General features: G+C 73.0%; 156 protein-coding genes and 1 pseudogene (2 of these 157 cut by a window edge). 101 read left to right on the top strand and 56 right to left on the bottom strand.

From position 1 onward, the window contains the following. A protein-coding gene (locus ACN260_RS10780; RefSeq protein ID WP_422755820.1) for a cellulose binding domain-containing protein crosses the window boundary here: on the bottom strand, positions 1-197 show its 5' end (the start). The gene continues 1,390 nt to the left of window position 1, outside the view; the window shows 197 of its 1,587 coding nt (coding positions 1-197); the start codon lies at positions 195-197; the stop codon falls past the left edge of the window. Positions 198-349: 152 nt separating this feature from the next. On the opposite strand from ACN260_RS10780, the gene ACN260_RS10785 reads away from it, so the two are divergent. After that, positions 350-1,240 carry an SGNH/GDSL hydrolase family protein gene (locus ACN260_RS10785; protein ID WP_422755821.1) on the top strand — a complete coding sequence of 297 codons (891 nt, stop codon included), beginning with the start codon at positions 350-352 and terminating at the stop codon, positions 1,238-1,240. A 94-nt stretch (positions 1,241-1,334) separates the two neighbouring features. Here the strand turns inward: ACN260_RS10785 and ACN260_RS10790 are convergent, their stop codons facing one another. Continuing rightward, positions 1,335-2,987, bottom strand: coding sequence for a cellulose binding domain-containing protein (locus tag ACN260_RS10790; RefSeq protein ID WP_422755822.1), 1,653 nt, complete (start codon positions 2,985-2,987; stop codon positions 1,335-1,337). 39 nt (positions 2,988-3,026) lie between these two features. Then, entirely contained in the window at positions 3,027-5,876 is a 2,850-nt protein-coding gene (locus tag ACN260_RS10795; RefSeq protein WP_422755823.1) for a glycosyl hydrolase family 95 catalytic domain-containing protein, read from the bottom strand. A 624-nt stretch (positions 5,877-6,500) separates the two neighbouring features. On the opposite strand from ACN260_RS10795, the gene ACN260_RS10800 reads away from it, so the two are divergent. The 9 genes from ACN260_RS10800 (at position 6,501) to ACN260_RS10840 (ending at position 16,695) form a co-directional block, all read left to right on the top strand. Further along, positions 6,501-8,060 (top strand): glycoside hydrolase family 43 protein, encoded by a 1,560-nt coding sequence (locus tag ACN260_RS10800; protein WP_422755824.1) that lies wholly within the window; start codon positions 6,501-6,503, stop codon positions 8,058-8,060. A 72-nt stretch (positions 8,061-8,132) separates the two neighbouring features. Continuing rightward, complete coding sequence (locus ACN260_RS10805; protein WP_422755825.1) at positions 8,133-9,173, top strand: LacI family DNA-binding transcriptional regulator; 1,041 nt, start codon at positions 8,133-8,135, stop codon at positions 9,171-9,173. Positions 9,174-9,303: 130 nt separating this feature from the next. Further along, a complete protein-coding gene (locus ACN260_RS10810; protein ID WP_088647464.1) occupies positions 9,304-9,732 on the top strand; it encodes a Fur family transcriptional regulator in 429 nt (142 codons plus the stop codon). A gap of 23 nt (positions 9,733-9,755) precedes the next feature. After that, positions 9,756-12,032 (top strand): catalase/peroxidase HPI, encoded by a 2,277-nt coding sequence (katG, locus tag ACN260_RS10815; RefSeq protein WP_422755826.1) that lies wholly within the window; start codon positions 9,756-9,758, stop codon positions 12,030-12,032. 115 nt (positions 12,033-12,147) lie between these two features. Then, entirely contained in the window at positions 12,148-12,678 is a 531-nt protein-coding gene (locus tag ACN260_RS10820; protein WP_422755827.1) for a hypothetical protein, read from the top strand. 58 nt (positions 12,679-12,736) lie between these two features. After that, on the top strand, positions 12,737-13,276 hold the full coding sequence (locus ACN260_RS10825; protein ID WP_422755828.1) for a hypothetical protein: 540 nt from the start codon (positions 12,737-12,739) through the stop codon (positions 13,274-13,276). 37 nt (positions 13,277-13,313) lie between these two features. Then, positions 13,314-14,282 (top strand): hypothetical protein, encoded by a 969-nt coding sequence (locus ACN260_RS10830; protein WP_422755829.1) that lies wholly within the window; start codon positions 13,314-13,316, stop codon positions 14,280-14,282. 74 nt (positions 14,283-14,356) lie between these two features. Further along, on the top strand, positions 14,357-14,977 hold the full coding sequence (locus ACN260_RS10835) for a TetR family transcriptional regulator (RefSeq protein ID WP_422755830.1): 621 nt from the start codon (positions 14,357-14,359) through the stop codon (positions 14,975-14,977). A gap of 158 nt (positions 14,978-15,135) precedes the next feature. Next, positions 15,136-16,695 (top strand): FAD-dependent monooxygenase, encoded by a 1,560-nt coding sequence (locus tag ACN260_RS10840; protein ID WP_422755831.1) that lies wholly within the window; start codon positions 15,136-15,138, stop codon positions 16,693-16,695. Between the two features lie 64 nt (positions 16,696-16,759). Here the strand turns inward: ACN260_RS10840 and ACN260_RS10845 are convergent, their stop codons facing one another. The 12 genes from ACN260_RS10845 to ACN260_RS10900 all read right to left on the bottom strand — a co-directional run bounded on the left by ACN260_RS10845 (position 16,760) and on the right by ACN260_RS10900 (position 39,998). Next, entirely contained in the window at positions 16,760-18,064 is a 1,305-nt protein-coding gene (locus tag ACN260_RS10845) for a sulfate adenylyltransferase subunit 1 (RefSeq protein ID WP_422755832.1), read from the bottom strand. Next, a complete protein-coding gene (cysD, locus tag ACN260_RS10850) occupies positions 18,064-18,978 on the bottom strand; it encodes a sulfate adenylyltransferase subunit CysD (RefSeq protein ID WP_204923173.1) in 915 nt (304 codons plus the stop codon). Before cysD ends, ACN260_RS10845 begins: the two co-directional genes overlap by 1 nt. Further along, entirely contained in the window at positions 18,975-19,841 is an 867-nt protein-coding gene (locus ACN260_RS10855; RefSeq protein WP_422755833.1) for a 3'(2'),5'-bisphosphate nucleotidase CysQ, read from the bottom strand. Before ACN260_RS10855 ends, cysD begins: the two co-directional genes overlap by 4 nt. A gap of 48 nt (positions 19,842-19,889) precedes the next feature. Then, entirely contained in the window at positions 19,890-20,717 is an 828-nt protein-coding gene (locus ACN260_RS10860) for an ABC transporter permease (protein ID WP_422755834.1), read from the bottom strand. Beyond that, on the bottom strand, positions 20,714-21,883 hold the full coding sequence (locus tag ACN260_RS10865; RefSeq protein WP_422755835.1) for an ABC transporter ATP-binding protein: 1,170 nt from the start codon (positions 21,881-21,883) through the stop codon (positions 20,714-20,716). The genes ACN260_RS10860 and ACN260_RS10865 overlap by 4 nt, the downstream gene beginning before the upstream one ends. A gap of 53 nt (positions 21,884-21,936) precedes the next feature. After that, complete coding sequence (locus tag ACN260_RS10870; protein ID WP_422755836.1) at positions 21,937-22,995, bottom strand: alpha/beta hydrolase family esterase; 1,059 nt, start codon at positions 22,993-22,995, stop codon at positions 21,937-21,939. 146 nt (positions 22,996-23,141) lie between these two features. Next, positions 23,142-24,971, bottom strand: coding sequence for a hypothetical protein (locus ACN260_RS10875; RefSeq protein ID WP_422755837.1), 1,830 nt, complete (start codon positions 24,969-24,971; stop codon positions 23,142-23,144). A gap of 89 nt (positions 24,972-25,060) precedes the next feature. Further along, positions 25,061-26,023 (bottom strand): sulfotransferase domain-containing protein, encoded by a 963-nt coding sequence (locus ACN260_RS10880; protein ID WP_422755838.1) that lies wholly within the window; start codon positions 26,021-26,023, stop codon positions 25,061-25,063. Between the two features lie 26 nt (positions 26,024-26,049). After that, positions 26,050-26,874, bottom strand: coding sequence for an alpha/beta fold hydrolase (locus ACN260_RS10885; RefSeq protein WP_422756682.1), 825 nt, complete (start codon positions 26,872-26,874; stop codon positions 26,050-26,052). Between the two features lie 2 nt (positions 26,875-26,876). Continuing rightward, positions 26,877-27,185 (bottom strand): acyl carrier protein, encoded by a 309-nt coding sequence (locus ACN260_RS10890; RefSeq protein ID WP_422755839.1) that lies wholly within the window; start codon positions 27,183-27,185, stop codon positions 26,877-26,879. A gap of 59 nt (positions 27,186-27,244) precedes the next feature. After that, positions 27,245-32,065 carry a beta-ketoacyl synthase N-terminal-like domain-containing protein gene (locus ACN260_RS10895; RefSeq protein WP_422755840.1) on the bottom strand — a complete coding sequence of 1,607 codons (4,821 nt, stop codon included), beginning with the start codon at positions 32,063-32,065 and terminating at the stop codon, positions 27,245-27,247. Between the two features lie 52 nt (positions 32,066-32,117). After that, the gene (locus tag ACN260_RS10900; protein WP_422755841.1) at positions 32,118-39,998 is read right to left on the bottom strand and encodes an SDR family NAD(P)-dependent oxidoreductase; all 7,881 of its coding nucleotides are present in this window, start codon (positions 39,996-39,998) and stop codon (positions 32,118-32,120) included. Between the two features lie 914 nt (positions 39,999-40,912). On the opposite strand from ACN260_RS10900, the gene ACN260_RS10905 reads away from it, so the two are divergent. After that, positions 40,913-41,764 carry a sulfite exporter TauE/SafE family protein gene (locus ACN260_RS10905; RefSeq protein ID WP_422755842.1) on the top strand — a complete coding sequence of 284 codons (852 nt, stop codon included), beginning with the start codon at positions 40,913-40,915 and terminating at the stop codon, positions 41,762-41,764. A gap of 242 nt (positions 41,765-42,006) precedes the next feature. Then, complete coding sequence (locus ACN260_RS10910; RefSeq protein ID WP_422755843.1) at positions 42,007-42,846, top strand: fumarylacetoacetate hydrolase family protein; 840 nt, start codon at positions 42,007-42,009, stop codon at positions 42,844-42,846. 65 nt (positions 42,847-42,911) lie between these two features. Here ACN260_RS10910 and ACN260_RS10915 read toward each other — a convergent pair whose 3' ends face one another. After that, positions 42,912-43,649: an SDR family NAD(P)-dependent oxidoreductase gene (locus ACN260_RS10915; protein ID WP_422755844.1), complete on the bottom strand. Its 738-nt coding sequence runs from the start codon at positions 43,647-43,649 to the stop codon at positions 42,912-42,914. A 204-nt stretch (positions 43,650-43,853) separates the two neighbouring features. Between ACN260_RS10915 and ACN260_RS10920 the strand changes: the two genes are divergently transcribed. From ACN260_RS10920 to ACN260_RS10935, 4 genes are all read left to right on the top strand, one after another. Beyond that, positions 43,854-44,540, top strand: coding sequence for a (Fe-S)-binding protein (locus ACN260_RS10920; RefSeq protein ID WP_422755845.1), 687 nt, complete (start codon positions 43,854-43,856; stop codon positions 44,538-44,540). Beyond that, the gene (locus tag ACN260_RS10925; RefSeq protein WP_422755846.1) at positions 44,537-45,979 is read left to right on the top strand and encodes a lactate utilization protein B; all 1,443 of its coding nucleotides are present in this window, start codon (positions 44,537-44,539) and stop codon (positions 45,977-45,979) included. Before ACN260_RS10920 ends, ACN260_RS10925 begins: the two co-directional genes overlap by 4 nt. Then, on the top strand, positions 45,969-46,490 hold the full coding sequence (locus ACN260_RS10930) for a LutC/YkgG family protein (RefSeq protein ID WP_422755847.1): 522 nt from the start codon (positions 45,969-45,971) through the stop codon (positions 46,488-46,490). Before ACN260_RS10925 ends, ACN260_RS10930 begins: the two co-directional genes overlap by 11 nt. A gap of 89 nt (positions 46,491-46,579) precedes the next feature. Next, the gene (locus ACN260_RS10935) at positions 46,580-48,163 is read left to right on the top strand and encodes a DUF4139 domain-containing protein (protein ID WP_422755848.1); all 1,584 of its coding nucleotides are present in this window, start codon (positions 46,580-46,582) and stop codon (positions 48,161-48,163) included. A gap of 48 nt (positions 48,164-48,211) precedes the next feature. Here ACN260_RS10935 and ACN260_RS10940 read toward each other — a convergent pair whose 3' ends face one another. The 3 genes from ACN260_RS10940 to ACN260_RS10950 all read right to left on the bottom strand — a co-directional run bounded on the left by ACN260_RS10940 (position 48,212) and on the right by ACN260_RS10950 (position 52,596). Then, positions 48,212-49,744 carry a polysaccharide deacetylase family protein gene (locus ACN260_RS10940; protein WP_422755849.1) on the bottom strand — a complete coding sequence of 511 codons (1,533 nt, stop codon included), beginning with the start codon at positions 49,742-49,744 and terminating at the stop codon, positions 48,212-48,214. Positions 49,745-49,856: 112 nt separating this feature from the next. Next, positions 49,857-51,233: a glycosyltransferase family 2 protein gene (locus ACN260_RS10945; protein WP_422755850.1), complete on the bottom strand. Its 1,377-nt coding sequence runs from the start codon at positions 51,231-51,233 to the stop codon at positions 49,857-49,859. A 1-nt stretch (position 51,234) separates the two neighbouring features. Continuing rightward, positions 51,235-52,596: a nucleotide sugar dehydrogenase gene (locus tag ACN260_RS10950; RefSeq protein WP_422755851.1), complete on the bottom strand. Its 1,362-nt coding sequence runs from the start codon at positions 52,594-52,596 to the stop codon at positions 51,235-51,237. A gap of 586 nt (positions 52,597-53,182) precedes the next feature. Between ACN260_RS10950 and ACN260_RS10955 the strand changes: the two genes are divergently transcribed. Genes ACN260_RS10955 through ACN260_RS10975 form a run of 5 tightly spaced genes read left to right on the top strand, consistent with a single transcriptional unit; the run spans position 53,183 to position 65,363 of the window. Then, positions 53,183-54,058 (top strand): DUF4132 domain-containing protein, encoded by an 876-nt coding sequence (locus ACN260_RS10955; protein ID WP_422755852.1) that lies wholly within the window; start codon positions 53,183-53,185, stop codon positions 54,056-54,058. Next, positions 54,055-58,803, top strand: a complete 4,749-nt coding sequence (locus tag ACN260_RS10960; protein WP_422755853.1) for a hypothetical protein — start codon at positions 54,055-54,057, stop codon at positions 58,801-58,803. The genes ACN260_RS10955 and ACN260_RS10960 overlap by 4 nt, the downstream gene beginning before the upstream one ends. Further along, positions 58,800-59,963, top strand: coding sequence for an AAA family ATPase (locus ACN260_RS10965; RefSeq protein WP_422755854.1), 1,164 nt, complete (start codon positions 58,800-58,802; stop codon positions 59,961-59,963). Before ACN260_RS10960 ends, ACN260_RS10965 begins: the two co-directional genes overlap by 4 nt. Continuing rightward, a complete protein-coding gene (locus ACN260_RS10970) occupies positions 59,947-63,486 on the top strand; it encodes a vWA domain-containing protein (RefSeq protein WP_422755855.1) in 3,540 nt (1,179 codons plus the stop codon). The genes ACN260_RS10965 and ACN260_RS10970 overlap by 17 nt, the downstream gene beginning before the upstream one ends. After that, positions 63,483-65,363, top strand: a complete 1,881-nt coding sequence (locus tag ACN260_RS10975) for a hypothetical protein (RefSeq protein ID WP_422755856.1) — start codon at positions 63,483-63,485, stop codon at positions 65,361-65,363. The genes ACN260_RS10970 and ACN260_RS10975 overlap by 4 nt, the downstream gene beginning before the upstream one ends. A 25-nt stretch (positions 65,364-65,388) precedes the next feature. On the opposite strand, the gene ACN260_RS10980 is transcribed toward ACN260_RS10975, so the two are convergent. From ACN260_RS10980 to ACN260_RS10995, 4 genes are read right to left on the bottom strand one after another with little or no spacing between them, the layout of a single operon-like run. Beyond that, complete coding sequence (locus ACN260_RS10980) at positions 65,389-65,658, bottom strand: phosphopantetheine-binding protein (RefSeq protein WP_422755857.1); 270 nt, start codon at positions 65,656-65,658, stop codon at positions 65,389-65,391. Beyond that, the gene (locus ACN260_RS10985; RefSeq protein ID WP_422755858.1) at positions 65,658-68,885 is read right to left on the bottom strand and encodes a non-ribosomal peptide synthetase; all 3,228 of its coding nucleotides are present in this window, start codon (positions 68,883-68,885) and stop codon (positions 65,658-65,660) included. Before ACN260_RS10985 ends, ACN260_RS10980 begins: the two co-directional genes overlap by 1 nt. Before the next feature lie 23 nt (positions 68,886-68,908). Then, positions 68,909-70,414, bottom strand: coding sequence for an AMP-binding protein (locus ACN260_RS10990; protein WP_422755859.1), 1,506 nt, complete (start codon positions 70,412-70,414; stop codon positions 68,909-68,911). Then, a complete protein-coding gene (locus ACN260_RS10995; protein WP_422755860.1) occupies positions 70,411-75,909 on the bottom strand; it encodes an amino acid adenylation domain-containing protein in 5,499 nt (1,832 codons plus the stop codon). The genes ACN260_RS10990 and ACN260_RS10995 overlap by 4 nt, the downstream gene beginning before the upstream one ends. Positions 75,910-76,048: 139 nt before the next feature. Here ACN260_RS10995 and ACN260_RS11000 point away from each other — a divergent pair, with 139 nt between their 5' ends. Then, positions 76,049-78,895 (top strand): condensation domain-containing protein, encoded by a 2,847-nt coding sequence (locus ACN260_RS11000; RefSeq protein WP_422755861.1) that lies wholly within the window; start codon positions 76,049-76,051, stop codon positions 78,893-78,895. Between the two features lie 52 nt (positions 78,896-78,947). On the opposite strand, the gene ACN260_RS11005 is transcribed toward ACN260_RS11000, so the two are convergent. Beyond that, entirely contained in the window at positions 78,948-81,065 is a 2,118-nt protein-coding gene (locus ACN260_RS11005) for a cellulase family glycosylhydrolase (protein ID WP_422755862.1), read from the bottom strand. 512 nt (positions 81,066-81,577) lie between these two features. Here ACN260_RS11005 and ACN260_RS11010 point away from each other — a divergent pair. Then, positions 81,578-82,663, top strand: a complete 1,086-nt coding sequence (locus tag ACN260_RS11010) for a LacI family DNA-binding transcriptional regulator (protein ID WP_422755863.1) — start codon at positions 81,578-81,580, stop codon at positions 82,661-82,663. A gap of 65 nt (positions 82,664-82,728) precedes the next feature. Here the strand turns inward: ACN260_RS11010 and ACN260_RS11015 are convergent, their stop codons facing one another. After that, positions 82,729-83,808 carry an SRPBCC family protein gene (locus tag ACN260_RS11015; RefSeq protein WP_422755864.1) on the bottom strand — a complete coding sequence of 360 codons (1,080 nt, stop codon included), beginning with the start codon at positions 83,806-83,808 and terminating at the stop codon, positions 82,729-82,731. A gap of 586 nt (positions 83,809-84,394) precedes the next feature. Here ACN260_RS11015 and ACN260_RS11020 point away from each other — a divergent pair. Continuing rightward, positions 84,395-85,783: an endo-1,4-beta-xylanase gene (locus tag ACN260_RS11020; RefSeq protein WP_422755865.1), complete on the top strand. Its 1,389-nt coding sequence runs from the start codon at positions 84,395-84,397 to the stop codon at positions 85,781-85,783. Between the two features lie 246 nt (positions 85,784-86,029). Then, positions 86,030-87,343 (top strand): PHB depolymerase family esterase, encoded by a 1,314-nt coding sequence (locus tag ACN260_RS11025; RefSeq protein ID WP_422755866.1) that lies wholly within the window; start codon positions 86,030-86,032, stop codon positions 87,341-87,343. A gap of 160 nt (positions 87,344-87,503) precedes the next feature. Here the strand turns inward: ACN260_RS11025 and ACN260_RS11030 are convergent, their stop codons facing one another. The 5 genes from ACN260_RS11030 to ACN260_RS11050 form a co-directional block, all read right to left on the bottom strand. Continuing rightward, a complete protein-coding gene (locus ACN260_RS11030; protein WP_422755867.1) occupies positions 87,504-89,333 on the bottom strand; it encodes an alpha-galactosidase in 1,830 nt (609 codons plus the stop codon). 22 nt (positions 89,334-89,355) lie between these two features. Further along, positions 89,356-90,825 (bottom strand): arabinofuranosidase catalytic domain-containing protein, encoded by a 1,470-nt coding sequence (locus ACN260_RS11035; RefSeq protein WP_422755868.1) that lies wholly within the window; start codon positions 90,823-90,825, stop codon positions 89,356-89,358. A 102-nt stretch (positions 90,826-90,927) separates the two neighbouring features. Next, on the bottom strand, positions 90,928-92,307 hold the full coding sequence (locus ACN260_RS11040) for a PHB depolymerase family esterase (protein ID WP_422755869.1): 1,380 nt from the start codon (positions 92,305-92,307) through the stop codon (positions 90,928-90,930). A gap of 275 nt (positions 92,308-92,582) precedes the next feature. Continuing rightward, on the bottom strand, positions 92,583-93,566 hold the full coding sequence (locus ACN260_RS11045; protein ID WP_422755870.1) for a LacI family DNA-binding transcriptional regulator: 984 nt from the start codon (positions 93,564-93,566) through the stop codon (positions 92,583-92,585). A gap of 476 nt (positions 93,567-94,042) precedes the next feature. Continuing rightward, the gene (locus tag ACN260_RS11050) at positions 94,043-95,395 is read right to left on the bottom strand and encodes a LacI family DNA-binding transcriptional regulator (RefSeq protein WP_422755871.1); all 1,353 of its coding nucleotides are present in this window, start codon (positions 95,393-95,395) and stop codon (positions 94,043-94,045) included. A gap of 411 nt (positions 95,396-95,806) precedes the next feature. Here ACN260_RS11050 and ACN260_RS11055 point away from each other — a divergent pair, with 411 nt between their 5' ends. After that, positions 95,807-97,372 (top strand): glycoside hydrolase family 27 protein, encoded by a 1,566-nt coding sequence (locus ACN260_RS11055; RefSeq protein WP_422755872.1) that lies wholly within the window; start codon positions 95,807-95,809, stop codon positions 97,370-97,372. Between the two features lie 173 nt (positions 97,373-97,545). On the opposite strand, the gene ACN260_RS11060 is transcribed toward ACN260_RS11055, so the two are convergent. Both ACN260_RS11060 and ACN260_RS11065 read right to left on the bottom strand, forming a co-directional pair. After that, on the bottom strand, positions 97,546-98,499 hold the full coding sequence (locus tag ACN260_RS11060) for a family 43 glycosylhydrolase (protein WP_422755873.1): 954 nt from the start codon (positions 98,497-98,499) through the stop codon (positions 97,546-97,548). Positions 98,500-98,591: 92 nt separating this feature from the next. Further along, on the bottom strand, positions 98,592-99,617 hold the full coding sequence (locus ACN260_RS11065) for a LacI family DNA-binding transcriptional regulator (protein WP_422755874.1): 1,026 nt from the start codon (positions 99,615-99,617) through the stop codon (positions 98,592-98,594). A 410-nt stretch (positions 99,618-100,027) separates the two neighbouring features. Here ACN260_RS11065 and ACN260_RS11070 point away from each other — a divergent pair, with 410 nt between their 5' ends. The 8 genes from ACN260_RS11070 (at position 100,028) to ACN260_RS11105 (ending at position 111,229) form a co-directional block, all read left to right on the top strand. Then, positions 100,028-101,386, top strand: coding sequence for an ABC transporter substrate-binding protein (locus ACN260_RS11070; RefSeq protein ID WP_422755875.1), 1,359 nt, complete (start codon positions 100,028-100,030; stop codon positions 101,384-101,386). Further along, positions 101,383-102,354 carry a carbohydrate ABC transporter permease gene (locus ACN260_RS11075; protein ID WP_422755876.1) on the top strand — a complete coding sequence of 324 codons (972 nt, stop codon included), beginning with the start codon at positions 101,383-101,385 and terminating at the stop codon, positions 102,352-102,354. Before ACN260_RS11070 ends, ACN260_RS11075 begins: the two co-directional genes overlap by 4 nt. Then, the gene (locus ACN260_RS11080; RefSeq protein WP_088646293.1) at positions 102,351-103,175 is read left to right on the top strand and encodes a carbohydrate ABC transporter permease; all 825 of its coding nucleotides are present in this window, start codon (positions 102,351-102,353) and stop codon (positions 103,173-103,175) included. The genes ACN260_RS11075 and ACN260_RS11080 overlap by 4 nt, the downstream gene beginning before the upstream one ends. 2 nt (positions 103,176-103,177) lie before the next feature. Then, the gene (locus ACN260_RS11085) at positions 103,178-104,326 is read left to right on the top strand and encodes a serine hydrolase domain-containing protein (RefSeq protein ID WP_422755877.1); all 1,149 of its coding nucleotides are present in this window, start codon (positions 103,178-103,180) and stop codon (positions 104,324-104,326) included. Positions 104,327-104,767: 441 nt separating this feature from the next. Beyond that, a complete protein-coding gene (chvE, locus tag ACN260_RS11090; protein WP_422755878.1) occupies positions 104,768-105,910 on the top strand; it encodes a multiple monosaccharide ABC transporter substrate-binding protein in 1,143 nt (380 codons plus the stop codon). An 86-nt stretch (positions 105,911-105,996) separates the two neighbouring features. Then, entirely contained in the window at positions 105,997-107,535 is a 1,539-nt protein-coding gene (mmsA, locus tag ACN260_RS11095; protein WP_422755879.1) for a multiple monosaccharide ABC transporter ATP-binding protein, read from the top strand. Beyond that, the gene (gene mmsB, locus ACN260_RS11100) at positions 107,532-108,782 is read left to right on the top strand and encodes a multiple monosaccharide ABC transporter permease (protein ID WP_422755880.1); all 1,251 of its coding nucleotides are present in this window, start codon (positions 107,532-107,534) and stop codon (positions 108,780-108,782) included. The genes mmsA and mmsB overlap by 4 nt, the downstream gene beginning before the upstream one ends. A gap of 341 nt (positions 108,783-109,123) precedes the next feature. Further along, complete coding sequence (locus ACN260_RS11105) at positions 109,124-111,229, top strand: family 43 glycosylhydrolase (protein ID WP_422755881.1); 2,106 nt, start codon at positions 109,124-109,126, stop codon at positions 111,227-111,229. A gap of 111 nt (positions 111,230-111,340) precedes the next feature. Here the strand turns inward: ACN260_RS11105 and ACN260_RS11110 are convergent, their stop codons facing one another. From ACN260_RS11110 to ACN260_RS11120, 3 genes are all read right to left on the bottom strand, one after another. Further along, complete coding sequence (locus tag ACN260_RS11110) at positions 111,341-113,677, bottom strand: beta-L-arabinofuranosidase domain-containing protein (protein ID WP_422755882.1); 2,337 nt, start codon at positions 113,675-113,677, stop codon at positions 111,341-111,343. Positions 113,678-113,813: 136 nt separating this feature from the next. Next, a complete protein-coding gene (locus ACN260_RS11115) occupies positions 113,814-115,619 on the bottom strand; it encodes a family 43 glycosylhydrolase (RefSeq protein ID WP_422755883.1) in 1,806 nt (601 codons plus the stop codon). A gap of 486 nt (positions 115,620-116,105) precedes the next feature. Further along, positions 116,106-116,870: a FadR/GntR family transcriptional regulator gene (locus tag ACN260_RS11120; RefSeq protein WP_422755884.1), complete on the bottom strand. Its 765-nt coding sequence runs from the start codon at positions 116,868-116,870 to the stop codon at positions 116,106-116,108. Positions 116,871-117,021: 151 nt separating this feature from the next. On the opposite strand from ACN260_RS11120, the gene ACN260_RS11125 reads away from it, so the two are divergent. The 8 genes from ACN260_RS11125 (at position 117,022) to ACN260_RS11160 (ending at position 126,452) form a co-directional block, all read left to right on the top strand. Beyond that, positions 117,022-118,290 carry an ABC transporter substrate-binding protein gene (locus ACN260_RS11125; protein ID WP_422755885.1) on the top strand — a complete coding sequence of 423 codons (1,269 nt, stop codon included), beginning with the start codon at positions 117,022-117,024 and terminating at the stop codon, positions 118,288-118,290. Between the two features lie 3 nt (positions 118,291-118,293). After that, a complete protein-coding gene (locus ACN260_RS11130; protein WP_422755886.1) occupies positions 118,294-119,259 on the top strand; it encodes a carbohydrate ABC transporter permease in 966 nt (321 codons plus the stop codon). After that, positions 119,259-120,086, top strand: coding sequence for a carbohydrate ABC transporter permease (locus ACN260_RS11135; RefSeq protein ID WP_422755887.1), 828 nt, complete (start codon positions 119,259-119,261; stop codon positions 120,084-120,086). Before ACN260_RS11130 ends, ACN260_RS11135 begins: the two co-directional genes overlap by 1 nt. A 1-nt stretch (position 120,087) precedes the next feature. Beyond that, a complete protein-coding gene (locus tag ACN260_RS11140) occupies positions 120,088-121,329 on the top strand; it encodes a mandelate racemase/muconate lactonizing enzyme family protein (RefSeq protein WP_422755888.1) in 1,242 nt (413 codons plus the stop codon). Between the two features lie 71 nt (positions 121,330-121,400). Further along, positions 121,401-122,162 (top strand): SDR family NAD(P)-dependent oxidoreductase, encoded by a 762-nt coding sequence (locus tag ACN260_RS11145; RefSeq protein ID WP_422755889.1) that lies wholly within the window; start codon positions 121,401-121,403, stop codon positions 122,160-122,162. Beyond that, positions 122,159-123,022: an amidohydrolase family protein gene (locus ACN260_RS11150; protein ID WP_422755890.1), complete on the top strand. Its 864-nt coding sequence runs from the start codon at positions 122,159-122,161 to the stop codon at positions 123,020-123,022. The genes ACN260_RS11145 and ACN260_RS11150 overlap by 4 nt, the downstream gene beginning before the upstream one ends. Beyond that, a complete protein-coding gene (locus tag ACN260_RS11155; protein ID WP_422755891.1) occupies positions 123,019-124,002 on the top strand; it encodes an aldo/keto reductase in 984 nt (327 codons plus the stop codon). The genes ACN260_RS11150 and ACN260_RS11155 overlap by 4 nt, the downstream gene beginning before the upstream one ends. Positions 124,003-124,055: 53 nt before the next feature. Further along, complete coding sequence (locus ACN260_RS11160; RefSeq protein WP_422755892.1) at positions 124,056-126,452, top strand: RICIN domain-containing protein; 2,397 nt, start codon at positions 124,056-124,058, stop codon at positions 126,450-126,452. 78 nt (positions 126,453-126,530) lie between these two features. Here the strand turns inward: ACN260_RS11160 and ACN260_RS11165 are convergent, their stop codons facing one another. From ACN260_RS11165 to ACN260_RS11175, 3 genes are all read right to left on the bottom strand, one after another. Then, positions 126,531-128,225, bottom strand: coding sequence for a tetratricopeptide repeat protein (locus tag ACN260_RS11165; RefSeq protein ID WP_422755893.1), 1,695 nt, complete (start codon positions 128,223-128,225; stop codon positions 126,531-126,533). 266 nt (positions 128,226-128,491) lie between these two features. Further along, positions 128,492-129,382: an ergot alkaloid biosynthesis protein gene (locus ACN260_RS11170; RefSeq protein ID WP_422755894.1), complete on the bottom strand. Its 891-nt coding sequence runs from the start codon at positions 129,380-129,382 to the stop codon at positions 128,492-128,494. Further along, positions 129,379-129,795 (bottom strand): nuclear transport factor 2 family protein, encoded by a 417-nt coding sequence (locus ACN260_RS11175; protein WP_422755895.1) that lies wholly within the window; start codon positions 129,793-129,795, stop codon positions 129,379-129,381. The genes ACN260_RS11170 and ACN260_RS11175 overlap by 4 nt, the downstream gene beginning before the upstream one ends. 106 nt (positions 129,796-129,901) lie before the next feature. Here ACN260_RS11175 and ACN260_RS11180 point away from each other — a divergent pair, with 106 nt between their 5' ends. Beyond that, on the top strand, positions 129,902-130,444 hold the full coding sequence (locus tag ACN260_RS11180; protein WP_363656972.1) for a TetR/AcrR family transcriptional regulator: 543 nt from the start codon (positions 129,902-129,904) through the stop codon (positions 130,442-130,444). 80 nt (positions 130,445-130,524) lie between these two features. Then, positions 130,525-131,394 (top strand): LLM class F420-dependent oxidoreductase, encoded by an 870-nt coding sequence (locus ACN260_RS11185; protein WP_422755896.1) that lies wholly within the window; start codon positions 130,525-130,527, stop codon positions 131,392-131,394. A gap of 142 nt (positions 131,395-131,536) precedes the next feature. On the opposite strand, the gene ACN260_RS11190 is transcribed toward ACN260_RS11185, so the two are convergent. Further along, positions 131,537-133,183 carry an amidase gene (locus ACN260_RS11190; RefSeq protein WP_422755897.1) on the bottom strand — a complete coding sequence of 549 codons (1,647 nt, stop codon included), beginning with the start codon at positions 133,181-133,183 and terminating at the stop codon, positions 131,537-131,539. Then, on the bottom strand, positions 133,183-133,482 hold the full coding sequence (locus ACN260_RS11195) for a hypothetical protein (RefSeq protein WP_204923113.1): 300 nt from the start codon (positions 133,480-133,482) through the stop codon (positions 133,183-133,185). Before ACN260_RS11195 ends, ACN260_RS11190 begins: the two co-directional genes overlap by 1 nt. A gap of 274 nt (positions 133,483-133,756) precedes the next feature. Between ACN260_RS11195 and ACN260_RS11200 the strand changes: the two genes are divergently transcribed. The 4 genes and pseudogenes from ACN260_RS11200 (at position 133,757) to ACN260_RS11215 (ending at position 137,959) form a co-directional block, all read left to right on the top strand. Next, the gene (locus tag ACN260_RS11200; RefSeq protein ID WP_422755898.1) at positions 133,757-134,164 is read left to right on the top strand and encodes an Rrf2 family transcriptional regulator; all 408 of its coding nucleotides are present in this window, start codon (positions 133,757-133,759) and stop codon (positions 134,162-134,164) included. Next, positions 134,161-134,745 carry an NIPSNAP family protein gene (locus ACN260_RS11205; protein ID WP_422755899.1) on the top strand — a complete coding sequence of 195 codons (585 nt, stop codon included), beginning with the start codon at positions 134,161-134,163 and terminating at the stop codon, positions 134,743-134,745. The genes ACN260_RS11200 and ACN260_RS11205 overlap by 4 nt, the downstream gene beginning before the upstream one ends. 283 nt (positions 134,746-135,028) lie before the next feature. Next, on the top strand, positions 135,029-136,738 hold the full coding sequence (locus tag ACN260_RS11210; protein ID WP_422755900.1) for a cellulose binding domain-containing protein: 1,710 nt from the start codon (positions 135,029-135,031) through the stop codon (positions 136,736-136,738). A gap of 106 nt (positions 136,739-136,844) precedes the next feature. Then, positions 136,845-137,959: pseudogene (locus ACN260_RS11215) on the top strand (MerR family transcriptional regulator). A 25-nt stretch (positions 137,960-137,984) separates the two neighbouring features. Here ACN260_RS11215 and ACN260_RS11220 read toward each other — a convergent pair. Next, positions 137,985-138,725 carry an SDR family oxidoreductase gene (locus ACN260_RS11220; protein ID WP_422755901.1) on the bottom strand — a complete coding sequence of 247 codons (741 nt, stop codon included), beginning with the start codon at positions 138,723-138,725 and terminating at the stop codon, positions 137,985-137,987. Between the two features lie 59 nt (positions 138,726-138,784). Here ACN260_RS11220 and ACN260_RS11225 point away from each other — a divergent pair, with 59 nt between their 5' ends. Together ACN260_RS11225 and ACN260_RS11230 are read left to right on the top strand one after the other, a co-directional pair. Next, a complete protein-coding gene (locus ACN260_RS11225; RefSeq protein WP_422755902.1) occupies positions 138,785-139,396 on the top strand; it encodes a TetR/AcrR family transcriptional regulator in 612 nt (203 codons plus the stop codon). A gap of 10 nt (positions 139,397-139,406) precedes the next feature. Further along, entirely contained in the window at positions 139,407-140,012 is a 606-nt protein-coding gene (locus tag ACN260_RS11230) for a YdeI/OmpD-associated family protein (protein ID WP_422755903.1), read from the top strand. Positions 140,013-140,033: 21 nt separating this feature from the next. On the opposite strand, the gene ACN260_RS11235 is transcribed toward ACN260_RS11230, so the two are convergent. Then, on the bottom strand, positions 140,034-140,591 hold the full coding sequence (locus tag ACN260_RS11235; RefSeq protein ID WP_422755904.1) for a GNAT family N-acetyltransferase: 558 nt from the start codon (positions 140,589-140,591) through the stop codon (positions 140,034-140,036). Between the two features lie 144 nt (positions 140,592-140,735). Between ACN260_RS11235 and ACN260_RS11240 the strand changes: the two genes are divergently transcribed. Both ACN260_RS11240 and ACN260_RS11245 read left to right on the top strand, forming a co-directional pair. Beyond that, positions 140,736-141,026, top strand: coding sequence for a GNAT family N-acetyltransferase (locus ACN260_RS11240; RefSeq protein ID WP_422755905.1), 291 nt, complete (start codon positions 140,736-140,738; stop codon positions 141,024-141,026). A gap of 142 nt (positions 141,027-141,168) precedes the next feature. Beyond that, positions 141,169-145,434, top strand: coding sequence for a family 43 glycosylhydrolase (locus ACN260_RS11245; RefSeq protein ID WP_422755906.1), 4,266 nt, complete (start codon positions 141,169-141,171; stop codon positions 145,432-145,434). 93 nt (positions 145,435-145,527) lie between these two features. Here ACN260_RS11245 and ACN260_RS11250 read toward each other — a convergent pair whose 3' ends face one another. The 4 genes from ACN260_RS11250 to ACN260_RS11265 all read right to left on the bottom strand — a co-directional run bounded on the left by ACN260_RS11250 (position 145,528) and on the right by ACN260_RS11265 (position 149,682). Then, positions 145,528-146,385 (bottom strand): hypothetical protein, encoded by an 858-nt coding sequence (locus ACN260_RS11250; protein WP_422755907.1) that lies wholly within the window; start codon positions 146,383-146,385, stop codon positions 145,528-145,530. 115 nt (positions 146,386-146,500) lie between these two features. After that, positions 146,501-147,208 (bottom strand): response regulator, encoded by a 708-nt coding sequence (locus tag ACN260_RS11255; protein ID WP_422755908.1) that lies wholly within the window; start codon positions 147,206-147,208, stop codon positions 146,501-146,503. Then, positions 147,201-148,439 carry a sensor histidine kinase gene (locus ACN260_RS11260; protein ID WP_422755909.1) on the bottom strand — a complete coding sequence of 413 codons (1,239 nt, stop codon included), beginning with the start codon at positions 148,437-148,439 and terminating at the stop codon, positions 147,201-147,203. The genes ACN260_RS11255 and ACN260_RS11260 overlap by 8 nt, the downstream gene beginning before the upstream one ends. 97 nt (positions 148,440-148,536) lie before the next feature. Beyond that, complete coding sequence (locus tag ACN260_RS11265) at positions 148,537-149,682, bottom strand: IS630 family transposase (protein ID WP_422755910.1); 1,146 nt, start codon at positions 149,680-149,682, stop codon at positions 148,537-148,539. 205 nt (positions 149,683-149,887) lie between these two features. Between ACN260_RS11265 and ACN260_RS11270 the strand changes: the two genes are divergently transcribed. From ACN260_RS11270 to ACN260_RS11350, 17 genes are all read left to right on the top strand, one after another. Continuing rightward, positions 149,888-150,136 (top strand): acyl carrier protein, encoded by a 249-nt coding sequence (locus ACN260_RS11270; RefSeq protein ID WP_422755911.1) that lies wholly within the window; start codon positions 149,888-149,890, stop codon positions 150,134-150,136. Further along, the gene (locus tag ACN260_RS11275) at positions 150,129-151,691 is read left to right on the top strand and encodes a class I adenylate-forming enzyme family protein (protein ID WP_422755912.1); all 1,563 of its coding nucleotides are present in this window, start codon (positions 150,129-150,131) and stop codon (positions 151,689-151,691) included. The genes ACN260_RS11270 and ACN260_RS11275 overlap by 8 nt, the downstream gene beginning before the upstream one ends. A gap of 159 nt (positions 151,692-151,850) precedes the next feature. Further along, positions 151,851-152,573: a Phenylacetic acid catabolic protein gene (locus ACN260_RS11280; protein ID WP_211291637.1), complete on the top strand. Its 723-nt coding sequence runs from the start codon at positions 151,851-151,853 to the stop codon at positions 152,571-152,573. A 15-nt stretch (positions 152,574-152,588) separates the two neighbouring features. Continuing rightward, positions 152,589-153,719: a 4Fe-4S cluster-binding domain-containing protein gene (locus ACN260_RS11285; protein ID WP_420117020.1), complete on the top strand. Its 1,131-nt coding sequence runs from the start codon at positions 152,589-152,591 to the stop codon at positions 153,717-153,719. A gap of 31 nt (positions 153,720-153,750) precedes the next feature. Further along, complete coding sequence (locus ACN260_RS11290; RefSeq protein WP_088646323.1) at positions 153,751-154,008, top strand: acyl carrier protein; 258 nt, start codon at positions 153,751-153,753, stop codon at positions 154,006-154,008. After that, positions 154,005-154,871, top strand: coding sequence for an SDR family oxidoreductase (locus ACN260_RS11295; RefSeq protein WP_422755913.1), 867 nt, complete (start codon positions 154,005-154,007; stop codon positions 154,869-154,871). Before ACN260_RS11290 ends, ACN260_RS11295 begins: the two co-directional genes overlap by 4 nt. A 21-nt stretch (positions 154,872-154,892) precedes the next feature. After that, complete coding sequence (gene aroA / locus ACN260_RS11300; protein ID WP_422755914.1) at positions 154,893-158,045, top strand: 3-phosphoshikimate 1-carboxyvinyltransferase; 3,153 nt, start codon at positions 154,893-154,895, stop codon at positions 158,043-158,045. Next, complete coding sequence (locus tag ACN260_RS11305) at positions 158,042-159,190, top strand: acyl-CoA dehydrogenase family protein (protein WP_422755915.1); 1,149 nt, start codon at positions 158,042-158,044, stop codon at positions 159,188-159,190. Before aroA ends, ACN260_RS11305 begins: the two co-directional genes overlap by 4 nt. Continuing rightward, a complete protein-coding gene (locus tag ACN260_RS11310; RefSeq protein WP_422755916.1) occupies positions 159,187-159,981 on the top strand; it encodes an SDR family oxidoreductase in 795 nt (264 codons plus the stop codon). The genes ACN260_RS11305 and ACN260_RS11310 overlap by 4 nt, the downstream gene beginning before the upstream one ends. Then, the gene (locus ACN260_RS11315) at positions 159,978-161,996 is read left to right on the top strand and encodes an FAD-dependent oxidoreductase (RefSeq protein WP_422755917.1); all 2,019 of its coding nucleotides are present in this window, start codon (positions 159,978-159,980) and stop codon (positions 161,994-161,996) included. Before ACN260_RS11310 ends, ACN260_RS11315 begins: the two co-directional genes overlap by 4 nt. Continuing rightward, the gene (locus tag ACN260_RS11320) at positions 161,993-164,026 is read left to right on the top strand and encodes an ABC transporter ATP-binding protein (protein ID WP_422755918.1); all 2,034 of its coding nucleotides are present in this window, start codon (positions 161,993-161,995) and stop codon (positions 164,024-164,026) included. The genes ACN260_RS11315 and ACN260_RS11320 overlap by 4 nt, the downstream gene beginning before the upstream one ends. After that, entirely contained in the window at positions 164,023-165,909 is a 1,887-nt protein-coding gene (locus tag ACN260_RS11325) for an ABC transporter ATP-binding protein (protein WP_422755919.1), read from the top strand. Before ACN260_RS11320 ends, ACN260_RS11325 begins: the two co-directional genes overlap by 4 nt. A 31-nt stretch (positions 165,910-165,940) precedes the next feature. Further along, positions 165,941-167,197, top strand: coding sequence for a cytochrome P450 (locus ACN260_RS11330; protein ID WP_422755920.1), 1,257 nt, complete (start codon positions 165,941-165,943; stop codon positions 167,195-167,197). A 20-nt stretch (positions 167,198-167,217) separates the two neighbouring features. Next, on the top strand, positions 167,218-168,981 hold the full coding sequence (locus tag ACN260_RS11335) for a condensation domain-containing protein (protein WP_422755921.1): 1,764 nt from the start codon (positions 167,218-167,220) through the stop codon (positions 168,979-168,981). Positions 168,982-169,086: 105 nt separating this feature from the next. Beyond that, on the top strand, positions 169,087-170,367 hold the full coding sequence (gene fabF / locus ACN260_RS11340; protein ID WP_422755922.1) for a beta-ketoacyl-ACP synthase II: 1,281 nt from the start codon (positions 169,087-169,089) through the stop codon (positions 170,365-170,367). Beyond that, positions 170,364-171,449: a branched-chain amino acid aminotransferase gene (locus tag ACN260_RS11345; protein ID WP_422755923.1), complete on the top strand. Its 1,086-nt coding sequence runs from the start codon at positions 170,364-170,366 to the stop codon at positions 171,447-171,449. The genes fabF and ACN260_RS11345 overlap by 4 nt, the downstream gene beginning before the upstream one ends. Beyond that, positions 171,449-173,062 (top strand): polyketide synthase, encoded by a 1,614-nt coding sequence (locus ACN260_RS11350; RefSeq protein WP_422755924.1) that lies wholly within the window; start codon positions 171,449-171,451, stop codon positions 173,060-173,062. The genes ACN260_RS11345 and ACN260_RS11350 overlap by 1 nt, the downstream gene beginning before the upstream one ends. A gap of 37 nt (positions 173,063-173,099) precedes the next feature. On the opposite strand, the gene ACN260_RS11355 is transcribed toward ACN260_RS11350, so the two are convergent. The 6 genes from ACN260_RS11355 to ACN260_RS11380 all read right to left on the bottom strand — a co-directional run bounded on the left by ACN260_RS11355 (position 173,100) and on the right by ACN260_RS11380 (position 181,215). Beyond that, positions 173,100-173,564 carry a PaaI family thioesterase gene (locus ACN260_RS11355; protein WP_422755925.1) on the bottom strand — a complete coding sequence of 155 codons (465 nt, stop codon included), beginning with the start codon at positions 173,562-173,564 and terminating at the stop codon, positions 173,100-173,102. A 133-nt stretch (positions 173,565-173,697) separates the two neighbouring features. Then, positions 173,698-175,224 carry a family 43 glycosylhydrolase gene (locus ACN260_RS11360; RefSeq protein ID WP_422755926.1) on the bottom strand — a complete coding sequence of 509 codons (1,527 nt, stop codon included), beginning with the start codon at positions 175,222-175,224 and terminating at the stop codon, positions 173,698-173,700. A 78-nt stretch (positions 175,225-175,302) separates the two neighbouring features. Beyond that, complete coding sequence (locus ACN260_RS11365; protein WP_422755927.1) at positions 175,303-177,336, bottom strand: family 43 glycosylhydrolase; 2,034 nt, start codon at positions 177,334-177,336, stop codon at positions 175,303-175,305. An 87-nt stretch (positions 177,337-177,423) separates the two neighbouring features. Beyond that, the gene (locus ACN260_RS11370; RefSeq protein ID WP_422756683.1) at positions 177,424-178,551 is read right to left on the bottom strand and encodes a cellulose binding domain-containing protein; all 1,128 of its coding nucleotides are present in this window, start codon (positions 178,549-178,551) and stop codon (positions 177,424-177,426) included. A gap of 609 nt (positions 178,552-179,160) precedes the next feature. Next, positions 179,161-180,159: an acetylxylan esterase gene (locus tag ACN260_RS11375; RefSeq protein ID WP_422755928.1), complete on the bottom strand. Its 999-nt coding sequence runs from the start codon at positions 180,157-180,159 to the stop codon at positions 179,161-179,163. 15 nt (positions 180,160-180,174) lie between these two features. Next, positions 180,175-181,215, bottom strand: coding sequence for a LacI family DNA-binding transcriptional regulator (locus ACN260_RS11380; RefSeq protein WP_422755929.1), 1,041 nt, complete (start codon positions 181,213-181,215; stop codon positions 180,175-180,177). Positions 181,216-181,497: 282 nt separating this feature from the next. Here ACN260_RS11380 and ACN260_RS11385 point away from each other — a divergent pair, with 282 nt between their 5' ends. The 9 genes from ACN260_RS11385 to ACN260_RS11425 all read left to right on the top strand — a co-directional run bounded on the left by ACN260_RS11385 (position 181,498) and on the right by ACN260_RS11425 (position 192,840). Then, positions 181,498-183,882: a glycoside hydrolase family 3 N-terminal domain-containing protein gene (locus ACN260_RS11385; RefSeq protein WP_422755930.1), complete on the top strand. Its 2,385-nt coding sequence runs from the start codon at positions 181,498-181,500 to the stop codon at positions 183,880-183,882. 10 nt (positions 183,883-183,892) lie between these two features. Next, entirely contained in the window at positions 183,893-184,861 is a 969-nt protein-coding gene (locus tag ACN260_RS11390) for an ABC transporter permease (protein WP_422755931.1), read from the top strand. Beyond that, entirely contained in the window at positions 184,858-185,802 is a 945-nt protein-coding gene (locus ACN260_RS11395; RefSeq protein ID WP_422755932.1) for a carbohydrate ABC transporter permease, read from the top strand. The genes ACN260_RS11390 and ACN260_RS11395 overlap by 4 nt, the downstream gene beginning before the upstream one ends. A 58-nt stretch (positions 185,803-185,860) precedes the next feature. Next, on the top strand, positions 185,861-187,495 hold the full coding sequence (locus ACN260_RS11400; protein WP_422755933.1) for an extracellular solute-binding protein: 1,635 nt from the start codon (positions 185,861-185,863) through the stop codon (positions 187,493-187,495). A 79-nt stretch (positions 187,496-187,574) separates the two neighbouring features. Continuing rightward, complete coding sequence (locus ACN260_RS11405) at positions 187,575-189,128, top strand: GH39 family glycosyl hydrolase (RefSeq protein WP_422755934.1); 1,554 nt, start codon at positions 187,575-187,577, stop codon at positions 189,126-189,128. Next, positions 189,125-189,808: a DUF624 domain-containing protein gene (locus tag ACN260_RS11410; RefSeq protein ID WP_422755935.1), complete on the top strand. Its 684-nt coding sequence runs from the start codon at positions 189,125-189,127 to the stop codon at positions 189,806-189,808. The genes ACN260_RS11405 and ACN260_RS11410 overlap by 4 nt, the downstream gene beginning before the upstream one ends. Continuing rightward, a complete protein-coding gene (locus ACN260_RS11415) occupies positions 189,805-191,910 on the top strand; it encodes an alpha-glucuronidase (protein ID WP_422755936.1) in 2,106 nt (701 codons plus the stop codon). Before ACN260_RS11410 ends, ACN260_RS11415 begins: the two co-directional genes overlap by 4 nt. Before the next feature lie 65 nt (positions 191,911-191,975). Next, positions 191,976-192,419: a helix-turn-helix transcriptional regulator gene (locus tag ACN260_RS11420; RefSeq protein WP_422755937.1), complete on the top strand. Its 444-nt coding sequence runs from the start codon at positions 191,976-191,978 to the stop codon at positions 192,417-192,419. A 10-nt stretch (positions 192,420-192,429) separates the two neighbouring features. Continuing rightward, on the top strand, positions 192,430-192,840 hold the full coding sequence (locus tag ACN260_RS11425) for a VOC family protein (RefSeq protein ID WP_422755938.1): 411 nt from the start codon (positions 192,430-192,432) through the stop codon (positions 192,838-192,840). 27 nt (positions 192,841-192,867) lie between these two features. On the opposite strand, the gene manD is transcribed toward ACN260_RS11425, so the two are convergent. Next, the gene (gene manD, locus ACN260_RS11430; protein ID WP_422755939.1) at positions 192,868-194,076 is read right to left on the bottom strand and encodes a D-mannonate dehydratase ManD; all 1,209 of its coding nucleotides are present in this window, start codon (positions 194,074-194,076) and stop codon (positions 192,868-192,870) included. Between the two features lie 382 nt (positions 194,077-194,458). Between manD and araB the strand changes: the two genes are divergently transcribed. From araB to ACN260_RS11490, 12 genes are all read left to right on the top strand, one after another. After that, a complete protein-coding gene (araB, locus tag ACN260_RS11435; RefSeq protein ID WP_422755940.1) occupies positions 194,459-196,156 on the top strand; it encodes a ribulokinase in 1,698 nt (565 codons plus the stop codon). Then, positions 196,153-196,830: an L-ribulose-5-phosphate 4-epimerase gene (locus ACN260_RS11440; RefSeq protein WP_422755941.1), complete on the top strand. Its 678-nt coding sequence runs from the start codon at positions 196,153-196,155 to the stop codon at positions 196,828-196,830. Before araB ends, ACN260_RS11440 begins: the two co-directional genes overlap by 4 nt. Positions 196,831-196,996: 166 nt before the next feature. Then, on the top strand, positions 196,997-198,013 hold the full coding sequence (locus tag ACN260_RS11445) for an ABC transporter substrate-binding protein (RefSeq protein ID WP_422755942.1): 1,017 nt from the start codon (positions 196,997-196,999) through the stop codon (positions 198,011-198,013). A 62-nt stretch (positions 198,014-198,075) separates the two neighbouring features. Continuing rightward, positions 198,076-199,623: a sugar ABC transporter ATP-binding protein gene (locus ACN260_RS11450; protein ID WP_422755943.1), complete on the top strand. Its 1,548-nt coding sequence runs from the start codon at positions 198,076-198,078 to the stop codon at positions 199,621-199,623. Then, positions 199,620-200,690, top strand: a complete 1,071-nt coding sequence (locus ACN260_RS11455) for an ABC transporter permease (protein ID WP_422755944.1) — start codon at positions 199,620-199,622, stop codon at positions 200,688-200,690. Before ACN260_RS11450 ends, ACN260_RS11455 begins: the two co-directional genes overlap by 4 nt. Next, on the top strand, positions 200,687-201,679 hold the full coding sequence (gene yjfF / locus ACN260_RS11460) for a galactofuranose ABC transporter, permease protein YjfF (protein ID WP_422755945.1): 993 nt from the start codon (positions 200,687-200,689) through the stop codon (positions 201,677-201,679). Before ACN260_RS11455 ends, yjfF begins: the two co-directional genes overlap by 4 nt. A 31-nt stretch (positions 201,680-201,710) precedes the next feature. Continuing rightward, the gene (araA, locus tag ACN260_RS11465) at positions 201,711-203,216 is read left to right on the top strand and encodes an L-arabinose isomerase (protein ID WP_422755946.1); all 1,506 of its coding nucleotides are present in this window, start codon (positions 201,711-201,713) and stop codon (positions 203,214-203,216) included. 6 nt (positions 203,217-203,222) lie between these two features. Then, complete coding sequence (locus ACN260_RS11470; protein ID WP_232376994.1) at positions 203,223-204,245, top strand: LacI family DNA-binding transcriptional regulator; 1,023 nt, start codon at positions 203,223-203,225, stop codon at positions 204,243-204,245. A 327-nt stretch (positions 204,246-204,572) separates the two neighbouring features. Beyond that, positions 204,573-206,852, top strand: a complete 2,280-nt coding sequence (locus ACN260_RS11475) for an FAD-dependent oxidoreductase (protein WP_422755947.1) — start codon at positions 204,573-204,575, stop codon at positions 206,850-206,852. Then, complete coding sequence (locus ACN260_RS11480; RefSeq protein WP_422755948.1) at positions 206,849-207,169, top strand: putative quinol monooxygenase; 321 nt, start codon at positions 206,849-206,851, stop codon at positions 207,167-207,169. Before ACN260_RS11475 ends, ACN260_RS11480 begins: the two co-directional genes overlap by 4 nt. Further along, positions 207,166-208,455 carry a cytochrome P450 family protein gene (locus tag ACN260_RS11485; protein WP_422755949.1) on the top strand — a complete coding sequence of 430 codons (1,290 nt, stop codon included), beginning with the start codon at positions 207,166-207,168 and terminating at the stop codon, positions 208,453-208,455. Before ACN260_RS11480 ends, ACN260_RS11485 begins: the two co-directional genes overlap by 4 nt. Before the next feature lie 18 nt (positions 208,456-208,473). Beyond that, positions 208,474-209,145: a TcmI family type II polyketide cyclase gene (locus tag ACN260_RS11490; protein WP_422755950.1), complete on the top strand. Its 672-nt coding sequence runs from the start codon at positions 208,474-208,476 to the stop codon at positions 209,143-209,145. A gap of 52 nt (positions 209,146-209,197) precedes the next feature. Here the strand turns inward: ACN260_RS11490 and ACN260_RS11495 are convergent, their stop codons facing one another. Together ACN260_RS11495 and ACN260_RS11500 are read right to left on the bottom strand one after the other, a co-directional pair. Continuing rightward, on the bottom strand, positions 209,198-211,633 hold the full coding sequence (locus ACN260_RS11495) for a M14 family metallopeptidase (RefSeq protein WP_422755951.1): 2,436 nt from the start codon (positions 211,631-211,633) through the stop codon (positions 209,198-209,200). Between the two features lie 366 nt (positions 211,634-211,999). Then, positions 212,000-213,232 (bottom strand): PucR family transcriptional regulator, encoded by a 1,233-nt coding sequence (locus tag ACN260_RS11500; protein ID WP_422755952.1) that lies wholly within the window; start codon positions 213,230-213,232, stop codon positions 212,000-212,002. 222 nt (positions 213,233-213,454) lie between these two features. Between ACN260_RS11500 and ACN260_RS11505 the strand changes: the two genes are divergently transcribed. The 11 genes from ACN260_RS11505 (at position 213,455) to ACN260_RS11555 (ending at position 229,575) form a co-directional block, all read left to right on the top strand. Further along, positions 213,455-214,372 carry a dihydrodipicolinate synthase family protein gene (locus tag ACN260_RS11505; protein WP_422755953.1) on the top strand — a complete coding sequence of 306 codons (918 nt, stop codon included), beginning with the start codon at positions 213,455-213,457 and terminating at the stop codon, positions 214,370-214,372. A 200-nt stretch (positions 214,373-214,572) separates the two neighbouring features. Then, complete coding sequence (locus tag ACN260_RS11510) at positions 214,573-216,618, top strand: M6 family metalloprotease domain-containing protein (RefSeq protein ID WP_422755954.1); 2,046 nt, start codon at positions 214,573-214,575, stop codon at positions 216,616-216,618. A 77-nt stretch (positions 216,619-216,695) separates the two neighbouring features. Continuing rightward, positions 216,696-217,148 carry a hypothetical protein gene (locus tag ACN260_RS11515; RefSeq protein ID WP_422755955.1) on the top strand — a complete coding sequence of 151 codons (453 nt, stop codon included), beginning with the start codon at positions 216,696-216,698 and terminating at the stop codon, positions 217,146-217,148. Continuing rightward, a complete protein-coding gene (locus tag ACN260_RS11520; protein WP_422755956.1) occupies positions 217,145-217,756 on the top strand; it encodes a TlpA family protein disulfide reductase in 612 nt (203 codons plus the stop codon). Before ACN260_RS11515 ends, ACN260_RS11520 begins: the two co-directional genes overlap by 4 nt. A 449-nt stretch (positions 217,757-218,205) precedes the next feature. Further along, a complete protein-coding gene (locus tag ACN260_RS11525) occupies positions 218,206-219,318 on the top strand; it encodes a sugar phosphate isomerase/epimerase family protein (RefSeq protein ID WP_422755957.1) in 1,113 nt (370 codons plus the stop codon). A 398-nt stretch (positions 219,319-219,716) separates the two neighbouring features. Next, positions 219,717-222,935 (top strand): ThuA domain-containing protein, encoded by a 3,219-nt coding sequence (locus ACN260_RS11530; protein ID WP_422755958.1) that lies wholly within the window; start codon positions 219,717-219,719, stop codon positions 222,933-222,935. Positions 222,936-223,174: 239 nt separating this feature from the next. Then, entirely contained in the window at positions 223,175-224,455 is a 1,281-nt protein-coding gene (locus ACN260_RS11535) for a glycosyltransferase family 4 protein (RefSeq protein WP_422755959.1), read from the top strand. A gap of 76 nt (positions 224,456-224,531) precedes the next feature. Next, entirely contained in the window at positions 224,532-226,031 is a 1,500-nt protein-coding gene (locus ACN260_RS11540; RefSeq protein ID WP_422755960.1) for an O-antigen ligase family protein, read from the top strand. An 11-nt stretch (positions 226,032-226,042) separates the two neighbouring features. Continuing rightward, positions 226,043-227,116 (top strand): Wzz/FepE/Etk N-terminal domain-containing protein, encoded by a 1,074-nt coding sequence (locus tag ACN260_RS11545; RefSeq protein WP_422755961.1) that lies wholly within the window; start codon positions 226,043-226,045, stop codon positions 227,114-227,116. Positions 227,117-227,122: 6 nt separating this feature from the next. Next, on the top strand, positions 227,123-228,733 hold the full coding sequence (locus ACN260_RS11550) for an oligosaccharide flippase family protein (protein ID WP_422755962.1): 1,611 nt from the start codon (positions 227,123-227,125) through the stop codon (positions 228,731-228,733). Next, positions 228,730-229,575, top strand: coding sequence for a sulfotransferase family protein (locus tag ACN260_RS11555; protein WP_422755963.1), 846 nt, complete (start codon positions 228,730-228,732; stop codon positions 229,573-229,575). Before ACN260_RS11550 ends, ACN260_RS11555 begins: the two co-directional genes overlap by 4 nt. 167 nt (positions 229,576-229,742) lie before the next feature. Here ACN260_RS11555 and ACN260_RS11560 read toward each other — a convergent pair whose 3' ends face one another. After that, a protein-coding gene (locus ACN260_RS11560; RefSeq protein WP_422755964.1) for a hypothetical protein crosses the window boundary here: on the bottom strand, positions 229,743-230,686 show its 3' portion. Its footprint extends 574 nt past the window's final position; only the last 944 of its 1,518 coding nucleotides appear in the window; its start codon lies beyond the right edge, outside the window; its stop codon occupies positions 229,743-229,745.

Here is a 230,686-nt window from a genome sequence, read left to right on the forward strand (position 1 = left end):
GTGAGCGGGTCGCCGAGGTTGGTGACGTCGACGTTGGCGCCGAATCCGCCCGGCCACTGGCTCGTCACCGTGTAGGTGACCCGGCATCCGGCCGCCGCCCGGGCGGGGACGGTGCCGGCGAGTGCGGCGGTGGCGACGACGGTGGTGGCGGCGCACAGCGACACCGCCAGTCTGAGCCGGGAACGCTTGGGTCCCATGGATGATCCTTCCGCAGGGCTGGGGCGACGACTGTCGCCGGGCCCCGGGCGTGTGCCCGAGGGCAATTTAATGAGAGCCGTCTATATTGACGTCCAGTGTTGAAAGGCGCAGGATCGCGGCACCACCCCCGTGATCCGCCCTGGGAGGCGTCATGCCCCGTTCCCCCCGGCCGCTGCTGCGGACCGCCGCCCGGATGCTCGCGCTCGCCGCCGCCACCGCCGGTGTGCTGGCCGCCGCCGCGCCCGCCAGCGCCGCCGTCCCCACCGGACGCTACGTCGCCCTCGGCGACTCGTACACGTCCGGTCCGCTGATCCCCACCCAGGTCGACCTGAACTGCCTGCGTTCCAACCGCAACTACCCGTCCCTGGTCGCCGCGTCCGCCGGCTCGTCGCCGTTGGTCGACGTGAGCTGCTCCGGGGCCACCACCGACGACATCCGCTACGGCGGCAACGGTTCGTTGGGCCGGCCACTGCCCCCGCAGCTCGACGCGGTCACCGCGGACACCACCCTGGTGACGGTGCAGATCGGCGGCAACGACATCGGCTTCTCCAGCATCATCAGCGACTGCGCGCAGGCGAGCTTCAGCAGCCCGCTCGGCTCGCCCTGCAAGAGCCTCTACACGGCCGGCGGCACCGACCAGTTGCAGGCCCGGATCGCCGCCACCGCCCCGAAGGTGGCCGCCGTGCTCCAGGCGGTCCGCCGGGCCGCGCCCGGGGCCCGGATCGTGGTCCTCGGCTACCCGGCGATCGTGCCGGACTCCGGGTACGGCTGCTGGCCGCTGGTGCCGATCGCCTACCAGGACGTGCCGTACCTGCGGGGTGTCGCCAAATCGCTCAACGCCATGCTGGCCGGTGCCGCCGTGGCGAACGACGCCGTCTACGCCGACGTCTACACCCCGTCGATCGGGCGGGACACCTGCAAGAGCAGCGGCACCCGGTGGGTGGAGGGCCTGGTGCCGGAGAACGCGGCGGCGCCCTTCCACCCCAACGCGCGGGGCGAGCAGGGCATGGCCACCGCCGTGCTGGCCACGCTGGGCAACTGACCCGCGCTGCCGTACCGGGGGACCCCCGGTCATGTCGTGTCCCGATGCCGGGGCGATGTCATGACCGGGGGTCCTGTCGTTTCCGTGGGTCTGGTCAGGCCACGGTGCAGGTCTGGCCGTTGAGGGTGAACGCGGTCGGCTTGGCGTTGCTGCCGGACCAGCTGGAGAGGAACCCGAAGCCCACGCTGCCGCCGGGGCTGAGCAGACCGTTCCAGCCGGCGCTGCTGGCGGTGACCTGCGCCCCGCTCTGGGTGTAGGTGACGCCCCACGACTGGTTGAGCTGCTGACCGTTGGCGAACGACCAGCGCAGGCTCCAGCCGTTGACCGCCGTGGTGCCGGTGTTGCGGATCGTCACCTCGGCCTGGAAACCGTCCGGCCACTGGCTGGTGATCGCGTAGCTGACCTGGCAGGAGATGTTCGCAGGGGGCGGGGTGGTCGGAGCCGGCGTGGTCGGGGCCGGGGTGGTGGGAGTGACGGTCGGGGTGGGGGTGCTGGTCGCGCCGCTGACCCGGTAGACGACGGTGCCGTGCCCCGGGACGCTGGCGGAGATGGTGCCGGTGGTGGTGCTCGTGGTGTTGGTCCACGCGTCGCGCAGGGTGAACGAGTTGCCCGACAGCCCGATGGCGGCGGCGGTGGTGGTGATGGTGGTGGTGGAGGTGCCTTGGTTGAACAGGGCGACGGCGGTGTCGCCGTTGGCGAGTCGTTTGGCGAGGATTCGGCGGGTGCCGTCGAAGGAGATTTGGGTGGCTTGGAGGGCGAGGGGGTCCTGACTGATGGCGATGAGGTTGGTGTTCTTGAGGATCGTCTGGGTCGCCGTGTTCATGTTTCGGAGGTCGTTGCCGGCGATGAGGGGTGAGGCGAGGATGGCCCAGAGGGCGAAGTGGGAGCGCATTTCGGTGTCGGTCATGCCGCCGCGGCCGACTTCCATCATGTCCATGTCGTTGAAGGCGCCGGGTTTGGCGCGGGCGGCGAGGGGGACGGTGACGTCGATGATGTTTTGGATGCCCATGGGGTAGCCGTTGGTTTGGCCGCTGTTCCAGGTGTTGGTGATGTCTTCGGTGGTGCGCCACATGTTGGATACGTCGCCCCAGTCGCGTTGGGGTCCGGTTTTGGAGTGGATGCTGTTGCTGTTGATGCTCAGGACGATGGGTCGGCCGGTGGCGGCGAGGCCGTCGCGCATTTTGGCGAAGGCGCGGGCCTGGTCGTCGATGGTGCCGGTGGGTGAGCACCAGTCGTATTTGAGGTAGTCGACGCCCCAGTTGGCGAATTGGCGGGCGTCTTGTGCTTCGCGGCCTTGGCTGCCGGTGGCGCCGGGGTAGGAGTTGAAGTACTGGGCGCAGGTTTTGTCGAGGGGGGCTTGGTAGATGCCGAATTTGAGGCCGCGGGCGTGGATGTAGTCGCCGAGGGCTTTCATGCCGGAGGGGAAGCGGGTGGGGTCGCCCTGGAGGTTGCCGGCGGAGTCGCGGTTGGGGTTCATCCAGCAGTCGTCGACGACGACGTACTGGTAGCCGGCGTCTTTCATGCCGGTGCTGACCATCGCGTCGGTCATCTGCCGGATCAGGGTTTCGTTGATGTTGCAGCCGAAGGTGTTCCAGCTGTTCCAGCCCATCGGCGGCGTCCGCGCCACACCGTTGTCCAACGCCAGCGCCGGGGAGGTCCGCAGCGCCACCGCCGGGCCCGCCACCAGCAGCAGGCCCGCCGCCACGGCGGTCAGCAGCCGACGGCTGCGGGTCGATGGTCTTCTCATGGTCTTCCGTCCGTTTCACTCGGGGATCGGGGGTGCCGGTCAGCTCGTGGTGCAGGTGAGGTTGGTCGGCGCGTTGTTGGTGCCGTTCACCGCGCCGATGAAACCGAACGTGGTGGACGCGCCGGCGGCCAGCGTCCCGTTGTAGTCGACGTTCTTCACGGACACGTTCGCGCCGCTCTGGGTGTGCGAGCCGCCCCAGATCTGGCTGATGGTCTGCCCGTTGGGGAACGTCCAGGACACCGTCCAACCCCGGATCGCGGTCGCGCCGGCGGTCACCGTGACCTCCGCCTGGAAGCCACCCGACCACGAACCCGTCACCGCGTACGTCGCCCGGGCCCCCGAGGGCGCGGGCGAACTGGTGGTCGGCACCGGCGTCGTCGGGACCGGGGTGGTCGGCGCCGGGGTCGTCGGCGTCGGCGTGGGGGTGGCGGTGGGCGTGGCGGTCGGCGTCGGGGTCGGCGTGACACCCGGCCGGGCCGCCCGGTAGGTGTGCCCGGCACGGACGGTGAACTGGACGACGTCGGTCTCCGGGCGGGTGGTGGCCGGCGCGCTGCCGTCGGTGACGTCGGTGAGGGTGAAGCTGCCGGTGAACAGTCGCGACCGCACCCGCAGCGTGCCGTCGCGGTCGGCGCGGATGCCGATCTCGTCGGGCTGCCCGCTGCTCCACGCCACGCCGACGGTGTAGCCGCCGCGCCCGCGCAGACCCGCGACCTGCCCGGTGGGCCACGCGCTGGGCAGCGCGGGCAACACGTTCAGCTCGCCGGTGTGGCTGTGCAGCAGCATCTCGGCGATGCCGGAGGTGGCGCCGAAGTTGCCGTCGATCTGGAACGGCGGGTGCAGGTCGAACATGTTCGGCGCGAGCCGGTCGGTGCGGACCAGGTCCTTGAACAGCTTGTGGGCGCGGGCACCGTCCTCCAACCGGGCCCAGAAATTGATCTTCCAGGCGAGGGACCAGCCGGTCCCGTCGTCGCCCCGCAGCTCCAGGGTCTTGCGGGCGGCCTCGTACAGCGCCGGGGTGCCCCGCCTGGTGATCTGGTTGCTGGGGTGCAGGCCGTACAGGTGGGAGACGTGCCGGTGGTTCCGCTCGGTCTCCACCCAGTCGGCCAGCCACTCCTGCACGTTGCCCCGGGAGCCGACCCGGGTCGGGGGGAGCCGGTCCTTGGCGGTACGCACCTGCGACCGGAACGTGGTGTCCACATTCAGGATCTCGCTGGCGCGGGCCGCGGCGTCGAACAGGTCCCGCAGGATCTGGTTGTCCATCGTCGGCCCGGCGCAGACGCTGGCGTTGGAGTGGTGCGGCAGCTCCGGGGAGTTCGACGGGTTCGTCACCAGGTAGCCCAGTGAGGGGTGGGCGACGAGCGTGTCGAGGAAGAACTGGGCGGCGCCCTTGAGCGCCGGGTAGTTGGTCTGGAGGAAACCCAGGTCGCCGGTGAACAGGTAGTGGTCCCAGATCATCGTGCCCAGCCAGGCGCCACCGGTCTGCCACATGCCCCACAGCGCACCGTCCACCACCGACGCGCCCCGCCAGGCGTCGGTGTTGTGGTGGGTGACCCAGCCACCCGCGCCGTACTGCGCCTGGGCGACCCGGGCCCCGGTCACCGTCAGGTCCTTGACCATGTCGAACACCGGCAGGAAACACTCGGACAGGTTGGTGGTGTCGGCCGGCCAGTAGTTCATCGGCAGGTTGGCGTTGATGGTGTACTTCGAGTCCCACGACGGTGTCAGCGAGTCGTTCCAGATGCCCTGGAGGTTCGCCGGCTGGGTGCCCGGCCGCGAGGACGAGATGAGCAGGTACCGCCCGAACTGGAACAGCAGCGCGGCGAACTGGGGGTCGTTGCTGCTCGCGTGCTGGGCGATCCGCACGTCGGTGGTCTGGTCGGCTGCGGCCGTACGACCCAGGTTGATGTTCACCCGGTTGAACAGCGCCTGGTAGTCGGCCAGGTGCCGGCTGCGCAACTGCTCGACCGCCACGCCCTTGGCGGCGTTGAGCCGGGTGCGGGCGATGCCCTGGTAGTCGCCGTTGACGGTGCGGTAGTTGACGTAGCTGGAGCCGATCGAGATCAGGATGGTGACGCTGGTGGCCCCGGAGACCCGCAGGGTGCCGCCGGAACTGCTGACCGTGCCCCCGGTCGCGGCGGCGTTGGCCAGGGCCAGGAACCGCACCGAGCCGGTGACCCCCTCCTGGCTGCCGGAGATGCCGTCCAGCCCGATGGTGGCGGAGTCCGGGCTCGACACGGTGGTGCGCTGCGGGCTGTCGAAGGTGGCGGAGAACGTGATCGCGTTGGCCCGGTCCGCGGTCAACCGCACCACGATCACCTGGTCGGGTGCGCTGGCGAAGACCTCCCGCTGGTGCCGTACGCCATTGAGCACGTAGCTCGTGGTGACCGTGGCGGTGGTGAGGTCGAGGGTGCGGACGTACTGGCTGGCCCCGCTGGCCGACCCGAAGGCCAACCGCAGGTTGCCCACCGTCTGGTACGCGAGCTGACCACCCGGGTTGCCCATCATCGTCTGGTTGATCAGGTCCTGCGCCGAGGTCCACTGGTCGGCGAAGACCCGTCGCCGGATCTCGGCCAGGTTGGCCGCGCCCCGGGTGTTGGCCGAGTCGTACGGGCCGCCGGCCCAGACGGTGTCCTCGTTGAGCTGGAGCCGTTCGGTGTCGACGTTGCCGAACACCATCGCCCCGAGCCGGCCGTTGCCGATCGGCAGTGCGCGCAGCCAGTCCGTGCCGGCGCCTTCGTCGTACCACAGGGCGAGGTCGTTCGCGGCCAGCACCTGCGGTGGTGCGGCCGAGCCGGCGCGGGCGGTGGCGGTCCAGGCGACCGGGACCAGCGCGGCGCCGGCCCCCACCGCTCCGGCCTTGAGGACGTTCCTTCTGGTCACTTCAGACATGTTCTCTCCCAGGGGTGCGGATCAGAGCCGGGTGCGGAGGGGGAGGGTGGCACTGGTGGCCGTCGCCGTGGTCCCGGTGCCGGGGACACGGTCGACCGCCACCCGGCCCGGACCGGTGTTCCGATCGGCCCGCAGCGGAGACCCTGCTGTTATCGTTAACAGGCGCGGCCCGTCGCGCCCTGACGTCGGCATCCATGACTGCCGTGACGGCGCGTCGAGCTCCCGGCGGCGCACCATCTCGCCACATATGGACTCTCGTGGATTCCTTGGGTCCCGTCAAGATATGACGGCCATGTTGCGCGAATGTTCCTGGCCCGGTCCGGGGACCGAATCGTCGTCCGGCGGCCGTGCCGGGCGGTGGTCGGCCGACGTCCGGAATGGTCCGGCGGGCCGCCGCCCGGCGCGGACGTACAGGTGGGGTTCCAGCTCGGGGCCGGTTCCGGCGGTACGTGGCCGACGGGGCGGGGCGTCCGCGCGACGCCGGGCGGCGGTGCCGCTCTTGAATCGACGGACGGCCTTCCGTAGCATCCTGGTTTGCGAAATGTTATCGCAAACATTTCTGGGGCGCGGCAACCCGTACCGGCGTCGTCCACCGTGCCCGTGCCACCGAGGAGGTGACGCGCGGTGTCCACCGGAGCGTCCTACGGCAACCCGGTCGTCCCCGGATTCCACCCCGACCCGAGCGTCTGCCGGGTCGGCGCGGACTACTATCTGGTCTGCTCCAGCTTCGAGTACTTCCCGGGCGTGCCCCTGCTGCACAGCCGTGACCTGGTCAACTGGCGGCAGATCGGCAACATCCTGGACCGGCCCGGCCAGTTGGCGCTCCCCGCCGACACCGAGGCGTCCCGGGGCATCTTCGCGCCCACCCTGCGCCACCACGACGGCCGGTTCTGGCTGATCACCACCAACGTCAGCCTCGGCCGGCACCTCATCGTCACCGCGCCTGAACCCACCGGCCCCTGGTCCGACCCGGTCTACCTCGACCTGCCGCACGTCGACCCCTCGCTGGCCTGGGACGACGACGGCACCTGCTGGCTGACCACCTCCGGCGTGGACGCCTACCGGATCGATCCGGACGGCGGCCGGGTGCTGGAAGGGCCGATCCCGCTGTGGTCGGGCACCGGCGGCCAGTACCCCGAGGCCCCGCACCTCTACCGGATCGACGGCTGGTGGTACCTGCTGCTGTCCGAGGGCGGCACGCACACCGGCCACGCCGTCTCGGTCGCCCGCTCCCGCAGCCCGCGTGGCCCGTTCACCCCGGCCCCGGCCAACCCGATCCTCACCCACCGGGGCACCGATCTTCCGGTGCAGGCCACCGGGCACGGCGACCTGGTCCAGGCGCTCGACGGCAGCTGGTGGCTGGTCCTGCTCGGCATCCGGGCCCGGGGCCAGTGGCCGCCCTACCACGTCCTCGGCCGGGAGACCTTCCTCGCCCCGGTGCGCTGGGTCGACGGCTGGCCGGTCGTCGACCCGGTCCGGGAACTCACCGCCGCGCCTCCCGGCAGTGCCCCGGCCGGTGCCGCCCCCGCCGGCCCGGACGCCTTCCACGACGATTTCGACGCAGCCGTCCTCGCGCCCGAATGGATCTCGCCCCGCAGCCGCCCGGACGACTGCTGGTCGCTGACCGCCCGGCCGGGCTGGCTCACCCTGCACGCCGTGGGCGCGACCCTCGACCTCGCCGGTGCGACGATCGTGGCGCTGCGGCAGCGGTACCACGACAGCCGGACCAGCGTCCGGGTCGACCCGGGCACCGGCACCGCTGGGCTCACCGTCCGCATCGACGAGGCGCACCACTACGACCTGGAGGTCCGGGCCGGCACCGTCCGGGTGATCGGCCGGGCCGGGCCGTTCCGGCAGGTCTGCGCCACCCACGCCGTACCGGACGGTCCGCTGGTGCTGACGGTCGCCACCCGCACCCACGACCTCTACCCGCCGACCGTGACCTCCGCCGCCGACCTGGCGGCCCCGTCCGCGCCCCGGGGGGTACGCGCGGCCGGCTGCGACATGGTCACCTTCGAGGTGGCGGGCCCGGCCGGCCCCGTCGTGCTGGCCGAACTCGACGGGCGCTACCTGTCCACCGAGGTCGCCGCCGGGTTCACCGGCCGGGTCGTCGGCATGTACGTCACCGGGGGCAGCGCGGCGTTCGACTGGTTCACCCACCGCCCGGCAGCGGCCCCGCACTGACCGGGACCCGGTGTGGCCGGGCCCGTGGCCAGTGCTCCGGACGGGGTCGCCGGGGCACGTAGACTTCCCTGCGTGATCGAGGAAGGTCGACGTCGCCGCTCCCGCAAGCCCCGGCGTGGCGACCTGCCCCTCGCCACGATCGCCGAGCTCGCCGGGGTGTCCCCGCCGACGGTCTCCAAGGTGCTCAACGGCCGCCGGGGGGTGGGTGAGCAGACCCGGCAGCGGGTGGAGGCGCTGCTGCGTGACCACGGCTACCGCCGCCGGCCGGTCGGCAGTTTCACGCCCTGCATCGAGGTGGTCTTCCACCGGATGCTCTCCTCGATCGCCATGCCGATCCTGCGCGGCGTCCAGGAGGTCGCCGGCCCCCGGGACCACACGGTCGGCTTCACCGACGTGCGGCACTGGCTACGGGCCGGGCAGCCCTGGGCGCAGGCGGTGCTGCTGCGCCAACCGGCCGCCGTGATCACGGTGTTCTCCCTGGTGACCGCCGAGGACGGGACGAGCTTCGCCGCCGCCGGCATACCGCTGGTGGCCGTCGACCCGGCGGACAACCTGTTCCCCGTCCCCGTCGTCGGGTCGGGCAACTGGAGCGGGGCGCTGTCGGCCACCCGCCATCTCGTCGACCTCGGCCACCGGCGGATCGGCGTGCTCACCGGCCCGGTGCGGGACCTGTCGGCGCGGGCCCGCCGCGACGGCTTCCGGGCCGCGCTGGACTATGCGGGCGTGCCGTTCGACGAGCGTCTCGAACGCAGCGGCGTGTTCACCTTCGAGGACGGTCTGCGGCTCGGCGGTGAGCTGCTCGCCGGGTCCGCGCCGCCCACCGCCGTGGTCTGCGGCAACGACCTCCAGGCGCTGGGCGTCTACGCGGCGGCCTGGGAGGCCGGCCTGCGGATTCCCGACGACCTCAGCGTCGTCGGCTTCGACGACGTCGACGAGGCGGGCTGGTTGGCGCCGCCGCTGACCACGGTGCGGCAGCCGTTCGGGGAGATCGGGGCCACCGCCGCCCGGCTGGCCCTGGCCCTGGCCGACGGCCAGCCGCTGGTGCAGGAGCGGTACGAACTCGGCACGTCGCTGGTGGTGCGGGGCAGCACCGCGCCACCCCGCCGCCACTGAGCACACCCGCCCGCTCCCACCGCCGCCCGGTCGCACTGCGTGAGTGATGCGTCACCCGTGGGAGTGGCGCGCGCCGCCACGCCGGGCCCTAAACTTGATTTGCTCCAGAAGAGCGGACTATGGTCGACGCATGACGGCCGACCTCGAGGCACAGTTACGGGCGGCCTCGCTGCGCGTGACCCGGCCCCGACTGGCCGTGCTCGCCGCGCTGCGGGACCACCCGCACGTCGACACCGACACGGTGATCGCGCTGGTCCGGGCCGACCTGCCCACGGTCTCCCACCAGGCGGTCTACGACGTACTGCGGGCCCTCACCGAGGCCGGCCTGGTGCGCCGCATCCAGCCGGGCCGGTCCACCGCGCGTTACGAGGCGCGGGTGGGGGACAACCACCACCACGTCGTCTGCCGCTCCTGCGGCGTGATCGCCGACGTCGACTGCGCCGTCGGTCACGTGCCGTGTCTCACCGCCTCCGACGACCACGGGTTCGTGGTCGACGAGGCGGAGGTCGTCTACTGGGGCACCTGCCCCGACTGTGCGACCGACCGCACCTCCCAGTGATCCACCAGTTCGGAAGGAAGTACATGAGCGACACCCAGGACAACGCCCCCGTCAGTGCGCAGGGCGTGGACCAGAAGGCGGCGGCCGGCTGCCCGGTCGCGCACGACTCGGTGACCGCGCAGGGTAGCGAGAGCGAGAACCCGGCGATCGACTCCCCGAAGCCGAAGACCGGCGGGCGTCCGCGTACCAACCGGGACTGGTGGCCCAACCAGCTCGACCTCTCGGTCCTGCACGCCCACTCGGCCAAGGGCAACCCGCTGGGGGAGGACTTCAGCTACGCGCGGGAGTTCGCCAAGCTCGACGTCGAGGCCCTCAAGCGGGACATCACCGAGGTGCTCACCACCTCGCAGGACTGGTGGCCGGCCGACTTCGGCCACTACGGCGGCCTGATGATCCGGATGAGCTGGCACGCCGCCGGCACCTACCGGATCGAGGACGGCCGCGGTGGCGCCGGTGACGGCGGGCAGCGGTTCGCGCCGCTGAACAGCTGGCCGGACAACGCCAACCTGGACAAGGCCCGCCGGCTGCTCTGGCCGGTCAAGCAGAAGTACGGCCAGCAGATCTCCTGGGCCGACCTGCTGGTGCTCGCCGGCAACGTGGCCCTGGAGTCGATGGGCTTCAAGACCTTCGGCTTCGGCTTCGGCCGGCCGGACGTCTGGGAGCCCGAGGAGATCTTCTGGGGCCCGGAGGACACCTGGCTCGGCGACGAGCGCTACGCCTCCGAGACCGAGATGGCGGCCGGCGTCGGGGCGACCGAGATGGGTCTGATCTACGTCAACCCGGAGGGCCCGCGCGGCAACGCCGACCCGGCTGCGGCGGCGCACTTCATCCGGGAGACCTTCCGCCGGATGGCGATGAACGACGAGGAGACCGTCGCGCTGATCGCCGGCGGGCACACCTTCGGCAAGACCCACGGCGCGGGCGTCGCCGACGACCACGTCGGCCCCGAGCCCGAGGGCGCCCCGCTGGAGGCGCAGGGCCTGGGCTGGCTGAGCACCCACGGCAGCGGCAAGGGCGGCGACACCATCACCAGTGGCCTGGAGGTCACCTGGACCGACCGGCCCACGCAGTGGAGCAACCGCTTCTTCGAGATCCTCTTCGGCTACGAGTGGGAGCTGACCACCAGCCCCGGCGGGGCCAAGCAGTGGGTCGCCAAGGACGCCGAGGCGATCATCCCGGACGCCCACGACCCGGCCAAGAAGCACAAGCCGACGATGCTCACCACCGACCTGTCGCTGCGTGTCGACCCGGCGTACGAGAAGATCTCGCGGCGCTTCCTGGAGCACCCCGACGAGTTCGCCCTGGCGTTCGCCAAGGCCTGGTACAAGCTGCTGCACCGCGACATGGGCCCGGTCAGCCGCTTCCTCGGCCCCTGGGTCGCCGAGCCCCAGCTCTGGCAGGACCCGCTGCCGGCCGTCGACCACGAGCTGGTGTCCGACGCCGACGTCGCGGCCCTCAAGGCGAAGGTGCTCGACTCCGGCCTGACCACCGCGCAGCTGGTCAGCACCGCCTGGGCCTCCGCCGCGAGCTTCCGGAACACCGACAAGCGCGGTGGCGCCAACGGCGCGCGGATCCGGCTCGAACCGCAGCGCAGCTGGGAGGTCAACCAGCCCGAGCAGCTCGCGACGGTGCTGGCGACCCTGGAGGGGATCCAGCGCGAGTTCAACGCCGCCGGCGGTGCGAAGATCTCCCTCGCGGACCTGATCGTGCTGGCCGGCTCGGCCGCCGTCGAGCAGGCGGCCCGTGCCGCGGGTGTCGAGGTGACCGTGCCCTTCCGGCCGGGCCGCACCGACGCCAGCCAGGAGCAGACCGACGTCGAGTCGTTCGCCGTGCTGGAGCCGCGCGCCGACGGGTTCCGCAACTACCTGCGTCCGGGGGAGAAGACCCAGCCGGAGGTGCTGCTCGTCGACCGGGCGTACATGCTCAACCTGACCGCGCCGGAGATGACCGTCCTCGTCGGCGGCCTGCGGGCCCTCGGCAACAACGTGGGTGGCACGGCGCACGGCGTGCTGACCGACCGGCCGGGCGTGCTCAGCAACGACTTCTTCGCCAACCTGCTCTCCCCGGGCACCCGGTGGAAGGCGTCGGAGTCCGAGGAGCACGTCTACGAGATCCGGGACCTGACCACCGACGAGGTGAAGTGGACCGCCACCGCGGTCGACCTCATCTTCGGGTCGAACTCCCAGCTGCGCGCCCTCGCCGAGGTCTACGCCAGCCGGGACGCGGGCACCAAGTTCGTGACCGACTTCGTGGCCGCCTGGACCAAGGTCATGGAGCTGGACCGGTTCGACCTCTCCTGATCCGACCCTGCTGTGCGGGCCCCGGCCGATCGGCCGGGGCCCGCCCCGCGTTCGGAACGGGGGAACCCGGTTTCATATTGGACAAAAAGTGCTAAAAGCCCCTACAGTGTCGTCCGTGCATCTCCTGGCAGCCCTGGTCAGCCCGCTGTTGCTCGTGGGTGGTGTCGCACCGCCGGGTGCGGCACCCGTTCCCCGTGTGCGGGCGATGGCGCTGGTGGTCGGGCTCGACATCACCGTGCCCCCCACGGCGAGCCTCGGCGCGGGCCTGGTGGGGAGCACCCTCAGTGGTTCGTTGGGCACCGTCACCGTGGCGGACACCCGGTCGGCCAACCCGAACACCTGGACGGCCACCGTGTCCGCCACGGCGTTCGTCACCGCCGGGGGTGGCGCGGGCAAGACGATCGCCACCACCCAGGTCTCCTACTGGTCGGGCCCGGTGACCAAGCAGACCGGTGGCGGCACCAAGGTTCCTGGTCAACTCACCGCCGCGCAGGCGGTGACGCTGACCGTGCCCCGGGTCGCGTTCAGCAAGACCACGGGCAACGGGCAGAACCGGGTGAGCTGGGCGCCCACGCTCCGGGTGGCGATCCCGGCCGGGGTGGTGGCCGGCGTGTACTCCGGCACCGTCACCCACTCTGTAGCCTGATGGGGTGATTCGCGCCTAAAGCGATTTATGGAGCTTATGAGTGTTTAGCGTGGTGGGCATGAAGAAGCCATTGCTCGCCCTGGCCGCCGGGGCAGCGGTGCTCGCCGTAGCATCGCCCGCCGCCGCCGCCCCGTCGGGCGACACCGTCGTCACCTTCACCGTGTCGACCGCCAACCTGGACATCACCGTCCCGGCGTCGGTGAACCTGGGCGCGGCCTTCGCCGGCTCCACCATCACCGGCTCGCTCGGCAACGTCACGGTCACCGACAGCCGGTCGGCGCTCTCGGCGACCTGGACCGCGTCGGTCACCAGCACCGCGTTCACCACCGGCGCGGGCACCGCTGAGGAGACGATCCTGCCCAACCTGGTGGAGTACTGGTCCGGGCCGGCGATCTCCACCACCGGCACCGGCACCTTCGTACCCGGGCAGCCCACCTCGGCCGACGCGGTGACGCTCAACCTTCCCCGGACGGCGTTCTCCAAGACCTCCGGCAGCGGCAACAACTCGGCCACCTGGAACCCCAGCCTCCGGATCACCCTCCCGCCGGCGGCCGTCGGCGGCCTCTACACGGGGACGGTGACCCATTCGGTGGCCTGACCGACTCCGCGCTGCTGTCCTGGCCGTCGCCGTCCTGGTGACCGCCGGGACACCGGCGTCTGCCGCGTCGCCGTCACCCCCGCCGAGCCCGAGTTCCAGCGGCCCGGCTGCGGCGGTCGGCATCCGGCTGCTCGACGCCCCGGTGAACCGGCGCGACGACAGCCGCGCGCAGAAGTACATCGTCGACCACGTCCATCCCGGGACGACCATCAAGCGGCGGATCGTGGTCGAGAACGTCTCGGAGATCGCGCGGAAGATCGCTGTCTACGCCGCCGCCGCCGAGGTCGACCGCACCGGCTTCGTCTTCGCCCCTGACCGGACGCCGAACGAGCTGAGCAGCTGGATCACGATCGACCGGGGCGAGGTGGAGCTGGAGCCCGACGACGAGTCGGTGCTCACGGTCACCATCGCGGTGCCGGAGAAGGCCTCCGCCGGGGAACGGTACGCGGTCATCTGGGCCGAGGTGTCCACCACCGACGGCGCGAACGTGCGCAACATCGGCCGGGTCGGCATCCGGGTCTACCTGTCGGTCGGGCCGGGTGGCGAACCGCCGTCGGGCTTCGAGGTGTCGGGGCTCGCCGGTCACCGGGACGGCGACGGCGCGCCGGTGGTCACCGCCGAGGTGCGCAACACCGGGCGACGGGCGCTCGACCTCGCCGGCCAGCTACGTCTCACCGACGGCCCGGGTGGGCTGTCCGTCGGGCCGGTCCGCGCCGAGGCCGACACGCTCGCCCTCGGTGCCACCACCACCGTGCGGGTGCTGCTGGACCCCAGGCTGCCCGACGGGCCGTGGAACGCCCGGCTCGACCTCGCCAGCGGCTGGACCAGGCGCACCGCGACCGGAACCGTCTCCTTCGGTGGGCCGACAGCCGCCGCCGCGGCCGACAGGGACCATTCCGGGCTGGTGTTCACCAGCGGGCTCGTCGCGTCGGCCGTGGTCCTGCTCCTGTTCACCGGGTACGCCTTCCGCCGCCGGGGTCGTGCCCGGCATGCGCTGCCCGCCTGACCGGGCGCTGCGACAGCAAGAAAGTGCGTGGCACGTAATATTGCGTGCCACGCACTTTCGGCTATGCTGAGTAGGTGAGCGGGCTACGGGAGCGCAAGAAGGCCGAGACTCGCGCGGCGCTGAGCTGGGCGGCCATCCGGCTGACCGTCGCCCGGGGCTTCGACAACGTCCTGGTGGAGGACATCGCCCAGGCCGTGGGCGTGTCCCCGCGTACGTTCAACAACTACTTCTCCAGCAAGGCCGAGGCGATCGCGTTCCGGCACCTCGACCGCAGCCGGCAGGTCGCCGAGGCGCTGCGCCGACGGCCGGCCGACGAACCCCTCTGGACGGCGCTGATCGCGGCGACGCTTACCCGCTTCGCCCCCGGCCCCGAGGTCACTGAGTCGCCGCCGCGCCCACACGCCGAGTGGGTCGAGGGGCTCGCGGTGATGCTGGCCGAGCCGGCGTTGCAGGGCGAGATGCTGCGCGCGGGCGCGGTCGCCGAGGCCGACCTGGCCGCGGCCGTGGCCGAACGCACCGGCACCGACCTGGAACACGACCTCTATCCGCATCTCGTCGCGGCCGGTGTGACCGCCGCCGTGAACGCGGCGATCCGGCACTACCTGCGTGCCGATCCGCCCGTTCCGATGGAGCGGTTACTCCCCGACGCACTGGCCCAACTCGCCGCCGGGCTGCCACCCCCCACGCCCCGCTGATCCGACCCGTCTCCCGCTCCACGCCCCGCCGACCGTTCCCGCCGAACCTCGCGGGCGCGATCCGGCGCGTCCACCCGCACCCCGTCGGGGTGCCCGGTCCCGCCCGTGATCCGCCGCGCTCCGGCGGCGGTCCACCATGCCCTCGAAAGGAATCCGCGATGATCGACGTCCTCATCGTCGGCGCCGGCCCCAACGGTCTCCTGCTCGCCGCCGAACTGGCCCTGGCCGGCGTCCGGCCCCTCGTCTGCGAACGGCTGTCCGCCCCCACCACCGAGCAGCGCGCCAACGGACTGGTCGGGCAGGTGGTCCGGATGCTCGACCGGCGGGGCCTGCATTACCGCCTCGTCGACGATCCGGCACCGCCGCAGCCCGCGCCCGGGTTCGTCTTCGGGGCGCTGCCGCTGGACCTGCGGGCGGTGCCGGACAACCCGCTGTACCTGCTCCAGACCCCGCAGAGACACCTGGAACGGGTGCTCGCCGAGCGGGTCGCCGAACTGGGCGTGCAGGTCCGCCGGGGGCACGAGGTGACCGGGCTGACCCCGGGCGCGGACGACGTACAGGTCGCCTTCGCCGACGGCACGACCCTGCGCTGCCGCTACCTGGTCGGCGCGGACGGCGGACACAGCATCGTCCGTCGGCTGGCCGGGATCGGCTTCCCCGGGGTGTCCACGGACCGCACCGTCTCCCGTACCGCCCAGGTCAGCCTGCCGGCGGAGCTGATCGACGCAGCGACCGGCGGCCTCACGATCCCCGGGTACGGCACCGTCGCGCCGTTCCGGCACACCCGTACCGAGCGGGGGCTGATCGCGTGGGCCCCCTTCACCGGGCGTCCGGCGGGCCTCAGCACGATCGAGTGGCCCGCGTCGACGCGGTTCGACGGGCCGCCGACCCTCGCCGAGCTGCGCGCCAGTGTCGCCCGGGTGCTCGGGGTCGACGTGCCGATCGACCCGCCGGCCGGTCACGGGCCGCACCTGCTGCGTCGCCTGGTGGGCGGCAACACCCGGCTCGCCGAGCGGTACCGCGCCGGGCGGGTGCTGCTGCTCGGCGACGCCGCCCACGTCCACTCGGCGATCGGCGGGCCCGGACTCAACCTCGGCCTGCAGGACGCGGTGAACCTGGGCTGGAAGCTGGCCGCCCAGGTGCACGGCCGGGCCCCGGACGGGCTGCTGGACTCGTACGAGGCGGAACGCCGCCCGGTCGCGCAGCGGGTCACCATGTCCACCCAGGCCCAGTCGGCGCTGATCGCCCCCGGCAGCGAGGTCACCGCGCTGCGGGTGCTCCTCGGCGAGTTGCTCGACCGGCCGGAGAACGCGGCCCACGTCGCCGCCCTGCTGGCCGGGGCGGACGTCCGCTACCCGATGGGCGGTGCGGACGGGCCGCTGGTCGGACGCTTCGCACCCGACCTGGTGTGGCACACCGACGCCGGGCCGGTCCGGCTGGCCGAGCTGACCCGGACCGCCCGCCCGCTGCTGCTCGACCCCACCGGCGTCCACGCCGGGGTGGCCGGGCCGTGGCGGGACCGGGTCGACGTGGTCACCGGACGGTCCACGCCGGACGGCGCGACGGCCGACGCCCCCGGCGACGCCATGCCGACCGCGCTGCTGCTGCGCCCGGACTGTCACGTGGCCTGGCAGTCCCCGCCGGACGGGCCGGACGCCGACGGGTTGACCGCCGCGCTCGCCCGCTGGTTCGGCCCGCCGGGCACCGACCGGTCCTGAATCACGACGGGTTCGGCCGGCCCGGCGGGGGAGGGTGCCGGGCCGGCCGATGCGGAGCGTCGGGTCAGTCCCGCTGGATGACCATCCCGGCGCCCACGGTGCGGTTGGTGGTTTCGTCGATGATGACGAACCCACCGGTGGTGCGGTTGCGGTGGTAGTCGTCCACCAGCAACGGCACGGTGGTGCGTAGCCTGATCCGGCCGATCTCGTTGAGCGCCAACGCGGTGCTGGTCTCGTCCCGGTGCAGCGTGTTGATGTCGAGCCGGTAGTGCAGCTCGCGGACGATGGCACGTGCCGAACGGGTGGTGTGCTTGACGACGTACCGGCCGCCGACCTCCAGCGGGCGGGTCTCGTCCATCCAGCAGACCATCGCCTCGATGTCCTGGGCGACGGTGGGCGTGTTGTTCGGCCGGCAGATCATGTCGCCCCGGGAGACGTCGATCTCGTCGTCGAGGCGGACGGTGACCGACATCGGGGGGAACGCCTCGTCGACGGGGCCGTCGGCGGTGTCGATGGCGGCGATCCGGCTGGTGAACCCGGACGGCAGGACCATCACCTCGTCGCCGGGCTTGAGCACGCCGGAGGCGACCTGGCCGGCGTAGCCCCGGTAGTCGGTGACCGTGGTGGACTGGGGGCGGATGACGTACTGCACCGGGAAGCGGACGTCGACCAGGTTACGGTCCGAGGCGATGTGCACGTGCTCCAGGTGGTGCAGCAGCGACGGCCCCTCGTACCAGGGCATGTTCTCCGACCGGGCGGCGATGTTGTCACCCTGGAGCGCCGACACCGGGATCACCGCGAGGTCGGGCACGTCGAGCTTGGCCGCGAAGGCGGTGAACTCGTCGGCGATGCGTTCGAAGACCTCCTGGGAGAAGTCGACCAGGTCCATCTTGTTGACGCACAGCACCAGGTGCGGCACCCGCAGCAGCGAGCACAGGAACGCGTGCCGCCGCGACTGCTCGACCAGCCCCTTGCGGGCGTCCACCAGGACCAGGGTGAGGTCGGCGGTGGACGCGCCGGTGACCATGTTGCGGGTGTACTGGATGTGGCCGGGGGTGTCGGCGATGATGAACTTGCGCCGGGGCGTGGCGAAGTAGCGGTACGCCACGTCGATGGTGATGCCCTGCTCCCGTTCGGCCCGCAGGCCGTCGGTGAGCAACGCCAGGTTGGTGTACTCGTCGCCCCGGGCCGCGCTGACCGCCTCCACCGCGGCCAACTGGTCGGTGAACAACGACTTCGTGTCGTACAGCAACCGACCGATCAGGGTCGACTTCCCGTCGTCCACACTGCCGGCCGTGGCGAACCGCAGCAGGTCCATCGGCCGGGCCTCGGCGGGGGAACCGGCCGGTGCCAGCATCTCGGTGCTCATCAGAAGTAGCCCTCCCGCTTGCGGTCCTCCATGGCGGCCTCGCTGACCCGGTCGTCGCCCCGGGTGGCACCCCGCTCGGTGATCCGGGTCGACGCGACCTCGTCGATCACCTTCTCCACCGTGTCGGCGTCCGAGCGGACGGCGGCGGTGCACGACGCGTCCCCGACGGTGCGGTACCGCACCCGGGCGGTGAAGGGTTCCTCGCCCGCGCGGGGGGTGAAGAACTCGTTGACGGCGTAGAGCATGCCGTCGCGTTCGACCACCTCACGGTCGTGCGCGTAGTAGATCGACGGCAACGGCACCCGCTCCCGCGCGATGTAGTGCCAGATGTCCAACTCGGTCCAGTTCGACAACGGGAACACCCGGATCGACTCACCCGGATGATGCCGACCGTTGTACAACGACCACAACTCCGGCCGCTGGTTCTTCGGATCCCACTGCCCGAACTCGTCCCGGAACGAGAACACCCGCTCCTTCGCCCGCGCCTTCTCCTCGTCCCGCCGCGCCCCACCGAACAACGCGTCGAACCGGTGCTTCTCCACCGCGTCCAACAACACCGGCGTCTGGATCCGGTTGCGCATCCCGTCACCCGACTCACGCACCAGGCCCCGGGTCAGCGCCTCCGGCACGCTCGCCACGATCAGGTGCAGGTTCAGCTCGGTCACCCGCTGGTCGCGGTAGTCGAGCACCTCGGGGAAGTTGTGCCCGGTGTCGACGTGCATGACCGGGAACGGGATACCGGCCGGGGCGAACGCCTTCTGCGCCAGCCGCAACATCACGATCGAGTCCTTGCCACCGGAGAAGAGCAGCACCGGCCGCTCCATCTCGGCGACCACCTCACGCATCACGAAGATGCTCTCCGCCTCCAACTCGTCGAGCTGGGAGACCTGGTACGCAGCCGATCCGCTGCTCATCGCGGGTCCTTTCCGGGGTGGGGGACGGGGGAACCGGAGGTGGCCGCCGTACCGGCCAGTTGCCGCCGCAGCGCGGCGAGCAGCGGCACGGCCAGCTCGCCGCGACAGACCAGCAGGTCCGGCAGCCGGGGGTCCGCCTCGTTGTAGGTCAGCGCGGAACCGTCGATGCGGGAGGCGTGGAACCCGGCGGCGGTGGCCACCGCCACCGGCGCGGCGGAGTCCCACTCGTACTGGCCGCCCGCGTGGATGTAGGCGTCCACGTCACCGGTCACCACCGCCGCGATCTTCGCCCCCGCCGAACCCATCGGCACCAGTTCCGCGCCGACCTCCCCGGCCAGCGCGGCCAGGAACGCGGGGGGACGGCTGCGGCTGGCCGCCAACCGGATCACCCCGTCGGGCGACGGCGGCGCGGCCGACGGTGCGTCGGCGACGTCGGTGGTCAGCACCCGGCCCTGCGCCGGCAACGCGACCGCACCGGCGACCAGCCCGTGCGGGGTCGCCGCGTCGCGGGCCCAGAGCGCCACGTGCACCGCCCAGTCGGCGCGGCCCTGCTCGGAGAACTCCCGGGTGCCGTCCAACGGGTCGACGATCCACACCCGGTCGGCGGTCCGCCGGGACACGCCGCCGCCGGTGTCCACCAGCCGGGAACCCTCGTCCTCCTCGGAGAGCACCGCGTCGGCCGGGCGGCACCGGGCCAGCTCGGCCCGCAGGAGGTCGTGGGCGGCCCGGTCACCGGCGGCCTTCAACGCGGCGGGGTCGGCGTGACCGTGGTCGGCGCGTACCCGTAGCAGCAGCTCACCGGCCTCGGCGGCGAGCCGGCGGGCGAGCGCCACGTCGGATTCGGCGATGGTGGGGTCAACCATGGCAACTCCTCGACCTGTCGGGTACGCGGGCGGTGGCGGTGCGGATGGTCACTGGATCGCCCGCCGCGTGAAGCAGCGGACGCTGACCCAGGTCAGGACGGCGGCCACCCCGGCCAGCACGGTCAGGCACACCCACGCCGGCAGGTGCGGCACGCCGGGCAGCAGCGCCCCGCGCACCCCCTCGGAGACGTACGTCATCGGGTTGAGCGCGGTGACCACCTGGTACCAGGGCACCGACGACAGCCGGGGCCACGGGTAGTGGATGCAGCCGGTCCAGATGATCGGGGTGAGGATCACCGAGAAGGTCACGTTGATCCGCTGCACCGGCAGGGTGGTGGCCAGGCTCATTCCGATCGCCCCGCCGATCCACGCCCCGAGCAGCGCCACCACGAACGCCAGCGGCAGCCCCGCCGGCCGCCACGGCGCGGAACCGACCATCAGCGCGCCGAGCGGGTAGATCAGCACCGCCGCGAGCAGCCCCCGGATGGTGGCGATCACCAGCTTGCCGATCGCCACGTACCCGGTCGGCAGGGGCGCCATCAACCGGTCCTCGATCTCCATGGTGAAGCCGAACTCCTTCACCAGCGGCAGGGCCACGCTCTGCAACGCGGTGGTGAGGGCGGCCAGGGCGATGATGCCGGGCAGGAACACGTCGGCGAAACCCCGCCCGACGAGGCCCTGGCTGCCCAGCACGGTGTCGAAGACGAACAGCATGAACAGTGGCGTCAGCCCGACCTGGACCAGGATGACCCAGAGTTCCCGGCCGGTGACCATCAGGTCGCGGCGCAGCACGGCGGCGAACACCCGCCCGGTCCCGGGGCGGGAGGGCGGCGTGGCCGTCGGGCGCAGCGGGGTCGGGGTGTCGAGAGCGGTCACCTCGGTTGCCTTCCGGTGAGTTCGATGAAGACGTCCTCCAGGCTGGGTTCACCGACGTCGACGGCGTTGACCGCCGCCGAGCGGGCGGCGAGCACGGTCACCGCCGGGCCGAGCAGCGTCGCCGGATCGCCGGCCAGGTGCAGGCGGATGCGCAGCCGGCCGCGACCGCCGTTGCCGGCCGCCCCGCCGCCGCGCCCGAGCAGGCCCGCCCCGGCGAGGGCGGCCAGCCGGCCGGCGCCGGGCCGCCCACCTGCGGCGGCGAGCGCGGCCAGCATCCCGGCCCCGCCGGCCCCGGCCCCGGCCAGCCCGGCCCCGCCGCCGCCCGGCCGCCCACCGGCCGGCACGGTCGGCGTCGCCACCCGTTCCGCCTTGCGTACGCCGGGCAGCTCACCCAGGGCGGCGCAGAGCGCGTCCGGGTCGTCCCCGCCGGCCGGGGTGACCGTGAGGTCGAGCAGCGCGTCCCCGGCCAGGCCCCGGACCAGGGCGGTCGGGGTGTCCAGGGTGAGCAGCCGACCGTGGTCGACGATGCCGACCCGGTCGACGACCCGGGCCGCCTCGTTCATCGCGTGGGTGGTCAGCACGATCGCCACCCCGCGCTCGCGGAGTTGCCGAAGCTGACCCCAGATCAGCAGCCGGGTCTGCGGGTCGAGGGCGTTGGTCGGCTCGTCGAGGAAGAGCACCGCCGGCTCGTGGGTCAGCGCCCGGGCGATCATCAACCGCTGCGCCATGCCCCCCGAGTACGCCTCGATCCGCCGGTCGGCCCGCTCGGTGAGGCCGAAGCGCTCCAGCAGCTCCGCCGCGCGGGCCTGCGCCTCCCGTCGCCGTACCCCGTGGTAGGTGGCGTGGTAGACGAGGTTCTGCCGGGGGGTCAGCGCCCGGTCCAGGTTGTTGTGCTGGGGCACCACGCCCAGGTGGGCGCGGGCGGCGGCCGGGTCCCGGCCCACGTCGACCCCGCAGACCACGGCCCGGCCGCCGGTGGCCCGCAGACGGGTGGTCAGGATGCCGACGGTGGTGGACTTGCCGGCCCCGTTCGGCCCGAACAGCCCGAAGATCTCGCCCGGCGCGACGGTGAACGACAGCCCGTCGACCGCGTTGGTGTCGGTGCGGGGGTAGCGCTTGACGAGGTCGTCGACCTCGACCACGGCCGGCCCGTCTCTGCTGGGCATCTCAACTCCTGTCCTGAGGGGTGCGGGTGCCGACGGGGCCGGCAGCGGTGCCGTCAGCCGCCGGAGGGCTGGGGGTGCGCGGCGAAGAACCGCCAGATGGTGTCGGTGGCGTTCAGCGCGGTGGAGGGGGGATCGAGGTTGAGCAGCTTCTCCGCCCGGGGCGGGTTGGGTCGGCCGCCGGGCCACTGGTGTCCCGCGTCGGCGATGGTGATCAGTTCGACGGCGCGGCCCTGGGCGCAGCTCGCGGTGGACCGGGTGACCGGCCCGTCGGTGGTCACCTTCGGCGCGCCGCAGGAGTCGATGCTGCGCCAGCGGGCGGCCAGTTCGGGGGTGGGCGGGCCGTCGATCTTCACCGGGTTGCGTCCGGTGCCGCCGTTGTCCCGTCGGCCGGGCCCGCCGCCGTACGGCATGGTCTGGTCCTGCTGGCCGTGGATGTGCAGCACCGACACCGGCTTCGGGTCGGCGCACCGCCCGGTCAGGGTGCTCGCCACCGCCCCGATCGCGGCGAAGGTGGTGGTGTCGCAGACCAGCTTGTACGCCAGCAGCCCGCCGTTGGAGATGCCGGTGACGTACCGGCGGGCCGGGTCGACCGGCAGCTCCCGGCCGACCGTGGCGACCAGTTCGGTGATGAACGCGACGTCGTCGACGCCGTCGCGGGCGGGGGCACCGCAGCACTGTGGACCGATGGCCCAGGCCCGGTTCAGCCCGTCCGGAAACAGCACCAGGAACCCGTCCCGGTCGGCCTGGCCGGTCCAGCCGTACGCCTGCTCGGCCTGCTCGCCGGTGCCGGCCGCGCCGTGCAGCATCACCACCAGCGGGACCGGCCCGCTCAGGTCGGCCGAGGCCGGCCGGTAGAGCCGGTAGCTGCGCTCCCGCCCGTCCACGGTGAGGGTGCGCGTGGAGCTGCCGACGGGCACGTCCGACGCCGACCGCGCCGCACCGGAGGGCGCGCTGGCCGCCGGGCCGGTGGGGGAGTCGGCCTGGTCGCGGCGGGGACTGCATCCGGCCGGGGCGGTCAGGGCGAGCAGCAGCGCGAGCGTTCCCGCGAGCCGGGCCGTCGACCGGCCGGTGCGGTGCCGCCCGACTTCAGGGCGAAAAACGGTAAAAGGCATCATATCAATACTTTCGCCCGGGAATGTTCGAGCAACGTCAGGGACGCACCAGGATCCGGCAAGGGACAACCGCCACGGGCGCGCCGGGGCGGGGCGGGGCCACCGGCCCGGCGACGACGCTGTCGCCGGGCCGGCGGCCCGCCAGCTCAGTAGCCCCGCAGCCGGATCAGCTCCCAACCCCCCTCGGGCACGTCGTCCGTCGGGTCGGCCCGCAGGTTCATCGGGTTCGCCATGCCCAGGTAGAGGGTCGGGCCGTCGGCGACCATGTTGCGGATGCCGTAGTTCAGGTAGTTGCCCAAACCGGTGTTGTCCACCGTCGTCGCCGCCTTCGTCGGCGACGAGAAGGCGTACAGGTCACCGCCGTAGACCGCCTCCGGTAGGGCGCTCGCGCGCATCCCGGCCGCGTCCATCGGCGCGCGGGCCAGGTCGTCGGCCAGCGCCGGTGACAGGCCCAGCTCGGCGGCGGTCTCCTTGCCCAGTTCCTTGGCCAGGTAGCTCCAGTCCATCGTGCCGACGTACAGCTTCCCGCCGGCCACCACCATCTTCCAGGTGTAGTTGTTGTACGGGTTGCCGAACCCGGGCGGGCCGAACTTCGGCGTCTGGTGCGTCGACTGCAACGCCCACGCCCCGGCCCCGTTGTTGGCCGCCGGGTCGAATGCGGGCAGCTCCGTCGCGCCGTACAACAGGTCGACCTTCTCGAAGTGGGTGCCGAAGTTGCGGCCCCGGTAGATGCTGATCGACCGCTGGGTGTTCTGGATGGTCGCCTGGGCCGCCGCCTCGTCCGCCGGCGGATACGTCGCCATGTGCACCGTGGTCGCCTTCATCGGCACGTGCATCGTGCCCCAGTAGAGGAAACCGCCGTAGGAGGCCAGGCCGCCCAGGGCGTAGGCGCGGGCCACCACCGGGTCCGGCTCGTACTCCGACACGTTCCACACCTGCTGCCAGCCGTCGGCGTCCTCCGGGTTCAACCCCGGGGCGCCCGACGCGAGCGGCGGGCTCATCCAGACCGCCGCGATGCTCGGCGGCGGAGCAGCCGAACCGGCCGTCGGGCCGGCCAGCTCGGCGTCCGAGCCCGGCCAGGTGGTCACGAACAGCCGCCCCTGGTGGACGGTGAGGTCGGCGGCCTGCGCCGGCAGGTTCGCCACCACCGTGAACGCGAACGGATCGGACTTGCTGCCCGCCCAGCGCAGCACGTTGCCGCGCTCGCCACCGTTCGCGCCGACACCCACCCCGGCGTACAGGGCGTCACCGGCCACCGTGAAGTGCCGGATGTTGCCGTACATCGGGAAGTTGCGGGAGCCGAGGTACGCGCCGGTGTCGGTGTCGAAGGCGAACAGGTTGACGCTGGTGCCCAGCGCCGGGCCGCCCAGCAGGGCCACCCCGTTGAAGTTGCCGGCCGCCCGGATGCCCGCGGTGGTCTGCAACCGGTTCGCGTCCTCGGTGGAGGCCGCCTTCACCAGGTCGGTCTTCTCGGTCAGCTTGTTGGCGCGGGTGTCGTAGGTGTAGAGGCGCGGCTGCCGGTGGTCGCCGAGGATCGGCGGCAGCTGCGGGTTGCGCTTGGCGACCTGGCTCTCGCCGTACTCGCAGACCCAGTCGTCGTTGACCGTCGGCGTGGTGTTGCGCAGGGCCCGTCCGCTGGTCAGGCAGTTGACGTTTGCTCCGGTGCCGAACCACAGCATCTTGCCGACCCGGGTCATCCCCCACAGGTACGCCTGGTTGACCTTGGTCTTGCCCTCGGCGCACGGCGGCCCGGCCGGGTACGGCAGCCCGATCCCGGCGAAGCACTCGTCCGGCTGGGCCTTGGCGAGCAGTTGCGGGCTGCTCTGCTGCGCGCCGGCCGCGCTGGCCGCGCTGCCGGGGTCGGCGGCGTCGAGTGGCGCACCGAGCGCCGCCGAGGGAACCGCCAACACCGACCCGAGCCCGAGTACGGCGACGGCGGTCGACAACCGCCGTGCGGAGAACCGGAGTGGATTCACCAAAAGTCTCTCTTTCGAAGGAAGGCGGACACCCGTCCCCGGGCCCGGCGGAGGCGGACCCGGGGCGGGCAGGGACACACAGGGACCGCTCAGACGGCGGCCGGCAACTTCCGGGGAGCCGGGGCGACGACCCGCGGCGCCATCCGCTCGGCCCACCCGGACGGGTCGGGGAAGTCCAGGAACCGGCCGAGCCCGGTCAGCTCGGCCACCGGGTCGGCGACCAGGTCCTCGTAGGACATCCGCAGCAGGTGCTCCGGAGGCACGTCGCGCAGCGCCTGGTCGGCCTGGCTGCTCATGAACGCGCACAACCCGAGGTAACGACGCAGGTCCTGACCCCGCTCGCGCAGCGCGTCGGCGGTCAACCGGTCCGGCAGGTACGGCTGGAGGTCCTCCGGCACCGTCTGGTCCGCGCCCACCCGGAACGGGTCCAGCCCGCACCGGCCGAGGAACTCCACCCGCAACTGGATCAGCTGGAACGACGAGTGCCGGCTCATCGACCGGGCGGTGTCCTCCCAGTTGCGGGTCAGGTAGACGACCTTGCAGTCCGGGAAGCCCCGCAGCAGGTACGGCGCCACGTGGCTGGAGCCGCCGGAGCGTTCCACCCACCGGGTCTTGCCGGTCAGCACGGCGAGCAGGTCGAGGAAGTCGTGGTGGTGCTGGGCCACCGTCTGGGTGCGGAACTGTGGCACCCGCTCGGCGAGCTGGTCGAACAGCGCGTCCGGGTCGGCGGTCAGCTTCGACAGGGTGATCGCCAGGATGCGCGGCAGCTCGGTCAGCCGGTCGGCCCAGCGGCCCGTGGCCGGGTAGCGGACCTCCTTCGGCGGCAGCCCGATCCGGAACAGGGTGGACAGCTCCGCCTTAGGGCTGGCCAGCACCGCCCAGTACTCGTCGCCGGTGAGCACCTCGGCGCTGCGGGCCCACGGCGCGACCGACATGAAGAACTCCTGGGCCGACAGGGTGTCCGGCTCCTCGTGGATCAGGTCGGACAACAACGTGGAGCCGCACCGACCGTTGCTGATGATGATCGACCGGCCGGTGATCGGGGTGTCCATCGGAAGACCTCCTGGGTGTCGCGTCGTCATGCGGTGGTGGATTGGGTCACGTCGAGCGAGCAGTCCTCGGCGAGCCAGGCGAAGACCAACCGGCGGACCTCCTCCGGCCTGTCGATCAGCACCGTGTGCCGCTGGTCGGGTAGGACCTCGACCCGGGTCTGCGGCAGCAGTTCGCGGACCGCCGGGGCCAGCTCCACCACCGCCGAGTCCCCGCCGTACAGGCAGAGCACCGGGCAGCCGATCGCGGCCAACGCCCCGGCGGGCGGCAGCGGACTCGCCGGCAGCTCCTGCTCCAGCGTGGTGTCGGAGAGCATCCGCTGCGTCTCGGCGGCCCGTTGCGCGGCGACCCGGCCCCGCCGCACCCCGATCTCGGTGACCGCCCCGTCGCGGGGCAGCCTCGCGGCGACGCGGGCGAGCCGCTCGCGGACCCGCCGCATCCACTCCGGGACCGGCGGCGCCGACTCGACGGTCACGATGCCGGCCACCCGCTCCGGATGCCGGGCGGCGTAGCCGAAGGCGATGGTGCCGCCGAACGAGTTGCCCAGCAACAGCAGCGGGCCGGTGACGTCCAGGGCGGCCAGCAGCCCCGCCAGGTCGTCGACGAAGTCGTCCAGGGCGTACCCGGTGGCGGGACGGTCGCTGCGCCCGTGGCCGCGCAGGTCGTACAGGACGGTCGGGAAACCGGCCCGGGACAGCGGCTCGGCCAGGGTGAAGTACCAGCTCGCCATGGTGTCCGACGCCATCCCGTGGATCAGCACGGCGGTCGGCGTCGGCCCGGTCCGGCCGTCCACGGCCGGACCGGGGGGATCGAGCCGCTGCGTGTGCAGCGTGATCCCGTTCGCCCGGACCATGGTCACCGGCTGCCCGCCCCGACCTCGTCGGCCTGCGCCAACGAATCGGCGATGTGCGTCACGAGCTGCCCGACCTTCAACTCCCGGACGGTCTCCAGGTCGAGCTTGGCGACGAAGTGGGCGAAGTTCACCGTGTCGCCGTAGCGGGACTGGAGCCGGCCGGCGAGCGCGACCACGTCGATGCTCTCCATGCCCAGGTCCTCGGAGAACGTGGTGTCCATGGTGACCACCTGGTCGTCCGCGAAGTCGCCCAGCACGGCGTCGATCATCTCGGTGAGGTCGGCGAGGATGGTGTCCTGGGCCGAGGGCATGGGCGTTGCTCCTTCTGCTGATCGGATGGGTTGGGCGGTGCTGCGTACCGGGTGCCGGCTCACGGCCGGGACACCCCGGGCGGGGTGGCGGGTGCCGGCTCCGGCCCCCAGGTCCAGGCGACGACGTACCGGCGCGGCGGCAGGTCCTCGGGGTTGGCGACGTCGCGGTGGCCGACCCGGTAGGCCCGACCACCGATCTCGACGGTCAGCCCCGAGTCGGTGGCCGAGTAGACCCGGAACCGGCGCGGCGAGCCGTCCAGCCCGGTGCCCTCGGCCTTGGCGACCGCCTCCTTGGCGGCCCAGAACCTGGTGAACCACAGCCGGCGGGCCTCGACGTTCCCGCCGGCCAGGGAGGCCAGCAGGGTCAACTCGGCCGGGGTGAGGGCGAAGGTGAGGGTGCTCTCCGGGTGGTCGGTGACCTCCGCGACGTCGATGCCGACGCCGGGTCCCCCGGGCACCGCGTCGGGTGCCCGGCGGCGGGCGATCGCCACCCCGATCTCCGCGCAGTGGGCCAGGGAGACGTCGCAGTCGCCGAGCCCCCGACCGGGCCGGCCACGCACCCACGGCCGGCCGTCCGGGTCGTTGCCGACGGTCAGCTCGATCGGGTAGATGTCGGTGTGGCCGTCCTCCCACAGCCGGGCCCGGACCGCGTCCTTGGCGGCGATCCGGCCCAGCATCCACTGCTTGCGGGTCTTGGCCGGCTGCCGCTCGTAGTCGGCGTAGGCGGCCCCGCCGAGGATGCCCCGGGCGGCCATGCCCCGGGTGACCAGGTCGGTCCAGCAGTCGAACGCCATCGTCCAGCCCTCGGGCTGCAACAGCGACATCGGGTGCCGCTCGGGGAACCGCTCCGCCACCCGGGCCTGCGGGTGGCTGTCGAACCGGCGGTCCGTCGCGCCCTCGATCTCCGACCACACCCGCCCCTGGTAGCTGAGCTGGGTGTCGGCGACGAGTTTCCCGTCGTCGATGGCGCGGACCCGGGCGACGCACTCGAACGCCCGGCCGGCCGGCGGCGGCGGCCCGTAGAACCGCACCTGGCCGAGCCCCACCGGTAGCGCGACCGTGCGGAACGGCTGGGTGGTGATCAGCCAGTTGCCGATGAGCTGCAGGGCGTTGTCCAGCAGCGCCCCCGGTGGCACCGGCGCGGTGACGATGCCCCGCACGTGCATGTCGCCCAGCGCGTGCACCTCGGTCACGCCCTGGAACTGCGGCCCGTGGAACATCAGCCGCTCCGCGTACATCTCGGCGGCGCCGAGGGTCGGCGGGCGTTCGGTGGCCGGGTCGTGGGTCCACACCGGCGGCGGCGGCGGGTACGCCGTGCCGACCTCGATCGTCGCCCGGGCGTACCCGGCGAAGGCGACCGCGTACCGGTTCTCCCCGGCGGTGCGGACCACGATCTCCACGTCGGTGGCCGGTTCGGCGATCAGCCACCTGTTGAACTTCGCGTCGTGCACCGCCACCACCGGGACGCCGGGCACGAGCTGCTCCACCGCCTCCATCATGTGCGCGACCAGGGCGGTCGCCGGCACCACCGGCCACCGGTCCTCCGGGTCCGGCCAGTCGTCGGGTTGCACGAAGAAACAGTGGTCCAGCAGGTACGGCATGGTCTCCAGGGAGATCCGCCTGGTGATCCGGCCGACCTCCGTACCGGCCGCGCCGCTCGGGCGGGCCGCCGCGGGTGGTGTCGCCGCCGGGGTGACGGTCGGCTTCGTCAGCGGCGCGGTCGGGGCTGCCGCCCGCGCGGGAGCAGCCGGCGTGACGGACGCGGCGGGCCGGGTCGGGGTCGCGGTGCCGGTGGTGGCCGTGCCCCGGGTGTTCTCCTTCAGCAGGGCGGCGAGTTCGGCCGCCGCGCTGGAGCCGCCGGCGAGCCGGTGCAGCGCGTCCAGCGCGGCCGCCGGGTCTCCGGCCGGCTTCGCCACCCCGGGCTGCCCGGCCACCCGCGCGGCCGGCACCGGTGGCGTCGCGACCGGTGGCGTCGCGACCGGTGTACGGGCCGCCGTCGGCGCGGGGGCCGACGCGGCGGTGGGCTTCGGCACGGTGGCCGGTGCGGCGGCGGGGGCCGGCGTGGCCGCCGACCCGTCGGCCACGGTGACCCCGAGCAGGCCGGCGGCGTCCGCGCCGAGGCGGACCAGCGGCCCACCGAGGTCGAGCTTCAACCGGGGCCCGCGTCGCGCGGCCTTCGCCGGGCCGTCCGCACCGGCCGTGGCCAGGGTACGACCGGACGTGGCCGCCGGCGCTGCGGCGCCCCGCGGGGACAGCGCGCCCAGGTCCGGCGACGCCCCCTCCACCCACAGGGCGGTGGCGACCCGGCGCAACTGGTTCAGCCCGCTGCGGTGCGCGGTGTTCACCGGCATCGCCAGGTGCTCGCGCCCGCGCAGGTTGTCCCCGACCAGCGAGGCGAGCTGCCCCGCACCGACCTGGAGGAACACCCGGAACCCGGCGGCGTACATGGCCTCGACGGTCTGCCGGAACCAGACCGGCTCCATCATGTGCCGGACGAAGATCCGGTTGACCTCGTCCTCGTCGGCGGGGAACGGCGCGTGCAGGGTCGCCGACCACACCGGCATCCGGGTCGGGTGCACCTCCCAGCGGCCCAGCGCGGCGCCGATCGAGGTGAGCCCGTCGGCGAAGGCGGGGGTGTGGAACGCCGAGCGGAACGGCAGCTTCTGGCACAGGATGTTGCGGGTACGCAGCGCCTCGACGAGGCGGTCGACCTGCGGCTCCGGGCCGTTGACCACCGACTGGGCGGGGGCGTTGTCGTGCGACAGGACCACCCCCGGGTAGTCGCCGAGCAGCGGGGCGACCCGGTCCGCGCCGGCCCCGACGGCCGCGAAGACGTACCCGGAGACCTCCACCGAGTCGGCGTTGAACAGGTCGAGGAACTCGTCCATCGCGGCGGTGCTGATCTGGCCGCTGACCGCGGCGGCGGTCCACTCGCCGATGCTGTGCCCGGCGACCGCGTCGGGTCGTACGTTCATCCGGGCCAGCGCCGTGTCGAGCAGCTTGCCCACCTCGATCAGGCCGGCGCCGTGCCGGCCCAGGTCGGCGGCGGACCACTCGCGGTCCGGCAGGCCGAAGTGGGCGGCCAGGTCGGCGGTCCGGGGGGCGAACTCCGCCTCCAGACCGGGGAAGACGAAGGCGAGCTTGCCCGCCCCCGGGCCGAGCAGCGGCTGCGGGCTGAACCAGATGTCCCGCCCGCCACGCCACGCCTGCCCCCGGGCCACCGTCTTACGGGCCACCGCGAGCAGCTTGTCCGTCGGGTTGACGATCCCCAGCCGGGTCTGCGGCGGGGCCTCCCCGCCGGAGCGGGCGGCCAGCTCGACGCCGATGCGGCGTACCTCCTGGTCGTCGCGGTCCAGCAGGTCGGCGAGCCCGGCCGGGTCCGACGCGGCCAGCCAGAGCACCTGGTCCGGCTCGTCGACCACGGCCCGGCCGGCGGCCGGGGCGGTCAGCCCCACCACCGGCTCACCCACCGACACCGGGGCCTGCTCGATGATCAGGTGGGCGTTGATCCCGCCGAACCCGAACGCGTTGACGCCGGCCCGGCGCGGCCCGTCGCTATCCCACGGCCGGGCGGTGTCGATCGGCGCGAACCGGGTCGCCGCCATCTCCTTGCGCGGCGTCTCGCAGTGCAGGGTGGGCGGCAGCACCCCCCGGTGCACCGCGAGCGCGGCCTTGATCAGGCCGGCCACCCCGGCGGCCGGCATGGTGTGCCCGATCATCGACTTCACCGAGCCGATCACCGGACGCGGCCCACCGGTGTACGGGCCGAACACCTCCGCCACCGTGGTCAGCTCGGCGGCGTCCCCGGTCGGGGTGCCGGTGCCGTGCGCCTCCAGCAGCCCCAACGCGTCCGGGGCGGTCGGGTCGAGCCCGGCGGCCTCCCAGGCCCGGCGGATCGCCAGCACCTGACCGGAGACCGCCGGGTTGAACATGCTCGCCGACTTGCCGTCGCTGGACACCCCGCTGCCCCGGATCACCGCGTAGACCCGGTCGCCGTCGCGTACCGCGTCGGCGTACCGCTTGAGCACCACCACGCCGGTGCCCTCGCCGATCAGCAGCCCGTCGGCGGCGGCGTCGAACGGTCGGATCTCGCCCCGCCGCGACAACGCCCGGAGCTGGTTGAACACCGACCAGAAGCTGATGTCGTGCACGTGGTGCACGCCACCGGCGAGCACCGCGTCCAACCGGCCGTTGAGCAGTTCGGTGATGCCCTGGTCCACGGCGATCAGCGAGGAGGCGCAGGCGGCGTCGATGGTGTACGCCGGGCCGCGCAGGTCGAGCCGGTTGGCCACCCGGGAGGCGGCCAGGTTGGGCACCAGGCCGATCGTGCCCTCCGGCTGGTACGGCCCGAGCCGCTCGTCGAACTTCTTGCGCAGCAGCTCCAACCGGGCCGGGTCGACGTCGGGGATCAGCTCCCGCAGGATGCTGACGACCTGGCTGGACATCCGTACCCGCTGGGCGTAGCGGGCCTGGGCGGGGCTGAGGATGCCGCCCCGGCCGAGGATGACGCCGATCCGGTCGCGGGCCGGGAGCCGGTCGCCGCCGCCCGCGTCGTCGATCGCCGCGGCGGCCACCTCCAGCGTGATCAGCTGGTCCGGTTCGATGTCGCCCACCGAGGCGGGCATCACCCCGAACCGCAGCGGCTCGAAGGTGGCGAACTCGTCGACGAACCCGCCGCGCCGGCAGTACATCCGGTCGGCCCGGTGGGACTGCTCCGGGTCGTAGAACTCCTCGTCCCAGCGGTGGGTGGGGACGTCGGTGATCGCGTCGACCCCGCCGACCAGGTTGCGCCAGTAGCTCTCCAGGTCACCGGCGGAGGGCATCAGGGCGGCCATCCCCACGATCGCGATCTGGCCGGGCGCAGCGGCGCCGTTGTTCATCGGTTCCTCCGACGGCTGGGGTGGGTGGGGGCGGGACGGCTCATCGACGCCCTCACCACCCGGAGGCGGTGTAGACGACCGAGGTGACCGACGCGTCGGCCCAGGCCAGCTCGCGCAGCAGGGCCAGCGCGCCCTCCTCCGGGTCGATCAGGCCGATGCCGCGCCGGGCGTACTCGCGGCTCAGCTCGGCGGTGACCATGCCGCCGTGACCGACACCGGGCGCCCACGGCCCCCAGTGGACGGTCACGGTGCGCACCCCGGTCCGGGCCGCGTACCGGGTGCCGATGGCGTCCAGGGCGTCGTTGGCCGCCGCGTAGTCGGCCTGCCCCCGGTTGCCGTAGGCGGCGGCGATGCTGCCGAAGAAGACCAGGAACCGCGGCGCGCCGGGCAGCGCGTCGAGGCCGGCCAGCAGCCCCCGGGCCCCGTCGACCTTGGTGTCGAAGACCCGGGTGAACGACGCCGGGTCCTTCTCGGCGATCAGCTTGTCCTCGATGATGCCGGCGGCGTAGACCACCCCGTCGAGGCGGCCGTACTCGGCGTGGATCCCGGCCAGCAGCGCGCGGGTCGCCGCCGCGTCCCGGACGTCCAGGCTGTGGTAGCGGACCTCGCCACCCAGCTCGGTCAGTTCCGCGATCGTCGCGCTCACCTCCCGGGCCGCCAGGACCGCCTGCGCGGTGCGGGAGATCTCGGCCGGCGAGGACAGCCCCCGCCGGGCCAGCACACCGACCAGTGCGGCGCGGTCGGTGGCGGCGGCCAGCTCCGGGTCCTCCGGGCCGGACGGCAGCGGGGTACGGCCGACCAGCTCGATACGGCAGCCGCTGGCCGAGGCGAGCGCCCGGGCGAACCACGGGGTGATGCCCCGCGCCCCACCGACCAGCACCACCACCGAGTCGCGTTCCAACCCGATCGCGGCGGCCTCGGACACCCCGTCGCCGGCCGGTCCGGCGCCCCCGGCGGCCAGCGCGCCCAGCTCGACCGGGACCAGGTCGGCGACGTAGCGGTCGTCGCCACGCCGGGCGACCACCGGGGCGTCGGCTGCGGTGAGCAGTTCGTCGAGCAGCTGCCGGGCCAGCACCTCCGGCGTCGCCGCCGGGTCCACCGCCACGAACCGGGCGGTCAGCCCCGGGTACTCGCGGGCGATCGTGCGGAACAGGCCGGGCATGCCGTCGGCCGCGCCGGTGACGTCCTGCGCCCCGGCGGCGAGCAGCCAGCGCGGGCCGGTGGCCAGGGCCCGCTGCAGCAGCGGGAACACGGCGGGCAGCAGCGGCTCGTCGAGGTTGGTCAGCCCGTCGAGCACCAGCACGCCGTCGAAGCCCTGGTCGGCCTGCTCGCTGTCGAGGACCCCCAACTGGCCGCCGGCGCCGTGCGCGCCGAGCAGCTCCGCCAGGTACGCCCCGACCGGCCCGCCGCCGGTGATCAGGAACCGCATGCCGGCGAGGGTGCCCGGGTCGACGCGCTGTCCGGGCTGGACGCTCTCGCGGGCGACCAGCCGCTTCGGCGCGATCCCCACCCCGACCTCGGTCGGCGCGGGCGACACGGCGGGTGCGGCGGCCGGCGCGGGGACACTCGCCGTCGGGGCGGCGGGCACGGCTGCCGGCGGGGTGACGGTCACCGTCGCGGTGACGGTGGTGTTCATCTTCTGGTCGAGCCAGGTGACCATGGCGCGGACGGTGCGGGCCTTGACGAGGTCTTCGAGTTCGCTTTCGTCGCCTTCGACGCTGAGGGAGAGGCGTTGGGCGACTTCGCCGGCTACTTCGGCGCGTTTGATGGAGTCGATGGAGAGGTCGGCTTCGAGGTCGAGGTCGAGTTCGATGAGGTCGACGGGGTAGCCGGTGCGCTCGCTGATCACGGTGAGGATCGCCTGCTGGAACTCCGCGAGGCTGGCCCCGGCCGGGGCGGCGGGCGCGACGGCCGGTGCGGCCACGGCCGGTGGGGCGGCCGGTGCCACCGCCGGGGCGAGCGCCAGCGGGCCGGTCGTGCTGGCCGAGACGTGGACGGTGCCGCTCATCTTCTGGTCGAGCCAGGTGACCATGGCGCGGACGGTGCGGGCCTTGACGAGGTCTTCGAGTTCGCTTTCGTCGCCTTCGACGCTGAGGGAGAGGCGTTGGGCGACTTCGCCGGCTACTTCGGCGCGTTTGATGGAGTCGATGGAGAGGTCGGCTTCGAGGTCGAGGTCGGGCTCGATGAGGTCGACGGGGTAGCCGGTGCGCTCGCTGATCACCGCCAGGATCGCCTGCTGGAAGTCCGCGGCGGTGACGCCGATCTGGTCGCCCGACGGCAGCGCGGCGGTCAGCGTGGCGGTGGTCGTGACGGTGCCGCTCATCTTCTCGTCGAGCCAGGTGACCATGGCGCGGACGGTGCGGGCCTTGACGAGGTCTTCGAGTTCGCTTTCGTCGCCTTCGACGCTGAGGGAGAGGCGTTGGGCGACTTCGCCGGCTACTTCGGCGCGTTTGATGGAGTCGATGGAGAGGTCGGCTTCGAGGTCGAGGTCGAGTTCGATGAGGTCGACGGGGTAGCCGGTGCGCTCGCTGATCACCGCCAGGATCGCCTGCTGGAATTCGGCCATGCCCGGTCCGGCCGGTGCGGCGACCGGAGCGGCGGGGGCGGCGACCGCAGCGGCCGGCGCGGCGACCGGGGCGGGGGCCGCGACGGGACCGCCGACGGCGGGGGAGACCGGCACGACGTCCGGGGTGACCGGCCGGGGCCGGGCGACCGTCGGCGCCGGGGCGATGGCCAGCGCCGTGCCGCCGTTCGGCCCGGCCGCGGTGGGGGCCGGGGTGGGGCGGGGGGCGACGGCGGGCGTCGGGGCCGGCGCGGGGGCGGCGGGCAGCGACCGGGGGGCCGGGGCGGGCGTCGGCGTGGGTGCCGGCCCGGCGTACCCCTCGACCCGGTACGCCCCGGTGGGCTCTGCGGCCGGCCGGCTGCCTCCGTCACCGGGGTCACCGAGGAAGGCGAGCATCACGTCCCGCTGGGTGGCGATCATCTCCCGCGTGGTGCGCAGGTATTCGCTGAGCAGCTCGCCCCGGATGTCCCGGACGGTGGCCGGCGCGGGCTCGTCGACGGTCCGGACGTCCCGGACGGTCGACGGTGCGGGGCCGCTGACGGTGCCGGTGGCGGCGCCGGGGGTGGTGGCGGTGCCATTGGCAGGGGTCATCGACAACTCCTTGATCCGTCGGGGAGGGGTCATGCCACCGGGAAGGCAGTTGCCGTGCTGGTCCCGGACGAGTTGGCCGTCGACCGTCCAGAGTGGACGACGGTTCGGTGCGGTGGTGGCGGCGCCGTCCGCGACCCGGCCGTGGAACAGCCAGTCGGTGCGGACCGGGGTGCCGGCGCAGGCGAGTTCGGCGACCGAGATCAGGAACCCGCGCAGGCCGTCGGCCGGGCCGCGTTCGCAGGCGACCGTCTGGTGCGGCCGGTCGCCGAGCACCGCCTGCACCAGCCGGCTGAGCACCTGACCGGGGCCGACCTCGACGAAGAGGCGGGCACCGGCGGCGTACATCGCCTCGATCTGCTCGACGAAGCGCACCGGCGCGCCGATCTGCTCGGCGAGGTGGTGGCGGACCTGGCCGGCGTCGCCGGAGTACGGGGCGGCGGTCAGGTTCGACCAGACCGGGATCCGCGGCTCGGTGATCGACCGGGCGGCGAGCACCTCGGCGAAGGTCTCCACCGCGCCGGCCACCACCGGGCTGTGGAAGGCGCAGGCGACCGGGATGGCGCGGGCCGACAGGCCGGCCTCCTTGAGCGCGATCACCGCCGACTGCACCTTCGCCGTCGGGCCGGAGACCACCACCTGCTGCGGGGCGTTCCGGTTGGCCAGCACCACCTCGCTGGTCAGGCCGGCCCCGGCGAGCACCTGGGCGACCTGCTCGGCGCTGGCGGCGACCGCCGCCATGGTGCCCGGGTCCTCGCCGCAGGCGTCGAGGATGGCCGCCGCCCGCTGCCGGCTCAGGTCGAGCAGGGTGGCCGCGTCGAACGCCCCGGCGACGCAGAGCCCGACGAGTTCGCCGTAGCTGTGGCCGGCGGTCATGTCGGGTCGGACGCCGAGGCGGCGCAGCAGGTGGTCCACGGCGAGGCCGCCGATGCCGAGCACCGGCTGGGCGGTACGGGTGTCGCGGACCGCGTCCTCCTGGGCGCGGCGGGAGTCCGGGTCGAACGCGGCCGGCGGGAAGAGCAGCTCCGCGGCCGCCTTGTCGAGTTCGAGGTAGTGCCGCAGCTCGGGGAAGGTGACGAAGAGTTCCCCGAGGGCGCCGGGGCGTTGGCTGCCCTGGCCGGGGAAGAGGAACGCCACCTGGCCGGGCCCGACCGGGTCGACCCCGCTCGGCTGGACCAGGCCCCGGGCCGGGTCGTGCTCGCCGGCCAGCGCCCGGTGCAGCAGGGTCTCCAGTTCGGCGAGGTCGCGGGCGACCACCGCGACCTGGGTCGTCCCGGGCCGGTTGGCGGACTTGGCGGCGACCGACGCGGCCAGCTCGGCCAGCCGTCCCGACCGGTTGCCGGTCCCGTCCGCGGCCAGGCTCTCCAGCAGCTGCCGGACGCCCTGGTGGGCGGCGGCCCGGTCGGTGCCCCGGAAGCAGAACAGCTCGGCCGGCCAGATCCGCTGTGCGTGCCGGGGCTCCGGCGCGTTGGCGTAGGCGCTGAGCACGACGTGGAAGTTGGTGCCGCCGAAGCCGAACGCGCTGACCCCGGCGATCCGCTCGGCGGCCGGCACGGGCCACGGGCGGGCCTCGGTGAAGAACGCGAACGGGCTCTGCTGCGGGTGCCAGGCCGGGTTGGGCCGTTCCAGGTGGATGGTGGGTGGGCGGATGCCGTGGTAGAGGGCGAGCGTCGCCTTGATCAGGCCGGCCAGCCCGGCGGCGCACTTGGTGTGCCCGATCTGGGACTTCACCGAGCCGAGCGCGCAGCTGCCCGGTTCGGCGCCGGCCTCGACGAACATCCGGGTCAGCGTCTCCAGTTCAGTGCGGTCGCCGACCACCGTGCCGGTGCCGTGCGCCTCCACCAGCCCGACCTCCCGGGGGGAGATGCCGGTGCGGTGGTAGGCCCGGTCCAGGGCCCGCCGCTGCCCGTCGGGGCGCGGTGCGGTCAGGCCGAGGGCCCGTCCGTCGCTGGCCCCGCCGAGCCCCTTGATCACGCCGTAGATCCGGTCACCGTCGCGTTCGGCGTCGGCCAGCCGCTTGAGTACGACGCACGCGACGCCCTCGCCGAGGGCGATCCCGTCACCGGTGCTGTCGAAGGGGCGGGACCGGCCGGTGGGGGACAGCGCGTGCGCCGAGGTGAACATCAGGTAGTCGTTGACCCCGTTGTGCAGGTCGGCCCCGCCGCAGATCATCAGGTCGCTGTCGCCGGCGACCAGTTCCTTGCAGGCGGCGTCCATCGCGGCCAGCGACGAGGCGCAGGCCGCGTCGATGGTGTAGTTCGGCCCGCCCAGGTCGAGCCGGTTGGCGACCCGGCCGGCGATCACGTTGGCCAGCACGCCGGGGAAGCTGTCCTCGGTGACCGTGGGCAGCAGCTCCTGCATCTGCTCGGGCACCTCGCCGAGGTACGCCGGCAGCATGGTGCGCAGGGTCTGCGCGTGTCCCATGTCGCTGCCGGCCTCCGCGCCGAAGACCACCCCGGTGCGGGCGTGGTCCGCGCCGGGTGCGTCGTACGGGTAGCCGGCGTCGACCAGGGCCCGGTGGGAGACCTCCAGGGCGAGCAGTTGGGTCGGGTCGATGCTGCTCAACGCGGCCGGGGGGATGCCGTAGCCGATGGCGTCGAACGGGACCGGGTCGATGAACCCGCCCCACTTGGAGACGCTGATCCGGCCGGTCTGCCCCGGCCCGACCTCGGGGGCGTAGTAGTGCTCGGTGTCCCACCGCTGCGGCGGGACCTCGGTGACGGTGTCGACGCCGCTGAGCACGGTGCGCCAGAAGCTGTCCAGGTCGGGGGAGCCGGGCAGCATGCAGGCCATCCCGACGATGGCGATGTCCAGCGGCGCGGGCGGCTCCTCGATCTCGACGGCCGGCGGCGCGAGCCGGGCCCGCAGCGCGTCGAGCCGGTCGGCGTGGAAGCCGCGTACCGCGGTGGTGACGTCGTCGTGCAGCTCGGCGACGGTGGTGGCGCGGTCGCGCAGCACGGCCACCTGGCCGGCCATGAACAGCCCTTCGCTGGCCTGGACGCTCTCGTCGACGGACTCGACGACGTCGCCGGAGCGGCGCAGGCCCTTGCTGGCGATCCGCAGCCGGCCGACGTTGAGCAGCTCCAGTTGCTCCCACACCTCGCGGTTCTCCGCCCCGGCACCCTCCAGTTGGGTGCGCAGCTGGTGGAAGTCGTCGACGAACGGGGTGTGCAGGCAGCGGGTGGCGTGCCCGGGAGCGGTCTCCAGCAGCGCCGTGTGCTCGGCGGTGAGCGCCTCACGCTGGAACAACGGCTGGACCGCGCCGTGGGTCACGGCCTCGGCGGTGAACAGGTAGGCGGTGCCCATCAGCACGCCGATCCGGGCGCCCCGGCGGGCCAGTGGCGCGGCCATTGTGGCCACCATCGCCGCCGAGCGGGCGTCGTGCACCCCACCGGCGAAGAAGATCTGCAACTGGGCGCCGGCGGCGGGATCGGTGTCGAGGTAGTCGTCGAGCACCGCCAGTTGGGCCTCCCACAGCGGGAAGCTCGCCCGGGGTCCGACGTGCCCGCCGCATTCGGCGCCCTCGAAGATGAACTTGCGTGCGCCGGAGCGCAGGAACTGGCGCAGCAGGCCGGGGGAGGGCACGTGCAGGAAGGTGCTGATCCCCTGCTCCTCCAGGGCGCGGGCCTGCGGCGGGCGGCCCCCGGCGATGATCGCGCAGGCGGGCCGGATCTCCTGGATGACCTCCAGTTGGGCGGCGCGCAGCTCCTCGGGGGCGAAGCCGAGCACCCCGACGCCCCACGGGCGGTCGCCGAGCTGGGCGGCCGTCTCGGTGAGCATCCGGCGGCACTGGTCGGCCGAGTTGAGGGCGAGCGCGATGAACGGCAACGCGCCGCCGTCGGCGACGGCGGCGGCGAAGGACGCCTCGTCGCTGACCCGGGTCATCGGGCCCTGGGCGACGGGCACCCGTACCCCGAGGGCCTCGGCCAGGGGGGCGTGCGGCTGGAGCAGGTCGGCGGCGTCGGGGCCGTCGACGGCGTCGAGCATCGCCGCGCGCATGCCGCGTACGGCGGCGGCGGTGTCGGGCCAGCGGTCGGCGAAGGCCGCCGCCAGCCAGCCGTCCTGGCCGACCGGGAGCAGTTCGGTGTCGCCCTGGTGCGGGCCGCCCCGGCGGATGCCGCGTACGCCGTCGCGCAGCACGGTCTCCGAGCCGTCCATCCGCCGGATGACGGCCTGCACGTCGGCCGGCAGTTCCGACTCGGGCATCAGGGCGAGCTGGGTGTCCAGCACCACGCCTGCCGCGCCACCGACCAGGCAGGCTCCGGCGGTGCGCGGGCCGATCCCGCCGGCCACCCAGACCGGCAGGTCGAGGGTGTCGTCGGCGACGAGCTGCTGGAGCAGGACGAAGGAGCTGAGCTCGCCGACCCGGCCGCCGCCCTCCATGCCGCGGGCGATCAGCCCGTGCGCGCCGGCGGCCGCCGCGGCGTGGGCCTCCGCCCGGCTGGTCACCTCCACCAGCACCCGGTGGTGTCCGGTGATCTCGGCCAGCGGCCACGGGCTCGTCGGCTCGACCACGATCAGGTCCACCCGGCCGGCGGCGGCGCGGTCCACCTCGGCGGGGCTGGCCTGGCAGCCGGCCGGGACCCGGATGCCGACCGGGGCGGACGACCAGCTGGCGGCGCGGGCGAGCGCCCGCAGCGACCAGTCGTCGCCGGTGGCCAGGTCGATGATGCCGCGTCCACCACCGGCCGCGGTGGCGGCCGTGATCCGTGGGCCGGGTTCCAGGACGCCGACGGGGTTGACGACCAGGATCAGGTCACGTGTGTACGGTGCGCTACTCATCGGGCTCCCACTTTGGTCGCGACGGATCGCGTGCTGACTAGGGGATTTGCCGGCAGCAGGCCGGCGGACGCGTGCTGATTTGCCGCAGTAAATGTCGCACTGCGTCACAATCTAACGTCGCCTAGTTACAGCCCGGTTAAATTCGACGATCATCGGGCGTGGGATGAAGATTTCCTACCAAGGCTACCGGATATGCCGTCGGGTTAACCAGGCACGATGTTCGTCGATGCGACCCGGCTGCCACCAGATCGTGCCATCGATGCTTGTCCAGTCATTTGCAGTTTTATTTCCAAACTGTTTTCTGGTGACCCGCGAAGTCCCTGGTAGTGGAGATCGGAGCTTCCCGTATCCCACTATGTGGAACAGGTCTTGCCATCGATTGCCGTATACATCAAAGATCCGTATCGGTATTCATGCCGTCATTACCCATCGATTAGCTGTGGCATTCACGAGGCGAGGTGGGATTGGTATTCGATCTTTAGACTCCCTGGTGGGGCGCGGATTGATTGCCGACCGCGCATCCGTCCCACCCATCGCCGCTGACCTCGGCGGTGACCGCCGACCGGGCGACGAAGCCCTGCAGGCGTCACCGATAACGGCTCTGGGCTGGCCAAACGCCACCCCATGACGACGGTTGACGTACTCCCTTAACGAACGTTTCACGCACTGTCCGCCGGGTGGTCGTACCCGCTCGTGACAGGCGCTCTGCGGGGGCGATTCCTCCGGCAGCACCGACCTCTGCACAGGCCGCGACCAGCCGGGACGGCCGTCACCGCAACGGTGGTCCGCCCCGGCCGCGCAGGCCTTCCCAATTCCCTTCCTGATCGGCGGTAATTGTGCGTAGCCTGCTTCTTCTTGCCCTTGTCGGCCTCGGTGCGCAACTGGTCGACGGCAGTCTCGGGATGGCGTACGGCGTGACATCCACCACATTGTTGCTGGCTCTCAACACAGGGGCGGCGAGCGCGTCGGCGACCGTTCACCTGGCCGAGATCGGCACCACCCTCGTCTCCGGCGCCGCCCACTGGAGGTTCGGCAACGTCGACTGGACGGTGGTCCGTCGGGTCGGCGTGCCGGGTGCCATCGGGGCGTTCGCCGGGGCGACCTTCCTGTCCAGCCTGTCGACCGCGACCGCGGCCCCGATCATGTCGCTGATCCTGCTGACCCTCGGCCTCTACGTGCTGATCCGGTTCACCGTCGCCGGCCTGCCCCGGGACCGGGTCGGCCTGCCCCTGCGCAAGCGCTTCCTCGGCCCGCTGGGGCTCGTCGCCGGCTTCGTCGACGCGACCGGGGGCGGCGGCTGGGGGCCGGTCGGCACCCCGGCGATCCTGGCCAGCGGCCGGCTGGAACCCCGTCGGGTGATCGGCTCGATCGACACCAGCGAGTTCCTGGTGGCGGTCGCCGCCAGCCTGGGTTTCCTGGTCGGCATCGGTTCGCAGAACATCAACTTCGGCTGGGTGGGCGCGCTGCTGCTCGGCGGCATGATCGCCGCGCCGATCGCCGCCTGGCTGGTGCGGATGGTCCCGCCCCGGGTGCTCGGCTCCGCCGTCGGCGGGGTCATCGTGCTGACCAACATCCGCACCCTGCTGCGCAGCGAGTGGATCGGCGCCCCGGACGCCGTCCGGTACGCCTGCTACCTGGTCGTCGTGCTGCTCTGGGCGGCGGCGGTGACCTGGTCGCTGCGCCGGCACCTGGCCGACCGGCAGACCGCGCCGGTCGCCGTCGGCCCGGAGAGCGGTGCCGGCGAGCCCGCCATCACCTCGAGCTGACCCCCGGCGGCCGGCGGCTGCTCGACCTCCCTGGCCGGGAACAGGTCGACGAGCCGCCGGCCGCCGCTACCCGCCCGCCCGGTGTCCACCGGGGACCGCCGGGCGGTCGCCCGTCCCGATGCGGTCCGCCCATCGCGGTCGGGCGACGCGGCGGGGCCGTCGTGCGGTACCGGGCGGACCGGTGCGCTGATCTACGCTCCTGGATGGCGTCGACGGGACGCCCGATCGCGGAGAGGCAGCGGATGAAGCTGATGCGGGTGGGCCCGGCCGGCGCGGAACAGCCGGTGCTGTACGCCGACGGGCGGCACTACGACCTGTCCGCGCTTACCCCCGACATCGACGGCGCGTTCCTCGCCTCCGGCGGCCCCGACCGGGTCCGGGCGGCCCGCGACCTGCCGGAGCTGGACGTCACCGGGATGCGGGTCGGCCCGCCGGTGGCCCGCCCCGGCGTGGTGCTGTGCGTCGGGCAGAACTACGCCGCGCACGCCGCCGAGTCCGGTGTCGTCCCGCCCGGGACCCCGATCGTCTTCTACAAGGCGCCCAACACCGTGGTCGGCCCGTACGACGACGTGCTGGTGCCCCGGGGCGCCACCGCCACCGACTGGGAGGTGGAGCTGGCCGTGGTCATCGGCCGGCGGGCCCGCTACCTGGAGTCGCCCGCGCAGAGCCTCGCCCACGTCGCCGGCTACCTGGTCGCCAACGACGTGTCCGAACGCGACTTCCAGCTGCGCGACTCCGGTGGCCAGTGGTCCAAGGGGAAGTCCTGCGAGACGTTCCAGCCGCTCGGCCCGTGGCTGGTCACCCCGGACGAGATCCCCGACGTGCAGGACCTCGGGTTGCGTTCCTGGGTCAACGGCGAGCCCCGCCAGGACTCCCGCACCGCAGACATGATCTTCGACGTGGCGTACCTGATCTGGCACCTGTCGCAGTACACGGTCCTCGACCCGGGCGACGTGATCAACACCGGTACGCCGGAGGGGGTGGCCCTGTCCGGCCGGTTCCCCTACCTGCGCCCCGGTGACGTGGTGGAGGTCGAGGTGGACGGTCTGGGCCGGCAGCGGGTCACCATGGCGGCGGCCTGACCGGCGGCGGGGGAGCCGCCGCCGGGTCGGCACCGGCCGGGGGAGTCCGGGACCGCAGCTCCGGGTCAGCGGACCAGCCGCAGGCCGGACATGCCGCCGTCGACGGCCAGCGCGGTGCCGGTGGTCGCCCCGGAGACCGGGGAGGCCAGGAAGGCGACCGCCTGGGCCACCTCGTCGGCGGTGACCAGCCGGCCGGTGGGCTGCCGGGCGGCCAGCCGGCGCTTCTCGGTGGCCGGGTCCTGCGCCCCGGCGAGCAGCCGGGCCACCCACGGGGTGTCCACCGTGCCCGGCGCCACCGTGCACACCCGGATGCCGTCGCCCACCAGGTCGGCGGCCATCGCCAGGCTGAGCGCGTGCACCGCGCCCTTGGTGGCCGAGTAGACGGCCCGGTCGACCAGGCCCGCCGTCGCGGCGATCGAGGTGATGCTGACGATGGCGGCGCTGGTCGAACGGCGCAGATGCGGCAGGGCCGCCCGGCAGGCGCGGGCCACCCCGACGACGTTGACGTCCAGGCACCGGTGCCACTCGGCGTCGTCGGCGGCCTCCACCGCACCCACCGCGCTGACCGCCGCGCAGTTCACCAGCACGTCGAGACCGCCCAGGGTCGCCGCGACCCGGTCCATGGTCTGCTCCAGCGGGGCGGTGACGTCGGCGGTGAGCCGCAGGTGCGCCCCGCCGGACCCGGGATCGCGGTCGAGCACGGCGACCCGTGCCCCGCGTACGGCCAGCAGGTCGGCGACCGCCGCGCCGATGCCCGAGCCACCCCCGGTCACGGCGGCCACCAGGCCCTCGAAATCCGTCATCTCGACACCTCGTCGACGGGCGGTGGAGGCCGGGGGACGCCCACCCGCGCCCGACGCCCACCGGGCCGGCGCGCCGCGACGACCGACGGGCCGCCGGCCCGCCCCGCCGGTGCGCAGGATGCCGCACCCCGCGCCGACTGCATAGATCATATAGAATCCGTCAATCACGTCCCGGCCCTGCGAGGGGCACGGCGAGGGGGCACGGTGCGCATCGCGTTGTTCGTCACCTGCCTCAACGACGCGTTCTTCCCCCGGGTCGGCATCGCCACCGTGACCCTGCTGGAGCGGCTCGGCCACACCGTCACCTTCCCCGCCGGGCAGAGCTGCTGCGGCCAGCTGCACGCCAACACCGGCCACCGCGCCCCGGCCCGCGACCTGGAACGGCACACCGAGGCGGCGTTCGCCGGCCACGACGTCGTCGTCTCGCCGTCCGGCTCCTGCGTGGCCCACCTGCGGGCGCACACCCGGCTGCCGGTGTACGAGCTGTCCGAGCTGCTGGTGGACGTGCTCGCGGTGACCGACGTGGGGGCCCGCTTCCCGTACCGGGTCACCTACCACCCGACCTGCCACGGGCTGCGGATGCTGCGGCTGGGCGACCGGCCGCTGCGGCTGCTCGCCGCCGTGCGCGACCTGGAACTGCTGCCGCTGCCCGAGCCGGAGCAGTGCTGCGGCTTCGGTGGCACCTTCGCGCTGAAGAACGCCGCCGTCTCCGGGGCGATGCTCGCCGACAAGTGCGCCCACGCGGTCGCCACCGGCGCCGACTACCTGGCCGCCGCCGACAGCTCGTGCCTGGCCCACATCGGCGGTGGCCTGGCCCGCCGCCCCGACGCCCCGCGACCCGTCCACTACGCCGAGATCCTCGCCGCCACCGGTGCGGGGGCGACCGGATGACGCCCCCGCCGGGCCGGCAGCTGCCGATCGTGGCGGCCACCCCGTTCCCCCGGGCGGCGGCCGGCGCGCTGCGCGACGCCCAGCTCCGGGCCACCCTGGGCCGGGCCACCCGCACCATCAGGGAGAAGCGGGCCGCCGTGGTGGCCGAGGTGCCCGACTGGGAACGGCTGCGCGAGCGGGCGGCCCGGGTCAAGGACGACGTCATCGACCGGCTGCCCGAGTTGGTGGACCGGTTCACGCGGGCGGCCACCGCCGCCGGGGCGAGCGTGCACCACGCCGCGGACGCCGCCGCCGCCAACGCACTGGTCACCGGGCTGGTCCGGGCGCAGGGCGTCGACCGGGTGGTGAAGGTCAAGTCGATGGCGACCCAGGAGATCGGCCTCAACGAGGCGCTCGCCGCGGCGGGTGTCACGGCGGTGGAGACCGACCTGGCCGAGCTGATCGTGCAACTCGCCGACGACACCCCGTCGCACATCCTGGTGCCGGCGATCCACTACCACCGGGGGCAGATCCGCGAGCTGTTCGCCCGCCGGATGCCCGGCTTCACCGCCGACTCGGACGACCCGGCGGTGCTGGCCGGCGCCGCCCGGGAGTACCTGCGGCGGACGTTCCTGTCGGCCCGGGTCGCCATCTGCGGGGCAAACTTCGCGATCGCGGAGACCGGCTCCCTGGTGGTCGTCGAGTCCGAGGGCAACGGCCGGATGTGCCTGACCCTGCCGGACACCCTCATCGCCGTGGTCGGGGTCGAGAAGCTGCTGCCCCGGCTCACCGACCTCGGCGACTTCCTGCGGCTGCTGCCGCGTTCGTCGACAGGTGAGCGGATGAACCCGTACACCTCGATTTTCACCGGGGTGACGCCCGGCGACGGGCCGCGCCGGCTGCACGTCGTGCTGCTCGACAACGGCCGCCGCCGGATTGCGGCGGACCCGGTGGGGCGGGCGGCGTTGCGCTGCATCCGCTGCTCGGCCTGCCTGAACGTGTGCCCGGTGTACGAGCGGGTCGGCGGCCACGCGTACGGCTCGGTCTATCCCGGGCCGATCGGCGCGATCCTCTCGCCCCAGCTCACCGGGCAGGACGCCGGCCACAACGCGACCCTGCCGTACGCCTCGACGCTCTGCGGGGCCTGCTACGACGTCTGCCCCGTCAAGATCGACATCCCGGCGATCCTGGTGCACCTGCGCCAGACAGGGCCGAAGCCGGCCGCCGAACGCGCGGCGATGGCGTGGCTCGCCTGGACGATGCGCGACCGCCGGCGGTGGCGGGCGGCGCTGCGCACGGCCCGCTCCGGCGGCCGGCCGCTGCGGGTGCTCACCCGGCGGCACGGCGGGCGGCTGCGCCGGGCGCCGTGGCCGCTGTCGGCCTGGACCGCGCACCGCGACGCCCCGCTGCCGGCCGGGGAGTCCTTCCGCGACTGGTGGCGGCGGACCCATGACTCCTGAGCTGGGCGCGCTGTTCGCCGCCCGCGCCGGTGACTACCGCGCCGGCGTGCACCCCTGCACCCCGGCGGAACTGCCCGAACTGCTCGCCACCCTGCTCGCCGGGGCCACCGCCGTGGTGCTGCCGGCCGGGACCCCGCCGCAGTGGACCGCCCGGCTGGGCCCGCCCACCCTCCCCGGTGACACCCTCACCGCCACCGAGCTGGACGCGCCCGGCCTGGCCGTGCTCACCGGCTGCGCGCTCGCCGTCGCCGAGACCGGCACCCTGGTCCTCGACGGGGGCCCGGCGCAGGGCCGCCGCCTGCTCACCCTGGTCCCCGACCACCACGTCTGCGTGGTCCGGGCCGCGCAGATCGTGGCCGACGTGCCCGACCTGGTCCGCGCCCTGCCCGACCCGACCCGCCCGCTCACGATGATCTCGGGGCCCTCCGCCACCAGCGACATCGAGCTGAGCCGGGTGGAGGGCGTGCACGGCCCGCGCCGCCTCGACATCGTCTGCCTGCCACCGGGATAGCCGGTCCGGCGGCCGGCCCACCCGCCGGCCCACCCGCCGGCCCGGCCGCCGGTCCGGCCGGCGTGCGTACCCCGGCTACCCTCGCCGCCGTGGACGCTGTGGAGATCGAAGCACCCGTGGTCGCCGTCACCGTGTATCCGGACCGGGCCCGGGTCACCCGCCGGGCGGGCATCCGGCTGGCCGCCGGTGAGCACCGGCTCCGGATCGCCCCGCTGCCGCTACGGCTGCGCCGGGACTCGCTGCGCACCGGCGGCGGGGGCGCGGCCACCGTCCTCGGCGTGGAGGTGAGCACCTGGCGGCAGGCCCGCAGCACCGACGCCCAGGTCGACACGCTCACGCAGCGGGCCCGGGAACTGGCCGACGAACTCGCCGAGACCGACGACGCCGCCGAGGTCGAGACGCAGCGGCAACAGTTCCTCACCCGGCTGGCCGACCGGGCCGGCGGCACGTACGCGCGCACGCTGGCCGCCGGTGACGCCGCCCCGGCCGACGTGACGTCCTTCGCCGACGCGGTCGCCGCCCAGCTCACCGACTCCCACCGCCGCCGACGCGGGCTGGCCCGGCGACGTGTCGACCTGACCGAGGAACTGGCGGCCGTGCAGCGGCAGGTGGCCGACGCGGGCGGCAAACGGGCACCGGACCGGCTGGCCGCCGACGTGACGGTCGCCGTGGACGCCGACGACACCACCGTGGACCTGGAGCTGACCTACCTGGTCGACGGGGCCCGCTGGCAGTCCTCCTACGACCTGCGGCTGGTCGGCGACGCCATGACGGTCACCTGGTCCGCCCTGGTCACCCAGGACACCGGCGAGGACTGGCCGGAGTGCGCGCTGCAGCTGTCCACCGCCCGCCCGGCGGCCGCCGCCGGCGTACCGGAGTTGTCGCCCTGGTACCTCGACCGGGTCCGGCCGGTGCCGGTGGCGCGGGCGGCGGCGAGCTTCGGAGCGCCACCGCCGCCCGCGCCCGCCGCGGCCCCGGCCGGCGGCGGTGGGGCGGCCCGCGCGGGCGGGCCAGGGCCGCTGGTGCGCGACAGCGTCGCCGAGGTCGAGCAGGGCGTCACCGCCGCGACCTACCGCCCGGCCCGCCCGGTGGCGGTGCCCGCCGACGGCAGCGCCTACCGGGCCGTGATCGCCGTGCTGGACCTGCCGGTCCGCCTCGACCACGTGACCGTGCCGCTGCGGGCCGCCGAGGCGCACCTGCGGGCGACGGTCCGCAACACCTCCACGCACACCCTGCTGCCCGGCCCGGCGGCGGTGTTCCACGACACCGACTTCGTCGCCACCACCCGGCTGCCGACCTGGGCGCCCGGCGAGGAGACCGAGGTGGCGCTCGGAGTGGACGACCGGGTCCGGGTGGAACGCGAGCTGACCCGGCGCTCCGACACCCGGGCCGCGCTCGGCTCCACCCGGCGGCGGGACGTGGAGTACCGGATCAGCGTGGCCAACCACACGCCGCGACCGGCGACGGTGGAGGTCCGCGACCAGCTGCCGGTCTCCCGCGACGAGGCGGTGACCGTCCGGGAGGCCACCGTCGTCCCGCCGCCGGACGAGCGCACCGAGCTGGGCGAGCTGACCTGGCGGCTGCGGCTCGGGCCGGGGGAGGGCGGCGACATCACCCTCGGGTTCCGGGTCGAACTCGGCAAGGGCGTCGAGCTGGCCGGCTGGCGGGAGTGACCGCGTTCCCGCCGCGACCCGCCCGGCCGGCCGGGCGGGTCGCGGCGGTCACCCGACGGCCGTCACGGTGAGCGCGGCGACCGACGGGTGGGGCCGCCCCTGCGCGTCGTCGATCGCCACGGCCAGTCCGCCGGTGGCCCCCGGCCCGGTGGGGGTGACCACCCGCAGGGCCGGACCGCCGTCGACCCTGGCCACCGTCTCCCCGTCGCGCACGGTGACCGTGACCCGGTGCGTGGCGGCCGGGTCCACGACGGCCTCGGCGACCACCGTGCCGGCGCGCAGCACCGTTAGCCGGCCGTGGGCCACCCGGACCGAGACCGTGGCGTCGCCGTTCACCCCGACCAGCAGGGTGACGGTGCCGCCGTCGGCGCGCAGGCCGCGCACCGTGGCGTCGGCCGTGTAGCCGGTCCAGTCCGCGCTGGCGTACGCGAGCAGGGTGCCGTAGGCGCGGCGTGGGCTGTCGGCGGGGAACCGGCCGCCGGTCAGCGGGGACAGCTCGGTCATCGGCTCGCCGTGCTGGTCACGCCAGTCCCAGGGACGGGCGAACGGGTCGGTCACCACGGCGGGCAGAGCGGTGCGTTCGACGACCGCGCTGACCAGTTCGGCGGCGCTGGTCCGGGCGTACACCTCGGCCCGCTCGACCTGCCCGTCGGCGGCCGAGCGGCGGCTGCTCGGTTGCGGGGCGAGCGACTTGTTGGTCAGCGCGGCGACGAACCGCTCGGCGATCAGGTCGCGGCTGAAGGCCGCGGCCTCCGGGTCGGTCGTCGCGTCCCCGATCTCGGAGAACGGGTACGCGAACAACTGCGGGCGGGGCAGCCGGTGGGCGGTGAACGCGGCGAACATCGCGTCGAAGTCGGCGGTCAACCGCTGCCGGTAGCCGGCCAGGCTCTCGCGCGTGCCGGTGGCCGGCTCCCACCGCCGGTGGGTCAGCGGGGAACCGAGCCGCCCCGGCGCGGTCTGCACCCGGGTGTGCAGGTCGTGGGTGTGCGCCTGGAAGTCCCACCGGCCGGAGCGGCTCATCCGGTCGATCTCCGCCCAGCTCAGGTAGTACGGCCGGTGGGTACCCACCTGCCCGGTGATCAGGTAGGAGGCGGCCACCATCCGGTGCCGTTCCAGGATCGGGTCGGCGTACGACCACAGGCCCCGGGTGCCGTCGTCGAAGGTGAGGTAGACCGACCGGGCCGGTATCTCGCCGCCGCGCAGGTAGTCGACGTACTGGGCCGAGGAGATCGTCCGGTAGCCGGCGGTGCGCAGGGCGGTGAGCTGGGCGTCGAACGCCTCCGGGGTGACCACGTAGTGCTCCCGGCCGGTCGGCTCGGTCGCCGCCGGGTCGTCGCCGTGCGGCCGGATGTCGTGGTACGCGACCACCACCGGCGCGGCCCGGTCCGGCAGCCGCGCGGCCGTCTCGGTGAAGCGGCGCAGGTCGGCGGGGTCGACCCGGGTGACCGGGGTGTCGTGCTGCCCGCTGACGTGGCGACGCAGGTCGTCGAGGTACCAGGACACCCCGAAGGGCGCCGCCACCACCAGCAGGGTGACCAGCGACAGCAGCCCGCCGAGCGCGCGTGGCCAGAGCCGGCTCACCGGAGCACCCCGCCCCGGGTGAACACCACCGCGTAGAGCAGCACCAGCGTCCCCGCCCCGGCGAGGGTGAGCGCCACCCGGGCCAGCCGGGTCAGCAACCGCCGCCCGGCGTTCACACCGTGCTCCGCGACCACACGCCGCGCCGGATCGTCCCCACCGACCAGGGCAGCAGCCAGGACAGCACGGCCGCGGAGAGCACGCTCATCAACGGCCGGTACGCCCAGCGCGGGTCACCCGGGTTGTCCAGCCGGTAGGCCAGCCCCCACGCGGTGCCCTTGAGCAGCACCCCGCACAGGTAGAGCAACGGCACCGCCCACCAGCCGCGCAGCGGCGCCCAGACCAGGTGGGAGAAGGCCATCGCCGGGGCCAGCGCCACCCACAGCGCGTGTCCGTAGTAGAGCGCGGCCGGGCCGGGCCCCCGCCGCCACATGAACGTGCCGGTGAAGAACAGGTTCCGCACGTAGCTCTTCTTCCAGCGGGTCTGCTGACGCAGGAACGGCCGCAGCCGGGCCGGCACGGTGGTCCACACCTTCGCCGAACGGACGTAGCCGACCCGCCAGGCGCGGGGCGGGTGGTCCTCGTCGCGGACGAACGGCGAGTCGGCGAAGCGCCGCTTGAGCCGGTCGCCGATCCAGCGTTGCCCCAGCACGTAGCCGGTGAGCTGCCGGTCGGTGGCGAACCGGAACTCGCCGCCGAGGAACCGGTCGGCGGCCCAGGCGGGTAGGTAGTTGAGCACCGCCTCCCGCCGGAACACCGCCAGCGGGCCGGAGACGCAGGTGACCGCCCCGAACGACGCCTCGGCCGCCTTGGAGACCCGGAACTGGCCCTCGTACCAGACGTCCTGCACCCGGCTGAGCAGCGACTCGTCGGGGTTGAGCGCGCGGGCGTGGCCGCTGACCGCGCCGAGGTCCGGTCGCCGCAGCAGCGCCTCGACGCAGCGTCCCACCGCGTCCGGGGCGAGCACGCAGTCGGAGTCGGTGAAGGCGAGCACCTCGCCGGTGGCGTGCCGGGCGGCGTGCACCAGGGCCCGCTTCTTGCCGACGTTGCGGGGCAGGTGCAGCACGGTGACCGGGAGTTCGGCGGCGAGCCGGTCGAGTACCTCGGCGGTGCCGTCGGTGGAGCCGTCGTCGACCACGATCACCTGCAACGGGCGGTGCTCGCTGCCGGTCATCGACCGGACACACGCCTCGATGCCGTCGGCCTCGTCCTTCACCGCCACCAGCAGGCTGACCGTCGGGGACGGCGGCAGCGGCGGGAATTCGGCGGCGTGCCGGGGCTGCGCCGGCGCCTCGGCCGGGTCGACGTAGCGGGCGTAGGCCAGGTAGAACACGGCTACGGTGGCGGTGAGCACGGCGAAGCCGTAGAACGCCAGCAGCGGGGCGTACGGCAGCTGGGGCAGCTGGCGGGCCAGCAGCACGATCAGCGGCAGGAGCGCGAGCACGGTGAGCAGCCGGCGCATGCCGCGCCGGACGGGGGCGGTCACCGGCATCTCAGACGACCTCCCGTCGGGGCAGCCCGGCCAGCCGGTAGGTGGCGTCGAGCACCATCGGCTGCCCGCTCAGCCACGCCTCGTCCAGGCCGGCCTGGCGGGTGTGCACGACCACCAGGTCCCACTCCCGGTCGGCCGGGTCGGCGAGGCGGTGCAGGAGCTGGCCGTCGGGGGTGCGGACCGTGTCGACGAGGTCGTCGACGAAGGCGACGTCCGCGCCGGCCCGGACCAGCTCACCGATGATCTCCAGCGCGGGGGACTCCCGGACGTCGGCGACCCCCGGCTTGTAGGTCACGCCGGCCAGCAGCACCCGGGCTCCGAGCAGCGGGCGGCCGGCCCCGGCGAGCAGTTCCCGGATCCGGTCGACGACCCGTCGGGGGCGGGCGGCGATCCCCCGCATCGCGGTCTCGATCAGGGGCGCCTCGCGGCGCTGCCCACGCACCTGCCAGAGCAGGTAGTGCGGGTCGCACGGAATGCAGTGCCCGCCCACCCCCGGGCCGGGCTGGAAGGCCATGAACCCGTACGGCTTGGTGTCCGCCCCGTCGATCACCTCGGTGACGTCCAGGTGCAGCTCCCGGCAGAGGTCGGCGAACTCGTTGGCCAGGGCGATGTTCACCGCCCGGAAGGTGTTCTCCAGCAGCTTGGTCATCTCGGCGGCCTCGGGCGAGCCGAGCCGGTGCACCAGGGGGGTGATCCGGGCCAGTGCGGCGGCGGCACGGGCGGTGCAGTCCGGGGTGGTGCCGCCGACGACCCGGGGGGTCAGTTCCTGCCGGTGCCGGTCGTTGCCGGGGTCGACCCGTTCCGGGGCGAACGCCACGAAAACCTCCTGCCCGACCCGCAGGCCCCGGGCGGCCAGCGGCGCGACCAGCAGCTCGCGGGTGGTGCCGACGTAGCTGGTGGAGGTGAGCACGATGGTCTGGCCGGGGCGGGCGTGGGCGACCACCGCCGCACAGGCGGCCCGCAGCGCGGTGAGGTCGGGGGCGAGGTGCCGGTCCACCGGGGTGGGCACGCAGATCAGCACGGTGTCGGCGTCGGCGATCTCGGCGACCGCGGTGGTGAGGCGCAGTGCCGGGTCGGTGGCCCGCAGCGTCTCGCGGAGCCGCTCCCGGTCGTCGTCGAGCAGGTCGGCCCGGTCGGCCCGGATGTCGTCGAGCCGGTCCGGGGAGATGTCCACCCCGGTCACCCGGGCGCCCCCGGCGACCAGGGCCAGGCTCGTCGGCAGGCCCACGTAGCCGAGGCCCACCACGGCGGTACGCGCACCCGGGCCGGCGGCGACGGCGGCGGCCGGCTCCGGCGGGGCGACGGGGGAGGCGGGTGCGCGGTTCGGGACGTCGGCCCGGGCGGCGGGCAGGAGCTGCGACATGGTCGGTGGCCCTCACGGAAGGTGAACGGGGATGACCCCAGAGTGCCGATCCGGCCGCCCCGTCGGCTGTCCGTCGAACAGCCGCCCGGCCGCGGAAAGGCTACGGCGGGTCACTGTCCGTTCGGTCAGTTCTCGGCGTCGCGGCAGCCCGGACGCGTGGTTGCCGCCCCGGTGTCCTGATGCGTCGTGGTCCCAACCGGCTCATCAGCCCCGCAGGTCACGGTGCTGTCGGCGACCGGCGTCGAGTAAGAATCATCACTGGCGGTGAGCCGTCGGTCGTGCTCCACCGTCCGTGCGGCGGCCGGGGCGGTGGGGCGGGGATGGTGCCCCGGGCGCTGGCGCGCCCCGGGCGGTCCGCCGGTCGCGGTCCGCGGACCCTTGCCGGTCGCGGGTGCGGCGCGGTGGTGCCGGGTGGACCGGGGCGCCGTCCGGGTGGGCAGCCTCGGCACCGCCATCGATGGTCACCGACAGTGAGGTGGTCGTGCCGTCGCCGGGCCCGCACCGGGTGCCGGGACGACCACCGGACTTTGTCGCCCGGGTGGGCTAGCCTCCGGTGTCTTCTTTCGTCGAGACGTGGGGTGTCCACATGGGATGGTCAGAGGTGTCGGGTGGCTACCAGGTCACTCTCCGCGACGGCGACGTCGTCGCCCGGAACGCGAAGGGGCGGGAACTGCGTTCCGTGCCGGCGTCCCTACGCGACGATCCGACGGTGGTGGGGCTGCGGCAGCTCACCGAGTGGCTGACCCGGCACGAGACCCAGTGCCGCACCGACATCGAACGCTGGATGGTGCGGTCGCTGCCGGTGCCGGTCGCGGTCCTGACCGAGGTGTGGCCGGACGAGGCGTGGCGCACCGCCCTCACCGACCTCGTCGTCGCCGTGCTCGACGACGAGGGCCGGCGCGACCCGGACGGCGTGGGCCTGCTCCGCGAGGTGGGCGACGGCCAGGTCGGACTGGTCGACCTCGACGGCGACAGCGTCCGCCGCAGCGCCGACCGGGTCGTCATCCCCCACCCGGTCACCCTCGACGACCTCGACGACCTGCGGGAGTTCGCCGCCGAACTCCAGGTCCGCCAGTCCGTCGACCAGCTCTTCCGCCAGACCTGGGTCCGGGGGGCCGAGGTCGACGCGACGGCGACCCGCTACGGCGGCTACGCCGGTGGCCGGTACGACCAGCTCCGGCACCTGACCGCCCGGGCGACGTCGCTCGGCTACCCGGTACGCGGCGGCAACGCGGTGTGCCGGATCGTCGAGAACGGCGTCACCGTCGAGGCCCGTTCCTGGGTCGGCGCGGACGACCCGTACTACGAGACCGAGACCGGTGACCTCGTCTTCACCGACCGGCACGGCACCGCCCTGCCGCTGGGCGAGGTCGGCCCGGTGGCCTGGTCGGAGGGAACCCGGATGGCCGCCGCGCTGTACGCCGGCCGGGTCGTGGCAGCAGAGCAGGAGGAGGACCGGTGAGCGTCGACGCGACGGACCTGTTGGAGGCGGGCGCGGTACTGCCCGTCGGCACGGCGGTGGCCAAGGACGACACCACCGACACCCTGACCGCCCGCCGGTACACCCACCCCGTCCTCGCCGGACGGACCGTGGTGCGGCTGGTCAGCGGCGCGCTCGGCGAGGCCGAGGACCTGTCCATGGAGTTCCTGGGCTTCGACCGACCCGAGCGGACGACCCCGGTCGGCGTGGTCCGCCAGCAGGCGCTCGGCTTCCCCGCCTGGGCGCTGGTCAACGACCCCGCCAACGGCCACCACGCGCTCGCCCTGGTCAAGGAGATCGAGCGGCTGGCCCGCACGGCGCGGTCCCGGGTCGGCCCGGCCAAGGACGGCTTCAACGCCCTCGGCGAGCGGCTGGCCCGCTCGGTGCCGCACTTCCTGCCGACGTTCTACGAGGAGGCCGGCCGGGCGTTCCTCGCCGCCGACAGCGTCACCCACGCGGCGACCATGTTCGGCAAGGCCCGCGACGCCGAACGCGCCTACGCCCTGACCATCGACGAGGACCGCCAGCACGCCGTGTTCCTGGAGTTCGCGCTGGCCGGGGCGTTGACCGCGAAGGCGCTCTCCGGCCACGCCCGGGACCTGGCGGCCCGGCGCACACCCGCCGACGCGTACGCGATGTTCCTGCGGCTGTGCGTGGAGCGCACCCTGGGCGGCCTGCCGCCGTACGCGGCGATGCACACCGACCTGCGTCGGCTGGCCCGCGCCGCCGGCCTCGACCCGGCCACCGAGGACGAGCGGGTGCTCGGCGAACTGCTGGCCGCGCCGGCCCTGCACCGGGCCCCGGAGGCGTTCTGGACGGCCTACCGGCAGCCACTGGCCCGGCTCGCCGCGGCCGACCCCGCGCTGCGCGGCCGGCTGCTCGGGCTCACCCCTCGCAACTGCGGCGACGACGTCTGGCTGGCGGTGCTCGAGGAGGCCGACGCCACCAGCGCGCTGACCGGGCCGGCGGGTGCCGTACCCGCCGAGGCCGAGTCGCCCGACGGGCCCGCCGGCTGGCTGCGCCGCTTCGACGAGCACCGGGAACGCCGCTCGTGGCGGGTCCGCAAGCGGCACCCCGGGCTGCTCGCCCTGGTGGAGCGGATGGCCGGACGGCTCAAGGCCGACGGGGTGCCGGTCGCGCTCTGCCGCGACCACGACGCCGTCGACCTCGACCTGCTCGACACCTGCCTGGCACTGGGGGTGCCCGTCGCGGACCCGGCCGGCGACGTCCGGCACCGGCTGGACAACTGGTTCTCCGACGACACCGACGGCCGGCGTGACCTGGTCGCCGTCGCCGCCGACCCCCGGTTCCTGCCGGTGCTGGTCGAGGGTGTCGAACGGCGACTGCGCACCGGTGGGCGGGACCAGCACGACCCGACGCCCCGGGTACGGGAGATCGTCGCGGTGCCCGGCCTGCGGACCGCCCTGCGCAGCTGGCTGGACACCCTCGCCGACGCCGTCGGACGACAGGGGCTGCCGACGCTCGACCAGCACCTCGACCGGGTCGGCACCGTCGCCTGCCCGACCGGCTTCGCCGTCAACCCCGACGCGGTACGCCGGCTCGTCGACCACGACCTCGGCCCGGTCCTCGGCCGTACGCTGCGCTCCGGCCTGCTCGACGAGTACGGCTGGCCAGCCCTGGACACCGCCGCCGAGCGGCTCGCCGGGTCCACGACGGACGTGCAGCTCACCGGCCAGTGGCCGAACCTGCTGCTGCTCACCGGCGACCTGGTGACGGTCATCGGGCCGGACGGGGTGGAGCAGGAACACCTGATGCGCATCCCGGCCGGGGAGAACCGGTACCGCTGGCGGCTGGTGCTGCGCCACGTCGACGGGCAACTGCTGGTCTGCTGGGACCGGGGCCGGGACCGGGCCGCCTACTGGAGCGGCACCCCGGACGACGTCTTCACCCTCGCCGACGACGCCTTCACCACCTACCCCCAGTTGTCGCTGCCGCTGCCCGGCGGCGGGCGCACCATGGGGCGGCGTCCGTTGCGGGTCGGTGACCGGGCCGAGCGGACCGGCGGCCGGGTCATCAGCGACGGCGACACCTACTGGGTACGCGCCGCCGACCACCCGCTGGGCTGGCAGGAGTACGACCCGACGACGGGCGAGCGCGGACGGTTCTCCCGGCCGACGTTCTTCGAGGACGGCACCGTCGACGGTCGACCCCTCGACGCCGGCGCGTCCTGGCTGCGTCCCACCAGGTCGTCCGACAGCCCGCTGGGCCGCGCCGACGGGCTGGCCGGCTGGCGGGTGCGGCGCGGGGCGGACGGCGGCTGGTCCGGCGAGGCCGTGAACGGACGTTCCTTCGTCCTGCCGGCGGGTACCGCCGACGGCAGGCTCGCGGCGGCGGTGCGGTTCCCCGGCTCGGACACCACCTTCGGACTGCTGCACGGTGGCCGGGGCGCCAACGGCGAGCTGCTGATCTGCGCCGAGGACGGCTTCCTGCTCGGCCGCTACCCGTCAGGCGGTGAGCGGTCCGCCTTCGCCGCCGGCAGCCGGCTGGTGCCGCCGGCGGAGTACTGGCACTTCCTGCGGCCCCGCGACGAGGCCGGCTCGGCGGCGCTGCGCGGCGTCACCGACGCGCAGGCCGGCGCCCTGCTGGCCGAGGCGGCCGGGCTGGACGCCGCCCAGGTGCGTGCCCTGGTCGGCCGGCACCTGCCGCAGCTCACCGCGCCCGCCCTCGTCGCCGGGGTCGCCGGGCTCGTCACCCGGGCCGCCGAGCAGGTGACGCGGCTGCGGACGCTGGCCGCCGTGCTCGACGGCGAGCAGAACGACGCCCTGCCGGCGCAGGAGGCCCCGGCCGCATCGCCGGCGGTCGACCGGCTGCTCTCCGAAGGACTCGCCGGGCTGATCCAGTACTGCTACGCCGCGGAGGACAGCTCCCTGCGGCTGATCGCCCGCGCGGGCGCCGCGCTCACCGGCACCGACCCGACGCCGGACGTCCGTGGCCAGTTGGACGGTGACCTCGACTGGTTCGACCTGCTGGGGGTGCTGCCGGCCGCGATGTACCGGGCGGTGGCCCCGATCTGCCTGTCCGAGGTCCGCGAGGCGCTGCTGACGATGCTGGAGGTGTGCGCCCGCTCCGGGCTCCTCGCCCCGGGCAGCCGGCTGCGGCGGGCCACCCTGGTCGCCGACGCCCACCAGCCGGTCGACCAGGTCCGGGGGCAGGTGCTGACCGTGGGCGACCGGCGGCTGCTGGTGCTCGCCGTCGACACCGACGACCGGGAGGTCGACGTGCTCGACTGGACGCCGAACGGGCGGTTCTCGGCGGTGCCCGGCTTCCGGATCACCGAGGAGACGATCCTGCCGACCGGTGACGTCACGCCGCAGCGGATCGACGGGTTCGTCCGGCTCGCCCGGACCAACGAGCCGCTGGAGTGGCAGCCCGAGTGGGCCCGCACCCTGTCCGAGGCGGCGGGCATGAGCCACGCCGAGGCGGTGCTGCTGCTGGCGGGCCTGCCCCGGCTCGTGTGGGAGCGGGCCCCCGCCGAACTGCTGACCATCCTGGAACTGCCCGACCCGGCGGCCCCCGCCGCGGCGGCCCGGTTCTGGGGCACCGGCGGTCGCGGCCGGCAGGCCTTCGCCAACCTGCTCGGGCGACTGATCCCCGAGGACCCGGCGCGGCTGTGGGTCGACGGGCCCCGCCAGGACCTGATCGTGCAGGAGTGGGTGCGGCGGCACGGGCCACGGCGGCCTGTGCCCGACGAGCTGATCGTTAGGGTGGACAAGGCCGAGGTGTCCAGCCCGCTGCCGGCCTCGACGGTGCTCCACTGGGTCGCCAACGCGGCCAACGGCCGGTGGCTGGCCGGGTCCGACACCGGCATCGACGACGACGACGCGCTGATCGCGCTGACCAGGACGCTGCCGTGGCTGGCGTACCACCTGGCCGTCGACGACCCGATCCGGGCGGCGCTGCCGGTCGCCGCGGACCTGGCCCGGCAGCGGCTGGCCGACCCCGACTTCACCGTCTCCATCGGGCACGTCGACGGTGCCAAGCTGCCGGCGTTCACCGCCGCGTTCGGCCTGCCGGTGACGACCGGCCCGGCCGGCACCGAGGTCGGCCCGGTGCTGATCCCGCCGACCGACCGCTGGCACCGGGTCCGGTTGCGCCCGTCCCGGCTGTCCGGGATGGACGATCCGGCGCTGGCCGTGCTGCGGGCCCGCCTCGACCACGTCAACGAGCAGCTGCTCGCGGCCCTGCGGGCGCTGCTCGGCGGCCAGCTCGCCGAGGTGGTGTCGCACGTCGTCCCGGCGATGGACGACGGCTTCGCGCAGGACCCGACCCGCTCCGCCGCCGACCTGGTCACCACGGTCGCCACGACGCTCGGGCTGGGTGTCGACGCCGCGGCGCTGTACCTGCAACTGCTCGCCCTGCCCGACCCGACCGACCGCAACGTGGCCCGGTGGACTGGCTGGAAGCCGGCCCGGCTCAAGGCCGCCCGCGCCGAGCTGGCCGCGACCGGGCACGTGGTGGCGGCGAAGCGGCCCCGGGCCGGGCGGTCGCTGTTCCTGCCCGGCGGCTGGTTGGCGCTCAAGGCGCCGCTGCTGCCGCTGGAACGGTGGAAGCTCCCGCTGCTGATCGGCGGCGAGGGCGGGGTGACCGCCCTGGGCATCGTCTCCCCGGTGGCCCCCCCGCCCCGGCTGTTCGCGCTCGCCTGGGCCCGGCTGTGCGACGGCGACGCACCCCGCTTCGACGATCTCGTTACGGAAAGGCGCCGATGACCACCACGACCACCCCGGTTGCCCGGCAGGTCCAGCCGGCCGAGCACGCCCACGCCGCCGAACTGGCGTTCCTCGCCGCGTACGACGACGGGCCCCGGCCGCCGGGCTGGCGGTTGACCCCGCGCGCGGTCGTCACGTTCATCGTCGGCAGCGGCGGCGTCGCGCTGGAGCTGCCCCGGCAGGCCCGCCGCGACGACCTGCCCCGCACGCTGACCGTGACCGCCAAGTTCGTCGGGGAACGGGCACTCGTCGAACGCTGCGTCGTCACCCTCGCCGGGGAACGGGGCCTGCTGCTCGTCGGCGAACCGGGCACCGCGAAGTCGATGCTGTCGGAGCTGCTGTCCGCCGCGATCTGCGGCAGCAGCGAACTGGTCGTGCAGGGCACCGCCGGCACCACCGAGGACCAGCTCCGCTACGGCTGGAACTACGCTCTGCTGCTCGCGCACGGGCCGAGCGCCGCCGCGCTGGTGCCCTCGCCGATCCTGGCCGCGATGCGCACCGGCGCGGTGGCCCGGGTGGAGGAGATCACCCGCTGCCTGCCGGAGGTCCAGGACGCCCTGGTGTCCATCCTGTCCGACCGGCGGATCGCGGTGCCGGAGCTGTCCGGCACCGCCGACGCCACCGTCCCCGCCGCGCCCGGGTTCACCCTGATCGCGACCGCCAACCTGCGCGACCGGGGGGTGTCGGAGATGTCGGCGGCGCTCAAGCGCCGGTTCAACTTCGAGACCGTCGGCCCGATCGGTGACCTGGCCCAGGAGATCGCCCTGGTGCAGCGGCAGGCCCGCGCCACCCTGGAGCGGGTGCACGCCCCGTTCGCGGTCGACGACGCCGTGCTCGAGGCGCTGGTCACCGCGTTCCGTGACCTGCGGGCCGGGCGGTCGGTCGAGGGCTGGGAGGTGGAGCGGCCGTCCACCGTGATGAGCACCGCCGAGGCGGTGGCGGTCGCGTCGTCGCTGGCGCTGGCGGCGGCCTACTTCCCCGGCGACCGGGACGTGGTGTCGCTGCTGCCGGGGCACCTGCTCGGCGTGGTCCGCAAGGACGACCCCGCCGACGGGGTCAAGCTGCTCGGCTACTGGGACGGCGCGGTCCGGCGACGGGCCGAGGACGGCGCGCGACTGTGGCGGCGGCTGTGGGAACTGCGCGATGTCCTCACCGACTGACCCGACCGCGCCCGCCGAAGGGCCTGCACCTGTCGACCCCACGGCCGCGGTCGCCGCGCTGGCCGGGCACCGCCGGCCGTACCTGATCGGGGTACGGCACCACTCGCCCGCGCTGGCGGTGGCCCTGCCCCGGCTGCTGGCCGGGTACCGCCCCGAGGTGCTGCTCCTGGAACTCCCGCCGGAGCTGGGGCGGTGGCTGCCGTGGCTCGCCGACCCGGCCACCACCGCCCCGGTGGCGCTGGCCGGGGTCCTCGGCGACGGCGGCGGACCGGCGTTCTACCCGTTCGCCGACTTCTCCCCGGAGCTGGTCGCGGTGCGCTGGGCCGCCCGCAACGGGGTTCCGGTCGTACCGTGTGACCTGCCGCTGGTCGACCCGGCCTGGCGGGAACGGGAGCCGGGTGCCGCCCCGACGCCGGGCCGGTCGTTCGTCGACGCGCTGCGCGCCGCCGGCAGCGGGCGGGCCGACGAGGACCTGTGGGACCGTACGGTCGAGGCCCGCGCCCCGGGCGCCGACCCGGAGGCGGTACGCCGGGCGGCGCTCGCGGTCGGCTGGGCGCTGCGCGCCGACGCCGAACGCGGGCCCGGGGTGTCCCCGCTGGACCTGCGCCGCGAGGCCCGGATGCGGCAGCACCTGGCGGAGGCGGGACAGCGGCGGGTCGCCGCCCTGGTCGGCGCGTTCCACGCCCCGGCGCTGCTGGTCAGGGAGGAGGCCCCGGCGCTGCTGACCGGGCGGGAGGACCCGCCACCGGCCGGCCAGACCGGCGCGCCGACGGTGGTGACCTCGCTGGTGCCGTACACGTTCGGGCTGCTGGACGCCCGGTCGGGCTATCCCGCCGGCATCCGCGACCCGCAGTGGCAGCAGTCGGTGCTCACCGCCGACGGCGACCCGGCGGCGGTCGAGTCGGCGACGACGGACGCCGTGGTGGCGGTCTGCGCGGCGATCCGCCGGGCCGGTCACCCGGCCGGCCCGGGGGAGGCCCGGGAGACCGTCCGGCTCGCGCTCGACCTGGCCCGGCTGCGCGGCCTGCCCGCGCCGGGCCGGGGTGAACTGGTCGAGGCGATCCAGAGCGTGCTGGCCCACGGGGAGGTGCTCGGCCGGGGCCGGGCGGTGGCGCACGCGATGGAACAGGTGCTCGTCGGGGACCGGCACGGCGTGCTGGCCCCCGGCACCCCCCGCTCCGGGCTGGCCCCGGCGGTCCGTGAGCTGCTGGCCGGGCTGCGCCTGCCCGGTGCCGGCGACCCGACCCGGGAGCTGCGGCTGGACCCGCTGCGCTCCGCCCTGGACCGGCGACGGGAGGTCACGCTGCACCGGCTCCAGGTCTGTGACGTCGCGTACGCCGAACAGGTCGGCGGCGCAGGCGTCGGCGGGGTGGACCCGGTCACCACCCGGTGGCGGGTGCAGTGGTCGCCCCGGACCGAGGCGACGATCGAGGTGGCCGGGCTGCGCGGGGTGACCCTCGGCCAGGCCGCCGAGGGTGCGCTGGTGGAACGGCGACGGCGGGAACGCGCCGAGGACGGACCGACCGTCGCCGCCGTGATCACCGGTCTGGCGGACGCCGCGCGGTGCGACCTGACCGGGCTGGCCGCCCGCCGGCTCGCCGAGGTGGCGGTCACCGTGCCGGCCGAGGGCACCCTCGGTGAACTGGTCACCGCGCTGGCGCTGCTCGACCGGCTGCGCCTGGGTCACCTGCCGGGCGGCGTCGACCTGCCACCGGACGAGCTGGGTCGGGTCGCCGAGACGTTGGAGAGCGCGGCGGTCCGCCAGGTCGACGGGCTGGCCGGCGCGCAGGACGTGGCCGACGCCGAGGCGCTGGCCACGCTCGCCCAGCGGGCCGACGCCGCCGGCGCGGGGCTGCGGCTGGCCGACTGCCTGGCCCGGCTCGCCGCCCGGGGCACCCCGCTGATGGCCGCCGCCGCCGGCGCGGTCCGGGTGCTGCTGGGCCTGCGGGAACCCGCCGCCTTCGGTCGACTCGTCGCGTCCTGGGTGGACACCGCGTCCACGCCCGCCGGGCGGCAGCAGCTCCAGGGACACCTGACCGGGCTGCTGGTCGTCGCCGAACCGCTGCTGCGGGCCAACGGCGAGGTGTTCGACGGGCTGCTGGAGCGGATCGAGACCCTGCCCGACGAGGAGTTCCTGACCCGGCTGCCGGCGCTGCGCGCCGGCTTCCACGTGGTCAGCCCGGCCGGCCGGGACCGGCTGCTGGAGGTGGTCCGGGGTCGGCTCGACGACGCCGGCCCGGACGCCGACGTCGCGGTGCTCGACGACCCGGACGCCCTGCTGGTCCGGCTGCGCGCCGACGCGGCGGGCCGCCGGGCGCTCCTGGCGCAGGGCCTGCTAGCCGCCGGGCCGGCCGACCCGTCGCCGCAGCCGCCGACGCCCGCCGACGCGACGCGGCCGGCCATCCGGCGGGCCCCGGCCGGCGGGCTGTCGAGCGTGGACCGGTGGCGGCTGGTGCTGGGCAGGGAGTCGACCCGGGTCGGGCCGCGCGCCCGCCGGTACGCCACCGCCCTCGACGAGCTGTACGGGGCCGGCCGGGGCGAGGGGGCGGCGGCCGAGGCGGCCGGTCGCGCCGGCAGGGAGGCGTCCTTCCCCGGCGTACGGGAGTGGGCGCGGGAACTGTCCGCCCTGTTCGGCCCCGGCGTACGCGAGGAGGTGCTGGCCCGGGCGGTGGAGGCGGGCCGGCTGGACGCGGTCACCGAGCTGGACCCGGCGGCGGTCCGCCCGTCGGTCGAGCTGCTCCGCGATGTGCTCACCCTCGCCGGTGGGCTGCCGGAGTCGACGGTGGCGCGGCTGCGCCCGCTGGTGGCCCGGATCGTGGCGGAGCTGACCCGGCAGTTGGCCGCCCGTCTGCGCCCGGCGCTGACCGGGTTGACCACCCCCCGCCCCACCTACCGGCCGGGTGGGCCGCTGGACCTGCCCCGGACGCTGCGGGCCAACCTGGCCACCGCCCGCCGCGACGCGCAGGGCCGGGTGCTGCTGGTGCCGGAGCGGCCGGTGTTCCACACCCGGGCCCGCCGGGGCGTGGACTGGCGGCTGGTGCTCGTCGTCGACGTCTCCGGCTCGATGGAGGAGTCGGTGATCTGGTCGGCGCTCACCGCCGCCGTGCTGGCCGGCGTGCCGGCGCTCAGCACGCACTTCGTCGCCTTCTCCACCGAGGTGGTGGACCTGACCGAGCGGGTGGACGACCCGCTGGCCCTGCTGTTGGAGGTCAGCGTCGGCGGGGGCACGCACATCGCGGCCGGGCTGCGCTACGCCCGGTCCCTGGTCACCGTTCCGCAGCGGACGATGGTGGTGGTGATCAGCGACTTCGAGGAGGGGTACCCGATGGGTGGTCTGCTGGCCGAGACCCGGGCGTTGGTCGAGGCGGGCTGTCAGGTGCTGGGCTGCGCCAGCCTGGACGACACCGGCCGACCCCGGTACTCCGTGGCGGCGGCGGGTCAACTGGTCGCGGCGGGGATGCCGGTCGCCGCGTTGAGCCCGCTGGAGCTGGCCCGGTGGGTCGGCGAGCAGGTGCGGCGGTGACCGGCCTGCCGCCGGTGACCGCCCCGGTGCTGGCCGAGGCGTTGGAGGCGCTGCCCGCCCGGCTGCGCCGCAAGGTCGACGACGCGGTCGTGCGGGCAGGCGGCTGGCCGGTCACCGGCACGGCCGGTGCGGTGACGGTCCGGGTCGACGAGGCGACCACGGTGACCCTGGTGCCGGTCGACGGGGTGGTGCGCCGTGCCGCCGACGCCCGGTGCAGTTGCCTGCTCGCGCCGAACTGCCTGCACCGGATGGCGGTGCTCGCCCTGGCCCCGGTGGACGACGGGGTGCCGGTGGACGACGGGGCCTCCGTGGACGACGCGGCCCCGGTTGGCGACGCGGCCCCGCCGCCGACCGCCGACCGGACCGTCGGTCCGGCTGCCGTCGCCGACCCGCCCGCCGGGGTGGCCGGCGACGCGGTGGCCGATGGCACCGGGTCGCCCCCCGCCCTCACCGGACGGCAGCGGGCCGCCGCCGACGGGCTGTGGCGGGTGGGCGTGGCGGTGCTCGAGGCGGGGACCGTCGGCTGCGGGGTGGTGCTACGGACCGCCCTGCTGCGGGCGGTGCACGAGGCACGGGTCAACGGCCTGCACCGGGCGGCGACGTCCGGCACCCGGGTCGCGGCCGGGCTGCGGGCCGCCCGCGACGGCGAATCCCAGCACCGGCTGGCCGACCTGACCGACGACCTGCGGGAGCTGCTGTCCGTGTCCCGCCGGCTGCGCGGGGACACGCCGGCCGGTGACCCGGGCGCGTTGCTGGGCACCGCCCGGCGGGCCTACGACCCGCAGGCGGGCCTGCGCCTGTACGGGCTGTGCACGGTCCCGGTGGTGGCCGATTCCGGATACGCCGGGGTGGTCACCTACCTGGCCGACCGCGACGGTCGACTCTGGACGGTCGCCGATCTCGCCCCGGGCGACGTGGGCCGGGCCGCCGGGGCGGGTGACGCGACGGTGGCGGTGGGCGAGTCGGGGCTCAGCCACCGGCAGCTCACCCGGGCCGGGCTGGTGGTGTCCGGCGGCACCGCCTCGGAGTCGGGGCAGCTGGGTGCCGGCCGGGCGGTCCGGGCGGCGCGGGCCGCCGGGGTCGGCTGGGCCGACGAACCCCTCGCCGGGCTCTGGGCGCAGCCCCTGCCCGAGCAGGTCCGCCGGGCCTTCGGCGCGGTGGCACTGCCGCTGCCGGAGCGTCCCGCCGGTGCCGACCTGCTCTTTGTGACCGTACGGGTGCTCGGCGGGCACGACCACACCGTCCTGGCCGGCACCGACGACGGGGCGGTGCTGACGCTGACCGTCGCCGACGAGCACACCGCTCTGCCGCACCGGGCCAACCTGCGCCTGCTCGGGCAGGCGGTGGGGGCACGGCTGCGCCTGGTGGGCCGCCTCGATCCGACCCGCCGGGCGACCGTGCAGGCGCTCGCCGTGGGACCGGTCGACGGCGACGGACCGGGGCTCACCCTGCCGCAGAGCTGGGCGGGCCACGTCGACCTCGGCTACGACCGGCTGCACGCGAGCCAGCTCAGGACGGGCGACGGCGCGGGGGCGGTGCCACCGTACGACCGGCTCCCGGACGCGTCCGTGCCACGTCCCCGGCTCGGCGATCCCGCCCTGGGGCTGCTGCGCCGGCAGGTGGAGCGGGTCGTCTCGGGTGGCCGGGCGATCCAGGCGTTGGCCGACCCGACGGAGCGGACGCTGCGGCTGGCCCGCCTGGATCTCGGCGCGCACCTGCTCGCCGCGATGGGCTCGGCGGCCCGGGCCCGGCCCCGGGACGCCTTCGGGCGGCTCACCGACGACGACGGGCAGGCGTTCGCCGAGTCGTGGCTGGCGGTGGCGGTCTACGAGGAGGCGGCGTCCCGGGCGTCGGCGGAGGCGTCCTGGCTGCCCTGACCGTCCCCGCCCGGGTGGCACACCGTCAGCGGGTGTCGTCGGGCCCGGCGGCGGCCAGCAGCGCGACCAGGTCGTCGAGGGTGTCCAGGGGCCGCCCGGGGCCGTTCAGCTCGACCTCGACGTCGTACTCCGACTCGATCGCGTCGACCAGGCGCAGCAGGCCGAGGGAGTCGACGCCGAGGGCGACCATCGAACCGCCGGTGAGCAGGTCGGTGGCCGCGACCTCGCCCCCGGTGGCCTCGCTGACCAGGTCGGCGAGCCGCAGCCGCAGGTCGGTGGTGTCCCTGGTGTCCATCAGCACTCCTTCACGGACGGCCGGATGATCTCGGCGATCTCAGCGATGGTGGGGGTGTCGAAGAAGGCGTCCAGGGGCACCTCGACGCCGAGTCGTTGCTGGATGCGGCCACTGATCCGGGTGATCGTGAGGGAGTGGCCGCCCAGGTCGAACAGGTCCTCGTGCACACCGATGTCGGGAATCCGCAGCACCTCCTGCCAGATCAGCCGCAGCTCGGTCACCACCGGATCGTCGTTGGCGCCGCCGCTGTCCGGCACGCCGCCGCCGTCCGGCACGGCCTCGGCGGTGGGCGTGGTGCTGCCGCCCGGCCCGGCGTCGCGGTCCGGCCCGGCGGCCGTGCCCCGGGTGAGGTCGGTCGTCAGGTCCCGGGCGGCCAGGGCGGCCCGGTCGACCTTGCCGTTCGGGCTCGACGGCAGCCGGTCCAGCGGCACGAAGTCGGTCGGCAGCACGGCCTGCGGCAGACTCGCCGCCAGGTGCCGGCGCAGCCCGGCCGGCTCGACGACGGCACCGGCACGGGCCACCAGGTAGGCGACGAGCCGGGGTTCGTCGGCGTCGGACCGCAGCACCGTCGCCGCGTCGGCCACGTCCGGATGGTCGAGCAGCCGGGCGTCGATCTCGCCCAGCTCCACCCGGTGCCCCCGGATCTTGACCTGGTCGTCGGTGCGGCCGAGGAAGTCCAGCCGCCCGTCCGGCAGCCACCGGCAGCGGTCACCGGTGCGGTAGAGCCGCTCTCCGGGCCGCCCGAACGGGTCCGGCACGAACACCTCGGCGGTCCGGTCGGCGTGCCCCCGGTAGCCGGCGGCCAGTCCGGCCCCGGCCAGGTGCAGCTCGCCCGGCACCCCGATCGGCGTCGGCTGTCCCGTGGCGTCCAGCAGGTACGCCCGCACGTTCGGCAGCGGCCGTCCGATGGTGACCTCGTCGGGGTCGGCGGGGACGTCGGCCATCGTGGCGTACACCGTCGCCTCGGTGGGGCCGTACCCGTTGACCAGCCGGGCGGTGCGGGCCCGCAGCTCTCGGGCCAGGGCGGGCGGCAGGGCCTCGCCGCCGGTGACGGCGACCAGCGGGGTCGGCGCGACCCCGGCGGCGTCCGGTCCGGGCATGCCGAGGCCGGCCTCCAGCAGCACCCGCCAGCCCGAGGGGGTGGCCTGGGCGTGGGTCACCCCGGCGGCACGGACGAGCCGCAGCACACCCGCGCCGTCCAACGGGCCGACCGACGAGGCGACGACCACCCGGCCGCCGGTGACCAACGGCAGGAAGACCTCCACGGTGGAGATGTCGAACGACAGCGACGTCAGGTGCAGCCACCGGTGCGCGGGGCCGCTGCCCAGCAGGTCCCGTACGCCCAGCAGCAGGTTGGTCAGCGCGCCGTGCCGGACCGCGACGCCCTTGGGCCGGCCGGTCGAGCCGGAGGTGTAGAGCAGGTAGGCCAGGTCGTCGGCGGCCGGCGACCCGGCGGGGCCGGCCGGCGTCGGCACCGGCCCGGCGAGCAGGTCGACCCCGTCGAGGGCGAGGGTGGGCCAAGGCAGCCCGCCCGCCGTCGGCGTCACCACCAGCGCGGGGTCGGCGTCGGCGAGGACGAGTTCCCGGCGGGCCGGCGGGTGCTGCGGGTCCACCGGCAGGTACGCCGCCCGGCAGCGCAGCACCGCCAGCAGGGTGACCACCGCCCGCCAGGACCGGTCCAGGGCGACCGCGACGAGCGAACCCGGCCCGACCCCGCGCTGCCGCAGCAGCCCGGCCAGCCGGTCGGCGGCGGCGTCGAGCTGGGCGTAGCTGAGCGTCAGGTCGTCGTCGACCACGGCCGGCGCGTGCGGGTCGGCGGCGACCCGGGCGGCGAACAGGCTGGGCACGCTCGCCCCGGCGGGGTACGCCCGGCCGGTGTCGTTCCACTCCCGGGTGACCCGGTCGAATTCGTCGGCGGGCAGCACCGGCAGTTGCGCCACCGGCCGGTCCGGGTCGGCGAGCGCGGCGGCGAGCAGGGTACGCAGGTGCGCCCCGATCCGGCGTACCGCATCGGTCGGCACCGCCGCCGGGCTGTGCTGGAGGCTCACCGTGAGGCCGGTGGGGGCGTCCACGATCTGCACGTGCAGGGCGTTGCGGGCGGCACCGCCGAACAGCGTCCAGTCGACCCCGGCGGTCACCCCGGGGAAGGTCGGCTCGCCACCACGTCGCCGGTAGCCGACGCTGACCGGGGTGAGCGCCGGGGCGGGGCGCAGGCCGGGCACCGCGTGGGCCAGCGGTACGGCCCGGTACCGGTACACCTCGCGCAGCCGGTCCCGCACGGCGCGGGCGTGCGCCCGGAACGTGCCGTCGGCCGGCGCGACGGTGACCGGCAGTTCGTTGACGAACAGTCCGATCCGGTCGGCCTGGTCGGGGGTACGGGTGGACAGCGCCACCCCGATCGGCAGGTCCCGGTTGCCGTACCGTCCGAGCAGGGCGTGCAGCGCGGCGAACAGCAGCTCGAAGCGGGTGGCCCCGAGCGACCGGGCCGCCGGGCCGATGCCGTCGGCCACGTCGGCGGGCAACGCCACCTCGACGGTGCCGCCGGGTTCGGCACCGGTGGGCAGCCGGCGCAGGCCGGGCAGCACCACGTCGCCGGGGCCGGACCAGTGCCGCGCCCAGAAGTCGCGGGCGGCGGGCAGGTCGGCGGCGATCCGCTGCCGCTCGGTCGCCGCGAGGCCGGCGTGGTCGGCTCCGGGCCACGGCTGTTCACCGGCCTGCCGGCGGGCGTCGGCCGGTCCCGGGGCGGGGTCGCGTGCCGGGTCGACGGACCGGGCGGCGGCGTAGCCGGCGGCGAGGTCGGCGACCAGCACGTCCTTGGAGGTGCCGTCGAAGACCAGGTGGTGCGCGGTGACCAGCAGCAGGTGGTCGCCCGTCGCCCCGGTCAGCAGGGTGAACCGGGCCAGCGGGCCGGTCCGCAGGTCGTACGGTCGGGCGATCTCCTCGGCGACCCGCGCGTCGGTCAGCGCGCCGGAGGTGACCGCCGGGCGGGTGTCGGCGGGCGTCAGGCGGGGGGTGCCGTCCTCGTCGGTGTCGACCCGGGCGGCCAGGACGGGGTGCCGGGCGACCGTCGCCGCGCACGCCGCGACGAGGGCCGCCCGGTCCAGCTCCGCGCCGAACCGGATGCCCACCGCCATGTGGTACGCCGTGCCGGCGACCCCGGCCTGTTCGGTGAACCAGACGGCGTGCTGCGCGAAGGTCGCCTCGGCGGTGCCCACATGTTCTCCCATGGTCGTGCTGTCGGTGCGGGTGGTCAGTTGTCGAACAGGGCGGTGAGCTGCCGTTTGAGCACCTTGCCACCCTCGTTGCGGGGCAGCCGCGGAAGCAGCAGCAGCCGGGCGGGCAGTTGGTGGTCGGCGAGCCGGTCGGCGAGGAAACCACGTAGCGCCGGCAGGGTCAGCCCGTCCGCGCCGGCCTGCGGCCGGGCCACGACGGCGGCGGCCACCGCCGACCCGAGCACCGGGTGCGGCACCCCGACCACGGCCACCTCGGCGACCAGCGGATGCTCGTGCAGCGCCGCCTCGACCTCGACGGTGGAGACCTTGAACGCGCCGGTCTTGATCACGTCCTGGTGCCGGTCGGTGAGGTAGAGGTAGCCGTCGGCGTCGATCCGGCCCACGTCGCCCATCCGCACCCAGCCGTCGCGGAAGGTGGCCCGGTTCGCCGTGTCGTCGCGGTAGTAGGCGCGCGGGTGCGGGGCGCGCAGCCACACCTCGCCCGTCGTCCCGGCGGGCAACGGCCGGCCGTCGGCGTCGGTGACCCGCAGTTGACCCCCGACCGGCCGGCCGACCGCGTCCGGCCGGGCCGGGTCGTAGATCATCGTGGTCTGCGCCGGGGCGGCCTCGGTCGAGGTGTAGTAGTTGACGATCGTCGCCTGCGGGAAGGCCGCGGCGAGCCGGGCCGCGACCGCCGGGGGCAGCGGCGCGGCGGTGGAGCCGATCAGCTGTACGCCGCTGGTGTCGCGGTCGCGCAGCGCGCCGGAGTCGAGCAGTTCGATGGCGATCGACGGGACCACGAACACCGTCCCGGTGCCGGGGGCGGCGACCAGCCGGGCGAACCGGACCGGGGTGAACCGGGGCAGGGTGAGCGCGGCGGCCTTCGCGGTCAACGCGTTGAGCAGCATCGTCTGCCCGGCGTTGGTGCCGATCGCGAAGGCGTGCAGGAACCGCTGCGAGTGGGCCAGCGCCAGCCGGCGTGGGTGGTGCGGCGCACCGGCGGTGAGGTTGGCGTGCCGGGCGGCCACCCCCTTGGGTCGGCCCGTGGTGCCCGAGGTGTAGAGGATCTGGGCGAGGTCGCCGGGGTGGGCGGCGCACGGTTCGCCGTCGGCGGACCCGTCGGCGCGCAGCTCGGCGTCGCCGAACACCGCCACGCCGGGTGGGGCGGGCGGGGCGGGGGTGTCGTCGCCGTGTACGACGGCGGTGGCCGCGCAGTGGGTCAGCGCGTAGCCGAGCTGCCCGGCGGCCAGCCGGTCGGACAGCGGCACCGCCACCCCGCCGGCCCACAGCACGCCGCAGTACGTCACCGCGTACCGGACCCAGTCGCGGGGGCCGAAGACCAGGCCGACCCGGTCACCGGGGCGCAGCCCCCGACGGCGCAGCGCGGCGGCGACGGCCCGCGCCCCGGCGGACCAGCCGGCGAAGGTCAGCGTGGCCACCTGGTGCACCTCGACCGCCACCCGGTCGGGGTGCAGCCCGGTACGCCAGTCGAGCAGCTCGGGCAGGGTACGCGGCGGCGGCGTCCCGGTGGGTGTCGTGGTCACCGCGACCCTCCCGTCGTCCCGACGCCCACCGGGGTCCGGTCGGCGGGGTCGGTCGTGCGCGCCCGGCGTTCCTCCAGGCCGACCAGGTCGTCCGGGGGCGCGTCGGGCACCTCGTCGTCGAACCGGGCCAGGGTGGGGGTGGCCAGCGACACCAGCGCGGTCAGCGCGATGCACACCCCGAACAGCACGTAGAGCAGCCCGTGCCCGCGACCCGGTCCGACCCCGAGCACCGCGCCGACGGTGCCGGCCAGCGCCCCGTCGGGCAGCAGCGTCGGCTCGGCCACCCGGGCGGCGAACGGGGCGACGAGACCCCAGCCCAGCGGCAGGGTGGACTGGGCGACCATCTGGTTGACCGCGAACACCCGGCCGTGCACCCGCGCCGGCACCTTGGTCTGGATGATCGTCTGGTAGACGCCGTTGACGATGCCCAGCGCCAGGTACATGCCGAACGCGCCGGCCCCGATGAGCAGCAGGTTGGGCCGCAGCCCGGTCAGCACGGCGGCCACCGCGATGCCGAGGGTGCCCAGCAGCACCGCCCGCATCCGGCGGTGCCGGGGGCCACCCCACAGCAACATCACCAGCCCACCGGTGGCCGCGCCGACCCCACCGGTCAGCGCGATCCGGGACACGTCGGTGAGGTCGGCGAAGCCGAGCACCAGCGGGGAGAGCAGGAACAGCACCGGGAACAGGAAGAAGTTCAGCGCGGCGAAGAACGCCAGCATGGCGCGGAACTCCCGTCGCCGCAGCGCGTAGCGCAACCCGGCGACGATCTCGGCGCCGATGCCCTCGCGGCGGTGCATGGCCAGCGTACGGGGGAACCGGACGACCGCCAGCACCCCCACCGCGAACAGGTACGACGCCACGTCGACAAGCAGGATGCCGCGCAGCCCGACGGTCTCCAGCAGGGCCACGGCGAGCAGCGGCACGGTGAACTGGGTGAGGCCGACGGCGGTCTGGGTGAGGCCGTTGGCGTGCCCGAGGAAGCGTTTGGGCACCAGTTGCGGCACCGCCGAGACGAACGCGAGCCGTTGGAAGGCCAGCGCCACCGACAGCCAGCCGACCAGCGGATAGAAGTGCCACACCTGCACCCGGTCGGTGAACACCAGCCCGGCGAGCACCGCGTTGGCGCTGCCGGCGGCGAGGCCGGCGCACAGCAGCACCCGCCGCCGGCTGGTGCGGTCGATCAGCGCCCCGGCCAGCGGCGCGACCAGCAGCCCGGGCAGCAGGCCGAGCACGGCGAACAGGGCAAACCGGGCGAGCGACCCGGTCTGCGTGTAGATCCACAGCGGGATCGCGAAGGTGGTCAGCGCGGTGCCCAGCCCGGACACCACCTGACCGGCGGCGACCAGCCCGAACCGGCGCAGGCTCGGCGACGGGTCGCCGCGGTCCCGGTCGCCGTCGACCGTCGGGGCCTGGCCGGTGCGGGAGACGGCGGTGAGCCGCCAGGGCGGTGGCGTCGCCGGCGGTCCGGCCGGGACGGGCCGGGGCGGGGCGTCGAGCCGCCGGTGCACGCCGGTGACGATCTCGGCCAGTTCGGCGGCCCGGTACTTCAGGAAGTAGTGCCCGCCCTCGTCGATCACGGCGAGCGCGGTGCGGTCACTGAGGAAGTGCCACTCCCGGTACCGCTCCTCGTGGTAGTCGGTGCTGCGGTCCCGCTCGCCGACCACGGAGACCACCGGCGCGCGCAACGGGGTGACCCGCTGGCGCATCAGCGCGGTGAAGTAGTCCTCGCTGACCCGGGCGTCGTGCCGCATCGCCCGGACCAGGAACCGCACCTCGTCGGGGGCGAGTGAGCCGACGGCGGTGCCCTGCGCCTGCAACCAGGTGCGGTAGATCCGGTCGCTGCGCAGCCGCTCGGCCAGCCGCAGCCGCAGCAGCGGCCCGAGCGGCCCGTCGGCGGGCCGGGCGAACGGGAACACCGCGCCGAGGTACACCGCGAGCAGGTCCCGTCCGGCGGCCTCCAACCGGCGGGCGACCTCCACGGCCAGCGCCCCGCCGGGGCCGCAGTGGCCGTACACGATCAGCGGGCCGGTGACCCGGCCCAGCACCTCCGCGACCACGCCGGCGGCGACGTCGGCGATCGGCGCGGGCTCGTCGGCGAGGCCGATGTCGTGTCCGGGTACGGCCACCGACAGCAGCCGGTACCCGGCCGGCAGCGCGTCGGCCAGCGGCTGGTAGACCACCGCGCTGCCCCCGCCGTACGGGACGCAGAGCAGGGTGGCGACCCGGTCGGCGGCGGGTACCGGTGGGGTCAGCTCGTGCAGCAGCACGGTCCGGCCGGCGTCGGGCCCGGCGAGCAGGTCCGCCAGTTCGCGTACGGTGCGGTGCCGGAACAGGTCCATCACGCTGACCGTCGGCGGGGTGCCGTCGACGACGGCGGGCAGTTCCCGGCGCAGCCGGGCCACCACCCGGGTGGCCAGCAGCGAGTGCCCGCCCAGGTCGAAGAAGTCGTCGGTGACGCCGACCTCGGGCACCCCGAGCACCGCCCGCCACACGTCGGCCACCAGCGTCTCCACCGGCCCGACCGGGGGCACCCGCTCGCCGGTCGGGCCGTCGTCGGTCGGCTCGGGCAGGGCCCGCCGGTCCACCTTCCCGTGTTCCTGCAACGGCAGCCGGTCCAGCACCACCCACCGGGTGGGCACCATGTGTTCGGGTAGCCGCCCGGCGAGCAGGCGACGCCAGCGCGCCGGGTCCGGGTCGTCCGCGTCCGGCTCCGCCTCCAGATAGGCCACCAGCCGGTCGTCGCGCAGCAGCACCGCCGCCTGGCGTACCCCCGGGCAGTCCCGCAGGGCGGCCTCCACCTCGCCCAGCTCGACCCGGTAACCACGGATCTTCACCTGGTGGTCGCGCCGGCCGAGGAAGACCAGTTCCCCGTCGGCCCGCCAGCGGGCCAGGTCGCCGGTGCGGTACAGCCGGGCCCCCGGCGGCCCGTACGGGTCGGGCACGAACCGGTCGGCGGTCAGGCCGGGCCGGTTCAGGTAACCCCGGGCGAGCCGGTCGCCGCCCAGGTACACCTCACCGGGCATGCCGACCGGCACCTGGCGCATCCGCTCGTCGAGCACGTGCACCGAGGCGTACGGCAGCGGCCGGCCGGTCGGCACCGGGCCGACGTCCGGCGCGTCGGCCGGCACCCGGTAGGTGGCCACGCCGACGGTGGCCTCGGTGGGCCCGTAGTGGTTGAACACCCGGGTCGGCCCGGCGGCCAGCGGGGCGATCCGCTCCAGGTCGGACGCCTCACCGCCGAGGATCAGCGCGCGGGCCGGCAGCAGGTCCTCCGGTGCGCAGTCGGCGGTCAGCGCCGCCAGGTGCGACGGGGTGATCTTCAGGTAGTCGATCCGTTCCTCGCGCAGCCGGGCGGCCAGTTCCGCCCCGGTGCCCCGGCGGGGGAGCAGGTGCACCGCGCCGCCGGTGGCCAGCGCCAGGTAGAACACGGTGACGGCGAAGTCGAACGACATCGACTGCATCAGGCCGTACCGGGCGGCCGGGACGACCGCGAACCGGTCCGCCACCCCGTCGAGGTAGCGCAGCACCGGCCGGTGCGGCACGGCCACCCCCTTCGGGGTGCCGGTCGAGCCGGAGGTGTAGATGACGTAGGCCAGGTCGTCGCCGCGTGACCCGCTCGACGGTCGGTCGTCCGGCTGGGCGGCCAGCTCGGCGGTGATCTCGTCCAGGCAGGTCGCCGCCGTCCCGGCGGGCAGCCGGTCGCGCAGCCCGGTACCGGTCAGCAGCACGGCCGGCCGGGCGTCGGCGAGCATCAGCCCCAGCCGGGCGGCCGGCTGCTCCGGGTCCAGCGGCAGGTACGCGCCGCCGGCCCGCAGCACCCCGAGCAGCGTCACGGCAAGCTCGACCGACTGCTCCAGCAGCACCCCGACGAGGCGGTCCGGGCCGACCCCCCGGGCCCTCAGCCAGTGGGCGAGCCGGTTGGCCCGCCGGTCCAGTTCCCGGTAGCCGATCCGGTCGGTGCCGCAGACCACGGCCGGTGCGTCGGGGCTCGCGGCGACGTGCGGGTCGATCAGGTCGGCCAGGGTGACTGCCGCGCCGGTGACCCCGGCGCCGGACGGCGGTCCGCCGGCCCGGTCCCCGGCGAGGGCCAGCATCCGGTCCCGGCCGGCCGGGTCGAGCAGGTCCAGGTCGACCACGGGCCGGTCCGGTTCGGCGACGGCGGCGCGCAGCAGGGTCCGGAAGCTTTCGGCCAGCCCGGCGACGGTGGCGGCGTCGAAGAGGTCGGTGTGGTAGACGAACGTGCCGCGCAGCCCGTCGGCGCTCTCCGCGACGTACAGCGACAGGTCGAAGCGGGCGCTGGCCGCGTCGGTGCCGACCGGTTCGGCGTGCAGGCCGGCGGGCCACCGGTTACCGCCCCGGGCGTAGTTCTGCAGGGTGAACAGCACCTGGAACACCGGGGCGCGGGCGACGTCCCGGGTGACGTTCAGCTCCTTGACCAGGCGTTCGAACGGGATCTCCTGGTGGGCCAGGGCGCGCACCACGGTGCCCCGGTTGCGGCGCAGCAGGGTCGCGAAGCCCGGCTCGGCGGCGGTCGCCGGGTCCGGGGAGAGGTCGGCGCGCAGGGCCAGGGTGTTGACGAACAGGCCGACGAGGTGTTCCAGCTCGGGCACCACCCGCCCGGCCACCGGGGAGCCGACGGCGAAGTCTCGCTGCCCGCTGTAGCGGAACAGCACGGCCTGCAGGCCGGTGAGCAGGGTCATGTAGAGGGTGGCCCGGTGGGCGCGGCCCAGCCGGCGCAGCCCGTCGGTGAGGTCGGCGTCGACGGTGAACCGGTGGGTCGCACCCGCGTACGACTGCACGGCCGGTCGGGGCCGGTCGGTGGGCAGCTCCAGCGGCGGCACCCCGGCCAGCGCGCGGGTCCAGTGGGCGAACCCGTCGCCGGTCGGCGGCCCGTCGAGCCGGTCCCGCTGCCAGCCGGCGTAGTCGACGTACCCGGTGGTCGGCGGTGCGGGCGGGTCGCCGCCGTCGCGCAGCGCGGCGTAGCCGGCGGCGATCTCGCCGAGCAGCAGGTCCAGCGACCAGCCGTCGCTGACGATGTGGTGCATCGCCAGGTGCAGCAGGTGTTCGGTGTCGGCCAGCCGGACGACGAGCACCCGCAGCAGCGGCGCGACGGCCAGGTCGAACGGGGTGTGCACGGAGTCGGCGACGAGGGCGTGGGCGGCGTCGGCGCCCGGCGCGGCGGTGACGGTCACCGGCACCCGCACCTCGGACAGCACCGTCACCAGCGGCTCCCCGTCGGCGCTCTCGGTGAACCGCATCCGGAGGCTGTCGTGCCGGGCGGCGGTGGTGTCGAGGGCGGCGCGCAGCAGGTCGACGTCGAACGGCCCGCGCAGCCGCACGGTCGCGTGCACGACGTACGCGGCGGTGCCGGGGGAGAGCTGTTCGGTGAACCAGATCCGCTCCTGGGCGAATGACAGCCGGGGATTTCCTTCGGCCCGGGGGATGGTGGAATGCGGCGGGGCGGCCCGCGTCGGTACGTCAACGTTCGTCACGCGGTGCCTTACTCGAAACGGTGCGGGCAGTGGCCAGTAGTCTGCCCGGCGGGCCCGAACTGTCGGATCGGCTGATCGGTCCACTATGGAAAGCACCTTCGAGCGATTCGGTGACGGTCGTCGCGTCGTACGGTCGGGAATGCGATTCGCTGACGTGGTGGTGCCCGCGCAATGGGCGGCGGAGACACTGCTGCCCGCCGAGTTCTCCGGTGACGGGGCCGGGTCGGCGCCGTTGACCTGGGCCCAGCAGGTGATGTGGCGGTCCCTCGCCCGGTACGGCTCCAACCACGTCTTCCTCAACCTGCGCCGCACCGTGCCGGTGTCCACACGGGCCGGGGCGGACGTCACCACCGTGGTCCGGGCGGTCGGCGCGCTGGTCGGCCGGCACGGTGCCCTGCGCACCCGGGTACGGGTCGTCGACGACGTGCCCCGCCAGGAGACGGCGGCGGCCGGGGTGCTGCCGCTGCTGGTCAGCCCGGGGGCCGACGACGGTGCGCAGACCGCCCGCGAGGTCGCCGGCCGGCTCGGTGACGTCGCGTTCGACCACGCCGCCGAATGGCCGCTGCGGGTCGCGCTGGTGACCGTCGACGACCGGGTACGGCAGATCGTGGTGGTGTTCAGCCACTCCACGGTGGATGCGCACGCCGCCGAGGTGGTGCTGCGGGACCTGCGGCTGCTCGTGCTGCGCGGTGGCCTGTCCACCCCGGCCGGCCCGCAGTCGCTGGACGTGGCGCGCCGGCAGCACGGGGTCGACCAGGGCCGGTCGGCGCGGGCGGTCGGGCACTGGCTGCGCGGGTTCGACCGGCTGCCGCCGTCGCCGCTGCCCGCGCCGGGTCCGGGGCTGACGCCGCCGTGGCGACGCGGCGTGCTGGTCTCCGCCGCTGTCGACCCGGCCATCCGGCTGATCGCCGCCCGGCACCGGGTCAGCGGCTCCGCGGTGCTGCTGGCCGGGGTGACGGCGATGGCCGCAAGCCACGGTCACCGGGAACGCACCGGCATTTTCCCGATGGCCCACAATAGGTTTCGCACCGCGTACGCGAATGCCGTCGCCAATCTCGGCCAGATCGGTTTCGGCGTGCTGGACGTGTCGGGTCGTCCCCATTTCGGGGAGTTGTTGTCCCGGGTGTGGCGGGTGTCCCTGGATGCGTTGCGGCACGCGTATTACGACCCGGTCGCGCTGCGGCTCGCGTTCGAGCGACGGGGGGTCGACCCGGCGTCGGCTTTCCAGCCGCACCACTACTTCAACGACGTCCGGTTGCCGGTCGGCGGCGTCGACCGGCTGCCGGCGGTGACCCGGGAGGCGTTGCGGGCGGCCACGGCCGACAGCACCTTCGGCTGGACGGCGGGACTCGACCAGGCGGCCTGGCACCTGCTGACCCACGTGGTGGACGAGCCGGCCGGGGTGGGCGTCACGCTCACCGTCGACACCCGGCAGCTTCCGTTGGAGACGGTCGAGCCGTTCCTGCGGGGCCTGGAGGACCTGCTGGTGCGGGCCGCCTTCGACGACGTCCCCTGGCCCTGGTCACCCGTCGCCGGGACCGCCGTCGCCGGGACCGCCGTCGTCCCGCCGGTCGGGTGGACGGCCGCCGCCGACGGGTCGACGTACGCCGAGTTCTCGGGGGGTCGGGCCGCGACCGCGCCGCTGACCTGGGGGCAGCGGGCGATGTGGCGGACGGTGGCGGAGTTCGCGGCCCCCGCCGCGTACCGGGTGCTCACCCTGCCCCGCACCCTGGCGGTCTCGGCGCGGGCCGGGGTGGACGTGCCCCGGGCGGTGCGGGCGGTGGGCGCGCTGCTCGCCCGGCACGAGTCGTTGCGTACCCGGGTCCGCCTCTACGACGGGCAGTTGTGCCAGGAGGCGTCGGCGGCGGGCCGGCTGCCGGTGGACGTGCACGCCGTACCCCGGCCGGCGGGCGACCCGGACGGCGCGCGGGCCGCCGCGGAGCTGGCCGCGCGACTGGCCGGGTCGCCGTTCGACCACGCCGTCGAGTATCCGCTGCGGGTCGCGCTGGTCACCGTCGCCGACACGGTACGGCAGGTCGTGCTGGTGTTCAGCCACTGCGCCGTCGACTTCCACGCGGCGGCCACCGTGCTGCGGGACCTGCGTCTGCTGCTGCTGCGCGGGACGGTCGACAAACCGCCCGGTCTCCAGTCGCTGGACGTCGCCGGGCAGGAGCGCACGGCGCACCAGCGGCGGTCGCAGCGGGCGGTGGCGTACTGGCTGCGGCAGTTCCCCGGCCTGCCGATGACCCTGGCCGACCCGGTCGGGGCCGGCGGGACGCCCCGCTACCGGCAGGGCTCGCTGGTCTCGGCGGCGGTGCTGCACGCGTCCCGGCTGGTCGCCACCCGGTACGGCGTCAGCACGTCCACCGCCCTGCTCGCCGCGACCGCCGCCGTGCTCTGCGGCCACACCGGGCAGGACGCCTGCGGCATCGTGGTGATGGCCAACAACCGGTTCCCACCCGGGTACGACCGGGCGGTGGCCACCCTCAACCAGATCGGGCTGTGCCGGCTCGACCTGACCGGGCGGCCCGACTTCGGCACCCTGCTGTCCCGGGCCGGGCGGGCGGGCCTGGAGGCCTACCGGCACGCCTACTACGACCCGGTGGAGTTCGAGCGGGCGTTCACCGAGCGGGGCGACGACCACCGCCGCGTGCTGGCCCCGCTGTGCTACCTCAACGACACCCGGCTCGACCCCGGGGTGCACCCGGGGGAGGCCGGTCCGGACGAGGCGACCCTGCGGGCGATGGTGGCACCGGACGCGGTGCGCTGGGTGGGGGAGCTGGACCGGTTCGCGTGGCGCTGCCGGGTGCAGGTGCGCGAAGCCCCCGGCGCGGTGGAACTGGCCGTCACCGCCGACACCCGCTACCTGCCGGTCGAGCGGGCCGGGCGGCTGCTGTCCGGCGTGGAGGCGCTGCTGGTCGAGGCCGCCTTCCACGAGGTGCCCTGGCCGTGGTCGCCGCCGGCCCGTGCCGAGCCGGCGGGTTGACCTGGGTCGGCGGGGCGTCGCGGTCGGTCAAGCCGCGACGCCCCGCCGACGGTCAGGCCGGGCTGCCGGTGACCGTGCTCCCGGACTTCGTGATCCGGTACGTCTTCTGCGTGCCGCTCCAGAAGTGGAAGGTCAGGGTGACCTGGCCGTCGTTGACCTCGGCGAAGAACTCCGGTTTCAGCAGGATGGTGCCGGCGGTGTAGTCCGGCTGGAAGTGCGTCCAGAACTCCTTGTAGGAGGTCCAGTTGGCCGGCCCGGCACCGCTGCCGTCGGCGTACTTGGCCTCCATGGTGGCGAGCTGGTCGCCCCGGAACTGGGTGGGGATGGCGAACGAGGCGGTCGTCCCGCTGGCCGCCGACTGGGTCGGCGGGTCGTACGAGATGATGCTGATCTGCCAGGGCACGCCCTGGGAGAAGCGGGCCTCGATGGTGGCGTTGACCCCGGCGGCGCGGTTGCCGGCGAGTCGGGTCAGCGCCGACGCGGTCAGCGTCAGGGTGCTGCCGGAGACGGTGTAGTCGGTGCCGGCGACCAGGTTGGTGCTGCCCTGCCGCAGGCCTTGGAACGACGTGCCGTTGAGGTTGAGGGTGAGCGACTTGGCGGTGATGGTGCCGCTGCGCGGCAGGTAGACCTGGTCGGAGGAGGCGGTGGCCGAGCGGGTGGTCAGGTTCGCCTTCATCAGGTCGTAGATGCCCTGGTCCCGCCACTGCAACGTGTTGCGGTTGAGGAACGAGCCGGCGTCCCAGAGCATGGTGGTGAGGTTGCGGGTGCGGGCGTGGTAGCCGACGGCCTCGAAGAACTTCAGCAGTTCGCCGCGTTCGATGATGCCGGGGCGGGTGTAGTCGTAGCTGAGCAGCGCCCACTCCCCGATGATCACCGGGATGCCCCGGGCGACGAACGACGCGCGGGCCCGTTCGAAGGTGCCGACGAGGTCCTGTTCGACGTTGCTGTCGTAGCGGGTGCCCCCGGCGATGTTCACGCTGAACGGCCAGTACCCGTAGAAGTGGATGGTCGCGGCGATGTTGGGGTCGCGCAGCTGGCTGATCGTAGTGTTCAGCGCGTCCATCCGGGCCTGCTCGCCACTGGTGTGCAGGGTGGGCAGCACCAGCAGCCGGGTGGCGTTGCCGCCGCCGGACTGGCGGATCAGCCGGACGAACGCCAGGTGCAGCTCCCGCAGCACCTCGTCGCCCTGGGCGTCGTCGGCGGTGCCGTTGAACTGCGGCTCGTTGATGTTCTCGAACACCAGCTTGGCCGAGTGGTCGCGGAACGTGGTGGCGATCTGGGTCCACAGCGCGGTGTACCTGTTCATGACGGTGGTGCGGTCACCGGGGTAGCCGTTGAGCCACTGCCACGAGTCGTGGTGCAGGTTGATCATCACGTAGAAGCCCTCGGCCAGCGACCAGTCGACCACCTGGCGGACCCGGGCCAACCAGACCGGGTCGATGGTGTACGTCGGCGCGGGCCCGGTGTGGTCGGTCCAGGTCACCGGGAGGCGGATGCTGCGGTAGCCCTGCGAACGCACCTGCCGCAGCAGGGCCTGGGTGGTCAGCGGGTTGCCCCACGCGGTCTCGTCGGGGATCGCGTCGAGGGTGTTGCCCAGGTTCCAGCCGGGCTGCATCGCGGCCACCGCCGCCATCGGGTCGTCACCGGGTGACGGCGACGGCGACGTCGTCGGCGAGATCGTCGGGGAGGGGGAGACCGTCGGGGACGGCGGCGCGGTGGTGCCGGTCGGCGTCGGCGTGGACACCGATCCGGTGCAGGCGACCCCGTTGAGGGTGAACGAGGTCGGCACCGGGTTGCTGCCCGTCCACGACCCGTTGAAGCCGAAGGAGACGGTGCCGTTGGTGGCGATCGCCGCGTTGTAGCTGAGGTTCTTCGCGGTGACCTGGTCGCCGGCGGCGGTGGTCGTCACGTTCCACGCCTGGGTGACGCGCTGACCGGCCGGGAAGGTCCAGGCCAGGCTCCAACCGTTGACCGCGTCGCCGAGGTTGGTGACCTTGACGTCGGCGGTGAAACCGCCCTGCCACTGGGCCGGCACGGTGTACGCCACCCGGCAGCCGGCGGCGGCCTGGGCGTTGCCGGCGACCATCAGGCCCGCCAGGAGCAGCGCGGCGAGGGTGCCGGCGAGCAGGCCGGCCCGCTGTCGCATTCGTCGGAGGTGCTGGGTACTCATCAGGGGAACTCCTCGCCGGGATGGCACCGGTGGGTGGGGGTCGTCGGACGTGTCGCCGGCCGGGCGGTCCCGGCCGGTCAGGTGTCGTCCGGGTCGGCGCGCCACGGCGTCGCGGCGGCGCGACCGGGGGTGGGGTGGCCGTCCGGCGGCCCGGCCGGAACGGGGCGAGTGCGGACGCTGCCCAGGGCGTCCGCGAAGAGTGGCGAGGCTCCCGCCTGGAAACGTTCGGATTCTGGTCCTGGAAAGTTTCCGTCGCAGACCTTACAAGTATCGGTCGACGGGCGTCAATGACCGGGTCGCCCCGCGTTACTGCGCGCCTCCGGTGGCCGTGACCTGCCGTCCGATTCCGGGCGGTCGCCGAACGTTTTCTACGGCCGGTGGAAAGTTTCCGTTCCGGCCCGCCCCGCACCTCCCGGGTGGACATCGACGGTCGGTTATCCTGGGTCCCCCTGAACGATGCCGGCGGTCCCCGCGACGGTGCCGGTGGCGCGGTCGTGTCCGGGCCTGCCGGCGTGACCGGCACCACCGCCGGGGAGGAGGCCGGGTTGAGCCACGTCGAGTCGGGCGGACCGGGCGGTGACCTTGCCTCGCTCACCGACCCCACCAGGCCCGTGACGATCGCGGCGATCGCCGCGTCGGCCGGAGTGTCGGTGCCGACCGTGTCGAAAGTGATCAACGGGCGGGCCGGTGTCGCGGCGGACACCCGGGCCCGGGTCGAGGCGGCGATCAGCCGGCACGGCTACCGCAGGGCCGCCCCGGTCACCCGCAGCAACATGATGGAACTGGTCTTCGACGAGATCGAGGACATGTGGGGTCTGGAGATCATCAGGGGGGTCGAGCGGGTGGCCCGGCAGCACCGCGTCGGCGTCGTCCTGACCGAGTTCGGGCCGCAGCGCAACGCGATCCGGTACTGGATCGACGACACCCTCGCCCGGCGGCCGGACTGCCTGGTCATGGTGGCCCAACTGGACGCGGAACAGCACCGGCTGCTGCGGGCCCGGGGCATTCCGTTCGTGGTCTTCGACCCCACCACCGAGCTGCCCGAGGACGTCCCGTTCGTCGGCGCGACCAACTGGGCCGGCGGCCGGTCGGCCACCCGCCACCTGATCGGGCTCGGCCACCGGCGGATCGCGATGGTCGCCGGCCCGGAGGACGTCCTGTGCTGCCGGGCCCGGCTGGACGGCTACCGCTCCGCCCTGGAGGCCGCCGGGTTGCCGGTGGCGTCCGAACTGGTCCGGCACGCCGGCCTGACCGACGCCGACGGCCAAGCGGCCGCCCTCGACCTGCTGCGTCGCCCCGACCGCCCGACGGCGGTGTGCACCGGCAACGACCTGCAGGCCGTCGGGGTCTACCAGGCCGCCCGCGCGCTCGGGCTACGGATTCCCACCGACCTCAGCGTGGTCGGCTTCGACGACCTGCCGGTGGCCACCCTGGTCGACCCGGCACTGACCACCGTGCACCAACCGTTGCGCGAGATGGCGGTCACCGCCACCGAACTGGCCCTCGCCCTCGGGCGGGGGGAACCGACCGGCCAGGTCCGCCTGGAACTGGCGACCACCCTGACCGTACGCCACAGCACCGCACCACCGCCCGCCTGACCGGCGCTGCCGGGGCACCGCCGCCCCCGGGTCCACGACGGACCCCCGCCGGCGCGGGGCGTCGCTCACAGCCCGGCGCAGGGGCGTTCGTCGAGCGTGCAACCCTGGGGCGCCTTGGTGACCGGGTCGGCGGTGCGGACGTCGAAGCGGATGGCCCGTGTCCCGCCCGCCGCGACGGCCGGGCCGGTGAAGGTGACCGACTGGCCGTCCTGCCGCCAGTCGGCCCCGGTCACCTCCGCCGCCGAACTGCCCCGGGGCAGGGTGACGACGACCGTCCAGCCGGTGGCCGGCGTCCCGCCCGGGTTGTCCACCACCACCTCCCCGGTGTACCCGAAGACCCGGGTCGACACCGTCGCGTACCGGGCGTCCAGCGGTCCCGCGACCGCCGGGGTCGGGGTGGGGGTCCGCGACGGGGTCGCCGACGGCGACCGGCTCGGCGGGGCGCTGCGCGACGGCGGGGCCGACGTCGGGCGGGCCGACGCGGCGGACCGGGACGGGCTCGGCGTGGCGGTCGGGCGCACCGGCGGCGCCACCGGGGCCGCCCCGGTCGGTTCCTCCCGCTCCGGCGGCAGCAGAGCCCACCCGGCCAGTCCGAGTGCCAGCGCCGCCGTGCCCGCCCCGACCACCATCCAGCCGGTACGGCCCCGGGCCGACGGCCGGGCCACGTCGGCCATCAGCGCCACCGGCAGCACGGCGGTCGGCGCGGCGCTGTCGCGCCGCAGGTCGACCTCGCGGAAGGCCAACCAGTCGAGCAGCGCGGGCAGGCGTCCGGCCAGCGACTGCCGGTAACACTCCTCGCGCCGCGCGCCCTGCCCGGCGGACCAGTCGCCGTGCTCCACGGTCTCCCGTACGCTCACCCGGCAGCCCTCGCCGGTGGCCGTGACGGCACAGGTCACCTCGGTGTGCCGGGCCCCCTCGACGCACCGGACGACGAGCAGCTCCGGTGCCTGCCGACGCACGACCCCGATCTCGACGTCGCCGTCGAAGCCGGGCAGCCCGGCGGTGCCCACCCGCCACCGGCCCGGCCGGCCGGGCACCGCCTCGGCCCCGGCGAACCAGCGGACCAGCAGCGCCGGATCGGTCACCGCGCGCCAGACCCGGTCGGCGGGGTGCAGCAGGTCGACCTGCGTGCCGATCTCGATCACGGCGAGAGACTCTACGGCCCGCACGCCCGGCCGGTGAACCTGGTCGCCAGGATCGATCCAGCTCACTACGGTCCGACTTGACGAAACACATGTTATCGCTCACAGTCGATGTCGAGGACCACCGCACCTGATGGCTCACCGGGCGAGCCGTGCTGGTCGAGCCTCGGATCGTGGCGTCCCCCCAGGGCATGTGGGACGTCGGGACAGGATTTCCCATCAGCAGCTGCCGGCGACGGCGCGACCGGCCCCGAGCAGGGGTGGGACGACTCCGTCGACGGCCGGCCCGGTCTCCTCGAAGGAGGATCATGGCGCCCTTTTCGGGAGGCGCTGCGCCGTTGCCCACAGCGGGTGATCCTCGCGCCGACCCGGGCCGCGGCCCCGGCGTCGAGGTCACCGAGGTCGACGGCCGGCACGGACCGCGACGGGGACATCGCCGACAGTCCCTCGTCCGGGCCGGGTGCGGCGGCCACGATGGTGCGTCCTGGCCGACCGGACGGCGGATCCCGCCGGCCGGCCCGACCCACCGCACCGGGAACCGGGCACCTCAGTACCACCACCGCTGCACCCACCTCGAAAAGGATGCGACATGAGACCCAAGAGAGCCCTACTGGCCACGGCGACCCTCGCCGTGGCCGGCGCACTCACCGTCGGGATGACGTTGGCGCTGGCCCCCGCAGCCAGCGCCGGGACGACCCTGCGGGCGGCGGCGGCCGAGAAGGGCCGCTACTTCGGCGCGGCGGTCGCGACGGGCAAGCTGTCCACCAGCACCTACACCACCATTCTCAACCGCGAGTTCAACTCGATCGTGGCCGAGAACGAGATGAAGTGGGACGCCACCGAGCCGCAGCAGGGCCGGTTCAGCTACACCGGCGGCGACCGGATCGTCAGCCACGCCCAGGCCAACGGGATGAGCGTGCGTGGCCACGCGCTGCTCTGGCACCAGCAGGAGCCGAGCTGGGCGCAGGGCATGTCGGGCAGCGCGCTGCGCAGCGCGATGATCAACCACGTCACCCAGGTCGCCACCCACTTCCGCGGCAAGATCTACGCGTGGGACGTGGTGAACGAGGCGTTCGCCGACGGTGGCAGCGGTGGGCGTCGTGATTCCAACCTCCAGCGCACCGGTAACGACTGGATCGAGGCGGCGTTCCGGGCCGCCCGTGCCGCCGACCCGGGCGCGAAGCTGTGCTACAACGACTACAACACCGACGGCGTCAACGCGAAGTCGACGGGCGTCTACAACATGGTGCGGGACTTCAAGTCCCGGGGCGTGCCGATCGACTGCGTCGGCTTCCAGTCCCACCTGGGCACCACGATCCCGGGTGACTACCAGGCCAACCTCCAGCGCTTCGCCGACCTCGGCGTGGAGGTGCAGATCACCGAGCTGGACGTGATGACCGGCGGCAACCAGGCCAACATCTTCGGCACGGTCACCCGGGCGTGCATGAACGTGTCGCGCTGCGCCGGCATCACGGTGTGGGGGGTGCGCGACTGCGACTCGTGGCGCGGCTCCGACAACGCGCTGCTGTTCGACTGCAACGGCAACAAGAAGCCGGCGTACGACTCGGTGCTGAACGCCCTCAACGCCGGGCCGGGCATCCCCAACCCGACGACGACGCCGCCGAACCCGACCACCACCCCGCCGAACCCGACGACGCCCCCGCCGACGACTCCGCCGCCGGGTGGGTCGGGGTGTTCCGCGTCGGTGTCGTTGAATTCGTGGACCGGTGGTTTCGTGGCCACGGTGAAGGTGACCGCGGGTTCGTCGGGTACGCGTGGTTGGACGGTGAGCATGACGTTGCCGGGTGGGGCGAGTGTGACCGGTACGTGGTCGGCGACGGCCAGTGGCAGCTCGGGCACGGTGCGGTTCACGAACGTGGACTACAACGGTGCGCTGGGTGCGGGTCAGTCGACCGAGTTCGGTTTCCAGGGCAACGGCAGCGGGGCGGGGATGACCCCCACCTGCACCGCCAGCTGAGCACCGGCGTCAGTCGAGTACCACCGAGAGTCGAGTACCACCGTGAGTTGAGTACCGCCGCCGGCCCGACCCGGGCGTACCGGGTCGGGCCGGCGGTGCATCACCGCCACCCGCCGGCCGGCGCGACGCGCCCCGGCCGGACCATCGTCGGCCAGCCCCGGACCGGGCCGGTCCGGTCCGTCGTCCCGCACGCCGGGACGGCCCGTCGTCCGCCGCTGACGACCGACTCCGACAGAGGAACCGCCGATGAAACCCCGACTCGCACTGCTGGCCGCCGCCCTGGCGACGGCCCTGGCGACCGTCACGGCCGTGGTCACGGCCCCCAACCCGGCGTCGGCCGCGACGCTGACCCAGGTGACCAACTTCGGCACCAACCCGACCAACCTGCAGATGCACCTCTACGTGCCCGACCGGGTGGCCGCCCGGCCGGCGCTGCTGCTGGCCCTGCACTACTGCACCGGCAGCGGCCCGGCGCTGCACACCGGCTACGGCCTCAGCTCGCTGGCCGACCGCTACGGCTTCATCGTGATCTACCCGTCGGTGACCCGCAGCAGCAAGTGCTGGGACGTCTCCTCCCCGCAGGCGTTGCGGCGTAACGGCGGCAGCGACCCCGTCGGCCTCAAGTCGATGATCGACTACGTGCAGAGCCGCTACCCGGTCGACGCGAACCGGATCGGCGTCGCCGGGTTCTCCTCCGGCGCGATGATGACCAACGTGATGGCGGGGGTCTACCCGGACGTCTTCAACGCCGGCGTCAGCTCCTCCGGCGTCCCGTTCGGCTGCTTCGCCACCACCAACGGCTCGGAGTGGAACAGCGACTGCTCCGGCGGGCGGATCGTGAAGACTCCGCAGCAGTGGGGTGACCTGGTCCGCAACGCCTACCCCGGCTACACCGGCAAGCGGCCCCGGATGCAGATCTGGCACGGCACCACCGACACCACGCTGAGCTACGTCAACTTCGGCGAGCAGGTCAAGCAGTGGACCAACGTGCTCGGTGTCTCGCAGACCCCCAACTTCACCGACTACCCGCAGACCAGCGCCACCCGCACCCGCTACGGCGGCACCGGTGGCACGCCGCCGGTGGAGGCGATCAGCTTCCAGGGCTACGGCCACTCCATCCCGTTCGACGCCGCCCAGGCCGTCCGCTTCCTCGGCTTCGACAGCGCCAGCCCCACCACCCCGCCGCCGAACCCGACCACCACCCCGCCGAACCCCACCACGCCGCCGCCGAACCCGACCACGCCGCCGCCGACGACCCCGCCGGCCACGGGCGGGTGCTCGGCATCGGTGTCGTTGAATTCGTGGACCGGTGGTTTCGTGGCCACGGTGAAGGTGACCGCGGGTTCGTCGGGTACGCGTGGGTGGACGGTGAGCATGACCCTGCCGGGTGGGTCGAGTGTGACCGGGACGTGGTCGGCGACGGCCAGTGGTAGTTCCGGGACGGTGCGGTTCACGAACGTGGACTACAACGGTGTGCTCGGTGCGGGTCAGTCGACCGAGTTCGGTTTCCAGGGCAACGGTAGCGGGGCGGGGATGACCCCCACCTGCACCGCCAGCTGACCGACGCGACCGACGGCTCCGGGCGGCGCACCCCCCGCAGAGGTGCCCGCCCGGAGCCCCGTCGCACCCGGAAAACTCCGGGCGACCAGCGACAAGGCGCAGGGCCGGGGAGCGAACCCGGCCCTGCGCCTGCCTCACCGGCACAGGCGTCCCTGCCGCGTCACACCGGCGTCCGTCGCCACTGCTGGCTGGTGCCGGTGCCGCAGGTCCACTGCACGACCTGCACCCCGTCGGTCAGCCCGGCGTTGAGCACGTCGAGACACTTGCCGCTGTGCCGGGCCACCAGTTGCACCCAGCCGTCACCGACGTCCTGGAGCCGCCACTGCTGGTTGGTGCCCCCGTTGCAGGTCCACTGCACCACCCGGGCGCCGTCGGCGGTCGTGCCGGTGCCGCCGTAGACGTCGAGGCACTTTCCGCTGTTGACGCTGACCACCGTGGACCAGCCGCCGCCGACGTCGGAGAGCCGCCACCGCTGGTTGGCCTGACCGTTCGCGGCCCACTGCACGACGTTCGCGCCGTCGGTCGCGGCGGCGTTGCTGACGTCCAGCAGCTTCGCGCTGTGCCGGGCGGTCAGCGTCGCGGTCGTCGGGGTCGGGGTGGTGGTCTGCGGCGTCAGCCGGTAGAGCCCGGCACCGTGGGCGGGCAGCGAGCGGCTGAACGTCCCGGTCGAGGCGCCCAGGGCCGAGCCGGACCACAGGTCGGTCGCCGTTGCCGAACCGATGCCCAGGTCGGCGAGGTTCAGCGACACGGTGGCCGCCGCGCCCTCCCGGTTGAACAGGGCGACGTACCGGTCGGCGCTGTCCGGCACGTCGGCGACCCACACCTGCCGGGTGCCGCCGGTGAGCTGCCGGTTGTTGGCGCTGCGCTGGTCGACCGCCAGCACCGCGCTGTTGGTCATCAACGCCAGCTCCGCCGGCCGGTTCTCCACCAGGTTGCCGCCCCACATCAGCGGTGCCCGGTTGATCACCCACAGTGACATGAGGGTGCGCTGCTCGTCCGCGCTGAGGTTCGAGTAGCGCGGCGAGCCGACCGGGCCGTACTTCGACAGCCGGCCGATCGGGATCATGTCCGGATCGGGCCAGGCCCCCGGCCCGCGGTACGGCGTCCAGTTGCGCAACTGGTCGAACAGCGCGTCCACCGACGACCAGTTGTCCCACAGGTCGTTGACGATCCGCCACATGTGCGCGTTGCTCTGCACGTGCGGGCCGGCGGACAGCGGCGTCGCCCCCGGCGACAGGCTCAGCACCATCGGCCGGCCGCTGCGCCCGATCGCCGTCCGGTAGCCCTCGACCTCCGCCTGCCGGTACGTCGGCGCGGCGATGTCGTCGATCTTCACGAAGTCGACGCCCCACGCGGCCAGCAACTGGAACACCGAGTCGAGGTACGCCTGGGCGCAGGGGTTGGACATGTCCAGCCCCCACATCAGGTTGAGCCAGGCCGCGCTGTTGCCCGCGTCGATCTGGTCGGCCCGGCACGAGGTGCCCAGGATCGGCACGTTGTCCGCGACCGCCTGCCGGGGGATGCCCCGCATCAGGTGTACGCCGAACTTCAGCCCCTGCGCGTGCACGTGGTCGGCCAGCGGCTTGAACCCGTTGCCGCCGGCCGCCGACGGGAACCGGGTGGTGTCGGGCAGCAGCCGCCCGTTGGCGTCCATCCGCAGCCGGGGTTGCAGGTTGGCATCCTGGTTGGGGCTGCCGTTGTGCTGCCCGGGGTAGTACCAGGCCCAGTCGACGACGATGTACTGCCAGCCGTACCGGCGCAGGTTCGCGCCCATGTAGTCGGCGTTGGCCCGCACGTCGGCCTCGGTGACGCTCCAGTTGAACGAGTCGTAGCTGTTCCACCCCATCGGCGGGGTGTCGGCGACACCGTTGTCCCACGCCTGCGCCGGCTGGGGCCCGGTGCCGCCGACCAGGCCCGTCACGAGCAGGAGGGCGGTGGCGAGCAGGCCGGCCACCCGTCGGGCCGCCGCGGGGATGACACCGTGCTGCATCGGACCTCCTCGGCCATCGGGGTCAGCGGTAGCCGGCGGCGGTGATGTTGGCCTGCACCGCGTTCTCGGTGGCGTCCGACGGGTAGCCGGCGACCATCGCCCCCTCGTAGAACGTGCCGACGCTCTGGTTGGTGTTGTCGATGCAGCAGTCCCCGCCGCTGCCCAGGATGATCGCGCCCTGCTTGCGCATCGGGCTGTACCCGCGCGGCAGCGACCCGTCATAGAGGGTGTAGAGGCTGCCGGACTGCGCGTTGCTGCCCTTGATGGCGAAGCGGGAGGTGCCGTTGTTCTTCAGGGTGGCGGTGACGAACTTGCTGGTGAACGCCCGCTGGTTGGAGTTCCACGAGCTGCTGCCGCCGGGGTAGAGGCCGTACTCCAGGTCGGCCTGCACCCACGGGCCGGAGCCGGAGCAGCCGCCGAACCAGCAGCTGGTGCCGAAGTAGATCGCGTCCATCGCGCCCGCGCCGTCGGCCCGGCGGGTGGTCTCGCTGTTGCCGTAGTCGAAGCAGCAGCCGCTGTTGACGTGGGTGCCGCTGGTGACCATGTACATGCCCTCGGGCGCGGCGCCGGTCGGCACCCCGGTCAGGTGACCGTCGCGCCAGTAGCTGCTCTTGCCGGGGATGTAGAGCGAGTAGACCTTGTCCCCGCCGACCGTCACCGACTCCTTGTTCGCGACCGCCGGCTGGACGGCGCCACCGACCCCGCCGGGGCCCTGGTAGCCGAGGTTGTTGCCGCGCCCGGACTGGTCGTAGATGACCGTGATGACGCAGGTGGTGTTCGCGCAGAAGCTGTCCTGGCTGGCGGCGTTGGCCCGTCCGCCCGGCGACAGCACCCCGATGTTGCGGGTGGTGTTGTCCGAGGACCGGCGTACCTGGTAGAGCGAGCCGTTGTAGGCGGCGTAGAGCGCCCGGGTGGTGCTGTGCGCCGCGATGCAGGCGGTGCCGCCGGCGGCGTAGATGTCACACGGCTGGCTGGTTGCGGGCGGCGGCGTGGTCGGTGGCGGGGTGGTGGGCGGCGGCGTGGTCGGCGGGGGCGTGGTCGGCGGGGGCCCGGTGGTCGGGTTCACCCCGCCGGTGCAGGTGGTGCCGTTGAGGCTGAACGAGGTGGGCGCGGGATTGCTGCCGGTCCACGCGCCGTTGAAACCGAAGCTCGCGGTGCCGTTGGTGGGGATCGCGCCGTTGTAGCTGGCGTTGGTGACGGTGACCTGGCCACCGGCCTGGGTGTAACTGCCGTTCCACAGCTGGGTGATGGTCTGCCCGGCGGCGTAGTTCCAGGTCAGCCGCCACCCGTCCACCGCGTCACCGAGGTTGGTGATGGTGACGTTGGCCCCGAAGCCACCCTGCCAGGACGAGCTGACGGTGTAGTTCACCTGGCAGCCGGCGGCGGCGGCCGAGGCGGAGGTCTGGGTGGCGGCGGCGGTGACGAGCAGCAGGGCGGTGGCGGTGGCGGCGACCAGCGCCGGCCGTCGGCGGAGAAGTCGGTTTTCTCGCACGGGATCTCCCGGTGGTGGAAGGACGGTGTGGTACGCCCCGGCGGGCTGGTGGACGGGTCACCCCCCGCCGCCGGGCGGGGCGACGGGGGGTGACCCGGCGGGTCAGGCGGTGACGCAGGTCGCGCCGTTGAGGGTGAACGTCGCGGGGGCGGCGGCGTTACCGGTGTGGGTGGCCTGGAAACCGATCGTCGTCGACGCTCCCGGGGCCAGCGTGCCGTTGTAGCTGACGTTCGTGGCGGTGACCTGGCCGCTGCTCGGCGCGTAGCTGGCGTTCCAGCCGCCGGTGATGACCTGCCCGGCGGGCAGGGTGAACCCCAGGGACCAGCCGGTGAGCGTCGTGCTCCCGGTGTTGACGATGGTGATGCTCGAGGTCAGCCCGTTGTTCCACGCGCTGATCGTGTCGGTGACCCGGCAGGCTCCCGACTGCGACGTCGGCGTGGGCGTCGGGGTCGGGGTGGGGGTGACCGTCGGGGTCGGGGTCGGCGTGGTCGTCGGCGTCGGGGTGGGCGTGGTCGTCGGCGTCGGCGTCAGGGTGGGGGAGGGTGTGGGGGCGCTGCCGTCCAGGCCGAGGAACGTGATCGCGTACGCGAGTTGGCCGGCCATCGGCAGCTGGTGTCCCACCCCGGCGATGCTGATCCCCTCGACCGGGGACTGCGGGCCCGTCCCGCCGTACCGGGTGCGGGTCCAGGAGGACTGCGGGCGGTCGGTGACGGTGGGCGTGGTGCTCAACCCGTGCAGGTTGGTCCACTGCTTGATCTCTTCACCGAAATTCGGGTACGCCAGGGTGGTGTCCGTCGCGCCGTGCCACAGCTGCATCCGGGGATAGCGGCCGGTGTACCCGGGGTACATGGCGCGGGCCTGGTCGCCCCACTGCTGCGCCGTCTTGATCACGTTGCCGCCGGAGCACCTGCTGTTCCACAGTGAGCCGTCGGTGGTGGCGAAGCAGCCGGCCGGCACCCCGGAGAACGCGGACGCGGCGGAGAAGACGTCGGGGTACTGCGCCGCGAGCACGTTGGTCATCATCGCGCCGGAGGAGAAGCCGGAGACCACGATCCGTGCCGGGTCGACCGGGTAGCGCTGCCGGGCGTACGCGACCATCGACATGATCCCGGTCGAGTCGCCGCCTCCGTTGCGGGTCAGCGCGGCGGGGGTGGAGACGTCGAAGCAGCTTCCGCTGCGGGTCGCCTCGGGCACCACGATGAGGTAGCCGTAGCGGTCGGCGGCGGTGACGTAGTCGCGCCCGTTGCCGTTGAAGATGCCGCTGGCCGAGCCGCTGCAGTAGTGCACGAGCACCAGCAGCCCCGGGCGGGGCGCGAGGTTGTTCGGGGCGTACAGGTACATGTTGAGGTTGGTGGGATTGTTGCCGAATCCCGTCACTCTGGTCAGGGTCGCCGCGGTCGCGGGCTGTGCCGTCACCAGGACGGTGGCTGCCGCGACACCGAGGACGACGGCTGCCAGCGCGGCGCGCAGACTGCCCTTCATCGGTGGCCTTTCTTCCAGGGTGGGAGCGCCGCGCCGGGGGTTGGTGCGGGCGTCACGCCGGCGTCGGCCGAACCCGGGAAAGAAGGGTCGCCGGGCGGTCCGAGGTCGGTTCCCGAGAATTGACGATTGTCGTTACGTTAACGTTAACACTGACCGCTGTCCATAGCTGGCGGTTGCGACGCGGAACTGATCCGGCAATGCCCTGCCCGGCACAGCCGGGGACCGCTGGTGGCGGCGTTCCCCGGCTGGTGACGCCGACGGCGCGACCGGCCCGGTCACCGGGGTGCGGCGACGCTGTCCCGGGTGACCAGGGTGGGGGAGACGGTCCGCCGCAGGGTGTGGTCGACCCCCGCGTCGATCTGCGCGAGCAACAGGTCGAGGCTGGCCTCCGCCACGGTGTCGAAGTCCGGCCGGACGGTGGTCAACGGCGGGATGAAGTACGCCGCGTCCGGCACGTCGTCGAAGCCGACCACGCTGACCTCCTCCGGCACCCGCCGACCGTGCTCGTGCAACGCGTGCAGCACGCCCAGCGCGAGGTCGTCGTTGGCCGTGAAGATCGCGGTCACGTCCGGGCTGCGGGCGAGCATCTGCCCGCACCGGTACCCCGAGGCGGCGGACCAGTCGGCCTGGAGCACCGGCGGGATGTCCGCGCCCGCCGCCTGCAACGTCTCCCGCCACCCCGCGATCCGCCCGGCGCTGTCGAACCAGTCCGCCGGGCCCGAGACGTGCCAGACCGTGCGGTGGCCGGCGTCGAGCAGGTGCCGGGTGGCCAGCCGGCCTCCCTCCACCTGGTCGATGGTGACCAGCGGCACCGGTCGCCGGGGGTCACCATCCACGGTGACCAGCGGAATGTCGGTGGGCAGGCACTCCAGCGCCTCACCTGCCGACTCCACCGGCGCGATCACCACGATCCCGGCGACCCGGTGGGCGAGGTGCCGCTCGACGACTGTGGTGATGGAGGTGCGGTCCAGGTTGCGCACGCTGCCCACGCTCACCGCGAAACCCGCCTCGGCCGCGGCGAGCTCGAACGCGGACAGCAGGGAGGCCGGGCCGTAGAGGGTGGTGTTGAGCGCCACCACCCCGAGCACCTGGGACCGCCCGGTGACCAGGGTGCGGGCCGCCCGGTTGGGCCGGTAGCCGAGTTCGGTGATCGCGGCCTGGACCCGAAGACGGGTCTGTTCCCGCACGTGCGGATGACCGTTGAGGACCCGCGACACGGTCTGGTGTGACACTCCGGCGAGGCGGGCCACGTCTCTCATCGCTGGAGCGCGCACAGTCATCCCACACCTCTCGGTCCGCCCCGCAGCCCGCTACCGGCGGAGCAGCCCAGCCCGGCGTCCGGGCAGGGACGACGGACACGAGGCATGGGCGCACACGCCGTGGACAACGCTGGATCAGCGAGAGTCTACGCGGCGTGTCGCCCAGGATGGGTCGGTGACGCGACCGGGTGTCGTCCGCGTGCCGTGATATTCGTCATCACGGATCGCGGGCGGTGTACGAACTGGCGGTGACGGTGGCCTGGTCCCTCCCTGGGTCCTCGCGGGTGCCCGGCCCGCGTCTGCCGGGCCGGCCGACCTGTGGTGGAGCATGTCCCCGATCGGGGTGGCGGGGCACGTCGACGGTGGTGTGACCGCGCGCGACGACCTGCCGCATCGATCGAGTCGGATGCTACTCGAAACGGTTCGGTAACGACAAGGACAGGTTTCCGCGATCCGGTGGGCCCGCCCCGGGCGGGTCACCGGTCGTACGCGACGGCGGTGCTGTCCCGCACCACCAGCGTGGTCGCCAGCTCCACCCGGGTCTGGGCGAGGCTCTTGCCGGCGGCCAGGGTCAGCACCATCCGGGCCGCCGCCGCGCCCATCTCGGCCAACGGCTGCCGCACCGAGGTCATCGGCGGCCCACAGAACATGGTGTACGGGATGTCGTCGAAGCCGACCACGCTGAGGTCCCGGGGAATCCGCCGGCCGGCCAGTCGGGCCGCCTCGTAGACCCCGAGGGCCTGCAGGTCGTTGCCGCACACGATCGCCGTCGGCGGCGGGTCCTGCCGGAGCAGCTCCTGGCCGTGGTTGAGGCCGTCCTCGAAGGAGAACCAGTGGCCGTGGCGCAGCCGGCGCGCGGGCAGTCCGACGCCGGCCGCCTCCAGGGCCGCCCGGGCACCGTCCAGCCGGGCCTTGGCGCAGAGCCGTTCGGTCGGTCCGGAGATCACGCCGATCCGGTGGTGGCCGAGGTCGAGCAGGTGGCGGGCGGCCTCGAAGCCGCCGCTCCAGTTGGTCGAGGTCACCGACGGGACGGCGTGCAACGGCGGCTCGCCGGTGGGGTCGAGGACCACCAGCGGGATCGCACTCGCGGCCAGCAGGGCGTGTTGTTCGGAGGTGAAGCCGAGGTGGACCGCGATCACCCCGGTCGGGCGGCGGGCCAGCAGGTCGCGGGCCCAGAACCGTCCCTCCGAGACCTGCCGGCGGGCGTCGGTGAAACCGACGGCGAACCGGTGCGCACCGGCTACCTGCTGCACCCCCTGCATGATCATCACCGCCAGGTTGCTCTGCATGCCATAGAAGACCACCTCCACGCTGGCGTGCGGGGTGCCCAGTTCCGGCCGGCGGTAGCCGTGTTCGCGCAGCAGCGCCTCCACCCGGGCGCGGGTCTCCGCCGCGACCCCCGAGCGGCCGTTGAGGACCTTCGACACGGTGGGGGCCGACACGTCCGCCAGCCTGGCGATGGTGGTCAGCGTGGGTTCGCCCCGCCTGCGGCTGCGCCGTTGCGGTCCCGTCGCCCGACCGGTCGGCGTGGTGGGGGCGGGTACGGACGCGGCGGGGGTGGGGTCGACCGGGGCCGGGGGAACATCGTCGGCCGGCGTGCGCGCTGCCGGCGGGCGCCCGAGCTGTCGTCGTACCGTGTCGAGCAGTCTGCTGCGGACGGATTCGGCGTGCCGCGCGGCGACCGGCCCGGCGGGTACCGTCTCGGTGAGGTAGCGCCGCCGTTTGGAGACCGGGTCGATGCCGGCGTACACCCGCACCCGCAGGGAGCCGCTGGGCAGTTCCTCGATCTCACCACGGGCCCGTCGACCGGGCGTGGAGCCATCTGGCATGGAGCCATGGTATTCGATATCAGGTGTGCTGGATGGCTCCATGATGGCTCCATGAGTGCGGGCGTTCCCGCGTCCACCGCCCGATGTCCGCCCGGTGCGGTCGGTCCGCCCGCCGTCGACCGTCACGCCCCGCCGCCGGCTGTGGCACTCCGACCGGCGGTGGGGCGACCGGATATCAATCGATGTATGGAAGTGGTTGAATAGCCTGAAACGCTTCCGTAACATGGGGGGCCATTGTTAGCGCTCACACCGGTGGTCGAGCGGACGGCTTCCGCGTCCGACGGGGGCCCCGGCCGGGCAGTGCCACTGATTGGAGACCTCGTGAAGCGATTCGGGCGAGCCCGGCACTGGGGGCGGGCGGCAGCGGCCGGCCTGCTCCTGGCCGGCGTCCTGGTGGGCGTACGCGCCCCGATGGCGCAGGCGTTGGACAACGGTGTGGCGCGGACGCCGCCGATGGGCTGGAACAGCTGGAACACCTTCGGCTGCAACATCAACGAAACCCTGATCCGGCAGATGACCGACGCGATGGTCAGCACCGGCATGAAAGACGCCGGCTACCAGTACGTCGTCGTCGACGACTGCTGGATGAACCCCAACCGCGACTCCGCCGGCAACCTCCAGGGCGACCCCACCCGCTTCCCCTCCGGCATGAAAGCCCTCGGCGACTACATCCACGCCCGCGGCCTCAAATTCGGCATCTACCAAGCCCCCCTCGACAAAACCTGCGCCCAATACTTCAACTCCTACCCCGGCGCCACCGGCAGCCAAGGCCGCGAAGCACAAGACGCCCGCCAATTCGCCAACTGGGGCGTCGACTACCTCAAATACGACTGGTGCTCACCCACCGGCACCATCGACGACCAGGCCCGCGCCTTCGCCAAAATGCGCGACGGCCTCGCCGCCACCGGCCGACCCATCGTCCTGAGCATCAACAGCAACAGCATCCACTCCAAAACCGGACCCCAACGCGACTGGGGCGACGTATCCAACATGTGGCGCACCACCGAAGACATCACCAACACCTGGAACAGCGGCCAAACCAACGGCTACCCCATGGGCATCCAAAACATCATCGACGTCACCGTCCCCCTCGCCGCCCGCGCCAAACCCGGCGCCTTCAACGACATGGACATGATGGAAGTCGGCCGCGGCGGCATGACCGACACCGAAATGCGCTCCCACTTCGCCCTCTGGGCCATCCTCGCCTCACCCCTCATCGCCGGCAACGACCTCCGAAACATGAACACCGCCACCCAAACCATCCTCAAAAACCCCAACCTCATCACCATCAGTCAGGACCCCCTCGCCCTCCAAGCCACCCAAATCTCCTTCGACGGCACCCGCCGAATCCTCGCCAAACGACTCGCCAACGGCGACACAGCCGTCGCCCTGTTCAACCAAGGCACCTCCACCACCACCATCACCACCACCGCCGCCGCCATCGGCAAGTCCGGGTCCTCCTTCACCCTGGTCGACGCCTGGACCAACGCCAGCACCACCAGCACCGGCACCATCTCGGCCAGCGTGCCGTCGCACGGCACGGTGGTCTACCGGGTCAGCGGCGGTGGGACCGCTCCGCCGACGACGCCGCCGCCGTCCACGACGAACGCGCTGTCCAGCGTCTCCTCGGGCCGCTGCCTGGACGTGCCGCAGAGCAACACCGCCAACGGCACCCAGCCGGTGATCTGGGACTGCAACGGGGCGGCCAACCAGCGCTGGACGGCCAATGGCCAGACCCTCCAGGCCCTCGGCAAGTGCCTGGACGCGCCGCTCAACGCCACCGCCGGCGCCAAGGCCCAGATCTGGGACTGCAACGGCGGCACCAACCAGCAGTGGACGTTCAACGCCAACGGCACGATCAGCAACGTGCAGTCCGGCCTCTGCCTGGACGTGAACAACAACGGCACGGCCAACGGCACCACCGTGCTCCTGTGGACCTGCACCGGGGCGGCCAACCAGCGGTGGAACCGGATCTGACCGCGACGTCGTCGGCCACCCGGCACCCCGGGTGGCCGACGACCGGTGGTTGCCGGGACCCCGACGGTGTGGTGCGGGCACCGTCCGGGCCCCGGTCGTCCGACGCCCCCCGTCGACGTGGCGGTGGGCGTCGTCCCGCCCGGACGGACGACCGGGCGGTGGTCGGAAACTCCTCAGCCGGCCGCGGTGGCGGCGGGCGTGCCGACCGGGGTCAGCCCGGTGGCGGCCCGGTAGCGGACCGGGATCGGGTCGGTCAGCACGCCGACGAACTCCCCGTCGACGTGGTCGAGGAACCCGATCAGGGACCAGTCGCCGGTGGGGTCGGCGACCAGCCGGGGCGCGTACAGGTGCGGGTGCGGGAACGGGCGGGCCGCGGCGATGTCCCACGGGCCGCGTACGTCGTGCCCCTCGACCGCCCAGATCCGGTGGCCGTCGCGGCGGGTGCCGGCGGCGTCGGTGGAGAACAGCAGCAGCGGTTGCCCGTCCACGACGGCGACCTGTGGCACCTCCAGGTGCCCGAACCCGGCGGGCACCGACAGCGGCGGCTGCACGGTCCAGTGCAGCAGGTCCGGTGAGGTGGCGTGCCCGACGACGCCCCGGGCCTCGGTCGGGCCGGTGTTCACCCGGGCGGTGACGAGCATGTGCCAGCCGTCGCCGTCGGGGTCGGGGAACACCCACGGGTCACGCCACGCCTGCTCGTACCACAGCGTCCGGTCGAGCAGTTCGTACCAGGTGGGGTCGGCCTCCACCAGCGGCCCGGTGCCGTGCCGGTGCCAGGTGGTCAGGTCGTCGGAGACGGCCAGGCCGATCCGCTGCACCAGCCCGTCCTCGGCCCGGCCGACCCCGGTGTAGAACAGGTACCACCGCCCGTCCGGGCCGCGTACCGTGCACCCCGTCCAGGTCGCGAGGTCGTCCCAGCTCGGCGCGTCGGCGGGCACGATCGCGTCGGCGACGAGCTGCCAGTTGCGCAGGTCGGTGGAGACGGCGTGGCCGATCGTGGCGCGGCGGTGCCGGCGGTGCGGGTCGTGCAGGGCGCGGGAGGCGCGCAGGAAGAACGCGTGCCACCGGTCGGTGTCGTCCCGGGCGTACCAGCTGTCCCACACCCAGTGGTCGGGTAGACGTAGCATGCCGGGAAGCTAGCACTAAATCGTTTTAGCTACCAGGTCGGCCCTGCTGCCACGACCGGTGTGGGCCGTGGATCGGTGTGCGCGGGGGAGGGTCAGCCGGCGGGTGCGGCCAGCGAGCGGCGGCGGCGCAGCGGCATGGGGACGAGCGACGGCGTGGCCCCGCCGCCGTCGAGCAGGATCTCGACCGCCCGGCGACCCATCTGCTCGTGCGGCAGCGCGGTGGTGGACAGGCCGGGGCGCAGCCAGGCGGCGATCGGGTCGTCGTCGAACGAGACCACCGAGATGTCGTCCGGGACGGTCAGCCCCGCCTCGGCGAGCGCCTGGTAGGCACCGAACGCCAGCCGGTCGTTCATGCAGATGATCGCGGTGGGGCGGGTCGGTCGGCCCAGCAGCGTCCGCATGGCGGCGTAGCCGTGTTCGGGCAGCCACTCGGCGCAGAAGCACTCGGTCAGCAGGTCGACCCCGGCGTCGTCCAGCGCCCGGTGGACGCCGCGCAGCCGGGCCCGCGCGGCGAGGGAGACCTCGGCGTCGTCCTCCTTGAGCCGGTTGCGGCCGATCAGCGCGATCCGGTCCCGGTGGCCGAGGTCGAGCAGGGCGGCGGTGACCGTACGGCCGGCCCGCTCGTCGTCGGGGAGCACGCAGGGCAGGTCGTCGGGGCTGGTGGCGTTGAGCAGCACCACCGGGCCGCCGAGGATGGCCGGGGGCACGGTCAGCCGGCGGGTGGCCATCGCGGCGTAGATCACGCCGTCGACCTGCCGGTCGAGCATCGCCTCGATGGCGTACTGCTCGAAGGTGGCGTCGCCCTGCGTCTCGGTGATGAGCAGCACGTGGTCCCGTTCCCGGGCCGCGTCGAGCGCGCCCCGGATGAGGCCGCCGGCGAACCGGGTGGTGGCGACGATGTCGGAGACGAACGCGATGGTGGCGGTCTTGCGGGTGCGCAGGCTGCGCGCCGCCAGGTTGGGCCGGTAGCCGAGTTCCTCCGCGGCGGCGAAGACGCGCTGGTGCGCCTCGGCCGACAGCCGGGTGCCCTCCCGGCCGTTGAGGACCATCGACGCGGCGGTCTTGGACAGCCCGGCCCGCCGCGCGACGTCGGCCAGGGTTGCTCTGTTGCGGCCCATCAGTCCTCCGAATCGCCGGCGGCGTCGCGGCCGCGCTCCCGCCCATCATGATGCGTGGTCCGGCCCGGCCCGGTGCCGGCGGTCACCGCGGGTGTGTGTCGGTCACCACCCGCGACGGCCGGTGGAGCGGGTGGCCGAGCGTGAACCGGATGTTTCCGGACCGTTGCCTTTTGGTCCTTGACAGCTCAGGTCGCCGCGCGCATGCTCTGCTAAATCAGTTTAGCGGCTACTTTTGACAGGTCGGGCGGCACCCTCGGTGACCCTCGGCATAGTCATCGGTAACGACAACGCGTGCTACGGCGGCACGCCGACGGCGACGTACTGTTGCGGCTGGTCACCCACCGTGACGACCCGTCTGCTCGGCCCGCACCGCGGCCGAGGCACGCACGGAAGAGTCGAGGAGTCCTCAATTGGCTACACCACTGGCAAGGTTCTCCCGCCGGACGGCGCTCCTGGCCCCCGTGCTGGCGTTGGGGCTGGCCGCCACGGCGTGCAGCGCCCCCGGGGCCGACGACGCGCCGAGCACCGGCGGCGACGCCACCGTCAGCACCGAGCTGGGCAGCGACCCGATCACCCTGGAGATGTACGCCGAGACCGGCTTCCCGCTGGCCAAGGCGTTGGCCGACGAGTTCACCAAGCAGCACCCGAACGTCAAGTTCAACATCCGCGAGGACCAGTTCACGGTCATCGTGGAGAACGCGCCCCGGGTGATGGCCTCGGACAACTCGCCCGACATCATCCGGCTCCCCACGATGGTCGACCTGGTCAAGGACGACCTGCTCAAGAACCTCGACCCGTACTTCACCGCGTACGGCTGGGACAAGTTCCCCGCCTCCCAGTTGGTGCAGTTGCGGGTCGGCGACGGCGGCACCACCCGGGGCACCGGGTCGCTGTGGGGGATGGGCCTCGGCTACAGCGTCACCGGCGTGTTCTACAACAAGAAGCTGGCCGAGCAGGTCGGGATGACCAAGCCGCCGGCCACCATCGCCGAGTTCGAGGAACTGCTGGCCAAGGCCAAGTCCGCCGGCGTGCAGCCGATCATGCAGTTCAACAAGAACACCGCGGGCATCAACTTCCCGCACCAGGCGTTGCAGAACCAGTTCGGGGACCCGGCCCAGGTGGCCGACTGGATCTTCCAGAAGCCGGGCGCGACGTTCGACACCCCGGCCGCGCTCAAGGCCACCCAGACCATCCAGAAGTGGGCCCAGGCCGGCTACTTCCCGAAGGACGCCAACGCGCTGGACTACGCGAGCATGGTGGGCGAGTTCCAGAAGAACAACGGCCTGTTCATGTTCAACGGTGACTGGGAGTCGGCCAACCTCGACAAGACGATGCCGGGCAACGTCGGCTTCTTCCTGTTCCCGACGGAGTCGGCCGGTGGCAAGCACGTGGCGATGTCCGCCCCGAACACCTTCGGCATCGGCGCCAAGGCCAAGAACCCCGACGCCGCCGCGTACTTCCTGAACTGGGCGCACACCAACGCCACCGCCCGCGAGATCGCGGTCAAGATCGGTGGCTCCAGCCCGGGTGGCCCGAGCGACCTGCCCGTGCCCGCCGCCGCCCCCGGCACCGTGCTGGCCGAGACGCTCAAGGCGTCCCAGCAGCTCGGTGAGGAGAACGGCGCGGTGGACTTCACCGCCAACGCCACCGGTGGCATCTTCGCCGCCGCGATCACGCCCGAGATGCAGAAGCTGATCGCCGGTCAGCAGACCCCCGAGGGGTACGTGAAGGCGGTCCAGGCCGAGTACGAGAAGGAACTGTCCCGATGACGTCTGCCCTCGGCAGCGTACCGACCGGGCACGGTGGGACGGCGCCCTCGCCGGACCGTCCCACCCGCCCGTCGCCCGCGCGGGCCCACCGGAAGCGGTGGGCCCGCGCGGGCGGGACGGGCTGGCTGTTCGTCCTGCCCGCCGTGCTGATGTACGCGGTGTTCGTGCTGCGCCCGCTCGCGCTGACCATCCAGTACTCGTTCTACAACTGGAACGGCATCGGGGTGGCCCGCTGGGCGGGGCTGGACAACTACCTCACCGTGTTCACCGACAGCGACCTGCTGAAGATCATCGGAAACGCGCTCGTCCTGATCGTCTTCTTCAGCTTCGTCCCGGTCGCGCTCGGCCTGCTGGTGGCCAGCCTGGTCCGCCGGATCACCACCGGCGCGTTCGGCACCGTCGTCCGGACGGTGCTGTTCCTGCCCCAGGTCATCCCGCTGGTCGCGGCGGGCATCGCGTGGAGCTGGCTGCTCTCGACGAACGGGTTGATCAACCAGGTGCTGCGCGCGGTCGGCCTGGGCGGGGTGGCCCGCGCCTGGCTCGGCGACTTCGACACCGCGCTGCCCGCCGTCGGCGTCATCGGCGCCTGGGTCCTGCTCGGCCTCTGCACGATCCTGCTGGTCACCGGCATGAGCAAGATCGACCCTGCGCTGTACGAGGCGGCCCGCCTCGACGGCGCCGGCCCGGTCCGCGAGTTCTTCGCCGTCACCCTGCCCAGCCTGCGCCAGGAGATCGGCGTCTGCCTCACGGTGACCATCATCGCCGCCCTGGCCAGCTTCGACATCGTCTACATCTCGACCAGCGGCGGCCCCGGCCTGCAGACCACGGTGCCCGGCCTGGAGATCTACCGGCTGGCCTTCTCGCAGCGTCAGGTCGGCCTCGCCTCGGCGCTGGCCGTCGTGTTGATGCTGCTGGTGGTGCTCTGCGTGCTGCCGATCCAGCGACTGACCCGGGGGGACAAGTCATGAACCTCAGCCGGCGCGAGAACCTGACCGGCCGGGTCTTCCTGCTCGTCCTGGTCGTGGTCACCCTGCTGCCGTTCGTCAGCATGCTCTCCGCGGCGTTGCAGCCCCGGGGCACCGTGCCCAGCGGCCTGGCCTGGCCGTCGGACCCGCAGTGGGGCAACTTCGCCGACGCCTTCACGGTGGCGAACATGGGCGCGCTGCTGCGCTCCAGCCTGCTCATCGTGGCCGGCGTGGTGCCGGTCTCGGTGCTGATCGCCACGATGGCCGGCTTCGGGTTGGGCCAGCTCCGGGTTCCCGGTGGCCGGATCGTGTTCGCCCTGCTGCTGCTCGGCCTGACCCTGCCGTTCGAGGCGGTGGTCACCCCGCTGTACTACCAGATGCAGGATCTCGGCCTGCTCAACACCCGCTGGGCGATCATCCTGCCGTTGATCGGGCTCTACATGCCGTTCGCGGTGTTCTGGATGCGGGCCCACTTCAGCAACGTGCCGGTCGAGTTGTCCGAGGCGGCCCGGGTCGACGGCAGCAGCACCTGGCAGCTGTTCTGGCGGGTCCAGGTGCCGCTCGCCCGCCCGGCCATCGCGTCGCTGACCATCCTGATGTTCCTCTGGACGTGGAACCAGTTCCTGCTGGCCATCGTCCTGGTCGACGACCCGGCCAAGCGGACGATGGCGGGCGCGCTCGGGGCGTTCCAGGGGCAGTGGGGCACCGACCTGGTGCTGCTGTGCGCCGGCTCGCTGCTGATCCTCACCCCGACCCTGATCGTCTTCCTGATCTTCCAGCGTCAGTTCATCAAGGCCCTGATCCAGGGCTCTCTGAAGGGATAGCAGTGGCCCCGCAGATCCACGGCGACGTCGACGAACGGTACGGGCGGGTGGCCGACGTCTTCCGCGCCAACTTCACCGACCGGGGGGAGGTCGGCGCGGCGCTCACCGTCTACGTCGGCGGTCGACGTGTCGCCGACCTGTACGGCGGGACCGCCGACCCGCGCACCGGCCGGCCCTGGACGGCCGACACCCCGGTCGTCGTCTACTCCTGCACCAAGGGCATCCTGGCGATCTGCGCCTACCTGCTGGTGCAGCAGGGCCGACTCGACCTGGACGCGCCGGTCACCCGCTACTGGCCGGAGTTCGGCCGGCACGGCAAGGCCGACATCCCGGTGCGCTGGCTGCTCACCCACCAGTCCGGCCTGCCCGCGCTCGACCGCCCGTTGACCCTCGACGAGGTGCTCGCCTGGGACCCGGTGATCGCGGCGATCGAGGCCCAGGCCCCGCTGTGGCAGCCGGGCACCGCGCACAGCTACCACCCGATGACCTACGGCTGGCTGATCGGCGAGGTGATCCACCGGATCACCGGCCAGCTGCCCGGCGCGTTCTTCCGCGACGCCGTGGCCGCGCCGCTGGGCCTGCGTACCTGGCTCGGGCTGCCGGCCGCGCAACGCGACACGGTCGCCTGGAACATCGCCCCGCCGCCCGAGGCGGACCCGTTCGTCGACCCGGTGGCCGACCGGGGGATCACCATGGGCGGCGCGTTCGCGTTCCCCGCCGACGACGCCGGCCTGGTCAGCTTCAACGACCCGGCCATCCAGGCCGCCGGCATCCCGGGCGCGGGCGCGGTGAGCACGGCCGACGGGCTGGCCCGCCTCTACGCCGCATGCGTGTCACCGGTGGCGGGACCGCCCCTGCTCGACCCGGCGTCGGTCGACGACGCGACCGTCGTACGGTCCCGGGGCCAGCAGCGGCACGGTCCGCCGGACACCGGCCAGCGCTGGGGCACCGGCTTCCTGCTGCACTCCCCGCCGGCCCGACCGCTGCTGTCCGAGCGCAGCTTCGGCCACGACGGCGCGGGCGGCAACCTCGGCTTCGGCGACGACGCCCACCGGGTCGGCTTCGGCTACGTGGTGAACCAGATGCAGGGCATGGGCGACGAACGCGCCAACCTGCTGACCGCCGCGCTGCGGTCCTGCCTGGACGACTGACGACCGGCCGGCCACGACACCACGCGCCCCGGGCGTCCCGACGAGGGACACCCGGGGCGCGACGCCGTCCGGGTCCGGGTCCTACCCCCGGGCCGCGTCCACCTGCCGTGGCGCGGCGCGGTCGCGCGCTGGCGGTGCTGTCGTAACTCGCGCTGGCGGTGCTGTCGTAACAGGTCGGAGACCTGGCGTGATGACCCCGTCGGCCTGCTCCGGCCCGGCGGCCGGCTGCCGGCGGACCCGACGCGAACCGGTTCGCTGGCCACGGCCCCGGGAGGCTGTCCGGCCCGGCGGACGGGTGCTCCATGCCGTGGACCCCGTTACGAGACCGTGACGTCCGGATTTCCGGGGGACTGTTGACGGGGGCGATGTGAGCGCTAACACTACCCCGAAAGGTGACAGGTGGTCCCCGCAGTCGGCGGGAGTTCCGGAGAGGAGAAACCTGTGCGCAGGAAATTCCTGGTCGCGCTCGGCGGCGCGGCACTGGCGTTCAGCCTGGCCGCGTGCAGCGGCGGGGGCGCCGGCAGCGGCGGTGACACCAGCGACAAGAAGCCCGCCGACCTGACCATCGGCGTCTCCATGCCGACCCAGACCTCGGAGCGGTGGATCGCCGACGGCAAGGCGGTCAAGGAGAAGCTGGAGGCCAAGGGCTACAAGGTCGACCTCCAGTACGCAGGCGACGACATCCCCACCCAGTCCCAGCAGGTCGACCAGATGATCACGCAGGGCGCGGACGTCCTGATCATCGCGGCCATCGACGGCACCGCGCTCAGTGGCCAGTTGGACGCCGCCGCCGCCGCGAAGATCCCGGTCATCTCCTACGACCGGCTGCTGCTGGGCAACAAGAACGTCGACTTCTACGTCAGCTTCGACAACTACAAGGTCGGCGTCGCCCAGGCGACCGCCCTGCTGGTCGGCCTCGGCCTGCAGACCAAGGACGGCGGCAAGGGCACCGCGACCGGCCCGTTCAACATCGAGCTGTTCGCCGGCTCGCTGGACGACAACAACACCCAGTACTTCTGGGGCGGGGCGATGGACACCCTCAAGCCGTTCATGGACAACGGCACGCTGAAGGTCAAGTCCGGCCAGACCCGCATCGAGCAGGCGGCGACCCTGCGCTGGCAGCAGGAGACCGCGCAGAAGCGGATGGAGGACCTGCTCACCTCCGGTTACAACGACGGCACCGTGGTCAACGGGGTGCTGTCGCCGTACGACGGCATCTCCCGGGGCATCATCACCGCCCTGCAGAACGCCGGCTACGGCAAGGGCGCCAAGAAGCTGCCCGTGGTGACCGGCCAGGACGCCGAGATCGCCTCGGTCAAGCTGATCAACGACGGGGTGCAGAGCTCGACCGTCTTCAAGGACACCCGGCTGCTCGCCGAGCAGGCCGTGATCGCGGCCGAGGCGTTCCTGCAGGACAAGGAGCCGCAGGCCAACGACACCAAGACCTACAACAACAAGGTCAAGGTCGTCCCGTCGTACCTGCTGCCGATCGAGACCGTCTACAAGGACGACATCACCAAGGTGCTCGTCGACTCCGGTTACTGGACGGCCGACGAGGTCGCCGCCGGTCAGGCCAAGAAGTAAGCCGGTCGTCGGGCGCGGCGGTCACCGGCCGCCGCGCCCGACGCATCGCAAGCCCGCCTCAGGCTTCGACGATCAGGACGCTGACCATGGACGACACCATCCTCGAGATGCGACGCATCACGAAGACCTTCCCCGGGGTGACCGCGCTGGCCGACGTCTCCCTCGCGGTGCGCCGGGGGGAGATCCACGCCATCTGCGGCGAGAACGGCGCCGGCAAGTCCACCCTGATGAAGGTGCTCTCCGGAGTGCACCCGACCGGGTCGTACGACGGCGAGATCGTGCTGGACGGTAAGCCGGTGCACTTCCGGGGCATCCGCGACAGCGAGTCCCAGGGCGTCGTCATCATCCACCAGGAACTCGCCCTGGTGCCGCACCTGTCGATCGCCGAGAACATCTTCCTCGGCAACGAGCGGCGCGGCCCGGGTGGCCTCATCGACTGGAACCGCGCCAACGCCGAGGCCGCCGACCTGCTGGCCTCGGTGGGCCTGCACGAGAATCCGGTCACCCCCGTCATCCAGCTCGGTGTCGGCAAGCAGCAGCTCGTCGAGATCGCCAAGGCGCTGTCCAAGAAGGTCCGGCTGCTCATCCTGGACGAGCCGACCGCCGCGCTCAACGACATCGACTCGGCCCACCTGCTCGACCTGCTGCGCCGGCTGCGCGACCGGGGCATCACCTGCATCCTGATCTCGCACAAGCTCAACGAGGTCACCGCGATCGCCGACGCGACCACGGTCATCCGGGACGGGCGCACCGTGGAGACGCTCTCCCTGGCCTCCGGGGAGGTCACCCAGGAGCGGATCATCCGGGGCATGGTCGGCCGGGACCTGGACAGCTTCTATCCCGACCGGGTCTCGTCGCCGCAGGAGGAGGTGCTGCGCATCGAGAACTGGAGCGTGCGGCACCCCACCCAGGACCGGCTCGTCGTCGACGACGTCAGCCTGGACGTCCGCGCCGGTGAGGTGGTCGGCATCGCCGGGCTGATGGGTGCCGGGCGCACCGAGCTGGCGATGAGCGTCTTCGGCCGGTCGTACGGCCGGGACGTGCGGGGCCGGCTGTTCGTCCGGGGCCGGGAGGTCCGGGCGCACACCGTCGCGCAGGCCATCGAGCACGGCATCGCCTACGTCACCGAGGACCGCAAGCGCTTCGGTCTCAACCTCATCGACGACGTGCGGCGCAACGTCTCGGCCGCCGCGCTGGGCCGGCTCGCCCGCCTCGGCTGGGTCAACGGCAACGAGGAGATCAAGGTCGCCGAGCAGAGCCGGCGCGACATGAACATCAAGACCACCAGCGTGATGGCCGTGGTGGGCAAGCTCTCCGGCGGCAACCAGCAGAAGGTCGTGCTGTCGAAGTGGCTGTTCACCAACCCTGACGTGCTGATCCTGGACGAGCCGACCCGGGGCATCGACGTCGGCGCGAAGTTCGAGATCTACACGATCATCAACCGACTGGTCGCCGAGGGTAAGGCGGTGATCCTGATCTCCTCGGAGCTGCCGGAGCTGCTCGGCATGTGCGACCGCATCTACACCCTCGCCGCCGGTCGGATCACCGGCCAGGTGCCGGTGGCCGAGGCGACCCAGGAGAACCTCATGGATCTGATGACGAAGGACAAGGAGCGCGTGGGATGACCAGCGTCAAGACCTCATCGCCGCCGTCCCCGCCGCCCACCGGGAAGAGTCCGGGCGTCGCCCTGCACGCCGGCACCAGCGACCTGCGCTCGCTGATCATGAACAACCTGCGGCAGAGCGGCATCTACGTCGCGCTTGTCGTCATCGTGGGGCTCTTCGCGGTGCTCACCGACGGGGTGTCGCTGAGTCCCGGCAACATCACCAACATCGTGCTCCAGTACTCCTACATCCTGGTGCTGGCGATCGGCATGGTGATCATCATCATCGGCGGGCACATCGACCTGTCGGTGGGCTCGGTGGTGGCGCTCACCGGGGCGGTCTCCGCCGTGCTGGTCATCCGGGAGGGCTTCCCGTGGTGGGTCGGCATCCTGGCCGCGCTGGCGGTGGGGGTCGCGGTCGGCGCGTGGCACGGCTTCTGGGTGGCGTACGCCGGCATCCCTGCCTTCATCGTGACGCTCGCCGGCATGCTGCTGTTCCGGGGTCTGACCCTGCGGGTGCTGGACAACATCTCGCTGTCCCCGTTCCCCGCCGACTACCAGCAGGTCGCGGCCGGATTCCTCAACGGCCTGCTCGGCGGGGAGGGCTTCGACGCGTTCACCCTGCTGATCGGTGCGATCGCGGTGGCCGGGTACGCGGTGAGCGGTTTCCGTACCCGGGTGGCCCGGGTGCGCTACCAGCAGCCGGTGGAGTCGTTCCCGCTGTTCGTGGCCCGGGTGGTGCTGGTGGGCGCGGTCATCATGTACTTCGCCTGGCAGTTGGCGCACGCCCGGGGACTGCCGATCGTCCTGATCATCCTGGCCGCGCTGGTGCTGGTCTACGGCCTGCTCACCCGGCGTACGGTCTTCGGCCGGCAGGTCTACGCGATCGGCGGCAACCTCTCGGCGGCGATGCTGTCCGGCGTGAAGGTGCGCACGGTCAACTTCTGGATGTTCGTCAACATGGGCTTCCTGGCGGCGGTGGCCGGGGTGATCTACTCCTCGCGCTCCAACGGCGCCCAGCCCGCCGCGGGCAACATGTTCGAGCTCGACGCGATCGCCGCCGCGTTCATCGGCGGGGCAGCGGTCACCGGCGGGGTGGGCACCGTGGTCGGCGCGATGGTCGGCGGTCTGATCATGGCGGTGATGAGCAACGGCATGCAGCTCATGGGCGTCGACCAGTCCATCCAGTCGGTGGTCAAGGGTCTGGTGCTGCTCGTCGCCGTGGCCTTCGACGTCTACAACAAGCGTCGCGCCGGGGCCTCCCGCTGACCGGCGACGCGGCATCCGCCCGCGTCGCACCCCTGCACCGGACACCCCGGGCCGCGTCGGACGATTCCGACCCGGCCCGGGGTGTCGGCATCTGCGCCTGTCGATCGTGTCCGGGTCGTTTCAGCTTGACGAGCATCATGTTATCGCTCACAGTCTATGGATAGCTGAAGCCGTTCCCGCAGCGGCTGGTCGGCAGGCCCGACCCGTCGCTGCGCCCGCGTCGTGCGCCATCGCGGACGCACCGCCGAGTGAACGCTGACATCGGCAGGCTTCGAACAATGCGACGACGGTGGCCCGCGTTCCCGGCGCGACCGTCGTCCCACCGTTCGTGAAGGAGGATCATGGTAGCCATGGGTGAGGTGCCGGTCGCCGTCCGGCGACGGCGCGGCTGGTGGTCGCGGGTCGTCGCCGCGCTGATGACGGTGCTGGTCGGGGGTGGGCTCGTCGTGATCGAGTCGACCGGCGCGGCGGCGGCGACGGTGGACACCACCGCCTGGTACGTGCTGGTCAACCGCAACAGCGGCAAGGCGCTGGACGTGTACAACTTCGCCACCAACGACGGCGCGCGGATCACCCAGTGGACCCGTGGCGACGGTACCAACCAGCAGTGGCAGTTCGTCGACTCCGGCGGCGGCTACTACCGGCTGAAGTCGCGGCTCTCGGGCAAGGTCCTCGACGTCTACAACTTCTCCACCGCCGACGGCGCGTCGATCGTGCAGTGGACCGACGGCAACGGCACCAACCAGCAGTTCCGGCTCGCCGACTCGACTGACGGCTACGTCCGGCTGCTCAACCGCAACAGCGGCAAGGCCGTCGAGGTGCAGAACGCCTCCACCGCCGACGGCGGCAACATCGTCCAGTACGCCGACTGGGGCGGCACCAACCAGCAGTGGCAGCTCGTCCGGGTCGACGGCGGCACCACCCCCACCACGCCGCCGCCCACCACGCCACCGGCGGGCGGCTCGTACACCAACCCCGTGGTGTGGCAGGACTTCGCCGACGTCGACATCATCCGGGTCGGCGACGCGTTCTACCTGTCCGCCTCGACCATGCACTACTCGCCGGGCGCCCCCATCCTGCGCTCGTACGACCTGGTCAACTGGGAGTTCGCCGGGCACTCGGTGCCCAGGCTGGACTTCGGCGCGAAGTACGACATGTCCGGCGCACGGGCGTACGTCAACGGGATCTGGGCGTCGACGCTGAACTACCGCCCGAGCAACCGCACCTACTACTGGGCCGGCTGCATCGACTTCGCCAAGACTTACATCTACACCGCCGCCGCCGTCGACGGCGCCTGGAACCAGCACGCCACCATCAACAAGTGCTACTACGACGCCGGCATGCTGGTCGACGACAACGACACCATGTACGTCGCCTACGGCAACACCCAGATCAGCGTGGCGCAGCTGTCCGCCGACGGTAGGAGCGAGGTCCGCAGCCAGCAGGTCTTCTCCACCCCGTCGAGCGTGGGCACCCTGGAGGGGGCGCGGTTCTACAAGCGCAACGGCAGCTACTACATCTGGCTCACCCGGCCGGCCAACGGCCAGTACGTGCTGAAGTCGTCGAGCCCGTTCGGCCCGTACGAGATGCGGCAGGTGCTGCTCAACATGCCCGGCCCGATCTCCGGCGGCGGCGTGCCGCACCAGGGCGGTCTGGTGCAGACCCCGGCCGGCCAGTGGTACTACATGTCCTTCGTGGACGCCTACCCCGGTGGGCGGGTGCCCGCCCTGGCCCCGATCACCTGGACCGCCGACGGCTGGCCGCAGATCCAGACGGTCAACGGCGGCTGGGGCACGTCGTACCCGAACCCGCTGCCGACCCGACCGGTCAAGCCGCTGACCGGCACCGACACGTTCTCCGGCAGCACCCTCGGCCCACAGTGGGAGTGGAACCACAACCCGGACAACAGCAAGTGGTCGGTGAACAACGGCCTGCGCCTGCAGACCGCCACCGTCACCAACGACCTCTACAGCGCCCGGAACACGGTCACCCACCGGATCCAGGGGCCGACCTCCACCGCCACCGTCGAACTCGACTACTCGGCGCTGCGCGACGGCGACCGGACCGGGCTGGCGGTGCTGCGCAACTCGTCGGCCTGGATCGGCGTCCGCCGGGACAACGGCGCCACCCGGGTGTCGATGACCAGCAACCTCACCATGGACGGCAGTTGGCGGACCACCAACACCGGTACGGAGATCGCCTCCGCCCCGGTCAGCGGGGGACGCATCTGGCTACGGGCCACCGCCGACATCCGCCCCGGCTCCGGCCGGCAGGCCCGGTTCTCCTACAGCACCGACGGGGTCACCTTCACCGCGCTGGGCAACGCGCTGACCCTCGACAACACCTGGCAGTTCTTCATGGGCTACCGGTTCGCCCTGTTCAACCACGCCACCCAAACCCTCGGTGGCACCAGCACGATCCGTCAGTTCCAGCTCACCACCCCCTGACCCGTCCGCCCGGCACACACGCAACGGGGCCGCCCCGCACAGGGCGGCCCCGTTGCGTGGCACCGTCGGTCCCGCACCGTCTCGCCAGCGGTGCGGGACCGACGGTGGTCCTCACGGGTTGGCGACGAACCGCCACCGGTTGTCCGGGCTGCCGTTGTCGCTGTCCTGCACGGCCTGCGCGCCCTGGGCGGTCGAGCCGTTGAGGATGCCGAGCAGCTTCCCGCTGTTGACATTGCGGATCTTGTAGGTGCCGTCGCCCTGGCTCAGCAGCGTCCACCGGTGGTCGGCGGTGCCGTTGTCCGCCCATTGCAGCACGCGGGCGTTGTCGGCGGTGGACATGTTCTCCACGCCGAGGACCTTGCCGCTGTGCACGTTGCGGAACCGGACCGCGTCGCCGTCGGTCACCACCACCCAGTTGTGGTCGGCGGTGCCGGTGTCGCCCCACTGCAGGGCCAGCCCGCCGTCGGTGGTGGACATGTTCTGGATGCCGAGCACCAGGCCGCTGCCCACGTTGACGATCCGGGTGCTGCCGCCGGTGCTGCCACCGCTGGCGCTCCAGTAGACCGTGTAGTTGAAGCCGTGGGCGTCGTAGAACGGCCCGAGGTTGACCGTGGACCCGTTCGCGGTGGCGGTGAACGCCAGGGTGCCGGTGCTCGTCCGGGTCACCGACGAGGTGTTCAACGACGGCAGGGCGCTCAGGGCGGTGTTGCCGTAGTTGCCCGCCAGCACCGCCGGGCCGTACGTGAGGGCCACGACGTTGGCGTTGTCGTTGCTCGGCTGCACGACGACCTTCATCGGCAGCCGTACGGTGACGGTGTCGCCGGCCGCCCAGGTACGGGTGACCGTGGCGTAACTGCCGGGGTTGGTGGCGACGTCCTGCGTCACGCCGTTGACGGCGATCGTCGCGCCGGTGGCCCAGGCCGGGATCCGGACCCGGATGCTCCACGAGCCGCTCATCGACCCGGAGAGGGTGAGCGTGCTGGTGTCGCTCGCCGGGTAGCTGGTGCTCTGGGTGACCGTGATCCCGCGCTGCGACCAGGTCAGCACCGACGGTACGAACAGGTTCACCGTCAGCGTGGTGTCGTTGTAGAAGTAGATCGAGTCCATCAGCTTCGTGTTCGCCTCGATACCGGTGCCCTGACAGCACCAGAACGAGTTGTAGTCGGTGCTCCAGGTGCCCCCGCCCCAGGCCGGGCCGACCCCCCGGCGACCACCCGGCTTGAGCGGGGTGAAGTAGGTGACGTGGCCGTGGCCGTCGGCCGGGTTCTGCGCGCCGACGACGTGGTTGAGCAGGGCACGCTCGTAGAAGTCGAAGTACGCGACCCGGTTCGGGTCGAGCAGCCACAGCTCCCGGGTCAGCTTGAGCATGTTGTGGGTGTTGCAGTGCTCGCAGGTGTCGTTGGTCAGGTACCCGGCGATCGCGTTCGGCGGCCGGAAGTGCTCGGCCTGGCTGTTACCGCCGATGACGTAGGTGTGCGCGTTGACGGTCATGTTCCATGCGTTGCTGGCGATGTCCCGGTACCGGGTGGTGCCGGTCGCCTTGAACTCCCGCGCCGCGCCGATCCACTTGGGCACCTGGGTGTTGGCATGCTTGCCGTTGAGCTGGTCGGAGTTGCTGGCGAGCGGGTTGAACACGCCTGCGTGGTCGAACCGCTGGGCGACGGTCAGCCAGCGCCCGTCGCCGGTGTGCTGGTAGAGGTCGGTCAGTGCCTCGTTCATGCCGCCGAACTCGGTCTCCAGCATCGCCTGCATCTGGTTGTAGCTCAGCCGCGACGTGCGGGTGTCGACCCAGCCGGCCAGCGCCAGCAGCACCGAGCGGGCCTGCGTGTTGCCGATGTAGCGCCACACGTCGAGCAGCCCCATGAGGGTCTTGTGGATGCAGTAGTAGGGCACGTTGCCGTTGGACAGGGTCCGGGCCTCCAGCGCCGCGAAGTCCGACTCGGGGAAGCCGGACAGGTAGCCGGCGGTGAATCCGGCCGCGCCGTTGTTGGCCTGGCACCTGGCCAGCTCGGCCACCATGTAGTTGGCCTTGTCCCGGCAGGTGGTGTCGCCGAGCACCGCGTACGCCTGCGCCCAGGCGGTGAGGAAGTGCCCCTGCATGTGGGTGCGGAACGGGAAGGACGGCGCGTCCCAGCCCCCGTTGGTCGCGGCCCCGTTGGTGCCCAGCCGGTGGTTGGCCCGGAAGTTGTAGAGCATCCGGTCGACGTCGACGAACCGCAGGTAGCTCAGTGTCCGGTTCTGGTTGTCCAACAGCCGGCCGGCGGTCAGTCGGACCTGACCCAGCTCGAACGGGTACGCCGAGACGCCCAGGTCGGTCCGGGCCGGGGGGACCACCAGGGCCGCGCCGGCCGGCCCGGACCCGAGCAGGGTGCCGCCCGCGGCGGAGGCGAGCGCGGTGGCGCCGGCAGCCTGGAGAAGTTGGCGTCGGTTGAGGGACGGGAAGGACATGGGAACCTCCAGCGGACCGGATCACGGGCGAGCGCCCGTCCGGTGGGTCGTGCGGACGGTGGTGTCGGGTGGTGGGGTGCCGGCCCGCCCCGGTGGGGCGGAGCGGGCCGGCGCGACCGTCAGGCGCGCGACGGGGTCACGCGGGGGTACAGGTCAGGTCGGTCGGTGGCTGGTTGCTGCCGGTGGTCGAGCTGATGTAGCCGACGGTGGTGGAGCCACCGGCTCCGAGTTGCCCGTTGTAGGCGGCGTTGGTGACGGTCACCTGGTTGCCCTGCTGGGTCAGGGTGCCGTTCCACGCCTGGGCCACCGTCTGCCCGCTGGGCATGGTGAACGACACCCGCCAGCCGGTGATCGGGGTGGACCCGTTGGTGATGGTCAGCTTGCCCTCGAAGCCGCCCTGCCAGGTGTTGACCACGGTGTTGGTGGCCGCGCAGGACCGCCCGGAGGGGGTCGTCGGAGCCGGCGTCGTCGGGGCCGGGGTCGTCGGGGTGGGGGTGGGGGTCGCGGTGGGCGTCGTGGTGGGCGTCGCGGTCGGGGTGGGCGTCGGGGTGGTGCCGCTGCCGTTGAACTGCCACCAGTTGACGTTGAACAGGGTGCCGCTGCCGCCGGTGAACCGCAGGTACATGTCGTGGGTGCCGGTGGCGCCGGACACCGGGCAGGAGACGGTCTGCCAGTTCTGCCAGCCGCCGGTGACCGGCACGGAGCAGCCGGCCACCCGGGTGCCGGTGGGGCTGTCCAGCCGGACCTCGATGGTGCCGCCGCTGCCGGCCGAGGCGACCCGGGCGTTGAAGGAGGTCGCGCCGGTGCCGAAGGAGACCCCCTTGACCTTGATGTAGTCGCCGTTCTCGATGAAGCCGACGTTCATCCCGCCCTCGCTGGAGGCCTCCGTCTCGATCCCGGAGCCCCAGGCGATCGTCTCGGCCTCCTGCCGCACGTACGGGTTGAGCGTGCCGATCTGCGGTGCGCCGGTGCTGGTCATGTTGATCGTCGGGATGGTGCCGTTGGTGCCGTAGGTGAACTTCTCCACCGCGACCGACCGGGTGTAGCCGCCACCGCCGGGCAGCGCGCCGTTGTGGTAGAAGAAGTACGACCCGCCGTTGAAGTCGACGATCCCGGCGTGGTTGGTGAAGCTGCCGCCCTGCCGGGGCATGACCGTGCCCCGGTAGGTCCACGGCCCGAGCGGCCCGGGGGCCGTCGAGTAGCCGATGAACTCCGAGCAGCACTCGGCGGCGAACACGTTGTAGTAGGTCCCGTTGCGCTTGAAGACCCAGGGACCCTCCTCGTAGAGGGTGGGCCGGGTGGCGTTGCCGGTCCGGGTGCCGAAGCCGGCGGTGGTCAGCGGGATCTTGGTGACACTGCCGGAGTACGAGATCATGTCGGGGTTCAGCTTGACGTACCACAGGTTGGGGTTGCCCCAGTAGAGGTACGCCTGCCCGTCGTCGTCGATGAACACGGTCGGGTCGATCTCGCCGTTGGCCGCCAGCGGGCGGCCGATGGCGTCCCGGAACGGGCCGGTGGGGCTGTCGCTGACCGCCACCCCGATGGCCATCGAGTTGGTCGACTTCGCGGTCACCGGCACGTACCAGTAGAACTTGCCGTTGCGGGCGATGACCTGGCCCGCCCACGCGTCCGCCTTCGCCCAGCTGAAGGTGGCGACGTTGAGCGGCGAGCCGTGGTCGGTCCAGTTGACCATGTCGGCGGAGGACCAGACCCGCCATTCCTTCATGGTGAACCAGGTCGAGCCGTCCTCGTCGTGGCCGGTGTAGAGGTACACCCGGCCGTTGTGCACCAGCGGGGCCGGGTCGGCGGTGTAGATGTGCTGGACGATCGGGTTGTCGGCCTTCGCGGTGCCGGCCGGCAGCAGGGTCGAGACCAGGAGCAGGGCCGCCAGCCAGGCGAGGGTACGCCGCAGTCGGGTCAGCGGTGGCAGTGCGGGTTTCACCAGTACCTCCCAGGGTGGGCGATGCGTGTTGAGGGCGTCGACGCGTCGGTGGCCTACCCGGACTCCGCCGGCACGCCGGCCGTCTGCCGGTGCGCCTGGACGTGTTCGAGTCGCCCGCCGTGCGGGTACGCGGGGTGTGGCGTCACGGCCCGATCGCGCTCCCGGCCGGGGACGGCTCTGCGGTCGGCGCGGTCGTGTCAGGACCCACGGTGGCGGTGGACGACGTGCGCCGGGGCTTCCGGGCGCGTCGAACCCTCGACCCGACCCGGCGGCGTGCAGCATCCACGGAGGTGCCCGGAGGTGTCCCACCGACGTTGCCCGCGCCCGCCCTCGCTGCACCGACCGGTGCCGGTGGCACAGCGCGGAAGCGTGCCCTTCGCTCCCGCGGCCGACGGTATCTTGTTATCGTTAACACCCGCAAGCCATTGACGTCCGTCGGTTGCGGAGCGCCATTTCCGGTCGACTCCGGGCGGCCGCGCCGACGGGTCAGCGCACCAGCCGACCGGTGTCCGGTCCGCCCCGTCGGACCAGCCACGCCTCGGTGATGTGGGTGACCATGGCCTCGGCCGCGCCGTCCGGGTCGTGGGCCGCGATGCGCTCGTAGATCCGCCGGTGCCCGCGGTTGGACGCCACGCACAGCGCCCGCTCGGAGCGGCCCATGTAGCGGGCGGTGTTGACCACCTGGCTCTCCAGCGACCGGACCACGCCCCGGGCGATCCGGTTGCCGGACGCCTGCATGATCACGTCGTGGAACGCCCGGTCGTGCTCGTGGTAGGCGACCTGGTCGTCGACGAGTTCGTCCATCCGGTCGACCAGGACGCGCAGCCGGTCGACGGTCTCCTGGTCGGCCAGCCGGGCGGCGACGTTGGCCATGTCGGACTCCAGCACCCGCCGGGTGGCCACCAGGTCGTCGAGGATGGTCAGGCTGTCGTCCTCGGCGATGGTCGCGGCGAGCACGAGTTCGTCGAGCATGTCCCACATCGACGGTGGGGTGACGATGGTGCCGCTGCCCTGGCGGACCTGCACCAGGCCCTTCTCCTGGAGGATCTTCACCGCCTCCCGGACGACCGTGCGGCTGACCGAGAACGCCTCGCACAGCGCCGGCTCGGGAGGCAGCGGGGCGCCGGGCGGGTGAACTCCGCGTACGATGCGTTCCACCAGTTCGGCGGTGACGGCCGTGGCGAGGTTGGCCGGTCGTCGCGCCCAGCTCGGCGGTGTCGACGCGTTCAGGGTGACCTCTCGTGCCGTCATGTCCCCTCCAGTGACTCCCGCGGACCGCGCCACGACCTGACTGCCGCGAATTCTACGTCCCACTGTTGACGTCATACGTCATACGAGTTACTTTCTCGTCAATTCATGTGTCTCGATCAGCGCTATCGACCGAGTTCGAAGGTGAGCAGCGATGAAGCAGCGAGCAGTGTGGTCGGCCGTCCTCGTCGCGACGCTGGCGCTGGCCGGCTGCGGGAGCGCCGGCGGGACGCGTTCCCCGTCCGGCGGGGCGGACGGGAAGCTCGTGGTCTGGGACTGGAAGTCCGGCGAGGCGTCCTCAGCCGCGTACCTGGAGAAGGCGAAGGCCGACTTCGCCCGCAAGCACCCCGGCGTCACCGTCGAGTTCGTCGCCCAGCCCTTCGAGCAGTACTACACGCTGCTCGGCACGGCGATCCAGGCCGGCAAGGGCCCGGACGTGATCCTGTTCAACGGCGGCGGCCAGATCCGGGACCGGGTCGACGCGCTGCTGCCGCTCGACGAATACCTTGCGGGGGACCGGCAGCGGCTCACCGGCTGGGAGGCGTTCAGCAAGGACGGCAAGACCTACGCCGGCCCGGTCACCTTGCAGGGCCACCCGATCTACTACAACCGGACCCTCTACGCCAAGGCCGGCCTCGACCCCGCCAAGCCGGCCACCACCTGGCCGGAGTTCGTCGCCAACTGCGCCACCCTCACCAAGCAGACCGGCGCGAAGTGCTTCGCCCTGGGCAACAAGGAGGGCTTCGGCATCCAGTTCTTCCTCTCCGCCCTCGGCTCCGGCGTGCTCACCCCGCAGGAGTACGACGACTGGATCGCCGGCCGGCGGAACTGGAACTCCCCGCACGTCAAGCGGATCTTCGCGCTCTGGAAGCAGACCCAGGACGCAAAACTCAACAGCGACGGGGCGAACTCGACGGCGATGTTCAACGACTCGTTCGCCATCTTCCAGTCCGCCAGGGCCGCCCACGTCATCGGGCTGATGTCCGACGTCGGGCACTGGAAGGACTTCAGCGAGTTCCTCACCGCCGAGAAGCTCGGGGTGATGCCCGCCCCGGTCGTCGAACCCGGCGCCACCCCGAGCCTGCCCTACGACGGCGGCATCGGCTACGGGGTCGCCAGATGGACGAAGGACCCCAGGGTCGCCGCCGACCTGGTGCGCTCGCTGACCTCGACCGACGCGCTGAAGTCGTTCTACGCCGACGCCGGGGCGATCGCCGCCGACACCACCATCGACGTCTCCCAGGGCGGCCCGGCGGTGACCACCATCGTCGCCGACCTCAAGGCCGGCAAGCCCGCCCTGCACGTGGCGCTGTCCTCGAAGACCCTGGACCTGATGGGCCGGCTCTCCCAGCAGCTGCTGAGCGGCTCGGTCACCGTCGACGAGGCGGTGAAGCAGCTGGCCGCCTCCGACCAGGCCGGCTGAGCCGTGCCGGTCGACGAGGTGACGCCGGCGTTCCGCCCGGCTCCCGCCGGTCCGCCGCGACGGGCCGGGTCGGGGTCGCGGGTCACCCCACGTCGCGGTCGCGGCGGCCGGCGCTCCGAGCGCCTCGCCCCGTACGTGCTGCTGGCCCCGGCCCTGCTGATCCTGCTGCTGCTGCGGTTCTGGCCGCTGCTGCTGGGGGTGAACTTCTCGTTCACCGGCGACGGCGAGCGCGACGGGTCGGCCGTCGGGCTGGCCAACTACCTGGAGCTGGCGCGGGACCCGCTGTTCCTGGGTGCGCTGCGCAACGTCGGGCTGCTCGTGCTGCTGCTGCCGGTGGCGGTGGCGGTTCCCGGCCTGCTGGCCACCTTCATCTACCTGCGGGTCCCCGGGCACCGGCTCTACCGCAGCGTCTACTTCTTCCCGGCCGTGCTGTCCCCGGTCATCGTCGGGGCCATCTTCAACCTCCTGCTCGCCTTCGACGGCCCGCTCAACGCCCTGCTCGGCGGGGCCGGCCTCGGGCCGGTGGACTGGCTGGGCGACCCGGACGTGGCGATGTTCGTGGTGGTCGGGGTGCACGTCTGGGCGACCTTCGGGATGGCGCTGGTGGTGTTCCTCGCCGGCTTCGCCACCCTGGACGCCTCGCTGCTGGACGCCGCCCGGGTGGACGGCGCGTCGCTGCCGCAGACCATCCGGCACGTGATCGTGCCCAGCCTCTCCCGCACCATCCAGTTCGTCGTCGTCACCACGATGATCGGGATGCTGACCTCGATGTTCGGCCTGCTGTACGTGATGACCAGCGGCGGTCCGGAGGGCGCCACCTACCTGCCGGAGTACTACATCTGGATCCAGCAGGGGCAGCTGAACCGGCCGGCGCTCGCCTCGGCCGCCTCGACGGTGCTCTTCCTCATCATGCTCGTGGTGGGGTTGGGGCAGATCAGCCTGCTCCGGCGGGCGGTGAGGGAGGCATGATGTCCCACCTGCGGTGGGGGCGGTGGCTGCTCGCCCTCCCGATGGCCGTGCTGGCCCTGGCGACCGTCTACCCCCTGGTGTTCACCGCCAACGTCGCCATGAAGACCCGCCGCGAGTACGTCCTCGACCGGTTCTCCCTGGCCGACGCCCTACGCTTCGAGAACATCGGCGCGGCGTGGAACAGCGTGGGGATGGCCCGCTACCTGGCCAACTCGGTGGGCGTGGTGACGGCCTCGGTGCTCCTGCTGCTGCTCTTCGGCTCGATGGCCGGTTTCGCCTTGAGCCAGCTGCGGTTCCGGGGCTCGTCGGTGCTCTTCCTGTGCTGCCTCGCGGCGCTGTTCGTGCCGTTCCAGGTGATCATGGTGCCGTTGGCCCGGGTCATGGCGGACGCCGGCCTGGTCGACACCTACCCGGGGCTCGTGCTGGCCTACGTGGCGCAGTTCCTGCCGTTCACGATCTTCCTGATGACCAGCTACTACAAGACCATCCCGACCGAGATCGTCGACGCGGCCCGGATCGACGGCAACAGCGTCTACGGGGTGTACCGGCGGATCATGCTGCCGCTGGGCACCCCGGCGCTGCTGTCGGTCGGCATCCTCGACGCCCTGTTCTGCTGGAACGACGTGCTGATCGCGCTGCTGCTGATGCCCTCGGCCGAGCACCGCACGCTGATGGTCGGGGTGACCTCGCTGCGTGGCCAGTACTCCGACGACATCCCCACCTTCGCCTCCGGGGTGCTGATCGCCGCGGTGCCCGTCCTGGTGATCTACCTCTTCCTCCAGCGTCAGATCGCCGACGGTGTCGCCGCCGGCGCCACGAAGGGCTGACATGCGGATCACCGGATACCGGACCCTGACCACCGTGCAGGAGTGGGGGCGGCCCGTCGGCGACGCCAACGGCGTGTTCGCCGACGGGGTGACCGCCGTGCCGATCATCCTGGTCGACACCGACGAGGGCATCACCGGCGTCGGCCTCGGCCCGCACACCGACGCCGAACGGATCTTCGCCGCGATCGACGGGGAGGACCCCCGCGCGGTGACCACCCTCTACGACCGGATGCTGCGGCAGACCTTCAAGGCGGGCCACGCCGGCTCGGTGTTCGGCACCATCGGGGCGCTGGACACCGCGCTGTGGGACATCAAGGCCCAGGCGGCGGGGCAACCACTGTGGCGGCTGCTCGGCGGACGCGACAGGCGGGTGCCCGCGTACGCCTCCGGTCTGGATATCGGCCTCGACGACGACGCGCTCGCCGCCACCTACGAGCTGTACGCCCGGCACGGGCTGCGGGCCGCCAAACTCAAGGGCGGCCTCGACATCGAGCGGGACCGGCACCGGCTGCACGTGGTCCGCGACGTGCTGACCGAGGCCGGGCGGGGGCAGCGGCCCGGCCTGATGCTCGACGTGAACGAGGCGTGGACCCGTAAGCAGGCCGTCCGGCACGTGGGTGAACTCGAACGCACCCTGGACCTGGCCTGGATCGAGGAACCCGTCCGCCGGTGGGACGCCGAGGGCCTGGCCGTCGTCGGACGTGGGATCCGGGCGTCCGTCGCCACCGGGGAGAACCTCACCGGCCTGGAGCAGTACCGGCCGCTGATCGCCGCGGCGGCGGTCGACGTCGTGCAGATGGCCGCGGTGTGGGGGGTCACCCACTTCCTGCGGGTGTCCGCCCTGGCGCACGCCTACGACCTGCCGGTCAGCCCGATCGGCAACCACCCCGTCGGCCTGCTGCATGCCGCCACGTCGGTGCCCAACCACATGGTCAGCGAGTTGCAGGACCTCCACCCGCCGGTCGGGATCACCCGCGACCTGCACGTCGAGGACGGCGCGTTCGTCCTCGGCGACTCCCCGGGGCTCGGCGTCACGGTCTGCGAGGAGGAGATCGGCAGGTACCCGCGCCGCTCCGATGTACCGACGCCGGACGGTCCCAACGTACGGCCGGAACGGGCCGGCCGCCGGCTGCTGGCCGTGGCCGACCCGGCCGTGACCCCGGCGGGCCGGTACGTCCCCCCGCTGCCCGACGCCCCGACGCACCACCACCACGACGGCCTGCCGTCCGCCGTCCCGCACTGACCCGACCACGAGGGAGCACGCATGAACGCAGTGGCGCTGAAGGTGCTGCTCGACTGGCAGGAGGCCGACCGGTGAACGCCCTGTTCGACCTGTCCGGCCGTACGGCCGTGGTGACCGGCGCGCGCCGGGGCATCGGGCTGGCCATGGCCGAGGCGCTGGCCGTCGCTGGCGCCGACGTCGTCGGCGTCTCGGCGAACATGGAGGCCACCGGCAGCGAGGTGGAGCAGCGGGTACGCGCGGCGGGCCGCTCGTTCACCGCGTTGCGCGCCGACCTGGCCGACCGGGCCGCGGTCCGCCGGCTCGTCGGGGACCTGCACGCGCTCGGCCCGGTCGACATCCTGGTCAACAACGGCGGCACGATCGCCCGCACCCCGGCCGCCGAGCACCCCGACGAGATGTGGGACCACGTCATCGAGGTGAACCTGACCAGCCAGTTCGTGCTGAGCCGGGAGATCGGCCGGGAGATGGTGCGCCGGGGCCACGGGAAGATCATTTTCACCGCGTCGCTGCTCAGCTTCCAGGGCGGCATCACCGTCCCCGGCTACGCCGCCGCGAAGTCCGGCCTCGCTGGGCTGACCAGGGCGCTGGCCAACGAGTGGGCGGCGCACGGGGTCAACGTCAACGCCGTCGCCCCCGGCTACATCGCCACCGACAACACCCGGGCGCTACGCGAGGACCCGGAACGCGAGCGGGCCATCCTGACCCGTATCCCGGCCGGCCGGTGGGGGGACGCCACCGACCTGGCCGGTGCGACGGTGTTCCTGGCCGCCCCGGCCTCGGACTACGTCAACGGCATCGTCCTGCCCGTCGACGGCGGATGGCTCGGCCGGTGAGCGCGCCACCCGGCACCGTCGACGCCCACCACCACCTCTGGGTGCGGGCCCGGCACCCGCAGCCCTGGATCGACCCGACCACCATGGCCGCCATCGACGCCGACTTCACCCCGGCCGACCTGGCCCGGGTCACCCGCGCCGCCGGGGTCACCGAGACGGTGCTGGTGCAGGCCAACTCCACCGAGGCCGAGACGGTGGACCTGCTGGGCGTCGCCACCGACCATCCGCTCGTCCGGGGGGTCGTCGGCTGGCTGGACGTCACGACGCCGGACGTCGTCGACCGGCTGGCCCGGCTGCGGGCGGCCCGCGGTGGCCACCTGCTGGTCGGCGTCCGCTACAGCGTGCAGGACGAGCCCGACCCGGGGTTCCTGGATCGGGCCGACGTGCGGCGGGGGATCACCGCGGTGGGCGCCGCCGGTTTCGCCTTCGACCTGCTGGTCCGGCAGCACCAACTGGGCGCGGCCGGTCGGCTGGCCCGCGACCTGCCCGAGGTGCGGTTCGTCCTGGACCATCTCGGCAAGCCCGCCCTCGGCGGGACGGACCTCGACGACTGGGCCCGCGACCTGCGCGCCCTGGCCGCCCCGGCCAACACCACAGCGAAACTCTCCGGCCTGGTCACCGAGGTGCACCGGTCATCCTGGACACCGCGGGACCTGCGCCCGGCCGTCGAGCACGCCCTCGACGCGTTCGGCCCGGACCGGTTGATGTTCGGCTCCGACTGGCCGGTCTGCCTGCTCGCCAGCACGTACGACAGGTGGGTCGACACGCTGGCGGAGCTGCTCGACCCGCTCGGCGACGACGAGCGGGCGGCGATCTGGCGGCACACCGCCCGCCGGGTCTACCGGCCGGAGTCGTCGTGAGGGCCCGTGGGCTGCCACGGCGGCCCTCGGTGCGCCTCACCGCGCTGGGGTTCGGCGCGGCACAGGCCGGCAACCTCTACCGGGCCACCACCGACGAGGAGTTCGCCGCCGCCGTCGACACCGCCTGGGCGGGTGGCCTGCGCTACTTCGACACCGCGCCGCACTACGGGCTCGGACTGTCCGAACGGCGCATCGGCGCGGCGCTGCGTACCCGGCCGCGCGACGAGTACGTGGTGTCGACGAAGGTCGGGCGGTTGCTCGTACCGTCGCCGCAGGACGCGCACCGGCGCGACCCGGAAGGGTTCGACGTGCCCGCGGACCACCGGCGGGTCTGGGACTTCAGCCGCGACGGCGTACTCCGCTCGCTGGAGTCCAGCCTGGAACGCACCGGCCTGGACCGGGTGGACGTCGTCTACCTGCACGACCCCGACGACCACTTCGAACAAACCGCCGCCGAGGCGGTGCCCGCCCTGGTGGAGCTGCGCGACCAGGGGGTGGTGGGGGCCATCGGGGCCGGGATGAACCAGTCCCACCTGCTCACCCGGTTCGTCGAGGAGACCGACGTCGACGTGGTGATGTGCGCCGGCCGGTTCACCCTGCTGGAACAGGGAGCGCTGGCCGACCTGCTGCCCGCCGCCGAGCGCCGGGGCGTCGGCGTGGTGGCCGCCGGGGTCTACAACTCCGGACTGCTGTCGCAGGACCGGCCCCCGGCCGACGCGACCTACAACTACCAGCAGGCCCCACCGGAGCTGATCGACCGGGCCCACCGGATCGCCGACGTCTGCCAGGCGTACGGCGTCACCCTGCCGCAGGCGGCGCTCGCCTTCGTCCGTTCCCATCCCGCCGTGGTCTCGACGGTCGTCGGCCTGCGCAACCGTGCGCAGGTCACGCAGACGCTGACCCGCGCGGACGCCGACGTCCCGGCGGCGCTGTGGCCGGCGCTGCGGGCCGCCGGACTGCTCGCCCCGGCCGCGGCATGATTCCACCGCTACGCCGGGCACCCCACCACCCCACCACGATTGGAGTCCCACCCGTGTCCGTCCCGACACCACCCGCCCGGCGCGGACCGGTGCTGGCCGGCCTGGCCGCCACGGCGCTCGCCGCCACGGTCGCCGTGCTCGCCCCGGCCGGTCCCGCCCTCGCCGCCACCACCACCCTCTACGCGTCCCCCGCCGGCAGCGGCACCGCCTGCTCGACCAGCCAGCCCTGCTCGTTGACCGAGGCGCAGAACGCCGTCCGGTCCCGCACCGCCGGGATGTCCGGCGACATCGTCGTCGAGCTGGCCGACGGCGTCTACCGGCTGGCCGCGCCGCTGCGGTTCACCGCCGCCGACTCCGGCACCAACGGCTACACCGTGACCTGGCGGGCCGCCGCGTCGGCCCGCCCGCAGATCAGCGGGGCGCGTGCGGTCACCGGCTGGTCGCAGGTCGACGCCGGGAAGAACATCTGGCGGGCGAACGTGCCCGCCGGGCTCGACAGCCGGCAGCTCTACGTCAACGGGGCGGTCGCCACCCGGGCCCGCACCGCCGTGAACCGGGCCGACTTCACCTTCACCACCAGCGGCATGCGGTTCAGCAACGGCGCGTTGAGCTACCTCAACAACCTGGGCAACCAGAACCGGGTCGAGGTGGAGAGCGTCGGCTCGTTCACCGACCGGTACTCCCCGGTGCAGAGCATCAGCGGCAACTTCCTCACGATGCAGCAGCCGGCCTGGAACAACAACACCTTCGGCTTCGACACCCTGTCCAAGCCGCACCGCGCCGGCCCGTTCTACCTGGCCAACGCGTACGAGTTCCTGGACAGCCCGGGGGAGTGGTACCTGAATCCGGGCAGTGGGCAGCTCAACTACATCCCGCTGGCCGGGCAGAACATGAACAGCGTCAGCGTGGAGCTGCCGCAGTTGCAGTCGCTGGTGAACGTCGGCGGCAGCTACGACGCCCCGGCGCACCACATCACGTTCAGCGGGATCACCTTCACCGGCACCAGCTGGCTCGGCCCGAGCAGCAGCAACGGCTTCGCCGACCAGCAGACCGGCGCGCACATCACCGGCACCTGGGCCCGCCCGGCCGACGCGCTGACCTCCTGCCAGGAGGGCTGCCCGCTGTTCGAGGCGACCCGGCCGAACTGGAACCAGATGCCGGCCGCCGTGCAGGTCTCCGCCGCCAACACCATCACCTTCAGCGACTCCCAGTTCGTCAACCTCGGGCAGACCGCCATCGGCATCGGCAACGACGCCAACGCGCACGCCAGCGGGGTCGGCCTGGGGGCCGGCAACATCACCGTCACCCGCTCGGAGATCGCCCGCAGCTCGGCCGGCGGCGTGGTGGTCGGCGGGGTACGCGCCGACGCCCACCACCCGGGCGACCAGCGGATGGTCAACCGGAACATCACCATCAGCAACAACCGGGTACACGACCTGGGCCTGGAGTACCGGGGCGTGGTGTCGATCCTGACCACGTACGTCAACACCTCGCTGGTGTCGCACAACGAGGTCTACAACATGCCGTACACCGGGCTGTCGGTCGGGTACGGCTGGGGCGCCAACGACGCGGGCGGCAGCAACCACTACGCCAACCGTGGCCTGTACAACTACCAGCCGCGCTACTCGACGGCGACCACCGCGACCAACAACCAGGTCGTCGGCAACTACGTGCACGACGTGATGCAGCAGATGACCGACGGCGGCTGCATCTACACGCTGTCGGCCAACCCGGGCGGCAGCATCACCGAGAACCACTGCCTGCGCACCAACGGCTGGTTCGGGCTCTACTTCGACGAGGGCTCCCGCTACTACACCGCCCGCAGCAACGTGTTCGCCAACACCGGCACCTGGGCCACCGCCAACTACTGGTACGCCGAGAACATGGGCAACTTCACCGTCACCTTCAACTGGTCGACCAACAACAGCACCAACGTGACAAACGGTGACCGGGGCAACGTGGTCAACAACAACACGGTGGTCAGCAACAACAACTGGCCCTCGGGCGCGCAGACCGTGATCGCCAACGCGGGTGTGCAGGGCACGGGCAACCCACCGGCGCAGGGCGTGCAGATCGTCGGCGGGCAGTCCGGCCGGTGCGCCGAGATCGGCGGCTCCAGCACGACCAACGGCACCCAGGCCCAGCTCTGGGACTGCACCGGTGCGGCCAACCAGCGGTTCACCCAGACCACCGGCCGGCAGCTCATGGTCTACGGCTCCAAGTGCCTGGACGCCTCCGGGCAGGGCACCGGCAACGGCACCCAGGTGGTGATCTGGGACTGCAACGGGCAGGCCAACCAGCAGTGGAACGTCAACGCCAACGGCACGATCACCGGCGTGCAGTCCGGCCTGTGCCTGGATGCCAACGGAGCCGGCACGGCCAACGGCACCAAGTTGATCCTCTGGGCCTGCAACGGCGGTACCAACCAGCAGTGGAGCCTGCGCAGCTGACCGGCCGACCGTCGGGGTGCGCGGGCCGCGCACCCCGACGGTCGTCGCCCCGGGGTCGCCGTCGCGCGGCGCGGCCGGTCAGGAGGTGTGCCTGCGGCAGCGGGCGAGTTCTGTGCGCAGTTCGCGGCGCAGTGACCGGTCCAGGTCGGGCGCGGCGAGCGCGGCGGTGAAGTCCCGGGCGGCGGCGTCCCAGCGGCCGAGCCGAGCCAGCGCGGTGCCCCGGTTGTAGCGGGGCACCGGCGCCGCCGACAGCGCGACCGCCCGGTCCAGGTCGGCCACGGCGGCGTCGACCTCCCCCCGGTCGAACCGGACGGTGGCCCGGTTCGTCCACGCCTCGACCAGTTCCGGATCACCGGCCACCGCGCGGCTGAACAGCTCCTCGGCACCGGCCGGGTCACCGCGCTCGGAGCGGACCAGTCCGAGCGTGCACAGCAGGGCCGGCTCCTGCGGGGCCCGCGCCAGCCCGGCCCGCGCCCCCGCCTCGGCGGCGTCGAGCGACCCCCGCTCAAGGTCCAGGTTGACCAGGGCGATCCGGGCGTCGAGGTGCCCCGGCTCGATGGCGAGCACCCGGTCCAGGTCGTCGCGGGCCCGCCCGGTGCGGCCCCGTTCCTGGTGCAACACCGCCCGGTTGTAGTACGCCTCCGGCAGGTGCGGGCCGAGCCGGATCGCGCTGCCGTAGTCCCGGATCGCGGCCCGGCGTCGTCCGGCGGCCCGGTGCAGGGCGGCCCGGTCCACGTAGTACTCGCAGTTGTCGGGGTCGTGACCGATCACCGTGTCGAGTTCGGTCAGGGCGCGTTCCGGGTCGCCCAGCGCCAGGTGGACCTGGGCCCGGTTGTGCCGCAGCCGGGCCACGTCCTGCGGTCGTTCGCCCGGGGCGAGCACCGCCGTCAGCCGGGCCAGCCCGTCGTCGATCAGGCGCAGCGCGCGCTCCGGTTCCCCCGCCCGGCTGTCCAGCAGGGCCACGCCCTGCTCGTAGAAGACGGTCGACAGCACCCGCTGCCGGGGGTCGGGCACCGTCCGGGCGAGCCGGAGCGCCTGCGCAAGCCAGTGCCGCGCCCGCGCCGGGTCCTGCGCGTCGGCGGGCAGGTGGCGGGCGTACAGCATCGCGGTGGCGTACGCGGCCGACATGGTGATCTGCGGATCGTCGGTGACGGTCCGGGTCTCGTGGTAGAGGTCGAGCGCCTCGGTGGCCCGGTCCAGCGCGGCCAGGGCGGTGGCCAGGCCGGTGGTGAACGCCCACCAGTGCCGCAGGTCGTCGTGCGGCGTGACCAGGGTGCGTCCGTGCCGGGCGGTGCGGGCCGCGTGGTGGTAGAAGCCGGCGGCCAGGCTCTCGCCGAGGGCGGTGCGCAGGGCCGCCGGGGTCGCCTCGACCGCCGGCCGTTGCGGGCCGTCGTCGCGCAGGTCCAGCCGCACCGGGTACGCCCCGAGCCGGCCGGCGAACGCGTCCAGCAGCTCGCGGGTGGTCTCGTCGGCCGCGCCGACGTGGACGAACCGGAGGGTGACCGGCCGGCGCAGGGTGCCCGCCCAGGCCGCCACGAACTCGGTCGCGCCGTAGGCCAGGGCGGCGGTGCGTCGGGCGGGGTGGAACCGGATCGGCGCCTCGTCGGCGGCGGTGCGGGCTGTCGGGTCGGGTCGGGGCGCGATGGACCGCAGTTCGGTGCGGTGCCGGGCGGCCAGCCGGGGGCGGTCGGCGGCGATCCGGCGGAGCAGGTCGGCGACCCCGGCGTACGGCCCGAGGTCGCGGTGGCAGTCGTAGTGCGGCTCGTCTGTCACGGGTGGTCCGGTATCGCCGAGGGCGGGCGCCCGGGGGCGCCCGCCGGGCCGGCAGTTACCAGCACCACTCGATCCAGAGCCGGCGGGCGCCGGACACCAGACGCAGTGCACTCGTACGACGGACGGTCATCTTCTTCATGGGCACCTCCGTGGTCATCCACTCTGGACGGGCAGAGCCTAGTGCCGATCACCGAAAAGGCGAAGAGGACTCGGGAACGTCCGCCGACCTGGCCCGTGCCGGTGGATCCTCGGTACGGTCACCGGCGTCACCCTGTGTGATCGGTGGTGTGGCGGCCACGCCGGCCGGAGCGGGTCGGGTCGGGTCGGTGTGCTGGTGCCCCGCCGGGCAGCCGGTCGCGGCAGAAGTCCCGGAACGACCGGGGCGCCCGGCCGGTCACGTCCGCGACGGTGCTGGTGGTCCGGTCCTCCGCCCCGGCCGCGATCGCCCCGTCGAGACTCGCCAGGAACCGGGCGAAGTCGGCTGGCAGGCCGTTGGCCTCGTGGTACGCCGTGAGTTCGGCCGCGCTGACGGCCCGGTGCCGGACCGGTCGACCGCCGGTGTCGGTGAGGATGGCGGCGATGTCGGCGTAGCTCAACCGCTCGGGGCCGGTGATGACGTGCTCGGTGTCGTGCGGCGTCGGATCGGTGAGGGCGCGGACCGCCACCCCGGCGATGTCGGCCGGGTCGACGAAGCCGACCCGGCCGTCGCCGGTGGCGCTGATGATCTCTCCGCGTTCGCGGGCGCTCACCGCGTGTGGATGGTCGCCGACGAAGTTCTCCATGAACCAGGAGGGTCGCAGCACCGCCCAGCCGGGGAACAGGTCGCCCAGCCGGGCCTGCACCTCGCCCACGCCGGGGGTGCCCGTCTCCACCGCCGAGGAACCGAGCAGGACGGCCCGCCGGACGCCCCGCGCGCGGGCCCGTTCCAGCAGCGGCAGCATGACCGGGGCGGGATCCACCTCGCCGACGGGCGGGACCAGGTACATGCCCGTCACGCCGTCCACCGCGGCGAGGTGGGTGTCGGGGTCGTACCAGTCGAAGCGGACGTCCCCGGCGGACGCCCGGCGGCTGGCGACGCGGACCGGGTGGCCGGTGGTGGCGAGGCCGGCGGCGACGAGCCGGCCGGTCGTCCCGGTGCCTCCGGTGACCAGGATCATGACCGCACCAGCCCGCCGCCGAGCAGGTCCTGTGCGGCCTGCGGGTTCCAGTAGTCGCGGTAGTGCACGATGTGGCCGTCGCGGACGGTCAGCACCGCGATGTAGCGCAGCCGGTAGGGCTCGCCGGTGGCGACGACGACGCCGACGGCGGTGAACTCGGTGACGATCACCGCCGGGTCGGTCGTCTCGTGCACCGTGACCTCGGTGATCTCGTGGACGTCGAGGCTGTCCGGGTAGTCGATGAGGTAGTCGTGCACGGCGGCCCGGCCGGCGACCCGGCCCGGCTGCCCGGGCGGGGCGAACGGGAACTCCAGCACGGCGTCGTCGGCGAACAGGGCGATGAATCCGGGCATGTCCTTGGCGAGCAGCAGGTGCATGGCCCGGTGGAACAGGGTGGTGGCAGGGTTCGGCACGGTTGTCCCCTGGTCGTCGGTGCCGTCCCGCTGCGGGGCTACCATAGCGGACGGCTGGTCCGTTTCACTGTAGCGGACTGATGGTCCGTTTGCGAGAGGAGAGGATGTGCGCGCCGACGCGGCACGAAACCGGGCGGCGGTGCTGGCCGCCGCGGACCGGCTGTTCCACGCCGCGACCGATCCCGACCAGGTCTCGATGGACGACGTCGCCGCTGCCGCCGGGGTGGGCAAGGGGACGCTGTTCCGCGGCTTCGGCGACCGGATGGGACTGTTGCGTGCCCTGCACGCGCAGCGCGTCGACCTGCTGCGGGCGGCCCTGACGACGGAGCAGCCGGACGGTTCACCGGCGGAGCGCGCCCTGCACCTGCTCCGCGAGGTGGTGCGGTTCAAACGGGACAGTCGGGTACTGACGCTGGCGCTGGAGAACGCGGGCGACGGCAGCCCCTACCGCACCGGGTCGTACCCGCAGTGGCACGCCCTGCTGGTCTCCCTCGTGACCGAGGCGCGCGGGCCGGAGTCGGCGGACTACCTGGCCCATGCCCTGTTGGCGGCGGTCCGCAGCGACCTCGTGGAACATCTGCGGGACTGGCCCGAGGAGCGCTGGGAGGCGGGGCTCGCCGCCCTGACCCGCGCGGTGCTGGACGGCTGACCCGCCGTAGCCCGGCCGTCGGCGATCCGGGCGGGTGCCCCGGTGCGCCACTAGGATTCGGTGTGGAGGTGGGCGAGGCAATGAGACTCGGACTGCACTACTGGAACTACTCGACCCCGACCGATCCGGCGGCGATCGCACCGACGCTGATCGAGACCGCGACGATCGCGGAGGAGGCCGGGGTCGCATCGTTCACCGTGATGGACCACTACTTCCAGATGGAGGCCATGGCCCCGGCCGAGGAGCCGATGCTGGAGGCGTACACGACGTTGGGTTTCGTCGCGGCGCGGACCACGCGGATGACGCTCGGCGTGCTGGTCACCGGCGTGATGTACCGCTACCCGGGGCTGCTCGCCAAAATCGTGACCACGCTGGACGTGCTCTCCGGCGGCCGGGCCCGGCTCGGCATCGGTGCCTCCTGGTACGAGCGCGAACAGCGCGGCCTCGGGGTGCCGGTGGTGCCGGTCGCCGAGCGGTTCGAACGGCTTGAGGAGACGCTGCTGATCTGCCGGCAGATGTGGAGCGACGACGACGGGCCGTTCGAAGGCCGGCACTACCGGCTGGCCGAGACGCTCAACGCGCCGCAGCCGCTGCAACGGCCCCACCCGCCGGTCATGATCGGCGGCAGCGGCGAGAAGAAGACCCTGCTGCTGGTGGCCCGCTACGCCGACGCCTGCAACCTGTTCGGCAGCAGCCCGGCCGAGGTGGCGCACAAGCTGGACGTGCTGCGCGGGCACTGCGCCGCCGAGGGCCGTGACTACGACACCATCGACAAGACGGTCATCGTGATGCGGCCGCCGCTTGCCGACGTGGACGCGTTCCTCGCCGACGTGGCCGGGTACGCCGCGCTCGGCGTGACCGAGGTCCAGGTCACCCCGGACCGGCACCCGGTGGAGTTCACCCACCGGATCGCCGACGAGGTGCTACCGAAACTGACCACGATCGGCTGAGATCGGGCGACCCGGCCCACCGGACGCCGGTGCGGGTGATCCGTCCGGGCGTGTCGCGCCGGTGGCGGCGCGTCCCGCCGACGGTGGTCAGCCGCCGGTGCCGTCCGCCCGCCGCTGAGCCGGCGGGCGGACGGCCTGACGGTCACTGGCTGAGCTGGGCGACCTGGTCGGCGGTGAGCCGCAGGCCGGCGGGGACGGCGCTGCGGCCCGTCACCGGGGTGGTCGGCGGATCGGCCGGCCGGCGCAGGTGCCAGTCGGTGACCGCCTGGTAGGCGGCGACCACCGACAACAACCGGTCCTCGCCGTACGGCAGGCCACCGAGGATGGTGCCGATCGGCAGGCCCGCGCCGGTGAACCCGATCGGGAAGCCGATCTCCGGCAGGCCGAGGATGTCGAACGGCACCGGACCGGTCTGCACCACCACGTCGCAGTGCGCGAAGAGCTGGTCCAGCACCCGTTCCATCAGCAGCAGCTTGGCCCGCTGGCCGGTGATGAACTCGCCGCCGCCCAGCAGCGCCCCCTGCAACCAGCCGGTCACCGACACCCCGAAGCCCCGCAGGTCGGTGCGCAGGTAGGGCAGGAACGGCTCGGTACGCTCGGGCAGCCGTACGTTGTTGAACGCGCTGCCGGTGAGCAGCTCCCACTCGTCGGGCAGCGGCACGTCGACGATCGTCGCGCCGGTGATCGCGGCGAGTTTCGCCAGGTACGCCTGCCGGGCCAGCGCGGTCTCCGAGGTGCCGGCGGTGAAGCCGGGCAGCACCCCGATCCGGGTCTTCCACCGCAGCTTGAGCGTGCCGCCCTGGTAGGTGGGGGTGGCCGCGTCGATCAGCTTCGGCACCTCCGGCAGGCCCTGGCTGCGCGGGTCGGCCGGGTCCTCGCCGGCCATCGCGGTGAGCATGATGGCCGCGTCCTTGGCGTCGCGGGCCAGCGGACCGGGGTGGTCGCGGGTGTAGCTGAGCGGGATGATCCCGTGCAGCGACACCCGACCCATCGTCGGCTTGAGGCCGGTGAGGTTCTGCGCGTTGGACGGCGCGGTGATCGAGCCGCCGGTCTGGGTGCCGGTGCCGGAGGCGGCGAGCCGTCCGGCCACGGCGGTGGCGGTGCCGGTGGACGACCCGCCCGGGTCGGTGGCCGGATTGGTGGGGGTCCAGGCGTTGACCGTGGTGACCACCCCGGCGGGGGTGGTGGCCCGGGTGGTGGCCAGCGGGCCCATCTGGGTCTTGCCCAGCACGATCGCCCCACCGCCGGTGACCAGCCGGGTCACCGCCGTGGCGTCGTACGGGGGCCGGAAGTCGGCGAAGAGGTAGGAGCTGGCGGTGGTCGGCACCCCGGCGGTGTAGTAGTTGTCCTTGATGGCCAGCGGGATGCCGTGCAGCGCACCCCGGTGCGGCTTGCGGGCCATCGCGCGGGCCGCCTTGACCGCCTGCTCGGCGAGCACCAGGTTGAACGCCTGGTAGGTCGTCTCGTGGCGGCTGATCCTGGCCAGGTACGCCTCGACCAGCTTCTCCGGGGTGAGTTTCCCGGCCCGGATCAGCCAGGCGGCCTCGGCGACGGTCAGTTCGGTCGGGTCGGCCACCGCCTCCGGGCGTGGCTTGACGTAGGCGTTCGGTACGGCCAGCGCCGGGTTGTAGCGGCCGGGCGGGACGACCGCCGCGCGGCTGACGCCGGCCGCGGAGGCGACGGCGGGCAGCCCGACGACGCCGCCGACCGCCGAGGCGGTGGCCAGCGCGGCGGTCCGGGCGAGGAAGGCGCGGCGGTCGACGCCGCGGTCGGCAGGTGCTGTGCTCATCACTTCCGCCATTCCGTGCTGATCGAGGGGTAGAGCATCGGCGCGGGCTGCTGGGACAGCGCCATGGCCACGGCCGGGTCGGTGCCGGCCGGGGCGGGCGGCTGGTAGGCGGCGAGGGTGCCGACGGTGCCGCGGACGAAGGAGCGCAGCGAGGCCAGCACGGAGTCCCGGCCGGGGGAGCCGGTCTGCGGGTCGGCGGTGGTGCCGGGGGGAAGCTGGTCGAGGTCGATGCCGAGCGACGCGAGCCGGGCGCGGATGAGGACGTCCAGTTCCGCGTCGGTCGGTGGGGTGGGGGCCATGACGCTCCTTGAGGGTGGGCGATGTTGACCCACTGTTGGGCCGAATCGTGTCGCAGGCGTGACAAGTTGATCTCGTCGTGGTGAAGCCATGCAGGTCAATGCCGTGGTGCGGCACCTCCCGGCGTATGCCGATCCCGCTCCACCGTCGACAGACCGGAACGCGGGGCCGCCGCCCGGCGTCGCACCCTTCGGGTACGGGCGACCGGACGTAATAGAGATTGTTGCTTCTGATGGGTCGATCAGTGAGACTGTCCCGGTGGCGGCGAACAGCAGGGTGACGATCGCGACCCACGCCCTGGCCTGGCTGGAGCTGGCCAGGCGTCGCGGCCGGCTGGTGCTCACCTCCGAGGAGGTGGCGGCGAGCATCAACACGAACGCCGTCATCGTCCGGCGCAGCCTCGGTGACCTGCACCGGGCCGGCCTGGTGACGGCCCGTCGCGGCAACGGCGCGGGCTTCTCCCTCGGGCGGCCGGCAACGGAGATCACGTTGTCGGACGTCTGGCTCGCCGTCTCGCCGGAGCCGCTGCTCGCCCTGCATCCCGGCGTGCCCAACCTGGAGTGCCCGGTGGGACGCGGAATCCGTCCCGTCCTCGCCGACCTGTACGGCGAGGCGACCGACTCGTTCCGGGCGTCGCTGGCGCGCCGGACCATCGCCGACGTCCTGGAGAGGATCCTGTCGTGATCGTCGAACTGCGCTGCTACACGCTGCGTGCGGGACGCCGTGACGAGCTGATCGAGCTGTTCGACCGCGAGTTCGTGGAGACCCAGGAGGAGCGGGGGATGGCCGTGCTGGGCCAGTTCCGTGACCTCGACCGTCCCGACCGGTTCGTGTGGTTGCGGGGCTTCACCGACATGCCCGCGCGTCGCAGGGGGCTGGCGGCCTTCTACTCCGGCCCGGTGTGGGCCCGGCACGGGCCGGCCGCGAACGCGACCATGCTCGACTCGGACGACGTGCTGCTGCTCCGGGAGATCGTTGCGGTGCCGACGTACGACCGCGACGCCGCCGACCCCGAATCCCTCCTGTACGCGACGGTATGGCACGGGGCCGGACCGCTTCCCGACCCCGCCCGGGTCCCGCCGGAGACCCTGGCCGTGCTGCGGACCGAGTACGCTCCGAACGACTATCCCGGGCTCCCGGTCCGCGAGAACGTACACGTGCTGGTGTGGCTGACCCGCGCACCGCTGCGGGTGGATGTTCCCGCCGGGGTGACGCGGATCGAGCAGTACCGCCTCAGTCCCACCCGCCGCTCCCGCCTGTACTGACCAGTTCAACGGCGGCGGTCGATACCGTGCCGACCGCTCGTCGCCGCCGCCGTCCTGGTCAACGTAGGTCGGCGGCCTTGTTGGCCGGCATGTTCTTGACCGTGCGAGGGGTGAAAACTAAAGTCCGGTCGGTTAGCGTTAACAGAGACGCAAGTCGATTGAGACTTGCGCGTCGGTGTCGGGTCATGGTCAAACCCTCCCCGGCGACGCAGCAGCCGGTGCCGTCCGGGCCCAGGTAACCGGGGAAGCGCGTACCACCACCATCACCCCAGGAGGACGAAACATGACGCACGAGCGGAACGAACCGGAGAGCGGCCGACGGCGGCTGAGCCGCAGAGCAGTCCTGACCACCATCGGGGCCGTGCCCGTCGCGGCGGCCACGGCGGCCCTGGGGGCCACGCAGGCCTCGGCCGCCCCGGCCAGCATCAACCTGTCGGCGTCCCGGCAGACGATCAAGGGCTACGGTGCGATGACCCACGCCGGCTGGATCGGCGACCTGACCGCCGCCCAACGGGAGACGGCGTTCGGCACCGGTGAGGGCCGGCTCGGCTTCTCCGTGCTGCGCATCCCGGTCGGCGAGAGCCAGGCGGACTGGAGTCGTGACCTGGCCACGGCCAAGCGCGCGGCCGAACTCGGGGTGACCGTCTTCGCCTCGCCGTGGAACCCCCCGGCCAGCATGATCGAGACGTTCACCCGGGGCAGCCAGACCAACGCCAAGCGCCTGCGGGCCAGCTCCTATGCCGCCTATGCCCAGTACCTGAACGACTTCACCGTGTACATGCGCAACAACGGGGTGAACCTCTACGCCATCTCCGTGCAGAACGAGCCCGACTACGCCCACGACTGGACGTGGTGGACCTCCGCCGAGATCGTCAAGTTCCTCAAGGAGAACTCCGGGGTGATCAGCACCCGGGTGATGGCGCCGGAATCCTTCCAGTACGTCAAGTCGATGTCGGACCCGATCCTCAACGACGCCACCGCGCTGGCCAACGTCGACATCATCGGGGCCCACCTCTACGGCACCTCGTACTCGAACTTCCCGTACCCGCTGTTCAAGCAGAAGGGCGCGGGCAAGGAACTGTGGATGACCGAGGTCTACTACCCGAACAGCAACGCGAACTCGGGTGACGCCTGGCCGGAGGCGCTCGACGTCGGCGAGCACATCCACCGGTCCATGGTCGACGCCGAGTTCCAGACGTACGTCTGGTGGTACCTGCGGCGCAGCTACGGCCCCATGCGCGAGGACGGCCAGATCAGCAAGCGGGGCGCGATGATGGCGCACTTCGCCAGGTTCGTGCGGCCCGGATACGTCCGGGTCGACGCCACGGCCAACCCGGCGTCGAACGTCTACGTCTCGGCCTACCGTGGTGGCAACACCGTGGTCATCGTCGCGGTCAACAAGAACACCTCGGCGGTGAGCCAGCAGTTCACCCTCTCCGGCGCCACCGCGTCGGGCAGCGTGCAGAACTGGCTGACCGACGGCAGCCGCAACGTCGCCCCGCAGAGCGCGCTGACCATGTCCAACGGCTCGCTGACCGTCAACCTGCCCGCGCGCAGCGTGATGACGTTCGTGACCAGCGTCAACGGCACCACGCCGACCCCCACCCCGACCGTGACGCCCACGGCCACCCCGACGCCGACCCCGACCCCGACGCCCACCCCCACGGCGGGTGGCAGCGGGCCCCGGGTCGGCTACACGATGAACAGCTGGGACTCCGGCTTCACCGCCAGCATCAGCATCACCAACACCGGCACCTCGACGATCGACGGCTGGACGTTGGTGTTCACCCTGCCGTCGGGGCAGACCATCACGTCGGCCTGGAGCGCCACGATCTCGCCCACCAGCGGTCAGGTGAGCGCCCGCAACGTCAGCTACAACGGGACGATCGCCCCCGGCGCCACCGTCGAGATCGGCTTCCAGGCCAACCACACCGGCAACACCGCCAAACCGACCGCGTTCACCCTCAACGGCATCCCCTGCACGGTCGCCTGACCGGTCGACCGGAGCAACCCCCGTACGGCCGCCGCGGACACCGCGGCGGCCGTACCCGTTGCGGGTGCTTGCTCCTCACGCGGCGTGAGGGCCGATAGTCGGTGCCGTGGACGAACACCTGACCGTGGGACGGGTGGCGGAACTGGCCGGGGTCACCGTCCGGACGCTGCACCACTACGACGAGATCGGCCTGCTCACGCCGTCCGCGCGCACGGCCGCGGGACACCGCGCGTACTCGCCGGCCGACGTCCGTCGGCTGCGTGAGGTACTCGGCTACCGGCGGCTCGGGTTCGGGCTCCGGCAGATCGCCGACCTGGTGGACGACCCGGCGACCACCCCGTCGCGCACCTGTGCCGGCTGCGCGGCCTGCTGACCGACCAGCGCGACCGGGCCGCCACCCTGGTCGCGGCGATCGACCGGGAGTTGCAGGCGCGGGCGCTGGGGATCGCCACCACCCCGGAGGAACAGCTGCGGGTCTTCGGCGGCCGGTTGTACGACACCATCGGCGACGCCTACCCGGCGACCCGGCGCACCGACCCCCGGATCGCCGCCCGCATCTGGGCGGCGCTGGGGGACGCCCGGACCGTGCTCAACGTCGGGGCCGGCACCGGGTCGTACGAACCCGGCGACCGCGCGGTGACGGCGGTGGAGCCGTCGGCGGTGATGCGGGCGCTGCGTCCCGCCGACGCCGCGCCGTGCGTGGCCGCCACCGCGGCAGACCTGCCGTTCGCCGACGGCTCCTTCGACGCGGCGATGGCGGTCAGCACCGTCCACCACTGGCCGGACCCGGTCGCCGGGCTGCGGGAGATGCGCCGGGTGGCCCGGCGGGTGGTGGTGTTCACCTACGACGCCGACGGCGTCGGCTGGCGGGAGCGGTTCTGGCTGACCCGCGACTACCTGCCGGAGTTCGCCGGCCTGCTGGTCGACTGGCCTCCGCTCACCGAGCTGACCCGCGCGATCGGCGGGCGTGCCGAGCCGGTGGACGTCCCGTGGGACTGCGCCGACGGCTTGTTCGAGGCGTACTGGCGGCGGCCGGAGGCGTACCTGGACGAGCGGGTGCGGCGCGCGGTGTCGGTGTGGACCCGGGTCGGGCCGCAGGCGGAACGGCGGGCCGTCGGGATGTTGCGGGAGGACCTGGCCTCGGGCCGGTGGGCGCAACGCAACGGGGACCTGCTGCGTCGCGACACCGCTGAGCTGGGCCTGCGCCTGCTCGTGGCCTGAGCAGGCCGGCCGGTCGAGGCCACGGTCAGCCCTGGCGGGTCGGTCGGATGGTCAGGTCGCCGATCTCGACGTCGTCGGGCTGGTCGATGGCGAAGGCGATCGCGCGGGCGACCGCGCCGGGGTCGAGGCCGAGCTCGGCCATGTCCCGCTGCACCTGTTCGCGTACCGCAGGGTCGTCGACGGCATGGTCGACGAACTCGGTGCGGACGTAACCGGGGGAGACCGAGGTCGTCCGCAGCGCTCCGCTGGTGCTCTCCTGCCGCAGGCCCTCCAGCAGGGTGCGTACCGCGTTCTTCGTCCCGGCGTACACCGCCTGGGTGGGAACGATCTTCAGACCGGCGGTCGAGACGACCGTGACGAGGTGACCGCTGCCCTGGCGGGTGAAGACGGGCAGCGCGGCGGCGATCCCGTGCAGGATGCCCTTGACGTTCACGTCGACCATCGCGGACCAGCCCGCGACGTCCAGCTCGGCGACGGTGCCGATCCTGCTGATCCCGGCGTTGCCCACCAGGACGTCCAGCCGGCCGAAACGCTCCACCGCGAGGGCGACCAGGGACCGCAGGTCGTCCGGGGCGGTGACGTCCACCCGGGCGGCGACCGCCCTGCCGCCGGAGCCTTCGATCTCGGCGACCAGGCGGTCGAGCCGGTCGGTGCGACGGGCGCCGAGGACGACGCACGCGCCGAGCGCGGCGAGGTGGCGGGCGGTCGCCGCGCCGATGCCGCTGCTGGCGCCGGTGATCGCGACGACCTTTCCGGGGATGGTCATAATGCTCCTCGGGGTAGAGTGGACACATGTCCGGTTACTCCGACGAGCCTAGCGGACACGTGTCCGCTTCTGTCAAGGGTGCGGCGTCGTCTGCTGCCAAGGGCGCGGCGGCGTCCCGCGCCGACGCGCGGCGCAACCGCGAACGCATCCTGCGCGCGGCCCGCGACCTGGTGCACGAACCGGGCGAGCTGAAGCTCAACGCGGTGGCGAAGGCCTGCGGCATCGGGCAGGGCACCCTGTACCGGCACTTCCCCACCCGCGAGGACCTGCTCGTCGAGGTGTACCGCCACGAGGTCGACGACCTGGTCGCCGCGGCCCCGCAGCTGCTGGCCACCCATCCGCCGGTGGCGGCGTTGGCCGCCTGGTTCGACCGGGTGTCCGCCTACGCTCGGGTCAAGCGGGACGTGTTCGCCGCCGTCGAGGCGGCGACCTGGCGTGACCTCGCCGCGCACAGTCTCGGCCCGATCGGCGAAGCGGTGGAACTGCTGCTCGCCGCCGGTCGCTCGGCCGGCAGCATCCGCACCGACGCCGAGGCCCGGGACGTCATCGTCCTGATCAGTTGGCTGTCCCGACTGGACGACGCCGAACTCGACAGCCGGGGGCCGCGCCTGCTGGCCATCCTCGTCGACGGCCTGCGCGCCCCCGGTGGAATTGTCACCGGCAGCGGCTAACCTGCCTCCCATGGCGAGCGCCGAACTCGACGAGTTGATCGTCCCCGATGCGGACGCGCTGCGTGCCTGGCTGTCGGCCCACCACGACACCTCACCCGGAGTGTGGCTCGCCCTGACCCGCAAGGGCGGCACGGTCACCACCCTGACCTGGCAACAGGCGGTCGACGAGGCGCTGTGCTTCGGCTGGATCGACGGGCAGGCCCGTAAGCGGGACGAGGAGAGTTCCTGGATCAGGTTCACCCCCCGCCGGGCGCGCAGCATCTGGTCGCAACGCAACGTCGCCCACGTGGCCCGGCTCGAGGAACAGGGCCGGATGCAGCCCTCGGGCAGGGCGGCGGTGGAGGCCGCCAAAGCGGACGGTCGGTGGGCCGCGGCCTACGCCCCGCCGTCGGAGGTCGAGGTGCCCGCCGACCTGCTCGCCGCGGTCGCCGCCGACCCCGCCGCGCAGGCCATGTTCGACGTGCTCACCCGGACCAACCTGTTCGCGCTCGTGCACCGGCTCAACGCGGTGAAACGGGCGCAGACCCGGGAGCGGAAGATCGCCGAGTTCGTCGCCATGCTGGCCCGCCACGAGACGCCCCACCCCCAGCGGGCCCGGCCGCCGCAGGTCCCGTGACCCGGCTCCCGCCCGACGCGCCTACCGGGGTGGGGCGGGCCGGGCGTCTGCGCACAGCGCGTAGGTGTAGCCGTCCACCCAGCCCCGTTCGGCGTGCCAGGAATCGCCGACGCCGTGCTGCTCCCGACGCATCCCGACCTTTTCCAGCACCCGGACCGAGGCCAGGTTGTCGGCGAAGCACCCGGCGGTGATCCGGCGGACGCCCAACCGGGTGAACGCGTACGCCACCATCGCGCCGACCGCCTCCGTGGCGTAGCCCCGGCCGCCGTGGGTCGGGTCGAAGATGTAGCCGAGCCGGGCCTCGGTGCGGGTCGGCATGCCCGGCTGCCCCATCCCGTCCACCACGTCGAGCGAGACCGTGCCGATCACCAGGCCGTCCAGGGTCGCCACCATGCTGTGGTCGTCGGGGTCCTCCGCCGCGCGTCGCCAGGCCGCCCGGAACGCCGCCGGCTCCACCTCGGTGCGCAACAGCCAGTACGTCACCTCGGGCAGGTTGCGGTATTCGAGGATGCGGTCGACGTCGCCGTCCTGCACCGGGCGCAGACTCAGGCGGGACGTTCGCAGCGTGGTGCCGTCCATGCGGCCGGACTTTAACCCATCAGGTGCGCCGCGGTTCCTCGCCGTCGGCAGCCCGGGTGCCCGTCGGCTGGGCGACCCCTGAGCTGCGCGCCCGGCCGGGTCGGTGGCGGCCGGGCGTGTTTGGATGGTCCGGTGGAGCTGACTGTGACAGACGCGCCGGACCGGGAGCGGTTCGAGGCGCGCGACGAGACCGGGGCGCTGGCCGGGCTGGTCACCTACCAGTTGACCGGTGCCATCATCGCCTACACGCACACCGAGGTCGACCCGGCGTTCGAGGGGCGGGGCGCCGGCTCGACGCTGGCCCGCGCGGTCATGGACGACGCCCGCGCCCGGGGCCGTACGGTGGTGCCGATCTGCCCGTTCCTCGCCGACTGGCTGGGCCGGCACCCGGAGTACGCGGACATCGTGGCCCGCTCCACCCGCCGGATCAGGTAGCCCGGCGGCCCGGGGCGGCGGGCTCCCGGGAGGTGAGCGGGCGTGCGCGCAGCGCATCGGCGGACGACACATCCTTGACGGCGTCTGATTGTTGCGTTGACAATTCCAGCCTGTTAACGCTCACAACGCCGAGGAATCCCCCATGCCCTCCGCAGTTCCCCGGAACCCCCACCCCACCCCCACCCCCCACCGCACCCGTACGGTCGTCGCCGCCACCGTGCTCACCCTCCTCGCCGCGCTGGCCCCCGCCACCGCGGCCCCGGCCGCCGCCGCCGACGTCACCGCCGGGCTGCTGCTGCGCTACGACCTCGACCAGCGCACCGGTACCACCGTCGTCGACACCTCCGGCCACGGCAACGACGGCACCCTGGTCGGCGGCGGCACCTGGACCGGCACCGACGGGCTGCTGCTCGACGGCGTCGACGACCACGTCAAACTGCCTGACAACCTGCTGGCCGGCCGCTCCTCGCTCACCGTGGCGGTGGACGTCCTGGTCGACCCGGCCCAGCAGACCCCGTACTTCCTGTGGGGCCTGGGCAACCCGGCCACCTCCGCCACCGGCACCGGCTACCTGTTCGCCAGCGGCGACGCGTTCCGCGCCGGCATCACCACCACCAACTGGGCCGGCGAGAAGGTCACCGGCACCGGCGGCAACCTGACCCGGGGGGTGTGGAAGTCGGTCGTCTACACCCAGACCGGCACCACCGGCACCCTCTACGCCGACGGCGTGCAGGTGGCCCGCAACACCGCCGTCACCGTGCCGCCCAGCGCCGTCGGCAACGGCGTCACCACCGCCAACAACCTGGGCCGGTCGAACTACGCCACCGACCGGTTCCTCAAGGGACGGGTGGCGAACTTCCGGATCTACGACCGCGCCCTCACCGCCGCCGAGGTCGCGGTGGTCGCGCAACCCGGGGAGTCCGACCAGACCCGGGCCGAGGCGGCCGCCGCCGCGCTGACCCTGGTGCACGCCGACGACGTGCGTGGCAACCTGACCATGCCCACCACCGGCCGCTACGACGCGACGGTCCGCTGGCGTTCGGCCCGACCGGAGGTGGTCACCGCCGACGGCGTGGTGCGTCGTCCCGCGCACGGCGCGGGCGACACGACGGTGCCGGTGACCGCCACGGTCACCGTCGGCGCCGCCACCGTCGAGCGGACCATCACGCTGACCGTCCGTGAGCTGCCGGCCCCCGCGCCGTACGCCGGCTACGCGTTCAGCTACTTCACCGGCAACTCGATCGCCGGTGAGAAGATCTACTTCGCCGCCAGCCGGGGCAACAACGCCCTGCAGTGGACGGAGGTCAACGGCGGCCAGCCGAAACTGGAGTCCACCCACGGCACGCTGGGCCTGCGCGACCCGTTCCTGATCCGCAGCCCGGAGGGGGACCGGTTCTTCCTGATCGCCACCGACCTGTCGATCGGCCGCAACGGCGACTGGGACGCCGCCCAGCGCCGGGGCAGCCGCTACCTGGAGGTGTGGGAGTCCACCGACCTGGTCAACTGGTCGGCGCAGCGGCACGTCGAGGTCTCCCCGCCGACCGCCGGCAACACCTGGGCGCCGGAGGCGTACTGGGACGCCGAGCGCGGCGAGTACCTGGTCTTCTGGGCCTCGAAGCTGTTCGCGGAGAACGACCCCGACCACACCGGCAACACGTACAACCGGATGCTGGCCGCCACCACCCGCGACTTCGTCACGTTCAGCCCGGCGACCATCTGGCAGGACCGGGGCGAGTCGCGGATCGACTCCACGATGATCCGCGAGGGCGACACCTACTACCGGTTCACCAAGGACGAGGGCGGCGGCGGCACCGGCTGTTCCGACATCATCCAGGAGAAGTCCCCCTCGCTGACCGCCGTGGACCTGCCCGGAAAGCCTTCGTGGACGATGCTCGACTCGTGCATCGGCCGTGACGCCGGCACCTCCGCGGTGGAGGGACCCACCGTGTTCAAGGCCAACCCCGGCGACACCTCCGGCTCGCGGTACTACCTGTTCGTCGACGAGTACGGCGGCCGGGGCTACATCCCGCTCGGCACCGACGACCTGGCCAGGCCGAACTGGAAGGTGCCGGCGTCCTACCGGCTGCCGGCCAGCCCCCGGCACGGCACCGTCATCCCGGTCACCCGCGCCGAACTCGACGCGCTCACCGACGCCCCACCCCCGGTGCAGGCCAACGCCGACGGGGTGGTCGCCCACTACCGGCTCGACCAGGCAGGCGGCGGCACGGTCACCGACGACTCCGGCAACGGCCACCACGCCACCCTGGCCGGTGACGCCCGCTGGGACGCCGGCAGCCTCACCCTCGGCGGCACCAACGGCCACGTCGACCTGCCCGACAACATCATGTCCGGGCTGGACGAGATCACCGTGTCGATGGACGTGAACATCGCCGCCGACCAGGCCACCCCGTACTTCGTGTGGGGGCTCGGCAACACCGACGCAGGCGGCGTCGGCAACGGCTACCTGTTCACCACCGGCAACGACTACCGGACCTCGATCAGCCTGGGCAACTGGACCGGCGAACAGACCGTCACCGGCGGCCGGGCGCTGCCCCGGGGGGTGTGGAAGACGCTGACGTACACCCTGAACCGGGCCGGCACCGCCCGGATCTACCTGGACGGGGTGCGGGTGGCCGAGAAGACCGGGCTGACCGTCGCGCCCGGCGACATCGGCGGCGGCCGGACCACCGCCAACTACCTGGGCCGCTCCCAGTACGCCAGCGACCGCTACCTCAAGGGCCGCATCCGCGACTTCTCCCTCTACAACCGGGCGCTCAGCGACGCCGAGGTGGCCGCGCTCGGCAGCAACGGCACCAGCGTGGTCGCCGTCGAACTCGACAGCCTCAAGGTGCCGGCCATCGTGGACGCCGCCAGCGGCACGATCACCCTGCCGGTCCGGCCGGGCACCGACCTGACCAGCCTCGCCCCGCGCTACCTGGTCGCGCCCACCTCGACGGTCCGACCCGCCGGGCCGCGCAACTACACCCGACCGGTGACGGTCACCGTCACCAGCGCCGCCGGGGCCAGCCGCGCCTGGACGGTGCGGGCGGTGCCGATGAACACCCCGGTGCTGCCCGGGTACAACGCCGACCCGAACATCGTCCGGTTCGGCGACACGTACTACATCTACGGCACCACCGACGGCTTCCCCGGCTGGGGCAGCTCGACGTTCACCGTGTGGTCCAGCCGCAACCTGGTCGACTGGACCGCCCACGACACCATCCTCGACCTCGGGCCGGACATCAGCTGGGCGGACACCAACGCCTGGGCACCGGCCGCGATCGAGAAGAACGGGAAGTACTACCTGTACTTCTCGGCCCAGCAGAACATCGGCGTCGCGGTGGCCGACTCGCCGCTCGGGCCGTTCGTCGACCCGCTCGGCCGGCCCCTGGTGAGCAAGGCCGACTACGGCAACGCCCAGCAGATCGACCCTGCGGTCTTCACCGACGACGACGGGAAGAGCTACCTGTACTGGGGCAACGGCACCCCGTACGTGGTGCCGCTCAACGACGACATGGTCTCCTACGACGTCGCCCGGCGGGTCCGGCTGACCGGGCTCACCGGTTTCCGCGAGGGCCTGTTCCTGCACAAGCGCAACGGCGTGTACTACCTGTCCTGGTCGATCGACGACACCGGCAGCGAGAACTACCGGGTCGGTTACGGCACGGGCAGCAGCCCGCTCGGGCCGTTCACCAGCCGGGGGGAGATCCTCACCAAGGACCCGGCCCAGGGCATCCTTGGCACCGGCCACCACTCGATCATCCAGGTGCCCGGCACCGACGACTGGTACGTGGCGTACCACCGGTTCGCCATCCCGGGCGGCGACGGCACCCACCGGGAGACCACCATCGACCGGTTGTACTTCGCCGCCGACGGCACCATCACACCGGTGGTGCCCACCCTGACCGGGGTGGAGCCGCTGCGCTACCGGGGCGGGCAGCCCCGGCTGCGCATCACCGATCCCGGCGCCGACGGCTGGTACGGCGCGAACGCCGCCCTCACCCTGGCCCACGGCGAGCTGATCAGGCTGGTGGAGTACCAGATCGACGGGGGTGGCTGGTTCCCGTACCGGGAGCCGGTGGCCCTGCCCGCCGGCCGGCACACGATCGAGTACCGGGCGCAGGGGGTCAACCTGCTCTGGAGCCCGACCTGGGCGACGTCGGTGCAGGTGGACGGGGTCGCTCCGACCGCCGAGGCGACGCTCGTCGACCGGGCGCTCGTCGTCACCGGCCGGGACGCCGACTCCGGGGTGGCCCGGGTGGAGTACCGGCTCGACGGTGGGGAGTGGACCACCTGGACCGGGCCGGTGCCGCTCGACGACCTGGCGCACGGGGTCCGTTACCGCGCGGTCGACGTGGCCGGCAACGTCGGCGAGGTGGCCGTGCTGCGGGTGCCGGCCCTCCGGTAGCCGCGGCCGGACGCGCCGCCCGACCATGTGTCGGGCGGCGCGTCCGCGTCCCGGGGTCGCCGGTCCGCGGTCACCGCGAACCGCCGACCGGGGTCACTTGCGCTCTGCCGACCAGGTCCCGGTCTGGCCGGTGGGGGTGGACATGGTGCCCTTCATGGTGGTGCCGTCGACCGTGGCGAGGTAGGTGGCGGTGCCGATGAGCCAACTCGCGGTCGGCGGCGTGCTGGTGTACGGCCCGGAGATCACGTTCCCGTTGGAGTCGGTGAGATAGACCCGCCCGTCGGTCTTGAACGTCCAGGGTTCACTGACCTCGCAGGTGAAGTTCTTCCAGCAGTAGGTGACCTTCCAGACGCCCAGCGGGCTGGAGATGACCACGGGCAGGGACCAGGCCGGGTCGTCGGTGATCTTGTCGAACCACACCCGGGGCGCCCAGTTCCAGGACGGCTGGGCGGGGAAACGCACCCCGTACGCGGTCAGGATGCGGTAGGTGTGGTCCATGCAGTTGTTGGTGGCCGCCGCGTAGCCGCCGCCGCTGACCACGAGGGCCTCGGCCGCCGCGGCGGCCGGCTGCCGGCTGGCCACGGTGGTGCAGGTGTACTCGTCGTACCCGCGTGTCTTCATTGCGTTGACCATCGAGGTGAACGAGCCCGACTCCTTCCAGTAGCCGATGTCGCCGCCGGCCGGCACGTACGGGCTGCTGCTCGGGTTCTCGGTCGCCCCGTAGGTGTACGTCGTGGTCGACGACTGGTAGCCCCAGCCGGTGTGGCCCAACCCGTGGGCCCCGCTGACCCGGACGAACACGCACGCCTTGCCGGCCACCGCCGGAACGGGTGTCGCGGCGGCCGGCGTCACCGCCACCAGGGCCGCGCCCAGGGCCAGTACGAGGGCCGCCAGCAGGGCCGCGCCCCGGGCCGGCCAGCCGCCGGGCCGGGCAGTCGATGGTCGCATCATCAGGTCTCCGTCCACAGGGGTGGGAATCGATGCGCCTGACCGTAGGCACGGGCGGCGGCGGGCACATCGGACCACGGGCCGCCCGCCGGGTCCGCCCACGGTACGAGGGGCCGCCCTACCGGGGTGGCGGCCGGCCGGCGACCAGCCCGTGTTCGTAGGCGAAGATGACCGCCTGGACCCGATCGCGCAGCCCGAGCTTGGCGAAGATCGCGCCGATGTGGGTCTTGACGGTCCGCTCGCCGACCCGCAGCTCCCGCGCGAGCTCCGCGTTGGTCAGCCCGGCCGCCACCAGACCCAGTACCTGCCGTTCGCGGGGGGTCAACCGCGACAGCGCCGGCGGCGCCGGTCGGGCCCGGCCGAGCAGGTGGCCGAAACTGTCGATCAGACGACGGGTGACCTGTGGTGAGAGCACCGCCTCCCCGGCGGCGACGCTGCGGATCGCCCGGACGAGGTCCTCCGACGGGCCGTCCTTGAGCAGGAAGCCACTGGCCCCGGCGTGCAATGCGGCGGCGACGTACTCGTCGAGCCCGAAGGTGCTCAGGATCAGCACGCGGGTCGTCGCCAGTTCCGGGAGCGCGGTGATCAGCCGGGTGGCCTCGATCCCGTCGACCCGGGGCATCCGGATGTCCATCACCAGCACGTCGGGGCGCAGCCGACGGGCCAGCAGCAGCGCGCCCGCACCGTCGTCCCCGGTGCCGACGACAGTGATGCCGGGCTCGGCGTCGAGCATCGCCGCGAACGCGTCCCGCAGCAGCGGCTGGTCGTCGACGACGACGACCCGTACCGCCGCCGGCCCGCCGGCCTCCTGGTGGCCGTCAGCCATGGCCGGCGCTCCCGTCCGACGGGGTCGGCAGCGGCAGGTGGGCGACGACCTCGAAGCCCCCCGGCGGGGTCGGCCCGGCCCGCACCGTGCCGCCCAGTTGGGTCACCCGGTCCCGCATCCCGGCCAGTCCCCGTCCGGTGCCGGGGTCGGGCGGGCGCGGCCCGCGGACCGCCGGCTCGTCGACGACCCGGATGGTGAGCCGGCCCGGCTCGTACGCGAGGGTGAGCCCCACCCGGGCCTGCGGCCCGGCGTGCCGCAGCGTGTTGGTCAGCGCCTCCTGCACGACGCGGTAGGCCGGCGCGGCGACCGCGGGCGGCAGCGGAACCGGTACGCCGCGGGTGCGCAGGTCCACGCAGAGCCCGGCGGCCCGGATCCGGTCGAGCAGGCCGGCGAGATCGGCGTCGAGCACCGGCTGCGGGGCCGGTTCCACGTCGATCACCGCGAGCATCCGCCGCATCTCCGTCATCGCCTGCCGGCCGGTGGCGCAGATCGACTCCAGGGTTCCCGCCGTCCGGGGCGACAGGGTCGACGCCTCCCCGCGCCGGGTGGTGTCCGCCTGCACCACCATCAGGGTGACGTGGTGCGAGACGACGTCGTGCAGGTCCCGGGCCAGCCGCAGGCGCTCCGCGGCGGCGGCCTCCCGGACCAGACTCTCCCGCTGCTGGGTCAGCCGCGCCTCGCGCTCGCGGACGGTCGCGACGCGGGCCTCGGCGCCCTGCCGGTGCTGGTTGCCCAGCGCCCAGACGATGGCGAACAACACGTAGTTGCGGAGCACCTCCTCGGGGTGGGCCACGTCAAGGCCGGGCAGCAGGGCGGTGGGCACCACCAGCAGGGCGACGCCGTTGGCGGTCCGGGCGACGGGTGCGGGAGACAGCGCGCCGACCGTCCACACGGCGATGAGGACCGCGAGGAAGTCGGGGACCGCGGTGCCGGTCAGCGGCCGGTGCAGCACCGTCACCAGCGAGACGACCGCCAGCACGGTCGCCGGCCGACGCCGCCGCAGGGCCAGGGGTACGGTGCCGGCGACGACCAGCAGCACGGCCACCGGGTCGGGTGGCCAGCGGGCGCCGACGCCGATGAAACCCAACCGGGGCACGGCCAGCGCCAACAGGAACAGGGCCAGGACCGTGTCGGTCACGTCGGGATGCCGGCCGAGCCACGCCCACCACCGTGCCGTCGACCTCGACAGCCGGGCCACGGTGACGGGCCGGCCCAGCGGTGTACGTCGCACCCGACCATGATGCGTCAGGAGCGTGGGGGTGTCGCCGCCCCGGGCGCGGTGCCCGCACCCGTCGTTGCGGGCCGGGGCGCGATGCGACTTTGTCATCTCACATGCCGGTTGGCAGGGTGGACAGGCGTCCGGACACCTCCCGTTCGACAGATGTCGATGCGCCGGAAGTCCGTTCATGATGTCGGGCCCGCGCCCGGCGGATCTCCTCCGCGCCGGCCACCCAGCGTGCCGCAGTCGTCAGGCCGGTGGCGTCCCCGGCGGCGTGGGGCCCGGGACCGTCGGCGCCGTGGGCAACCGGCTCCCCGGGGTGGCCCGGGGTCGGCCCGGCGGCGGCCGGATCGCGGCCGGCGAGCAGCCGCGACCACCTGTGGACCTGGCCGGCCCAGGAGTCACCAGCCGGCAGCAGGTGCAGGTGGAAGCGGGGGTGGCGGGTCAACCAGCCCCGGACCGCCGGGGCGTCGTGCACCGCCGGGTCGTCGGCGACCAGGTGCACCTCCAGGTCGACGGGCACCGCCCGGTCCACCGTCACCAGGAACCGCCGGTACGCCCCGGCGTGCCGGGGCCGGTCCGGGTCGGCCCCGGCGGTGGCCACGAGCTGCTCCGGCCGGGGCGCTGCGGGCACCGGCCGGTACCCCGGTGGCGGGCCGGCGGCCGGCGGCCCACCACCCCGATCGACCGGGTGGCCGGTCGCCGGCCGGTCGTCGCGGGGGGTGGCGCACAGCGCCAGGGTCCGCCCCGGATGCTGGCGGTAGAGCCCGACCAGGGCCACCACCCGGGCGACGAACCCCGGGTCGGTGGCCAGGGTCAGGCCGTCCTGGAGGTGGGGGCGCAGGTCGAACCGACGCCAGATCCGACCGACCGTGGACGCCGACAGCCCGCTGTACGTGGCCATCGATGCCCGGGACCAGCGTCGCGCCGGGGCGGGGGTGGCGTCGAGGGTGGCCGCGACCACCCCGTCCACCTGCTCCGGCCGGACCGAGCGGGGCCGGCCGGCACGCGGGTCGTCGGCGAGCCCCGGCAGCCGCGCGGCGGCGAACCGGGAACGCCATTTCCCGACCGTCGCTGGTGAAACGTTCAACCGGGTCGCGACCTCGATATTCGTGGCCCCCTCGGCGCAGGCCAAAACGATTCGGCAGCGAATGGCGAACGACTGCGTCGAGTGGGCCGCGCGGGCCCCCTTCGTGAGCTGTTCCCGTTCCTCGTCGGTGAGCACCAGCCTGGCCTTCGGTCGCCCCTTCCCCATGCCACGATCCTATCCGGATATGACATGGACTAATGGCGCATCGCGATGGTGGGAGCGGTCACGGTCGATTGCTCGGACGGTTGCCCTGGACGGTTCACGACGGGACTGAGTATGGTCCCGACGAGTCCCGGACTTGGGGGAAGGGGCCGCTACCGCAACGTTGCCGTGGCCCGTGTGGTGATCTGACATGGGGGGAACCGCTTCAGTGACCACGACCGATCTGTACGAGAACATGACGTCGATCTGCGCCGAAGTCCTCCACCGGTCCACCGTCGGTCCCGACGACGACCTCGTCGAACTCGGCATGGACTCGGTGGGCGCGGTGGAGATCGTGACCCGGGTCGAGGCGGTGTACGGGGTGGACGTGGTCGACGTCATCTTCGACACGCCCACGGTCAACCGGCTCTGCGCGGTCGTGGAATCCGCCGCCGTCCGCGACGAGTCGCATGCCTAGTCCGCTGGCCGAGCCGAACCTCGCCGACACGGCGACCCTGCTGGATCTCGTCACCCAGGCCGCGGCGGCCTACGGGGACGACCCGTACCTGCTCCCGGCGGAGCCGGGTGGACGGGAGATCAGCTTCACCGACGTGCTGACCTTCACCCGGGGCTGCGCGGCGCTGCTCGACGGGCACCGGGTGCCGCCGGGCGGCCGGGTGGCCGTGGTCCTGCACAACTCGTCGCTGGCCGCGCTGCTGTTCCTCGGCGTCATCGCCGCCGGGCGGATGCTGGTGCCGCTGAACCCGAAGTCCGGCCCGGCCGAACTGGACACCCTGCTCGCCCACGCCGACGTCGCGCTGGTGCTCGGCCCGTCGGCGACGGCGGCGAAGGCGTCGCCGGGCCGGCGCTGGCTGACCGTGGACGACGCGGAGGGCTTCCTCGCCGCGGTCCTCGACCGGGGCGTCGCCTACCAGGGGGAACTCGTCGCGCCACCGGACGGCGGGGCGGGCGACGCCGAGATCGTCTACACCTCGGGGTCGACCGGCGCGGCCAAGGGCGTCGTGCTGTCCCACCGCGCCCTGCTGGCCAACTCGCTGGCGATGGTGAAGTGGGCCGACGCGGGCCGCGACGACGTCTTCCTCAACGTCATCCCGATGCTGCACGTCGGTGGGCAGGGCCTGCCCACGCTGACCCCGCTGTGGTCCGGGGGGCGGACGGTCTGCGTCCGCTCGGAGGTGGCGCTGGCCCGGTTCTGGAACTACGTGGACCGGCACCGCCCGACCTGGACGCTGGTGGTCAACGCCTACCTCGCGCACTTGGTCGAGCGGCCGCAGCGCCCGACCGGCAGCCGGCTCAAGGGCGTCCTCGCCGGGGGCTCGGCGCTCAGCCCCGACCTGATCCACCGGTTCGAGAGTACCTTCGGCATCCCGGTGTTCCAGGTGTACGGGATGACCGAGATGACCTCGCTGACCGTGGTGGAGCCCCGGGACCGCCGACCGGGGGACCGGCGCACCGCCGGCCTGCCGGTGCCGTTCGCCCGGGTCCGGGTCGTCGACGCGGACGGGCGGGACGTCGCGCCGGGGGAGAGCGGCGAGGTACTGCTGAGCGGACCGAGCATCTTCACCCGGTACGAGGCCGCGCCGGAGCTCACCGCCGGGCGGCTGGTCGACGGCTGGGTGCGCAGTGGCGACCTCGGCCACCTCGACGACCGTGGCGAGCTGACCATCGTGGACCGGATGGACAGCATGGTCATCGTCAGCGGCGAGAACGTCTACCCGGCCGAGATCGAGAACGTCGTGCCGCAGCTCGACGGGATCGCCGACGCGGTGGTCGCCGCGCTGCCGCACCCGGTGACCGGGGTGGAACTGGTACTGGTCTACACCCTGCTGCCCGGCGCGGTCGCCCGGGAGGACGAATGGCGCGCGCTGTTGCTCAAGCAGCTCAGCGCGTTCAAGGTGCCGCGCCGTTTCGTCCCGCTGGCGCAGCTCGGGGTCGACAGTTTTCCGCGTACCCCGCTCGGCAAGATCCAGCGGTCGGACGTGCGGCGGTTGGCGATCACGAACCTGACCTGAGTCACCGTCGGTGTCGGACGAGGAGGAACGGGGGTTCTGCCAGGAGATCGGTTCACCGGGGGCACCTGCGGGTCCGTCGTCGTACCGCACGGGTGTCGGTGCCCCCGTTCCGTAATTTGCGGGCGTGAATGCCAACAGGAGGCGAGCTGCGTTATGCCGGTGGAGATCTTTGACGACGAGGAAGTGGTGGTACGTACCCCCGACGAGCTGAAGCGGATGCCTCGGGCGTACCAGAAGGCGTTGATCAGTCAAATTATGATCAACACGGAGGGTGAACTCTCCGGCGGAGACGACTACACCATGATGTTCCTGCCGCTGGCGCCCAACGCCGAGGAGCGTCAGGTGTGCGCGGAACGGGCCGCCGAGGAGTACGACCACTACAAGATCGGTAAGCGGGTGCTGGCCGAGATCGGCATCGACACCTCGCACATGGAGTCCCAGTCCATCGAGGAGCGTCGGCTCTTCGCCGACAAGCGGCTGCACCAGTGCACCACCTGGGCCGAGCGGGGGATCTACTCGTACATCGGCGAGGAGAGCGCCCTGATCATGATCAAGGAGTTCGCCCAGGGCAGCTACAAGCCGTGGGCGGACGCGGTCCGGACGATCATCCTGGACGAGAAGATCCACATCGCCCACGGTGCCCGGGTCTGCCGCAACCTCGCCGCCACCGACGAGGGCCGCGAGCAGTTGCAGGCCGCGTTGGACCGGCTCTGGCCGGTGTTCCGCGACCTGTTCGGCACCCCGGAGTCCGAACGGTCCAAGCGGGCGGTCCGCTACGGCCTGCGGCGCACCACCAACGGTGAGGCGTTGCAGCAGTGGGAGAACACCGTCATCCCCCGGATCCACGCGCTGGGGCTCGTCGTCCCCGCCGTGACCACCTGAGAGGACGCCCCGCCCATGCCCACCCCCATCGCGATCAATCCCCGTCCGCTGTCCCGGCGCGAGGCCAAGGTCCGCCTGGCGTCCCTGCTGGCCGACCGACCCGACCTGGCCGCGCGGTTGCAGGTCGTCCGGGACATGGGCCGCCGGGTCAGCGCGACCGAGGTGCACCTCACCACCACCTGCAACATCCGGTGCAAGGGGTGCTGGTACTTCGAGGGCGGCTTCGACGCGGCCGTCCCCGAGACCTCGGACCCGGCGCTGATCTCCCGGTTCGTGGACTCGCTGGTGGCCAGGGGCGTCACCCAGGCGACCCTGATCGGCGGAGAACCGACCCTGGTCCTGCCCCGGGTGGTGCCGTTCGTCGAGCGGCTGCCGTACGTGACCATCTCCACCAACGGCATCCGGCCACTGCCGATGAGCGGCTTCGAGCAGGTGGCGGTCGCCATCAGCCTGTTCGGCGGCGGCCCGCTCGACGACGCGCTGCGCGGCTACCGGGTCAACGGCTCGTCGTTCTCCGGCCTGTTCGAAACCGCCCTCGGGCACTACCGCAACGACCCCCGGGTGATCTTCGTGTACGCCCTGTCCGAGGAGGGCCTACAGTACGTCGAGCCGACCGTGCGGGCCATCCAGGACAACGGCAACCAGGTCACCTTCAACTTCTACTCCGCCCACGGCAGCGACCACGCCCTGCGGATCGAGAACGAGCAGCGCACCCTCGCCGAGGCGCTGCGGGTCAAGCAGGCGTACCCGGAGACGGTGGTCTGCCACCCGTACTTCATCGAGTCGCTGATCACCGGCCGCACCCACTGGGACGGCCAGTTCGGCTACGACGTCTGCCCCAGCATCAGCGTGGACCACCCGGACCACGCCGAGCGTATCCGCAACGGCAACCCGGTCCTGGACGGCTTCGCCGTCTACGGCGCCGACTACCAGACCCTCCAGTTCTGCTGCACCTCCGGCAACTGCGCGGACTGCCGGGACAGCCAGGGCGTCTACAGCTGGCTGCTGGTGAGCATGAACCGGTTCCTCGACGACACCGGCCGGCTGGAGACCTGGCTGGAGCTGGCCGAGAGCTACTGGCGTCAGTGGTACTGGGCGCAACGGCACCACACCAACTTCGCCCGCCGCGCCCCGTTGACGGCCTGACCGATTCCCCTGCGAGACAAGGAGCACCCGGATGTCCTCACCATCGACCGAGATCACCGCCCCCGCCGTCGAGGAGCGCCTGCGCGCCGAACTGATCGACCTCGGCGTCGAGGAGGACGCGATCAGCACCGACGCCAAGTTCGACGCGCTGGACATCGACTCGCTCGACGTCGCCGACCTGATGGCCATGGTCGTCAAGGAGTACGGGGTGGAGATCCCGCGCAGTGAACTCGCGGACGTCACCATCGGTCAACTCGTCGAGCGGATCGTGGCGGGCGCGTCGAGTTGAGCTCGTTGCTGAGCCTGGACAAGCGCACCTACCTGGTCACCGGGGTCCTCAACAACGAGTCCATCGCCTGGCACGTCGCGGCGGCCCTGCAACGCGAGGGCTGCGAGGTCATCCTGACCTCGTACGGGCGGGTCGGCCGGATCACCCGCCGGGTGGCCGAGATGCTGCCGTCCCGCCCCGAGGTGCTCGAACTGGACGTGATGTCCGACGCGAGCGTCGAGGAGCTGGCGGAGCTGATCGGCAGCCGCTGGGGGCAGCTCGACGGGGTGCTGCACAGCATCGCCGCCGCCCCGCCGGACGCGTTGGGGGCCGGCTTCGCCACCGCCGCAGCCGGCGGGGTGCTCGACGGGTTCCGCGCGTCGGCGTACTCGTTGCAGCAGCTCACCTCCGCGCTGTCGCCGCTGCTGAGCCGGGCCCCCGGCGGCGGCGCGGTGGTCGCGCTGACCGTCGACTCGACCCGGGCGCTACCCGGCTACGGGTGGATGGGGGTCTACAAGTCGGCGCTGGAGGCGGTCTGCCGCTACCTCGCGCTGCACCTCGGCCCGGCCGGGATCAGGGTCAACCTGGTCGCCGCCGGGCCGGTCGAGACCGTGTCGGCGCGCGGGGTGCGCACCTTCTCCGCCCTGGCCGACCAGTACGAGCGGTGGGCGCCGCTGGGCTGGGACCGGGCCGATCCGGCCCGGGTGGTCGGGGCGGTGCTGTTCCTGCTGTCGGACCTGTCCCGGTACACCACCGGGCAGGTGGTGCACGCCGACGGCGGCATGCACGCCGTCTTCGGCGGCGTCCCGGCCCCCGGCCCGGCTGCGGGGCCGGGGCCGGGCCCAGCTCCGGCGACACCGTCGCCACCAGACACCGCCGGCTGACACACACTGCGGGGAGGGACTGTGCGTCTCGTCATCAAGGGCACGGCCGAGCCACTCGTGGGCGAGTTCGACGTCCCGGCGTCGAAGTACCACGCGCACCGGGCGCTGATGCTCGCGTCGCTGGCGGACGGGACCAGTCGCATCCACGGGGCCTGCCACGCCGGCCACGTGCAGCACACCATCCGGGCGCTGCGGGACCTCGGCACGGCCATCACCGTCGAGGGCGACGCGTTCGTGGTCCGTGGCGGCCGGTACCGGCCGGTGCGTCCGGAGGTCTCGGTCGGCAGCTCGGGCACCACGCTCTACTTCCTGACCGGGCTCGCCGCCCTCGCCGAGACCCCGGTCGGCATCACCGGGCAGAAGTACTTCCGGCGGCGGCCGATCCGCCCGCTGCTCGACGCCCTCGCGGGCATCGGCGTGCAGATCACCTCCACCGGCGGCCTGCTGCCGATCCGGGTCGCCGCCCAGCCGCCGACCGGGGGCCGGGTGCGGATCCCCGGCACGCTCTCCCAGTGGATCTCCAGCCTGCTGCTGGTCGGCCCGTTCGCCACCGGCCACACGGTGGTCGAGGTGGTGGGCGAGTTCAACGAGCGGTCCTACGTCGACCTCACCGTGGCGATGATGCGCCAGTTCGGCCTGCACGTGCAGGTCAGCGCGGACGGCCGCCGGTACGACATCGAGCCCGGTCAGCGGCCCACCCCGGCGGTGGTGCGGCTGCCGCCGGACGTCGGTGCCGCCGCGTTCGGCCTGGCCGCGACCGCCCTGCACCCGTCCGACGTGCTGTTGCGGGGGTTGCCGGCGGTCCCCGCCGGGGAACTGGACCATCCGGAGGCGCACCTGCTGGACATCCTCACCACGATGGGCGTGCCGCTGGCCCGCGACCCGGCGACCGGCTGGATCAGGGTCCGCCACGACGGGCTGCGGCTGGCCCCGGTGCGGGTGGACTGCCGCGCGGTGCCCGACATGCTGCCGGTGCTCAGCGTCCTCGGCTCCCACGCGCACGGCACCACCGTGCTCGACCACGTGGCCCACGTACGGCTCAAGGAGTCCGACCGGGTGACGGCGATGCTGCAACTCAACCGGATGGGCGGCCGGCTGCGGCTCGACGGCGACCGGCTCGTCTGTGAGGGCGTCGGCCAGTTACGGGAGGCCGACCTGTCCTCGTTCAACGACCACCGGGTCCTGATGGCGCTGGCGGTGGCCGCCTCCCGGGCCACCGGCGAGAGCCGGCTGACCTACCCGAACGCCCACCGGATCTCCTTTCCGCAGTTCCTCGACCAGATGAACGGCGTCGGCCTCAACATGTCGGTCGACCGGGCCCGCGCCCGCCGCCTGCCCCGCCCCGCCGCCCCACCGGCGGCGGACCGGCGGCCTGCCGCGACCGCGCCGACGACCGCCGTGTCGTCGCCGTCGTCCGCAACGGCACCGTCGGCGGCACCGGTCCGCTCCGTCGACACGTCGTCGGCGTCGGTGGCCGTCCTGCCGACGCCTGCCGAACTGGCCGCCATCCCGGTGGCCGGGCTGGTCCGCCGGCACGCCGACGCGCGCGGCGACGACGAGGCCGTGGTCGAGGCGGCCTCGCCCGGCCGGGCCGGCACCACGCTGAGCTGGCGTGAGCTGGACCGGGCCGCCGACCGGGCCGCGTCGCTGCTGCGGGAGCTGGGCGTGGGCCCCGGTGACGTGGTCGCCTGGCAACTGCCCAACTGGTCGGAGTTCGTGGTGCTCACGCTCGCCACCCTCCGGGTCGGGGCGGTCTGCTGCCCGCTGATGCCGTTCTTCCGGGAACGCGAGATGAGCCGGCTGCTGCGCCGCTCCCGGGCCCGGGTGCTGGTGATCCCCGACCGGTTCCGGGGCCGCGCGCACCTCGCCGAGACCGCGGCGATGCTGGCCGGCCCGGACGCCCCGGGCGTGGCCCACGTCCTCGTCGTCGCCGGCCACACCACACCGGACGGCACCACCGCGTCGGACGGCACATCCACGCCGGACGGTGCCGCCGCAGCCGGACTGCCGGCGGACACCACCGTCCTGCGCTGGCAGTGGTTCGGCCCGGCGCTGGCCCGCCAACGGCCCGACGACGCCGCACCGGCCGCCGGCCGGCCCGACCCGGCGGCGCTGGCCCAGCTGATGTTCACCTCCGGCACGTCGGGCGAGCCGAAGGGCGTGCTGCACCGCGGCGACACGCTGACCCGGGCCGCCGCCATGCAGGCCCGGCACCTCGGCCTCACCGCCGCCGACCGGCTGTTCATCCCGTCACCGCTGGCCCACCAGACCGGCTTCCTCTACGGCATGTGGCTGGGGTTCACCATCGGCGCACCCGTCGTGCTGCAACCGGTCTGGGACGGCCGGACCGCGCTGGAGACGTTGCACCGCACCCGGGCCACCTTCGTCCAGGCGGCCACCCCCTTCCTGGCCGACCTCGTCGAGGCCGTGGAGACCGGCGGGCAGCCGCCACCGACGCTACGGGTCTTCGTCGCCACCGGCGCGGCGGTGCCCCGCACCCTCGCCGAGCACGCCACCCGCACCCTCGGCGCGGCGGTCTGCGGGGCCTGGGGCTCCACCGAATCGTGCCTCGGCACCCTCTCCGCGCCGACCGACGCTCCCGCACACGCCTGGGGCACCGACGGGCGGGCGCTGGAGGGGGTCCGGATCAGGGTGACCGACGACGCCGGCAACCCGCTCGGCCCCGGCGTGGAGGGCAACTTCGAGGTCGCCGGCGACTGCCTGTTCGCCGGCTACCTCGACCGCCCGGACCTGACCGCGGCGGCGCTCACCCCGGACGGCTGGTACCGCAGCGGTGACCTGGCCACCATCGACGACGCCGGCTACCTGCGAATCACCGGCCGGGTGACCGACGTGATCAACCGGGGCGGCGAGAAGATCCCGGTGGCGGAGGTGGAGCAGCTGCTGCACACCCACCCCGCCGTCCGCGAGGTGGCGATCGTGGCGATGCCCGACCCGCGCCTCGGCGAGCGGGCCTGCGCGTTCGTGGTGACCCGGGCGGAGCTCACCTTCGCCGGGATGCAGCGGTTCCTCGACGACCACAAGGTCGCCAAGCAGTACTGGCCCGAGCGGCTGGAGACGGTGGCCGCGCTGCCCCGCAACGTGGTCGGCAAGGTGCAGAAGTTCGTGTTGCGTGACCAGATCAGCGCAACGATCGGCGAGGAGGCAGAGTGACCCAGGCCGATGGCACGTCGTTCGCGACGTTGGCCCGCGAGGTCGAGGCGTTCGTCCGGGGCCCCGGCGAGCAGTACGCGGTGGCGATCGAACGCGACCGCAGCGTCCCCGCCCAGCTCTGGACGGACCTGCGCGACCGGGGCTACCTGCGGCTCGCCGCGCCGGTCGACTACGGCGGGGCCGGCCTGTCCTTCACCCAGTACCTGCACCTGCTCGAACTGTTCTCGATGTCGCACGCGTCGCTGCGGATGATCGTGCACGTCTGCAACGGGGTGTGGCGCTCCATCGACCAGTTCGCCTCCGACGAGCAGCGCAAGAAGTTCGTGCTGCCGCAGGTCGCCGGGGACCTGCGGGTCGCGTTCACGCTCACCGAACCGACCGCCGGCACCGGGGCCGACCTGCGCGCGAGCGTCGTACGCGACGGCGACACCTACCTGCTCAGCGGCGAGAAGCACCTGATCACCTTCGGGGTGAGCTGCGACTACTGGCTGCTGTTCGCCAGGCTCGACGGCAGCACCGGCAAGGACGGCACGGTGGCGCTGATGGTCGACCGGCACGTCGAGGGCGTCCGGGTCGAACCGATGCCCGACACCATGGGCGTACGCGGCACCGACCACGCGCACCTGATCTTCGACCGGGCGCCGGTGCCGGTGGCCAACCGGCTCGGCGAGGAGGGCGACGGGCTGGCCGTCGCGCTCGGCGGCTTCCTCACCCCCAGCCGGATCGGCGTGGCGATGACCTGCGTGGGGCTGGCCCGCCGGGCGCAGGAGCTGGCGGTCGAGCACGCCCGCAACCGGGTCACCTTCGGTAAGCCGCTGACCGCCCGGCAGGCGGTGGCGTTCGCGCTCGCCGAGAACGCCGCCGACATCGAGGCCGCCCGACAGCTCACCCTGCACGCCGCCCGCCGCTGGGAGGCGGGCCAGGACGACGCCGGGGCGCTGTCCTCGATGGCCAAGCTGGTCGCGGTCGACATGCTGACCCGGGTCACCGACAAGGCGTTGCAGGCGCACGGCGGCATCGGCTACTGGGAGGGCAGCACCATCGAACGGGTCTACCGTGACGCCCGCGCGCAGCGCTTCGAGGAGGGCACCAACGAGATCCAGAAGACCGTGATCGCCCGGGAGATCCTGGCGGCCGGCCGATGACCGCCTTCCAGGACCGCACCGCGCTGATCACCGGCAGCTCCCGGGGCATCGGCCGGGCGCTGGCGCTCACCCTGGCCCGGGGCGGCGGCTCGGTGGTGGTCAACTACAAGAAGAACGCCGAACTGGCCGAGCAGGTCCGTAAGGAGATCACGCAGCTCGGCGGGCGGGCCGTCACGGTGGCCGCCGACATGGAGCAACCCGAGGAGATCGAACGGCTCTTCGCGGTGGCCGCGCAGGAGTTCGGCACCCTCGACTACTTCGTGTGCAACGCGGCGGCAAGCTCGTTCAAGAACATCATGGACCTCAAGCCGCACCACCTCGACCGGTCGTACGCGATGAACATGCGCTCGTTCGTGCTCGGTGCGCAGCAGGCGGTGCGGCTGATGCCCGACGGCGGCCGGATCGTCGCGCTGTCCAGCTACGGCAGCATCCGCGCCTACCCGACGTACGCGAACCTGGGCGCCGCCAAGGCGGCGATCGAGTCATGGGTGCGGTACATGGCCGTCGAGTTCGCCGGACGCGGCATCAACGTCAACGCGGTCAACGGCGGCATCATCGAGACCGAGTCGTCCGGCTACTTCTACGACGTGCCCGGGATGGCCCCGCTGTCCGGGGTGCTGCCGCTGATCCCCAAGCAGCGGATGGGCACCGCGCAGGAGGTCGCCGACGTGATCGCCTTCCTGCTCTCCCCGGCCGCCGAGTACGTCACCGGGCAGACCCTGGTCGTCGACGGCGGCCTGTCGATCGTCTCGCCGCCGTTCAGCCGGGACCTGAGTGGCCCGCTGGCATGACGGCCGGACTGGACAGGGTGCTGCGGCCCGGCCGGATCGGCCGGCTGGTGCTGCCGCACCGGATCGTGATGGGGGCGATGCACCTGGGCTGGGACCACCGGGACGACGGCGGTCGGACGCTGGCCGCGTTCTACCTGGCCCGGGTGCGCGGCGGCGCCGGGCTGATGGTCACCGGCGGCGCGGCGGTCAGCCCGGCCGGCGCCGACGTGCCGAGCTCCGGGGTGCTCGACGACACCGCCTTCCGGGACCGGCTGCGCCGGGTCGCGGGGGAGGTCGGCGCGGCCGGCGGTCTGCTCGCCCTCCAACTCTTCCACGCCGGCCGGTACGCCCGACCGGACACCGGCGGCCCGCACCCGGTCGCCCCGTCGGCGGTGCCCAGCCCGATCTCCCGGCTCACCCCGCACGCGCTGCCCGCCGACGCGGTCACCCGGATCGTCGGGGACTTCGCCCGGGGCGCGGCGCAAGCCCGTGACCTCGGGTTCAGCGCCGTGGAGATCATGGGCTCCGAGGGGTACCTGATCGACCAGTTCCTCTCCCCGCTGACCAACCGGCGCGACGACGAGTGGGGTGGCGACCCGCAGCGCCGGATGCGGTTCGGGGTGGCCGTGGTGGCAGCGGTCCGGGCCGCCGTGGGCCCCGACTTCCCGGTCGTGATGCGGATGACCGGCGACGACCTGCTGCCCGGCGGCACCGACCGGGACACCGTGACGGCGTACGCCCGCGCGCTGGCCGCCGCCGGTGCCGACGCGCTCAACGTCGGCGTCGGCTGGCACGAGTCGCCGGTGCCGACGGTGCAGGCGCTGGTGCCGCCGGGGCACTGGGTGCCGGTCGCGACGGCGGTCAAGGCCGCGGTGGGCGCGCTGCCCGTGCTGGCCAGCAACCGGATCAACCGGCTGGCCCAGGCCGAGGCGGTCCTCGCCGGCACCCCGCTGGACCTGGTCTCGATGGCCCGGCCGTTCCTGGCCGACCCGACCCTGGTCGAGCGCAGCCGGCACGGCCGGCCGGTGAACGTCTGCGTGGCCTGCAACCAGGCCTGCATCGACAGGTCGCTGGTGGGGGCCGCGGTGTCCTGCATGGTCAACCCGCTCGTCGGCCGGGAGGCCGACCCGGCGACGCCGGCCGGGCCGGCACCGTACGTCGACCCGGCGGTGCGGGCCGGGTCGACGTCGGTGGACGGGCCCCGGACGGTGGCCGTGGTCGGTGCCGGCCCCGCCGGGCTGCGGGCCGCCCACGACCTGGCCCTGGCCGGACACCGGGTCACCGTCTACGAGGCCGACGGGGAGCCCGGCGGCCAGTTCCGGCTGGCCTGCCGGGTGCCGGGCAAGGCCGACTACGCCGAGACGGTCCGGTTCCTCACCGCCGAGCTGACCCGGCTCGGCGCGCGACTGCACACCGGCCGGCGGATCACCGACGCCGACGAGGACCTGCTGCGCCGCCACGACGGGGTGATCGTCGCCACCGGGGTGCTGCCGCGCCGCATCGACCTGCCCGGCGACGGGCTGCCGCACGTCCGCGACTACGGCTCGGCCTTCGCCGACGACGCGCTCGGGCGGCGGGTCGTCGTGATCGGCGGCGGCGGCATCGCCGTGGACCTCGCCCACCTGGCCAGCCAGCGTCCGGACCGGCAGGTAACCGTCCTGCTGCGCGGTGAACGGCTCGGCCCCCGGATGGGCCGCTCGACCCGCTGGGCGGTGCTGGCCGAGTTGCGCCGCCGACGGGTCGAGGTGGTGCCGGGCGTGCGGGACCTGCGCGTCGACCCCGACGCCGTGCGCCTGGTCGACGGCACCGGAGCGGCCCGGTCGGTGCCCGCCGACACGGTGGTGGTCGCCGCCGGTCAACTGCCCGCCGACGCCCTGGTGCGCACCGTACGCCGGGCCGGGGTGTGGCACCGGGTGGTCGGCGGGGCCCGGGACACCACCGGGCTGGACGCGGTCCGGGCGTTCGCCGAGGGACACGACGCGGCGCTGGCCTTCCAGCGGGCCGTGCGGACCCAGCGGGTCGGGGAGCCGGCATGAGTGGCGACGCGACGACGGCCGGTGCCGTGGCCGGGGTGGTCCGCCGGACCGCCGTGGACCGGTGGCGCATCGTCACCCTGCTGCCCCGAGCGGGCGCTCCGGCGGTGGCCGCCGCAGTACTGGTCAACCTGCTGCTCGCCGCCGCGCCTGTGGTGTTCGTCGTCGCGACCAGCCGGATGATCGGCTGGCTGCCGCAGGCGGTCCGCGACGGCGTCGAGTCGCCGGCCTTCGGGCACCTGGTGACCGCCTTCGTGCTGGCCGCCGGGGCGCTCAGCGCCCAGCAGCTGCTGGCCCAGCTCCAGGTCACCACGGGTCTGCTGGTGCAGCGTCGGATCGACGGTGCGGTTGCCGACGAGCTGATGGCGGCGGCGCTGGGCAGCACCAGCACCACTCCGCTGGAGGACCAGACGCTGCTCGAACAGCTCACCGAGGCGTCCCGCGAGGTCGAGCACGGCATCCAGAGCCCGGGTGCGGCGGGTGCCGGGATGCTGGCCCTGCTCGCCCGCTACGGGCAGCTCCTCGGGTACGCGGTGCTCGTCGGGGCCGCCTTCGCCTGGGCGGCGGGGGTCGGCCTGCTCGTCGCCGTGCTCGCGTTCCGGCACGGTCAACGCGGCGGCCTGCGCCGTTACGCGGCGATCTACGGGTCGATCGTGGCCCGGGTCCGCCGGTTGACCTACTTCCGGGGCGTGGCGATGGGCCGGCCGGCCGCCAAGGAGATCCGCGTCTTCGGTCTGCTGCCGTGGCTGCGCGGGCAGTACCGCCAGGCGTACCTGGACTGGATGCGTCCGGTGTGGGTGCAGCGGCGGCGGGTCTACCTGCGGCCGTACCTCCTCCACACCGCCGTCGGGTTGACGGTCCTCGTGGCGGTCCTCGCCGCGCTGGGGCTGGCCGGCGGGCAGGGCCGGGTGGGGCTGACCCAACTGGCGCTGGTGATCCAGGCGGTGCTGGCGGCGGTGCAGCTCGGCGAGTTCTACCCCGAGGCCGACGTGCAGACCCAGTTCGGCATGAACGCCTACCGGGCCGTCGGCGAGTTCCGGGCCGGGATGCGCGACCGGACGTCCCCCGACGACGGTGCTGCCGACGACGGACCGCCCGACGACGACCCGGCCCCGGCGGCGACCGCGGAGTCCGCCCCGGCGGGCGACATCCGGTTCGAAGCGGTGTCGTTCCGCTACCCGCACCGCACGGAGCCGGTCTTCACCGACCTGGACCTCACCCTGCCGGCGGGGGCGTGCACCGCCATCGTCGGCCTCAACGGCGCCGGCAAGACGACGCTGGTCAAGCTACTGGCCCGGCTGGCGCTGCCGGACGCGGGCCGGATCACCGTCGGCGGCCGGCCGATCGACGAGCTCCCGACGGCCCGCTGGCGACGTGAACTCGCCGTCATCTTCCAGGACTACCTGCGGTACGCCACGAGCGCGGCGGACAACATCGCGCTGGGGGCGGTCCGGCACGCCGACGACCGGGACGGCATCCGGGCCGCCGCCGAGGCCGCCGGCATCCTCGCCACCCTCGACGCGCTGCCGCATGGGCTGGACACCCCGCTGAGCGGGCAGCTGCGCGACGGGGTGGACCTGTCCGGCGGGCAGTGGCAGCGGGTGGCCATCGCGCGGGCGCTGTTCGCCATCCGGCACGGCGCGTCGGTGCTGGTCCTCGACGAGCCGACGGCCAGCCTGGACGTCCGGGCCGAGGCCCGGTTCTTCGACGAGATCATCGCCGCCACCACGGGGGTCACCACCATCCTGATCTCGCACCGGTTCGCCACCGTCCGCCGGGCGGACCACATCGTCGTGCTGGCCGAGGGTCGGGTGGTCGAGCAGGGCTCGCACGCGCAACTGCTCGCCCGGGGCGGCCGGTACGCCCGGCTGTTCACCCTCCAGGCGGAACGCTTCGCCACCCCCGCCGCAGACACCCCGCCGGCCGACCGTCCCGACGCCGGCCCACCGGCGGACGATCCCGGCACCGGTGCGCCGACCGGCGGTCCGGACGGCGGCGCGGTGGACGCCGGGTCGACGCGGAGCGTCAGGTGAACCGGGGTCTGCTCTCCGCCGGCTGGGCGCTGTGGCGTACGTCGCTGCGTCAGGACCGGCGCAAGGCGCTCACCGCACTGGTCCTGGTCGTCGCGGGTGCGGTGGCGTGGCCGCTGGTGGCGGTGCTGCTGCGGGTGCTCTTCGACGCGGTCACCGCCGGCCGGCCGGTCGCCGCGAGCCTCGCCGGGGTGGGTGTGGCGGTCGGCCTGATCGCCGGGCTGACCCTCGGTCACTTCGCCCACATCGCCTACTTCGAACTCGCCGAACTCGACGTCCTGCACGTGCACCAGGAGCTGATGGACGCCACGAACGGCACGCCGGGGATGGCGCACTTCGAACGTTCCGAGTTCGCCGACAAGATCACCGTGCTGGAGGAGGACGTCGAGCAGCTCCGGGTGGGCCTGCAGGCCGTGCTGACCGGCGTCGGCCTGGCCGTGGCGATGACGTTGACGACGGTGGTGCTGGCCGTACTGCATCCGCTGTTGTTGCTGTTGCCGCTGGCCGCCGCGCCGCCGCTGCTGGCCGGCCGGTGGGCGGAACGGATGGTGAACCGGGCCCGGGAGGCCGGTGCGGAGTCCACCCGCCGGGCGGCCGGGCTGTTCGGGCTGGCCACCGACGCCGCCGCCGGCAAGGAACTGCGCGTCTTCGGACTCACCGGGGAGGTGCGGCGGCGGCACCGCGGCCACTGGCAGGACGCCACCCGACGGTTGTGGCGGGCCCAGCTGGTGGCGAGCGTGGTCCGGATGACCGGGCAGTTGGCGTTCGCCGCCGGGTACGTGCTGGCGGTGCTGCTGATCCTTCGTGACGCCGTCGCGGGCCGGCGCGGGGTGGGTGACGTCGTCCTGGTCGTCACCATCGCCGCCCAGGTCAACCAGCAGGTCGCCGCGGCGGTCGGGGTGTTGCAGGACCTCCAGCGGCTGCGCAGCGTCTACCGCCGGCTCGACGAGGTGCACGACCTGGTCCGCGCCGCCGACCGGCACCCGCCGCCCGGCGACCCGACGCCCGGTCACTCCGCCGTCGGGCCGACCGTCGCTCTCGGGTCGGGTGCCGCCGCCGGGTCGACAGCCGCCGTCGGCTGCGTCGCCGCCGGTGCGCCGCCGGCCCGGCTGCGGGAGGGTATCCGGCTGGCCGGGGTCACGCTGCGCTACCCCGGCGGCGCACAACCGGTGGTCACCGGTCTCGACCTGCACCTGCCGGCCGGTGCCACGGTCGCCGTGGTCGGCGAGAACGGCGCCGGCAAGACCACCCTGGTCAAGCTGCTCTGCGGCCTGCTGACGCCGACGTCCGGCCGGATCCTCGTCGACGGCGTCGAGTTGGCCGCGCTGTCCCTGCCGGGCTGGCGCGAGCGGATCGCCGCCGGCTTCCAGGACTTCGTCCGCTTCGAGCTGCCGGCCCGGCAGGCCGTGGGCGTCGGCGACCTGCCCCGCCGCGACGACGACGAGGCGGTACGCGCGGCGCTGGGCCGGGCCGGCGCCGACGACCTGGTCGGGCAGCTCGACGAGGGACTGGACACCCCGCTGGGCCGCAGCCACACCGACGGGGCGGAGCTGTCCGGCGGCCAGTGGCAGAAGCTCGCCCTCGGCCGGGCGTTCATGCGCGACGACCCGCTGCTGGTGGTGCTGGACGAGCCGACCGCCGCGCTCGACGCGGAGGCCGAGTACGCCCTGTTCGCCCGCTACCGCGACCAGGCCCGGCAGGTCGCCGCCCGCACCGGCGCGGTCAGCGTGTTCGTGTCCCACCGGTTCTCCACCGTGCAACTGGCCGACCTGATCGTGGTGCTCGCCGACGGCGGCGTCGCCGAGGCCGGTAGCCACGCCGACCTGCTGGCCGCCGGGGGCCGGTACGCCGAGATGTTCGAACTCCAGGCCAGGGCGTACCGGTGACCGGCCCCCAACGATTGCGGAGGACATGGCAGTGACCAGCGTGACACAGACCGACGAGTTCGACCCCTTCTCGCCCGAGTCCATGGACGACCCGTACCCCGCCTACGCCGAGCTGCTGCGCGCCGAGGAGCCGCTGTACCTGGCCCAGCGCGACATGTGGCTGGTGATCCGCTACGAGCACGTCCGGCTGGCGGCGAAGAACCACGCCGGCCTGTCCTCGGCCGACGGGATCGCCTACCACCGCTCCACGTTGCCGGTGCTCTTCGGGCTCGACCAGCCGGACCACACCCGGCTGCGCGCCCTGATCCGGCACGACTTCTCCCCGCGCGGGGTGCAGTTCTGGCGGCCGTTCATCGAGCGGGTCTGCGGCGACCTGCTCGACGAGGCGGTCGCCACCGGCGACATCGACCTCGTCCAGCAGGCGATCATCCTGCAACCGGTGAAGGTCATCACCACCATCGTCGGGGTGCCCGACGACAACCTCGCCAAACTCAAGCTCACCGCCGGCGTGCTGGAGAGCTTCATCGCCAACGCGAAGGTCGGCGAGGACGCCCCGGAGGACCCGGACGAGAACGCGCTGCGGTTGCAGGCCGCGAAGGCGGCGCTGTCGTCGGTCGCCGGCCTCTCCGGCTACCTGGGCAACCTGCTCAACCGGCGGCGGGACGAGCCGGCCCGCGACGACGTGGTGTCGAAGCTGTTCGCCGCCGCGGCCACCGGCGGGGTGACCGAGAACGAGATCCTCTGGCTGTGCCTCACCCTGCTGGTCGGCGGGCAGGAGACGATGACCCACTTCCTGGGCAACATGCTCGACGCGCTGCTCCACCACCCCGACCAGCTCCGCCTGGTCCGCGAGCGGCCGGAGCTGATCGGGCCGACGATCGAGGAGACCGCCCGGTTCTACCCGCCGGTGCAGAACGTCTTCCGCACGGCCACGACCGACGTGGTGGTCGGCAACACCACCATCCCGGAGGGTGCCCGGGTGGAGTTGTCCTTCGCCGCCGGCAACCGGGACCCGCGCAAGTTCCCCGACCCCAACGACTACCGGGTCGACCGGGTGACCGACGGTCACCTCGGCTTCGGGGCGGGCATCCACACCTGCGTCGGCGCGCACCTGGCCCGACTGCAGGCCACCACGTTCCTGCGGATGCTGCTCGACCGCACCGACGACATCGAACTCATCGGTGAGCTGGTCAAGGTCGCCAGCCCGGCGTTCCGGGGGCTCGACCACCTGCCGCTGCGGCTGACGCCGAAATCGCGCCGCCCGGTCGCGCCGGCTGCGCGGGCGTAGTGGGCACCGGGGAGGGCGGGATGGGCGAGAGCAGCGCCGGCGCGTTCAGCCTGACGTTCACCGGCCAGGGGGCCGGCACCGGGCCGCTGACCTGGGCGCAGAGCGTCATGTGGGGGCCGATGCAGTGGTTCGGCAAGGAGGCGAACCAGTTCAACATCTCCCGGGCCCTGGTGCTGCCCGAACCGGTCGCCCCGGACCGGCTGACCGCCGTCCTGCGGCACCTGGTCGAGACGCACCAGACCCTGCGGACCCGGTACGTGCAGCGGGCCGACGGGCCGCGCCAGGAGGTCGCCGCCACCGGGACGTACGACGTGGTGGTGGTCGACGACCAGGGTGACCCGGCCCGGGTCGGTGGGGAGTTGGTCGCCACGCTGACCGAGGCGGCGTTCGACCACGAGGCGCAGTGGCCGCTGCGGGTCGGCTGCGCCCGGGACCGGGCCGGCCGGATCAGCGCCGTCGCCCTCGTCGGCTCCCACCTGGCGTTCGACGGCTGGGCCTTCACCACCCTCACCGACGTGCTGCTCGACCGGCTCACCGGGGCGGCCCCGGCCGCCGGTCCGGCCCCCGACGCCCCGTCCCCGGCCGTCGCGCCGTCGGCCGACCGGGTGCCGCAGCCGTTGGCGCAGGCCGCCTTCCAGCAGTCGGCGGCCGGCCAGCAGACCAGCCGGGCGGGGCTGCGGCACTGGGAGCAGGGGCTGTCGGCCGCGCCGGCGTCCATGTTCGACCTGCCGGCCGCGCCGACCGGCGACCAGCCCATCGAACGGCACCTGCTGGACTCCACGGCGGTCACCGCGGCGGCGACCGCGCTGGCCACCCGGACCCGCACCTCGTTCTCGACCGTGCTGCTCGGCCTGACCACCCTGATCCTGACCGCCTACAACGGGCACCGCACCGCCGTGTTCAAGCTGATCGCCGGCAACCGGCTGGACCGGGACAGCCGCGACCTGATCGCCCTGAACACCCTGGACGCCCTGCTGGTCCACCGGGTCGACGACGACGTCGACCTGCTCACCGCGATCCGCAACCTGCACCGGCCGGCGTTCGACGCGTACCGGCGGGCGCAGTGCGACCCGGCCGAGGTGCGCCGGGTGGTCGAGCGGGTCGGCCGGCGGCGCGGGGTGGCGTTCGACCTGTCCGCCTACTTCAACAACGGCCACCGGGGCAGCGACTGGGCCACGCCCGACCCGGACCCGGGGCCGGACCGGCTCGCCGTGCTACGCCGGGACTCCCGCTACTCCCGGCTGGAGCCGCTGTCCAAGAGCGACATGAGGTTCTACGTCGCCGCCAGCAACCTGGGCGACGGCCGCTGCCGGCTCGGCCTGCTGGTCGACACGGCGTACCTGCCGGGTGCGCTCGGCGAGACCGTGATCCGGGGGATCGAGACGTTGCTGTGCGCGGCGGTCACCGAACAGGTGCGGGTCGCCGAGATCGCCGGGCGGATCGGCCTGACCCCGGCCCGCCGGGGGACCGACTGGGTGTCCACCCCGGCCGGCTGGGTCCGCCCGCAGGCGGTGGCGGACCTGGTCGGCGAGGTGGCCGGGGGTGCCCCCGCGGCGGCCCTCGTCGACCCCGCGGGCGACGGCGGGGTGACGGTGTACGTGGCCGCCCCCGAGGGCTCGCCGCGGGAACTGCACCGGCGGGTTCTCGACGCGCTGCCCGGCCGGACCGGGGTGGCCGCACCGGCCGGGTACGTGATCTGCCGGTCCGCGCCGCCCGCCGGGGCCGCACCGGACGCCTGGCGGGACGCGCCGGTGCTCGCCCGGGGATCGGGGCGCGATGCGTAGGGCGGTGGGCGGGTCACCGGATGCCGTGGACGGATGCCGGGCGTCGATGGTGACTGATAGTGTTCTATCGGTCGTTCGGTGGCGGGAGAACGGAGCCGGGGCGCGATGCTGGGGGGCGACGGCGAGATGATGACCGACGACGTCGTCATCACCGGGATCGGCGCCGTCACGCCACTCGGTCTCGACCGCGACAGCACCTGGCAGGCCCTGCTCGCCGGCAAGTCGGGCGTCGGCCCGGTCACCGCCTTCGACGCCGCCGCGCTGCCCACCCGGATCGCCGCCGAGGTGCGCGGCTTCACCCCGGCCGAGCACTTCACCGGCAAGCAACTGCGGCGGATGGCCCGGTTCAGCCAGTTCGCGGTGGTCGCCTCGCGCGAGGCGGTGGCCGACGCCGGGCTCACCGTCGATGCCGGCAACGCCGCCCGGGTCGGCGTGGTGGTCAACGCCGCGGTCGCCGGCTTCGACACCGTCGAGGCCACCGTACGCGGGCTGCTAGCCCCCGACCCGACCGCGCCCCTGTCGCACTTCGTGCCGTCGTCGCTGACCAACATGCCGGCGTGCGAGGTGGCCATCGAGGTGGGTGCGCACGGGCCGGTCAACGCCAGCGCGCTGGCCTGCGCCAGTGGCGCGTACGCGCTGCTCGACGCCCGCCGGTTGATCCTGTCCGGGGAGGCCGACGTGGTCATCTGCGGCGGCACCGACGCGGCGATCACCCCGGCCATGTTCGCCGGCCTGGTGAGCATGGGGGCGATGTCCCAGCGCAACGACGACCCGACCGGCGCGAGCCGGCCCTTCGCCGCCGACCGGGACGGCTTCGTCTTCGGCGAGGGGGCGGTGATCCTGGTGCTGGAGTCCGCCGCGCACGCCCGTCGCCGGGGTGCCACCCCGTACGCGACGGTCGCCGGGGGCGCGCTGACCAGCGACGCCTTCCACGTCAGCGCCCCCCGCCCCGGCGGGGTGTTCGCCGCCGAGGCGATCCGGCAGGCGCTCGACCGGTCCGGGGTCCGCCCCGGGGAGGTCGACTACATCTGCGCCCACGGCACCTCGACGAAGGCCAACGACCTGACCGAGACGGTCGCCATCCGGGCGGCCCTCGGGGCGGCGGCCGACCGGGTCGCCGTCAGCGCGCCCAAGTCGATGCTCGGGCACCTGATCGGCGCGGCGGGTGCCCTCGGCGCGATGGTGTGCGCCCTGGCGATCCGCGAGGGCGTCGTCCCGCCGACGGTCAACCTGCACCAGCCCGATCCGGAATGCGACCTGGACTACGTGCCCCACCAGGCCCGGGAGACGCCGGTGCGGGCGGCTCTCACCAACGCCTTCGGCTTCGGCGGGCAGAACTGCGTCGTCGTGTTCACCGATACCCCGTCGCGAGGAGAGTCCGGATGACCGCGCAGTTCCCGCTGATCCCCACCGACCACCCGACCCCGCCGCAGACCCGGGAGGAGATTCTCGCCGACCCGGGTTTCGGCCGCTACTTCACCGACCACATGGCCACCGCGGTGTGGTCGGCCGACGCCGGCTGGCACGACCACCGGGTGGCCGCGCTGGAGCCGTTCACCATGCACCCCGGCGCGGCGGTCCTGCACTACGCGCAGGAGATCCTCGAAGGGCTCAAGGCGTTCCGCCACGCCGACGGCAGCATCTGGCTGTTCCGCCCGGAACTCAACGCACGTCGGTTCGCCGCGTCGGCCCGCCGGATGGTCCTGCCGGAGCTGGACGAGGAGACCTTCGTCGAGAGCGTCGCCGCGCTGGTCCGCGCCGACGAGGCGTGGGTTCCGCCGTACGGCGGTGAGCAGAGCCTCTACCTGCGTCCGTTCATGTTCGCCTCGGAGGCGTTCCTCGGGGTGCGTCCCGCCCAGCACGTCACCTACTGCGTGCTGGCCTGCCCGGCCGGGTCGTACTTCCCCAACGGGGTCACCGGCGTCACGCTCTGGGTCAGCACCACCTACAGCCGGGCCTCGATCGGTGGCACCGGCGCGGCCAAGTGCGGCGGCAACTACGCGGCCAGCCTCGCCCCGCAGCGGGAGGCCCTCGGCCACGGCTGCGAGCAGGTGCTCTACCTGGGCGGCGAGGGGCGGCGCAGCATCGACGAGTCGGGCACCATGAACGTCTTCTTCGTCACCCGCGACCACCAGCTGCTCACCCCCGGCCTGGGCACCATCCTCGACGGGGTGACCCGCGACAGTGTGCTGACCCTCGCCGCCGAGCACGGGCTGGAGCCGGTGCAGCGCACCATCGACCTGGACGAGATGCGCGCCGGGTTCGCCGACGGGTCGATGACCGAGGCGTTCGCGGCCGGTACGGCGGCGGTGATCACTCCGATCGTCGGGCTCAAGAGCGACGAGTTCGCCCTCACCATCGGTGACGGGACGCCGGGCAAGTACACCCAGCAGTTCCGGGAGCGGCTGCTCGACATCCAGACCGGCCGGGCCGCCGACCCCCACGGCTGGATGCGCCGGGTGCTGTAGTGCCCACCCCGATCGCGGTCGTCGGGATGGCGGTCCGCGCGCCCGGCGGGGTGTCGAGCCCCGACGCGTACTGGTCGGCGCTGCTGGCCGGCCGGGACCTTACCGGCGAGCTGCCCGACGACCGCCGGGCCGGGTTCGGCACGCAGTGGGACGGCATGGTCACCCGCGGCGGCTACCTCGACGCGGTGTTCGACTTCGACGCGAAGTTCTTCGGCATCTCGCCCCGGGAGGCCCGGGTCCTCGACCCGCAGCACCGGCTGCTGCTCGAGGTGGTCTGGGAGGCGTTCGAGGACGCCGCGATCCCGGTCGCCACCGTGGCCGCCGGCACCGGGGTCTTCGTCGGGGTGACCGGCCGGGACTACCGGCAGTGGCTGACCGGGGACCCGAACTCGTACTGGACGATCGGCAACGGGCACAGCTTCACCGCCGGGCGGGTCGCGTACACCCTGGGGTTGCAGGGGCCGGTGTTCGCGCTGGACACGGCCTGCTCGTCGTCGCTGGTGGCGGTGCACACGGCGGCGCGGGCGCTGGCGACGGGTGACTGTGACGCGGCGGTCGCCGGCGGGGTCAACCTGATCCTCGCCCCGAGCACCACCCGGTCGGTGGCGCAGACCGGGGCGTTGTCACCGGACGGCCGCTCGCGTCCGTTCGACGCCGACGCCAACGGGTTCGTCCGGGGTGAGGGCTGCGCGATGCTGCTGCTCAAGCGGCTGGCCGACGCGCAGCGCGACGGCGACCGGGTGCTCGCGGTGCTGCGCGGCACCGGGATCAACCACGACGGCCGGACGGCGACGTTCACCACGCCGAACGTGGCGGCGCAGGCCGGCCTGATCGACGCGGTGCTGGCCGCCGCCGGGATCACCCCCGGCGAGGTCGGCTACCACGAGGCGCACGGCACCGGGACCCCGCTGGGTGACCCGGCCGAGATGTCGGCGGTCGCGGCGGCGCTGGGCCGGGCCGAGGGGCCGCCGCTGCACGTGGGTTCGGTGAAGGGCAACATCGGCCACACCGAGTCCGCCGCCGGGGTGCTCGGGCTGGTGAAGGCGGTGCTGTGTCTGCAGCGGCGCACCATCGCCCCGCAGGCCAACTTCCGCACCCTGAACCCGCGCATCGACCTCACCGGCACCGGCATCGAGATCCCGGTCTCCCCGGTCGCCTGGGACGACCGGTTCGGGGCCTGCGCGTCGACCAGCTCGTACGGGATGAGCGGCACGAACGCCTTCGCGGTGCTGTCGCCCGCCCCGCCGGTGCCGCCGGCCGTGCCGCCACCGGTGGACGGGTTCCCGGTGTCGGCGGCCACCGGGCCGGCGCTCGCCGCGTTGGCCCGTCGCTACGCCGACCGGTTGACCGGGTTACCGGCGGCGGAGTATCCGGCGTTCGCCGGCACCGCCGCCGGGGGGCGGACCCGGCTGGCGCACGCGGTGTGGGTTCGCGCCTGCGGCCCGGTGCAGGCGGCCGAGGCGCTGAGAGCGGTGGCCGCCGGCACGGACCACCCCGACGTGCGGGTGCTCGGCGCGGATGATCCGGTGCCGACGCCGAAGGGCCGGGTGGTGGCCCCGCTGCCGACCTACCCGTGGCAGCGGCGCACCCACGTGGTGGAACGCCCGGACTGAGCGGCTCGGTGCCCCGGCCGCCGGATGAACCGGTGGGTCAGCTACCGGCCCGGACGGCCTGCCCGGTGCGCAGGGCCGCCCGGGTGGCCCGCGACGGCAGCGCGAAGTGCAGGGTGGACGCGGCCACCAGGGTGCCCCGGCGGTCGCTGGCGTGGGCCTGCACCACCGCCGACCGGCTGGCCAGCTTGATCACCTCGGCGGTGACCCGCAGCTCGCCGGGCTCGGCGGGTTCGAGGAAGCTGATGCTGCTGTGCGCCAGCACCATCGCCGGAGTCGGGCCGATCAGCACGGTGACCGCGACAAAGCCGGTCAGGTCCATCGCCCAGAACATCGCCGGCCCGGAGATCGTGCCGTCGAGGCGGAGTTCGAGGCAGTCGGGGCCGGTCACCGAGACCACCCGGTCGTCGTCGACCGCCTCCAGGCGCAGGCGCTCGGCGCCGGAGATGACCTCGGCGAGCCAGGCCCGCGCCTCATCGACCGACATCACAGCTCGGCTAGGCATGGACGCCACTATAGGCGAAGACCGGGTAGCGCTCCGTCCCCGAACGGTCACCCGCGCCGGGCCGGCCCGGCGGTCCGTCCACCCCGGACGTTCCCGCCGGGCCGCCCGGATCGGACGGCCCGGCGGGTGGCGGTCACTCCAGTACGAACGTGGCCTCGGCGTTACCGGTGGCGTCGGTGACGGTCCGCAGGTAGAGCAGCCCGTTGCTGTGCCGCAGGTACTGGCCGGGGTAGTTGACCGCCTCGAACGACACCCCGGCGGCGTTGGACAGGCCGGGCCGCTGCACGAAGCTGGCGTCGGCGCGGTACGTCGACGACGTGTCGTCCCGCTCGACCCACACCTCCCAGTTGCGGTGCCGCAGGTGGTAGCCCGGGAAGTTGGTGGACTCCAGGGAGACCGTGCCCCCGCCGGCCAGGCCGGGCACCAGGCGGAACTGCGAGTCGGCGAGGTTGGTCACGTTCGCCTCCAGCCGGGCCCGGTACTCCCAGTGCCTGACGAACCGGTCGGGCAGGTTGTCCGACCGCAGCCGGACCGGGGTGGCCCCGTCGGGCACCGGGATGCCGAAGTTCGGGGTGCCGTCGGCGTTCCAGTAGACCTTCTGGATGCGGGTGCGCCGGTTGGGGTCGCGCAGCGGGTCACCGCTGATGTCCCGGTAGTTGCGGTCGTGGTAGACGAGGATGTCGCTCTGCCCGTCTTCCGAAACGGTGAACGAGTTGTGCCCCGGCCCCCACTGGCCGGTCGCGGCGTTGCTGGTGAAGACCGGCTGCGGCGACTTCACCCAGGACGAGGCCCGGAGCAGGTCGCTGCCCGCCGGGGCGGTCAGCATCCCGAGACAGTAGTTGGCGTCGGTCGCGCTCGCCGAGTAGGTCAGGAAGATCCGGCCGTTGCGTTGCAGCACGGTCGGTCCCTCGTTGACCTTCACCCCGCCGCGCATCTCCCAGTCCAGGGTGGGCACGGCGATCCGGGTGGGGGAGCCGCTGAGCGTCCACGGGTTGGCCATCCGGGCGATGTAGAGGTTGGAGTTCGTGGCGATGCCCGGCTCGGCCTGCGCCCAGATCAGGTAGCGCACCCCGTTGGTGACGAACGTCGACGCGTCCAGCGCGAAGGTCTCCCAGGGGGTGCGGATCTGCCCCTTCTCGGCCCAGCTCGCGGTCAGCGGGTTCGCCCCGGTGCCCTCCAGGACGTACATCCGGATCGCCCAGACGTTGTCGGTGGCACCGGCGGCGAAGTAGACGTACCAGCGGCCGTCGATGAAGTGGATCTCCGGGGCCCAGATGTGCGCGCCCATGATCCCGCTGGTGTGCCGCCGCCAGATGACGGTCTCCGGGGCGGTGGACAGGCCCTGGAGGGTGGTGGCCCGGCGCAGCACGATCCGGTCGTACTCGGGGGCGGTGGCGGTCATGTAGTAGTAGCCGTCGGTGTGCCGCACGATGTGCGGGTCGGCGCGCTGCGCGACCAGCGGGTTGGTGGCCCGCACGGCGGGGGCCGCCCCGGCCGGGGCGGCGGCGGTCAACAGGCCGGCCAGCAGGGCCAGTACGAGCAGCGCCGCCGTCCGGGTCCGGCCGTGACGGCGGCCGGGCGGCGGGCCGGTGCGGGATGTGGCGGCGCGGGGTGTGGTGGCGGGCGGGACGGCCGACCGGGGGTGGGGTGAGGCGGACAATGCGGTGCTCCTGTCGGGGGTGGGGATACGCCTCGCCGGCCGACCACGGGGGTGGTCGGCCGGCGAGGGGACGGGGTCCTACGACTTGGCCAGGTCGAACTTCCGGACGGTCACCGCGCCACCGAGGGAGCTGGTGGCGTAGTTGAACATGGCGAACCGGTAGCCCATGAAGAACTGCCAGGCGTTGTTGAGGGTGAACGCGGGGCCGAGCGAGGTGAAGTTCACCCCGTCGGTGCTGTACGAGAAGCGGGCCTGTCGACCCGAGCCGGGACTGATGTCGGCGTTGATCCGCAGCCAGATCTTTCCGCCGGAGATGCCGGCGCCGGCGACCTCGGTGCCGGTGCTGGTGGTGTTCCAGTTGCTGTCCATGGTCAGGTTGTTGACCACGGCGACCCGGGTCGCGCCGTTGTCCCGCCGTACGCCGATCCAGGCCGACTGGTCGCGCAGCATCGCCAGGCCGCTGCGGTCACCGTCGCGCATGGTGGAGTAGTCGAGTTCGATGGTGGCGGTGGACCGGGGGCCCTGGATGCGGTGGGTCAGCGTGTTGCGCGCGGAGTAGAGGTCGTTGGTCACGGTCGCGGTCTGTAGCCGCAGCCCGTCGTTGACCGACCACTTCGAGTTGTCCGGGTTGTGGTTCCACTCGTACTGCGGGCCGAGGGTGGTGCCGGCGAACGTGTCGGTGCCGATCATGGGTTTGACCTGGCGTGGCGGCCGGGGCACGTTCGGGTACGGGTACGAGCCGCCCCAGGCGTTGTTGACCAGTTGCAGGACGGGCCAGCCGCTGGAGTTCCAGGTGACCGGGGCGAGCACCGGCACCCGGCCGCCGGGGTAGGCGTCCACGAACCCCATGTAGTACCAGTCACCGTTCTGCGTCTGCACCATGCCGCCCTGGTGCGGCACCCCGCCGCCGGCGATCGGCCCGGGCAGGTTCAGCAGCACCTGCTGCATGGTGTACGGCCCCCACGGGTTGGACGCCTTCAGGATGTACTGCCCGTTGGCCGGCCGGGTGAGGAAGATGTAGTAGCTGCCGTTGCGCTTGTAGAACCGCGCGCCCTCCAGGGTGCCCACGTTCGACGGGGTGGTGAACACCTGCTGCGAGCGGACCTGGGTCTTCCCGTCGGCGGAGAGCTGGGCGACGCTGATGTTCGTGTTGCCGTACGCGACGTACATCGTGTCGTTGTCGTCGACCAGCAGACCCGCGTCGTAGTAGCAGCTGTTGAGGGTGGTGTGCCGGGTCCACGGCCCCTCGGCCGACGGCGCGGTGTAGATGTAGGTCTTGCTGAAGTCGACGCAACCGCCCCAGTAGAACGTCTTGTTGCTCTTGCGGTAGCCCAGGAACGACGCCCAGATCCCGTCGACGTACGCCCGGCCGCCGGACATGTCGTACTTCTGGCCGAAGTCCAGCTTGGGCACCGAGTGGCCGGCGAACTCCCAGTTGACCATGTCGTAGGAGCGCAGCACGGGGGCGCCGGGGGAGTAGTGCATGGTCGACGCCGAGTAGTAGTAGGTGTCGTCGACCCGCAGGATGTCGATGTCGGCGAAGTCCTGCCAGAGCACCGGGTTGCTGAAGGTGGACGACGGCGGCCACTGGCCCGGCGGGGGCGTCGTGGGCGGCGGGGTGGTCGGCGGGGGTGTGGTCGGTGGCGGTGTGGTCGGCGGGGGCGTGGTGGGCGGCGGGGTGGTGGGCGGCGGCGTGGTGGTGCCGCCGGTGCAGGTGGTGCCGTTGAGGGTGAAGCTCGTCGGCTTCGGGTTGCTGCCGTTCCACGAGCCGTTGAAGCCGAACGACACGCTGGCGCCGGTGCCGATCGTGGCGTTGTAGCTGACGTTGCGGGCGGTGACCTGCGCGCCGGACTGGGTGACGGTGGCGTTCCACGCCTGGGTGACCTGCTGCCCGGCCCCGTACGACCAGGTCAGGGTCCAACCGTCGATCGGGTCGCCGAGGTTGGTGACGGCGACGTTCGCGCCGAAGCCGCCGCCCCACTCGGACGAGACGGTGTAGTCGACCGCACAGCCGGCCGCCGCGGCCTGGGCCGGTAGGGCGACCGCCGTGGCGGCGGCGATCAGGCCGGCGGCCAGGAGCACCCGGCCCGGTCCTGTTCTGGTGAGTCGCATTCGCTACTCCTACTGGGGGTGGTGGGAGTCGGTGGTGGGAAGACGTCCGGCACCGGTGCGCACGCACACCGGTGCCGGACGGGTGGATCAGGCGACCGAGCAGGCGGTGCCGTTGAGGGTGAACGCGGTCGGCTTGCCCGCGTTGCCGGTGTGTTCGGCCTGGAAGCCGACGTCGACCGAGGTGTTCGGCGCGATCGTGCCGTTGTAGGAGACGTTGCGGGCGGTGACCGCCCCGCTGGTCGGCGTGTAGGTGGCGTTCCAGCTGCCGGTGATGGTCTGCCCGCCGGGCAGGGTGAACGCCAGCGCCCAGCCGTTGACCGCCGTGCTGCTGGTGTTGGTGATGCTGATCGAGGCGGTCAGGCCGGAGTTCCAGGCGTTGACCGTGTACGCGACCCGGCAGCCCGCCGACGGCGGGGGCGTGGTGGGCGGGGGCGTGGTCGGTGGTGGGGTGGTCGGCGGGGGCGTGGTGGGCGGTGGGGTGGTCGGCGGCGGGGTGGTCGGCGGGGTGGTCGGCGTGTTGCCGCCGAGGCTGCCGGGCACCGCCCGCAGGGCGTTGTACCAGGTGGTGGCCATCTTGCGGTAGCCGGTGGCGTTGGGGTGGATGCCGTCGGCCAGGTCGCCCGTGCCCACCGCGCTGAACATGTCCACCAGGTGCACCCGCTTGCCGGCGTTGACCTTGCTCTGCACGATCCCGGGGATCGCCGCGTTGAAGGTGCGGACGGCCGACTCGGTGCCGTTGCGCGGGATGATCGTGGCGACGAAGACATCCGCGTTCGGCGCGGTGTTGGTGATCTTGTCGATCAGGGTGGAGAGCCGGCTCGGCGCACCGGAGGCGTTGTACATGTCGTTGGTGCCGATGTGCAGCAGCACCGTACGCGGGGTCGTGTTGCGCAGCCAGTTCACCACGTTGGCGTCGATCTGGGCGATGGTCCAGCCGGAGTGGCCCTCGTGGTCGTGGTCGCCGAGGTTGGACGGACCGTTGAACATCGAGCCGACGAAGTCGACCCGGTAGCCGTCGGCGACCATCCGCTGCCACAGCTCGATGCGGTAGCCGCCGGGGACGTTGAAGCCGTCGGTGATCGAGTCGCCGAGGGGCATCACCCGTACCCCGCCGTTGGATTCGGCGTTGGCGGGTGCGGTCACCACCGACCCGGTGGCGACGGCGGCCACCAGCGCGGCGGTGGCCAGGCCCAGCAGGCGCAGGCCGCGCCGCATGGTGGGCAACCGTCGGCCGCTGCGTGCCCTACGGGCGGGGTGCGGGTGGTCGGACGGGGGTGGCCCGGCGTTCGGGCAGCTCGTGCCGCTCATGGAAACTCCCTGGGGTGGCGTGCGGAGCGCGGTGCGGACGTGCAGCACGGCGACCGTTGCGGGATGTCGCCGTCTCGTCCGGCTCGTGGACAAGGGGGTGTGCCGGCACGGGCCCGGACGTCGCCCGCGCGCACGGACCGACCGCCGGGTGCCCGGCGGATTGCCCTGGAGTTGACGGGCGGAGGTGCGCCACGCGCGTCGACCGGGAACCCGGACCGCGTCACCGGCGGTGGACGCCGTGTGTGCCGGTGGCCACCGACCCCGCAGGTGGAGGAACCCGGCGGGTGGACGAACCGGTGACCACGGCCGGAGCGTGCCCTGCGCTCCCGCCGCGATGCACCATATCGTGTTATCGCTAACATCGGCAACAGATCGGTGCGCGACGATGCCCGGGTGAACTACCGGCCGGTTTCCCGACGACGCCGGATGGCGTGGACCGCCCTGACGCCGGGCGGCGTCCCGTCCGCCGGTCGGGCCGGTTTCCCCACCCGCGCGGCGTCGGTCACCGCCCGACGGTCACCGCGTCGGGTGGCCGGTGGCCGGGCGCAGCAGCGGGTCGAGCCAGCGCAGTTGCCGCTCGACCTGCCACGCCTCGCCGCCCTCGTGGCCGTTGAACGGGTAGGTGTGCAGCTCCCGGGGTGGTGTCCCCTCCCGGCCGTTCGCCGCGCCGTACTGGTTGTAGGCGGCGAAGCCGGTGCTCGGCGGGCAGACGTTGTCGCGCAGGCCGATGCCGAAGTGCGCGGGCGCGGTGGCCCGCCGGGCGAAGGTCACCCCGTCGACATAGGACAGGGTGTGCCGGACGGCGTCCTCGACCTGCCGGTGCACCGCCAGGTACCTGGCGATCTCGCCGTACGGGGCGGCGTCGGTCAGCTCGATCCCCCGCTGCACGTCACACAGGAACGGCGCGGTGCTCAGCAGCGCCGCGAGGTCGTCACGCAGACCGGCGACGGCCAGGGCGAGACCGCCGCCCTGACTGTTGCCGACGGCGGCCACCCGGCCCGGGTCCACCCCGGGCAGCGCGCGGACGGCGTCGACCGCGCGGACCGCGTCGGTGATCAGCCGGCGGTAGTGGTAGTCGTGCGGGGCGAGGATGCCCCAGGTGGCGGGCCAGGGGCCGCCGGGTGCGCCGTGCGGGTCGGGGGTGTCGCCCGCGCCGTGCAGCCCGGACTGGCCCCGGTTGTCCATGAGCAGGTGCGCGTACCCGGCCACCGGCCAGGTCAGCCGCTCGTGCGGCAGGCCCCGGCCGCGCCCGTAGCCGGCGTACTCGACCACGGCGGGCAGTGCGGTCCCGACCCCGGCCGGGCGGGTGTACCAGGCCCGCACCGGGTCACCGGCGAACCCGGCGAAGGTGACGTCCCAGGTGTCGACCAGCCGCAGGTCGGTCCGGTGGGGGCGGACGTCGACCAGCACCGGGCGCGCACGCGCCGCGTCGAGCGTGTCCCGCCAGAACCGGTCGAAGTCGGCCGGTTCGACGACGGTGGGCGTGTACCGTCGCAGGTCCTCAATGGATGCCATGGGTTCCTCGGATGCTCAGGGACGGGTGGTGGCGGGTGGGGCGGTGCTTTCCCGGACGACCAGCTCGGTCACCAGGTCGATCCGGCTGGTCGCCACCGTCGCGCCCCGGGCCAGCTCCAGCAGCATCTGGGTGGCGGTGCCGGCCATGTCCCGCAGGGGCTGGTGCACGGTGGTCAGCGGCGGGTCGGTCCAGCCGGCGACCGGCAGGTCGTCGTACCCGATCACCGAGAGGTCGTCGGGGACCCGCAGGCCGAGCCGGCGGGCGGCCCGGAGCACGCCGATGGCCTGCAGGTCCGAGCCGGCGAAGATCGCGGTCGGCCGGTCGGGGCCGGTGAGCAGCTCCAGGCCGTGATCGTGCCCGCCGTCGACGTAGAAGCTGCCGTAGCGCACCAGGTCGGCGTCCAGGGGCAGGCCGATCTCGTCGTGGGCGGAGCGGAAGCCGGCGGCGCGGGCCTGGCTGCACAGCACGTCACGGGGCCCGGAGATGACGGCGATCCGGCGGTGCCCCAGCTCCAGCAGGTGCCGGGTGGCCAGCAGGCCGCCGTTCCAGTTGTTGGAGCCGACCGTCGGCACCGACGCCGAGGTGGCGCTGTCGGTGTCGAGGACCACGAACGGGATGCGGTGTTCGGCCAGCATGAGCTGCTGCGGCGGGGTCGGGTGGCAGAGCACGAAGAGCAGGCCCAGTGGACGCCGGGCGACCAGGGCGTCCAGCCGGCGGGGTGCGGGCCGGTGCTCCCCGTCGAGCTGGGAGATGGCGATGCCGAGCCCGGCGGCGGAGGCCACCGCCTCGACCCCGCTCATGATCTCCATCGCCCAGCCGGAGTTGAACTCGTGGAAGACCAGGTCGATCTGGTCGATCCCGGGCGACTGCCGGCGGATGCGGCGGCGGTACCGGTGGCGCTCCAGGCTCTCCTCGACCCGCGCCCGGGTCTCGGCGGCGACGTCGGCCCGCCCGTTGAGCACCTTCGAGACGGTCGCCACCGAAACGCCGACCTCCTCGGCGATGGTGGCGATCGTGGCCGAGGCCTGTGGGATGAGCGGGCGGGACGCGGTCATCGAAGCCTCACCAGGCACGTCCGAAAGTTTCGGAGAACTCTAGCACGTCCGGTTCGAAACCGGGATTCGACAACGCGGGTAGATTTTGACGGGGGTGAATGTACCTTCCGGGAAATACGCGGCCACATATCCCAATTGAGGCCCTTGACATGCGCCGGCAATGCCTCCTAAGTTGCCCGAAAAAGGTAACGCGCTGTTTACGAAATTTTCGAACCCCCCGCCGCCGCGTCGTGCCCGTCCGGCGGGCGCGGACGGGGGAGCGTCGAAGGTGAGAGGTGTGGCATGAGAAGTCAGGTGCCCGTCGACGACGGCCCGGCACCCCGCGGAACCCAACCGTGGCGGGACCCCCGGCGCTCACCCGCGCAACGGGCCGACGCACTGGTGCCGCTCATGTCGCTGGAGGAGAAGATCGCCCAACTCGTCGGCGTCTGGGTCGGCGCGGAAGCCTCCGGCGAGGGGGTCGCCCCGCACCAGGCCGACATGATCGACGGTGCGCCACCGTGGAGCACGATCATCCGGCACGGGCTCGGCCAGCTGACCCGCCCGTTCGGCACCGCACCCGTCGACCCCGTGGTCGGGGCCCGCTCGCTGGCCGCCTCCCAGGCGCAGATCGCCGCCGCGAGCCGGTTCGGTATTCCCGCCCAGGTGCACGAGGAGTGCCTCACCGGCTTCGCCGCCTGGCGGGCCACGGTCTACCCGACCCCGCTGGGCTGGGGCGCCTCCTTCGACCCGGAGCTGGTCGAGGAGATGGCCGGCCGGATCGGCCGCTCGATGCGGGCCGCCGGGGTCCACCAGGGACTCGCCCCGGTGCTCGACGTCACCCGCGACTACCGCTGGGGGCGTACCGAGGAGACCATCGGGGAGGACCCGTACCTCGTCGGGACCACCGGGGCGGCGTACGTGCGGGGCCTGGAACGCGCCGGCATCGTCGCCACCCTCAAGCACTTCGCCGGCTACTCCGTCTCCCGGGGCGGGCGCAACCTAGCCCCGGTGTCGATGGGCCCCCGGGAACTGGCCGACGTCATCCTGCCGCCGTTCGAGATGGCCCTGCGCCTCGGCGGGGCCCGCTCGGTGATGAACTCGTACGCCGAGATCGACGGCCTGCCCGCCGCGGCCGACGAGGGGCTGCTGACCGGGCTGCTGCGCGACGAGTGGGGCTTCACCGGCACCGTCGTCGCCGACTACTTCGCGGTGCGCTTCCTGCAGACCCTGCACGGGGTGGCCGCCGACGCCGCCGACGCCGCCCGGCTCGCCCTGCGCGCCGGCATCGACGTGGAACTGCCCACCGTGGACGCGTTCGGCGAACCGCTGGTGGCGGCCGTGCGGGCCGGTGCCGTCGACGAGGCGCTGATCGACCGGGCGCTGCGCCGGGTGCTGATCCAGAAGATCGAACTCGGGCTGCTCGACGAGGACTGGCAGGAACTGCCCGAGGACGCGGCGAACCTGCGGCTCGACGACGAGACCAGCCGGGACGTCGCCCTGCGGCTGGCCCGCGAGTCGGTGGTGCTGCTGCGCAACGACGGCGTGCTGCCGCTGGCCCCCGGACGGCGGGTCGCCCTGGTCGGTCCCGTCGCCGACGACCCGATGGCCCTGCTCGGTTGCTACTCCTTCCCCAACCACGTCGGGGTCCGCCACCCCGAGCACGGGCTGGGCCTGGAGATCCCCTCGCTGCGCGAGGAACTCACCAGGCTGGTTCCCGGCCTCGTGCACGAGCCGGGGTGCGCGATCACCGGCGACGACACCTCGGGCATCGCGGCGGCGGTCAGCGCCGCGGCGCAGGCCGACGTCTGCGTGCTCGCCGTCGGTGACCGCGCGGGCATGTTCGGCCGGGGCACCTCCGGTGAGGGCTGCGACGCGCCCGACCTGCGACTGCCCGGCGTCCAGGCCGACCTGGTCCGGGCCGTGCTCGACACCGGTACCCCGGTGGTGCTGGTGCTGATGACCGGCCGGCCCTACGCCCTCGGCCCCGACCACGAGGCCGCCGCGGCCGTCGTCCAGGCGTTCTTCCTCGGCCAGCGCGGCGGGCAGGCGCTCGCCGAGGTGCTCACCGGCGCGGTGAACCCGTCCGGCCGGCTGCCGGTCAGCGTCCCGCGCGACGCCGGGGGCCTGCCCGGCACCTACCTGACCCCGCCGCTGGGCCGCCGCTCCGAGGTGTCCTCGATCGACCCCACCCCGGCGTACCCGTTCGGCCACGGGCTGGGCTACACCACCTTCGCGTGGACCGACCCGGTGGTGTCGGGAGCCGGGGAGACCGGCGGGCCGCCGGCCTGGCCGGTCGACGGCGAGACGACGGTACGGATCACCGTGCGCAACACCGGCGAGCGGCCCGGCACCGAGGTGGTCCAGCTCTACCTGCACGACCCGGTCGCCCAGACCACCCGACCCGTGGTCCGGCTGGTCGGCTACGCCCGGGTGCCGCTGGACCCCGGCACGGCGGCGCACGTCAGCTTCACCGTGCCCGCCGACGTCGCCTCGTTCACCGGGCGTGACGGCCGGCGCATCGTCGAACCCGGCGACGTCGAACTGCGCTTCGGTCGCTCCAGTGGTGACACCGCGGCGACCCTGCCGCTGCGCCTGACCGGTGCGCAGCGGCAGGTCGGCGCGCGACGACACCTGCTCACGGCGGTACGCGTCAAGTCCGCCGGGACCGACCCGCAGGCCGGATAGGAGGCCGAGGATGACATCTGAGACGCTACGGCCGCCGCCACCGGCCGCGGCGAAGCCCGTCCCGGTCCGGCGTCGCCGCAACACCTGGCGGCGGGCCCTGCGCCGGGACTGGCAGCTCTACTCGCTGGCCGTCCTGCCGCTGCTGTTCTTCCTGGTCTTCCGGTACCTGCCGATGATCGGCAACGTGATCGCGTTCCGCCGGTTCAGCCCCGGTGGCAGCGTCTTCGGCGAGTACTGGGTGGGCCTGCGGTACTTCCGGCTGTTCCTGGCCGACCCGACCTTCTGGCAGGTGTTCACCAACACCATGGTGCTGGGCACGCTGACCCTGCTGTTCTGCTTCCCGCTGCCGATCGTGCTGGCGCTGCTGCTCAACGAGGTCCGGGCCCGCCGGCTCAAGCGGTTCGTCCAGTCGGTGTCCTACCTGCCGCACTTCCTGTCCATCGTGATCGTGGCGGCGATGGTGATGCAGCTGTTGTCGATGGACGGCTCGGTCAACCAGTTGATCCGGGGACTCGGCGGGGACGGCGTGGCGTTCCTGCAACAGCCCGGCTGGTTCCGGACGATCTACGTCTCCTCGGAGGTCTGGCAGACCGTCGGCTGGGGGACGATCCTCTACCTGGCGGCGCTCACCACCATCGACGAGAACCTGTACGAGGCGGCCCGGATCGACGGGGCCAGCCGGTGGCGGCAGACCTGGCACGTCACGCTGCCCGGGATCCGGCCGACCATGGTGACCCTGCTGATCCTCAACATCGGCACCTTCATGGCGGTCGGGTTCGAGAAGATCCTGCTGCTGTACAACCCACTGACCTACCCGACCGCCGACGTGATCTCCACGTACCTGTTCCGGCTGGGCTTCGAGTCCAGCAACTTCAGCTACGCCGCCGCGATCGGCCTGTTCGAGGCGGTGATCGGGTTGATCCTGGTGCTGGGCGCCAACACCATCTCCCGCCGTACGGTGGGGACGAGCCTGTGGTGACCGTGGCACCCGGCACGGCCGGCCCGAAGACCCCGGCGGCCCGCCCCGCGTCGCGCCGCCGCCGGGGCATCCGCCCGACCCGGGGCTACCGGGTCTTCCAGGCGGTCAACGCCGTGGTGCTGACCCTCGTGGTGGTCGTGACGCTCTACCCGTTCGTCAACATCGTGGCCCGGTCGCTCAGCGACGAGGCGCCGATCATCGCCGGGAAGGTCAACCTCGTCCCGCAGGGCTTCAACCTCACTTCCTACCGGCTGGTGATGTCCGACCCGATGTTCTGGACGAACTACCGCAACACCGTGGTCTACACCGTCGTCGCCACCGCGATCTCGATCGTGCTGACCACCTGCTACGCGTACGTGTTGTCCAAGCACCAGCTCAAGGGGCGGGGGGTGCTCGTCGGGATCGCCGTGTTCACCATGTTCTTCTCCGGCGGGCTGATCCCCAACTACGTGCTCATCACCAGCCTGGGCATGAAGAACAGCATCTGGGCGGTGGTCCTGCCCAACGCGATCAACGTGTTCAACCTGCTGGTGATGAAGGCGTTCTTCGAGAGCCTGCCGGTGGAGTTGGAGGAGGCCGCCGCCGTCGACGGGCTGAGCACGTACGGCACCCTGCTGCGGATCGTGCTGCCGCTGTCCAAGGCGATCATCGCCACGATGGTGCTGTTCTACGCGGTGTCCTTCTGGAACTCCTGGTTCACCGCGTTCCTCTACCTGGATCGGCAGGACCTGCTCCCGGTCACGGTCTACCTGCGCAACCTCATCGCCGGGGCGACCGGGGCGCAGTCCGCCGGTGGGGTCGCCGAGTCCGACGCGGTGCAGGCGGCGGCCACCATCCAGGCCGTGACCATCGTGCTCACCACCCTGCCGATCCTCGCGGTCTACCCCTTCATCCAGCGGTTCTTCGTGTCCGGCGTGATGCTCGGCGCGGTCAAGGGGTAGCCCGGCCGACCGCTGCACCCACTGCACCCCACACCCCACCTGACCGAAAGGACGAGCCATGTTCCACAGGACGTGGCGCCGCGTGGCGATAGCCACTGCCGGGCTGCTCACCCTCACCCTCGTCGGGGCCTGCTCCGACGACGCCCCGGACGCCAAGGACCTCGACGGCAACCGGGCCGGCGCGATGGCCGACTACGGGATCGACAAGCAGTTCAAGGCCACCGAACCGCTCTCGTTCTCCATCCTCTACAACAACCACCCCAACTACCCGCTCAAGGACGACTGGCTGTTCTGGTCGGAGCTGACCAAGCGGACCAACGTCAAGCTCGCCCCGGTGGCCGTGCCGCTGAGCGACTACGAGCAGAAGCGCAGCCTGCTCATCGGCGCCGGTGACGCACCTCTGATCATCCCGAAGACGTACCACCCGGCGGAGAACGCCTTCGTCTCCTCCGGCGCGATCCTGCCGGTGAGCGACTACCTGGACCTGATGCCCAACCTCAAGGACAAGATCGCCAAGTGGAACCTCCAACCGGAGTTCGACACGCTGCGACAGTCCGACGGCAAGTTCTACCTGCTCCCCGGCCTGCACGAGAAGCCGTGGGCGGAGTACTCGATCGCGGTGCGCACCGACATCCTCCAGCAGCTCAACCTCCAGATCCCCAGGACCTGGGACGAGCTGTACACCGTGCTCAAGGCGATGAAGGCGCGCTACCCCGACTCGTACCCGTACTCGGACCGGTGGAGCAAGCCGAACCCGGGCGGGGAACTGCTGAGCATCGTCGGCGCCGCGCACGGCATCCGGACCGGCTGGAGCTGGAACCCCGCCACCTGGGACCCGGCGGCGAAGAAGTTCGTCTACACCGGCGCCACCGAGCAGTACAAGCAGGTGATCGTCTACCTCAACAAGCTGGTGGCCGAGAAGCTGCTCGACCCGGAGAGCTTCACCCAGACCGATGAGCAGGCCCGGCAGAAGCTCGCCAACGGCAAGTCCTTCGTCATCGGCAGCAACGCCCAGACCCTGGTCAACGACTACCGCCCCGACCTGGCCAAGACCCTGCCGAACGCCAAGCTGACGAAGATCCCGCTGCCGGTCGGCCCGGCCGGCGAGATCAACCCGGCCAGCCGGCTGGAGAACGGCATCATGATCTCCAAGAAGGCCCGGGACAGCAAGAACTTCGTGGCGATGATGCAGTTCATCGACTGGCTGTACTACTCCGACGCCGGCCAGGAGTTCGCCAAGTGGGGCGTCGAGGGCACCACTTACACCAAGGACGCCGGCAAGTACACCCTCAACCCCGACGTCGACATGATCGGGCTCAACCCCAAGGGCAGCAAGCACCTCCAGAAGGACTTCGGCTTCGGCAACGGGGTGTTCGCCTACGGCGGCAAGCTCGACCTGGTGCAGTCGTTCTTCTCCCCGGAGGAGATGGAGTTCCAGAAGGTGATGAACGCCCGCACGCCGCTGCCGGTGGACCCGCCGGCCCCGCTGACCGACGAGGAGCGGGAGCAGGCGTCGCTGTGGGAGACCCCGCTCAAGGACCACGTGATCCAGAACACGCTCAAGTTCATCCTCGGCCAGCGGCCCCTCACCGAGTGGGACGCCTACCTCGGTGAGCTGAAGGCCAAGAACGCCGACCAGTACATCGGCCTGGTCAACAAGGCGCACGAGCGGTTCGAGAAGGACAACGGCTGACCGACCCGGCCCGGCCGGAACCCGTCCCGGGTTCCGGCCGGGCCGGGCACCGGACCGGCGAGCACCGGAGGACACCACGATGCGGATCACCGTTCCCGCCCGACCCGTGGGGCGGCTCACCGACGCCTGGCGGCGGTGTGTCGGCACGGGACGCTTCGAGTTGGCCCTGCGCCGCGACTACCAGGACTCGCTGGCCCTCATCCAGCAGGACATCGGGTTCCGGCACATCCGGGGGCACGGCCTGCTCAGTGACGGCGTCGGCGTCCACCGCCCCTACCACAACGGCGGCGAACGCCGGGTGCACCACTCGTTCACGTACGTCGACCAGGTCGTCGACGCCTACCTCGGCCTCGGCATCCGGCCGTTCGTGGAGCTGGGCTTCATGCCCGAGGCGCTGGCCTCCGGCGAGCAGACGGTGTTCTGGTGGCAGGGCAACGTCACCCCGCCCCGCTGCTGGAAGGAGTGGGGCGGCCTGGTCCGCGCCACGGTGGCCCACCTGGTCGACCGGTACGGCCTCGACGAGGTGCGCGGCTGGCCGATCGAGGTGTGGAACGAGCCGAACCTGCCCGACTTCTGGCAGGGCGCCGACCGCGACGCCTACCACCGCCTCTACGAGGTGACCGCGCACGCGGTCAAGGAGGTCGACGCCGGGTTGCAGGTCGGCGGCCCGGCCATCTCGCCCGGCGCGGACGACTGGTGGGAGCCCTTCGCCGACTTCGTCACCACGCACGACGTGCCTGTCGACTTCGTCAGCCGGCACGCCTACACCTCCGGTCCCGCCCAGCACGTGCCGTTCGGCACCCACCAGACACTGGCCCCGGCGTCGTCGCTGCTGGAACAGTTCGCCGCCCCGCGCCGGCACCTGTACGGCACCGCGCTGGCCGACCTCCCGGTGCACATCACCGAGTTCAACTCCTCCTACCGGCCGGACAACCCGATCCACGACACGGCCTTCCACGCCGCCTACCTCGCCCCGGTGCTGGCGGCCGGCGGCGACCTGGTCGACTCCTTCTCGTACTGGACGTTCAGCGACGTGTTCGAGGAGGTGGGGGTGCCGACCGCGCTGTTCCACGGCGGGTTCGGCCTGCTCACCCACCGCCAGATCAAGAAGCCCACGTACCACCTGTACGCGTTCCTGGCCCGCCTCGGCGGCGACGTGCTCGCCCGGGGCGTCGACCACCTGGTCACCCGGCACCCCGACGGACGGGTCGCCATCCTCGCCTGGGCCCCGGTGGACGTGACCGGCCTGCACCCGGTGCCCGACCGGCACCGGCTGGCCCTGTCGGTGCCGCTGGCCCCCGCCCCGACGACGGGCGGGCAGGTCAGCTCGGCCTTCCTGCTCCGCTCCTCGGTCAACGAGGACGCCGGCAACGCCTGGTCGGCCTGGAGCGAGATGGGCCGCCCCCGGTCCCCCCGAGCGGGGCAGCTCGACACCCTGCGGGAGGCCGCCGAACCAGCCCGCTCCCACCGCGCCCTGCCGATCACCGCCGGCCGGGTCGACCTCGACCTCGACCTGACCCGGCACGAGGTCACCCTCGTCGAGTTGGCCGCGGTCCGCGACGAGACCCCGCCGTGGTGGGACGAGACGCGGCTGCTCGGCGGCCCGCCGGCCGAACGGCAGGAGCGGTCGTGAGCGCGCAGACCTGGCGGGAGGTCGGCGACGGCCCGTTGTCGCGGGCCGCCGCCGCCGTGTACACCGTGCTCGTCGTGGGTTTCCTGCTGGTCCTCACCACCCTCCCCGGGCTGGTCGCGGTGCTCCTGCTCGGCCGTGACGCCAGCAACCTGCCGCTGGTGGCGCTCTGCCTGCTCCCGGTCGGTCCGGCCGTCTCCGCCGCCCTGTACGCCCTGCACCACCAACGCCCCGACCTGACCGACCTGCGGCCCGCCGCCCGGTTCCGGCAGGGCTACCGGGCCAACCTCGCGCAGGTGCTGCGGATCTGGATGCCGCTGCTGCTCTGGCTGACCGTCATCGCGGTCAACCTCGCCCACCTGTCCGTCGCGGGCGTCCCCACCGGCTGGGCGGTGCCGCTGCTCGCGACCGGGGTCGCGCTCACCCTGGCCGGCGGCAACGCGCTGGTGATCGCCTCGCTGTTCACCTTCCGCACCCGCGACGTGCTCCGGCTGGCGCTGTACTTCCTGGTCCGTACGCCCACCGTCACCGTCGGCACCGCCCTGCTGCTGGCCGCCGCCGGGGCGCTGACCGTGCTCGTCTCCGAGGCGCTGCCGGTGCTGCTGGCCGGCCCGTTCGTCCTGGCGTACCTGCGGGTCGCCACCCCGATGACCGACCTCGTGCGGAAGGAATTCACCCGATGACCAGCCCCGCCACCGCCCCGCCCACCGCCACCGGGGCGGCGCAACCGCCGCCGCACCCGGCGTGGCTGCCGCCGGAGGCGTTCCGGGCGATAGGTGCCCGTCGGGTGCTGGTGCACGGCGACGGTCCGCTCGTCGACACGGTCCACGACGAGGTGGCCCGCGCCTGCGCACGGCACGGCGGGCGGGTGCAGCGGACCGTCGCCGGGCCGGTCGACCTGGTGCTCGCCCTGCGCGACTCGGGACCGCTGCCCGAGGTGGTGCCGCCCGCCGCGACGGCGGCCCCGGGCCCCGACGGCGGATCGCCGGGCGACGAGGGCTTCCTGCTGGCCCGCTGCGACGGCGTCACGGTCGTGCTGGCCGACGCCCCGGTCGGACTGCTGTACGGGCTGTTCCACCTGGTCCGCCTCGGCGAGGCCGCCTTCACCGGGGAGCAGCCGGCGCGGGTGCATCTGCCGGTGCTGCGCCGCCGGATGCTCGACCACTGGGACAACGTGGCGGTGCACCCGGTGATGGGGCAGGTGGAGCGGGGCTACGCCGGGGGGTCGATCTTCTGGCGGGACGGCCGGCCGCGCGGCGACCGGGAGCGGCTGCGGGCGTACGGGCGGCTGCTCGCCTCCACGGGGGTCAACGCGATCTCGGTGAACAACGTCAACGTCGGCCACACCGAGGCGCTGCTGCTCACCGACCGGCTCGACGACGTGGCCGAGATCGCCGACCTGCTGCGCCCGTACGGCGTCCGGGTGCACCTGTCGGTGACCTTCGCCGCCCCCGTCGTCCTCGGCGGCCTGTCCACCGCCGACCCGCTCGACGACGGGGTACGCGACTGGTGGGAGAGCACCACCCGCCGGGTCTACGCGCGCATCCCCGACTTCGGCGGGTACGTGGTGAAGGCCGACTCGGAGGGGCAGCCCGGCCCGTTCAACTACGGCCGTGACCACGCCGACGGGGCGAACCTGCTGGCCGGCGCGCTCGCCCCGCACGGGGGAGTGGTGCACTGGCGGGCGTTCGTCTACGACCACCGGCAGGACTGGCGGGACCGGACGACCGACCGGGCCCGCGCCGCGTACGACCACTTCGCCCCGCTGGACGGGCGGTTCGCCGACAACGTCGTGCTCCAGGTGAAGTTCGGCCCGGTCGACTTCCAGCCCCGCGAGCCGGTCTCGCCGGTGATCGCCGCCATGCCGGCCACCCGGCTGGCCGTCGAGTTGCAGGTGACCCAGGAGTACACCGGCCAGCAGTGGCACGCCTGCTACCTCGCCCCCTGGTGGCACGAGGTGCTGGCGTTCCGGCCGTGGGGGCCGGCGGAGCGCAGCGTCGCCGACGTGCTGGCCGATGTGCCCGGCCCGGGGCCGCGCCGGGGCGGCGACCTGGTGGCCGTGGCCAACGTGGGCGACGACCCGTTCTGGTGCGGGCACCCACTGGCCCAGGCCAACCTGTACGCCTTCGGCCGGCTGGCCTGGGACCCGCGGCTGGACCCGGCGGCGCTCCTCGACGAGTGGATCGACCTGACCTTCCCGGCGTCGACGGTCGGTGACCCGGCGCTGGTCCGCGAGACGCTGCACGCCGTGCTGGACGACTCGTGGCGCACCTACGAGCGGTACACCGCCCCGCTGGGTGTCGGCTTCATGGTGAACCCGGCCGGCCACTACGGGCCGGGGGTCGACGGCTACGAGTACAGCCGGTGGGGCACCTACCACTTCGCCGACCGCGACGGCGTCGGGGTGGACCGGACCCGGGCGACCGGTACCGGCATGACCGGACAGTACCCGCCGCCCTGGTCCCAGGTGTACGAGTCGCTGGAGCAGTGCCCGGACGAGCTGCTGCTCTTCTTCCACCACGTGCCGTACTCCCACGTGCTGCACAGCGGCAGCACGGTCATCCAGCACATCTACGACACCCACTTCGCGGGGGTGGAGGAGGTGGAGGCGATGCGGGACCGGTGGGCCCGGCTGGCCGGGGTGATCGACCCGGCGGTGCACGACCGGGTCACCGAGCGTCTCGCCGAGCAGCTACGCTGCGCGACCGAGTGGCGGGACCAGGTCAACACGTACTTCTTCCGTAAGTCCGGGGTGCCCGACGCCCGGGGCCGCCACATCCACTGACCTGGGTGCCCGCCCCGCCCCGGGTGGCGTCGACGTCGGCCGGCGGAACCTGGCACGATCACGGGATGACCGGCCGACCCGCTCCCGACCAGCAGCTGCGCGACCTGGCCCGGCTGCGCCGGGTGCGGGACCGGATCGACCGGGAGTACGCCCGACCGCTGGACGTCGAGGCGCTCGCCCGGGGCGTGCACATGTCGGCGGGTCACCTGAGCCGGCAGTTCCGCCGCGCCTACGGCGAGTCACCGTACTCCTATCTGATGACCCGGCGCATCGAGCGGGCGATGGCGTTGCTGCGCCGAGGCGACCTCAGCGTCACCGAGGTCTGCTTCGCGGTCGGCGGCTCGTCGCTGGGCACCTTCAGCACCCGCTTCGCCGAGCTGGTCGGCATGCCGCCGAGCAGCTACCGGGCGCTGGCGGCGCAGGGGTCGGCCCAGTTGCCGCCGTGCCTGACCCGACAGGTGACCCGACCGGTCAGGAATCGAGAAGCACCCGCCCCGGTCATCACCTAGCGTGAGCGGCATGGATCTCACCATCGACACCTGCGTCCTGCCGCACGACGACCCGGACGCCTCGCTGGCCTTCTACCGCGACGTCCTCGGCTTCGAGGTCCGCAACGACGTCGGCGCCGGGAAGATGCGTTGGATCACCGTCGGGCCACCCGGCCAGCCCGGCACGTCGATCCTGCTGGCCCCGCCGGCGGTCGACCCCGGGATCACCGACGAGGAACGTCGGACCATCGCCGAGATGATGGCCAAGGGCACCTACGGCTGGCTCATGCTGGCCACCGGCGACCTCGACGCCACCTTCGAGAAGGTGCAGGCCGGCGCCGCCGAGGTCGTCCAGGAGCCGATCGACCAGCCGTACGGGGTGCGCGACTGCGCCTTCCGCGACCCGGCCGGCAACCTGATCCGGGTCAAGGAGTTGCGCTGACCTTCGGCGGCCCGGTGTCGCCCCGGCTCACCAGGGGTGGACGGTGCCGTCCTCCAGCCGGTTGACCGGCAGGTACGCCGGGGCGTACGGGTAGCGGGCCGCCGCCTGTTCGTCGATGTCCACCCCGAGGCCGGGGGTCTCCGCCGGGTGCAGGTAGCCGTCGGCGTAGTGGTAGCCGTGCGGGAAGACCTCGTCGGTGGCGTCGGTGTGCCGCATGTACTCCTGCAGGCCGAAGTTGGGGATGGCCAGGTCGACGTGGAGGGCGGCGGCCATGCAGACGGGGGAGAGGTCGGTGGCCCCGTGCGAGCCGCTGCGCACGTGGTGCAGCGCCGCCAGGTCGAAGATGCGCCGTAGGTGGGTGATGCCACCGGCGTGCACCACCGTGGTGCGGATGTAGTCGATGAGCTGTTCCCGGATGAGCTGGGCGGCGTCCCAGATGGTGTTGAACACCTCGCCGACGGCGACCGGGGTGGTGGTGTGCTGCCGGATCAGCCGGAACCCCTCCGGCAACTCGGCGGGGACCGGGTCCTCCATCCAGGTCAGCGCGTACGGCTCCAGGCTCTTACCGAGCCGGGCGGCCTCGATCGGGCTGAGCCGGTGGTGCACGTCGTGCAGCAGCCGCAGGGTGGGGCCGAACTCGTCGCGTACCCGGGCGAAGACCGTCGGGACGTGCGCCAGGTACCGCGCGGTGGACCAGGTGGCCTCGCTGGGCAGGGCCGCGTCGGCCGGCTCGTAGAACAGCTTGTCGGCGCTGACCCCGTAGGTCTTCGGCAGGCCGGGTACGCCGCACTGCACCCGGATCGCCCGGTAGCCGAGGTCCACGTATCGGGCGACCTCGACCAGCACGTCCTCTATGGTCTCGCCGTTGGCGTGCCCGTAGACGGTGACCCCGTCGCGGGACCGGCCGCCGAGTAGCTGGTAGACCGGCAGGCCGGCGACCTTGCCCTTGATGTCCCACAGCGCGGTGTCCACGGCGGCGATCGCGCTCATCGTCACCGGCCCGCGCCGCCAGTAGGCACCCTGGTAGAGGTACTGCCAGGTGTCCTCGATCCGGGCCGGGTCGCGTCCGATCAGCAGCGGCACGACGTGGTCGCGCAGGTAGGACGCGACGGCGAGTTCCCGGCCGTTGAGGGTGGCGTCCCCGACGCCGGTGACCCCCTCGTCGGTGACGATCTTCAGGGTGACGAAGTTGCGGCCCGGACAGGTCACGATGACCCGGGCGTCGACGATCCTCATACGGCCTCCTGCGGGTGGCGACGAAGGCCGGGTGGTCCGTCTCGGGCGGACGAGGGCCGTGGTCCGTCGCGCGGGCACGGCAGGTGGGCGCGACGACGCCGGTGGACCGGTCGTCGCCCGTCCGGCCCGGCTCCGGGCCCGCCGCGCGGTCGCCCCGAAGTTTGGAACCGCCGCGCGGGCGTGTCAAGGGTCGGCCCGACCGGACGGATGTGACCGCTCACCTGTTCGGCGTATGTCGGCTGCTCGATGGCTGGTCGGAGCGGTGATCGTGGATGCCGTGCCGGGGCCGCTCAGGATGGTTACGGCAGTGTTACATGGATGCGCCTTGACGGATTCCATGTGAGCGCTAACACTTGCCCCCAACGATTGAACGGAGAACGGCATGGATGCAGGCGCGAAGCCGCAGGACCGGTACGTCGTCGGCGTCGACTACGGCACGCTGTCGGGTCGGGCGCTGGTGGTGCGGGTCGGCGACGGCGCCGAGCTGGGCACGGCGGTGCACGAGTACCGCCACGCGGTGATGGAGACGACGCTGGCCGTCGACGGCCAGCCCCTGCCGGCCGACTGGGCGCTGCAGGACCCGGACGACTACCGCGAGGTGCTGCGCCGGGCGGTGCCCGCCGCGCTCGCCGAGAGCGGCGTCGACCCGGCCCAGGTGGTCGCCATCGGCATCGACTTCACCGCCTGCACGGTGCTGCCCACCCTGGCCGACGGCACGCCGCTGTGCGAGCTGCCCGACCTGCGGACCCGCCCGCACGCCTGGGTGAAGCTGTGGAAGCACCACGCCGCCCAGCCGCAGGCCGACCGGATCAACGCGCTGGCCCACGCCCGGGGCGAGTCCTGGATCGGCCGGTACGGCGGCAAGATCTCCGCCGAGTGGCAGTACGCCAAGGGGTTGCAGCTGCTGGAGGAGGACCCGGAGGTCTACGCCCGCGCCGAGCGCTGGATCGAGGCCGCCGACTGGATCGTCTGGCAGCTGTGCGGCGTCGAGACCCGCAACGTCTGCACCGCGGGCTACAAGGGGCTGCTCCAGGACGGCCACTACCCGTCCCCGGCGTACCTGTCCGCGCTGAACCCGGGCTTCGCCGACTTCGTCGCCAAGATCGACGGGCCGCTGGCGCAGCTCGGCACGCGGGCCGGCGGGCTCACCGCGCAGGCCGCCGCCTGGACCGGGCTGCCGGAGGGGATCGCGGTGGCCGTCGGCAACGTCGACGCCCACGTCACCGCCGCCGCCGCGCAGGCGCTGACCCCCGGCCGGCTGGTCGCCATCATGGGCACCTCCACCTGCCACGTGGTCAACGGTACCGAGCGGGCCGAGGTCGCCGGCATGTGCGGCGTGGTCGACGGCGGGATCAGCGCCGGCTCCTGGGGCTACGAGGCCGGCCAGAGCGGCGTCGGCGACATCTTCGGCTGGTTCGTCAAGCACGCCGCCCCCGCCGGGTACGCCTCCCACGAGGAGTTGACCGCCGCCGCCGCGGCCCAGCCCGTCGGCGCGCACGGCCTGGTCGCCCTGGACTGGTGGAACGGCAACCGCTCGCTGCTGGTCAACCACGACCTCAGCGGGGTGCTCGTCGGGCTCACCCTGGCCACCCGGCCGCCGGACGTCTACCGCGCGCTGCTGGAGTCCACCGCGTTCGGCACCCGCATGATCATCGAGGCGTTCGCCGAGGCGGGCGTCCCGGTCGACGAGCTGATCGTGGCCGGCGGGCTGACCGGCAACAGTCTGCTGATGCAGATCTACGCCGACGTGACCCGGCGTCCGCTGGGCATCATCGGCTCCGCGCAGGGCCCGGCCCTGGGCTCGGCGATCCACGCGGCGGTCGCGGCCGGCGCGTACCCCGACGTGCCGACCGCCTCGGCGGCGATGGGCCGGGTCGACCGCGAGGTCTACCGGCCCGACCCGGAGCGCGCCGACGCCTACGACGCGCTCTACGCCGAGTACCGCCGGCTGCACGACCACTTCGGCCGGGGTGGTGACGACGTGCTGCTGCGGCTGCGGGCGATCCGCAACGCCGCCCGGCGTCCGGCCGTCGCGCCCACCACCGGACCGACCACCGACCCCCTGGAGGTGCCGGCATGACCCTCGACCTCGACACCGAGGTGGCCCGGCTGCGCGAGCAGGTGGCCACCCTGCACGGCGAGCTGGTGCGCTACAACCTGGTGGCCTGGACGGCCGGCAACGTCTCGGCCCGGGTGCCGGGCCGGGAGCTGATGGTGATCAAGCCGAGCGGGGTGTCCTACGACGACCTGCGGCCCGACAACATGATCGTCTGTGACCTCGACGGTGTCGTGGTCGACGGTGACCTCTCGCCGTCCAGCGACACCGCCGCCCACGCCTACGTCTACCGGGCGATGCCCGAGGTCGGGGGCGTGGTGCACACCCACAGCGGGTACGCCACGGCCTGGGCCGCCTGCGGCGAGGCGATCCCGTGCAACCTCACCGCCCAGGCCGACGAGTTCGGTGGTGAGATCCCGGTCGGTCCGTTCGCGCTCATCGGCGGGGACGACATCGGCAAGGGCATCGTGGCGACCCTGTCCGGGCACCGCTCACCGGCGGTGCTGATGCGCAACCACGGCGTGTTCACCATCGGCAAGGACGCCCGCGCGGCGGTGAAGGCCGCCGTGATGTGCGAGGACGTGGCCCGCACCGCCCACCTGGCCCGGACGCTCGGCACCCCGGTGCCGATGGCCCAGGCCGACATCGACTCCCTCTACGACCGCTACCAGAACGTCTACGGGCAGTCGGGGCCGTAACGCCCGACCGTCCGTCCTCGCCACCGGCCCGCCCCGGCGGACCGGTCGATCCACCGCAACCCGATGCACCACCCCTGGAAGGTCCGGCCCGTCCGGCGTGCCGTGCCGGCCGGTCCTTCCGCGCACGCACCATCCCCCACCTCATCCCCGTACAAGGAGTCTTCACATGGCGAAGACCGGTATTACCCTCACCCGGCGCGGCCTCGGCGCGATGCTCGCCGTCGGCCTGCTGGCCGGCGGACTCGCCGGCTGCGGCAACAGCGACACCGGCGGCGACGGCGACAGCGGCAGCAGCGGCGGCAACGGCAAGCTGGTCATCGGCTTCTCGCAGGTCGGTGCGGAGAGCGGCTGGCGCACGGCGAACACCAACTCGATCAAGGAGTCGGCCGCCGAGGCCGGCTACGAGCTGAAGTTCGACGACGCGCAGGGCAAGCAGGAGAACCAGATCAAGGCGATCCGCAACTTCATCCAGCAGAAGGTCGACGTGATCGCCTTCTCGCCGGTGGTGGAGTCGGGTTGGGACACCGTGCTCAAGGAGGCCAAGGACGCCAAGATCCCGGTGATCCTGACCGACCGGGCCGTGGACTCGGCCGACAAGAGCCTCTACAAGACCTTCATCGGCTCGGACTTCGTCAAGGAGGGCCGGCTCGCCGGGGAGTGGCTGGTCAAGGAGAAGTCGGCCGCGACCGGTCCGGTGAACATCGTCGAGCTGCAGGGCACCACCGGTTCGGCGCCGGCCAACGACCGCAAGAAGGGCTTCGCCGAGGCGATCGCCGCCAACCCCAACCTGAAGGTCGTCGCCTCGCAGAGCGGTGACTTTACCCGGGCCGGCGGCAAGCAGGTCATGGAGCAGTTCCTCAAGGCCAACCCGAAGATCGACGTGCTCTTCGCGCACAACGACGACATGGGCCTGGGCGCGCTGGAGGCGATCACCGCGGCGGGCAAGACGCCCGGCAAGGACATCACCATCATCACCATCGACGCGGTCAAGGACGGCATGCAGGCGCTCGCCGACGGGAAGTTCAACTTCATCGCGGAGTGCAGCCCGCTGCTCGGCCCGCAGCTGATGGACCTCGCCAAGAAGGTCGCCGCCGGCGAGGAGGTCCCCGCCCGGGTCGAGACCGAGGAGACCACCTTCACCCAGGAGCAGGCCAAGGCGGCCCTGCCCAACCGGAAGTACTGATCCGACCGGAGGCCGCCGCGTTCGGCGCGGCGGCCTCCGCTTCCGAGGAAAGGTTCGGTGGGATGTCGGAGAGGCATCCGGTCCTGACGATGACCGCGATCAGCAAGATCTTCCCCGGGGTCCGCGCCCTCGACGGCGTCGACCTGCGGCTCTTTCCCGGTGAGGTGCACGCCCTGATGGGCGAGAACGGCGCCGGGAAGTCAACCCTCATCAAAGTGCTGACCGGCGTCTACGGCACCGATTCCGGCACCATCACCCTCGACGGCGCGGAGGTTTCCTTCTCCGGCCCGATGCAGGCCACCGCCGCCGGGGTGAGCACCGTCTACCAGGAGGTCAACCTCCTGCCCAACCTGTCGGTCGCGGAGAACATCTACATCGGCCGGGAGCCGCGCCGCCTCGGCGCGGTCAACTGGCGCGAGATGCGCCGCCGGGCCAAGGACCTGCTCGCCCGCATCGACCTGCACATCGACGTCACCGAACTGCTCGGCAACTACTCGCTGGCGGTGCAGCAGATGGTCGCCATCGCCCGCGCTGTCGACATCCGGGCCCGGGTGCTGATCCTCGACGAGCCGACCTCCAGCCTGGACGCCGACGAGGTGGCCCAGCTGATGCGGATCATGCGGCAGTTGCGCGACGACGGCATCGCGATCATCTTCGTCACCCACTTCCTCGACCAGGTCTACGCCATCGCCGACCGGATCACCGTGCTGCGCAACGGCCGGCTCGTCGGCGAGTACCTGACCAGCGAGCTGCCGCAGATCGCGCTGGTGGAGAAGATGATCGGCAAGGAGCTGGACGCCCTGGAACGCCTCGACGAGGCGACCAGCGGCGAGGACCGGGCGGCCCTGGAGTCTGGCACCCCGCTGGTGGCCGCCGACGGGCTCGGCAAGTCCGGTTCCGTCGCCCCGTTCAGCCTCACCATCCACCAGGGCGAGGTGGTCGGCCTGGCCGGTCTGCTCGGCTCGGGGCGTACCGAGGTCGCCCGGTTGTTCTTCGGCGCGGACCGCGCCGACGCCGGCCGGCTCGCCGTGGACGGCACCCCGGTGACGATCCGCAACCCGGTGGCCGCCATCGACCGGGACATCGCGTTCTGCTCCGAGAACCGCCGCACCGAGGGACTGGTGGGCGAGCTGTCGGTGCGGGAGAACATCATCCTGGCGATGCAGGCGGCCCGGGGTTGGCTACGGCCGCTGCCGCGCCGCCGGCAGGACGAACTGGTCCAGCACTGGATCACGGCGTTGAGCATCCGGCCGGCCGACCCGGAGATGCCGGTGCGCAACCTGTCCGGCGGCAACCAGCAGAAGGTGCTGCTGGCCCGCTGGCTGATCACCGAACCCCGGCTGCTGATCCTCGACGAACCGACCCGTGGCATCGACATCGGTGCCAAGACCGAGATCCAACGCCTGGTCGCGCAGCTCTCCGACGGCGGGATGGCGGTGCTGTTCATCTCCGCCGAGCTGGAGGAGGTGCTCCGGCTCAGCCACAAGGTCGCCGTCATGCGGGACCGGCAGCTGGTCACCGAGCTCACCAACGACGACACCCTCGATGCCGCCCGCGTCATGCAGGTCATCGCCAGCGGCAGTTCCCAGGAAGGGTCGGTGCCGGCATGAGCACCGTACGGGCCCGCGCTGCGGGCGTCACCGGTCACCGGCTGTTCTGGCCGCTCGTGGTGCTGGTGCTGCTGCTGGTGGCGAACGCCGTCTACCGGCCGAGCTTCCTGTCGGTCGAGCTGAAGAACGGCCACCTCTACGGCAGCCTGATCGACATCGTCCGGCTCAGCGCCCCGCTGATCCTGGTCGCCCTGGGCATGTCCCTGGTGATCGCCACCGGCGGCATCGACCTGTCGGTGGGCGCGGTGGCGGCGGTCGCCGGCGCGGTCGCCTGCCTCTACATCAGCGAGCAGCCCGACCAGAACAGCGTGGGCGTGGTGCTCACCGCGGTGGCGCTCGGCTTCGGGGTGGCCCTGCTGCTCGGGGCCTGGAACGGCATCCTGGTCGCCGGGATCGGCATCCAACCGATCATCGCCACGCTGATCCTGATGGTGGCCGGCCGGGGTCTGGCCCAGCTGATCGCCGAGGGGCAGATCATCACCATCAACAGCGGGCCGTACAAGGTGATCGGGGTCGGGCACCTGCTGACCCTGCCGCTGGCGATCGTCATCGCCCTCGCGGTGACCGTACTGGTGGCGGTGCTGACCCGGCGGACCGCACTCGGCATGATCATCGAGTCGGTCGGCGGGAACGCCGAGGCCAGCCGGCTGGCCGGCATCCGCTCGCGCCGGATCACCTTCCTGGTGTACGTGGTGAGCGCCGCCTGCGCCGCCATCGCCGGGTTCATGATGACGGCCAACGTCTCCAGCGCCGACGGCAACGCGGTGGGCCTCTGGGTCGAGCTGGACGCGATCCTGGCCGTGGTCATCGGCGGCACCGCGCTGGCCGGCGGCCGGTTCTACCTCGGTGGCACCGTGGTCGGCGCGCTGCTCATCCAGACCCTGACCACCTCGGTCTACGCCATGAACATCGACCCGCAGACGTCCCTGCTGTTCAAGGCGGTCGTGGTGATCGTGGTCTGTCTCATCCAGGCCCCGGCCTTCCGGGCGCGGTTCCGCCGTCGGCGCAGCGTCCCGGTCACGCCGGTGGAGCCGGTCGGCACAGAGAAGGAGCAGGTTCCGGCATGACCACGACCCCGTTGGCCGCCCGTCCGGGTCGTGCCTGGTGGCGGGTGCCACCCCGGCACGTACCGGTGCTCGCCACCGCGGCCCTGCTGCTGGTGATGTACGCCATCGGCGTCTCCCAGTACCGCGCGTTCTCCAACATCCAGGTCGTCTTCAACGTCTTCATCGACAACGGCTTCCTGCTGGTCGTCGCGGTCGGGATGACCTTCGTGATCCTCACCGGCGGCATCGACCTGTCGGTCGGGTCGGTGGTGGCGATGACCGCGATGGTGTCGGCCTCGTTGCTGGGCAACGGGCTGCACCCCGCCGTGGTGCTGGTGATCGCTCTGCTGATCGGCCCGATCCTCGGGTTCGCGATGGGCTGCGTGATCCATTTCTTCGACATCCAACCCTTCATCGTCACCCTCGCCGGGATGTTCTTCGCCCGGGGCGTGTGCACCTGGATCAGCACCACCTCGATCCCGATCACCGACGGCTTCTGGACCAGCGCCGCCCAGCACCGCATCCACCTCGGCGAGAACTTCGTCTCGGTCGGCGCGCTGATCGCCGTCGCGGTGGTGGCCGTGGCGGCGGCCGTGCTCGCGTACACCCGGTTGGGCCGCAACGTGTACGCCATCGGCGGCAACCAGCAGTCGGCGCTGCTGATGGGCCTGCCGGTGGGCCGGACGAAGATCGCGGTCTACACGATCAGCGGGCTCTGCTCGGCGATCGGCGGCATCCTGCTGTCCTTCTACACCCTGTCCGGTGCCCCGCTGATCGCGGTGGGCATGGAGCTGGACGTGATCGCGGCGGTCGTCATCGGCGGCACCCTGCTCACCGGCGGGTCCGGCTACATCTTCGGCACCCTGCTCGGGGTGCTGGTGCTCAGCATCATCCAGACGTTGATCACCTTCGACGGCACCCTCAACTCGTGGTGGACCAAGATCGTCATTGGTGGCCTGCTGTTCGTGTTCATCCTGCTCCAACGCCTCGTCGGCATCCGCACCAAGTAACCCTCGCCAGCCCCACCGGAAGGCAACGCCCATGACCAACCCATCCCCGGCCGCCGAGGTCTGGTTCCTCACCGGCAGCCAGGGCCTGTACGGCCCGGAGACCCTGCGCCAGGTGGCCGAGCAGTCCCGGCGGATCGCCGAACGACTCGACGCCGACCCGGCCGTCCCGGCCCGGGTGGTCTGGAAGCCGGTGCTGACCTCCAGCGCCGAGATCCTCGCCGTCTGCCGCGACGCCGCCGTACAGGGCGCGGTCGGGGTGATCGCCTGGATGCACACGTTCTCCCCGGCCAAGATGTGGATCTCCGGGCTGGACGCGCTGCGCACCCCGCTGCTGCACCTGCACACCCAGGCCAACGTGGAACTGCCCTGGTCCGAGATCGACATGGACTTCATGAACCTCAACCAGGCCGCCCACGGCGACCGGGAGTTCGGGTACGTCCAGACCCGGCTCGGCGTCGCCCGCAAGACCGTCGCCGGGCACGTCAGCGACCCCCGGGTCGCCGCCCGGATCGGCGCGTGGACCCGGGCCGCGATCGGGCACGCCGAGATGCGGTCGCTGCGGCTGGCCCGCTTCGGCGACAACATGCGCGACGTGGCGGTCACCGAGGGCGACAAGGTCGAGGCCGAGCTGCGCTTCGGCGTCTCGGTGAACACCTACGGGGTCAACGACCTGGTCGAGGCCGTCGATGCGGTCGCCGACGCCCGCATCGACGACCTGGTCAAGGAGTACGACGACAGCTACCGGCTGGTCGACGCACTGCGTTCCGGTGGGGACCGGCACGACTCGCTGCGCTACGCCGCCCGGATCGAGGCGGGGCTGCGCGACTTCCTCGACGCCGGTGGGTTCCGCGCCTTCACCACCAACTTCGAGGACCTGGGCGGGCTGCGGCAGCTGCCCGGCCTCGCGGTGCAGCGGCTGATGGCCGACGGGTACGGCTTCGGCGGCGAGGGCGACTGGAAGACCTCGGTGCTGGTCCGCACGCTCAAGTCGATGTCCGTCGGCACCACCGGCGGCACCTCGTTCATGGAGGACTACACCTACGACCTCACCCCCGGGCGGGAACTGGTGCTCGGGGCGCACATGCTGGAGGTCTGCCCGACCATCGCCGCGGCCACCCCGAACGTCGAGATCCACCCGCTGGGCATCGGCGGCCGGGAGGACCCGGTCCGGTTGGTCTTCGACGCCCAGCCCGGCCCGGCCGTGGTGCTCGGCCTGGCCGACATGGGGGAGCGGTTCCGGCTGGTCGCCAACGAGATCGACGTGGTCGCGCCGCCGTACCCGCTGCCGAAGCTGCCGGTGGCGCGGGCGGTGTGGCGGCCCCGGCCGGACCTGGCCGCGTCGGCGGAGGCCTGGCTCACCGCCGGCGCCCCGCACCACACGGTGCTGTCCCAGGCCGTCGGCGTCGAGGAGCTGCACGACCTCGCCGAGATGGTCGGCACCGAGCTGGTCGTCATCGACGCCGACACCACCCCCCGCCGGTTCGCCGACGAGCTGCGCTGGAACCAGGCCTACTACCGCCTGGCCCGGGGTTTCTGAGCCGCCATGGGCCAGCAGCGGCCCGAACGCGCCGCGGTGATGAGCGACGTCGCGCAACTCGCCGGGGTGTCGCACCAGACCGTGTCCCGGGTGCTCAACAACCACCCGAGCGTTCGGCCGGAGACCCGGGAGCGGGTGCTGCGTGCCGTGCACCAGCTCAACTACCGGCCCAACGCCCTGGCCCGGGGGTTGGCCGGCCGCCGTTCCCGGGTCATCGGCGTGGTCAGCTTCGACACCATCCTGTTCGGGCCGGCGGCCACCCTGCTGGGCATCGAACGGGCGGCCCGCGCCGCCGGGTACGGCATCAGCATCGTCACCCTGGAACGGTTGGACCGTAGCGGGATGCGCTCGGCCATCGACGCGCTGACCGAGCAGTCGGTGGCCGGCGTCGTCGTCATCACCCCGATGATGACGGCGTCGGTCGCCGTGCACGGCCTGCCCACCGGGGTGCCCGCCGTGGTGGTCGAGGCCAGCGGGGAGCGCGGCGAGCTGCCCAGCATCTCGGTCGACCAGGTGGCCGGGGCCCGGCTGGCGGTCCGGCACCTGCTCGACCTCGGCCACGAGACGGTCTGGCACATCGCCGGCCCCCGGGACTGGCTGGAGGCCCGGGACCGGGTCGACGGGTGGCGACAGACCCTGGAACAGGCGGGCCGCCGCGTCCCGCCGGTCATCGTCGGCGACTGGAGCCCCCGGGCCGGCTACGAGTTGGGGCAGTCCCTGGTGGAGCGCCCCGACGTGACGGCGGTGTTCTGCGCCAACGACCACCAGGCGCTCGGCCTGCTGCGCGCCCTGCACCAGCGGGGCGCGCGGATTCCCGAGGACGTGAGCGTCGTGGGCTTCGACGACATCCCCGAGGCCGAGTACCTCTCCCCGCCGCTGACCACCGTGCGGCAGGACTTCGACGAGGTCGGCCGCCGGTGCGTGGCGGCCCTGCTGGAACTCTTCGACGGCACCGGCGCGGGCACCCCCCGCCCCCAGGTCGAACCGGAGCTCGTGGTCCGCGCGAGCAGCGGCAACCGCCGCCCCTGACCCGCCCGGCGGCAGCCCCGCCCAGCCGGCGGTAGCTCTGCCCGGTCCCGCCCGCCCCGCCGCGCGGATGCGGTGTCGCCGGTGCGCGGCGTCGCCCTCCGATCCGTACCGGTGCCGGCAGCGGGCCCGCTGAGCCGACCCGGCGGCGGCTGACCACGCGGAGCCGGCCGGTGGGTCGTCCCGGTGGCGTCAACGGGCGGCGACCCGGGTCGGCCCGCCGGTGACGGCGGGGTGACGTGCGCTGCGACAGGGTCGGACGGCGACGGCCGGTACGGGTGTGCCGGCGGTCGGGACCCCCGTCTCGGGCAGGCCGTCAAGGGAGACCCCATGATCAGGACAATGCTCCGGGTCCGCGCGCGCCCCGGCGCCGGACAGCGCGTCCGGTCGGCGTGGCGGACGGCCGCGGTGCAGATCGCCGCACTGCCCGGCAACCTGCACCGGGAGCTCCTCCTCGACGCCAACGACCCGCACACGTTCGTGCTCGCCACCGAGTGGACCGACGACGACGCCCTGCGCGACTACGAGGAAGGCCCGGTGGCCGCCCGCCTCGCCGCCGCGTTGCGTGACGGGTGCGAACCGGCCACCGCCGACGACCGCCGGGTGATGCGCGACGAGCCGGACGGCGACCCGACGATCCTGGTGGACGTCGAGGTCACCGTCCCGGCCGACCGGCTCGCGGAGTTCCACCGGGGCCACGCCGAGGTGACCGCCCGGATGGCCGGGGTCCCCGGCTACCTGCGCGAGGACCTGCTGCGCGAGCCCGACTCGGATGTCCACCACATCTTCGCCGAATGGCGTTCCGCGGCGGAGTTCCACCGCTGGGTCGCCAACCCGGCCCACGCGCGGGAGGAGGCCGGGCCGATCGCGCCGTTCCTGCTCGACTTCCGCCGCCGACTGTTCCACCCCACGACCCGTCCCGGCCTCGACCGGGCAGCCAGCACCGGTAGGGAGACCGACGTGCACACGACAACGGACGTACTCATCGTCGGGGCGGGGCCGACCGGGCTGACCGCCGCCGTCGAACTGGCCCGGCGCGGCATCGACTGCCGGGTGGTGGAGAAGTCGGTGGCCCCGCCCGGCCAGGCCGACAAGGCGATCGGGGTGCACTGCCGCACCATGGAGATCTGGGCCGAGCAGGGCATCGTGCGGGAGGCGATGGACGCCGGCAGTTGGCTCACCGGCAACGTGGTCTTCGTCAACGGCACGCAGACCCACCGGATGAGCTGGGAGCTGCCCGGCCTGCCGTACGCACACCTGGGCCTGCCCCAGTACGAGACCGAGCGCATCCTCACCGAGCGGCTGGCCACCCTCGGCGTCCGGCCGCAGCGCGGCGCGGAGCTGACCGGGTTCACCCAGGGCTCGGACGGCGTGCTGGCCACCCTGACCCTCGCCGACGGCAGCATCCGCACCGTGCGGGCGCAGTACCTGATCGGCGCCGACGGCGCACACAGCCGCGTCCGTGACCTGCTCGGGTTGACGTTCTCCGGTGGGCTGGGCCGGTTCCCGCAACTGTTCATGCTCGCCGACGTCGACGTGGACTGGGACATGCCCGACGGTCACCTGCTGCGCTTCCTGCACGAGACCGACGGCCGGATGGACGGCATGCTGGTCTGCGTACCGCTGCGCGGGGAGGGCCGGTACCGGATCGCGACCCTCGCGCCACCCCGGTTCTTCGCCCAGACCGGCGGCCGGGACGCCCCGCCCGGGTTCAGCGAGGAACTGGCCGAACCGACCCTCGACGACGTGCAGGCGGCGCTCGACCGGTTGGCCCCGCCGGGCACCCGGGCGGCGAACCTGCGCTGGTCGTCGGTGTTCCGGATCAGCCACGGCATCGTCGACCGGTACGGCCACGGCCGGGTCTTCGTCGCCGGGGACGCGGCCCACCTGCACCCGCCGGCCGGGGGACAGGGGATGAACACCGGCATCCAGGACGCCTGGAACCTGGCCTGGAAGGTGGCGCTGGCGGTACGCGGGATCGCCGCCCCCGGCCTGCTCGACAGCTACGAGGCCGAACGCCGCCCGGAGGGCGAGGAGATCGTCGGCCGCGCGGTACGGATGGCGTTCACCGACGAACTGGACCGCGCCGACCTGGAGCGGCAGTTCCTCCAGGAGATGTCCATGCTGCTCAGCTATGCCGACAGTCCACTGGTCGGCGAGTGTGTCACCGACCCGGACGGGCTGCGGTCAGGCCCGCGTCCCGGCGACCGCGCCCCCGACCTGGGCGGGTTGCGGCGGCGGGGGGTGGGGCATCCGCTGCGGCTGCGTGACCTGACCGCCGGCACCCGGCACACCCTGCTGCTCTACGCCGACGCCTCGGCCGACCCGGCGGCGGTGGCCGCCGTGCCGGGGCTCTGCGCCGACGTGCGCGCCCTCACCCGGGGTGAGGTCGACGCGTACCTGCTGGTCAGCCCGGATGCCGAGGTGCCGGGGCTGCCCGTGCCGCCGGTGGTGGTCGACGCCGAAGGTGAGTTCCGCACCGGGTACGGGGTGACCGGCACCGCCCTGTACCTGATCCGCCCGGACGGGCACGTCGGCTTCCGCAGCCAGCCGATCGACGCCGACGCGTTGCGCAAGAACCTGAACCTGGTCTTCGGTGGTGTGCGATGACGCCCGTGCGCACGGTGCTCGCCATGCGTACCCGGGAGGGCTGCGCGGAGCGGTTCGAGGCGGAGTGGCTCTCGGCGGCGGAGCAGATCCGGCAGCTCGACGGGTGCCTGCGCCAGGACCTCGTCCGCGACGCCGAAGACCCGCGCAGCTACCTGATCATCAGCGACTGGGCGGACCGGGAACGGTTGGACGCCTTCGGCCGCAGCGAGCACCGCGACCGGCTGCTGCGGGTGGTGCGTGACCTGCGGGAATCCGCCGAACGACACACCTACCAGGTGCTGCACAGCATGCCCAGCGCGCCCGAGGAGACGAGATGACCGAGCCGCTGCCCGCCGCACAGCTCTACACCGAGCAGTTCGCCGCCGACCCCTACCCGTCCTTCGCCCGACTGCGCGCGGACGCGCCGGTCTGCCCGGTCAGCTCACCCCGGTTCGACTCGTACCTGCTGACCCGGTTCGACGACGCGCGCACGGCGCTGACCGACCCCCGGCTGTCCAAGGACCTCTACGGCCCCGGGCAGCACTACCTGCAGATCTTCGGCCCGAACTCCGAGGCGCTGAACCGGAACATGCTCAACTCGGACCCGCCGGAGCACACCCGGTTGCGCCGGTTGGTGTCGCAGGCGTTCGCGCCCCGCCGGATCGAGGCGCTGCGCCCCCGGGTACGGCAGATCGTCGACGACCTGATCGACGGGTTCGTCGCCCGGGGCCGGGCCGAGCTGATGCACGACTTCGCGATCCCGCTGCCGATGGTGGTGATCTGTGAACTGCTCGGGGTGCCCCGGGCCGACCAGGAGCGGGTGCTGGACTGGACCCAGGTGATCCGTACCTCCGGGTCGTCGCGGCGACCGCCGGAGCAGGAGCGGGCGGCGGTCGGCGAGGCGCAGGTACGGCTGCATCACTACCTGGCGGAACTGGTGGCCGCCAAGCGGGCCGCCCCGGCCGACGACATGATCAGCGCGTTGATCGACGCCTGCGACCAGGACGGCAGGTTGTCCGAGGCGGAACTGGTCACCACCACCTTCCTGCTGCTGTTCGCCGGGCACCAGACCACCGCCGACTTCCTGGGCAACGCGACGGTCGCCCTGCTGACCCACCCCGACCAGCTCGACCTGCTGCGGAACACCCCGGAGCTGCTGCCGTCGGCGATCGAGGAGCTGCTGCGCTTCGACGGCCCGCTGCCGGTGGCCAGCCCCCGGGTCGCCACCGAGGACGTCGAGTACGGCGGGGTGCGCATCCCGGCCGGGTCGATCGTCGGCGTGGTGCTCAACGCGGCCAACCACGATCCGGCGCACTTCGTCGACCCGGACCGGCTGGACCTGCGCCGGGTCCGGGGCCCGCACCTGGGGTTCGGTCACGGCGTGCACTACTGCCTCGGCGTGTCGCTGGCCCGGATGGAGGCCCAGATCGGCCTGGCGGCGCTGCTGCGCCGGCTGCCCGGGTTGCGCCTCGCCGTACCGCCCGCCGAGCTGCGCCGGTTGCCGGCGGCGTCCCCGTTCCGGGGCCTGCTGGAGCTGCCGGTCCGGTTCGCCGCCTCCGCCCCGCCGGTGGCGCACCCGCCGGCCAGCCGTCCCCGCCCCACCGAGCCGACCCGTACCGCCTGAATCCCCGAGGAGTTTCCGATGACCTTCCGCAACGTGATCGTCTGCCGCATGGTGCCGGGCAGCGAGCAGACCGTCGCCGACGTGTTCGGGTACTACGACCGGACCACCCGCCCGCAGGACCTGGGGGTGGTCGGGCGGACCCTGCTGTCCTTCCACGGCCTCTACATCCACCTGATCGAGCGGAACGCGGACCCGAGGGTGACCGGGCAGACCCGGGGCCTGCCGGCCTTCCAGCAGATCGCCGAGCAGATCGCCCCGTACGTGACGCCCTACCCGAGGGACTGGAAGAACCCGTCGGACTCGGTGGCGAAGGAGTTCTACTCCTGGGCACCGGCCGAGCCGCCGGCCGCCGGGGGCGAGCCGAGCCGGACGGTCATCGTGGCCCGGATCAAGCCGGGCGCCGAGCCGACCGTGGCGCAGATCTTCGCCGAGTCCGACGCCGGCCCGCTGCCGGCCATGATGGGGGTGACCGGGCGGTGGCTGTACTCGATCGACGACGTCTACCTGCACGTGCTGGAACGCGTCGGCGAGTCGTTCGACGGCGCCGTCGAACAGCGGCACGACCAGCCGGTCTTCGCCAAGATCATGGACGATCTGAGCCCGTACATCAGCCCGTTCGACCCGGACTCCTGGGAAAGCCCGTTGGACGCGGTGGCGACGGAGTTCTACCGGTGGCGGGCGCAGGATTGAGCCGGTCGGCCGGCGGGGGCCCGCGTGGCGCGCGCCCCCGCCGGGGTGTCCGTCAGCCGGTGGGCAGGGTCGCCCAGCCCCGGTTGAAGGTCAGGCTGTCGTCGTCCGGCCGGTAGTTGCGTTCGATGTTGCCGGCGGCGTCCACCGAGAACCAGTGGATCTTGGTGCCGACCGGGACGGTCAGCGTCTCGGCCCCCTCCCGGATGCCCGCCGAGGCGTACAGGGTGGATGCGAACGTCGGCTTGCTGCCGTCGAGGGTGTAGAACACCGCCGCCGGTTCGCTGACGTCGAACCGGACGCTCACCGCGCCCTCGGTGGCGCTCGGCGTGACCGACAGGGTGCTGGTCGGGCGCTTGCGGTCCTTGTCGTAGTCCCGGGCCACCCGCAGCAGCTCGACCAGGCCGTTGCTGAACTCCATGGTCTCCTCGTGCGCCTCCTCCCAGGTCGGCTGGAAGCTGGTGCCGACCTCGAAGTTCCAGGCGTAGATGCCGTACCTGTACCACAGCATGTCACCGGAGTTGCCTGCCGCCGAGTACAGCACGTCGGAGATCGGGCCGGTCCGGGCCGGGGTGACCGCCGTGTTGCGGTGCCGCTTGATCGCGGTGAGGATGCGCGACGACGCGCCCCAGAAGAACGACTCCTCGGCCAGCGTCGGCCGGGGCGCGGAGATCCGGCCCGGAGTGGCGTACGCGCCCGGCGACCACATGAAGTAGTTGCCGGAGGAGTGCAGGTTCATCGAGAACTTCATGTTCGGCCGCTGGGCCAGCCAGTCGACGTTGCGGTTCTCCGGCTCGGACAGCTCACCCGGCCCCGCGTAGGTGTCGCTGGTGCAGCTCGACGACGCCCCCGAGTAGCCGTCGAAGAGGCTGTACTCGGTGTAGTTGCGGTTGTTGTCCACCCCCCACGAGTTACGGGCCAGCGCGTCGGTGGCGCCGCCCGGGGCACAGTGGTTGGTCATGTTGCGCCGCTGCGAGGCGTAGTCGTAGAACGAGTAGTGCCCGCCGTCCGGGTTGATCGACGGCACGATCCAGATGTCCAGGGTGCGCAGCAGCTGCTTGGTGTTCTCGTCGGTGGCGTGGTTGCGCAGCAGCCGCTCGGCGGTCTCGATGGTCACCAGCGGCGGGACCCACTCGCGGGCGTGCTCCTGGGCGTAGGCGAGCACCCCGGTGCGGGAGCCGTCGCGGTACTTGCCGATCCGGATCGCGTACACCGGGTGCGGGTCGCGGGAGACCCCGGCCGGCGCCTTGAGGTTGTCCGACAGCGGCGTCGCCGCGACCGGCGCGACCACCCCGGCCCCGGCGTCCCCCCGATAGGTGTACGCCCTGACCAGCGCACCCGCCTCGGCGGTCAGTGCCGCGGCGACCTGGGCGGCGGTGCTGGTCACCGCCCCGGCGGCGTCGGTGGCCAGGCTGACCCGGACGGCCTTGCCGGTCACCGTGACCGTGAGCGGCCGGTCGGCCGCGCCCGGGTCGGCCAGCTCGACGGTGATGTCGTTGCCACCCTCGTGCCCCCAGGCGAGCGAGTCGACCGCGACCCGGGTGGCGTTGGTCCCACCGAGCACCACCTGCGCCTTACGCCGGTACCCGTTGGTCTGGTACGGCAGCTTCACCACCTCGGCGAGCTGAGGGTACGCGTCGGCCAACCGCTTGATCCGGTCGTACAGCTCGGTCGGGGTCAGGTAGCTGGTGACGAAGTCCTTCTGGTAGCCGGGGCCCTCCGGGCTGTCGGCCGGGATCGGCAGCCACTCCTTCACCTCGGCGACCGCCACGTCCCCGGTGGGGCTGGTGATCTGGATGCGCTGCGGCCGGGCGGTGACGGCGGCGGCACCCCGGTGGTAGAGGTAGACCCCGGCGTCGACGAACCGGGTGATGTTCTGGGTGCCGCCGGAGCCGATCTCGGTGCCGGGGCCGCTGTCCCGCGCCACGGTCAACGTACTGGTGGAGGTCTGCCCCTGGGCCCACTTCGCCTCCACCGAGAGCACCTGGTTGGTGCCGGAGGTGTAGTAGTCGGCCCGGATGATCTTCACGTCGGAGGTGGCGGCGCTGCGTTCCAGGGTCGCCGTGTACGCCCGGTTCTCGGCCCGGTGGGCGGCGATCGTGGCGTCCCGCTCGCTGATCCGCTGCGCGGAGTCGTCGGCGTCGTGCAGCACCGCGCCGACCCGGTAGCCCATCCGCTTCAGCGCGGCGGCCTCGGTGGGGGTGACCACGGCGTGCACCACGATGCCCGCCTCGGTGGGCGTGACGTGGTGGTCGAGGTCGACACCGGTGGCGACCAGCGCGTCGAGCTGGGCGGTGCCGTCGACCGTCACCTCCACCACGTCGGCCTGCTCGTCGGCGGAGCGTTCGAGCACGGCCGGGGCGTCGGCCTCCCGGTCGGCCGGCGCGGCGGTGCCGGCCGTGGCCGGGCCGGCGAGCAGCAGCAACGCCACGCCGGCAGCCGTCGCGGCGGGTAACCGCCGCCACCGGCGGGGGAGTGCGGAACGGGACATCTCGGGCCACCTTTCCTGGGGGTGCGAGACCGGGCGACGGCGCGCGGCGGCGCCCGCCGTCGGGCGGGTGCGGAACGGGGAGGTCGGACGCCGACAGTCGGGCGAGGGCGGCCGAGTCGCGACGTCGACCCGCCGACGGCGGGGGACACGGGTGTCTCCCGGACGCACGGGGCGACGGACCGGCGCCGATCCGGTCTGCGGCGGACGTGTGGGCGTACCTGGTTACGGTCGGTCGTGGGGGCCTTGCCGATCGGTGCGCCCATCCTGGCCGTACCCGCTCGGATCTGTCAATGATCTGTCCGGACGGACACGGGCTGTCACAGCGGGTGTCCTCTCCCGACGGTCGACGCGGGAACCCACGACGGCTCAGGACGCCGACCGGTAGTGGCCGGTGAGCCGGCCCAGCTTCATCGCCAGGTGCAGGCACAACCGCTCGTTGCCGTCCTTGAGGTCGGTGTCGGCGAGCTGCTCGACCCGTTGCAGCCGGTAGTAGAGGGTGGTCCGGTGCAGCCGCAGCTTCTCGGCGGTGGCGTGGGCGTTGCCGGCCAGGTCGAGGTACGCCTCCAGGGTCTCCAGCAGCACCTGGTGGGCGTCGTCGCGCAGCAGCCGCTCCAACCCGGGATGCACCCCGGCGACGTCGAGGTCCCGACCGTCGAGCTGCGACAACACCCGGTAGATGCCCAGCCCGGCCCAGGAGACCACCGGACCCAGCGCCGGCAGTTGCACGCCCACCCGGGCCGCCTGCACCGCCTCCCGGTAGGACTGCACCGCGTCGACCAGCCCGGGGCGGGGCTGGCCGATCCCGGTCACCGTCCGCTCCACCGAGGACAGCCCCCGGGTCGCCTGGCGCAGCACCTCGTCGAGATGCCCGGCGGCGGCCTGCGGGGTGGGCCGGCCGGCGATCCGGCCGCCGCAGATCAGCAGCACCCCGTGGTCGGGCCACACCATGTGCAGCGACTCCCGGACGCCGAGCCACCGGCGGGTCGCCACCAGCGCCTGCTCCAGCGCGATCCGGGCCACCTCGTCGGGGTGCCGCCCGTCGGCGGGGGCGAGCTGGGCGACCACCGCCGTGGTGGGGCCGTCCCCGGCGACGGTGCCCTCCTCCAGCAGCGCCCGGACGGCGTGCGCACGCGCCTGCGGACTCTCCACCAGCAGCGTCCTGGTGGCCTCGGACTCCCGCTGCGAGGCCAGCTCACCGAGCAGGTTCTCCCGGTAGAGGGCCAGCGACAGGTCGGTGAACGCGCCGGTCGCGGTGGCGATGTCGGCGTCGGTCATCGACCCGTCGTCGTCGATGAACCAGACGAAGCCCAGCAGCAGGTCGTCGTGCCAGATCGGCACGCAGACCCGGGGGAGCAGGTCGAGATCGACGTCGGCCGGGGTACGCACCGGCCCACGGGCGGTGAGCACGCCCATCCGGCGGAACCAGGCGATCACCTCCGGGGTGGTCTGCCGGCGCAGGATCGACATCCGGCGTACCTCGTCCATCGGACCATCGTGTTCGCTGTAGACGACCACCCGCTGCCGCCGGTCCTCGATGAGGGCGGGACGCCCCACCCGGGCGGCGACGGCGTCGACTATGCGCTGAAGCTCACCGTGCATGGATCTCCCCTGGTTGGCTGCGCGGCAGGGGGTGCGACAGCCGGTGCCCTACCCTGTGCGGCCGGTGGGCCTGTGCGCAAGGTCCACCGGGGATCTACCGACAAAAGGACGGCCCCCGCGGCGACTGTTCCGGCAATTGTCCGAAGCACCGTGGTGATCGACGATCGTAAGGTTCCGGTGCGGTGGGCAGCGGGCCGCCGGCGCGCAGGAGGGAACGCCCGAGTGACAGCTGGTAGGCCCTGGCGGGGGGTGCTGGTCGCCGTCACCACGCCGTTCCGCGACGACCTCGGCGTCGACTTCGACCGTCTCCAGGAGCACGTGCGCTGGCTGGCCGAGGCGGGCTGCCACGGGGTGACCCCGTGCGCGTCGGTGGGGGAGTACCGGGCGCTGTCCGACGACGAGCGGGCCGACGTGGTGCGGGCCACCGTGCAGGCCGCCCCGCCGGGCTGCGCGGTGCTGCCCGGCGTCGGCGGGTACGGCAGCCGGCAGTCCCGCCGCTGGGCGGAGCAGGCCGCCGCCGCCGGGGCGCACGGGGTGCTGGCCCCGCCCCCGGACGGCTATCCCGCAGGCGACACCGACGTGGTCGCCCACTACCGGGAGGTGACCGCCGTCGGCCTGCCGGTGGTGGCGCACAACGACCCGTACGAGACCCGGGTGGACCTCACCCCGGAGCTGCTGGCCCGGGTCGCCGAGACCGACGGGATCGTCGCGGTCGAGGAGTTCTCCGGCGACGTACGGCGGGTGCACCGGATCCGGGACCTCTGCCCGCACGTGGACGTGCTGGCCGGCGCGGACGACGTGCTGCTGGAACTGGTGCTGTGCGGGGCCCGGGGCTGGGTGTCCGGCCTGTCCAACGCGCTGCCCCGACCGGCCCTGCGCCTGTACGACCTGTGCGCCGCCGGTGACCTGGCCCGCGCGTTGCCGCTCTACGCCGAACTGCACCCGGTCTTCGGCTGGGGCTCCCGGCCGGAGGCGGTGCAGGCGATCAAACTGGCGATGGACTGCGCCGGGCGGTTCGGTGGCCGGTGCCGACCGCCGCGCGGTCCGCTGCCGCCGCCGGCCGCCGCCCGGCTGCGCCGGGACCTGGTCCGGGCCCTGTCGGTCACCGTCGATCCGGTCACCGACGGTCGTCCCCGCTGAACCCGGCGGCCGGACGTGACCCGCCGCCGGTCCTTCAGGTGTCGGAAGCCGCCGGGCCACCTGCCGACATCTGCACGGTGACCCGCCCCGGCCCGTCCTCCTAGATTCGCTGCGCGGCCCGGTGCGCGGGCGTCCCGGCAGCCACCCCACGCCGACCCCGGTCACCGGCGGCCGCGTCCCTCCCGACGAGAGGTGAACCCGTGCACCGTGCTCCCCGCAACACCCCCCGACTGCGGCGTCGCGTACTGGCCGCGGTCCTGGCCGGCACGCTCGTGGTGACCGCCGCGACGCAGGCCGCCGCGGCCCCGGCCAACCCGGCCGGCGGCACCGCCCCGTTCCAGGTCCTCGACCCGCAGGCCTGGCAGAACCCCGACACCATGACCTGGGACGACTATCAGGCGGTGCCCGGCAAGAACTGGGCCGACCCGAGCGTGCGGGGCTCGATCCGCAACTTCAAGATCGCCCTGGTCGCGCTCGACTATCCGGACCAGACGTTCGCGGTGTCCCAACGGGCCCGCTCGACGGTCTTCGGCAACCCCCAGTCGGTCGCGGCCAACATCCCCCGCGCCGACGTGCCGAAGTTCTACCAGGACTTCCTCAACACCCCGAACACCCTGAACAAGGGGCACACCCTGCACGAGTACTGGATGCAGGACTCCAACGGGCGCTACGGCGTGGACCTGGCCGGCTTCGGGCCGTACCAACTGCCGGCGAAGTCCTACCAGTACGGGCTGGACAACAGCTTCAACCCCGGGGCCTGCCCGAGCGGGGACGCCTGCAACAAGAACATCCGCACCGACGGGCTGGGCGCGTGGCGGGCGGCGGTCGGTGACGAGGTCGCCAACCAGTACGAGCTGGTGTTCATCCTCAGCGCCGGGCAGGACGAGTCGTCCACCTGGCAGGAGTTCGGGCAGATGATCTTCCAGAACAAGGAGGACGTGCCGGACTCCTGGGGTCCACCGGACCCGAACCTGCCCAACTGGGCGAAGACCCGCTACGTGGAGTGGACCTCCTGGAAGGCGGCGGCGACGCTGTGGCCCAACGCCGGTGGCGGCTCCTCCACCCAGGGGGAGAGTTCCGGCATGGGGGTGTACGCCCACGAGTTGACCCACCTGCTCGGCATCGGCGACAACTACAACAACCCGTACGGCGAGCCGTTACGCCGGGCGTACACCGGCATCTGGAGCATGATGTCGCGCGGGTCGTTCAACGGACCCGGTGGCCCGCACACCCGCTGGCAGATCCCGCCGACCAACGGCGGCTCGATGGGCTCGCTGCACACGGTGCGGGACAAGCTCAAGATCGGCCTGCTCGGTGAGGAGCACGTGCTGCGGCTGTCCCGGGAGGCGCTGGCCTCGTCCGGAATGGTCACCGCCCAGGTGACCGCCCGCGCGGTCGACGCCGGCCCGAAGGGGCTGACCGGGGTGAACATCGCCCTGAACAAGGACCTCTCGCCGGCCTGCACGGTGGCCACGAACCCGCTGTGCGACGGCGGGAGCTTCAACAACTACACCGTCGAGGTCGTCGACCGGATGGGGGCGGACTCGTTCACCCCGGACCGGGGCGTGCTGCTGAGCAAGACCAAGAACGCCGACAGCGCGCCGTTCCAGTGGGTGGTGGACGCCAACCCGCAGGACATCGACATGATCGACTTCTACCGGCCGGACGGCACCCCGCAGAAGATCACCATGGGTGACTACCGGCAGCTCTCCGACGCGCTGTTCCACGCCGGGGCGGACACCGGCAGCCAGTACGAGTACGTCGACGAGGCCAACCGGCTGCACTTCTACGTCATCGACCTCAAGCGGGACGCGGCCGGCTCGCTGTCGTACACGGTGGCGGTGCGGTCGCTGGACGGCACCGGGGGGCCGAGCACCCACGGCGTGACCCTGGGCAAGGGCGAGGTGACCAGCACCGGCAAGCCCACCAACCGGGGCGTGACCTGCTCGTTCGAGCTGACCAACAGCGGCACGTACTCCGCCGGCGGCCAGCAGCACCCGGAGGACGCGACCGCGTACCTGAAGTCGGACGTCTACCGGCTCTCGGCGGAGGTGGCCGGCAAGGGCTGGCGGACCTGGCTGCCCAACCGGCTGGCCACCGCCCAGTTCGGCAAGTCCACCACCGTCCGGGTGTCGGTGGGGGCCACCGCGGCCGCGGCGGACACCGGCTTCGTCAAGCTCACCGCGACCTCGGAGAGCGACCCGTCGAAGACGGTGACCAGGCAGTGCCGGGTGGAGAAGTCCTGACCGGAATCGACCGACGCCGTGGGTCCGTGGTGGCGCAGGCCGCCACGGACCCACGGCACGGGTGGGGAGGAGACCACGTGCGGCTGACCACGAGCGCCCGCCACGGCGTCGGCGCGCTGGCGATCCTGCTGCTGGCCGGGGCCGCCGGCTGCGGTGGCCCCGACGCCGGACCGGAGGCGGTCACCCCGACCACCGTCCGGGTCCTGGTCCGCGACATCAACATCCGGGCCGAGGGCGTGGACTGCGCCGGCACCGGACCGTACCTCTACTTCCACCACAAGGCGCCGTTCCGGGTGCTCGACCCCGACGGGGCGGCCCTGGTCACCGGGACGCTGCCGGCGGGCACGGCGGTGGCCGCCTTCGACGAGGACCTCGAGGTGGAACGGGTGCCCACCTACTGCGAGTTCGCGGTGCCGGTGCAGGTGCCGCGGCGCGCCGGGTACCGGCTGGAGGTGGCCGGCCGGCCGGCGCTCGACCTGACCCCGGACACCAGTGAGGGCCCGGCGCTGGTCGCGGTGGTGCCGGCGTGACCGGGGCCGGTCACCGTGGTGCCGGCGTGCGGCGGCTGCTCGCCGGGCTGCTGGCGGTGCTGGTGCTGGCCGGCTGCACCGACCGACCGGTCGACCCGCCCGCACCGGCGGCGCTCGCCGGGGGCGCCGCGACGTTGCCCGGACCGGTCCCCGCCGCCCTCGCGCTGCGCCCGCCGCCCGGCGGCGCACCGGCCGCCCCGGCGTTCACCGGCGGGCTGACCGACGGCACCCCGCTCACCGCCGCCCGGCTCTGGGCCGACCGCCCGGTGGTGTTCACCTTCTTCAGTTCCTGGTGCACCACCTGCGCCGACCGGCAGGACGCGCTGAGCGAGCTGGCCCGCCGGCACCGGGACCGGGTGGTCTTCGTCGGGGTGGCCGGCGCCGACCAGGCCGACGAGTTGCAGGACTACCTGCGGACGCACCGGGTGGAGTATCCCGTCGTGGTGGACGAGCAGCAGACCGTCTGGCGGTCGTACGCGGTGCGTGAGCCACCGGCCGTGGTGCTGGTCGCCAAGGGCGGCGCGTTGCTGCGCGGCTGGCCGGGCGGCCTGGACGCGGCGGCGCTGGAGCAGCGGCTCGGTGAGCTGGTGCTGGCCGGTCCCGGGTAGCGGGCCGGGCCACCGCACGGCGGACCGACGCTCCGGTCGATGGTGGAGCGGCGGTGGCGACGCGACGGGCGTGGTGTCGATTCGATTGCGGTCGACCCCGCGCCCCCGCGTCGCTTCCGCCTGTCCGCGTCCCGTCGCCGTCGGTGTTCGTGCTGGTGAGGGACGGGGGATCGACCGGGGAGCCGATGGTGGGCGACCGTTCGGGCATCGGTTTCGACCATCAGGAACTTTTGTTCTCGCGAACAAAAGTTTCTCCGCCGGAGGTCTATCTTTAGCCGTCGGCCACCGTTAGTGTCCGGTTCACAGACGTAACACGGTTGACATCCCCCCTTGACCGAGCAGTCATCCACCGGGCCACGCGTATTCGGCGGCGCAGGTCCTTCGAACTCTCCCAGCAGGACTCGCACGTCTCAGTGGCCCACCAGGGCCACCCTCGAAAGGTGGAACTTGTGAACGAGGATCAGCGCCGCATGGCCTCCGACCCCCAGTACCGCACCCAGGTCACCCGCCGTAAGCTGCTGGCCGCGTCGGCCGGCGCCGCCGCCGTGCTCGGCGCGGCCGGCCTGCCGGTGCTCCAGACCAAGGGCCCGGCCCGCGCGGACGGCAAGTGGCAGGTCGACCCGCTCATCCCGGCGCAGAACCGGGGCATCATCCTCTACAGCGTCCGGGACCGCATCTCCGCCGCCCCCGACGACAGCGGCGTGCCCTACGGCTTCGAGCGGGTGCTCGCCAGCCTGGCCGAGATGGGCTACAAGGAGATCGAGTTCGCCGGCTACAACCAGCACACCTCGATCCTGGGCCGGCAGATCACCCCGACCGAGATCCGCAAGATCCTGGACGACAACGGGCTGGTCGCCAACGGCACCCACACGTCGATCCGGGCGGACACGTTCCAGCAGCAGCTGGACATCGCCGAGGAACTCGGCATGAAGAACATCGGCACCGGCAGCGACCCGACCAACAGCGCCTACCAGTCCGACTGGGACGCCGCGGCCGACCTGTGGAACGAGCTGGGCCGGCAGGCCAAGGAGCGCAAGATGCGCCTCTACACCCACAACCACGACGTGGCCTACTCGTTCCTGCTCGACAGCGGCCCGCTGGACGCCAACGGCAAGCCGACCCGGTCCTCCGGCGTGCGCCGGCTGGAGTACTTCTTCGCCAAGACCGACCCGAAGTACGTCTTCTTCGAGTGCGACATCTACTGGGCGTACGTGGCCCGGTTCAAGCACACCAAGTACACCAACTCGGCCGGCCAGGAGAAGACCTCGCTGTTCGACCCGATCCTGAACGTGGCCCGGCGCACCAAGCGCTTCCCGCTGTTCCACGCCAAGGACGGCAACCGCAACTCCGCGCTGGCCAACGGCTACGAGATGATCCCGCTCGGTGAGGGCGACATCAACTTCCAGCAGTTCTTCCAGACCATCGGCGAGTCCGACTTCCACCACGCCAACTGGGAGATGGACACCGCCCCCGGCGGTGCCGCCAACCCGGGCCAGTCGCTGGACTTCGCCCGGCTCAGCTACGCCAACATGGCCGACCTGACCATCTACCACCAGAGCTGACCCGCCCGGCGGCCCGCAGCCGCCCGCGCACCGACCGGCGGTCGCACCACCGCCGGCGGCACCGGCGGTGGCGGTCGCGTCCCCCCGACGCGACCGCCACCTGCCGGGCCCGCCCCCAGGAGTCCGGGCCGCCCGGCGGCCCCGGACACCACCGGGCGTACCGCCCCGGCGGGCCCTCCCACCACGTGACCTCTTCCGACCCGTGACCCCGGGCCGCGCTGCCGCGCGCCCCCGGCACGGGCCCTGACCGTACGCAGCTCCCCGGTCGGCGAACCGCACGGGGCCGGGACGGCGTCGTCCCGTCCCCACCGGAGAGCGAGACGCAGCACCGCACCACCCGGGTGGCCCCGGCACCCGCCCGGAGCAGGCAGCACATCGTCCCCCACCGGAGGAACCAGATGGCAAGATCGGTACACCGATGGCTCGCCGCGATCGCAGGGGTCGGGATCGTCGTCCCGCTCGCCGCGACCGCTCCAGCGTTGGCCCAGCCGGCCCAGGACCCGACGAGCGTCCTGGTGTTCACCAAGACCGACGGTGAGCGTCACCCGTCGATCGACAAGGGCGTCAACGCGATCCGCACCCTGGGCAAGGGCAACGGCTTCACCGTCGACGTCACCCAGAACTCGACCGCCTTCTCCGACGACAACCTCGCCAGCTACGGCGCGGTCGTCTTCCTCAACACCACCGGCGACGTGCTCAACAGCGGCCAGGAGGCGGCCTTCGAGCGCTACATCCGCGGCGGTGGTGGCTACCTCGGCGTGCACGCCGCGGTCGAGGCCGAGCCGTCGTGGACGTTCTACCGCGACATCGTCGGCACCACCGCCGCCGGCACGGCGTCGAGCGGGCCGGGGCTCATCGACGTGGCCGACCGGGCACACCCGGCGAGCAAGCCGCTCGCCCGGCAGCTCACCCTCGACGACCAGTGGTACAACTTCACCACCAACGTCCGGGGCACCGCGCACGTGCTGGCCACGGTGGACGAGAAGACGTTCACCGGCGGCACCATGGGCTACGACCACCCGATCTCCTGGTGCAAGGACTTCCAGGGCGGCCGGTCGTTCTACACCGGACTCGGCGACTCCGCCGACACGTACGCCAACTCCGCGTTCCGTAAGCACCTGCTCGGCGCGATCCAGTGGTCGGCCGGCATGGTCCAGGGCGACTGCGGCGCCACCGTCAAGGCCAACTACGAGAAGGTCATCCTCAACGACGAGCCGGGCGAGCCGATGACCCTGTCGGTGCTGCCCGACGGTCGGGTGCTGCACAACACCCGGGCCGGCGAGATCCGCCTCTACGACCCGAAGACCGGCGCGAGCCCGGTCATCACCACCATCCCGGTGTACCAGCACGACGAGGACGGCCTCCAGTCGGTCACCGTCGGTCCGGACTTCGCCACCGACAAGTGGGTGTACGTCTACTACGCGCCCAAGCTCGACACCCCGATCACCGACGCACCGGTGACCAGCACCGACCCGAACGCGTGGGACGTCTACAAGGGACACAACCAGCTCTCCCGGTTCAAGTGGGTCGAGGAGCCGACGCCGCACCTGGACCTGGCCAGCGAGCAGAAGATCATGAAGGTCGACACCGACCGGGGTGTCTGCTGCCACGTCGCCGGTGAGATCAAGTTCGACGGCAAGGGGCTGCTCTACCTGGTCACCGGTGACGACACCAACGCCGGTGGCTCGGACGGCTTCACCCCGATCAACGAGTCGCCGACCCAGGGGCCGGGCTACGACGCCCAGCGGTCCGCCGGCAACACCAACGACCTGCGGGGCAAGGTACTGCGGATCAAGGTGAAGGCCGACGGGTCGTACAGCATCCCGGCCGGCAACCTGTTCCCCGAGGCCGAGGACCGCGACGACAAGACCCGCCCGGAGATCTTCCTGATGGGTCTGCGCAACCCGTTCCGCTTCGACGTGGACTCCCGGGGCTTCGTCTACATCGGCGACTACTCGCCGGACTCGCAGGTGCCGAACGCGGCCCGGGGACCGGAGGGCACCGGCCGGTGGATCGCCGCCAACAAGGCCGGCAACTACGGCTGGCCGTACTGCTACTCGCCGACCCTGCCGTACATCGACTACGACTTCGTCACCAAGCAGTCCAAGGGCGCGTTCAACTGCGCCGCGCCCGTGAACGACTCGCCGCGCAACACCGGCCTTCGGGTCCTCCCGCCGGTGCAGGACCCGCAGCTCAACTACACCTTCCGCGCCACCACCACCTGCGCCGAGGCGTACCTGAGCACCCCGCCCGGCACCTGTGAGTTCCAGTGGCCGGTGCTCGGCACCGGTGGCGTCGGCCCGATGGGCGGCCCGGTCTACAAGTACGACGCCGCGCTGGACTCCGCGACCAAGTTCCCGGAGTACTACCACGACGCGGTGGTCTTCGGGGAGTTCACCCGGGACAAGATCTTCATGATGCGCACCAACGGCAGCGGCAAGCTGGTCGGGGTGGAGCAGTTCCTGCCGGGCTTCGTCTTCGACAACCCGATGGACATGGAGTTCGGCCCGGACGGCAACCTCTACCTGCTGGAGTACGGCGACGGCTTCTTCCGGGCCAACCCGGACGCCGCGCTGTCGGTGATCCGCTACGCCAAGGGCACCCGGGCGCCGGTGGCGGAGCTGAAGGCCACCCCGACCTCCGGTGCGGCGCCGCTGACCGTGCAGTTCTCCGCCGAGGGCTCCTACGACGCGGACCCGGGCGAGACCATCACCTACGCCTGGGACTTCGACGGCAACGGCACCACCGACTCGACCGACCGGGACGCGTCGCACACCTACACCACCGTCGGGGTGTTCACCGCAAAGCTGACCGTCACCGACTCCAGCGGCAAGACGGCGGTGCTCACCCGCGAGATCACCGTGGGCAACACCGCGCCCACCGTGAAGGTCACCTCGCCGCTGTCGGGCACCTTCTTCAACTGGGGTGACACCGTGCCGTGGACGGTCACCGTGACCGACCCCGAGGACGGCCCGATCGACTGCAGCCGGGTCACGGTCTCCTTCGTGCTCGGCCACGACACCCACGGCCACGGCATGAGCGACGCCAACGGCTGCTCGGGCTCGTTCGAGACCCCGGCCGACGGCGCCGACCACGCCGGTGGCTACCTGTACGGCGCGATCAGCGCCACCTACACCGACAAGGGCGCCAACGGCCAGCCGGCGCTGTCCTCGCTCGACCAGATCGTCCTGCAGACCTTCCGGCAGCAGGCCGAGTTCGCCCAGGTCCAGCAGGGCGTCACCCTGGCCAACACCACCGACGCCGGTGGCGGCCAGCACGTGGCCGGCATCGACAACGGTGACCACATCGCGCTCGACCCGATCAACCTGGGCGGGATCGACAAGATCACCTTCCGGTACGCCGGTGGCTCCACGGCCACCGCCGGAACCCCGCGCGGCATCGTCGAGCTGCGGCTCGACTCGCCGACCGGTGAGCTGGTGACCAGCGCGACGCTCAACGCGACCACCGGCACCAGCGCCTGGGCCAGCCAGACCTTCCCGGTCAGCCAGGCGGCCGGCACCCACGCGCTCTACCTGGTCTTCAAGCCCGTCTCCGGCGGACCCACGACCAGCCTGTTCAACCTCAACTGGGTGGAGTTCGGCGGCCCGACCTCCTGACGTCACCCTCCGGTCGCCGGGAGGACGGAGACTCCGTCCTCCCGGCGGCATTTCGGCACCGGGCGGTCACCGGCGGTCGACCGGTCGGTACCGCGGGTGTCCGACCTGGCCGGCCACCGCCGGTGGCCGGTCAGGTCTGACTGACCGGCCAGTGGCCGACCGGACGTCGATGATCTAGCGTCCCGTGCGCCGGGGGCCCGCGCCACCGCCCCGGTGGTCAGCGAAAACGAGGGGGGACAGTGCCGTTCCGTAACGATGCCGTCGACCGGGGGGAACAGCTGCGCCCCGACCGCACGCAGCCGAGCCCGACCCGCCCGCCGGCCTGGCGTCCCCTGCGGGTGGCGATGATCGGCCAGAAGGGCGTGCCGGCCACCTACGGGGGGATCGAACGGCACGTCGAGGAGATGGCCAGCCGGCTGGCCGGACTCGGCCACGAGGTGACCGTCTACTGCCGGGACAGCTACGGCGCGGTGGAGGCGACCCGGCACCGGGGCATCCGGCTGCGGCGGGCCCGTACCGTGCCCAGCAAGCACCTCGACGCCATCGTGCACTCGGCCACCTCGACGCTGGCGGCGCTGACCGAGCGCCCCGACATCGTGCACTACCACGGCCTCGGCCCGGTGCTGACCGCGCCGCTGGCCCGCTACGCCTCCCGCGCCCGGGTGGTGCTCACCGTGCACGGGCTGGACAACCAGCGCGACAAGTGGGGCCGGGCGGCGCGGGCCGTGCTCGGCACCGCGTACCGGCTCAGCGGTCACCTGCCCGACGCCCGGGTGACCGTGTCCCGGGGACTCGCGGCCCACTACACCAGCCGGTTCGGCCGGCCCGCCCGCTACATTCCCAACGGCGTGGCCGCCCCCACCCACCGGCCGCCGGGCGAGCTGTCCCGCTTCGGCCTGCACCCCGGCGGATACCTGCTGCTGGTCGGCCGGCTCGTGCCCGAGAAGGCCGCCGACCTGCTGGTGCGGGCGTTCCGACGACTCCCCACCGACCTGCGGCTGGCCATCGTCGGCGGCTCCGCGTTCACTGACGGCTACGTCGCCCGGCTCCGCGAGGCCGCCGGTGACGATCCGCGCATCGTGTTCACCGACTTCGTCTACGGTGACGTGCTCGCCGAGCTGTACTCGCACGCCGCCGCCTTCGTCCAGCCGTCCCGCCTGGAGGGGTTGCCGCTGACCCTGCTGGAGGCCGCCTCGTACGGGCTGCCGGTGGTGGCCAGCGACATCGAACCCCACCGCGAGGTGCTCGACCGCGACGCGCCGGGGCAACGGCTGTTCCGTGACGGAGACGTCGACGACCTGCTGCGGGCGTTGGGCACGGTGACCGCCGACCTGCCGGCCGAGCGGGTCGGCGCGGCCCTGCTGCGCGACCGGGTGCTGGCCGAGTACAGCTGGGACGCCGCCGCCCGTGAGCTGGAGAGACTCTACTTCTCGCTGGCCCTGCGTGCCCCCCGTCCCGGGGAACCGGACGTTGGGTCGCCCACGGTCGACGTAACGGCCCATGTCCCGCGACCTCGGTGACCGTTAGATTAGGCCGTTCCTCCGGCCGTCGGCGGCGACCGGCAACAGTTCCCTGGAAACGAGTGGTCGGCGAGCGGTGGACGGACAGCGACACGGCACGGAGGGTGACCTCGCCCTGCCCGACGGTGGGCGGCGACGGTGGACCGCCGGTGATCCGACCGCCCGCCTGCTGACCGTCGGCGCGGCGCTGCTGTGCGCCGTGGTGGCGCTCGGCGTCGGCCTGACCGCGTCCGGTGGCGGCCGGGTCGGCGCGGTGCTGCCCCTGGTGGTCCTCGCCGGACTGGCCGTCGGGGTGCTCGCGCTCACCCGGTTCGCGGCGTACGTGCTGCTGATGCTGGCGGTCCGCTCCTGCGTCGACCTGTTCAAGCTCAGCGGCCCGACCGCCGGCCGGACCGACGGTGCCGGGGCGACCCGGGCGATGGACCCGTCGACGATCCTCGCGGTGCTGTTCCTGCTCGCCGCCGGCCTCTGGCTCGCCGCCCAGCTCCGTCAGCGGGGCCGGCTGCGTGGCTCGCCGCTCGGCGTGGCGATGCTGCTGGTCGGGGCCACCTGCCTGGTCAGCGCGGCCGGTGCCGCCCAGCCGGTGCCCAGCGCCCTGGAGGCGCTGCGGATCGGCACCGTGGTGGTGATGTTCGTGGTCCTGGAGCAGCTGATGCCGGACCTACCGGCCGTGCGTCGGGTGCTGCTCGCCGCGTACGCCTCGCTGGTGCTGGCGGTCGGCTACACGGCCGTGCTGTCCCTGCTCGGCCACCCACCGGCCGAGATCAAGGGGGACTTCACCCGGATCAGCGGCCCGTTCAGCCAGTCCACCACGTTCGGCCGCTACCTGATGTTCATGGTGATCTTCGGGTTCGGCATCCACCGCTACCTGAGCCGCCGGCTGCGGCTCGGCCTCGGTGTGCTGCTCGCCGCGTCGCTGCTGTTCCTGCTGCTCACCAACACCCGCAGCGCGATCCTCGGGGCGGGGCTGGGCCTGCTGGTGGTGGCGGTGCTGCACCGCAGCCGGCGGATGCTGGTGGCGCTCTGCCTGGTCACGGTGGCCGGGGTGGCGCTGCTGCCGAGCGTGGCGCACCGCTTCGGGCAGCTCGCCGACAGCAGCGCCGTCGGCGGTGGCCCGACCGGCAACACCCTCGCCTGGCGGGTCGGCTACTGGTCGGAGATCGTGTCGCTGGCCAACCGCAACCCGGTCACCGGCATCGGCCCCAACATGACCAAGTTCGAGGCCGACGAGGCGAAGAAGCCGCACAACGACTTCCTGCGCGCGTACGTGGAGACCGGGCTGGCCGGGCTGCTGGCGTACCTGGCGATGATGGCGCTGTGCCTGCACACCGGGCTGACCGCGCTGCGCCGCGCCCCACCGGGCACACTCGGCCGGGGCATCGCGGTCGGGTTCCTGGGCTGCGCGGTCGCCTTCGTCGCGGTCAGCGCGGCATCCAACGTGATCTCGAACGTGGTCACCCTGTGGTATTTCGCGGCGTTCGCCGCGGCAGCCGGCGCGGTCGCCCGGGGGCTACCGGCCGAGCCGTCCCGGGCGGCGACGCCCCGACCGGTGGCGACCGGGTGGCACAACCGATGAAGGACCGAGCAGTGGGGAGCAGCAGGGTGGAGATCGTCGACTATCTGCGGGTCGCGCGGCGTCGACTCTGGCTGCTGGTGGGCATTCCGCTGGTGGCCGGGGCGGCGGCCGCGCTGGTCGTGCTGCTCGGCCCGCAGCAGTACGCGGCCACCTCGTACGTCGCCGCGCCCGCCCTGGTCGGCGGCAGCGCCGCCCAGCAGTACACCGGCACCCAGGCGGCCAACCAGTTCGCGGCGGCCTTCGCCGCGGCGGTGACCTCCCCGCAGGTGGTCGACCAGGTGGCCGCCGACACCGGGGTCTCCGCCGACGCGCTGCGCGACGGCCTGGCGGTGAAGCAGGTCGGGGCGAGCAGCCAGCTCACCGTCACCTACACCACCGACGACCGGTCCACCGTCGCCTCGGTGCTCGCCGCGACCGGCAAGCGGGCCCTGGCCTTCCTGTTCGCCAGCCAGGTCGGCATCGCCACCGACGAGGTGAAGACGGCCACCGACGAGCTGACCACCGCCACCCGGGCGATCAACGACTGGGAGAAGACCAACAAGGTCAGCCAGCCTGACAAGCTCTACCAGTCGACCCTGCAGGAGATCGCCAGCCTGCGGCAGCAGCAGTTGCAGATGCAGGCGGTCGGCAACACCCGGGGCGCCAACGCCGCCGCCGAGTCGATCAGCGCCGGGCAGAAGCGGCTCGACGCGCTCGGCCCGAAGTTGCCCGACTACCAGGCGCTGCTCGCCCAACGCGACAGCGCCACCAGCGCGTTGGCCTCGGCCCGGCAGGGGCTGCAACAGGCCCGCGCCCAGTCCCAGGCCGCCGACCCGGAGAAGGTGACGAGCGTCGGCGAGGTGCAGCCGGTGTCCCGGGTCAAGGCGCTCGTCGCCCTGGTGCTGCCGGTGTCCGGTGCCGGCCTGCTGCTGGCCGTGCTGCTGGTGGCGGGGCTGGAGTGGCTGCCGCGCAGCCGTCGGGCCGGTCAGCAGCCGGCGGTCGGCCGGGCCGCCCCGGCACTGACCGGCGCACGGCGTGGCGGCGACGACACGGTGGTGCTGCCGGTCGTCACCTCGACCGTGCCCGAGCAGCACCGACGCCGGTAGGTGGCGGTGGCGCACGCGTCCGCGCAGGGCGACAGGCACGTCCGGGGGATGGCCCGCGGCGGCGGGCTCAACCTGCTCGGCGCCCTGCTCAGCCAGGCGGCGGTCTTCCTGATCATGCTGCTGCTGGCCCGGGTGCTGGGCATCCGGGAGGTCGGCCGGTACGCCCAGTGCTACGCGGTGCTGTCGCTGGCCGGGCTGCTGTCGCTGTCCGGGTTCCGGGCCGGCCTCACCCGGTTCGTCGCGGTGCACCTGGCCGACGACGACGCCCCGGCGCTGCGCGGCACCGTCCGGTTGGGACTGGCCGTCTCGGCCGGCTCGTCGGTCGTCCTCGCCGGGGCGTTGGCCTGGGGCGCACCCTGGCTGGCCGACCGGCTGCACGACCCGGGGCTGGTCACCGGGCTGCGGCTGGTCGCGTTGACCCTGCCCGCCTCGACGGTCTGCGAGGCGGCGCTGGCGGCGACCCGGGGCTGGCGGACCCAGCGGCCGTTCACCTTCATCGGCCAGCTCTACGAGCCGGGCACCCGGCTGCTGCTCACCGCGCTCGCCCTGGTCACCGGGGCCGGGCTGACCGGGGCGTTCTGGGCGCTGGTGGTGGCCGGCTGGTCGGCCGCCCTGCTCGCCCTGCTGGCGCTTGCCCGGCTGGTCCGCCGGGTGCCGCCGGCCCGCCCGGTGCACCGGCCGGGGGAGTTGTTCCGCTTCTCCACGGTCAGCTGGGTGTCGTCGCTGTCGTCGACCGGGCTGATCTGGGTCGACACCCTGCTGCTGGGCTTCTTCGCCAACCCGGACATCGGCGTCTACAACGTCGCCACCCGGCTGGTCACCGTCGCCATCTTCGTGCTCGCTCCGGTCAACGCGGCGTTCGGCCCGTACCTGGCGCACCTGCACCACCGGGGGGACCTCGACGACGTCCGCCGGGTCTACGCGGTGGCCACCGGCTGGGTGGTGCGGCTGTCGCTGCCGGCGTTCGTGGCGCTGCTGGTGCTCCCCGGCGACCTGCTGCGGGTCTTCGGCGGCGAGGTCGCCACCGGCGCGGCGGTGACCGTGGTCCTCGCCCTCGGCCAGCTGGTCAACGCGGCCACCGGCCCGTGCGGCACGGTGCTGAACATGTCCGGCCGGGTGGCCCTCAACATGGCCGACAACCTGGTCGCCCTGGTGCTCAACGTGCTGCTCAACCTGTGGCTCATCCCCGCGTACGGGATCGTCGGCGCGGCGGCGGCGTGGAGCGCCTCGCTGATCGTGGTCAACATCGCGCGGTTGGTGCAGGTCCGCCACCTGACCGGTGCGCTGCCGTTCACCGTCGGGATGGCCAAGGGGCTCGCCGCCGGAGCCGTCGCGCTGGCCGCCGGGCTGCTGGTGCGCTGGCTGGTGCCGGGCTGGCCGTGGCGGCCGGTCGCCGGGCTGGCCACGATCGTGGCGGTCTACCTGGGGGCCGTGCTGGCGCTGGGGCTCAGCCGGGAGGATCTGATGGTGCTGCGTACCCTGGCCCGCCGACGCCGCCGGGGCGGCCCGCCCGCCGCCGGGGACGCCCCGGAGGTCGAACCGTTTGACGACGCTCCGTTCCCCTCCGGGGTGGGCGGGGACGGCCGGGACACCGCCGGTCGGGCGGTGACGCGGTGAGCACGGGGCCGCGCCGGGCCACCGTGGACCGGCTGCGTCGGGTGGTACGCGGCACCCGCGCCTGGGGTCGGGCGGCGCTGCCCGGACGGGTCGGCGTGCTGCCCGACTTCCTGATCATCGGTGGGCAGCGGTGCGGCACCACCTCGCTGCACCACTACCTCGCCGCGCACCCCGACGTGCGGGCCGCCACCGGCAAGGAACTCCAGTTCTTCAGCCTGCACTTCGGGCGGGGGACCCGCTGGTACCGGGCGCACTTCCCACCGGCCGCCCCGGGCCGGCGCAGCTTCGAGGCCAGCCCCTACTACCTGTTCCACCCCAGCGTCCCGGCCCGGGTGGCGGCGACCCTGCCCGACGCCCGGTTCGTGGCGCTGCTGCGCGACCCGGTCGAGCGGGCCTACTCGCACTACCTGCACACCCGCTCGTACGGGCTGGAGCCGTTGGGCTTCGCCGAGGCGCTCGCCGCCGAACCGGGGCGGCTGGCCGGGGCGCTGGTCGACGGGCCGGACACCCCGGCGGCGCACCACGCGCTGCGCAACTTCTCCTACGCCGCCCGGGGCCGCTACGCCGAGCAGCTCGACCGCTGGTACGCCCACCTGCCCGCCGACCGGCTGCACGTGATCCGCAGCGAGGACCTGTACGCCGACCCGGCCGGCACGTACGCGGGGGTGCTGCGCTTCCTCGGGCTGGCCCCGTTCACCCCGGCGGAGTTCGCCCGGCACACCCGCCGCACGGACACCGGCCCGTCGCAGCTCACCGCCGAGCTGCGGGCCGAACTGGCCGCCGGGTTCGCCCCGCACAACGCCCGCCTGGCGGACCTGCTCGGCTGGTCGCGTACCTGGTGAGCGGGCGGCACACCTCCCGTTGCCAGGGTGAATGCCGCCGCGCCAGCGGGACCATGAACAGATTGCGATTATGTAGACGACACGCCGAGATCAGTGCACCGAATCGCAATGTGATCATGGGAGCCCGACCGCACCTCTCACCGCAGCGGGTGCGGCGGGGGAGCCGGTCAGCGGATCGGGGCGAGGACCGCGTCCGGGGTGCCGGTGGCGCGCACCAGCACCGGGCTCGGCCCGATCGGCAGCGTACCCGCGCGGGCGGCCGGGTCGGCACCGACCGGGCCCCCGGTCACCCCGCCCGTGGCCGGCAACGACACGGTGCCGGTGGAGGTCGACCACACCACCAGCGTGCTCTCCGCGCCACGGCGGAACGCCACCCCGGTCAGCCCCTTGGCGTTCACCGGCTCGACCGTCGCGTCCCGCGCCGCCGCCGCCAGGGCGGCCATCATCGCCCCGGCCTGCCGTTGGGTGCCGTCCGGGTCGAGCAGCCCGTAGCGGACCTCCGCGCCGGCCCGGTTGTTCGGGTTGTACGCCAGCGGCAGCCAGAGCACCTCGCGGACGCCCCCGGCGACCAGCATGCTGACCACCTTGACCATCTCGTCGCCCCGGCCCGCTGCGTCGTCGCCGCCGTCCTTCCAGAACTGGCCGACCTCCCACGCCTGCACCGGAACCCCGGCCGGGGTTTCCGCCCGCAGGTAGTCCAGCAGCGCCGGTACCCCGGAGAAGTGTTCGTAGAAGTGCAGCTGCCGGACGTCGACCACCCGGTCGTCGAGCAGTTTCTCGGTGACCGCGAGGTAGGCCAGGTTGCGGGAGTTCTGCGCGTTGTCCAGCGCCGCCCGCAATGCCGCCGGGTCGTTCACCGCCGGGATCAGCCGACCCCGGGTGCCGATCCGCCGCTGGAAGTACGCCTGGTAGGCGGCGACGGCCTGGTCCGGTTGACCGACCCGCAGCAGCCGGTCGGCGACCCCCATCCCGTACGCGACGCTGCTCATGCCCGAGTCGACCACCTTGGCCTGCGGGTCGGCCCCGCGGATCGCCTCGGCGGCGGCGGTGACCAGCCGGCGGTAGTCCTCGGGGCTGCCCGCCCAGTACTGCTGCGCGTTGACCTCGTTCT

It is taken from the genome of Micromonospora sp. WMMD708 (assembly GCF_049315245.1).
Lineage (GTDB): Bacteria > Actinomycetota > Actinomycetes > Mycobacteriales > Micromonosporaceae > Micromonospora > Micromonospora wenchangensis.

Bases quoted from the DNA above. Each gene is read 5' to 3' on its own strand.
- ACN260_RS10785 (WP_422755821.1), top strand. From the start codon at position 350: ATGCCCCGTTCCCCCCGGCCGCTGCTGCGGACCGCCGCCCGGATGCTC.
- ACN260_RS10790 (WP_422755822.1), bottom strand. From the start codon at position 2,987: ATGAGAAGACCATCGACCCGCAGCCGTCGGCTGCTGACCGCCGTGGCG.
- ACN260_RS10795 (WP_422755823.1), bottom strand. From the start codon at position 5,876: ATGTCTGAAGTGACCAGAAGGAACGTCCTCAAGGCCGGAGCGGTGGGG.
- ACN260_RS10810 (WP_088647464.1), top strand. From the start codon at position 9,304: ATGACGGCCGACCTCGAGGCACAGTTACGGGCGGCCTCGCTGCGCGTG.
- katG (WP_422755826.1), top strand. From the start codon at position 9,756: ATGAGCGACACCCAGGACAACGCCCCCGTCAGTGCGCAGGGCGTGGAC.
- ACN260_RS10825 (WP_422755828.1), top strand. From the start codon at position 12,737: ATGAAGAAGCCATTGCTCGCCCTGGCCGCCGGGGCAGCGGTGCTCGCC.
- ACN260_RS10840 (WP_422755831.1), top strand. From the start codon at position 15,136: ATGATCGACGTCCTCATCGTCGGCGCCGGCCCCAACGGTCTCCTGCTC.
- ACN260_RS10845 (WP_422755832.1), bottom strand. From the start codon at position 18,064: ATGAGCACCGAGATGCTGGCACCGGCCGGTTCCCCCGCCGAGGCCCGG.
- cysD (WP_204923173.1), bottom strand. From the start codon at position 18,978: ATGAGCAGCGGATCGGCTGCGTACCAGGTCTCCCAGCTCGACGAGTTG.
- ACN260_RS10855 (WP_422755833.1), bottom strand. From the start codon at position 19,841: ATGGTTGACCCCACCATCGCCGAATCCGACGTGGCGCTCGCCCGCCGG.
- ACN260_RS10865 (WP_422755835.1), bottom strand. From the start codon at position 21,883: ATGCCCAGCAGAGACGGGCCGGCCGTGGTCGAGGTCGACGACCTCGTC.
- ACN260_RS10870 (WP_422755836.1), bottom strand. From the start codon at position 22,995: ATGCCTTTTACCGTTTTTCGCCCTGAAGTCGGGCGGCACCGCACCGGC.
- ACN260_RS10880 (WP_422755838.1), bottom strand. From the start codon at position 26,023: ATGGACACCCCGATCACCGGCCGGTCGATCATCATCAGCAACGGTCGG.
- ACN260_RS10885 (WP_422756682.1), bottom strand. From the start codon at position 26,874: ATGGTCCGGGCGAACGGGATCACGCTGCACACGCAGCGGCTCGATCCC.
- ACN260_RS10890 (WP_422755839.1), bottom strand. From the start codon at position 27,185: ATGCCCTCGGCCCAGGACACCATCCTCGCCGACCTCACCGAGATGATC.
- ACN260_RS10895 (WP_422755840.1), bottom strand. From the start codon at position 32,065: ATGAACAACGGCGCCGCTGCGCCCGGCCAGATCGCGATCGTGGGGATG.
- ACN260_RS10900 (WP_422755841.1), bottom strand. From the start codon at position 39,998: ATGAGTAGCGCACCGTACACACGTGACCTGATCCTGGTCGTCAACCCC.
- ACN260_RS10910 (WP_422755843.1), top strand. From the start codon at position 42,007: ATGAAGCTGATGCGGGTGGGCCCGGCCGGCGCGGAACAGCCGGTGCTG.
- ACN260_RS10915 (WP_422755844.1), bottom strand. From the start codon at position 43,649: ATGACGGATTTCGAGGGCCTGGTGGCCGCCGTGACCGGGGGTGGCTCG.
- ACN260_RS10925 (WP_422755846.1), top strand. From the start codon at position 44,537: ATGACGCCCCCGCCGGGCCGGCAGCTGCCGATCGTGGCGGCCACCCCG.
- ACN260_RS10930 (WP_422755847.1), top strand. From the start codon at position 45,969: ATGACTCCTGAGCTGGGCGCGCTGTTCGCCGCCCGCGCCGGTGACTAC.
- ACN260_RS10945 (WP_422755850.1), bottom strand. From the start codon at position 51,233: ATGCCGGTGACCGCCCCCGTCCGGCGCGGCATGCGCCGGCTGCTCACC.
- ACN260_RS10950 (WP_422755851.1), bottom strand. From the start codon at position 52,596: ATGTCGCAGCTCCTGCCCGCCGCCCGGGCCGACGTCCCGAACCGCGCA.
- ACN260_RS10955 (WP_422755852.1), top strand. From the start codon at position 53,183: ATGGGATGGTCAGAGGTGTCGGGTGGCTACCAGGTCACTCTCCGCGAC.
- ACN260_RS10965 (WP_422755854.1), top strand. From the start codon at position 58,800: ATGACCACCACGACCACCCCGGTTGCCCGGCAGGTCCAGCCGGCCGAG.
- ACN260_RS10970 (WP_422755855.1), top strand. From the start codon at position 59,947: ATGTCCTCACCGACTGACCCGACCGCGCCCGCCGAAGGGCCTGCACCT.
- ACN260_RS10980 (WP_422755857.1), bottom strand. From the start codon at position 65,658: ATGGACACCAGGGACACCACCGACCTGCGGCTGCGGCTCGCCGACCTG.
- ACN260_RS10985 (WP_422755858.1), bottom strand. From the start codon at position 68,885: ATGGGAGAACATGTGGGCACCGCCGAGGCGACCTTCGCGCAGCACGCC.
- ACN260_RS11000 (WP_422755861.1), top strand. From the start codon at position 76,049: ATGCGATTCGCTGACGTGGTGGTGCCCGCGCAATGGGCGGCGGAGACA.
- ACN260_RS11005 (WP_422755862.1), bottom strand. From the start codon at position 81,065: ATGAGTACCCAGCACCTCCGACGAATGCGACAGCGGGCCGGCCTGCTC.
- ACN260_RS11020 (WP_422755865.1), top strand. From the start codon at position 84,395: ATGAGACCCAAGAGAGCCCTACTGGCCACGGCGACCCTCGCCGTGGCC.
- ACN260_RS11025 (WP_422755866.1), top strand. From the start codon at position 86,030: ATGAAACCCCGACTCGCACTGCTGGCCGCCGCCCTGGCGACGGCCCTG.
- ACN260_RS11030 (WP_422755867.1), bottom strand. From the start codon at position 89,333: ATGCAGCACGGTGTCATCCCCGCGGCGGCCCGACGGGTGGCCGGCCTG.
- ACN260_RS11040 (WP_422755869.1), bottom strand. From the start codon at position 92,307: ATGAAGGGCAGTCTGCGCGCCGCGCTGGCAGCCGTCGTCCTCGGTGTC.
- ACN260_RS11045 (WP_422755870.1), bottom strand. From the start codon at position 93,566: ATGAGAGACGTGGCCCGCCTCGCCGGAGTGTCACACCAGACCGTGTCG.
- ACN260_RS11050 (WP_422755871.1), bottom strand. From the start codon at position 95,395: ATGCCAGATGGCTCCACGCCCGGTCGACGGGCCCGTGGTGAGATCGAG.
- ACN260_RS11055 (WP_422755872.1), top strand. From the start codon at position 95,807: ATGGCGCAGGCGTTGGACAACGGTGTGGCGCGGACGCCGCCGATGGGC.
- ACN260_RS11060 (WP_422755873.1), bottom strand. From the start codon at position 98,499: ATGCTACGTCTACCCGACCACTGGGTGTGGGACAGCTGGTACGCCCGG.
- ACN260_RS11065 (WP_422755874.1), bottom strand. From the start codon at position 99,617: ATGGGCCGCAACAGAGCAACCCTGGCCGACGTCGCGCGGCGGGCCGGG.
- ACN260_RS11075 (WP_422755876.1), top strand. From the start codon at position 101,383: ATGACGTCTGCCCTCGGCAGCGTACCGACCGGGCACGGTGGGACGGCG.
- ACN260_RS11080 (WP_088646293.1), top strand. From the start codon at position 102,351: ATGAACCTCAGCCGGCGCGAGAACCTGACCGGCCGGGTCTTCCTGCTC.
- mmsA (WP_422755879.1), top strand. From the start codon at position 105,997: ATGGACGACACCATCCTCGAGATGCGACGCATCACGAAGACCTTCCCC.
- mmsB (WP_422755880.1), top strand. From the start codon at position 107,532: ATGACCAGCGTCAAGACCTCATCGCCGCCGTCCCCGCCGCCCACCGGG.
- ACN260_RS11105 (WP_422755881.1), top strand. From the start codon at position 109,124: ATGGTAGCCATGGGTGAGGTGCCGGTCGCCGTCCGGCGACGGCGCGGC.
- ACN260_RS11110 (WP_422755882.1), bottom strand. From the start codon at position 113,677: ATGTCCTTCCCGTCCCTCAACCGACGCCAACTTCTCCAGGCTGCCGGC.
- ACN260_RS11120 (WP_422755884.1), bottom strand. From the start codon at position 116,870: ATGACGGCACGAGAGGTCACCCTGAACGCGTCGACACCGCCGAGCTGG.
- ACN260_RS11125 (WP_422755885.1), top strand. From the start codon at position 117,022: ATGAAGCAGCGAGCAGTGTGGTCGGCCGTCCTCGTCGCGACGCTGGCG.
- ACN260_RS11135 (WP_422755887.1), top strand. From the start codon at position 119,259: ATGTCCCACCTGCGGTGGGGGCGGTGGCTGCTCGCCCTCCCGATGGCC.
- ACN260_RS11140 (WP_422755888.1), top strand. From the start codon at position 120,088: ATGCGGATCACCGGATACCGGACCCTGACCACCGTGCAGGAGTGGGGG.
- ACN260_RS11170 (WP_422755894.1), bottom strand. From the start codon at position 129,382: ATGATCCTGGTCACCGGAGGCACCGGGACGACCGGCCGGCTCGTCGCC.
- ACN260_RS11185 (WP_422755896.1), top strand. From the start codon at position 130,525: ATGAGACTCGGACTGCACTACTGGAACTACTCGACCCCGACCGATCCG.
- ACN260_RS11190 (WP_422755897.1), bottom strand. From the start codon at position 133,183: ATGAGCACAGCACCTGCCGACCGCGGCGTCGACCGCCGCGCCTTCCTC.
- ACN260_RS11195 (WP_204923113.1), bottom strand. From the start codon at position 133,482: ATGGCCCCCACCCCACCGACCGACGCGGAACTGGACGTCCTCATCCGC.
- ACN260_RS11210 (WP_422755900.1), top strand. From the start codon at position 135,029: ATGACGCACGAGCGGAACGAACCGGAGAGCGGCCGACGGCGGCTGAGC.
- ACN260_RS11220 (WP_422755901.1), bottom strand. From the start codon at position 138,725: ATGACCATCCCCGGAAAGGTCGTCGCGATCACCGGCGCCAGCAGCGGC.
- ACN260_RS11230 (WP_422755903.1), top strand. From the start codon at position 139,407: ATGGCGAGCGCCGAACTCGACGAGTTGATCGTCCCCGATGCGGACGCG.
- ACN260_RS11235 (WP_422755904.1), bottom strand. From the start codon at position 140,591: ATGGACGGCACCACGCTGCGAACGTCCCGCCTGAGTCTGCGCCCGGTG.
- ACN260_RS11245 (WP_422755906.1), top strand. From the start codon at position 141,169: ATGCCCTCCGCAGTTCCCCGGAACCCCCACCCCACCCCCACCCCCCAC.
- ACN260_RS11250 (WP_422755907.1), bottom strand. From the start codon at position 146,385: ATGATGCGACCATCGACTGCCCGGCCCGGCGGCTGGCCGGCCCGGGGC.
- ACN260_RS11255 (WP_422755908.1), bottom strand. From the start codon at position 147,208: ATGGCTGACGGCCACCAGGAGGCCGGCGGGCCGGCGGCGGTACGGGTC.
- ACN260_RS11265 (WP_422755910.1), bottom strand. From the start codon at position 149,682: ATGGGGAAGGGGCGACCGAAGGCCAGGCTGGTGCTCACCGACGAGGAA.
- ACN260_RS11275 (WP_422755912.1), top strand. From the start codon at position 150,129: ATGCCTAGTCCGCTGGCCGAGCCGAACCTCGCCGACACGGCGACCCTG.
- ACN260_RS11285 (WP_420117020.1), top strand. From the start codon at position 152,589: ATGCCCACCCCCATCGCGATCAATCCCCGTCCGCTGTCCCGGCGCGAG.
- ACN260_RS11290 (WP_088646323.1), top strand. From the start codon at position 153,751: ATGTCCTCACCATCGACCGAGATCACCGCCCCCGCCGTCGAGGAGCGC.
- ACN260_RS11310 (WP_422755916.1), top strand. From the start codon at position 159,187: ATGACCGCCTTCCAGGACCGCACCGCGCTGATCACCGGCAGCTCCCGG.
- ACN260_RS11315 (WP_422755917.1), top strand. From the start codon at position 159,978: ATGACGGCCGGACTGGACAGGGTGCTGCGGCCCGGCCGGATCGGCCGG.
- ACN260_RS11320 (WP_422755918.1), top strand. From the start codon at position 161,993: ATGAGTGGCGACGCGACGACGGCCGGTGCCGTGGCCGGGGTGGTCCGC.
- ACN260_RS11335 (WP_422755921.1), top strand. From the start codon at position 167,218: ATGGGCGAGAGCAGCGCCGGCGCGTTCAGCCTGACGTTCACCGGCCAG.
- fabF (WP_422755922.1), top strand. From the start codon at position 169,087: ATGCTGGGGGGCGACGGCGAGATGATGACCGACGACGTCGTCATCACC.
- ACN260_RS11345 (WP_422755923.1), top strand. From the start codon at position 170,364: ATGACCGCGCAGTTCCCGCTGATCCCCACCGACCACCCGACCCCGCCG.
- ACN260_RS11355 (WP_422755925.1), bottom strand. From the start codon at position 173,564: ATGCCTAGCCGAGCTGTGATGTCGGTCGATGAGGCGCGGGCCTGGCTC.
- ACN260_RS11365 (WP_422755927.1), bottom strand. From the start codon at position 177,336: ATGCGACTCACCAGAACAGGACCGGGCCGGGTGCTCCTGGCCGCCGGC.
- ACN260_RS11370 (WP_422756683.1), bottom strand. From the start codon at position 178,551: ATGCGGCGCGGCCTGCGCCTGCTGGGCCTGGCCACCGCCGCGCTGGTG.
- ACN260_RS11375 (WP_422755928.1), bottom strand. From the start codon at position 180,159: ATGGCATCCATTGAGGACCTGCGACGGTACACGCCCACCGTCGTCGAA.
- ACN260_RS11380 (WP_422755929.1), bottom strand. From the start codon at position 181,215: ATGACCGCGTCCCGCCCGCTCATCCCACAGGCCTCGGCCACGATCGCC.
- ACN260_RS11385 (WP_422755930.1), top strand. From the start codon at position 181,498: ATGAGAAGTCAGGTGCCCGTCGACGACGGCCCGGCACCCCGCGGAACC.
- ACN260_RS11390 (WP_422755931.1), top strand. From the start codon at position 183,893: ATGACATCTGAGACGCTACGGCCGCCGCCACCGGCCGCGGCGAAGCCC.
- ACN260_RS11400 (WP_422755933.1), top strand. From the start codon at position 185,861: ATGTTCCACAGGACGTGGCGCCGCGTGGCGATAGCCACTGCCGGGCTG.
- ACN260_RS11405 (WP_422755934.1), top strand. From the start codon at position 187,575: ATGCGGATCACCGTTCCCGCCCGACCCGTGGGGCGGCTCACCGACGCC.
- ACN260_RS11415 (WP_422755936.1), top strand. From the start codon at position 189,805: ATGACCAGCCCCGCCACCGCCCCGCCCACCGCCACCGGGGCGGCGCAA.
- ACN260_RS11420 (WP_422755937.1), top strand. From the start codon at position 191,976: ATGACCGGCCGACCCGCTCCCGACCAGCAGCTGCGCGACCTGGCCCGG.
- ACN260_RS11425 (WP_422755938.1), top strand. From the start codon at position 192,430: ATGGATCTCACCATCGACACCTGCGTCCTGCCGCACGACGACCCGGAC.
- manD (WP_422755939.1), bottom strand. From the start codon at position 194,076: ATGAGGATCGTCGACGCCCGGGTCATCGTGACCTGTCCGGGCCGCAAC.
- araB (WP_422755940.1), top strand. From the start codon at position 194,459: ATGGATGCAGGCGCGAAGCCGCAGGACCGGTACGTCGTCGGCGTCGAC.
- ACN260_RS11440 (WP_422755941.1), top strand. From the start codon at position 196,153: ATGACCCTCGACCTCGACACCGAGGTGGCCCGGCTGCGCGAGCAGGTG.
- ACN260_RS11445 (WP_422755942.1), top strand. From the start codon at position 196,997: ATGGCGAAGACCGGTATTACCCTCACCCGGCGCGGCCTCGGCGCGATG.
- ACN260_RS11450 (WP_422755943.1), top strand. From the start codon at position 198,076: ATGTCGGAGAGGCATCCGGTCCTGACGATGACCGCGATCAGCAAGATC.
- ACN260_RS11455 (WP_422755944.1), top strand. From the start codon at position 199,620: ATGAGCACCGTACGGGCCCGCGCTGCGGGCGTCACCGGTCACCGGCTG.
- yjfF (WP_422755945.1), top strand. From the start codon at position 200,687: ATGACCACGACCCCGTTGGCCGCCCGTCCGGGTCGTGCCTGGTGGCGG.
- araA (WP_422755946.1), top strand. From the start codon at position 201,711: ATGACCAACCCATCCCCGGCCGCCGAGGTCTGGTTCCTCACCGGCAGC.
- ACN260_RS11470 (WP_232376994.1), top strand. From the start codon at position 203,223: ATGGGCCAGCAGCGGCCCGAACGCGCCGCGGTGATGAGCGACGTCGCG.
- ACN260_RS11475 (WP_422755947.1), top strand. From the start codon at position 204,573: ATGATCAGGACAATGCTCCGGGTCCGCGCGCGCCCCGGCGCCGGACAG.
- ACN260_RS11480 (WP_422755948.1), top strand. From the start codon at position 206,849: ATGACGCCCGTGCGCACGGTGCTCGCCATGCGTACCCGGGAGGGCTGC.
- ACN260_RS11485 (WP_422755949.1), top strand. From the start codon at position 207,166: ATGACCGAGCCGCTGCCCGCCGCACAGCTCTACACCGAGCAGTTCGCC.
- ACN260_RS11490 (WP_422755950.1), top strand. From the start codon at position 208,474: ATGACCTTCCGCAACGTGATCGTCTGCCGCATGGTGCCGGGCAGCGAG.
- ACN260_RS11495 (WP_422755951.1), bottom strand. From the start codon at position 211,633: ATGTCCCGTTCCGCACTCCCCCGCCGGTGGCGGCGGTTACCCGCCGCG.
- ACN260_RS11500 (WP_422755952.1), bottom strand. From the start codon at position 213,232: ATGCACGGTGAGCTTCAGCGCATAGTCGACGCCGTCGCCGCCCGGGTG.
- ACN260_RS11530 (WP_422755958.1), top strand. From the start codon at position 219,717: ATGGCAAGATCGGTACACCGATGGCTCGCCGCGATCGCAGGGGTCGGG.